Raw genomic sequence first — 206449 nt, 5'->3', positions numbered from 1 at the left:
ACATACGAAAATAGTGCTCCGCTCTCCCGATCCTCGCCCCGCATCGCGCCCTCCATGATCGCAAACCAAACGCCATAGAGAATCACGACCAAAAGACTTCGGCGAGCCCTTTTTCAGCAGCCTGCTAGAGCAGATCCCGGTCGGATGGAATCGCCGGAGGCGATCCATCGACCGGGTGAATCCGCTCTAACCGTTTGATGTCGATCGGATTCACATGTTTTGGCGCAACCACAAAGTGGTTCCGTCAAAACATGACCCGATCTAGGCGAGCACGGCCACCGGCGCCAATGGCGCGTCTGTGGGGCGTTCTTCCTCAGCCGCCGGCAGGGGCGGCAGGCAGACGCTGACCTTGGTCCCCACGTCGCGTTTGCTTTCTAGGGTGAAGCGGCCGCCATGCATCTCGATGAGCGATTTGGCGATGGGCAGACCCAGGCCGGTGCCACCGAACTTTCGGGCATAGCTGGATTCAACCTGTCCGAAGGGTGACAGGACCTTTTTTATGTCGTCGGCTTCGATGCCGATGCCGGTATCGGTCACGGTCATCAGAAGGTGGCCGGAAGGATCGCTGCCGACCCACAGCATAATCTTGCCGCCGGCGGGCGTGAACTTGACGGCGTTGGACAGCAGGTTGAGCAGGACTTGTTTGATGCGCCGCTCGTCGCCGAAAGCCGGCGGCAGATCGGCGGCGACTTCGGCGTTCAGGGCAATACCCTCGGCCAGCGCCTGATTTTCCACCAATCGGCAGCAGCTCTCCGCCAGGGCGATGGGATCGAAGACTGAGGTGTTGAGCGTCAGTTCGCCGGCCTCGACTTTCGACATATCCAGTACGTCGTCGACGATGTTCAGCAACAGACGGCCCGACGACCAGATGTTGTCGACGTATTCGCGCCGGGTCTCTTCGTCGTTGGTGCCGGGCATCTGCGCCTTGAGGATCTCGGAAAAGCCGAGGATCGCGTTCAGCGGCGTGCGTAGTTCATGGCTCATGGTCGCCAGGAACTCCGACTTCATGCGGCTCGATTCCTCGGCCTTGGCCGCAGTCCTCACCAGGTCCAGATTCTTGTGGTAGTGCTTTTCGGTACGCTTTTCGCTGCGCCAGACGGCGAAAATCAATATCAGGTAGAGCACCAGGAACGTGCTGCCGACGGCAGCCTGCAACAGCAGTTGACGCTGTCTTATGGCGGCAATCAAGGGTGTGACGTCGTAGTAGACTTCCAGGACGCCTTCGATGGCGCCCGACGCGCTGGTGATCGGAACATAGCTTTCCAGAATGTCGCGGTTTTCAACTTCACGCTCGAAGGCGTTGAAACTGTCGCGGTAGGTCAGCCGGTTGGCGAGGCGTCCGAGGCGCGCTTCCAGAAACCCATCGTTGCCGCTCTTGTCCTCGCCGATCTGGCTCGGCTCGGTGGAAAAGACGGTCAGACCATTCAAATTGTAGATCTTGATCTTCAGAATCGAAAGGTCGCGCATTCTGTCGAGGACGCTTTGGCGGATTGCGATGGTTTCCGGGTGACGGCGGATGGCCTCCGGTGTCAGAAAGTCGGCCGTCGTCAGGAAGCCGGCGTGGGCGTTCCAGACCACGTTGGAGAACACCCGCGCGACCGCGCTGTTACTGCGTTCGGATATGTCCTGCAGATCGTCGGCCGCCATCTCCTTATAGAGCCCGATAATCAGCATGCTGGCGGCAACGACCACCAGCCCGGCAAACAAGGCGAAGCGCTTGGTGAGAGGTAGGGATTGTTCAGCCATCTGGGTATTGCATCAACCGAAAGAGTCACGGGTCCTGGTGAGTCACGAATGCCGCTCCTTTGGCATATTAGCAAAACGCTCTTTCGAATTGATTAACCTTCACCGGGGTTTAATCGCGTCGGCCGAGTACAAATGGCTGAAATCAGGCCTTTTTTCGCGCAGACGGGGAACGCTCGCATTTAGTTGACTTGTCCGTCGGCGGAGAGCGGGCTACCTCCTCTAGCGAGGAAATCGGTCGCTAGAGAGAGGGTGTTATGCTCGTTCGGATCAAACGCGGATGGGAACTGCCGGAATCCCAGGCGACTCCCGAGGGTGTCTTTCTCAAGCGCCGCAGCTTGTTGAAGGCCGTGGCCGCCGGGCCGCTGCTGCTGGGGGCGGGCGGCCTGCTGGCGGCTTGCGATGACGGACCGGCCCAGGTGGCGGAGGCTGCGGAAGGCAGCGACGCCGCCGACCCTTCGGCCGGCCTCTACCCGGTGGAACAGAATCCGCGCTATACGCTCGACCGGCCGCTGACCGAGGAAAACCTCGCAACGACCTACAACAATTACTATGAGTTCGGGTCCTCCAAGAACATCTGGCAAAAGGCCCAGGCCCTGCCGCTGCGTCCCTGGACCGTGGCGATCGACGGCATGGTCGAGCAGCCGATGGAGATCGGGATTGACGATCTGCTGGCCAAGATGCCCTTGGAAGAGCGGCTCTATCGCCACCGTTGTGTCGAAGCCTGGTCGATGGCGGTCCCCTACAGCGGTTTCCCGATGAAGGCGCTGGTCGATCTGGCAAGGCCGCTTTCTTCGGCCAGATACGTGAAGATGGTGACCTTTGAGGATCGCGACGTGGCCTCAGGCCAGAATGCCGCCTGGTACCCCTGGCCCTATATCGAGGGCCTTACCCTCGCCGAAGCGACCAACGAACTTGCCTTCATCGCCACCGGGCTTTACGGCAAGCCGATGCCCAAGCAGAACGGCGCCCCGCTGCGCCTGGCGGTGCCCTGGAAGTATGGCTTCAAGCATATCAAGGGCATTGTCCGCTTCGAGTTCACCGACCAGCGGCCGGTCTCCTTCTGGGAGGAGATCCAGGGCAGCGAGTACGGCTTCTGGGCCAATGTGAATCCGGAAGTCTCTCATCCGCGCTGGAGCCAGGCGACCGAACGGGTCCTGGGTGTCGATGAGCGGGTGCCGACGCTGCTCTACAACGGCTACGGCGAATTCGTCGCCGATCTCTACAAGGATCTCGATCCGGTAAAAGACCGCTTGTATATCTGAGGCCGAAGAAGCCTCAGCCGAAAAGCAGAAAGCCGAGCCTCAGGTGCCCGGCAAGTTGGATAGGGAGGCGTCACGCCGGGAAGGCGCGCCGGAATCGCTTTGGGGCTTGGCGATGGTGCCGGGCTGAACAGCGGGTTGCGGTCCGTGGCTCTGAGGGCGGCGCCGTGCCGGCATATCCGCGGCCCAGCGAACAGCTTGTCCGACAGCGTTGTCTTCCCGCACTTCAAGGCGCAGGTCGTGAAGCGAGATGCCTTGGGTGTTGAGGATCTTGGAGAGAGTGACCCCCTGCGCGGCCGTGATCATTTCCCGCAGCTCCCGGCGCGCGGCGGTCTCGACCAGGTAGATCGCTCTTTGCCCATCGTCCGAAACGATCGTTTCCTGCGCGCTGTTTTCGCGCCGGGGCAGATCGCAGGGAACCTCTATGGGGCGATCGGGCGGCGCAGAGGATAGGGACGGGAACTGGGCGAAGCAAAGCTTGGCGTTGTTGGCCAGTGTCTCGGACGGGATAAGCCCGAAATCGCCTAGAATGTCCGCGATCGCGGTGTCGAATGCGTCCTTGTAGTCACGCAAAGCGATAACGCTGAAATGAATGTTCAGCTTTTCAAATTCCTGATTGAGAAGCCGGCTGAATTGTTTTGGAGCGGCGAAGTGGCTTTCGATCTGTTCGGCGGAGTCAAACCACTCATCATGGGACTGGCGTTCGAACTCAGCGAAGAAGCTGCCGAGAGCGGGCCGCTTTCCTTCATCTACATCCGATAGGACCTTTTTCAGCACATCGACCGGATTGATGTCATAGGAGAGGCCGAGGCGGAGCAAGGGTGAGTAGACCTGGGTGTTCCAGCAGAAATCCACCAGGAAGTGCAGCTTCCTCAGGTAGAACAGATCCTCTTCGCTCATGGTGTCGGTCGAGCGAAGGCTTTCTTCGTACTCGAAAACCCTGATCTCCTTACCGTCCGCTGCGCGATAGAGGCCCGCGTCGCCGTGGATCAGGCGGTATCGGGTCGAGAACTTGAACTTGTCGCGGGTTTCGGTTGAGTTGGTCTCTGCGCCGGCAAGCAGGCGCATGTTGTGATTCTGAATGATGTCGACACCAAGCCCCATCAAGGCCTGGAGGCCGAGAAGGTGCGACTCCAGGGTCTCGCCGGGCAGGGGAACGATCATGTCGGAATAGGTCCGGCTGCCCATGCGATGGAACTTCTGCTGATACGCCTTGTAGGTTTCGGTCGAGATGTTGTCGCGTTTGATGTGCTCGAGGACCTGTTCGTCCAGGCTCTGCACGGCCATTACGGGTACGATCATATCGCCCAGTATGCCGCCGATTTCGAGGTTGCGGTCGGTGACGTTCTTGGCGAGCCAGATGTGACACTTCTCCGGGTGGCCGTAGTCATCCTTGACCTGGCGGATCGCCTTGGCGAGTTCGATGTCGCGTGGCAGCAGCCCGAAGTTGGCATCGCAGACGATCCAGTTGCGCGCGCTCGAGCGTTCTCCGACGTAGGCGATCTCAGCCAATGCCTGATCGAGATCCAGGCGGCGGACCAGGTCCTTCGAGGCCGAGCCCCAGGCGCAGAAGGTGCAGCGGAAAGGACAGCCGCGATTGGTCTCAAAAAGCGGAACCATCCCCGCCGCGAGAAACTCATCGAGGTCGCCGTTGAGGTAGGGGGACTGGATACCCTCGATGACCTTCTTCAGCTTTCGTTCGGCAGTGCCGTGAAGGGTATCGCCATCGCGCCAGACCAGGTTGTTCGGCAACTTGCCGTAGTCGCCGCCGGCCGTGCGATGCCATTCAATCAATTCGGCAAAAGGCTCTTCGCCGCCGTCGATCACAAGGAAGTCGATATAGCTGTGCTTTTTCAGGAAACGCAGGCGCAGGGCGTCTTCCGGATCGACATTGGGACCGCCGGCAACGATGAGGGCATCGGGGAAGGTCTCGCGGATGTGGCGGCCGATCTCAAGATTCAGGTTTTCGTTCCAGCCATAGTTGGCAAAGCCGAAAACATCGGGATGCTCCGCCTGCGCGGCGGCGAGCAAGCGCTCCGGGTGCTTGAACAGGCTGATCGCCACGCCGTCGCCGAAAGTGGCGTCGCAGTGGGCCTTTATGTAGCCAATACCCAGCGGAACCGTAAGCGATCGGTCGGTTACAGAGCAGGTATGGGCGAGGTCCGCTAGAAATATCCTGGTTTCAGAAGTCATCGGCAAAAGGCACCACTTTTACGATTAGTTAAGCGTAAACCTTAACGGCATGCCCTTAAGGGCATGTTAAAAGCCGTTTGCCTCGCATTGTGGGTATGTGGAGGGCCGAGCAGATGGCGCTCTAAAGAAAAAAGCCGGGCCACGAGGGCCCGGCAAGTTGAACAGGGAGGCTTCACGTCTGGGAGACGTAGGACCTAGGTGCAAGGCGGGAACCCTGCGGTAAGGCCCTTCTCCGAGCGGGGGGCGCTCGGAACTGAGTGCCGGCGGGAGGATGCCGGAAACTCGGGGGATGCTGCGTCGCAACATCCGATAGATTGAAAATAGGTATTTGAGGTTATTTTACTACATACATATGGACAGTGGTGATATGCGGGCCTTGCATAGCTTCTTAACCGTATGAAATATTTATGAAAAGAGCGATTGAGCCAAAGCCTGGACGGCGCGTTTAGCGTGCGCTGCAGTGTCTCCCTGGCGTTGTTAAAATTTTGACTCTGCAACCTTCCGTAGCAAGAAGTCGCGAAACACCGAGATCCGCTTGGATCGCTTCATCTCTTCCGCGTAGACGAAATAGGCATCGAATTGCGGCCCCGTCAGCTCCGGCAGGATTTCCACCAGATCCGCGTTGTTGTAGCTCATGTATTCCGGCAGGGCGCCGATACCGGCCCCCGATTGGACCGCCTTCATGACGCCGTAGACGTTGTTCACGGTCATCGTCGGGCGGCGCAGGTGGCCTTCTTTGAAGCCGACGCGCAGCAGCCAGTTGACGTCTGGCACCGGCGGACGCACGTCCTCGCCGTAGACGACGATGCGATGCTTGTCCAATTCCTCGGCGGTCTGGGGAACGCCGTGCTTTTTAATGTAGTTGGCGGCGGCATAGATGTGCATGTGCACGGTCATCAGGTGCCGCTGGATCAGATCGGCCTGGCGCGGCGGCGAGAAGCGGATGGCCAGGTCGGCCTCGCGCATGGAGAGATCGACTTCCCGGTCCAGCAGCAGCAGATGGCACTCGATCTCCGGATAGACCTCGATGAACTCATGCATCCGCGGCGCCAGCCATTGGGAGCCGAAGGCGACGGTGGTGGTGATCTTCAGGGGCCCCTTGGGGCGGTCCTTGCTTTCGGTCAGCTGGGCCTCGGTCATGGCCAGCTTGCCGAAGACCTCGTGCGCCGTGCGGTACAGCAGCTCGCCCTGTTCAGTGAGGATCAGGCCCCGCGCATGGCGGTGGAACAGCGGCACCTTCAGGCTGTCTTCCAGGGCCGAGATCTGGCGGCTGACCGCCGACTGGCTGAGGTTCAGCAGTTCGCCGGCATGGGTGAAGCTGCCCGCCTCGGCCACCGCGTGGAAGATGCGCAGCTTGTCCCAATCCATGATGGTGGCGCCCAATCCCCTTTTTTGGGGCAGGCCAACATCGTCCAGCACGTTTGCCTCCCATGATCAGCGGCGGCGTGCCAAAGGCGGCGCCTGCCGGAAATGGACAGAATTAGAGACCGGTTTGTTCCGGATAAACCACGAATCAGTATAGTTCACCGGCTCCGGCGATGCTATTCCGCAGCCTCGCTGGCTGAATCTTCCAGTTCCGCCAGATACTTCTCGGCTTCCAGCGCCGCCATGCAGCCCATCCCGGCCGCCGTCACCGCCTGGCGAAAGACCTTGTCGACGCAGTCGCCGGCAACGAAGACGCCGGGAATCGAGGTCCCGGTAGCGCCGGATTCGGCGAGCAGGTAGCCCTCGTCATCCATCGCCAGCTTGCCCTTGAAGACCGCCGTGGCCGGGTCGTGCCCGATGGCGATGAAAACGCCTTCGCAGGGTACCTCGTTGAGCGCGCCGGACTGGGTGTCGCGCAGGCGCACCGCCTCGACCCCGTCCATCGGGCCGTCGCCGCCCAGGATATCGTCGATCACCGCGTTCCAGCGGACCTCGATCTTGGGGTGGCGGAACAGGCGGTCCTGGCCGATCTTTTCGGCGCGCAAGCTGTCGCGGCGGTGAACCAGGGTCACCTTTGAGCAGATGTTGGCGAGATAGAGCGCTTCTTCCACGGCGGTGTTCCCGCCGCCGACCACCACGACCTCCTTGTCGCGGTAGAAGAAGCCGTCGCAGGTGGCGCAGGCGGAAACCCCGCGGCCGTTGAACTTCTGCTCGCCCTCGATCCCCAGCCAGCGGGCCTGTGCTCCGGTGGCAACGACAATGGCGTCGGCGGTATAGGTGGTGCCGCTGTCGCCCTTGCAGACGAAGGGGCGGCGGGTCACGTCGACCTCGGTGATGATGTCGGAGACCAACTCGGTGCCGACATGCTCGGCCTGCTTTTGCATCTGCTCCATCAGCCAGGGGCCCTGGATGACGTCGGCGAAACCGGGGTAGTTCTCCACATCGGTGGTGATGGTCATCTGACCGCCCGGCTGCAGGCCGTGGACCAGCAGGGGTTTCAGGTTGGCCCGCGCGGTATAGATTGCCGCGGTCAATCCGGCGGCGCCGGAGCCGATGATGAGAACCTTGCTGTGCCGTTCCTGGCCTTTTGCGGCTTGCGCCATGCTGGGGACTCCTGACTGAAGCTGTCCTCAGAAAATAGAGAGCCCGGCGGGGCGCTGCAAGATGGCGATCGGCATGATTTGTGCCTGATCGCTGCCAAATCTGTGGATGAAGCGGCTTCCTTGACCTTGCCGCCGATGCGCCCCATCGTGCCGCGCGCCGCAACTTCAAGGATCGTGAAAAAGGCTGCCCCATGACCGTCACCACCAGAGAAGCCGAACCCGGTGACCGGGAGCGCCTGATCGATCTGTTCCAGGCGCTCAACAGCTATGAGGACGCCCTGACCGGCGACCGGCGCTGCGACCGGGCCGGCGCCGAAGACAGCCTGGCGAACGCCGAGGCCCGGATGGCAGAGACGCAAGGTGTTTGTCTTGTTGCCGAGGTCGATGGGGCCGGGGAGGATCGGGCCGTGGTCGGCCTGCTGACCCTGACCTTTGAAGAGGGGGCGATCTATCTGCGGCCGGAGGCGCGGCCCCATGCCCATATCTGCGATCTGGTGGTGGACGGGGCCTGGCGCCGCCGGGGCATCGGCGCGGCGCTCATGACGGCTGCCGAAAAGATTGCGGCGCGGCGCGGCTACAGGCAGGTCACCATCGGTGTGCTGGCGAGCAATGAAACGGCGGAAGCCGCCTACCTCCGACAGGGTTTTCAGCCGCTGGGCGTCAGATTGGTCAAGAAGCTTGGGGGCGAATGACGATGGCGGACCCAGGCGCGAAGCTGCTTGACCTGGACGGCGGTTGAATTTCCAAGTCACGCTGAATTTATAAGTCACCGGGCGTTGCGTTACCGATCCCCACCCTAGAGGAGAGTGCTGTTGGTTATTCCCTTTGTTGTTATCTGTTCGGTTCTGTCTGCGGTTGCCGGTGCCCTGGTGGTGCGTGCGGGCCGGCGCGGTCTGACGGCCTCGCTGTTGCTGGTCGCCTTGTCGGGCCTTGTGCTGGCCACGCTCCTCCTGTGGTGGCGCCAGGGCAACCTCTGGTTCCTGTAAGACCCAACGGCGTCTATGCCTGCGCCTACTCCCGGGCCTCGGGGTTCAGGCGGCTGGCCACCGGCGTCGCGGCATGGCCGACCGGCAGGGCGGTGCCGGTGTCTTCTGCACGCTTTTCACCCAGGGCCAGGCGATAGAGCGCCAGCAGGGCGGTGGCGGCCTGCAGGATCGCCAGGCAGAAGAACAACGCCGGCGCCCCCAGATAGGTGATCGAGAGGCCGCCGGCCAGCGGCCCCAGGAAAATGCCGAAGTTCATGACCAGCACCAGCGCGCCGGAGGCCGCCACCATCTGGGCCGGCGCCAGGCGGTCGTTGCAGTGCGCGACTCCCAGCGAGTAGAGCGGCAGCATGAAGGCGCCGACAAGGCCGACGGCGGCGAACAACCAACCGCTTGTCGCAATCGTCTTGTCCGCCATCTCGCTGCCGAAGCCGACCGCAAGGCTGGCGAGAAAGGCCAGGCCCGCTGCGCCGGCGATCACCAGCCGCCGGTCGATGCGGTCGGAAAGCGCGCCCAGCGGAAACTGCGCCAGCATGCCGCCCAAGGTGCCGGCGGCGACCAGCAGGCCGACCTGGTCGCCGGGCAGGCCCAGCGCGATGCCGAAGAGGCCGAGGCCGACGTAGAAAGCCCCCTGCGAGAGGCCGTTCAGGAAGCCGACCGAGAGGCCGAGCGGCGAGATGCGGAACAGCTCGCGCACGCTGAGGCGCGCCGGCTCCTCGAAGCTCTGGCTCTGCCGGGCCGAGAGCAGCATCGGTACCAGCGAGAGGGAGATCAGCACCGAGACGATGACGAACAGCAGGGTGCCCTGGCTGTCGGGCAGGTAGAGCAGGAACTGGCCGAGCGCCGCCCCGCCGGTCTGGGTGATGAAGTAGACCGACAGCAGCGCGGCGCGGGTGTGGTTGTCGGCGCGCCCGTTCAGCCAGCTTTCCGCCACCACGTAGAGGCCGGGAAAGCAGAACCCGGCCAGGCCCCGCATGGCGGCCCAACTGTAGGGATCGGCGGTCACCATGTGGACCAGCGCGGCGATGGAACAGAGCGAGGCCAGCGCCCCGAAGCTGCGGATATGGCCGACCGCCGCAACGATCTTGGGCGCCGCGATGCAGCCGAAGAGGGCGGCCAGGGGATAGGCCGACTGCATGAAGGTGATTTCTGTCTGGGTGAAGCCCAGGTCGGTGGCGCGCAGGGTGACCAGGGTCACCATCAGGCCGTTGCTCACCATCAGCAAAAGCATGCCGAGGAACAATGGCCAGGATTCGAGGATGGCGCGGCGCAGCACCGGCGGGGGCTCCTTCAGACAGGGTCAGCAAAAAGCGATACTGCTCCCCTAACCGAGTTTGGAAGCTCTGCCAAGCTTAGTGAGCGCGGTGCGGTTCCTCCCCCTCACCCCGGCCCTTGCATGTTGGTGATCGGCCCGAATTGCGTAAGCATTGGGGTTGATCCCCGGGGGGGCCACCCCCCGGGGATCGTCTTCGAAGCCGCCGCCGGGCTCCAGCCGCGTTCCTTCACCAGCAGGCTCCAGGCCTGGACCGAGCAGGCGGCCCAGAGATAATCGGCGGCGGCTTCGAAGACGATCCGCGCCAATGCGATCCGGGTGCTGCTCGCGTAGGCCTGAAACCGGCCTCTCTAAAACCCGAACATGTGGTCGAAGGAGAAGGCCTTCTCGCCGTTCATCAGGCCGTGGTAGCCGAACAGGCGGCAGGTGGTGTCGCGGATGATGACGTAGCCCTTGGGCCCGGCGGTTTCGATTTCTGTGGCCGAGAAGTAATCCGCCGGTTGCCACAGCAGGGAGCCGCCGCAGGCGATCTGCACCTCCTGTTCGGCGATCAGGTCGCCGTTGGCGTCGTGCAGCATCAGATTGGTCTGGCTTTTCGCGTGCCAGGGGGTCGAGGCCGGATAGATCAGGTGGCAGAGCGGCCTGTAGGGCTGCGGCCCGAAGGAGAGAAAGAGGCGGGTCGACAGCCCCGGCGGGCGCCCGGCGTAGGACTGCGGCTCGCCCTTGTAGGTCATCACCGTGTTGAACACATGGGCGCCGAAGGAGGTTTCGGCGATATGGCCGGAGGTCTTGTCCTCATAGCGGAAGAGGCCGTGCAGCCAGCCGTCGGCCTCGCCGCCCTCGGCAAAGTCGTAGACCAGTTCCATGTGGCCCCAGTCGAGATCCTGCCCATCCAGAATGTCGGCGATGTCGACCGAGGTCGCGTGGTTGCGCGGCAGCTTGCCCAGGCGCTTCACGCCGATCTCCTTGCCCTGGGGATCGTAGGCGAAGAGGGCCAGCGGCAGGTTCGCCTGACAGGTCGACATCGGTGTCGGCAGGGCGATGGAACGGAAGCGCTCGCGCGGCAGGATCGGCGCCGGCAGGATGAAGCCCTTGCCCAGCAGGTTGGCGAGTTCGGGGATGCGCGGGTCGGGCTTCAGGTCGACGCGTTCGACGTTGGCGTGGGCGATGCGCCGGCGCGGCGGATTGGTGGCGCCGTTGGCGATCACTTCGTAGCGCGGGCGCACGAAATGCTTGCCGGCCTGCACTTCGATCTGCTGCGGCCAGCGCGCCGCAGGCAACAGCGCGGCGGTATCGATGGCGCGGGTGCCGAAGGGCGGGATTTCTTCGTCGAGCCAGGCAATGGCGTCGTCGCCCATCAGGTTCAGGCCGACGCTGCCGGCGGGCACCGCTGCGGGGTGGCTGTTCTGTACCCAGAGCAGCACCTGCTCGCCCTCTTTGGGCGCGGGCAGGCCGCCGTAGAGGTCGGCGGGCCAGGAGTTGGCGTCGTGGGTGCAGGACAGAACCGCGTCGTCGTCGCCATAGGTGTCCAGCGCGTACTTGACGATGTCGTGCCCGGCGATGCCGCAGATGTGCAGGAACAGGCTGCCGGTGAAAGTGTAGAGGCCGAAGCGTTCGCGCAGTTCCTTGGAGTCGATGACCACGCTGGCGTTGGCGCCGGGCAGGGCGTCCTGCCACTCGGCCAGGACCGTGCCCTGCGCGTCCATCAGGCAGCACCAGGCCTGGGGCGCCCTGGCACCGTAGGCCGACCAGTAGTTGGCGGTGGCAAGGCGTGTGTGATGGCCGTCGCCGTCGCGGAAGAACACCAGGTTGGTGGCGAAGTTCAGGCTGTCGAGATAGTTGCGCCGGTTGGTCAGCATGGCCTCCGGCAGGCGCATTTCATCCAGGCTGACGACCTCGGTCCCGGCCGGCAGCAGATGGCGGACATGGGCGATCAGGCGCTCGGCGTCAAAGGCGGTGACGAGGACCTTGGTGGCCGCCGCCGCGGCCAGGTCGGTCACCGGCTGGGCTTTCTGGCCGAGGATCTCGCTGCCGATCTCCTCCAGGTCCTGCACATAGACCGCCTGGATATCCAGGCCGCTGAGATCGTAGATTTCCGCGAAGGCCCTGGCAAAACCCAGGGGGTCGTAGATCGCCAGCGGCGCGGCCTTCAGATCCGCCAGCAGGGCGGTGGCCTTGCGCGCCGCCAGGGGATGGCCGATGGCCTTGAAGAAGGCGTTGCCGCCTTTTGCGTTGCTGAAGGTTTCGATGTTTAGCGCCATGGCGGTGAGGATACTTTCTTGCAGGCGGATCTGAAAGAGTGGTGGACGCTACGCGCCGAAGCCCAGGATCCGTTTGGTCCAGGCGGAAAAACTGTGGCGCTTCAGTTCGCGCTTCAGCACCGTCTCGTCGGTCAGCCAGTTGAGCTGTATGGAGCGGCGCTGGCCGACGAAGGGCTTGTGGCCGTGGTAGGCCTGCTCGCTGCAGCGAAAGGCCACCAGGGTACCGGCCTGGGGCGGCACCTCGGCGGCATAGTCCTCCAAATCGTCGGGGCTGTTCAGCATGCGCAGGCGTCCGCCGTCGGATTCCCATTGGCTGTTCAGATAGATCAGGGCGGTGACCAGCTTGGATCGTGAATCCGTGTGGATCTGCCCGTCCTTGGCGCGCGACTGGCCCCGCAAGGTCACCATGGTCGGACGGCCGGACAGGTCCAGGGCGAATTTTTCGGCAAAGGCGTCCGTGACCCCGGGGCTCTGCAGCTCGGCCAAGAGGTTCGCGAAGCGCTGGCCAAAGCTCAGGCTCTGCGCCGGGAAGCTGCCGCCCTTGGTGATCTCCGGGAAATCCTGCTCGATGGCGGGCAGGGCCGTGGCCTGCAGGAAGCCGGGAACGATCACAAAATCAAAGGGCTGGCGCTGCAGCGGCGTGGCGGCGAAGCGCTCCAGATCCAGTGGGGACGGGTGCGGCGTATCGGCGGCAGGGCTTGCCAAGGTCGGATTCCATAAAAGCGGCGGATTTCCTTACTTATAGGCAGTGGGCCGAAAGATCAATTGAGCCGGATCAATAGTCACCCCAAAGCACGGCAACCGCGTTGTCAGCCGCAGCCCCATCACTTGTCGAGGGCGCGCGCCTGCCGGTCGATCAGGCGCCGGCGGATCTCGCCGGCGACGCGCTGGGTCTCGGCGAGGGGGGCGTAGGACCAGTTCTCCAGCGCCCCGGTGAAGGGCCGGGTGATCCCGGCGGCCTGCAGGGAGCCGTGGAAGCGGCTGAACTTGGCCGACCCGCCCTGCAGCTCGACGATATGAACGGGTTTTCCGGTACTGGCCGCCTCTGAGACCATGTTCACCGAATCCCCGGTGGCCACGATGCTGTCGGCCAGGGCCAGGATCCCGAAGTAGGGATTCTCGCCGGAACCATCCCAGATATCGGCCGGCAGGCCGGCAAGGCCGCGGCGCAGGATCGCTTCGTTGCGCGCGCCGGTGCGCCGTGACGGTGTGATCATCAGCCCATAGCCGTGCTCCCGCGACAGGCGGGCAAGTTGTTCGGTCAGCCGGGTCATGATCGCGGCGGTCATGCGAAAGACCTTGTTGTCGCCGCCGATCAGAACCGCGATCCGCGGCCTCGGCAGGGCGGCGTAGCGCGCGGAAAAGGCCGCCGAGGCCTCGGCCAGGCGCTCAGGCGTTATGCGGCCCAGGGCGCCGCGGGTCGACAGCACATTGGGGGCGTTCAGCAGGTCATGATCGGGAGTGATCACCAGATCGACGCGGGCCGGGTCGATCGCCGGGTTCTGAACCTGCACGGTGAAACAGCGCCCGCCGGAGATCTTGCGCATATCGCGGCTGAGCGGCACGGTCTGGCGCCCGCTGGCGATCCAGAGGTCGGGCCAGGGCGGGGTCAGGCGGTCGCCCTTGGGGCCCAGTGTTCCCAAGGGATCGGTTATCAGGCCGGGCGGCAGCCAGCGCCAGGGCTTGGTAACCTGGACCCGTTTGACCTGCGGCGTCAGGCCGATGGCCTCGGCGAGGCCGAGGCATTGGATCTCCATACCGGCCTTGCCGTCGGTCACGACCCAGCAGGAAAGGCTATCCAGCGGGTTCTGATCGTGTTGCATCGACGCTCCGGGGCGGGCGTCGCTTTGGCTGTCTTGTCCAATCATGGCGGCGCGACTATGGCCGCGCGCCCGGCAGCGTGCAAGCCTGCCGCCGGGCGTGTTTTACACACAGGTAATCGGCGCCGAACAGGCTTGCACCGACTCGGCCGGTCGGTAATATTGTTGCGCGCGGCTCATCCGCAGGGGCGCGATCTTTTAACAACCGCTAATCCACAGCGTTTCCACGAGGTGCCTATGCGTCGGGTCAAACTGGACCGAATTGACCTGCAGATCCTTCAGGACCTGCAGGAGGACGGGCGCATCACCAATGTGGAACTGGCCCGGCGGGCGGGAATTTCCGCGCCGCCCTGCCTGCGCCGCGTCCGCGCCTTGGAAGAGGCGGGCTTCATTCGCGGCTATCACGCCGATCTGCAGGCCGAGGCTCTGGGCTTCGAGGTGACCTTTTTCGCGTTGATCGGCCTCGACAGCCAGTCCGAAGCGGTGCTGAACGAGTTCGAGAACCTGGTCGGCGGCTGGTCGGAGGTGCGCGAATGCCACATGGCCCGCGGGCCGGACGACTTCGTGCTGCGCCTGGTGGCGCGCAACACCGCCCACGAGAACGAGCTGACCCAGCGCCTGACCTCCGCCCCCCACGTGGTGACGGTGAAGACCATCCAGGTTATCCGTACCGCCAAGTCGACCCCTGGCGTGCCGATCGATGTCGATCAGGGCCTGGAGCCGGCGGCGGACTGAGTGGCCGTCGGTTGATGGCGATTCCTGAATCTCAAATCCTCTACAACCCGTCCCCCGATGACGCGCTGCGGTTGGTCGAGATCGATGTCGACAACTATCTCGCGGTGCTGAAGCTGAAGCTGGCGGAGGGCCAGGAGCGTTTCGTCGCCGACAACGCGAAGTCGATTGTCCAGGGGCACTACCACGAGGGCGCCTGGTTCCGGGCGGTCTGTCTGGATGGCGAGGCGGTCGGTTTTGTCATGCTGCATGATCTTCGCAATGACGATCCGGTCGGCGCCGACCCGGGCGCCGCGGACTGGCAGGACGGTCTTTTCATCTGGCGGCTGATGATCGGCCAGCAGCATCAGGGCAAGGGCATCGGTTACCGGCTCATGGATGTCCTGATCCGGATCGCAAGGGCGAGCGGTTATGCCCGTCTCTATCTTACCTTTGTCGATGCCGAAGGCGGGCCCGAACCGTTCTACCGGCGTTGCGGTTTCGTCAGAACCGGCCGCGTCATCGACGGCGAGTGCGAGGCCGTGCTGGAGCTCACGCAAAAGCCTGCGTGACGCGAAACCTGCTCGGACAGGCCGGTCTCAGACGTATTGGACTTTCAGGATTTCGTAGGCCTTGGAGCCGGCGGGGGTCATCACCTCGACCGAATCCCCGACCTCCTTGCCGATCAGGGCACGGGCCAGGGGCGCGGTGATGGCCAGGCGGCCGGCTTTCACGTCCGCTTCGGTTTCCCCCACCAATTGGTAGGCGGTTTCGGCGTCGGTGTCTTCGTCCACCAGGGTCACGGTGGCGCCGAACTTCACGGTGTCGCCGTCCAGGGTGGCGACGTCGATGACTTCGGCCCGGGCGATTTTGTCCTCAAGCTCGATCACCCGGCCTTCGATGAAGCTCTGGCGTTCACGCGCGGCGTGGTATTCGGCGTTCTCGGACAAGTCCCCGTGCTCGCGGGCCTCGGCGATTGCACGAATCACCGCCGGCCGCGCCGTGGTCTTCAAATAACGCAGTTCTTCCTCAAGGTCGGTATAGCCTTGAGCCGTCATTGGTACTTTGTCGCTCATGGGAGCAAGCCTGATGTTTCTTTATGCCTAAGAGAACAAGTGTGCCTGATTTGGCGAGGCTGTAAAGCCTGCAACACTAAGACGAAGATCTAAAATAAGACTGCAGAGGGGCAACTGCAAGGTCGCCTGAATTCATCGCCTCAATAGCCTGTACAGCCGCCCGCGCGCCGGCCGAGGTGGTGCTGTAGGGGATCGCATTGGTTAACGCCGTGCGCCTGAGCTCGAAGGAATCGGCGATCGCTTTGGAATCCTCGGTGGTATTGAAGACCAACTGGACCTGGCCGGATTTCATGGCGTCGACGATATTGGGGCGCCCCTCGCGGACCTTCTTGACCGGTTCGACGTCAAGTCCTTGATCGGAAAGATATTTTGCGGTTCCCCCGGTGGCCACGATATGAAAACCGAGGGCGGCGATGGCGTGGGCGACCGGGGCGATGGCGGCCTTGTCGCCGTCTTTGACGGAGATGAAGACGGTGCCGTTGGGCGGCAGCGTGACCCCGGCGCCGAGCTGCGCTTTCAGGAAAGCCCGGGCAAAGTCGCTGTCCAGGCCCATGACCTCGCCGGTCGAGCGCATTTCCGGGCCCAGCATCACGTCCACCCCGGGGAAGCGGGCAAAGGGGAAGACCGCCTCTTTCACCGCGACATGGTCGTTTTTGCCCCTGGTCAGGTCGAAATCGGACAGTTTCTCGCCGGCCATCACCCGGGCGGCGATCTTGGCGATGGGCAGGCCGGTCGCCTTGGCGACGAAGGGAACGGTGCGGCTGGCCCGGGGGTTCACCTCCAGGATGTAGATATCCTCGTCCTGGACTGCGAACTGCACGTTCATCAGGCCGACAACCCCCAGCGCATGGGCCAACTGTTCGGTCTGGCGGCCGATTTCGGCGACCAGGGCCGGGTCCAGGGTGTGCGGCGGCAGGGAGCAGGCCGAATCGCCGGAATGAATGCCGGCCTCTTCGATATGCTCCATCACTCCGGCGATGAAGACCGCTTCGCCGTCGGCGAGCGCATCGACATCCACCTCGATGGCGTCGCGCAGATAGCTGTCGATCAGGACCGGGTTGCGGCCCGAAACCTTCACCGCCGTGGCGATGTAGCGTTCAAGCTGGGCCTGTTCGTGGACGATCTCCATGGCGCGGCCGCCCAGCACGTAGGACGGGCGGATCAGGACCGGATAGCCGATGCGATCCGCCACCGCGAGGGCCTCCTCGCGCGATGTCGCTGTGCCGTTGGGTGGCTGGCGCAGGCCCAGGTCGTTGAGCAGGACCTGAAAACGCCGGCGGTCCTCCGCCAGATCGATGGCGTCGGGCGAGGTGCCGAGGATCGGAATGCCCGCGGCCTCCAGGGCGTGGGAAAGCTTCAGGGGCGTCTGCCCGCCGAGTTGCACGATCACACCCTTAAGGGTGCCGCGGCTCTGTTCGCGGCGCGCGATGCCGATCACGTCCTCGGCGGTCAGCGGCTCGAAATAGAGACGGTCGGAGGTGTCGTAGTCGGTCGACACGGTTTCCGGATTGCAGTTGACCATGATCGTCTCATAGCCGGCCTCGGCAAGCGCGTAGGCGGCGTGAACGCAGCAGTAGTCGAATTCGATCCCCTGGCCGATGCGGTTGGGTCCGCCGCCCAGGATCATCACCTTGTCGCGCTCACTGGGGTCGGCTTCGCATTCGGCGGGGCGGTAGCCTTCCGGTCCCTCATGGCCCCCTTCGTAGGTGGCGTACATGTAGGGCGTGATGGAGGGGAACTCACCAGCGCAGGTGTCGATGCGTTTGTAGACGGCCACGACATCGCTGGCGCGGCGCTGTTCGGCGACAGCGGCTTCCTGCGTGCCGGCCAGCTCGGCCAGGCGGGCATCGGAAAAGCCGAGCTGCTTCACCGCCAGCCAGCCCGCGCGGTCGACCGGCAGGCCGTGGTCGCGCACAGCCTGTTCGGCGGCAACGAGTTCGACGACCCGTTCCAGGAACCAGGGATCGAAGTGCGTCGTCTCCTGGATTTCCTCCAGGCTCAGGCCGTGGCGCAGGGCCTGGGCGATGGTCAGCAGGCGGTCGGGCCGCGGCGCCGCCAGCGCCGTGCGGATGGCGTCGCGGTCGACCTTGCCGTCGCTGGTCAGGGCACCGGGGATATCGACCTCGTTCAGGCCGGTCAGGCCGGTTTCCATGGAGCGCAGGGCTTTTTGCAGCGACTCGGCAAAGCAGCGGCCGATGGCCATGGCCTCACCGACCGATTTCATCGAGGTGGTGAGATGGGGCACGGCGCCGGGAAACTTCTCGAAGGTGAAGCGCGGCATCTTGGTGACGACATAGTCGATGGTCGGCTCGAAAGAGGCCGGGGTCACCTTGGTGATGTCGTTGTCCAGCTCGTCCAGGGTGTAGCCGACGGCCAGCTTGGCGGCGATCTTGGCGATGGGAAAGCCGGTCGCCTTGGACGCCAGCGCCGAGGAGCGCGAGACCCGTGGGTTCATCTCGATGATCACCAACTCGCCGTCATCGGGGTTGATGGCGAACTGCACGTTGGAGCCGCCGGTGTCGACGCCGATTTCCCGCAGCACCGCGATCGAGGCGTCGCGCAGGATCTGGTATTCCTTGTCGGTCAGGGTCAGCGCCGGGGCGACGGTCACCGAATCGCCGGTGTGGATACCCATGGGGTCGACGTTTTCGATCGAGCAGATGATGATGCAGTTGTCCGCGCAGTCGCGGACCACCTCCATCTCGTATTCCTTCCATCCGAGGACCGACTGTTCGATCAGAACCTCGCTGGTGGGTGAGGCGCGCAGGCCGCCCTTGACGATCTCCTCGAACTCATCGGGGTTGTAGGCAATGCCGCCGCCGGTGCCGCCCAGGGTGAAGGAGGGCCGGATGATCGCCGGCAGCCCGACCTTGGGCAGCGCCTCGGCGGCCGCCTCGAAGGAATTGACGAGGTGGGAGCGCGGCGACTTCAGGCCGATCTTGTCCATCGCCTCGCGGAAGCGCTGGCGGTCTTCGGCCTTGTCGATGACGTCGCCCTTGGCGCCGATCATCTCGACCCCGAACTTTTCCAGGGTGCCGTCGCGGTCGAGCGCCAGGCCGGTGTTGAGCGCGGTCTGCCCGCCCATGGTCGGCAGCAGCGCGTCGGGCCGCTCGCGCTCGATCACCTTGGCGACCATGGCCGGGGTGATCGGCTCCACATAGGTGGCGTCGGCCAGGTCCGGGTCGGTCATGATGGTGGCGGGGTTGGAGTTCACCAGGATCACCCGGTAGCCCTCCTCCTTCAGCGCCTTGCAGGCCTGCGCTCCGGAATAATCGAACTCGCAGGCCTGGCCGATAACGATCGGCCCGGCCCCGATGATGAGGATGGATTTGATGTCAGTGCGCTTGGGCATTCTTTGGCTTGGCGGCTTTCTCTGCTTCGATCATGTCGACGAAGCGTTGGAAAAGGTAATGGCTGTCCTGCGGGCCGGGTGAGGCCTCAGGGTGGTACTGCACGGAAAAGATCGGCCGGCCGGTAACGCGCAGGCCCTCGTTGGAGCGGTCGAAGAGCGAGACATGGCTCTCCTCGATGCCCTTGGGCAGGCTGTCGGCCAATACCTGGAAGCCGTGGTTCTGGCTGGTGATCTCCACCCGGCCGGTCTCCAGGTCCTTCACCGGATGGTTGGCGCCGCGATGGCCCAGGTGCATTTTTTCCGTCCGCGCCCCCAGCGCCAGGGCGAGGATCTGATGGCCCAGGCAGATGCCGAAGATCGGCAGGCCGCTGTCCATCAGCGCCTTGACCGTCGGCACGGCGTAGACGCCGGTCGCCGCCGGGTCGCCCGGGCCGTTGGAGAGGAAGATGCCGTCGGGATCGTGGCCCAGAATGTCCTCGGCCGAGGCGTCGGCCGGCACCACCGTGACGTCGCAGCCCAAGCTCGCCAGGCAGCGCAGGATGTTGTGCTTGGCGCCGAAGTCGACGGCGACGACGCGGTGCCTTGCCTGGCCCAGGTCGCCGTAGCCCCGGCCCAGCGCCCAGTTGGTCTGCGACCATTTGTAGGTCTGCCGGCAGGAGACTTCGGCGGCGAGGTCCATGCCCTCCAGCCCCGGCCAGTCGGCGGCCCGGCCCTGCAAGGCGGCGACATCGGCCGTATTTTCGTTGTCCGCGAAGTGCACGATGCAGCCCTTGGGCGCGCCCAGTTCACGGATACGCCGGGTGATCGCCCGGGTATCGACTCCGGCCAGGCCCACCAGATTGTGGGATTTCAGCCAGGTATCCAGATGCTGGGCGGCGCGCCAGCTCGACGGCTCGGTCACTGCGGCGCGCAGCACCAGCCCGCGCACGGCGGGGGTCTTCGTTTCAATGTCCTCGGCATTGGTGCCGACGTTGCCGATATGGGGAAAAGTGAAGGTGATGATCTGCCCGGCATAGGAAGGATCGGTGGCGATCTCCTGATAGCCGGTCATCGAGGTGTTGAAGCAGACCTCGCCCACCGCATGGCCGGTTGCGCCCAGCCCCTTGCCGCGGAACAGGGTGCCGTCGGCCAAAACCAGCGCGGCCTCGCCGAAACCGGGCTTTGGCGCAGCAAATTGCGGCCCGTCCTGACCGGACGGGTTGGAACTGGATTTGACAGCCTTCATGAAGCGGATCCTCGAACGCAGGCGGCCTGATGTTTAAGGGAAAGGCCCTGCTTGGTCAAGCCTTACCAAAAGTCCATAATTGATATTTTTCAATAACTTAGCTTGCCACAACGGTTTTGCCATTTCGGATCAATTGAGCTAACCTCCCGCGCCTTGCGAGGTAGAGGGAAAACCATCCAATGTTGCGCACCCGTCTGAGTGACGCCCTGAAAGACTCGATGAAGGCCAAGGAGGAGTGTGCCACCTCCACCCTGCGCCTGATTCTGGCGGCGTTGAAAGATCGCGATATCGCCGAGCGTGGCAAGGGCAACGGCGACGGTGTCGGCGACGAGGCCATTCTGGAGATGCTTCAGAAGATGGTCCGCCAGCGCCATGATTCCATTGAAATGTATACCAAGGGCAAGCGCGAGGAACTGGCCAAGCGCGAGGCCGACGAGATCGAGGTGATCGAGCGCTTCCTGCCCAAGCAGATGGACGAGATGGACATGCGCGCGGCCATCGAAGGGGTGATTACCGAGCTTGAGGCCGCCAGCGTCAAGGACATGGGCCGGGTCATGGGCACCCTGAAGGAGCGCTTCCCCGGCCGCATGGACTTCGGCAAGGCCAGCGGCATCGTGAAGGAAGCCTTGGTCTGAGTTTGCCGCCTTCCTGGCCGCTTCTGCGCCCGGCCTGCGAAGCGGATCGGCCGGCCTGTGCGCAGATCTACCGCGAAGCCCGCCGCGCCGCCTTCCACTGGGACCCGAGGGAGTACGATCTGGCGGAGTTTGCCGGCTCCTCCTACGGCGAGAAGCTCTGGGTCGCCGAGGATGAAGAGGGCGGTATTCTGGCCTTCGCATCGGTCTGGGAAGCGCCGGACTACTGGTTCCTGCACAATCTTTTCGTGAGTCCGGCGCATCAGCAAAAGGGTATCGGCCGGGCGCTTCTGGTTCATGTTCTGGCGGCCATCGGCCGGCCGGTCGAACTGAAGACCGACGCGCCCAACCTTGTCGCAAAGCGCCTTTACGAGGGTTTCGGCTTTCAAGTCGTCGAGGAAAGCGCCAGCGACCCGGTTTCCTGGCTGAAGATGCGGCTGGCGTAGGTGCTGCTTGAGCGCGCGCTGGGCTTATCCCCGTTCTTCAGACGTAACCCACAGGCTTTCCACAGTTTATGCACGCTTTCAGCCCCAGATATGGCAGCGGGCGGCACTTTTCTTATTTGTCGGCAACCCGCCGATCTTTGATAGTCTGGTGGACCCGGCGCTTGGAGTCCCCGATTTCGGTCTGCATCCGACGTTGAACCGGGCTCTTCGCCGTAGACTCTGAATATCTCTCGTATAGGCATTGGGTGCCCATGGCTTTCCCGCCTGAATTTCTTGATGAACTGCGCAACCGCCTGACCCTTTCGGAGGTGGTCGGGCGCAAGGTGAAGCTGATCAAGCGCGGGCGCGAACACAGCGGCCTCTGCCCCTTCCACAACGAGAAGTCGCCCTCCTTCACGGTCAGCGACGAGAAGGGCTTTTACCACTGCTTCGGCTGCGGCGTGCACGGCAGCGCCTTTGATTTCGTGATGAACACCGAGGGCTTGAGCTTTCCGGAAACTGTCGAGCGCCTGGCCGGTCAGGCCGGGATGACGGTGCCCCAGGACAGTCCGCAGGACCGGGCCCGGGCCGAAAAGCGCGCCGGGCTGATCGACGTGCTGGAAGCCGCCGCGGCCTGGTTCGAGGAGCAACTGGCCAGCCAGGCCGGGCGCGAGGCGCGTGACTATCTGCAAGGCCGGGGCCTGGCGCCGCAGACCGTGGCGGCCTTTCGCCTGGGCTTTGCCCCGCGTGAGCGCGGGGCGCTGGCCAAGGCCCTGCGGGCCCGCGGAATCACCGTGGATCAGCTTCTGGAAGCCGGGCTGGTGAAGCGCAATGAGGCCGAGGCCGCCGGCGCCGACGACCAACTGCGCGACTACTTTTTTCACCGGGTTATCTTTCCCATCACCGACCGGCGCGGGCGGGTCATCGCCTTTGGCGGCCGGGCGCTGGGCGAGTCCAAGGCCAAGTACCTGAACTCGCCGGAAACCGCGCTGTTTCACAAGGGCCGGGAGCTCTACAACCTGGCCCGCGCCCGCAAGGCCGCCCACGACAGCGGCGAGCTGCTGGTGACCGAGGGCTATATGGACGTGATCGCCCTGGCCGAGGGCGGTTTTCCGGCGGCGGTCGCTCCCCTGGGCACCGCGGTTACCGAGGACCAGATTACCGCGCTCTGGCGGCTGGTGCCCGAGCCGACGCTCTGTTTCGATGGCGATACGGCCGGGCAGCGGGCGGCGTTTCGCGCTGCCGAGCGGGCCATGCCCCTGCTGCAGGCCGGCAAGAGCCTGCGGTTTGCGCTTCTGCCGTCAGGCGAAGACCCGGACAGCCTGCTCCGCAGCCAGGGCGTGGCAGCGCTTCGCACGGTTCTGGAAGCGGCCCAGCCGCTGGCGGAGATGGTCTGGCGTAAGGCAACCGAAGGGCAGCCCAGCGACACGCCGGAGCGCCGCGCGGCCATCCGTGCCGCGTTACGCGACCAGGTGAAGGCAATTCGCGACCCTGAGTTGCGGGAAGACTACCGGCAGGAGATGGATCGCCGTTTCGCCGAGGCTTTCAGCTTTGCCGGCAGCACTCAGGGAGGCGGCCAAAGGCGGGACTGGCGGCCCGGCGGGCGCAATCAGGGGCGCAGAGGGCCGGGAAGAGGCGGCTGGGGTGCGCGGAACTGGGGGCCGCCCGAGGCACCGGCCAAGCATCGCGGACCGGCTGATTTGTTAAAACCGCAGCGAACCGAGCAACTGCTCCTTGCCACGCTGATCAATCACAACAAATTATTAACTGAGTTCGTCGAGACTCTCGTGGGCATCGATTTCGTCAGTGAAGGCCTGAATGACCTGCGGCAGGCGCTTATAGATTGCTTTGCGCGCTATCCGGAGCTTGACAGTGAAGGTGTGAAATGCCACCTGTCGGAACAGGGGTATTCCGGAGTTTTGGCTGGCTTGCTGGCTTCGGAGGTATATGTTCACGGCAGGTTTGCCCGTCCCGACGCCTCAGCGGAGGTGGCGCGGCAATCCGTGTTGCACATTTTAGGGGTGTTGCGTGAGCGTCAGTCGGTACCCCAGCTTGCGGAGGAGACCCTGGCCCTGGCGACGGACATGACGGCGGATCAGTTGAAACGGGTCCAGGCTCGGCAGAAATTGCGGCTTGAGGAAGATGGACGAAAAGTGGATTTGGATCACTTCGAGACCATGCTTCAAAGGGCCGCCGATAAGGCAGAATCTTAAGAACGACGGCGTGGCGGCAGGGTTTTGATGAGCCCGGCCCCTTTTGAGCGCCCTGACTATGGCATCTGAGGTAGTGGGCTGAATGGCGACTAAGGCTAATGAGAACGCTGAAACGGCGGAATCGCGTGAGGAATCACCCGACGGACCGCTGATGGATTCGATGTCCGCGGCGGTCAAGAAGATGATCGCGAAGGCGAAGGAACGCGGCTACGTCACGTATGACGAATTGAATGCCGTGCTGCCGCCGGACCAGATGTCTTCCGAGCAGATCGAGGACACCATGTCCCTGCTGTCGGAGATGGGTATCACCGTCATCGAGAGTGAGGAGCAGGAGGAAGCCGCCCCCGAGGCCGATGCCAAGGAAGGCAGTGCCTCCGCTTCAGGCAATCTGAACGACGACGATATCGGCCGCACCGACGATCCGGTACGCATGTATCTGCGTGAAATGGGTTCGGTGGAACTGCTGTCGCGCGAGGGCGAAATCGCCATCGCCAAGCGCATCGAAGCCGGCCGCGAAAAGATGATCGGCGGCATCTGCGAGAGCCCCCTGACCATCCGGGCGCTGCTGGTCTGGCGCCAGGCGCTGATCGAGGGCCGCATCCTGTTGCGCGACATCATCGACCTGGACGCCACTTACGGCGGCGGGCCGACCGAGGACGCCATGAACCAGGCGGTCACCGAGATCGCCGGGATGGAAGAGGCGCCCGAAGACGAGGCCAAGAACAAGGCCGAGAAAGAGAAGAAAGAGGCTGAGGCCGAGTCCGAGGCCAAAACGTCCGGCACGGCTGCCGCGACCAATGGTGCGACGCCCCCCGCGGAAGGCGATGGCGAGGCCAAGGCCGACGGCGAGACCAAGGCCGAGGGCGAGGAAGACGACGACGACGAGGAGGACAACTCCATCTCGTTGGCGGCCATGGAAGCCGTGCTGCTGCCCCAGGTGCTCGACACCTTCGACGATATCTCGAAGACCTGGAAGAAGATCGCCAAGGTCCAGGAACGCCGTCTAGCCGCCCTGCAGAAGGGCGAGAAGACGACGCCGCAGACCGAAAAGCGCTATGAGAAACTGACCCAGGAACTGGTCGAGCTGATGGAGGGCGTGCACTTCAACAATGCGCGCATCGAGCAGCTGGTCGATCAGCTCTACGGCCTGAACCGGCGCCTGCTCGGTTTCGAGGGCAAGATGCTGCGCATGGCCGAACGCTCCGGCGTCAAGCGCCAGGATTTCCTCGATCATTACTTCGGGCGTGAGCTGGACCCGCGCTGGGTCAGCCGGGTGAAGCGTTTGGCCGGCAAGGGCTGGGCCAAGTTCGCCGAGCGTTACGGCGAAGAGGTGAAGGGGATCCGCAAAGAGGTTTCCGAGATCGCCGATGAGAGCGAACTGCCGATCGGCGAGTTCCGCCGCATCGTGAAGACGGTGCAGACCGGCGAGAAGGAAGCCAGCAAGGCCAAGACCGAGATGGTCGAAGCCAACCTGCGTCTGGTGATCTCCATCGCCAAGAAGTACACCAACCGCGGCCTGCAGTTCCTCGACCTCATTCAGGAAGGCAACATCGGCCTGATGAAGGCGGTCGATAAGTTCGAGTACCGCCGCGGTTACAAGTTCTCAACCTACGCCACCTGGTGGATCCGTCAGGCGATCACCCGTTCGATCGCCGATCAGGCGCGCACCATCCGTATCCCGGTGCACATGATCGAGACGATCAACAAGCTGGTGCGCACCAGCCGCCAGATGCTGCACGAGATCGGCCGCGAGCCGACCCCGGAAGAGCTCGCCGAACGGCTGGTCATGCCGCTGGAAAAGGTGCGCAAGGTCCTGAAGATCGCCAAGGAGCCGATCTCCCTGGAGACGCCCATCGGCGACGAGGAAGACAGCCACCTGGGCGACTTCATCGAGGACAAGAACGCGGTCATTCCCCTGGACGCGGCGATCCAGTCCAACCTGCGCGAGACCACGACCCGGGTGCTGGCCAGCCTGACGCCGCGCGAGGAGCGCGTGCTGCGCATGCGTTTCGGCATCGGCATGAACACCGATCACACCCTCGAAGAGGTGGGGCAGCAGTTCTCGGTCACCCGCGAGCGTATCCGCCAGATCGAGGCCAAGGCGCTCAGGAAACTGAAGCACCCCAGCCGCAGCCGCAAACTGCGCTCATTTTTGGATACTTAGAGTTCAGTCAGTACAGAGTTATTTCGAGAAAGGGCCGTCCTTCGGGGCGGCCCTTTTCGCTGGACGGCGCTGCTGGACAGCGAGCCTTGCCATCCATGGCGTTCACTTTTCGCGGCGCTGACCGTCGGGGCTCAATGCCAATCGTCGGGCGACACCACAGGCGCCAGAACGATTGCCGCGATGACCAGAGCGCCGGCAAGGACTTGCGACAGCCCGATCGGTTCGTTGAATGCCAGCCAACCGATCGCGAACATGGTCGGAAGCTCCATGGATCCCGCCATGGAGGTGCGGCCCGCACCGACCAAGGGGGCAGCGGCAGCAAACAACAGGTTCGGCAGCAGCGCCGTCACTACCGAGATGCCAAGAATGAGCATCCACTGACCTGCCTCGCGCGGAATCACCGCGCCGGGCTCCAGGCTTAAGATCAGCGGAAGGAGTCCGAGAACTGCGCCGAGGGAAAAGCCGGCGGCGCGCTCCAAGGCGGAAAGCCTTCGCAGCCTGCTGGCCAATACGCAAATCGCAAATCCGAACGACAAGGGCGCAGTAAGGCATGCAAGCGCTGCCCATAGGGTTTTTGGCGCGAGAGCGGCAGGAGAGAGCGCGATGAACGCGGCTGCCAAAATCAACATCCCGGCGCTGACGGCGCGAAGGGTGAGTTGTTGTTTCAGCCAAAGCCAGGCGATCAGCAGCGTGAAAAGGGGATAGGTCATGTAGATCACGCCGACCGTGGAGACGGGAGCGGCTTTGAGAGCTTCGACATAACCAATCCATCCCAGGCCAACCGCAATGCCGGAGCCGATGGCCCAGAACGTCGCTTTGCGCTTCTCGTGCGAGAACCTGAGAAAGATCAGGAGAATCAAGGCCGACGTCAGAAACCTGAAAAACGCTATGGCTGACGATGCAAGGCCGGCCTCCGAGAGCCCTTTCGCAAACCAGGGTGCCAAGCCGAAACAGACGGCGGAAAAGACAATGACCAGAGTTGCTGACTGCGCGCCCATGGCCTTTTGAGAACGAGCAGGTGACATTGGCGTGGGGCTCGATCGGCTTCGTGAACCGCTAAAGACATAAGCGGTTTTAGCCGGTTCAAATATTGAGGGTAGCATCCAGAATTTAGACAACCGCCGCCGATGGCAACCCTTTTTCCTTGCTTCGGTTTGCGACGCCGCTAGCCTTCGCATCCATGGAATTCGTCTTTCTCGGTACCGGTTGCCCGGTGGTCTCCACGGAGCGCTACGGGCCGGCGCAGCTGATCCTGAGTGACGGCACCGCGGTGCTGGTCGACTGCGGCTCCGGCGTGACCCAACGCCTGCTTGCCGCCGGCACGCCGGGGCGCGATCTCGACGCGCTGCTACTGACCCATCTGCATTCCGATCACCTGGTCGATCTCTATCAGCTTATCGTTTCCTCCTGGCACCAGGGGCGCGACCGGCCGCTGCCGATCTACGGACCGCCGGGCACAAAGCGCTATGTCGAGGGGCTGATGACACTCTGGGAGCCGGAGTTGAGCCAGCGCATCGCCCACGAGAAGCGCCCCTCGACGGCTGCGCTGAAGGTGGCGGTAACTGAGATCGCCGCCGATGAGGTTTTGAGCCTCGGCGGACTGCGCGTCACCGTCGTGCCGGTCGACCATCAGCCGGTGCGCCATGCCTTTGGCTTTGTCTTTGAAGGCGGCGGCAAGAAGCTGGCGATCTCCGGCGATACCCGGCGTTGCCCGGCCCTGATCGAGGCGGCCGCAGGTGCGGACCTTCTGGTTCACGAGGTCTTCGTCCATCGCGAGATGCCGGTGGTGCCCGGCGTCCGCTCCGCCGAGACCGTGGCCAACGTGGCGGGCTATCACACGCTCTCCAGCGAGGTCGGCAAGATCGCCGCCGAGGCCGGCGCAGCCTGCCTGGCGCTGACCCACTTCGTGCCGCCGGCCTGCGACCGTCAGGCGCTGCTCGACGAGGTGGCGGCGGACTTTGCCGGTCCGGTTGTTCTGGGTGAGGACCTGATGCGCATCGACCTGATGAGGGCCTGCGTGAACCACGGCAACGCGGTCGTCTCTTTAGGGGGAGGCGTTAAGCGAAGCCATTGATTTTTCTGGCCGAGTCCCAAGATCTAGATCAATCGAACAAGCAGGCTATCCGACAATGAGCATTCAGGCGTCATCTTTGGATGACATGGACCGGGACGTCCTGGCAAAAGCGCTGGCCATACAGAACTGGCTGATCGGCGAAGCCCGGTTCCTGGAGGATCCGGATGATGCGGTGGAAGGATTTGTGCAACGCCTGATCGACGCCGGCGTGCCGCTGGACCGTTTCACCAGCGCCATCCCGACGCTCCATGCAGTGCGGCAGGGTCTTGGGCGCAAATGGGCCCGGGGTGAAGGAATCAAGGTTCTCGAATTTGGCTGGGGCAACGACGAGATCTATGAGGCGAGCCCCTATGCCCTGGCCCACCGGACCCGTGACTGGGTGCAGTTCCGTCTCGCTGAAATCGATGACGGCGCCTTTGGCGTTGTCGCCGAGCTGCGCGCCGGGGGTTACGCTCACTACATCTGCATGCCGGTTTTCTTTCGTGACGGAGCCGAAGGCGGTCTTACCTTTGCGACGCGCCACCCCGAGGGTTTCAGCGCCGCGGACCTGGCCCTGCTGCGCGCCCTTGAAGACTCTGTCGCCATCGTCCTGGACATCAACCGGGTCTGGATTCTGCTGCACGAGACGCTGCGCACCTATGTCGGCGAGGAACCGCAGGCCCGGATCCTCTCCGGCCAGGTGCGGCGCGGCGACGTGGTGCCGATGCGCGCCGCCATCGTCTTTGCCGATATGCGCGGCTTCACCACGCTTTCCTCTGCCCTGACCGTCGAGGAAACCGTGGTCCTGCTGAACCGCTATTTCGACAGTGTCGTGCCGCCTATCGAAGAAGCGGGGGGCGAAGTCCTGAAATACATCGGTGACGGTGTGCTGGCGATCTATGGGGCCGGTGATGACGAGCGGGCGGCCTGCGCCAAGGCCCTGGCGGCGGCGCAGGCGATCGTCAGGCGGGTGGCCGAGGACCAGGCCGAGGTGCCGGCGGCTTTGCGTTTCGACATCAAGGTGGCGCTCCATTTCGGTGAGGTCGCCTATGGCAACATCGGATCGGGCGCGCGTCTGGACTACACGGTCGTGGGCAATGGCGTGAACCTGGCCAGCCGACTGGCCGATCTGGCGGGCATTCTGGGTCATCGCCTGCTGGTGTCGTCCGACTTCGCCGGGCTGCTGCCGGATGTCGGTTTTGCGAGCTGCGGCGAACATCAGTTGCGCGGAGTCGGCAAACCGCAGACCGTGTTTGAGCCGGTTCAGGTTTGAACCGATCCAGGTTTGAATGGGTCTAGCGCGCGGCCTCTGCAAGAACCTCGACGCGGACTTTCGTGACGCCGCTGTCGATGAACGCAAGCTCCCGGGCGGCGGCGCGGGAAAGATCGATGACCCGCCCCTTTATAAAGGGGCCGCGGTCGTTGATGGTCACCACCACCGAGCGTTGGTTCGCCTGATTGATAACCCGGACGCGGGTGCCGAAAGGCAGGCTGCGATGGGCGGCGGTAAGGGCCGCCATATCGAAGCGCGTGCCGCTGGCGGTGAGGCGGCCATGGAAGCGCTTGCCGTACCATGACGCCAGGCCGGTAAAACGCGCGCTCACCGTTTCTTCTTCCCGAGGGGCGGCTCCACTCTTTGCCGATGGCGGCAGCGCGGCAAGCGCCGGTGCCCTATCCGTTTGCGCACCCGGCGCCTTTGGTTCGGTCCGGTTCACGGCGATGCTCTCGGTTGGGTGCTGGATAGAGGCAGACGTCTGCGGCGCGGCGCAGCCGGCCAGAAGGCCGAGCGCCAGCAGGAAGAATCCGGCGGGCAGGCACGACCACGCGTTGCCGCGCCCCGTTTCATGGCGGCTCATTCCCGTTTCACCTCTTTGGGCCGGCGGTTCTGCCGCAAGCCTTATGGGCCTATTCCCAGAAAGGCTTGCCGAGATCGATGGTGTCTTCGTCGGTCAAGGCGCCGGTCAGGCCACCGGCGGCCGCGCCGATAACGGCACCCTGGACAATGGTCAGGCCGGTTACCGCGCCGACGACGGCGCCGGCCCCGGCGCCGATACCGGCACCGCTGAGCCCGCGGTCACCGGTGCTGGAACCACAGGCGGAAAGGGCAAGAGCCGCTGCGGTCATAACAATGGATAAACGAATCATCTAGGTCACCTCGATTTAAATTTCAGAGTCCACGCAGAGTCGACAAAGACCAAATTGCCCCGATCCCCTGATATAGGGGCTGCCAACTTGGGCTTGCCATGTCAAAACTGTGCCCTTAGAACGTTTGTGGGCACGTTCTATTCCCGACTTGCGTAGTATTGTCGGTCTGCTCCAGGAATTACTGGCTGCGGCGGCATCTTGTCTCGATAGGGTTGCGAGAGCACTCGTTTGGCGGGAGCCTTCGCCGGAAGTACTCGAGCAACAACGAGAAGAGCTGGATCGGCGGCTCAGGTTTTCTGTGGGAGGTGTGGGTTCTTGCGACCAGTTGCTTTCGTCAGCATCGTTCGTGCCGCTGATTGTTGCGCCCCGGCCCTGCCGTTGGCGAATGGCCCGCTCCGATGATTCCGCGTATCCTTCTGCTCTGCCTGCTGGGCGCCGTGACGGCCTGTACCGCCCCCAGGGCACCGGTCGTCGGCGATGCCCAGTCCACGACAAGCTCGGCCTATGTTAAGCTGGCCCACGGCAGCCGAAGCGGTCCCCTGTCCGAGAGCTGGAATGACCGGGGAGACGATCTGACGAGCGCTTCTCGTGTGCCCGGGCAGACCACGCTTGCCAGCCTGCCCCGGATACCGCAACCAACCCGTCCGCGCCCGGCGATCCTCTCCGCCGGCCGCCATCTGGAGTGTGTGCCCTATGCGCGCAAGCTCTCCACATTTACCATTCGCGGTGATGCCTGGACCTGGTGGACCAAGGCCAAGGGACAGTACCGCCGTGGTGCGGCGCCGCAGCCCGGTGCGGTCATTGTGCTCAGCAAGACCAAGCGCCTGCGTGCCGGTCATCTGGCCTATGTGGCGGAGGTGCTGAACGAGCGCGAGATCCTGGTGCATCAGGCCAACTGGCTGAACCGGGGCCGTATTCACCGCTATACCCCGGTGCGCGATGTTTCGGAGAACAACGACTGGTCGGTGGTACAGGTCTGGTACACCCCCAGCCAGCGCTACGGCAGTGGGCGTTACCCGGCCTACGGCTTTATCTATCCCAGCGACCGGGACGGCCCGGACATCCGGCAGGCGGCCAACTGACCGCGGCCAACTGAATGGGGCCGTCGTTTTCTGCGGCAAATCGCTTGATCTATGGGCGCCCGGCGGCACAATGGCGCCGGGCCCGTAGTTCAGCGGTTAGAACCCACCGCTCATAACGGTGTTGTCGCAGGTTCGAATCCTGCCGGGCCCACCACTTTCACCCAAATTTCTGAAACCGTCAGTGAGTGCGGATTTCGGGCAATGCGTTCCGCCCAAAGGTGATTGATAGTGAATTCAATACTTAGCCATTGACCTAACTATAATTACTCCATATACTTAGCCATATGGATAACTATATTCCGGCGCTTGACGTCGTATTTCATGCTCTTGCCGATCCAACTCGGCGGGCAGTCATCCACCGATTGGGCTCAGGCGAGGCGACCGTCAGCGAGCTTGCAATCCCCCACAACATGGCGTTGCCGTCTTTCATGAAGCATCTTCAGGTATTGGAGAGTGGCGGCCTGATCAAATCCCATAAGACAGGACGGGTGCGCACCTGCCAAATCGTTCCTTTGAAGCTTGCGGTCGCCGAGACATGGATTTCAAAGGAACGTGCCGTGTGGGAAGGGCGGGCAGAACGGCTTGCTAATTACGTTGAGAACATCGCTTCCGAGAAGAAATAAAAATGGGCAAAACCCGAGACCTCGACCTTACTGTGTTTTGCATCATCAAAGCCCCGCGCTCTGTCGTATGGAAGGCGTGGAAAGAGCCGGAGCATTTCGTGAAATGGTGGGCACCTGCCCCTGTGGTTACGATTTCTAATAAGCACGAATTCTACGCAGGCGGTGGCTTCGATACCACGATGCGCCTTGAAGATGGCACGGTAATGGAGGGCGGCGAAGGCTGTTTTCTAGAAGTGATCGAGAATGAGCGCATTGTGTTCACCGACGCGTTACGGGGCGGTTGGCGACCCAATGAGGAAGCGTTTTTTTCTGCCATCGTCACGCTGGAGGATCATCCCGAAGGGACGAGTTACACCGCAACCGCTCTGCACAAAAACGAGATCGACCGGCAGACGCATGCCGACATGGGCTTTATGGATGGTTGGGGAACCGCCATCAAACAGCTTGGAAAACTAGCGGAAAAGCTTCGATAAGATTCCTTCGTTCGCAGGAACGGTCACGGTTGGTCGGACAATCATCGTTCTTCCAAGGTCGCATTCCATCCCGCCAGAATATCCAAAAAGCGGTTCCAACTTTTTCCAGTTGGGCCCACCATTCCCTTCTTGTTTCTGCGGGTTTTGTTTCTGTAGGCGGGCGCCTGGCTAGAGTAGGTGTTCTTATCGGTTTTTTATCGGGGTCCAATCGTGCCAGCGTCGTTCCAGCCTCTGCCTTTCGCTGCGCCGCTGCCGGACGTCATCATCGTCGGGGGTGGCGTTATCGGCCTGGCCGCGGGGCAGCTGCTCAGCGAGGCGGGCTGCCGGGCCGTGCTGATCGAGAAAGGCGAACCGGCGGGGGCGGCCAGCCGCGGTAACGCCGGCGCCTTCGCCTTCTCCGATATCATGCCGCTGGCCTCACCGGGTATCCTGTTGAAGGCGCCGGGATGGCTGCTCGATCCCTTGGGTCCCCTGGCCATACCGCCCCACCAGTTCCTGACGGTGCTGCCCTGGTTGATCGGGTTTTTCCGCGCCAGCTGGCCGGACCGGGTTCGCGCCGCCGTCGAGGCACAGGCAGCGCTCAACGGGCTGGCGAGGACCGAGATGGACCGTCTGGTCGCGGCGGCGGGTCTGGCGTCTTTCGTCCGCTCCGACGGGTCCCTGCAACTCTATGAGAGCGCGCGCGAATGGAAGGCCTCGCTGCCCGGCTGGGCGCTGCGCGCCGACCACGGGATTGCCTTTGAGCATCTCGATGCCGAGGGCCTGGCGGCCTTGCAGCCGGGCCTTGCCGGGCGTTTCGTCAAGGCCACTTTCGTGCCGGCATGGCAGACCGTCACCGACCCGCGGGACTTCGCCCAGGCGATCGGCGAGGCCGCGCGCCGGCGGGGGCTGACCCTCTGCCGGGGTGAGGTGGCGGCCCTTGAGCCCGATGGCGACGGCGTGACGGCGGTGCTGAGCGACGGTCAACGCATTCGCGCCGGCCATGCCGTGCTGGCGGCGGGGGCCTGGTCGAAGACCCTGGCCGCAGCGCTGGGCGACCCGGTGCCGCTGATCCCTGAGCGCGGCTACAACACCACGCTGCCGCCGGGCGCCTTCGACCTCAGGCGGCAACTGATCTTCGGCGGGCACGGCTTCGTCGTCACGCCGCTTGCCACCGGCATCCGCGTTGGTGGCGCTTCAGAGCTGGCCGGCTTCGAGGCGCCGGTCAATTTCAAGCGCTCAACCCACATGCTGGCCAAGGCGGCAGCCTTTATGCCGGGCAGGGCGGCGTCGAGTGGATGGGTTCGCGCCCGTCGATGCCCGACAGCCTGCCGGTGATCGGGCGCGCGTCCGCTGCGCCACGCGTGGTCTATGCCTTCGGGCACGGTCATCTGGGCCTGACACAGTCGGCCGCGACCGCCCGGCTCGTCACCGATCTGGTTCTTGACCGATCCCCGGCGATCGACCTGTCCCCGTTCCGGGCCGGGCGGTTTTGACCTGTCCGCCCGGCCTGGAGCCGTGTTATGGCTGTTGACCCTTTCAGCCGCATTGATGGACACCTGCCGTAGCCCGATCACGCCTGCCCGTCCGGCACCGCAGCCGTGTGAGAGTTGGTCAGGAAGGAGCATCCCATGAAGATCACCGCCATTCACGCCTATCAGGTCGATCTGCCGCTGAAGGAAGGGCGCTACGCCTGGTCCGACGGCAACTATGTCGATGTGTTCGACTCCACGGTGGTGGCGATCGAGACCGATGCGGGCCTTGCGGGTTATGCCGAATGCTGCCCGCTGGGCTCGACCTATCTGCCGTCCTATCCGCGCGGCGTGCGTGCGGGGCTGCAGGAGATCGCGCCCCGGCTGCTCGGTCTCGATCCCACCGACATCGGCCATGTCAACCGGGTGATGGATATGACGCTGAACGGCCACCCTTACGTGAAGGCGCCGGTCGATATCGCCTGCTGGGACCTGCTGGGAAAAGCCGCGAAGATGCCGCTGGTCAAGCTGTTCGGCGGGTTGGCGCAGAGCGATGTAAAGCTCTACCGCGCCATCTCGCAGGAAGCGCCGGAGACGATGGCCGGGAAGATCGCCGGCTACAAGGCTGAGGGTTACACCAAGTTCCAGCTAAAGGTGGGCGGCAACGCCGACGACGACATCGCGCGCATCTTTGCCTGCCGCGAGATCCTCGATGCCGGCGATATCCTGGTTGCCGATGCCAATACCGGCTGGACACGGCACGAGGCGGCGCGAGTGGTCGATGCGGTCGGCGATCTCGATGTCTATATCGAGCAGCCCTGCGTGACCTACGAGGAATGCCTGTCGATCCGCCGGCGCACGGCGCGGCCCTTTGTGATGGACGAGAACATCACCGATCTCAACATGCTGGTGCGCGCCCTGGCCGACGATGCGATGGATGTCATCAACCTGAAAATCAGCAAGGTCGGCGGCCTTACCAAAGCCCGCGCCATCCGCGACCTCTGCGTGGCCCATGGCATTCCCATGACCATCGAGGATACCTGGGGCGGCGATATCGTCACCGCCGCCATCGCCCATCTCGCCCAGTCGACGCCGGCCGATTTCACTTTCTCCGCGACCGACTTCAATTCCTACGGCACCAAGGCCACCGCCAAGGGCGCGCCGGTCCGCGTCAAGGGCGCGATGCAGGCGCCGACGGGGCCGGGCCTGGGTGTGGAACCGGATTTCACCGTGCTCGGCGACCCGGTGCTTTCCTTCTGACTTGGACATTCATGCGCCGATCCGGTCCGCCTGCCGCTCAGTAGATGACGAGGACGGGGCAGTTCGATGCCGGATCTGCTTCATTGGTGTCCGTTTGGGCTCTGCGCGCTGCTGTCCAGGCAAGCATCGCGCCTGGGGCTCACCCCCCACCCTGGCAGGAAACGTCACGCCCCCCGGGAGACGAACTTCCTTGCTGTCTCGATTCCGGCAATTGCCGCCATGCCTTTGCCCTGGCAGGCAGTAAACCGCGATGCCGAACACTAAACCGAACAACAGTGGATCTGCTCTAGGGTTGCAGCAGGGTCTTGACCTTCTGGGCGACGGCGGCGCCAAGGGTGCGGTTTGTCTCCGCTGTGAAGTGGATGCCGTCGACACCGTCGGTCGAAACCACCGAACCGGCGTCGAAGAAGCTCTCGCCTGCAGCCTCGGCAATCGCCTTGTAGACGCCGGGCAGCGCCTCGCTCTTCGCCAGGCCATCAACGAATATCGGGGCGGCAAGCGGATCGATCGTCTCGCCGAGGGGCGGCGGGCTGATGAGCAGAACCGGCGGCGGGGGGTAATCCGTCCAATCCCATCCCGGCGACTTCTGCACCATGTTGATCAACGCCCCGGCGCCCAGGCCGATCTCGAACGGCGTCCGGTTCAGGTAGGTTTTGGTGTCGTTCGTTCCGAGCAGAATGATGACCAGGTCCAGCGGTTCGTGGGCCGCCAGGGCTGCCGGCAGGTAGTCCGCGCCGTTCAGCTTTGGATCATTGGGATCGTCGATGTTGGTGGTTCGCCCGCTCAGGCCGTCGACAACCAGCTCATAGCCGTCGCCCAGGTTTTCGCCGAGTACCGTTGTCCAGCGATCGGCATGGGGGTGGCGGGTGGTGGGGACGATCGGTGCCACCGGGGTCCAGCCCCAGGTCAGGGAGTCGCCGAAGACAAAGACCCGCTTTATTTTATCCTGGGCAGTCGCTTGCGCGCCGAAAAGCGTCAGCGTCAAGACGAACGCCAAGGTGACCGCCAAAACACCTGACAGTAGCGTGCCTGATTTCCTCATCCTCGTTTCCTCCTCTGGGTTTTCTGTTTACAGGCGAAACGGTGGAGCCTACGGCCCTTCGCTACGACAGCAGGGAGCGGGCGGTGGCTTCGTCGGTGATCAGCGTTGTCGGTTCAAGCAGGCGGATGGATCCGCGCAGCACGGCTGTTTTTTCCGGTCCGCCGGAGATGAGGACACGCTGCGGCGTGCGCTTCAGGCGGTCGATGCTGACGGAGATGGCGCGCTCGTTCACCGGATGGTCGACGAGCTCTCCCTCTTCGTTGATGAAGTTGTAGAGGATGTCGCCGACGGCGCCGGCCTCTATCAGGGAGCGCCGCTCTGCCTCGGACAGATGGCCCACGCGGTAGGATGTCGTCAGCGTCGAGATGCCGCCGACACTCAGAAGGGCGATGTCCAGGCTGTCGGCCATCTCAAAAACCTGGGCGATCCCACAACGCTCCAGCAGGGCATGCTTGGTCTCGGGACTGTCGACCAGCGCGGGCGCGGGCACCAGAAAGCCTTCGCCCTGGAACAGTTCGTTGAACTGCCAGGCAAACTCCGCCGGGTTGAAGCGGCGGGCCTGGGAAATGCCGCCGAGAAGCGAAACGACGCGGAAATCCTCCAGCGTGCGCCCGGTAATGTAAGGCAGCGCGGAATAGAGCGTCCGTCCCCAGCCGACCCCCACGGTGATGCCCGAACGCATGGCCTGCGAGATAAAGGTGCCGGCGACGGCGGCGATTACCGGGGCCGGGTGTACCTCCGTATCGGTGACCGGCGCGACGATTGCCTGATCGATTCCGAAGCGGCTTTCAAGGGCCCTTTCGACCTCGGTAATCTCGACCAGCGGCGCCTTGATGGTGATCTGCACCTCCCGGCGGCGGCGCGCATCGGCCAGCAGCCGAACCACGGTGACTCGGCCAACGCCAAGGATCGAGGCAATCTCGCTTTGTGTGCGTCCCTCGATGAAATACATCCATGTCGCGCGAACCCGCAGACGGTGGCTCGCATCGGGCAGGTTGACCTGCTGTGCGGCCGGTTTCTTGCGACCCTGGGTTTTGTCGTCACGGGCCAAGGGCTGACCTCCTGGGAGAATGTCTCTGGGAGAGTGTCTGCGGTTTTCTAACCGCCGGTCGCCTATCCGGCAACCTCCGGCGGTGGTCTCATACGGGGGCGTGGCTCCTATCTGTGATGCGAAGCATGTCGGAAAGCAAGGCGGCTATATCCTCCGGCGCCTCGCTTTGGGGCATGTGGCCGATATCCTGGAGCAGGTGAAGCGCCACCCGGCCCGGCGCCCGCAGGGCCTGCCGCCAGGGAAAGACGCGGTCCGAACGGCCCCAGATGATTTTGGCCGGGATTTCCAGACGCGACAGCACCGGGTTCAGATCGAAGCTCTGCACCGAGTCCGGAAAGAGAGTATCGGCCAGATCGATCTGATAGGCCCGCAAAGCGGGATCCCGGCGTGCCAGCATGGCGGCGCGCGCGAAACCCTCGTCCGGCGGTTGGGCGCCGCCGGTCAACTGCGCCAGCCAGGGGGCGAGGCTTTCACGGCGGCTGGCGCGGGCGATGCCGGTGAGGATCGCCCCATCGACCTCGGGGCCCAGCCCGGCCGGGGCGATCAGGGTGAGGGAGGCGATCCGCCGGGCGCGCACGTCTGCGAGCGCCAGCGCCAGGGCCGCGCCCAGGGAATGGCCGACCAGATGAGCCTGGTCGATGTCCTCAAGGTCGAAGGCTTCGACCACGCTGCGCGCCAGCCGGCGAAAGGAGTCAATCTGCCGGCGCGGTGATTTCCCATGGCCCGGCAGGTCGAGCTTCAACACCGGATGGCCGGCCGGAAGGTGGGGCTCCACTGGCTGCCAGGTTGCCGAGTCGCCGGCAAAGCCGTGGATCATGAAGAGAGGCGCGCCGTCGCCCGTGCCTGAGCGATGAACCTTCAGCGGCCCGGCCTCGGCCTGCCATGTTAGCGGCCTGTGCGCGACGGTGCCGCCCGTTCTCGTCTCCAGAGCTTGCGCCTCTACGTCGGCAGCGGCGATGCGGCCGCGCGGTCCCGATCCGGCGATGCCGGAGAGATCGAGGGCGTGGTCCCGCGCCAGCCGGCGCGCCCGCGGCGTGGCGCGCGCTTTGCCTTGCCGGTCCGCTGTGCGGGCGACGTGGTCAGCCGCGGCCGGCGCCGGCGTCACCGCTACGGCGGCGGTCGCGTCGTTTGCGGGGAGGGCGGTATTCCCGCCATCGTCGCTTTCCGGCGGGGGCCCGACGGCCTCGCCCGGCGCGTAGATCCAGGCGACCGGCTTGCCGATGGCCACTTCCGTGCCGATGCCGGCCAGGATGTTGTGGAGCCGTCCGCTGGCGGGGCTTTCCACTTCCATGGCCGCCTTGTCGGTTTCGATATCGAACAGGGGATCGCCGGCTTTTACTTCCGCCCCTTCGTCGGCATGCCAGGCCGCGATCGTGCCGCTGGACATGTCCATGTCCACCTTGGGCATGATGACCTCGACGGGCATGTCAGGTCACGCCGCGGACGAGGTTCCGGACGGCGTCGAGAATATCCGGCACCTGGGGGACCGCCGCTTTTTCAAGTTCGGGGTTATAGGGGATCGGCACCTCGGCGCCGCCCAGACGGATGATCGGCGCGTCGAGGTAATCGAAGGCTTCGCTCTCGGCGATGGCGGCGCTCACCTCGGCGCCGATGCCCAGCGTCGTGGTGCCCTCATAGACGACGACCAGCCGCGATGTCCTGGCCACGCTTTCGATGACGGTCGCCCGGTCCATCGGCCGGATCGTGCGCAGGTCGATCACCTCGGCCTCGATGTCTTCGCCTGCCAGCGTTTCCGCCGCTGCAAGGGCACGCTGGACCATGATCGAGGTCGCCACGATGGTGACGTCCCTGCCGGGGCGGCAGACATTGGCCTTGCCGATGGGGACGGTGTAGTGGCCCTCGGGCACGGGCCCTTTCATCTTGTAGAGCAGCTTGTGCTCGAACAGCATGACCGGGTTCGGGTCATCCAGGGCCGCGAGCAGCAGGCCCTTGGCATCGTGGGGCGTGGCGGCCTGGGCCACCTTCAGGCCGGGCACGTGGCCGAACCAGGCCTCCAGGCTCTGGCTGTGCTGGGCCGCCGCCCCGGTGCCGGAGCCGGCGGGAAAGCGCATCACCAGGGGCACCGAAACCGTGCCGCCGAGCATGAAGCGCAGCTTGGCCGCCTGGTTGACGATCTGATCCATCGCCAGGGTCGCAAAGTCCGAGAACTGGAATTCGTAGATCGGCCGCAGGCCGGTCAGCGCCGCGCCGACAGCCACCCCGGCGCCGCCGAGCTCGGAGATCGGAGTGTCCATCACCCGGTCCTCGCCGAAACGCTGGACCAGATCGCCGGTCACCTGGAAGGCGCCGCCGTAGATGCCGATATCCTCGCCCATCAGGATGACCCGGTCATCGGTCTCCAGGGCCACGGCAAGGGCGTCGCGGATCGCCTCGGCGTAGCTCAGTTCGCGGACCGCGGGCTCCAGGGTGGGGGCTTGTACGTTCACGCCGGCACCCCCGCAGAGTCATCTGGTGCAGAGTCCGGGGCGTAGACATCCCGGGCCAGCGCTGCCGGATCGGGACCCGGGCTGGTCTTGGCGAACTCGATTGCCTCTGTAATCTCGCGGGTAGCCCCCCGCTCGATGGCCGCCACCGCGTCCGCATCGGCGATCCCATGCTCGCCCAACAGCGTGGCGAAGCGGCTGATCGGATCGCGCGCCACCCAGGAGTCGATTTCCTCCTTGCTGCGGTAGCGGTTCCGGTCGGACTTGGAGTGCCCGCGCCAACGGTAAGTGACGGACTCGATCAGGCTGGGCCCTTCGCCGGCCCGGGCCCGCTCGACCGCGGCATGGCCGGCCTCGGTCACGGCAGAGAAATCGTTGCCGTCGACGGTGATGCCCGGCATGGCATAGGCCGCCGCCCGCTCCGCCACCCGGGGCTGGGCGCTCGATCTTTCGGTGGAGGTCGACATGCCGTAGTGATTGTTCTCGCAGGCGAAGATGACCGGCAGCTTCCAGACCGAGGCCATATTGAGCGCTTCGTGAAAGGCGCCTTCGTTCACCGCGCCGTCGCCGAAGAAGCTCATCACCACCGATCCCGGGTTAAGCCGCTTTGCCGAGAGCGCCGCGCCCACTGCAATAGGAATGCCGCCGGCGACGATGCCGTTGGCGCCGAGATTGCCCTTGGCGACGTCGGCGATGTGCATGGAACCGCCGCGGCCGCCGCAATAGCCGGTTTCCTTGCCGAAAAACTCGGCGTACATGCGCCCGACCTCGGCGCCTTTAGCGATACAATGGCCATGGCCGCGATGGGTCGAGGTGATCTTGTCGTCGTCCGTCAGCGCCATGCAGAGGCCGACCGCGCTGGCCTCCTGGCCGATGGACAGATGCATCGTGCCGTGGATCAGCCCTCTGACGTAGCAATCCTCGGCGCCCTCTTCGAACTGCCGAATCAGGACCATCTTGCGCAGGGCTTCGCGCAGCGCTTCCGGTTTGTGATGGCGAATGGCAAAGGGCGCATTCGCCGGTGGGCTTGCCAGCATCGGGGGTCAGGCTCCCTGGTGTGCCGCCAGGAGTTCATCCTGGCGTGCCCTCAGCGCCACGATCTTGGCGCCTTCGGGCGGTGCGGCATTGTCATAGGTGATCAGCGCGCCCTTGCTGATCGGGGCCGTGACCTTGCCGTCGGCCAGCAGACCGCAGGGAATGGCGCGTTCGGCCCGGGCTTGCTCCGCCCGCATGATCCAGGCGCGGTAGCAGTACTCGCCGATGGCATCCAGGGCCTCGCCCGGCGCCAGATCGCGCTTTGCCACCGCACAGACCTCCGCCACCGGGCGGTCGAGCGGCACCATGTCGGCCTTGCCGTAAAGCACGGCGCGGGCGCAGGTCAGCGGCACCTCAAGGGAGGTCAGGTGATAGGGACGGATGAAAGTGAAGTAGGGGCCGTCGCCCAGCTTCAGATCGGTCATGCGTTCGGAGAGCCGCGGATGAGACATATCGGCGATCACGAAAACGCCCGGCGCCACGCCGGCGCCGATGGAGTAATCCACCCGGCCGATATCGGAAAGCACGCCGCCGTCCTTTTCCGGAACCAATACCTTGGAGAGTTGTTCCTTGGTGGCGGCGGGGCCGTGCAGGCCGGGGCGGTCGGGCACCAGGCCGGTGGCGTTGGCGATCGCCGCCATCTCCACCATGGTCTTCGACCCGTCGATGAATTCCACCAGCATGCGCGCGCTCATGTTCCGGCGCTCGGCTTCTTCGAGATAGTCGTCCGGTACCGCATCGATGTTCAGCGGGTTGTTCTTGCCCTTGCCGGCGCAGACGATGGGATGACCCATGGCCGAGACGAACTCGATCAGCTCGATGCAGGAGGAGGGCTCATCACCGGCGCCGAGGGTGTAGACCACGCCAAGCCGGTCGGCTTCAGCCTTCAGGTAGGCGCCGATGGTGACGTCGGCTTCGACGTTCATCATCACCAGGTGCTTGCCGTTCTCCATCGCCGACAGGCCGATTTCGGCCCCAACAGCGGGCACGCCGGTGGCGTCGATCACCACGTCGATCAACCCGCTTCCCACCACCGCCGAAGCATCGGCGGTAACGGCGATCTGATCCGCCTCCATGGCGGCGTTCAACTGATCGGGCGTTGCGGCTTCCTTGGCCCGCCCCTCGCCGTTGTAGGCGATCTCGACCGCCTTCAGGGCGCCCGGCACGTTCAGCTCGGCGATGGCGCCGATGCGGATGCCCGGCATGTGGGCCACCTGGGTCACGATGTCCGTACCCATCTCACCCGATCCCACAAGCCCGATGCGGACCGGCCGGCCCGATTCGGCCCGCGCGACAAGGTCCTTGGCGAGGCCGGTCAGTACAACATTCGTGGGCAAGGGAGCATCTCCTTCAATCGGCTGGTGGGAAAACTCTAATGAACATCTGTTTTATCGTCAATACGCATGTTCGAGGCATGCAGGCTGCGAAAGCTACAAATTCCTTGACAACAGCGAATGGCACGTGAACATTTGAATGAATAGAAATAACATTGTTCAACGATAAAGGGGAGGAAATCGAAGCCAATGACTCCGAAAACCCTCCCGCGAAGCACCCTGTGATGTCTCCCACTTGCCGGATGAAGCTGCACGCCGACAAACTGTGCTGCCGGCACCCTGGGGCTCAGCAGTGCCTTGAGACGTAAGAACGATCTAAAGGGAGGAACTAGTCCATGCGCGTTAACATCAACGGCACCACACGCCGGTCATTTCTGAAATCAAGCGTTGCCGCCGGCCTTGCGACCGGTGTCGGAACGTCGCTGGCGGCGCCCGTCTTCGCCCAGTCGTCGCTGCCCGATCCGGCCACCGTGCTGGCGGACATCTCGGTTCCGAAGTACGTCCGCGAGGATTACCGCAAGCTCTACGCCATGTCCGACGAGCCGCTCTGGGATCCCAAAAAAGACTGGATCAGGACCGTGGACTGGGAAGCCGTGCGGGCCGAGCAGGCCGGCAAGACGGTGCGCTTTGCCATCGGCGCGGCGGATCAGGAATCGGCGGCCGAGGGCCTCGTGCCCTTCGAGAAGCTCTCCGGCATCAAGGTCGAACTGGTTCCCATCCCGGATGACAGCTTCTACGACAAGGCGATTGCGGAATTCATTTCCGGCAACGCCAGTTTCGACGCGCTGCAGTTCTTCTCGCCCTGGCTTGGCGACTTTGCCGCACCGGGCTTCCTGGCCCGCCTCGACGACTATGCCGAGAAGTGGAAACTGCCGCTTGACGACTTCTACGACACCTACCGCCTGAACTACGGTCAGTTCGGCGACAAGGGGCTCTACGGCATTCCCTTCGACTGCGACATCCAGATGGTGCATCTGCGCAAAGGCTATGTGGAGCAGGTCACCGGCGGCCCGATCGACAAATGGAAGACGGTCGAGACCTACGACGACCTGATTCGTCTTTCCGGCGAGCTGAACAAGATCGAGCCGGGCGTTGCCGGCGTCGGCCTGATGGCCGCGCGCGGTTTCTGGTCGACCTATACCTGGGAGCATATTGCCGCCCAGTGCGGCGTCGACCTTTTCGACGGCGAGTGGAATCCGATCTTCAACAACGACGCCGGCATCAAGGCGCTGGAGATCATCCTGGATCTTCAGAAGAATGCCGCGCAGGGTGTTGCCGGCTGGGGCTGGCCGGAGAACCGGGCGGCCTGGCTCGGCGGACAGTTGGCCACCAACATTTCCTGGCAGGACAGCGGCACCCAGGCGATGCGGCCGGACCAGAGCCAGATCGTCGACGACTTCGTCACCATCTACGAGCCGCGCGTGAACATCGAAGGCGCGCGCTTCGCCCCGCCGAATATTGCCGGATCGACGTCCTGCGTGGCCGCGACCTCGCAGAACCCGGAGGGTGCTTTCCTCATGCTCGCCTTCCTGACCACGGCGTCGATCATGTCGATGAACGAAGCCAATGCCAACGGCGTGGCGCCGGGCTACAAGTCGGTGCTGTCGAATGAGCGTCTGCGGGCGGTTTCGCAGCCGGCGGAGGTCTGGGCCGACAGTCTCGACTATGCCTGGTGCGCGCCGCGCATCCCCGGCATGTTCGAGATGGAGCAGGCCCTGGGCAACGAGATCAACCGGGCCATCGTCGGTCAGATCCCCGCGAAAGAGGCTCTGGACAACGGTGCCTCTGCCTGGCGGTCGATCATGAAGAAGAACGGTTTCTTCAGCAGCCGGGAGCCTTTTGCCTATTCAGCCGTAGAGGCGGGCACCTGGGCCGGCCGCGGTAAACCCTCGCCGATCTGATCGCAAGGGGGGCGGGTACGAGCCTGAGTTAGATGACCCAGACACTATCGGGTAGGGCCGGGGCGGCAGGTATCGCCGCGCCGGCCCCGGCACGGCGCCGGCGAAGCCCCTTCCGGCGCAAACTCTTTCCCTACCTGCTGGTCGCGCCGGCGGTTGTCTATCTGTTGATGATCACCCTCTATCCCGGCGTCTACGCGGTCTATCAGTCTTTCTTCTTCGTTACCTTCACCGGCTGGGTGCCCGCCGGCTTCGAGAACTACACCAACCTGATGCAGGACCGGGAGTTCTGGGCGGCGCTCTGGAACACCCTGGTTATCGGCGGCATATCGCTGGTCCTTGAATGCGTGATCGCCATGACCCTGGCGTTCTATGCCTACCGCGACCCCTTCATCCGGGGCTGGCGCATCATCTTCCTGATGCCGATGCTCTTCATGCCCTCCGCCGTCGCTTTCATCTGGAAGCTCGCCTTCAACGACGGGCGGGTGATCTCTGATCTGCTGATGCAGCTCGGCCTGATCTCCGACAACATCGACTTTCTGGGCCACGTCTGGAACGCCCGGCTGACCCTTATCGTCGCCGATGTCTGGCAGTGGACGCCCTTCCTCTTCATCATCTTCGTGGCCGGCCTGCAGGCGCAGGATAAGGAGATGGAGGAGGCCGCCCGCCTGGACGGCGCCAGCTGGCCGGCGATCTTCTGGAACATCTCCCTGCCGCTGATGCGCCCGGTGATCGCGGTTGCCGTCATTCTGCGGGGGATCGACATCACGACGATGTTCGCCAACGTCTTCATCATCACCCAGGGCACGCCCGGCGGCGCGACCGAGACGATCAGCTACTTCATCTACCGCATGGGCTTCCGCACCTTCAACTTCGGCTATGCCTCCGCGGCCTCGGCCCTGATGCTGATCTTCACCATCATCGTCGCCCAGGTCCTGTTGAAGCGGTTCTTCCGCTCCGGGAGGGCCTGATGGCAAAGCGCCTGAAGTCCGGCGAGAACCGCATTCTCCGCTACGTCATCCTCGCCGGCTGGGCGCTCTGCTGCCTGCTGCCGATCCTCTGGTTTCTTTCCATCGGCTTCCGGCCGCGCACCGAGATCATCACGCCGCAACCGATCTACTGGCCGACCTTCTCACTCGATGCCTGGCATATGATCTGGGACGACTGGCCGATGGCCCACTACCTGATGAACTCCCTGCTGGCCATCGTCGGCTCGGTGGTGATCGACCTCGTCCTGGCGATCCCGGCGGCCTACTCCCTGGCGCGCTACACCTACAAGGGGCGGGAGGATATCGGGTTCTACATCCTCTCGACGCGCATGATGGCCCCGGCCATCGTGGCGATCCCGATCTTCTTTCTGTTCAAGGGGCTCGGCCTGCTTGATACGGTCTGGGGGCTGATGCTGGTCTATGCCGCGATCAATCTCAGCCTCGTCACCTGGATCATCCGCTCCTACATGCAGGACATTCCGCATGAGCTTGAGGATGCGGCCCGCACCGACGGCGCCTCGGATCTTCGGATCCTCTGGGAGATCGTGATACCGATCTGTCTGCCGGGGATCATCACCGCGGCGGTGATCGCGGCGATCTTTGCGATCAATGAGTTCCTGTTCACACTGCTGATCGCCTCCACCCAAAATGCCTATACCATGTCGGTGGCGCTGGCGAATTTCACCGGCGGGTCGGACGGCAAGATCTACAATGCCATCGCGCTTGTTTCCTTCCTTGCCTTCGTTCCGGTATTCCTGCTGGTCGTATCGATCCAAAAACACCTGTCGCGCGGCTTGACGCTGGGTGCATTGAAGGGATGAGTCGTGGCTGAGATTGAGTTGCGCAACGTCAGAAAAAACTGGGGCGAGTTCGTCGGCGTCGATGACGTCAGCATGAAGATCGCCGACCAGGAGTTCGTCGTGTTCCTCGGGCCCTCCGGCTGCGGGAAAACGACGACGATGCGCATGATCGCCGGGCTGGAAGACCCCACCGGCGGCGAGGTCATCATCGACGGCGAGGTCGTCAACGACGTCGATGCCCGCGACCGCGATGTCGCCATGGTCTTCCAGAGCTACGCGCTCTACCCGAATATGACGATCTTCGAAAACATCCGTTTCCCCTTGCGGATGCGCGGAATACCCAAATCACAGCATGTGGAACTGGTAAAGCGCGCCGCGGAGATGGTGGAGCTGGGCGACTATCTCGACCGCAAGCCGGGCGCGCTTTCTGGCGGCCAGCGCCAGCGCGCGGCCCTGGCCCGCGCCGTCGTGCGCCAGCCCCACGTGTTCCTGATGGACGAGCCTCTCTCGAACCTCGATGCCAAGCTCCGCTCGGCGATGCGCGTTCAGATCAAGCATCTGCAGCGCCGGCTGAAGATCACCACCGTCTATGTGACCCACGACCAGGTCGAGGCGATGACCCTGGCCGACCGCATCGTCATCATGAACGGCGGCGCCATCCAGCAGATCGGCACCCCCGACGAGATCTATACCAATCCGGCGAACACCTTTATTGCCGGTTTCATTGGTTCGCCGCCGATGAACCTGATCAAGGGCCATGTCGAGGGCGGCACCTTTACCGCGCCGGGCGTCAGGGTCGAGGGCATCGCGGTTGAGAGCGGCCGTGCCGTGACACTGGGTATCCGGCCCGAGGACTGTCATCTGAACGGCACGCCGTCGCAGATGACGGGCACGGTCTTCGGGATTGAGCCGACCGGCGATCAGACCCTGGTCAGCCTGCGGACCGACGACGACCTTTTCGAGATCCGGGCCGACCGGGATTTCAGGGCGCCGCTGGACACCACGGCCCATATCGGTTTTGATCTCGACCGCCTCTACCTCTTCGATGGGGCCACGGGCGAGCGCCTGCGTTGATGGTGACAACAAGCGGAGGCAGAGAACGATAAGATGACGTTCGACTACACCTCTCTCGGCTTCTATACCTTCGACTGCCTGGGGCGTCCGGTGACGGAGATTCCGCCCGGCGGCGGCACCTATTTCATCGACGAACTGACCCTTGCGGTGTCGGGCGCCGCCGGCAGCGCGGCGATCGTCGCCGCCAAGCACGGGCTCACGGTGCAGGCCGTCGGCGGCGTCGGCGAAGACGACATGGGCCGCTGGGTGCTGCAAAAACTCCAGAGCTTCGATGTCGATACCGTCAATATGGAGGTCTGTCCCGGCGTCTCGACCTCGTCTTCCATCGTGACCACCCGGCCCGACGGCGCGCGCCCGGCGCTGCACAAGAAAGGTGCCACCGGCGCCTTCTTCGTCACTGAAGACCGCCTGGACCGGGTGCTCGATACCCGCATTCTCCACATCGGCGGCGTCGGCCTGATGGACCGGATGGACGGCGCGCCCAGCGCGTCGCTCATGCGCCAGGCGAAAGAGCGCGGCTGCGTGACCACCCTGGATGTTTTTGCCAGTACCCAGGACGACATGCCCCTGGTGGAGGGGCTGCTGCCCTATACCGATTACTTCCTGCCGTCCGAGGAAGAAGCGATGGCCCTCTCGGGCCTGACGGATTACAACGATGTCGCCAGTTTTCTGCTGGATAAGGGGGCCGGCTGCGTGGTCCTGACCCTGGGGGTGGAAGGCGCCCTGTACCGGCACAGCGACGGCACCCGCTTTCATCTTCCGGCTTTTGACATTGATGTCGTCTGCACTTGCGGTTGCGGCGACTGCTTTAATGCGGGCTTCGCGACAGGACTTCATTTAGGATTAGATCCCGAGGCCTGCGTCCGCCTGGGGCAGGCCTCCTCCGCGCAGAACGCCATGGGCCTGGGGTCGCAGGCGGTGGTTGCTTCGCTGGAGGCGACGATGGCCTTCATGAACGGGACAGCGGTTAAAGTTTGACGCCGGCGCTGGCAGGGGCCTGTCGCGGCGACTACATAAAGAAGAACAGACAGCGAAAGCGAGAGCTGGTTCAGGCCATGCCCACTAGTCAGCGCAATCTTTCCCCCTCGGCAGCCCGGCTGCCCCTGAAGGATGCCCTGCGCATGCTGCGTTTCACCGTGAAGCGCGGCCGCACGCTGCTGGACAAACCCCTGGCCCCGGGGCCCTCGCCGATCAGCGGCATGGCGCGGGCGGTACTCAATGACTTCGACCAGATCGCCGACCGCGTGAACGACGTGGCGGCGGGCCTTTCCCGGCGGTTTCTCGATACCGACGAGTCCGGGCGCCTCTATTCCGCGACCCTTGCGGATATTGAGAACATCGGCGAGGCCGAGATTGTCTTTGCGCAGGCCGCCTACCATGGGCTGACCCGCGCCCTGCGGCATCTCGGTACCACCGAAGGCCTGGTCAGCGAGGTCCGCATGGCGGAAGCCTACAAGGCGGCGGTCCAGTCCGGTGCGGCGGAGAAAGACCGCTTTGCCCTGGCCGCCGCGCTGATGCAGGAGCTGGTGAAGCGCGGGGTGGTGCGCGACCTGCTTTCGGGATCGACGGAGGAAGGCGATTGCCTGACCGAGACCGATCTTGCGAAGGTGGCGATTTTCGCACTGATCTTGTGGTTCCTGGTCGACCGCCAGGACGACGAAGACGACGCCGAGGGGCTGCTGCTCACCTGCTGCGACATGGCGCGGGCCCTGAAATCCGATCTGGCGGAGAGCCTGGACGATGCCGAGCGTCTGCAGGATCTTATCGCCGCCTACGTCGACAAGATCTGAGGCTGCAATGGCGCTGCCGATACCCGATGCCCTGGCCGAGACCGACCGCCCCATCCGGCGCGCGATGCGCCGCCTGCGCTGGTTCAAGCAGTCCTTCGCCCAGCAGGTCGAGGCCATCGCCGCTGCCAGCGGCACCGAGTACAAGATCCACGACGACCGGCTGGCGAAGGCCTTCATTGCCTGGTTGAGGGCCTTTGACGCACAGAAACCGACACAGTCGACCGCCCGGCGGGATTTCACGAATTTTGCCTCCGGCCTGATGCTGCAGCAGCTGCTGCGCGACGCCCCCCTGGAGGTCGTCAGCGTTCCCGTCGGCTCCGATGCTTCGAACCCCGCCTATTACTGGCCCGAGGGCTACGTCTATGTGGCCTACTGCCTGAATGTGCGCGGCGCGGTGCTGGCGCAGGACTTCGATGAGGTTTTGAACCTGGCCCCGGATTTGTCCGACATACGGACCTGGTGGTCGTTCAAGGAGAACGTGACCGAAGATCCGTCGCTGGCGATCGCCTTTCTCGATCTCTTTTCCGGCCAGAACCCGAACTGGTCGACCCCGTCGCTGTTCTATGAACGCCCGGAGCAGCTGGAAGCGCAGCAGCGCCGTGGGATCGACGGCTGATCCTGTTTTCCGGAGCAAGTCATGCGAAACATCTGCTACGACGTCGCCGTGTCGGTGAACGGCTTTATCGCGGGGCCTGAGGACGATATCTCGGTCTATCCGCACGAAGGCGATCATGTGGATGCCTACTTCAAGCGCCTCGAGACCTACGACGCCGTCATCATGGGGCGGCGCACCTATGAGTTCGGCTATCGCTTCGGCCTGGAGCCGGGGCAGCGCGCCTACCCGCACATGCAGCACTACATCTTTTCGCGTTCGCTGGAGATCCCGGCGGGCGCGGCTGTCGAGGTTGTGCGCGACGATTGGGTCGATACCGTCAGGCGGCTGAAAACCACCGCCGGTGGCGATATCTATCTCTGCGGCGGTGGCAGCTTCGCGGGGCTCCTGCTGTCACAGGGCCTGGTCGACCGCCTGAGGCTGAAGGTGGCCCCGGTCATCCTTCATGCCGGCATAGCGCTGTTCGATGAGATTTCCGATGCGGCCAACCTGACCCTGACCGACGTCGTCCGTCACGATTCCGGCGTGACCTATCTGTCCTACGATCTTTGAAGGCTTGCCATGGTGCAGTGAGCCCTTGTTGGATCGCCGCTGCCGCCCGATAGTTTGCGCCGGGCAACGAGATAGCCGAAGGAGAGGAAGATGGCACCGGACGACACCGCGCCGCAGCCGGCGCGCGATCATAAGGCTTTTATGGATGCGCTCTACTGGTGGGGCATCCCAACCTTGTTCCGGGCGCCCCATGACCCGGACCCGGCAGCCTGCGACATCGCCCTGGTGGGGGTGCCGCACTCGACCGGCAACGGCACCACCGAACGCGACCAGCACCTGGGCCCGCGGGCGGTGCGCGACGTCTCGGCCAACGGCCGGCGGGTTCATATGCACTTCGGCCTCGACCCCTGGAATGCCTGCCGGATCAACGATCTGGGGGATGTGCCCCTGCCGGAGGCCAACAACAACGAGCGCTCGATCGAACGCATCACCGAGTTTTACCGGGCCATCGATGCTGCCGGTACGCGCCCGGTTTCGGTCGGCGGCGATCATTCCATTACCGGCGGTATCCTGCAGGCCCTGGGCGGTGCGGGCTCCCGGCTGACCGGCGGCAGGAAGGCGGCGATCCTGCACTTCGACGCCCATACGGATGCTTTTTCGAACATGAAGCACTTCCTGGGCGCCGAGAAGTCCGCCGCCCACTGGGCCTCCTACCTCGTGCGCGACGGCCATGTCGATGCTCACCGCAGCGTCCAGATCGGCATTCGCGGCAACGCCCGCACCCTGGACTGGCTGCAGCCGAGCTATGATCTCGGCTATGAGGTCATCACCATGGACCGCTATAAGGAGATCGGTGCGGACAGCGCCATCGACATCATGCAGCAGCGCATCGGCGACCATCCGGTTTACATCACCTTCGATCTCGACTGCCTCGACCCGACGGTGGCGCCGGGTTGCGCGAATATCGAGGCCGGCTGCAACGGCTTCATGGTCGACCAGGCGATGCAGCTTCTCCGCGCGCTGCGGGGCTTCAATATCATCGGCGGCGACGTCGCCTGCCTGATGCCGACCAAGGACAGCCCCAATAAGATCACTTCCATGGTGACCATGTCCGTGATGTTTGAGATGCTCAGCCTGATCGCCGACAGCCATTTCCGGGACTAGAGCAGATCCCGGTCGGATGGAATCGCCGAAGGCGATCCATCGACCGGGTGAATCTGCTCTAACTGTTTGATATCGATCGGATTCACATGTTTTGGCGCAACCACGAAGTGGTTCCGTCAAAACATGATCCGATCTAGGCTTGGTTCAACCCAGCAGGAAGACCCGTGACATCCGTGACAAATGATCTTCGCCGTCAGATCGCGCCGGTTTTCGGCCCCCTGGCGCTGCTCGAGCGCTTCTTTGCCGCGGCGGAGACTGCTGCTGACGATCTGGGCATTCTGCTGACCATCGAGCAGGATTTCGACGCCCTGCTGGCTTTCAATCAGACGCAACGGGAGAGCTGGTATCCGCTGACGCCGATGTACGACCCGCGGCTCAACAGGCTGACCCCGGAAAACTCCTTCTGGATCTCCGGCCGGGACAGCCGGGGCGACATCGTGGCGACCCAGTGCGCGCGCTTCTACGACTGGCGCGGGACCGACTTCAAGGCCGAGTTCGAATCCCTCCGGCTTGCCTACGCGGAGCCGGCGACCTGCGCGGCGCCCTCGGCGGCCCAGGTGACCGGGCCCGTGGTTTTCAGCGGCGCCGGCTGGTACCGCCCGGACTATCGCGGGAAGGGGCTTTCCAGTCTGCTGCCGCGTATCTCACGGGCGCTGGCGCTCACCCGCTGGGATACGGATTTCACCTACAGCTTCATCGAACCCAAGCTGGTCGAAAAAGGCATCGCCGCGCGCTACGGCTACACCAATATCGAGCCGGGGATCGAGTGGCTGAACTCCTTCCGGGGCAGCTGCGCCTTCTGCCTGCTGTGGATGCCCCGCGACCAGTTGCTGGCCGACATGCAGGTCTGGCTGGGTGGCCGGGCGGAAGCGGATGAACCTTCTCTGCCTGACCGGCAATCTGTCGATACGGGTTGAAACCGGCGGGGATCTTCGCTATCAAACCCGCCGCGGCGGAAGTCTTTGTGCCGTCGCCCATATTCGGAGCTTTTATGTTGGAGATTGCGGTAGCCCGCTGATGTCTCCCCTTTAGGAGACATGAGAGAGCGGCGTTGGGGACCATCCCGAAAGGGGCGGGCCGGCAACGCTGTCTGGCACCATCTCAGTTCCGAGTAAATCCCGTGAATATTTCCAAAGCTGAACAGCGCGTGCTGCACGTGCTGGCGCAGGGCGGCATATCCGCCATACGCGCGGCCCCAACGAACGCGGTCTGGGCCGTAAAACAATCAAAGTCCTCTGCGTGACCCGCGAGGGTCACATCCTCAGCGACTGCACTCTGGCGGTGTTCGCCCGCCTGCGCCGCAGGCGGCTGATCGCCTCGTCGAACGGCGGCCCCTATCGCGCAACGCGCCTGGGCCGCGTCTCGGTGCGTGCACAACTCGACAACCGATGATATCAGGAAGCCAATGATCATGAACAAAGCGAATACAATCCGTCCCGCCCGGCCCGACGACAAGGCCGCCCTGATGGCCCTGGCGGAGGCAACCGGCCTCTTCGAAGCGCCGGAGCTCGAAGAGTTTGAAGCGATGCTGTCAGCCAGCTTCGCCGGCGATCTCGGCGACGACCATCTCTGGATCGTCGCCGAGGACGACAGTGATGTGGGCGGTGGCTTGCGGGCCGCCGCCTATTATGCGCCGGAGATGATGGCCGATGCCGTCTGGAACCTCTACTTCATCGGCGTGCATCCGGACCAGCAGGGCCAGGGCCGGGGCGCCGCACTGCTGCGCCACGTCGAAGACGACCTGCGCGCAAAGGGCCAGCGCCTGCTCCTGGTGGAAACCTCCGGTTCCGACTCCCTGGAACTGACCCGGCGCTTCTACCGCAAAAACGGCTACGACGAAGAAGCCCGCCTCCGCGACTTCTACCGGGCCGGCGAAGACAAGGTGATTTTCCGGAAGGCGCTGTGAGCTGTTGTCACGTCGTCTTGAGAAGGTCGTAGAGCGTCAGCGCGATCACCTCCGTTGCTTTCGTGAGGTCATCCAGGGGCAGGCGTTCGTCGGCGCGGTGGGCGTTGGCTTCTTCGATGGTATGGGGGCCGGCGCCGTAAAGCACGGTGGGGATGCCTGAGGCCGTGTAGTGGCGCGCGTCGGTGTAGAGCGGCACGCCCTTGGCCGCCACCGTTTCACCCGTTACTTCCGATGCCCGTCCGGCCAGGACCTCGGTCAGGCGTTCGCCGCCGTCGAGCGGCATCAGCGGGGCGGCCAGCAGGACACGTTTGATGGTCACGGTGATGCCGGGAAAGGGCTGGACCGCGCCCTCGATCAGCGTCCGCAGCTCGGCTTCCACGGCCTCGGGGTTCTCCTCCGGAATCATCCGGCGGTCGAGGCGGAAGGTCACCTTGTCCGGCACCACATTGGTGTTGATGCCGCCCTCGATCAGGCCGACGGTGCACTGCGGGCTGCCGATGCCCTCGATCTTCGAGACCTGGGCCGAAAGGCTTTTGCGCCAGTCGTAAAGTGCGCTGAGGGCGGCATTGGCGGCCTCCAGCGCGTCGTGGCCGGTAAAGGGCATGGCGGCGTGGGCGGACTTACCCTCCAGCGTCACCGCCAGATGCAGGCAGCCGTTGTGGGCCGTCACCACGTTATAGGAGAAGCCCGCGCCGATGGAGAGGTCCGGCTTGGAGAGGCCCTGGTCGATCAGCCAGCGCGGCCCGATCTCGCCGCCGACCTCCTCGTCATAGGTGAAATGCAGTTCGATGGTTCCGCCCAGCTTGGCGCCCGCTGCCACCGCCTTGTCGAGGGCGATCAGGGCATAGGTGTAGGTGGCGAAGTCGGACTTGGAGACGGCGACGCCACGGCCGTACATCCAGCCGTCGACCACCTCGGCGCCGTAAGGGTCCTTGGTCCAGCCTTCGCCCGGCGGCACCACGTCGCCGTGGGCGTTGAGGGCCACCACCGGGCCCTCGCCATATTTCCGGCGCACCACCAGGTTGGTGGCGGAGATAATGCCGGCGGCGGTCACCGTCTCCGCCGGCACCGGATGGCGCTCTACCTCGAAGCCGAGTTCTTCCAGCAGCACGGCGGCGCGCTCGGCATGGGCCCGGCAGTCGCCGGGCGGATTGTCGGAGGGCACCTTCACCAGCTCCGCCAGGAAACGCGCCTGGGCATCGCGCTCGGCGGCGAGGGTGTTGCGGATGACGTTTTCGGAATCGCTCATGGCTTATGTCTCTTCTGATTTCTTTGTGCCGGATCTAGCGGGACAGGACCGCCGGGTCCAGGTGTTCCAGGAAATCCAGGAAGACCCGCGCCCCGATCTCGGTGTCTTCCGCCGTGATGCTTTCCAGCGGATTGTGGCTGATGCCGCCGCCGCAGCGCAGGAAGAACATGGCGATGGGGCAGAGGGTGGCCAGGGCCATGGCGTCGTGGCCGGCGCCACTGGGCAGGCGGTGGACGCGGATGCCCTGACGCTCGATGGCCTTATCCATCTCCGTCATCAGCGCGGGATCGCAGGCGACGGCGCCTTCGTCATAGAGACGCTCGACCGTCAGCTTCAGGTGACGCCGCACGGCGATCTCCGCCAGGGTTGTCTGCAGGGCGGCCATGGCGGCCTCGCGCTGGCCGTCTTCGGGCGCGCGGATGTCCAGGGTGAAGTCGACGCGACCGGGGATGACGTTGACCGCGCCCGGCCCCGCCGCGATCCGCCCGACCGTGGCGACCAGGCCGTCTTCTGACTGCCCCAGGCGCTCGACGGCGCCGATCATCTCTGCCGCGCCGCTGAGGGCGTCCTTGCGCAAATGCATGGGCACGGTGCCGGCGTGGCCGGCCATGCCCTCCAGGCTGAGGGCGAAACGGCTGGCGCCGTTGATCGCGGTTACCACCCCGACCGGCAGGCCCTCGGCCTCCAGCACCGGGCCCTGTTCGATGTGCAGTTCGACGAAGGCCAGGATGTCTTCCGGCTTGCGGGCCTCGTCGGCGATTCTGTCGGGATCGCAACCGAAATGGCGCAGGGCCTCAGCCAGGCTGGTGCCCTCGCTATCGCGGAGGGTAAGGATCGCCGGATCGACGGTCCCGGCGACGGCGCGAGAGCCGGAAAGCGTGGTGGGGAAACGCACGCCTTCCTCGTCGCCGAACGCGATGATCTCGACCGCGAAGGGCAGGCGTTTGCCCCGGGCGTTCAAGTCGGCGACGCAGGCGATGGGCAGGGCGACCCCCAGGTTGCCGTCGTAGGCCCCCGCATCGCGCACCGTATCGATATGCGATCCGGTGACCAGGGTCTTGGCGTCCGGTGTTGCGCCCTCATAGCGGCCGACCACATTGCCGATGGCATCGATCCGCACCGTCATGCCGGCCTGTTCCATGGCGGCGATGACCGCCTCGGCGCAGGCCTTGTGCTCGGCGCTGAGGAAGACGCGGGTCAGCTTGTCCGGCGCTTCGCTGAAGCGGGCCCAGTCGTCGACCATGGCCTTGATGCTTGCGCCGGTGCCGGCAAGGCTGTCGATTATCGCGGTCGTTGTCATGGCAGCATGTCCTTCAGCCGCAGCAGGGCGATGCGCTCGATCTGCTTGAGGGCGGCGGCGAATTCCGCCGCCGGATCGTTCTCCAGGCGGGCCTGAAAAGCGTCCAGGATCTCGTCCTTGCTGCGCCCTTTCACAGCCATGATGAAGGGCATGGCAAAGCGCGCCTTGTAGCGCTCGTTCAACCCGGTGAAGCGCTGTCGTTCTGCGTCGCTCAGCAGGTCGAGCCCGGCGGAGGCCTGTTCCCGGCTGGACTCGGCGGTCAGTCGCCCGGCGGCGGCCAGGCGCCCGGCCAGGTCCGGATGGGCGATGATGAGCGCGCGCTTCTGTGCCTCCGTCCCCTTTGCCAGGGCCGCGGCCATCAGCTTGTGCAGGGCTTCGGCGGTCTCGGTGCCCTCCGGGATGCCCGCATCGTAAGCGGCCTCGGCAATCCAGGGCGAGTGCTCGAAAACGCCGCCGAAATGGGCGACGAAGGCATCGCGGTCCAGAGCGGCGATGTTCGTTTCACTGACATCGTTCAAGGCCTGTGCCTTTCGTGCCAGTGGCGGGCGATATCGATGCGCCGCGGCGTCCAGACCGCCTCGTGGGACTTCACGTAGTCGAGGAAGCGGGCCAGGGCGGCGGCCCGCCCCGGCCGCCCGGTGAGGCGGCAATGCAGCCCGACCGAGAGCATCTTGGGCGCGCCGGCCTTGCCCTCGGCGTAGAGCAGATCGAAGGAATCCTTCAGGTAGGTGAAGAACTGGTCGCCCGCATTGAAACCCTGGGGGGTGGCAAAGCGCATGTCGTTGCTGTCCAGGGTGTAGGGAATGATGAGATGGGGGCCCTTCGGCCCCTCGACCCAATAGGGCAGGTCGTCGGCGTAGGAATCGGAGGAATAGAGGAAGCCGCCTTCCGCCATCACCAGATCCAGGCTGTTTTCGGAGGTGCGGCCGGTATACCAGCCGAGCGGGCGCTCGCCGGTGACGGCGGTATGGATTCGGATCGCCTCTTCCAGGTGGGCGCGCTCCTCCTCCAGGGCGAAATCCTTGTATTCGATCCATTTCAGCCCGTGGGAGGCGACTTCCCAGCCGGCCTTTTGCATCGCGGCGACGGCGGCGGGGTTGCGCTCCAGCGCGGTGGCCACACCATAGACCGTGACCGGAACCTCCGCCTGATGGAACAGCCGGTGAAGCCGCCAGAATCCGGCCCGGCTGCCGTATTCGTAGATCGATTCCATGTTCATGTGGCGCTGGCCGGGCCAGGCCTGGGCGCCGACGATTTCCGACAGAAAGGCTTCGGAACCGGCATCCCCGTGGAGAATACTGTTTTCGCCGCCTTCTTCGTAGTTGATGACGAACTGCAGGGCGATGCGGGCGCCGCCGGGCCAGGCCGGGTCGGGCGGGCTCTCGCCATAGCCGATCAGATCGCGTGGGTAGTCGCCGGTCATCTTTCCTCTTTTTCCGTTGTTGCCGGTCTTTTCAGCAGGCCGCCGCCGGGTTCATAGTAATGCAGATGAAGGGAATCGCAGTTACAGGTTTTTTTTGAAACTGCTTCAGGAGGGAGTAGTCTTCTGTTTCCCGTCGCGACCGGCGAGAATAATGCGACTCATAAGGTCAGCGACAAAGCGAGGACCCCTCTATCCAACCAGGGTCCGCCCGTAAAGGGCAAGCTTTCCGGGCAGCCCAAGGCCGCCCGGAGGGTAAAGCAAGGACAGGGCTGATCAGGAGGGGGATCATATGACTGGCAGCGACGCCAGCGGGTCAGGAAAGCTGACCACCCACGTGCTCGACACGGCCTATGGCCGCCCGGCGGCCGGGGTGCGCATCGATGTCTTTCGCCTCGATGAGAGCACAAGAGATCGTTTGATGACGGTCAAAACCAACGCCGACGGCCGCTGCGACGGGCCGCTGCTGGCCGGGGACGACTTTGCGGTCGGTTCCTACGAGCTTGTGTTCCACGTGGCCGACTATTTCCGGGCGCTTGGGGTGGCGCTGCCCACGCCGGCTTTCCTGGATGTGGTGCCGATTCGCTTCGGCATCGCCGAAGCAGGACAGCACTACCATGTGCCGCTACTCGTCTCGCCCTATGGCTACTCGACCTACCGGGGGAGCTGAGGCGATGCGCGGCGAAATCCGTTTCCTTCTGGATGGCGCGCCGCGCAACCTGACGCAGGTCGACCCGACCATGACGGTGCTGGACTACCTGCGCCTGGAAGAGCACCTGGTCGGCACCAAGGAAGGATGCAACGAGGGCGACTGCGGAGCCTGCACCGTGGTGCTGGCGCGGCCGCGCGACGGTGCCCTCCACTATGAGGCGGTCAACGCCTGCATTCAGTTCGTCGGCACTTTGGACGGCTGTCAGCTCATCACCGTGGAGCACCTGGCCAAGGATGGCGCCCTGCATCCGGTGCAGCAGGCGATGGTGGATTGCCACGGCTCCCAATGCGGGTTCTGCACGCCGGGATTCGTCATGTCGCTCTTTGCCATGACCCGCGATCATGCCGAGGCGCCTGACGATCAGAGCATCGACGATGTGCTGGCCGGCAACCTCTGCCGCTGCACCGGCTACGCGCCCATCGTCAAGGCCGCCAGGCAGGCCTATCAGAAGAACCCGCGCGGTGATGTCTTTGCCCGCGATGAAGCGGCCACCTTCGCAAAGCTTGGGGCATTGCAGGACGACGCGACCATCGCCGTGAGCGATGCGGCGGGCGCGCGGCGTTTTTTTGCGCCGGCAGGTCTGGACGACCTGGCCGCGCTCTACCTCCAGCACCCGGACGCCACCCTGGTTGCCGGCTCGACCGACGTCGGCCTCTGGGTGACCAAGGATATGCAAAGGCCGGAGACGGTGATCTATCTCGGCCGGGTTGCCGAACTGGCGCAGATCGCGGAGACCAAAGACAGTATCGAAATCGGCGCCGGGGTCAGTTACAGCGCCGCCATGGCTGTTCTCGGGGAGCACTATCCCGACATGGGCGAGGTGGTCCGCCGCATCGGCTCGGTTCAGATCCGCAATGCGGGGACCATCGGCGGCAACGTCGCCAACGGTTCACCCATCGGGGATTCGCCGCCCTTGCTGATCGCCGCCGGGGCTATTTTGCATCTGCGCAAAGGCGGCGAACGGCGTTCGTTGCCGATCGAAGACTTCTTCATCGACTACGGCAGGCAGGACCGCGCGCCCGGGGAATTGGTCGAGCGGATATCGCTGCCGCTGCCCGAAGCCGGCACGCGGTTTCGCGCCTACAAGATCTCCAAGCGTTTCGACCAGGATATCTCCGCCGTTCTCGGCGCCTTCAGTCTGAAGATCGAGGCGGGGCAGGTGTCTTCCGCGCGGCTCGCCTTCGGCGGGCTTGCCGCGACACCGAAGCGGGCTGCTGCCGCCGAAGCGGCGCTCGCCGGGGCGGCCTGGAACGAAGCGACCGTCGCGCGCGCCATGGCCGCTTTGGCGGAAGACTTCAGCCCGATCAGCGACTGGCGTGCCTCGGCGGACTATCGGCTTAAGGTGTCGCAAAACCTGTTGCGGCGCTGCTTCATCGAAACCACCGAGCCGGATTGCGAGACGAGACTCGTTGGGCAACCGGGGCTGGCCCATGCCTGAGAGAGCCGAGGCGATCAAGGGCGGTGTGCAGGCGGCCTGGCGCCACGATAGCGGGCACAAGCACGTGTCCGGCGCGGCGGCCTACATCGACGACCTGCCGGAGGCGCAGGGGCTGTTGCATGTCTACCTCGGCCTCTCGACCGTTGCCCATGCCCGCATCAAAAAGCTGGATCTGGACGCGGTGCGCGCGGCGGAGGGGGTTGAAGACGTACTGACCGCCGCCGACATCCCCGGGGCCAACGACATCAGCCCGACCCACCGCCATGACGAACCGGTCCTGGCGGTGGGGATCGTCGAGTTCGTGGGGCAGCCGATCTTCGCCGTGGCGGCGACGACCCGCGATGCGGCGCGGCGGGCCGCTCTCCTGGCGCGGGTCGATTACGATCCCCTGCCGGCGGTGATCGGCATGGCCGAGGCCCGGCAGGACGGCACCCTGGTGACCGACCCCATGACCCTTGCCCGTGGCGATGCAGAGGTGGCGTTGAAAGCGGCGCCGCGGCGCCTCAAGGGGCGGATGCAGGTCGGCGGGCAGGAACATTTTTATCTCGAAAGCCAGATCGCCATGGCCATTCCCGGCGAGGACGACGAGGTGCGGGTGCTGTCCTCGACCCAGCATCCAACGGAAATCCAGACCATGGTTGCCGGGGCGCTGGACGTGCCCGCCAATGCGGTGACCACGGAGGTGCGGCGCATGGGCGGCGCCTTCGGCGGCAAGGAAACCCAGGGCAACCTCTTTGCCGTGATCGCGGCGCTGGTCGCCAAGAAGACCGGGCGTGCCGCCAAGATCCGGCCCGACCGCGACGACGACTTCGCCGTCACCGGCAAGCGCCACGACTTTGAGATCGACTACGAGGTCGGCTTCGACGACGACGGCCGCATCCTGGCGGTGGACATGACCTATGCGGCGCGCTGCGGCTGGTCGTCGGATCTTTCCGGCCCGGTCACCGACCGCACGCTCTTTCATGCCGACAACTGCTATTACTTTCCCGACGTGCGCCTGACCTCCGAGCCCTTGAAGACCAACACCTGCTCCCACACCGCCTTTCGCGGTTTCGGCGGCCCCCAGGGCATGATCGGCGGCGAGCGGGTGATCGAGGAGGTGGCCTTCGCGCTCGGTAAAGACCCGCTGGCAGTGCGCAGGCTGAACCTCTACGGGCCGGGCGGGCGCGACATGACGCCCTACCACCAGCGGGTGGAAGACAACATCGCGCCAGAGATCATCGAGAAGCTGGAGGCCGACAGCGGCTATCAGGCGCGGCGCGCGGAAATCAGGGCCTTCAACGAAACTTCCCGGGTGATCAAGCGCGGGCTGGCGCTGACGCCGGTGAAATTCGGCATCTCCTTCACGCTCACCGCCTACAACCAGGCCGGGGCGCTGGTGCACATCTACCGCGACGGCTCGATCCACCTGAACCACGGCGGGACCGAGATGGGCCAGGGCCTCTACACCAAGGTCGCCCAGGTGGTGGCCGAGGCCTTCCAGGTCGATATCGACCGGGTGCGCATCACCGCCACCTCCACCGGCAAGGTGCCCAACACCTCCGCTACGGCGGCCTCTTCCGGTTCCGACATCAACGGCATGGCGGCGCTGGCCGCCTGTGACAGCATCAAGACGCGGCTGGTCGACTTCGCGGCGGAGAACTGGGAGGTGCCGAAGGAGCAGGTCGAGTTCCTGCCCGGCTGCGTGCGTGTCGGCAACCAGGAAATCGCCTTCGCCGACTTCGTGAACGCCGCCTATCTGGCCCGCGTCTCGCTGTCCTCGACCGGTTTCTACAAGACGCCGAAGATCCACTGGGACCGTGCGGCGGGCAGGGGGCGGCCGTTCTATTACTTCTCCTACGGCGCGGCAGCCAGCGAGGTGGCGGTCGATACCCTGACCGGTGAATACCGGGTGGAACGGGTGGATATTCTGCATGACGTCGGACAGTCCCTGAACCCGGCGCTCGACCTCGGCCAGATCGAGGGCGGCTTCGTCCAGGGCATGGGCTGGCTCACCACCGAGGAGCTGTGGTGGGATGACGCCGGGCGGTTGCGCACCCATGCGCCCTCGACCTACAAGATCCCCGCCTGCAGCGACCGGCCGCGGGTCTTCAACGTCGCGCTGCTGGAAGACAGCCCCAACCGGGAGGAGACCATCTATCGCTCCAAGGCGGTGGGCGAGCCGCCGCTGATGCTGGCGATCTCGGTGCTGCATGCGCTCTCCGACGCCGTTGCCTCGGTGGCGGACCATCGTCTCTGTCCGCGTCTCGATGCGCCGGCAACGCCGGAGCGGGTGCTGATGACCATCGAACGCCTGCGCGCTGAGGCCGCCGCGCTGGAGGGAGGTGCGGCATGAGCGCGCGCTATCTTGAGGTCTCGCGGCTTGAGGTAAAGGGCGTTACCAAGCGCTTCCCCGGGGTGGTCGCCAACGACCGGGTCGACTTCGCCGTCGGGCCGGGCGAGGTTCACGCGCTGCTGGGCGAGAACGGTGCCGGCAAGTCGACCCTGGTGAAGATGATCTACGGCGTGCTGCATCCCGACGAGGGAACGCTGCTGTGGAACGGCGAGGCCCTGCAGATCGCCGATCCCCACGCGGCACGGGCCCTGGGCATCGGCATGGTGTTCCAGCACTTCTCGCTCTTTGAGGCGATGACGGTGCTGGAGAACATCGCCCTGGGCATGGACAAGCCCGGCGACATGGCCACTCTGGCGACAAGGGTGCGCGACGTCTCGCAGGCTTACGGCCTGCCGCTGGACCCGGAGCGCGACGTCTACACGCTCTCGGTGGGGGAGCGTCAGCGCATCGAGATCGTGCGCTGCCTGCTGCAGAACCCGAAACTCCTGATCATGGACGAGCCGACATCGGTGTTGACGCCGCAGGAGGTCAGCAGGCTCTTCGAGACGCTGCGCAAGCTGGCGGCGGAGGGCGTGTCGATCCTTTACATCTCCCACAAGCTGGAAGAGATCAAACAGCTCTGCGACCGCGCCACCATCCTGCGCGGCGGCAAGGTCGTGGACACCTGCGACCCCGCCGCCGAGACCGCCAAGTCGATGGCGCAGATGATGATCGGCGCCGAACTGAAAAGCGTGACCAGGCGCGGCGGCGCCAGCCTCGGCGAACCGCGCCTGGTGGTCGAGGGTCTGACCCTGGCCTCGGAAGACCTGCACGGCGTCGATCTGAAGAACATCTCCTTTTCGGTCAAGGCCGGAGAGATCTTCGGCATCGCCGGTGTCGCCGGCAACGGCCAGAACGAGTTGCTGCTGGGCCTGTCGGGCGAGCGGCTGGCCGATCACGATTCGGTGCTGCGCATCGATCACAGGGTTCTTGGCCGCAAGGATGCCGGACAACGCCGCCAGTACGGCCTCTGCTCGGTTCCGGAGGAGCGCAACGGTCACGGCGCGGTGCCGGGCATGAGCCTGATCGAAAACGGCGTGCTCAGCGCCCACCACCGCATGGGGCTGGTCTCCTCTCTGTTCATCCAGGCCGGGGCGGCGGCGCGCTTCGCGGCTGAGATCGTGAAAACCTTCGATGTTCGTACGCCGGGCACCGGGGTTTCCGCCGGCAGTCTTTCGGGCGGCAACCTGCAGAAGTTCGTCGTCGGGCGGGAGATTCTGCAGAAGCCGACGGTGCTGGTGGTCTCGCAGCCGACCTGGGGCGTCGATGCCGGTGCGGCGGCGGCCATTCATCAGGCGCTGGTCGATCTGGCGGCGAAGGGCGTGGCGGTGGTCGTCGTCTCCCAGGACCTCGACGAGCTGCTGGCCATCACCGACCGCCTGGCGGTGATCAACGTCGGCGTGCTCTCCAGCGCCATGGTGACGCAGGAGGCCTCGGTCGAGGAAATCGGCCTGCTGATGGGCGGCGTCCACGGCCTCGATACGGCCCCGGCAACCCCGGACGCGGAGACAGCCCATGTCGCCTGATCCCGGTCTTTTGAATCCGGCGGCCTGGAAGATCGAGCCGCGGCGCGAAATCCCGCGCAGCCTGCTCTACGCCACGCCTTTGCTGGCGGTGGTGCTGACCGTGATCGCCGGTTTCTTCATCTTCCTCTTCATGGGTTACGACCCGCTGCTCTCGCTCTATCACTTCTTCATCTCGCCGCTGCTGACGCTCTACGGCCTCAGCGAGCTGATGGTGAAGGCCGGTCCCCTCATCATGATCGGCGTCGGGCTGGCGGTCGGCTTTCGCGCCAACGTCTGGAACATCGGGGCGGAGGGACAGCTGACCCTGGGCGCCATCACCGGCGGCGTGGTGGCGCTGGCCTTCTGGAACGAGACGGGCTGGTGGATCCTGCCGCTGATGTGCGGGGCCGGCATCCTCGGCGGTATGGCCTATGCGGCGATCCCCGCCTTCCTGCGCACCCGCTTCAACGTGAACGAGATCCTGACCAGCCTGATGCTGACCTATGTCGCGACGCTGTTCCTCTCGACCCTGGTCTACGGTCCCCTGAAAGACCCCATGGGTTTCAACTTTCCCCAGTCGCGCATGTTCAGCGATTCGGGCCTGCTGCCGATCCTGCTGGAGGGAACGCGCCTGCACCTGGGCAGCGGTCTGGCCATCGCCATTGCGGTGGCGGGCTGGGTGCTGATGACCTACACCATCGTCGGCTTTCAGGTCCGCGTGCTGGGCCAGGCCCCGGCGGCGGCGCGCTATGCCGGCTTCAGCGGCAAGCGCCTCGTCTGGTTCTGCCTGCTGCTGAGCGGCGGCCTCGCCGGTCTGGCCGGTACCTTCGAGGTCGCCGGGCCGATCGGCCAGCTGATTCCGGTCATCTCGCCGGGCTATGGATTCACCGCGATCATCGTCGCCTTCCTCGGGCGGCTGCACCCCCTGGGCATCATCCTCTCCGGCCTGGTGATGGCGCTGTCCTATATCGGCGGCGAAAACGCCCAGGTGGTTGTCGGCCTGCCCCAGGCGGTGACCGGCGTGTTCCAGGGCTTGCTGCTGTTCTTCCTGCTCGCCTCCGACTTCCTGGTGCGCTACCGCATCCGGCGCCGGGCGATACAGGCCGCCCCCGACGGCCAGACTCAAGCGGCGGAGGGGGCGTCGTGACCCTCGATATCCTGGTTCCGATCATTCTTACCGTCGTCGGCTCGGCGACGCCGCTGCTCTTCGCCGCGCTCGGCGAACTGGTGGTGGAGAAGTCCGGCGTCCTCAACCTGGGGGTCGAGGGCATGATGATCATGGGGGCGGTGGCCGCCTTCGGCGTTGCGGTCTCCACCGGCTCCGGCACCCTGGGCATCGTTGCCGGTGCGGCCGCGGGTATGGCCATGGCTTTCGTCTTCGGCGTCCTCACCCTCACCCTGGCGGCCAATCAGGTGGCCACCGGCCTGGCGCTGACCATCTTCGGGCTCGGGCTTTCCGCCCTGCTGGGGGCCGGCTTCGTCGGCATTCCGGTGGCGCCCCTGGCGAAACTCGCGATCCCCGGCATCAGCGACCTGCCGGTGATCGGGCCGCTGCTTTTCGCCCACGACGCGCTGGTCTATCTCTCCCTTGCCGCCGTGGTCGGGGTCGCCTGGTTCCTGAAGAAATCACGCGCCGGGATGATCCTGCGCGCGGTCGGCGAATCCGATATCTCGGCCCATTCCATCGGCTACGACGTGATCGCCGTGCGCTATCGCGCCGTGCTCTTCGGCGGGGCCATGGCGGGCCTCGGCGGTGCCTTCCTCTCGCTCTCCTACACCCCGCTGTGGAACGAGGGCATGACGGCGGGGCGCGGCTGGATCGCGCTTGCCCTGGTGGTGTTCGCCACCTGGCGGCCCTGGCGGTTGTTGGCGGGCGCTTATCTGTTTGGCGGGGTCACCATTCTGCAGCTCTACAGCCAGGGGGCGGGGGTGGCCATCCCGGCCCAGGTTCTGTCCATGCTGCCCTATCTGGCGACCATTCTTGTACTGACGATTATCGCCGCCGGGCCCTGGAAGGGGCGCCTGGATGCACCGGCTTGCCTTGGCAAGCCTTTTAGGCCATCAACGTGAGTTAAGGGACACCAACAAGAATAGAACCCAAAGCAAGGAGGCTCAGATGAGCAACAACGTTTCACGCCGCCACTTTCTGGCAGGCAGCACCGCCGCCGCCGGCGCCCTTTCCCTGGGCGGCGCTTCGGCCTTTGCCGCCGACCCCTTGAAGGTCGGCTTCGTCTACGTCGGGCCGGTCGGCGATTTCGGCTGGACCCACGGCCATGACCTGGGCCGCAAGGCCATCGAAAAGGAATTCGGCGACAAGGTGGAGACCACTTTTGTCGAGAAGGTCGCCGAGGGCCCGGATGCGGAGCGGGTGATCCGCCAGTTGGCCTCCTCCGGCAACAAGCTGATCTTCACCACCTCCTTCGGCTTCATGAACCCGACGATCAAGGTGGCCAAGCAGTTCCCCGACGTGAAGTTCGAGCATGCCACCGGCTTCATGACGGCCAAGAACGTTTCGGCCTATAACGCGCGCTTCTACGAGGGCCGCGCGGTGATCGGCACCATGGCCGGCCATATGACCAAGACCGGCAAGTTCGGTTACATCGCCTCCTTCCCGATCCCCGAGGTGGTGATGGGCATCAACGCTTTCATCCTGGCGGCCCGCAAGGTGCGCCCCGATGCCGAGATCAAGGTGGTCTGGGTGAACTCCTGGTTCGACCCGGGCAAAGAGGCCGATGCCACCAAGACCCTGATCGACCAGGGCTGCGACATCATCACCCAGCACACCGACAGCCCGGCGCCGATCCAGACCGCCGGCAGCCGCGGCGTCTGGTGCTTCGGCCAGGCCTCGGACATGTCCAGCTTCTCGCCGGAATACCACGCCACCGCGATCCTGGATGTCTGGGACAACTACTATGTCGAGCGCACCCGCGCGGTGATGGACGGCAGCTGGGAAACCTCCAACGTCTGGCAGGGCATGAAAGAGGGCATGGTCCAGATGTCCCCCTACAACGAACGCCTGCCGGCCGAGGTGGTGGAAGCGGCGGAGACGGTGCGCAAAGGCATCCTCGACGGCAGCTATCTTCCCTTCGCCGGCCCGATCAAGGACCAGGACGGCAAGGAACGCATCGCCGCCGGCGAAGCCATGGACGACGGCGCCCTCCTGTCGATGGACTGGTACGTCGAGGGGGTTACGGCCTAGGCCGCGCGACATTGGAAGTAAAAAGGCGGCGGAGAGTGATCTCCGCCGCCTTTTCCTTTTGGGAGCGCCGGTTTTACCCGGCCGTCTCCGGCGCCGGGTTCTCCGTCTTCGCGGGGGCGTTCGGGGTCAGGCGGCTGCCCAGGGCGTACCAGTCGAAATTGCGGGTCGCGTACATGGCCGCCGCCAGCAGGGCCAGCAGCAGGAAGCTGCCCATCAGCATGGCGTGGTCTTCCGACTGCAGGGTGATGAAGAGGTAGCCGTAGACGGCGGCGAGCAGGCTGCCGAGCAGCAGGCCCCGTGTCCAACTGGCGGTGATCTTGGCGGCGTAGAGCGTGACCAGGGCGACGCAGACGAAGGCGGCGATGCCGTAGGCCAGTTCGAAGCCGATCACCTCGGCAAGAGACAGCTGCAGCAGGAAGAACAGGGTGATCGCGGCGCCGACCATCAGGTACTGCACCGCATGCAGGCGCTTGCGCCCCAGCGCCTCGAAGATGAAGAGGGTGCCGAAGGTCACGATGACGAACAGCAGCCCGTACTTCACCGAGCGTTCGCTCTTGCTGTAGAAGTCGACCGTGTTCAGCAGGCGCGTTTCCACGCCGCCCTCGACGATCTGTTGCACCAGGACGTTGGCCCCGCCGCTGCCCCCGCTCCCAGGGGTGTTGGCGCGCAGCACCTGGGGCAGGCCGCGCGCCAGGTGGGAAACCTGCCACTGGGCGGAGAAGCCTTCGGCGCCGACCTGGTTGGTGATCGGCAGGTTGACCCCGGCGAAGCTGGGGTGGGGCCAGTCGCCGGCCAGGGTGATGTCGTTGGCGCGGCCCAGCGGCACGAAGCGCAGGCGCTCGCTGCCCTTCAGGTCGACATCGAAGGCGAAGTCCAGGGCGCCGGAGTCCGCCGTCAGCCGCGGCAGCGGGGCCTGGATCCACGACAGCTTGGTGTCGCGGGCGCCGGGCAGCGCTTCGCTGCGCACGTCGAACTGCAGTTGCGTGCCGCCCCACTGCAGCGCCGGCGCGTTGGCGCTGCCCCGTAGGTCGGAGAGGTGGACGAGCAGTCTCGCCTCGTCCAGCAGCAGCCGGGCGTTCCTGTCCACCGGCAGGGCCGCTGCTGCGGGAATGCGGAACTGCCCCTGGGATTGCGCGGCGACGGTATAGAGCAGGGCTTCGTAGATGCCGCGCTTGCGTGTCTGGCTGGTCAGACCGGCGGTGACGTTCTGGGTTTCCGGCATGATGTAGAGGTGATGGCGAAACCACTGCTGCTCGTCGACGTAAATCGGCTTTTCCTTGGTCCAGTCCGGCGCCTTCACCTTCACCATGCGGGGTTCCTCGATCGGCAGAAGCAGGACCGGCCCGGCGATGGTCTGCGCCCGGCCCCAGCTTTCGCCCAGACCGCGTTCGACCGCCTCGCTCAGGTAGGCGCGTTCCCGCACCACCGACCAGACGTATTCCAGCGGCACCGTCATGATCAGCACCAGCAGGCCGAGCAGCCCGATTTTAAGAAGCGCGGCGTAGCGCGAGAAGAAGGTGGATACGGTCTTTCCGTCCTGCATGATTGAAGTCCCCAATGTCCGCTCTCTGGCCGCGCCGGCCCAGCCGCCGCGCCCGGTTGATTCCCACTGCGGCTTTGTGACGCCGGTTTAAGGCAGACCCGGGGCATGACCGGGCCGCTTCCAAGGCGATATTGCGGCGATGGCGGGGGGAGGGGGGTGTTGGGGAATCCGGGCGAAGCTGAAGGTTACGGCCTCTTCTTCGCTGCCTTGGTCTTGCTCTTTCTCTCCTGCAACCCCCTTACCGTTGTTCCCTGCAACCTCTCCTCAATCGCCTGCGCCAGCCGCGACACGGCGAAGTCGGCGAAGACTTTGACGCGGGCCGGCAGCAGGCGGCGGTGGGGGTAGAGGATGCTCAGGGTGGCGGGCTCGGGCGGGTGATCGGTCAGGACGGGGACGAGGCTGCCGTCGCGCAGAAGCTCGGCGACTTCCCAGAGCGGTTTCATGGCGATGCCCTGGCCGGCCAACGCCCAGGCGGTAAGGACATCGCCGTCGTCGGCGTCGAAGCTGCCGCGCACCGAAAGCGTCTGCGGCCCGTCCGGGCTTTGGAGCGTCCAACGGTATTGCTGGGAACCGGGGAAACGCAGCAGCAGGCAGTTGTGGTCCAGCAGGTCCTCGGGCTTCTCCGGTATGCCCGCCGCCGAGAGGTAGGCGGGCGCGGCGCAGAGAACGCGCTCGCAGTCGGTGATCTTGCGGGCGATCAGCGAGGAGTCGGAGAGGATCGCCATGCGCACCGCCACGTCGACGGACTCGGTCAGCAGGTCGATGATGTGTTCGGACAGGCGCAGCTGCAGCGTCACCTGGGGATGGGCGGCCTGAAACTCGGGCACCAGGGGTGCCAGGATGCGCCGCGCGAAGCCGAGGGGGGCGGTGACCCTGAGCGTGCCCTGGGGCGCGCCGCCGGCTCCGGCGGCGACGTTCTCCGCCCGCTCCACCGAAGCGATGACCTCCAGGGAAGCCTGATAGAAGGCCAGGCCCTGCTCGGTCGGCTGCACCCGCCGGGTGGTGCGGTTCAGCAGGCGCACGCCCAGATGCGCCTCCAGCGACTGGATGCGGTGACTCACCACGGCAGGGGAAAGCCGCAACTGCCGCCCGGCGGCGGACATGGAGTCCTGCTCCACCACCCTTACGAAAACCCGAATGTTTTCCAGTAGGGACATGCATGACCTCTTATTCTTCACGCCAGTTTATTCGGATTTCTTTGAAAGTGATAGCGCGAGGCTTTCGATTTCTTGGTGGGCGGTGGAGGGGTAGCATGGCGGTGTAAGGCCCATGGTGCCGGATTACCCTCGCAGATCGAGGCCGGCACGGGACGAGGTGGCGGAGACTAAAGGGGAACTGCTCCATGGTGATGGTGTTCTGGGAATGGCTGGATATGGCGGTGCGCTGGCTGCATGTCATCGCCGGTATCGCCTGGATCGGCAGCTCGTTTTATTTCATCGCCCTCGACCTCAGCCTTAGGAAGCGTGAGGGCCTGCCCGAGGGCGCCGGCGGAGAGGCCTGGCAGGTGCACGGCGGCGGCTTCTACAACATGGTGAAATACATGGTCGCGCCGGCGCGCATGCCCGACCAGCTCACCTGGTTCAAGTGGGAGGCCTATACCACCTGGCTCTCCGGCGTTGCCCTGCTGGTCCTGGTCTACTACCTGCAGGCCGAGCTTTACATGATCGACGCGGCGGTGATGGCGCTGGCGCCCTGGACGGCGGTGGCGATCTCCGTCGGTGGCCTGGCGCTGGGCTGGGTTGTCTACGACCTGCTCTGCAAGTCGCCGCTGGGGCGCAACGACACCGTGCTCGCCCTCGTCGGCTTCGTCTTCCTGGTGGCGATCAGTTACGGCTTCACGCTGGTGTTCTCCGGGCGCGGCGTCTACATGCAGATGGGCGCCCTGATCGGCACCATGATGGTGGCCAACGTCTTCGTCATCATCATCCCCAACCAGCGCAAGGTGGTGGCCGACCTGATCGCCGGGAAGCAGCCGGACCCCAAGCTGGGCGCCCAGGCCAAGCAACGCTCGCTGCACAACAACTATCTGACCCTGCCGGTCATCTTCGTGATGATCTCCAATCACTATCCCCTGGCCTTCGCCAGCAAATGGAACTGGCTGATCCTCGCCATCGTGCTGGTGATGGGCGCGCTGATCCGCCACTTCTTCAACACCAAGCACAAGGGCGGCAAGGAACCCTGGTGGACCTGGGGCGCGGCGGCGCTGGGCCTCACCGCCATCGTCTGGCTGAGCGCCCAGCCGGCGACGCCGGTTGAGGAGGCGAAGGTGCCCCAGGGCTACGAGATGGCGGAGGTGGAAAACGTGGTGCTGTCGCGCTGCTCCATGTGCCACGCGGCGGAGCCACTCTGGGAAGGGATCACCGTGGCGCCCAAGGGCGTGCTGCTGGAAACCCCGGCGCAGATCCGCGCCCATGCCCGCGCGATAGAGATGCAGGTGGTGCGGAGCCACGCCATGCCGCCGGGCAACATCACAGAGATCGAGGCGGAAGAACGCCAACTGCTCGCCGCCTGGCTCGCCGCCGGCGCACCGGCTTGGTAGGCGGCATTTCATGAGCAAACCAAGCCGTGCCATCCGGGGTCGCGTCCTGACCTTCAACGACGACCCGCAGACCGCCGGTTCTGCCGCTCACGAATTCATTGAAGACGGATTGATCGTCATCGCCGGCGGCCATATCGCCGAAGTGGGGGAGGCGCCGGCGCTGCTGGCGAAACTGCCTGACAGTGTGATGTTGGATCACTACCCCGATGGGCTGATCCTGCCGGGCTTCATCGACACCCACATCCACTATCCACAGACCCAGGTCATCGCCTCCTACGGCGCCCAGCTTCTCGATTGGTTGGAGCGCTATGCGCTGGTCGAAGAACAGCGCTTCGGCGACCCGGGTCATGCGGCGGCGGTGGCCGGCTTCTTCCTCGACGAACTGGCGCGCAACGGCACCACCACGGCGGCGGTCTACTGCAGTGTGCATCCGGAATCGGCGGAGGCCTTCTTCGCCGAGTCCGACCGCCGCAACACCCGCATGGTCGCCGGCAAGGTGCTGATGGACCGCAACGCGCCGGCGGCCTTGCAGGACACGGCGGAGCGCGGTTACGCGCAGACCAAGGCGCTGATCGAACGCTGGCACGGCAAGGGGCGGCAGCTTTATGCGGTGACGCCGCGCTTCGCCATTACGTCCAGCGAGGCGCAGCTCGAAGCCGCCGGGGTACTGCTACGGGAGCATCCGGACTGCTACATGCAGACCCACCTGAGCGAGAACCGGCGCGAGATCGAAACCGTGCGCGCGCTCTTTCCCTGGGCGGAAAACTACACATCCGTCTACGACCGCTTTGGTCTGCTGGGGCCGCGGTCGCTCTTCGGCCACTGCATCCACCTGGAGGAGGGCGAGCGCAGATTGCTCAGCGAGAGCGGTTCCGTCGCTGCCTTCTGCCCGACCTCCAATCTCTTCATCGGCTCCGGCCTTTTCGATCTTGCCAAGGCGCGCGACCCGGCTTTCCCACTGCGCGTTGGTCTCGCCACCGACGTCGGCGGCGGCACCAGCTATTCCCTGCTGCGCACCCTGGCGGAGGCCTACAAGGTGTTGCAGCTGCAGGATCAGAACCTGCCGGCGCTGGAGGCTTTCTACGCCATCACCCTGGGCAACGCCCGGGCGCTGGGCCTGGAAGATCGGATCGGTTCCCTGGCGCCGGGCAGGGAGGCCGATGTCACGGTGCTGGACGCGAAGGCCACGCCGGCCATGGCCCACCGCTGCGAGCGGATTGAAACCCTGGAGGAGGAGCTTTTCCTGCTCATGACCCTGGGCGACGACCGCGCCATCAGTGCGACCTACATCGCCGGGGAACGGCGGCATGTGCGCAGCGGCGGTTAGCGCGTTTTCGACCGAAGCCGCAAAGGCACCAGCCCGGCAGTTGAATCACAACCAATTGTATATATTAGAGTTTCCTGCGTCTTGATTCATGGTTAACGGCTTCCCAACTGTCCCCTAACGCCAGCAGCCCGATGCTTTCTCGGCCGGGCGCGATAACCTCGACAGGATGGACGAGATGGACCGCAGCATGACGTCGAACCTCCAACAGAAAACCGATCGCCGCCGTTTCACCCGCCTGATGGCCGGTTTGGGACTGGGCGTGATGACCCTGGGCTTATCGGCCTGCGCCGGTGTTCAAAGTCAGCCGCGCGATCCGAACCGCAAGCCTTTCTGGGAGCGCAACGAGCAGCGCGACGACTGAGGGAGGCCGGCCCGGCCGGCTTTGCAGTCAAGCCTTGCTGTAAACAGGATCTTCACCACATCTTCCTAGTGGTATAGTGGTTGTGGCCTGGTGCCCTGCGCCAGATTGCACACCCAGATCGAAGCTAGGAAACCGGCATGACTCCGGAGCGGAACCCCTGGAACGACGATGATCGCGACGCACCGAGGGGCGGTGGCGGCGGGCCAGGCCTGTGGCTCTGGGCGCTGCTGGTGGCAGGTATCATGGGGCTGGTCTGGTTGCTGATCTCGCTGTTTCCACAACGCGACCTGGCCTCGGGGGACTGGGCCCAACTGGTGAAGCTGGGCGCCATTCTGGCGGTCTGCGCCAGCGGGCTGCTCTTCGTGCGGCGCATTCCCATCGGCGAGACGCTGCGCAGCCTCGCAATCTGGGTCGGCATCGGTGCGCTGCTGCTAATCGGCTACTCTTTCCGGGATGACTTCTCCGGCCTCGGCAACCGCATCGCCGGCGAGCTGATGCCCTCGCAGGCGGTGGAGGTGGGCGAGGGTGTGGTGGAGATCCGCACCGGCATCGGCGGCCATTTCACGGTCACTGCCGAGGTCAACGGGGTGGCGGTCGACTTTCTGGTCGATACCGGCGCCAGCGATATCGTGCTGAGCCCCGCCGATGCTGAGCGTGTCGGCTTTGATCCCGCGGCTCTCAGTTTCACCCGGCAGTACTCGACCGCCAACGGCATCGGCCGCGGCGCCCCGGTACGTCTCGACGACATCGCCATCGGGCCGATCTACTTCGACCGCGTTCCGGCCTCGGTAAACGAGGCGCCGATGTCCAATTCCCTCCTCGGCATGACCTTTCTGCGTCAGCTCGACTCCTACGAGGTGCGCGGCGACGTCCTGATCCTGCGGCGCTAGAGTCTTTTCGACTGACGTCGAAGGGGGAGCGGGCCGGTACCGTGAAAACGAAAAGGTTTAGAGGGATTTCCGGACCGCTCTGGCATACCACGGCTGGACATCGGCCCCGGATCAGGGAAAAATCCCCCACGAACAACAACGAAGCCGGCCACGGGCCGGCTCTTCATGGGAGGAAGCAATGAAAAAGGTTTTTTTCGGGATGGCGGCAGCCTTTGCCCTGCTGTTACCGGGCGTAGCGGCCCAGGCCGAAACTACCATCCGCGTGACCCTGCAATTGCCGGAAACCCATCCGTTGGGTGTGAACCTGTCCGCCTGGAAGACCTGCGTGGAGGCTGAGACCGAGGATCTGAAAATCCAGATCTTTCCCTCGGCGCAGCTCTACAAGGACAACCAGGTGCCCGAGGCCGTGGGCTCCGGCGCGATCGAAATGGGCACCGCCTCTCTGACCCGCTTTGCCGGATCGGTTCCGGCGGTCGATGCGGTCTATGTGCCCTTCCTGCTGGATTCGGCCGAGAAGGTCGGGAAATTCACCGCGCCCGGCTCCACCGCGCGGGCGGCCATCGATGAGGCGGTGCTGCGCGAGACCGGCGCGCGCATTCTCTGGTGGCAGGCTTTCGGCCGCACCATCTATCTCTCGAAAGACCCGATTCGCGTGCCGGCAGACATCAAGGGTAAAAAAGTCCGCACCTTCGGCAAGCTGCTCGGCTGGACGGCGGAGGCCCTGGGCGCAGCGCCGACCCTGATGTCCGGATCAAAGCAATTTCTGGCCTATCAGCAAGGCGCGGTGGATGTGGGCATCACCGGTGTGACGGCGGTAAAGTCGCGCAAGCTGCACGAGGTGATGGATCACCTGACTCTGTCCTATGACTCGACCATCGAATTCGTGGCGGTGATGAACAACGACTTTTACGAAGGGCTGTCAGAGGCCAACCGCCGGATCATCGACGACTGTGGCGTCAAGGTGGAGAAGGAACTGCGTGACAGCATTTTCCAGCTTGAGGAAGATGCCCTCGCCTATGTTAAGGACAAGATCAACATCATCGAGCTGACCGATGCGGAACGCGCCGAGTGGCGCGCGGCGACCGTCTCCGTCGTTGACCGCTTCGTCAGTGAAGGTGGCGAAACGGCGGCCAAGGTGGTTGAAGAAGCCCGGAAGTACTGACCGGTTTCGCCCGAACGGCGTGGGGGCCGGGGCCGCAGCGTGTCGGCTTCCCTGCCGACACCAAACCCTTCCACGATGGCATCAGGCAGCAGGAGCCGCCGCAACGGTGATCAAGCTGATCGATACACTCTCGGAGCTCACGGGCAAGCTGGCCGCCTGGATGTTTTTCGCCATCGGCCTCTTCGTCACCTATGAAGTGGTGATGCGCTATGTCTTCACACTGCCGACCATCTGGGTCGACGAGGTGTCGCGCATCCTGCAGATCTGGGCGACCTGTCTGGCCGGGGCCTTTGTGCTGAAGCACCGGGGCATGATCACCATCGAGGTGGCTTTCAAGGATCCGACGACCCTGGCGCGCAAGCTGGTCGAGAGCTTCGCGCTGCTCACCATCCTGCTGTTCTGTGGCGTCGCCTGCTGGTACGGCTTCGATCTCTGGCTGAAAGCGACCCGGCTGGGCCATACCACCGACAGTTTCCTGGCGACGCCGAAGTGGGTGACCCATGGTTCGATCTGGGTCGGCTTCGGCCTGCTGATGATCCAGGCCTTTGTCGAAATGGCGCGCATCTGGACCGGCGGCATGCCGGTGCGAGGCGGCGACGACGGCCTGGAAAACCGGCTGGAGAGCCTGCACTGATGGCACGCCGCTAGCCGCATGGAAGCATTTCTGATCCTGCTTGCCCTGGTGCTGCTGCTGGTGTTGCGCGTGCCGGTGGCCTTCGCGCTCGGCAGCCTTGGCATCGTGCTGCTCTACCTGAAGGGCCTGCCGATGATCGGGGTGCCGCAGCGCATTTACGGCACCCTGGACAGCTTCGAACTGCTGGCGGTGCCGCTGTTCCTGCTGATGTCCAACGTGCTGCTGAAGGGCGGGGTGGGAAAGGATCTCTTTGCCGCGGTACAGTCCTGGGTCGGCCACTGGCCGGGCGGGCTGGGGGCGGCCACCATCATCTCCTGCGCGCTCTTTGCGGCGATTTCCGGGTCTTCTGTGGCGACGGCGGCGACCATCGGCACGGTGGCGATCCCGGAGATGACGCGGCGCGGCTACGACCGCCCCTTCGTGCTCGGCATGCTGGCGGCAGGTGGCACCCTTGGTATCCTGATCCCGCCGTCGATACCTCTCATCATCTACGGCATCATCACCGAGGAGTCGATTCCGACGCTCTTTCTCGCCGGGGTCGGGCCCGGGCTGTTCCTGGCCAGCGTCTTTCTGGTCTACGGCGTCGTCTACGCCAAGCTCGGCGGCGGCTACATCCCGGTTGCGAGGGCCGCTTGGGCCGAGCGGCGTTCCGCCAGCCTGATGGCCCTGCCGACCGTCCTGCTGGCGGTGGTGGTGATCGGCTCGATCTATGCCGGAATCGCCACGCCCTCGGAAAGTGCGGGCATCGGGTTTGCGATGGCTCTGGCGATCACCTTCGCGATGCGGCGCATGACCTGGGCCAAGCTCTGCGAGGCGACCTATGGCGCGATGAAGACGACTGTGATGATTTTCCTGATCGTTGCCGGGGCCAAGGTCTTTTCCTATGCCATCACGCTTTACCTGATCCCTCAGAGCATCAGCCAGGCGCTGACCGCATCGATCTCCGATCCCGGCCTCTTTATTCTGGCGGTCGGTGGGGTGCTGCTGTTTATCGGCTTTTTCCTGGAGGCCCTCTCCATGCTGTTGATCATGGTGCCTGTGCTGTTTCCGGCGCTGGAGGCCATGGGTATCAGCCCGATCTGGTTCGGTATCTTTTTTGTCGTCCTCATCGAAACCGCGCTGATAACGCCGCCGGTCGGCCTCAACCTCTTCGTCATCCAGGCGGTCGCGCGGTCCCGGATCGAGGAGGTGGTGAAGGGCGCCTGGCCCTTTGCCCTGATGATGCTGGCGACCGCGGTGCTGCTGTGGTTCTGGCAGGATCTGGCGCTTTTCATTCCCTTCCGCTTATAGGACCTTTATCGCCGGTGGCGACTCGTGGCGGCCAGCCAGGTAAGAGGAACGGCTATGGAAGAGATTTTTTATATTCTGTTCGCGGTTGCGGCCGGCCTTTATGTCCTGGTTGGGCCCGGCCTCGGCATTGCTGCTTTTTTTCGCGGCGGTGAGGGGACCAATGCGCAGCTTGCCGCCCTGCGTAAGCGTATCGATGATCTAACCGCCGAACTTGTCGCGCTGAGGCGGCAGGTCGCAGGTGAGACCGGCGGCGATGCCGCGCCACCGCAGGAGGCGGAGCCCGAAACCCCGGTTCCTCCGCAGCCCAGTGCTGCCGCCGAACCTTCCGCATTGTGGCCGACCAAGCCGTCACCGCCCGAGCCCTCACAGCCTGAAACCGCGCCGCCCGAAGAGGCGCGGGAGGCCGTGCCGCCCGCTGAGTCACCCGCCGGGCCGGTCGACCCCTGGCTCGATGCCCCTGAGGCGAAACCCGGCCGTAGTATCGAGCAGTGGTTGACGTCGCGCGGCTTGATCTGGCTGGGCGGTATCACCCTGGCTTTGGCGGGGCTGTTTCTCGCCAAGTACACCTATGAGCGCGGATGGCTGGCGCTGGGGCCCGGCGCCAGGGTGACCAGCGGTTTTCTCTTCGGTGTCGCGCTTGCGGGCGCCGGGGAATGGCTGCGCCGCCGTCCGCTGCAGCGGGCCATCGCGGCCATCGGCCCCAACTACCTGCCGCCGGCCCTGACCGCCGCGGGCCTGTTCTCAGCCTTCGGCAGCGTTTACGCCGCCTACGGACTTTACGGCCTGCTCAGCCCGCTGGTCGCCTTTGGCCTGCTGGCCCTGGTTGCCTTCGCGGCCTTCGGCCTGGCGGTCATTCAGGGTCCGTTCATCGCAGTGCTGGCGCTGCTCGGTGGGTTTGTTACGCCGCTCTTGGTGACCAGCCCCGATCCCTCTGCCTGGGGGCTTTTTGCCTATCTCTGGGTTCTGACCGCCACGGCCCTGGCCCTGGTGCGCCATCTGGCCTGCTGGTGGCTGGCCTGGGGCGCCCTTGCCGGGGCGCTTCTTTGGCCGCTGTTCTGGTTTACCGCCGTCTGGTCGGCGGGCGATGCTGCCGCCCTGGGGACCTATGTGCTGTTGCTGGCCGCCGCCTTCCTCGCGCTGCGTTACCGCGCCGAGACGGCGGGCGAGTCCGCAAAAACGATATCGGTCCCCGACCAGATCGCCTGGGCGGGCGCGCTGGGCGCTGCGCTGCTGGGATTCGTTCTGCTGCGCATGGACGGTTATGGCCCGGTCTCGCTGACGGCGGTGTTCCTGCTGGTCTGTCTCTATCTTGCGGCCGGTCTGCGTGATCAGGTGTTCGAAGGCCTGGCCGTTGTCGGCGCGGTGCTGGTCACCGCCTTCATGGCTCTCTGGCACCTGCCGGGTATCGTCGATTGGCCGGAGCGGGTGCACAGCTATCAGGGCGGGGAGAGTTATGGAACTGACCTGGGACCCGTGGTTCCGCCGGCGCTGACCGCTTTCGTGCTGGTCGCCCTGGTTTTCGGCGCGCTTTTCGCCGTGGTGGGGTTCTTCGCCCTGGCACGGGCGCGGCGCTCTGAAATCTGGGCCGGCACCTCCGCCGCCGTGCCGGTCTTGCTGCTGGCGATCGCATACTGGCGCATCACCGGCCTGGGTATCGATCTCGCCTGGTCGGCGGCGGCGGCAGGCGTTGCCGCGCTCGGTCTCCTTGCGGCCGCCCAACTGCGCCGCAGGCCGGCGCGCCCCGCCGAGGACAACAATCTGCTGATCGGTATCTATGCCCTGGGCAGCGTCGCGGCGCTCTCTCTTGCGATGGCCATGGTGCTGGAACAGGCTTGGCTGACCGTTGCCTTGTCGCTGCAACTGCCGGCCATCGCCTGGATCAGTGCGCGGCTGAAGCTCACGGCGCTGCGCCCGGTCGCCCTGATCGTGGCCGCCGTGGTGCTGATCCGCCTGGTGGTCAATTACAACGTCCTTTCCTATCCCCTGGGCGGCCTGCCGGGCTTCAACTGGGTTCTCTATGGTTACGGCCTGCCGATGCTGGCTTTCTGGTGGTCGGCGCGCAGCTTCCGCAAGGCCGCCGACGATCGGCTGGTGCTGGTTCTGGAAACCGGCACCCTGGTGCTGTTCTGGCTGCTGGTGACCTTTCAGATCCGCAGCCTCGTTGTCGGCGACCTGGCCAACCCGTCCTACGAGCTGGCCGAGCAGTCGCTGCAGACCGTGGCCTGGCTGGGCATGGCTTACGGCTGGCTGCGGGCCTATCGGCGCAGCGGCCGAGCGGTCTTGCTCTGGGGGTGGCGCCTGCTCGCAGGTCTTGCCGCCCTGCATTCCCCGCTGTTTCAGGTGCTCCTTTTCAACCCGCTATGGACCTCGGCCGCGGTCGGGGACTGGCCGCTGGTCAATCTGCTGGCGCTGGCTTATCTGGTGCCGGCGGGTTTTGCACTCGCCTTCGCCTGGGAGCTGCGGGCCGAGGGGCATAGAAGGTCGGCCCAGGCGGCGGCGGTCTATGCCTTGTTCCTGGTGTTCTTCTACTTGTCGCTGGAGGTGCGCCGTGCCTTCCATGGGCCGCTGCTGGATGTTGGCGTGACCAGCGACGGCGAGTTGTTGACCTACTCCCTGGTTTGGCTCGCCTATGCCTGGGTCCTGCTGGGCCTTGGGCTGAAGACCGGCCTGCCCAGTCTGCGTTATGCCTCGCTGGCGGTGCTTACGCTGGCGACGGCGAAGGTGCTGCTGTTCGACTGGGGCACGCTGGCGGGCCTGCCGCGCTTTACTTCCTTTGCGGCTTTGGGCTTCAGTCTGGTGGGTATTCCCTTCCTCTATCAGAAGCTGGTGTTTCCGCCGGCAGCCCCAGAGGAGGCGCCGGAAGAGCCGTCCGGGGAACCGGGCGGGGAGGCGTCAGCGGATCGCGTTTCCTAGAGCGGGCCCGCGACTTTGCGGGCATTCAGTCCCCGCATTGCACCGGCCCGTCCGATAGGCTAAAACCCGCGCCCGAAAGGGATTTCCAGTCCTTCACGTCAACAGCCCTTCTTTGCCGGAGTATTCATGGCTTCCTATCAGTACGTCTACCAGATGGATGGGGTCTCCAAGACCTTTGCGGGCGGCAAGCAGGTTCTCAAGGATATCCGCCTGTTCTTCCTGCCGGGTGCCAAGATCGGCGTTCTCGGCCTGAACGGCTCCGGTAAATCGACCCTCATGAAGGTCATGGCCGGCATCGATACGGAAATCAACGGCGAAGCGCGGGCGGCTGACGGGATCAAGGTGGGCTACCTGCCGCAGGAACCGCAACTCGACGCCGACAAGGATGTCGCCGGCAATGTCTTCGTGGGCGTCGGGGAGACCAAAGCCCTGCTCGACCGCTTCGAAGAGGTCAGCAACGCTTTCGCCGAAGCCGACCCTGACGAGATGGACAAGCTCATCGAAGAACAGGCTGAGCTGCAGGAGAAAATCGAGGCCCAGGATGCCTGGGACCTGGAGCGCAAGGTGGAGATCGCCATGGATGCCCTGCGCTGCCCGCCGGGCGATGCCGATGTGACCAAGCTTTCCGGTGGTGAGCGCCGCCGCGTCGCGCTCTGCCAGCTTCTGCTGCAGAAGCCCGACATGCTGCTGCTCGATGAGCCGACCAACCACCTGGACGCCGAATCCGTGGCCTGGCTTGAGCGCTACCTTGAGGAATATCCCGGCTGCGTGGTGGCGGTGACCCATGACCGCTACTTCCTCGATAACGTGGCTGGCTGGATTCTGGAGCTGGACCGCGGCCGCGGCCTGCCCTTTGAGGGCAACTATTCCTCCTGGCTGGAGCAGAAAGAAAAGCGCCTGGCTCTGGAAGAAAAGACTGAGTCCGGCCGCCAGCGCGTGCTGAAACAGGAGCTGGAGTGGATCCGCCAGAGCCCGCGGGCGCGCCAGGCCAAGTCCAAGGCCCGCGTGCAGTCCTATGAGGCCATGCTTGCCGATGCCGCCGACAAGGCACCGGAGCCGGGCAGTATTACCGTTCCCGCCGGTCCGCGTCTCGGCGATCTGGTGATCGAAGCGCAGAACATCTCCAAGGCCTTCGGCGACAAGCTGCTGATCGACGATCTCAGCTTCAAGATTCCGCCGGGCGCCATCGTCGGCATCATCGGTCCCAACGGCGCCGGCAAGACGACGCTGTTCCGCATGATCACCGGCCAGGAGAAACCCGACAGCGGCAGCCTGAAGGTCGGCGAGACGGTGAAGCTGGGCTACGTCGACCAGAGCCGCGATTCCCTGGCCGCCGAGAAAAACGTCTGGGAAGAGATTTCCGACGGCCTGGACATGGTTCAACTGGGTAAGCACGAAACCTCGTCGCGGGCCTACGTCGGCGCCTTCAACTTCAAGGGCAGCGACCAGCAGAAGAAGGTCGGCCAGCTTTCAGGTGGTGAACGCAACCGGGTGCATCTGGCCAAGATGCTGAAGGAAGCCGCCAACGTGCTGATGCTCGATGAACCGACCAACGATCTGGACGTCGATACCCTGCGCGCTCTGGAGGAGGCGATTTCTGAATTCGCCGGCTGCGTGCTGGTGACTTCGCATGATCGCTGGTTCCTCGACCGTATTGCCACCCACATCCTGGCCTTTGAGGGCGACAGCCGGGTGGTGTGGTTCGAAGGTAATTATCAGGATTACGAGGAAGACCGCCACCGCCGCCTGGGCGCCGCTGCCGATCAGCCCCATCGCATCAAGTACAAGCCGCTGACGCGCTGACGGCGCGCCTGCTGCGACGAAAAAGGGGCCCGAAAGGGCCCCTTTTGCATTTGCGTCGATATTCTTTTGCCTGAATGAAGGCCGGCTCTACTGCTTCAGGGTGAAAGCGCCGCGGCTGACTTTCTCGCGCAGGGCCTCGGTCAGCGGCGGCAGCTTGCCGCCGTTGTTCTTCAACACCGTTCCGTATTCTGAGCGCAGGGTGATTGCCATGCTCACGCCCTCGGCGACGATGTCGAGGATCTTGAAGTCGCCGTTTTTCTCCCGCACCCGCCAGCTCACCTTGTAGGGCTCGCCCTCTGCACGGGAGATACGGGAATCGATCAAGGCCATGTTTTCGTTGCGGCTGTCCGGGATAACGTTGCCGATCTGGAAACGCTCACTGCTGTTTTCCGCCAGAAGCGGCAGGAAGCGCTGGACCATGGCATCCTCGAACACCGCAAGGAAAGACTTCTGGTCTTCCGGCGAGGCAGCGCGCCAGTAGCGCCCGATGACGAAGCGGCCGATGGCCGGTACGTCGAAGTTCGAGTTGAAGAGCTTACGGAAGAGGTCTTCCTTTTCCTTGTCGCTGATCGACGTGTCGCCCAGGCGGGACGCGGCCTGTTCCTGAAGATCGTTCAGGAAACCGGCAGCCTGTGTGGTGTCGAGCGCCTGGGAAGGCGCGGGGGCGCCTGTGATGGCCAGAGCCAACACAATGGCGCCCAGCAGCGATTTCATGTTCCAGCCAAGCATTGGGTCACTCCACCGCGGAACTGCTCTGAGCGGCATCCAGGGGATCGGTCTCCCCCGGGGCGGGCACTTCAGAGAAGTCCGGCGAATCTGCGGGCGGCGCGCCGTTGTTGATCTCGCTCTCGCGGTTCTGGCGATAGAGCGAACGAATTCGGGCGTAGAAGTCGAGCGAGTCGCGCTTCAGCTCATCCAGTTCGTCGATGGTGCGCGAGCGCAGGTCCACGCCGGTGGCGACACCGCGCGCGATGCCCACGCCGTCCGGCGCGATGTAAGTCAGCGGATCCATCAGGGTATCGACCACCAGCCCGCCGGCGTCCCGCAGCGAGGAAGGACCGAAGATCGGCAGCACCAGGTAAATACCCTCCCCGGAACCATAGGTGCCGAGCGTCTGGCCGAAATCCTCACTGTGATAGGGGTAGCCGGAATCGGCTGCGATGTCGAAGAGGCCGAGCAGCCCGATCGTCGAGTTGATGAAGAACCGTGCGGCGGTGGTTTCCGCCCGCTCCAATTCCCCCTGCAGCAGGTCGTTTGCGAAGACCACCGGGCTGCGCAGATTGCGCAGGAAGTTCCGCACCGAATTGCGCACGCCCGTCGGCACGATAAAGCGGTAGGTGACGGCGATCGGCCGGATCACCGCAAAGTCCAAAGCCTCGTTGAAAGCAAAGAACATGCGGTTGGGAACTTCCAACGGATCGTTGTCGCCTTCATCCGGTCCGAAGTCGTCGGCGTCGCTCTGGGCCCACTCGCTGGATCCGCTTTGCGCGAACTGCTCAGCCCTGGGGTCGGTCCCGGTCTGAACAACACCATCGCCAGCGGTCTGGAACGCCGGCCCCGAACCGATACCCGTGTTCTCGGTCACGGGCGCCGTGGCACAGGCCCCCAACGCGACGGTGATTACGAGACTTGCAAGAAACGGTCGCATACGCTGCGGAACAGAAGAAATCACCTTACCCCCGGTAAAAACCAAATGCGAAAACCAGATACCCCGATGCGGGGCCTGCAACCACTTTGACGCTACATCAAACAATCCTAATAAGCCTGCTTGGAACCAGCGGGCCCGAAAGGTCGGCAGAGCACAAGCGATGAACCCTTCGGAACGTGACAAAAGTCCGTTAACGAACCCTTAGGAACATGTAGCTCTGCGCAGCGTAATAACCATGTTTCCCCTATCATAGAGTGATGGGAAAGACTAGGGGCCTGGATCGGCGGGCTGTCGTCGCTTTGCATCACTGTTGCAGAAATGCCGCAGCGCGCCATCGCCCTCCGCCAAAAGCCGCTCCTGGCTGCAACAAGACTGTGCAGGTCTGGCTAACCGGTTCTTACTGATGAGCTTTCCGACCGGCCGATAAGGCGTCGATAGAACGGCAGCATAACCGCCGGCAGCATGTACATCGGCAACTGTGCAACAGCGAAGTAGAGAACGACCTCGAAATCGGTGTCGGCGGGAAAGGCTGCGAGCAGGAGGCCCATGTTGCAGTTGCCGGATACCAGGCCGACGGTTAATGCGCGTCGCCGCCCGAGCCAGCAGAAGGCCAGCGCCCCGGCAATCTGGAGGGCCGGATTGGCGATGAAAGCGGCCAGCAGCCAAAGCCCGACCGTTGCCGGCTCCCGCAGCAGGGCGGCGGTGACCCCATCCATGATGGCGACGGCGAAGACGAGCATGACCACCACGACCATCCCGTCGATGTGCCCGGCGACACGGGGCAGCCGCGCGGGGCCGATGATGCGTCTGATGATATAGGCGACGACAAAGGACGCCGCGACGATGGCGGAAAGCCTCATCATGAAGTCGGTGACGCCGATTTCCAGTTCCAGCCCCAGCAGGGCCAGGGCCAGCGGCGGCACCGTAAAAGGCGTCAGAAGGGTGGCTGCGAGACCGACCACCAGGGCCAGCGCACCGTCGAGACCCAGGATCATCGCAATCGGGGCGGCGCTCAGGATGGGTGGGGCCGCAGCCATCAGCACCAGAGCCGTGGACAGGCTTGCCGGCGCCACACCGGAAGCCAGCAGGCCGGCAACCAGCAGCGGCGAGCCGATCAGCAACCAGGCGGTGACGAGCCCAGTGACCCAGGGCCGCCGCGCATGGGCCAGCATGACCTGCCAGTCCACCCGCACCAGCGTAGCGGTCAGCAGCATCGCCACTGCCGGCGCCAGCAGCGGGCGGGCGAGCGACGCCAGGTCGGGCAATGCAAGGCCGAGGAAGACCCCGATAAAGAGGACCCAGGTTGCGTGGCTCCCGAGAAAGGCGAGCAGTCGGTTCATCGGACCTTGCAGTGATGCTGATGTGCGCGCAGTGGCGGGACGCGGCGTCAGCGACGCTAGCGGCTTTGAGCCGCCGGGCCAATGCTCTATGTTGCTGGCGCAACAGTGATTTGGGGTTCCATGCATGATAGAAACGCCGTTTGACCGGCACCGCGCCGTGGTGTTGCCGGAATGGATCGACTACAACGGCCATATGAATGTCGCTTACTATTTGCTGGCCTTCGACAGGGCGACGGACGATTTTTTCGGCTATCTGGGCCTTGATAACGCGCATCGCGAGGCCCGCGGCGGGTCTACCTTTGCGGGCGAAATACACCTGACCTATCAGCGCGAGGTGACCGAGGGCACGCCCCTGCGGATTACCAGCCGGCTGCTGGGTTTTGACGATAAGCGCATTCGCTTTTTCAATGCGATGTTCCACGCCGAAGAGGGATTCCTGGCTGCGACCATGGAAAGCCTGAGTCTCTATGTCGACCTCCAGCGGCGCCGGGTCGCTGTTATGCCGGCGCAGATCCGCGAACGGCTGGCTGCGGTGCTGGCGGCTCACGACGGTCTGGCGCTGCCGCTGGAAGCCGGGCGGGTGATCGCGAAACCCGCCCTCCCGACGCTGTGATTGCCCGTGGAACAGATTTCCGTTGCCCTTCAGCCCCTACGATGGTGAAGCTACGCCCCATGACGTTTCTCCGTATTCCGCTGCTCACCCTTCTTCTGTTTTTTCTGGGTCCGGTTTCGCTGGCCCTGGCGGCCTGTACCGATCCGCCCGGGCCCGACGTCAATTGGCGGCGCTGCGTCTTCGATCGCTTGAGCTTTACGGGCGTTGACCTGACCGCGGCGGAACTGCGCGACGTCAGCTTCTTTCGGGCCGATCTGAGCAAGGCGACTCTGGATGGCGTCACAGCTTTTCGGGCCAAGTTCGTGAACGCCAATCTGGCCGAGGCCAGCTTCGTCGGCGCTAATCTTCAGGAAGCCGACATGACAAAAGCCGATCTCAGTGCGGCCAAGCTGACGGATGCCGATCTGCGCCGGGCGCGCCTGTTCCGGGCCAATCTTCGGGGTGCCGATCTGAGCGGCGCCAAGCTCGACGGTGCCGATCTGGTGCAGGCCGATCTGACCGGGGCCACCTGGACAGACGGTCAGAGGGTTTGCGGCGAAGGATCGATCGGGCGCTGCAACTGATGACCCTTGCGGACAGCTTGCTCTTTGCCAGCTTTTAGTCGGCCGAAAGGCTGCGCCCCAGCACCAGATCGAACTGTCCCTGCGCCGGCTGACCGCTTTCTGCGGCGGTAAAGGCCACTGTGACGGCTTTGCGTGCCGCCCGGTCGCGGATCGCGTTATAGAGAAAATCGCGCTCGTTCTGCGCGTGCCCGGCCAGGTACATTTGCGTGGTCAGGCGCGAAACCCCGGGGCCGGAGACCGCGAAGTGGATATGCGGCGCCCGGCCGGGATAGGCCACCGGCCTGATCGTTGTGAAGCGATAGCGTCCGTCTTCGCCCAGAAGCAACCGCCCATAGCCCTGGAAATTGGGATCTGCCCGGCCGCCGCGGTCGCGCGGGTGATGGTAGTAGCCGAAGGCATCGCATTGCCAGATCTCGACGACGGCGCCGGCCAGCGGGCGGCCTGCCTCGTCGGCGACCCGGCCGGAGATCTGTACCCTCTGCCCGGATGCCGGCCTGTCACGACCTTCAACCTGTGTCAGATCCTGATCGGCGTCGTGCGGCAGCCGCTCCGGATAAAACGGTCCTGGCGACTGACGGGGGGTGAGGACCGTCTGCGCGGCCGCCAGACGTCCGCCGGCGCTGATCCCAAGTCCCAGTGCCCCCAACACCCCCACCCCCAGCACAGGGGAGGATTCCAGCAGACGTCGTCTGGAAACGGGCTTGCGCTTTGTCATCCTATGTCCCCTCCTCTGGCGAAGGCCGGGTCGATACGGTCGGCTGTAATGGCCACTTGGTCAAGTTGCCGTTCAACAAGACCTGGGTATCGGCACGATCCTGTGAAAGACTGTTCGTCGCCGTCATAACGAACCGGCGTTCACGTCTTTGCGAGGCGAGGGGTTTCGGCGGCACCTTAACGGCATAATATTTTCCAGGTACCTATACTGCAGAAATCGGCATGTTTCGACTACCTATGGATTTGTTTTTGAGAGACGTATGAGGCCGCAGACCTTGGCATGGGCCCCTGACAGGCCCCTAGGTGGGGGCCCCGGCGCGCTGCGCGACGATCTGCCCCTTATTGTCCGGGGGATGTGGTGAGACCGGGCCGCGTTCTTCGCAAACGCGTAGTCATTCCCCTGTTGCGTTTCGGGCGTAACGACCAGGTCGTTCTCTCGGTTCTTGCCGTTGTCATCGGGGCGGCCGCCGGTGGGGCGGCAATCGCTTTTCGCGATGCGATCGCCGGCATCCAATGGCTGGTCTACGGTTTCGGCGGCGAGCAGGTGGCCAGCGAAGCCAGCGGTCTTGCCTGGTGGCACCTGCTCCTGGTGCCCACGCTGGGCGGCCTTGCGATCGGTCTCTTCATCCGCTTTGCCCTGCCGGACGGCAAGCCGCAGGGCGTCGCCCATGTCATGGAGGCTTCCGCCCTGCGGGACGGGCGCATGTCGCTGACTGTCGGCATACGTGCCGCTGTTGCCAGTGCCGCTTCGATCGGTTTTGGCGCCTCTGTAGGTCGTGAAGGGCCGGTGGTACACCTGGGCGCCTGCCTGGGTTCCTGGGTGGCCAAGCGGCTGCATCTGGGCCGCGTGCTGGCCCGGACGCTGCTGGGTTGCGGTGTGGCGGCGGGCGTGGCCGCGTCTTTCAACGCGCCGATCGCCGGAACTTTCTTCGCCCTGGAGGTGGTGGTGGGCCACTATGCGCTCTCCGCCTTTGCCCCCATCGTGATCGCTTCGGTGACCGGAACCTTGATCAGCCGGGCGCGCTATGGCGACTTTCCCGCCTTTATTCTGCCGGAGAACTGGTCGATCGTCTCGTTCTGGGAATTCCCCGCTTTTGCGCTGCTGGGGCTGGTCTCGGCGGTTGCGGCGATCCTCTTTATGCGCTCGATCATCTTCACCGAAGACGTGGTGGGCAGGCTGGCGATCCCCTCCTGGTCCGGCCCGGCCTTCGGCGGGTTTTTGCTGGGCTGCATTGCCCTTCAGTTTCCGCAGGTCCTGGGGGTCGGCTACGAGGCGACGGACGCGGCGCTGTCGAACCTCTATCCGCTTTGGTTGCTGCTGGCCCTCATCGTCGCCAAGGCCGCCGCCACCGCGATCTGTCTGGGCAGCGGTTTTGCCGGCGGCGTGTTTTCACCTTCGCTGTTCATCGGGGCGATGGTCGGCGGCGCCTACGGCGTCCTGGCGACCCAGGCGTTCCCCGACCTCTCTTCCGGTCATGGGGCTTACACGATTATCGGCATGGGCGCGGTAACCGGCGCGGTCCTGGGGGCGCCGATTTCGACGATCCTGATGATTTTCGAGATGACCAACGACTATGAACTCACCATTGCGGTGATGCTGGCGACCGTCATCGCGTCGGTCGTGACCCAGCAGGTCCACGGTCAGTCGTTCTTTTTGCAGCAGCTGGAACGGCGCGGCGTTTCCTTACGGGGCGGCCACCAGACCGGCCTGATGCGCCGCATCAAGATCTCTTCGGTTATGGATGACCGCTACTCTGCGGTTGCCCCCGATACACCCATCGCCCAGGTGCGTTTGAAACTGCAGTCCGCGCCCTGGGGCGAGCTCTTCGTCGTCGAGGAGGACGGCTCCCTCTGCGGTGTCATCACCTATGCAGACCTGCATGAGGCGGCATTTGACACAAGCCACGATTCCGAAATCATAGCCGCCAATGTGGCCCGGGCGGTGCCGGCTGTGTTGCAGATCGGTGATCACCTGGAGGCGGCGGTGAAGGTCTACAACCTGACCGGCGAGCCGCATGTCCCCGTTGTGACCGACAAGAAATCCATGCTGATGCGCGGACTGGTGCACGAGCATCAGGTCATGCTGGCCTATCAGCGTGCCTTGGATCTGGCGCGGGCGGAAGAACGCGGCGAGGCGACCTCACGCGGGCGCCGCTACCGCGGCTGACCAACGCCGGGCGCGGCATGGATTTCGGCCCGGCCGGACGGTGGCGATCCGCCCGGCATTTTGCAGCAACCAGGCTCCTTGCGCTACGCGGCCACTGCGACGCGTTCGTCGAGGACGCGGCGGGCCTTGCCCTTTTTCTCCAGTTTTTCATACAGCGAGAGCGGCGAGAAACGCATGACGTGCTGGATGTCCTCGCGGCTCATCCAGACCAGCCATTCCTCGAAAACCTCGGTACTGTCTTGTTGTTGCCAGAGGATCCCGCCGGGCGCCAGGTGCATGTAACCCTCCCGGGCGGCCAATCCCTTGCAGGCCGCCAGGGGGTGCACCAGGCCGAATATGTAATCCGGCGACCATTCCAGCAGTGCCAGGGCAAGCGCGAGGCGTGGCAGGGTTGAGGTCAGGCCGCCGCCACGAAGGCCGTTGTTTCCACCCTTCAACCAGAGCTCGCCATGATAGCAGACATCGCCCGTGATGATCTGGGATGCCGGTGCCGATCCAAAGCTTGATTGATCGATGTCGACGGTGATGCCGGGCGGTGCGTAGGCGGCCCGGCGCTGATGAAGATGCTCGGCCAGACTGCAGCCGGTAAGGTCGTTGAGACGCACGGACTGGGTATGGATGACTTCGCCCTTGCTGTTGCTTCCTTTGATCCAGAAAGCGTTCTTCGAGCCGAGATCCGAAACGGCAGGATCGAAGATCGGCGACAGAGGCGGCCTTTCAGTCTGCTTTCTGCGTAGATTGCGGAAGGCGTCGAAATCGGAACTGACCTCGATCCGGATGGCGTTGCGTTCCGCGATCTCGTTGATGGCGCCGATGAACTGGATCTCGGAGAAAAGACGATCTGCCGGCATAACCTGACACTCCTTTGCCTTTGATTGGTGTAAGCGGCAAAGGGTAGCGATATTTTCGCCCGCTGGGTTAGAAGCCAGCCTTCAACTTGCACTTTTTAACTGTGGCGTTGTGTTTGCGGCCGGCTAAATCTCGTATTCCATGAGGAGTTCGTCGTCCATCGCCGGCAGTTTGGCGAGATCGAGCCCCGAAATCGAAATCTGGTTGGTGCGGGCGACAAACAACGTCAGGGCCGGTTCACCGTCTGGGAAGACACAGCCAAGCAACAGGCGTTGGAACCGCACCGGTATGGCCGGGCCGTTTCGGGTGCGCGGGATCTGGCCACAGATATGATCCAGCCTGGCGCCGCCGTCCTCAAAGACCTTCGGGTAGGCCTGGGACATGAAATTGTCGAAGTCGGTGCCGACGGGATCTTCCTGGGAGAAGCGCCCGACGGCGCTCTTGGCCCATTCCCAGCCAAGCCAGGTGGCGTAGGAGGATTTCTCGCCGATCTCGACACAGAGCCAGCCGTCCCTGCGTTGGCGATACACAAGGCGGTAGGGCTTCATCTGCGTCATCGCCGGATGTTCAAGCTGCAGTTCCGACCGGCACCAGGCATCGAAGCCGCTGCGCAACATCGCAGGCCCGTCCTGCCAGAGGCGGCTCAGATGGTGCTGCTGGGCATGAAAGGAGTAGCCGTTGGCGTCCTGATAGGCGATGCGGTCCAGGTTGCTGCGGCTTCGGGTACGCACGCTCCTGCTCGACAGCCAGTTCTCGGCCAGTGCCAGAATCTCTTCGGCTTCCAGCCGGTGCTGTTCCCCGGCTTCGGTCAGGAAGTAGCGCCGGTTGCGCAGTTCCAGCAGCTTGATGCCGCGCATCTCCTCCAGGCTTTTGATGTGCCGGCGCACCGTTTGACGGGTGACGCCCAGAATTTCCACCGTTTCGGAAAGGTTCAGGGTACGGGCCAGGGTGGTGAAGGACTTGAGAATATCGAATAGGGTCGAGGGATGGCGATCATCGGGTGTGGGGGGAACAGCCAATGGTTTCAACCTGTTAGTTGGAAGATTGTACAAGTTATCGGGTCGGGCTCTGGGTTCTTGGGCGGCTCAGTTTGGTTGGGAACAATAATGTTCCATACCTGACCAAGAATCAACGGTTTAAGCAAATCAATGCTCCTCTATGGGTGTGTTCTTATAGGCTTGATTCATCCCTGAGTTTTATCAAACTGCGATACCGAAGAAACCAACAAATGGGATGGCGGGGGAGTGAGTTTGAGTCTGGTAGATCATCGTGTGGGAAAGCAGATCAACGAGGCGCGCCTGGAGAGAAATCTGAGCCTTGACCAAGTCGGCTCCTTGCTTGGGGTAAGCCCGGAGCAGGTAAAGCTTTTCGAGGAAGACGAGCAAAGAATGCCGGCCGGTCTGCTCTACAGGCTCGCAGAGATTTTCGAGCTTCCGGTTACGGATTTTTTCAAGCACTAGCGCAGCGGCCCTGCGGATGCAGGAGCGGGCGCCATCGACGGAGGACAGTTTGCCGCCTTCCGTCGATAACAACACCCGGGCAACCGGGTTCGCGTACCGGCGGCACGGAGCAGCCGGGTGAGGTTTAGGCCACTTGCTTTTTGACCCCAGCAAGTGTGCTGAGACCGAGCCATTTCAGGAGGTTTTTCTGAAGCTCCTTGTCGCCGGTCAGCGCCAATCTGCCATCGTCAACGGCCTTTGTGACTGTGTCGAGGCCCATCCAGATTGCCGTCATGGTCCGCAGGTCGGTGCGGACGAAGAGGTCGACGTTGAAACCCGGCTCGACCCTGCAGAGGTCGGCACCGCTTTTCGGGTCGACGACGATCCACCAGTTGCGCTCCGCTGCCCGGTGTTCGGGATAGATGAACTGGATGACGTTTCGGCGCGCCGGTAGTTCGGGCACCTGGATGTTCCGGCGCATGTCCCACATGAGAAGCTCCGCGTCCAGGTTCTCAAGCTGCGGCTTGGTCTCGGTCCAGCGATGACCCCAGATCCCGATCGCCTCGATGATCGGCGCGAGTTCCTTGCCTGACCGGGTCAGGCGGTACTCCATGACTTCCGGTTCGCGCGGCACCGGCCTGCGCTGAACGACCCCGCAGTCTTCAAGTTCTTTCAGGCGCTTCGATAACAGCGCCGGCGACATGCGCGGTACGCCGCGGCGCAACTCGTTGAAGCGGGTCGAGCCCGCAACCAGCTCACGGATCAAGACGATCGTCCAGCGGGCGCCGAGAACCTCGGCTGCCATCGCGACGGGACAGAACTGCTGGTAGCTTCCTCCAGTCATTTTTTGATCCTCCCCTTTTCGGTTCGAGCTTACTGCCAAACCCGCGGCCCTGTCAGTTCAGATTCTATACCGGGTCGATTCAGTTCCAGAACTAGAGGACGCCAAGCCCTCTGTGGCATCTGCCTGTCGCCGCGTTGATACAGCCCCTCCGGCCTCTGCGCTCTTGGGGGGTTGGAAAGGAACTTATTCATGACTGCCCAATTGAAACCAAGTGATACGGTCCCCACTCCGACCGCCGCCCCGGCCCCGACCCTGGCCGCGGTGAAAGAAAAGCAGCAGGCGGCCTGGGCCTCCGGCGACTATGCCGTGGTGGGCACGACGCTTCAGATCGTCGGTGAACAGCTCTGCGAGACCCTGGACCTGCGGTCCGGCAGCAAGGTTCTGGATGTGGCTGCCGGAAACGGTAATGCGACCCTGGCCGCCGCGCGCCGCTTCTGTAGCGTCACCTCCACCGATTATGTCGAGAGCCTGCTGAACAAGAGCCGCGAGCGGGCGGCAGCGGAGCACCTGGACGTTGCTTTCCAGATTGCCGATGCAGAAGCCTTGCCCTTCGACGAGGGCAGTTTCGATGCCGTGCTTTCCACCTTCGGGGTCATGTTCACGCCCGACCAGGCAAAAGCCGCGGCGGAACTCAGCCGGGTATGCCGTTCCGGCGGGCGAATTGCCCTGGCCAACTGGACACCGCCGGGCTTCATCGGCCAAGTCTTCAAGACCATTGGAAAGCATATCCCGCCGGCACCCGGGATGAGGTCTCCGGCCCTCTGGGGCACCCGCGAAGCCCTGGAGGACTTGTTCGGTGACACGGCGGCTTCCATCGAACTGACGCCGCGCCTGTTTAATTTCCGCTATCACTCGGCGGATCATTTCATGGAAGTCTTCCGGACCTACTATGGGCCGATACACAAAGCCTTTCTGGCTCTGGGGGATGCCGGCGGTGCCCTCGATACCGATCTGCGCGCTCTGCTGGACCGCTTCAATGTCGCCACCGACGGCACGCTGGTGGTGCCCTCGGAATACGTCGAAGTGGTGATCCGGAAAGCCTGAGCCGGGCGGCCCCGGCCTTGCAGGGCCGGGGCTTCTTCCGGCGGGCCGGTCGCAGCCCTGGCTCTCGCCTTGGCCGTCAGCCTGTTGCGGCCAGGGCGGTTGCCTGGTCTGACAGGCCGGCGCCGATGCCCACCATGCGCACGGCGTGTTCGGCGGCGTGGGTCAACAGCTTGCACCCGCTGACCATGGCCTCGTCCAGCGAGCAGGGCGCCTTGATGATGCTGGCATAGGCGTCGATGCCGTGGTTCAGGTTGGTATAGGCGCCCTTGCCGATACTGCCGGCCAGCACGATGACCGGAACGCCGTGGCGCTTGGCGCGGGTCGCGACCTCCACCGGCACCTTGCCGTAGGGCGTCTGATCGTCAAGTCTGCCCTCTGCCGTCAGCACCAGATCGACTTTCCGCAGTTGGCGTTCGATGTCGAAGTATTGCATCACGATGTCGTAGCGCGGATGCAGCCTGGCACCGATCAGGGCCTTGAGCCCGGCGCCGAGGCCACCCGAAGCGCCGCAACCGGGTTCCCGGCCGATGTCGGGTCCGACATCCCGGCGGATCAGCGCTGCATAGGTTTCCAGCGACCGCTCAAGTTCCTCGACCTGTGCTGGCGTCGCCCCCTTCTGCGGCCCGAAAACCCGCGCCACGCCGCGCCGGCCAAGCAATACGTTCTTCCAGTTGACCGCGGCATCGATACGGACACCGTCCAGCCGCGGATCGCGGTCCGACAGGTCGATGTGGTGCAGGCGTGCAAGTTCCGACCCGCCCGGGCCGAGATGCTGGCCGCAATCGTCGATCAGGCGAACGCCGAGCGCCTGGGCCATGCCGGCGCCGCCATCGTTGATGCCCGAATCGCCGCAACCGACAATGATGCGCTCCGCCCCGGCGTCCAGTGCGTGAGAGATCAGCTCACCGACCCCGAAACTGGTGGTGTGCCGCGGGTCGCGCCGGTCTTTCGGTACCAGGCGCAGGCCGGCCGCCGCCGCCATTTCGATCACCGCCGTCTTGCGGTCGCTGCCGCCCAGGAAGCCGAAGTGTGCATCGACCATGTCCACCACCGGCCCGGTCACCCGGGCGTGGTGCAGCGTGCCGCCGGTGATGGCGACAAGTCCCCTGGTGAATCCCTCGCCGCCATCGACCATGGGAATCTTGGTGATCTGTGCGTCGGGCATGGCGGTCAGCACACCGTGCTCGATGCAATCAGCCGCCTGCGGTGCGCTAAGACCTTCTTTGAAGCCTGAGGGGGCGATCAGCACGCGCATTTTGAGAACTCCTTTGTTGAGGGTTTGGGGGTGAGGGGCGGTGGGATTTTCAGCCGCTAAGCGGCAGGCCCAGCCAGGGCCAGACATAAAGGGAGAAGATCACCAGGAGCCCGAGGTGCAACGGCAGCAGCACCGCGCTGAGCGCCAGCAGGTCGCCGGGCTTGAACGTCGGGCCGTCCAACTCGCTCATCATGGCCAGCGGTTTGGCGCTGACCGGCAGGGTCAGGCAGTAGCCCGTGGCGATGGCGGTGATGATGGCGAAGGCGGCGGGGTTGTAGCCGAGAGAGATGGCGATCGGCAGGATCATCGGCACCAGGATCGATGCCCGTGCCATGCGCGAGGTAACGACCAGATGCGCCAGCAGACAGACCGTCGCCACCATGGCCAGGAGCGCGGCCGTGTCGGCGCCGCCAAGCGGCATCGCCCGGAACAGGCTGTCGACGGCCCAGCCGGCACCGCCGGAGCCGATCAACGCATCGCCCAGTTGCAGGCAGGCGGCCATGAACAGCAACAGATTCCAGTCGATGCTTTGCACCGCCTGTTTGAAGGTCAGCACGCCCAGGCCCGGTGCCGTTACCGCAAGCGCGCCGACCAGGGCGACCGTGACGTTGTCGATGCCGTGCAGGGATTGCGTACACCAAAGGACGACCAGGCTCGCGGAGATTGAAAGCACGAATTTCTCCCGCGCCGTCAGTCGCTGCGTGGCCGGGGTGGGCTGCGGTTGATCGCCGCTGCTGACCAGCGGGCGTTCGCGCTCTGCTTTGCCGAGGAAAAGGGTAAGGATCACCCAGGTGGAGAGGAAGCAGCTGACCACCGCAAAGGGCAGGCCGAGGGTCATCCAGCGGAGGTAGTCGATACGCTCGCCGGTCAGACGCCAGATCGCGTCGGCAGCCAGAATGTTGGCGCCGGCGCCGATCAGCGACCCGGCCGAGGACAACAGGATGACGGTCGGGATCAACAAAGCCAGGGCGCGGGTGACCCGCGGATTGGCGACCTGGCCGGCGATGGTGAGAAACACCGGCAACATCAGGGCCGCCCGGCCCGAGGTGGAGGGCATGACCATTGCCAGGACAAGCATCGCGCCGGTCAGCGCGTAGAATGTGCGCGCGACGCTGCGCGAATTTCGCACCAGTGGGGCGGTAATCCGCTGGGCGAGTCCGGAGAGGGTGATCGCTTTCGCGATGACGAAGGCGGCCAGCAAGAGCCCGATCATGCCGTGGCCGAGGGCACCCAGGACGGTGGTGTCGAATGAGCTGGTGCCGACGACCGCGCCGGCGCAGAGGGCGGCCAGGGCGATGAAGGTTTTATCGAGCCGCGACACCACCCAGAACACAACGGCGGCGGCGAAAGCGACCAAAGAAACGCGGGCGTCGGCAGAGATCCCGACCGGCAGATACCAAAGGCAGGCGCCGAGTGCGAAGGCCAGCGCGCTTGCGGCCAGGAATCGTCCCGGCAGCATTTGAATGGCTGCGGCCAGCTGCTGAATGTACCATTGTATTCTTAGTGCAGGCTTCAGGGCGCTCGGGTCGTTGGTCTCTGCCATGGCGGACACGGCCCGATAACTAATAGGCATTACTGCTTTCCTAACTTTCGGCCTCTGTCGGTGTCTGTGTCGGCTAGGACGCAGAACGTTCGGCCGGTAACAGGCATCTCCCTATGTGACGATCTCGTTGCAATTTTATGTAGGCTCGCCGCATGACGCCGCGTTGAGCCCGCGGTTAATGAAACATGACGGGAAAATGAAAATCAGATGACAGGTGATTAGACGGCCGAAACCCCATGGAACCGGGTGTTTTCGGCCTATCGAACCGTCGTCATGTGGTCATTGTTTCGGGATATTTCCCGCCGGGCGCGGTGTGGCCGTAGGCCCTCTTCGCCTGATGCGGCAATTGTCTGATCGTTGCAGCCTAGGGTAAGCATCCGTAACATCCCCGGCTGCAGGTTGGCCGTGGCGCGTTTTGGCACGGGCAGAGCAGCCTGTGCTGTCATGTCCGTAGAGAAGATGTTGCCCCTATGCCTTCAGTGCCCGGCCAGACGATGCTGTTTGAATTGCTCCGCTCCTATACCGTGTTGGCCCGCACGCTGAACCTCTCGGAGGCTGTCGAGGTCCTGGGAAGCACGCGCCAGACAGTGCGCCGGCATGTTGGGATTCTGGAGGAAATCAGAGGCGAGCGGCTCTTTGAGATGAAAAACCGGCAGTACCACCTCACCGAGGCGGGGGCCCGGTCGCTGAAGGAAGCCGAGGCCATTTTGGAGCGCGGCGAGGCCTGGCTGGCCGGCTACACCGAAGGCGACGACGGCCGGGTGCTGGTGCTGAACGACGAAGACGGCGGCCCGGTCTTTTGTGCGCAGAAACATCAGGTAAGCCGCCTCCGGATCGACAAATCGCCCCTTTTGCAATGTGGACTGCGATGCTGGGCGAATGCCAATGCCGCCATCGAATCGCCGGCGCTGGCTGCGATCCGTCCCTATCTGGTCGTCTATCGCCGTCACAGGGACGGATGGCTCTGCGTCGAGATCGGCGAAAAGTCGTCTTATGCTTCCTGGTTCGGTTGGGCCTGGGCGAAGAGCAACATCGGCAGTTTTGTTAAAGAGATGCCCGCTGGAACCGCCTACGCCAAGTTTATCTCGCAGGCCTATCAGAGTGTTCACGACGGACAGTCCGTTCGCCTTGACCACGTCCACACGTTGATGCCCAGAGAAAAGGGCGGACCGCTGCAGCCGGTCAGCTTTCAGCGGCTGCTGCTGGGTTGTGCTTTTCCGGATGGGGAGTTTGCCCTGATCCTCCTGGTCGACCGAACCTACAACGTCAGTATCGCCGGTCTCGCGGAAGACCGGATCAGGTCCATGCCGGAGGATTTATTGATGGCATTCGACCCAAAAGCGGCAGAAGAGCAAGAATAAACACACTTCTGAGGCTTAAGCTCTGTGTTTTCAGCCAAACGCAGGAGCAGAAAGTGGCCACAAAAGACCGTCTCACAGGTTCCCGGTTCGTCTCCACCATCACCGAACTGGTGGATGATCAGGGGATCACCTTGGAAACCGGCTCGGATTTCTCCTTTTTACAGAAGGCGTTGAAGGACCAGCCGGAGCGAAATGCTCTGGCGCCGCGTTTCAGTCCCCAGGGCAACGATCTGAACGAGGAAACGGCGTTCTGGATCCTGGGCCGCGACCCTCAGGGCGAGATCGTCCATACCCAGGCCGTGCGCACCATTGACCTGGAAGGATTGACCCTTGCGTCATATATGGACGCGCAGTTTCGCGACTTCACCCCCGCCGGTTATGGGATCGATATGCGCCGGTCTCAATACCGCGGAGCACCGGGCTCTCGCATGATCGCCGGTAAGGTCTGCTATCACGGCGAACTCTGGCTGAAAGGGGGGCCTGGCGGATACCGGGGCGCGGGGATGACCGCGATCCTGGCCCGGCTGGCGATGGCGATAAGCCTGGAGAAGTGGTCGCCGGACTACGTCTTCGGCTTCATGTTCCCCCTTGCGGCCTGTAAGGGCCTGGCGGCAAGGGAGGGATACATGCACACGGAGCCGGGCAGTCTCTATTGGGCGGTTCCGGGGCAGCGTGAAAAAATGGAGGTCTGGACCGTCTGGATGGGCCGGGAGGACATCCGCCACATTCTGCAGATCCCGCCGACGAGTCTGTTCGAGCAGTTGGAGGCCAGCCAGTTGCGCAGCCGAAGGGAGAAAGCCGCTTAGAGCAGATCCGGGTTGGATGGAATCGCTGAAAGCGATCCATCAAGCCGGTGAATCTGCTCTAACTGTTTGATAGCGACCGGATTCACATGTTCTGGAGCTTCGTCAGTACGTCGGGTCGAGTTTCAGGTAGTCGTAGCGGTCGCCGGACTTCACCGAGACTTCGCGGAAGCCGTCGGCACCTTTCAGGATCGTCAGGGGCACGTCGATACCGGCGTCGCCCAGGGCCCAGATCTTGCGATAGAACTCTGAGAGGTTGCTGACCGGCTCTCCGCCGACGGCGACGACGATGTCGCCTTCCATGACCCCGGCGGTGGCGGCGGGTCCGTCCGGTGAAACGCGGTTGATGAAGACATGCCCGCGCAGTTCCTGGGTGAATAGGCCGAGCCAGGGCCTGGCCGGTCCGCCTGCGCGGCCCTGGCGCATCAGGTCGTCCATGATCGGCCTCAGCATGGAAATCGGCACGAACATGTTGCCGGGAAAGGTCTCGCCGGGGGCGAGGGCATCGCCGACGATCAGCGAGCCGATGCCCAGCAGGCGGCCGTCGGCGCCGATCAGCGCCGCACCGCCGAAGGCGCGGTAGGGCGGGGCGGTGAAGATGGCGTTGGGCAGCAGGTATTCCCAGTATCCGGCGAACTCCCGCCGCGACACGACCATGGCCGCGCTGGGCCCGTCGGGTCCGGCGACCAGAACCTGGGTCTGTTCCGACAGGGCATCGGAATCGCCCAGCTCGATGGGGGCGACGTTCAGGGTGGTTGCCGGGCGCAGCAGGCCGAAACCGGTATCGTAGTCGTAGGCCACGATGTCCGCCGGCACCGTCTCGCCGTCCTGCAGCACCACTTCGGCCTGTACGGCTTCGAGGATCAGGTAGCCGATGGTCAGCACCAGTCCGTCGGCGCCGATCACAACGCCGCCGCCTTCGCGTTCCGTGCCCAGGGTACCGGCGGTGCGCGCCGAAGGCGGCACCTCCGCCCGCACGCCGACGACGGCGCCCAGGGGATTGGTCTGGGCCGTCGCCGGGGCCAGAGGCAGGCCGATGAGGGTAAGCAAACAAAGCAGCCCGAAGGTGAAAGCCTGTAGGCAACGGACAGCAGGAAAGAGCCGGATGTGTTTGGTCATGCCGCGTTCCTTGTTGTTACGGCGTTTCCCCCTGGTTTCCTTAACCATACCGCTTTTATCGAAATAGCGCGCCTTTCTGTCTTTTCCAGCAGGATTTCCGCGTGTTGATTGCGGCCAGGCAGGAACTGCCTTAGTCCTCAAGCAGATAGCCGTCCTGGCGGTGGGGCAGCGCGGTATTGCCGACGACCTTGGCGATGGCCATGCCCGGGCGCACGTAGCGGTGCAGTCGGCGGGAGAGAACGATGCCGCTGGCCTGGCTGACGACGGGGTGGCGTGCCTTGTCCGGCTCCGCCGCTGGATCGACGATCCAGGCCAGGGTGTCGCCGGCCTCGACCCGGTCGCCGAGCTGCACCGCGTAGGCCAGAACGCCGCCGCAGGGTGCGCGTACCGAATCGGTGGCGTCCAGGTTGGTGGCGTCGCAGAGCGGTGCCGGCGGCGGCGGGGTCTCGCCGGCGATCACGCCGAAGCGCTGCAGCGAATGGAAAAGCGCCTGGGCATCGCCGGCGGCCAGTTCATCGTTCACGTCGGAAGTCCCTCGCAGCTCGACGGTGGCCGACAGGCAGGCCGCCGGAATCGGGTGCTGCGGATAGCGCGCCGCCAGACGGGTCCAGGGGGTCGAGAAGGTTTCGTCGAAGGAGTTGCCGCCGGAGTCGTCGGCCAGCAGCACCGCATGGCAGCCGAGATCGGCGGCGAAGTCGGCGGCCTGCGGCCAGTGCGCCGGGATCAGGAACAGATGCATCAGCGATTCGTCGTCGCAGTGCAGGTCCCAGACCAGATCCGCGTCTGCTGCGAGGGAGGCGAGGGCGAGGCGCAGCGAATGCATCTCGCTGCCCGCTTCCTGCCCGGCCAAATGGTCGCTGAGGGCTTTGCGGATCGCGGTGACGTTGGCCGCCGCGTCGCCGCCCAGCTTGTCGGCCAGGCCGTCGGCGATGGGGGTGAAGAGGTCCGGCCAGTTGCGGTTGAAGTTGCCGCCACCGCCCACCTCACAGCGCCCCAGGTGGACGCTGTTGTTGAACTGGGCGAGGCCGATGGGGTTGGCGTAGGGCACCAGGATCACTTCGCCCTGGATCTCGCCACGTTCTTCTGCCGCCGCCAGCAGGCGGTGGAGATGGTGCTGGACCAGCAGGCCCGGGGTCTCATCGGCGTGGAGGGAGGCCTGCAGATAGGCCTTCGGCCTGGCGCCGGCCTCGCCGAAGCGGTGCACCGTCAGGGTCCGGCTGGTCCCGGGGGTTGCTGTCAGAAGGGGAAGGGTTTCGGTCCGCCGGGGCATAAAGGATTCCTTTTCGGATGGTGCAGCGTGGCATGAAAGGCGGCGCAACCGGGGTGGTCAAGGCCGCTCTGGTAAGGCCATGTCAGTTTCTCGTCAGTTTATCGCCGGGGCGCGGTTTTCCGAGCGTGAGCCCCGGGCGGGCTTGCGCTATAAAAGGGCCATGTCAGATCTTTTTGCGGCCGCGACTCCGGCCCATCCCTATCCCTATCTCGACGCTCTGAACGAGGGCCAGCGGGCGGCTGTCGAGGCGTTGGACGGCCCGGTTCTGGTGCTGGCCGGCGCCGGGACCGGCAAGACCCGCGTCCTCACCACCCGTCTGGGGCACCTTTTGATGACCGGCCGGGTACGCGCGCCCGGCGAACTGCTGGCCGTCACCTTCACCAACAAGGCGGCGCGGGAGATGAAGGACCGGGTCGCAGCCTTGCTGGAGCGGCCCTCGGTCGAGGGCTGGTGGCTCGGCACTTTCCATGCCATTGCCGTGCGCATCCTGCGCCGCAACCCGGAAGCTGTCGGCCTGCGCAGCAACTTCACCATTCTCGATACCGATGACCAGGTGCGTCTGGTGAAGCAGATCCTGCAGTCCGAGGCGGTGGATGAGAAGAAGTGGCCGGCGCGCGCGCTGCTGTCGATTTTCGAGCGCTGGAAGGACCGCGGCCTGACGCCGGAAAAGGTTTCGGCGGGCGAAGCCGGCGATTTCGCCCGCGGCCGGGCGGTCGAGCTTTACAAGGCCTACCAGGAGCGTCTCAGAACCCTGAACGCCTGCGACTTCGGCGACCTGCTGCTGCACAACCTGACGCTCTTCCAGAACGAGCCGGAGGTTCTGGCCGACTATCACCGGCGCTTCCGCTATATCCTGGTCGACGAGTATCAGGATACCAACGTGGCGCAGTATCTCTGGTTGCGTCTGCTGGCCCAGGGCCACAAGAACATCTGCTGCGTCGGCGATGACGACCAGTCGATCTATGGCTGGCGCGGGGCGGAGGTCGGCAACATCCTGCGCTTCGAGGAGGACTTTCCCGGCGCCAAGGTGATCCGGCTGGAGCGTAACTACCGCTCCACCGGCCGCATCCTGGCCGCCGCCTCCGGCCTCATCGCCCACAACGAGGGGCGCCTCGGCAAGACCCTTTGGACCGAGGGCGACGAGGGCGAGAAGCTGCGCCTGCGCGGGCTTTGGGACGGTGAAGCCGAAGCGCGCTTCGTCGGCGAAGAGATCGAGGCGATGCAGGCGCGCGACAAGGATCTCGATCTCAATCAGATCGCCATCCTGGTGCGCACCGGCGCCCAGACCCGTGAGTTCGAAGAGCGCTTCATCACCCTCGGCCTGCCTTATCGTGTGGTCGGCGGGCCGCGCTTCTATGAGCGCATGGAAATCCGCGACGCGCTGGCCTACCTCAGGGTGATCCATTCGCCCGACGACGATCTGGCTTTCGAGCGGATCATGAACAAGCCCAAGCGCGGCCTCGGCAATGCCACCCTGCAACTGCTCTATAGGACCGCGCGGGCCGGCAACATTCCCCTGACCCTGGCGGTGCGCCGCCTTGTCGAGACCGATGAACTGCGCCCTGCCGCGCGCCGTGCGCTGGGCAACCTGTTGCGGGACTTCGACCGTTGGCGCGCCATGGTGGAGACCACACCGCACCCCGAACTGGCCGAGATCGTGCTGGAGGAATCCGGTTACACCGAGATGTGGATGAACGACAAGTCGCTGGAGGCGCCGGGGCGGCTGGAGAACCTGAAGGAGTTCGTGAACGCGCTGGGTGAGTTCGAAAATCTGGCCGGCTTTCTGGAGCATGTCTCCCTGGTCATGGAGGCGCTGTCGCAGGAGGGCCAGGACGTGGTCACCATCATGACCCTGCATGCCGCCAAGGGCCTGGAGTTCGACACCGTCTTCCTGCCGGGCTGGGAGGAGGGACTGTTCCCCAACCAGCGCGCCCTCGACGAAACCGGCCGCAGCGGCCTGGAGGAAGAGCGCCGCCTCGCCTATGTCGGCCTGACGCGGGCGCGCAAGCAGGTCGTTATCTCCTTTGCCGCCAACCGGCGCATGCATGGCTCCTGGGCGGCGGCGATTCCTTCGCGCTTCGTCGACGAGCTGCCCAGCGAGCACGTGGCGCAGGAGAGCGACCACGGTGTCTACGGTGCGGCGGCCTCGGCCTTTGGCGGCATGAGCGAATGGAGCGAGGCACGGGTCAGCCCCGGCCTTGCGCGGGCGAAATCCCGTCGCGGCGAGACCGGTTCGCCCTTCATCGACGTGACCCCGACCCGCATCGAGACCATCGCCAGCGGCGCCTTCCAGCGTGGCGACCGGGTCTTTCATCAGAAGTTCGGTTACGGCAGTATCGCTTCGGTCGAAGGCGAGCGCCTGAATATCAGCTTCGACAAGGCCGGCGAAAAGAAGGTGATCGCCAGCTTCGTCGTGCCGGCCGATCAGGCCGGCTAGATCGTTTTCGACTGACGCCGAAGCGGTTCCAGCCCGCACGCCTATCCCTGGAGAAAGAATTTTGACGGCGACCTACTGCCTGACCCTGGCCCTGCCGGAGCCGTCGCTGACGGCTTTCGAGGCGGTCTTCGAGCCCTTGGGCGGGGCGCTGGTCACGGGCGGCAAAGATGCGGCCGGCCTGATTCCCTGGCAGCTTTATCTTGCCGACCCGCCCGGCCCCGAGGAACTCGACCGCCTGCTGACCCTTGGCGCGGAAACCGCCGGTATCGAGACTCCCGGTCATCGCCTCGAGCAACTGCCGGAGGTTGACTGGGTGGCGGAAAGCCAGCGCTCCCTGCCGGCCATCACGGCGGGGCGCTTTCGCATCCGCGGCTCCCACATCACCGGGCCCGCCCCCTGGGGGGCCATCGACCTGCTGATCGATGCGAATGCCGCTTTCGGAACCGGGCGTCACGAGACCACCCGCGGCTGCCTTCTGGCGATGCAGGCCCTGGCGAAGCGGCGCTCCGTCGAAAAGGTTCTGGATATGGGCTGCGGGTCGGGCGTTCTGGCCATGGCGGCGGCCCGGCTCTGGCCCTGTTCGGTCCTGGGCGTCGACAACGACGCGCCCTCCCTGGTGGTGACCAGGGAAAACCTGCGCAGCAACGGGGTGAGCGACCGGGTTACGGTCATGCTGAGCGATGGTTTTCGCCGGGCGGAGATCCGCGCCCGGGGCCCCTATGACCTGATCCTGGCGAACATTCTGGCCGCACCGCTCTGCGCCATGGCCCAGGATCTGCGCTGTCATCTGGCGCCGGGCGGGGTGGTGGTTCTCTCCGGCCTGCTGGTCAGTCAGGAACAGCCGGTGATCGCCCGCTACCGCGCGGCCGGCCTGCGCCTCGTGACGCGCTATCGTCTGGCGGAGTGGTCGACCCTTGTCCTGGCTGGATAGGGTGTTGGCTGGATGGGGTCCTGGCTGGTGAGCGGCCCCCCGGAAAGGGAAATGGCGGCGCCCCCGGACCGAGATCCGGAGAAACGCCGCCACACTTCGCCTTCCTGGCGAAAATGCCGTGAAGGCTGCTTTCCTGTCCCTCGGTCGGTCAGGCCGCTGAGGTGTGCCCCAGGTTCTCGTTCGCCGCGGCGGGCTGGCCGACGATCGCCCGGCCGAGATTGGCGAGGCTGTGCGTCGCCGGGATCTTGATCCCTTCGACAACGGCAGAGGTCTGCTCTGTGCTGCGCTGATCGCCGTTTTGTCTGGCGGCCAGGGAATCGGCAATGCGCCTGATGTCGACACGCTGGATGCCGATGTCCGCCAACATTTGGTCGGACAGGGCCGAGAGCGCGCTGATGGTTTTACGCTTCAGATAGGCGCGCTTTGTCCAATCGGCCAGCATGTGCCAGACCGAGCGATGCGCTGTGCGGGGCGCAGTGGCCTCCACGGCGGTGGCCTCCACGGCGGTCGCGGCGATCTGGCCGCGGTTCAGACCGATGTCAGCCAGAGCCCGGTCGCTCAGCGTCGAGAGCTCGCGCAGCGTGCGGCGGCGCTGCTGGGCGCGGCCGAGTGCTGAGAAAAGGGCGGTCAGCCCCGACAGGCGGGCAATGGCGCTGAAGCCCTTGCTCGTCCATTCGGCGGTGAACTGGGCCCTCAAGCGGCGGGCGGTTTGAACGGCAGTCAAAACGTCAACAGATCGAGGGTCCCACCGCACTTCGGCACCGCTCTGGGCGGCTTGGTGAAGATCGTTTAGGCGGGTCATTGTTTTTGCTCCAAATTAACTAATTCTGCTTCTCAGGCCTTGCCAAGCGGCTCAGAAGCAATGACTTTTCATGATTAGAGATACGTGCTGCGGGCCAAAAACGAAGCCAATTTTTTTGCACTGCAGCATTGCATCGGCTGCATGATAGGAATTGGGAATAAACCGGCGGGGTGCCGGGAAGGATCAGAACCAATGGGAAGTCCGGACTCCGGGAACATTTCACCCAGTGAAGCTGGGGAAACCGCCGATCACGGCGCCAGGCTGGCGGCTCTGAGGGCCGAGCTTGCCCGCCGGGAGGTCCAGGGTTTCCTCATTCCCCGGGCCGACGAGCATCAGGGGGAGTATGTCCCGGCCTCGGCCCAGCGCCTGGAATGGCTGACCGGTTTCAGCGGTTCTGCCGGAACCGCCGCGGTTCTGCCGGAAACGGCGGCTGTCTTCATTGACGGACGCTATACGCTACAGGTCCGGAACGAGGTCGATGTGGACCTCTTCACCCCGCGCCATCTGACCGAGGAACCGCTCTCTGCCTGGTTGGCGGAGGGACTGAAACCGGGACAGCGCCTGGCCTATGACCCCTGGCTGCATACCGAGGACCAGGTGCGGCGGCTGGAAAAGACTCTGGCCGCAGCAGAGGCCGAGGCGGTTGCCCTGTCGGATAACCCGCTGGACGCCGTCTGGCACGACCGGCCGGCGGTGCCACAGGCCGAGATCCGGGCCCACGACCTCAGCTATGCGGGCCGGGAAAGCGCGGACAAGCGTGAAGGCCTGGGCAAGGCGCTAACGAAACAAGGGGTCGCCGCCGCGGTGATCACCCTGCCGGATTCCATCGCCTGGCTGTTGAACGTGCGCGGCGGCGATGTCGAACGCTCGCCCCTGCCGCTTTCCTTTTCGGTGCTGCATGCCGATGGCGCGGTGGAATGGTTTGTCGACGCGGCGAAGGTGAGCGACGGCCTGGCTCAACATCTCGGCAACGCCGTATCCATTCAGGCGCCCCAGCGCCTGGGTGAGGCCCTGGACCGTCTGGGCGTGCAGGGCGCCAAGGTTCTGGCCGATCCGGCGACCGCGGCACGCTGGATCTTCGACCGCCTGCGGGCTGCCGGTGCGGCGATTGAGCAGGGTGCCGATCCCTGCCAGTTGCCCAAGGCCTGCAAGAACGAAACCGAGCTGGCGGGCACCCGCGCGGCCCACAAGCGTGATGGGGCGGCGCTCTCACGCTTTCTGCACTGGCTCGACTCTGCGGTCGCGCAGGGACAGGCGGTGACCGAGATGGCCGCCGCCGACCGTCTGGCGGCCTTTCGCGGCGAGGCCGGCGATCTGCGCGATCTGTCTTTCGACACTATTGCCGGATCCGGCCCGAACGGCGCCATCGTCCACTACCGCGTGAGTCCGCAGAGCGACCGGCAGCTTGCACAGGGCGAGCTGTTTCTCTGCGATTCCGGGGCCCAGTATCCGGACGGCACCACCGACGTCACCCGTACGGTTGCCATCGGCACGCCCGATAAGGAAATGTGCGCGCGGTTTACCCTGGTTCTCAAGGGTCACATTGCCCTTGGCGCGGCCCGCTTTCCCGAAGGCACCTCCGGCAGCCAGTTGGATAGTCTGGCGCGCTATGCGCTTTGGCAAAACGGCTTGGACTACGACCACGGCACCGGGCACGGGGTCGGCAGCTATCTGAACGTTCACGAAGGCCCGCAGCGCATCTCAAAGATGCCGAACTCAGTCGCCCTGCAGCCGGGGATGATCGTTTCCAACGAGCCCGGCTATTACAAGACCGGTGCTTACGGGATCAGGATCGAGAATCTGGTGGCGGTTACGGAGTCGTCGCGGGCGGCGGGGGAGGAACGCGCCATGCTGGCCTTCGAAACCCTGACCCTGGCGCCCATCGACCGGCGGCTCATCGTGCCCGCCATGCTGACCGCGGATGAAATCGACTGGGTGGATGCCTATCACGCCCGTGTCCGGGCGGAGATCGGCCCGCAGCTCGACGGGGAAGCGCGGGTCTGGTTGGAACAGGCGACGGCGCCGCTTCAGGCGGGGTGAGGTTCTAGGCCTCGTCGTCCTGGGTCTCGAACAGGGCTTTCATGTAGGAATGCTGAATATCCTGGATGTGGCGCGCGATATCGGCCAGATCCTGACCAATCCGCTCCGCCATCTGCAGATCCTCGCTGATGTAGAGGTCCGTCGGCTCGGCCCAGCGCTGGGTCATGTGAATAAGGGCCCTGTACGCCGCTTTCTCATGCGCCCGGTCGCCCTGGCCCAGTACCTGGACCTGCTCAAGGATGAATTCAAGACTGTTTTCGGCCGTCAGCATGGTTCCGCCTGCTTCCACTGGTGAAGCAGAGAACCTACGCGTTGCCGGTAAATAGAATGTTTAGGGAAACGAAGAAAAGCCGCTATCGCGCGGTTTTGTGAGTTTTTCGCCCCTGCGGAAAAAATACGATGGCGTGTGATCCATCGCTGATACGCTTACGTAACTTATATATACCCATTTGATTGCTGTAACTTGCGCCCCGCCTTTCCGGCGGGGCTTATTTTTTGCACCACATTTGCCGTCAGGATTGATTGGCGGTCGGATCGAAACCTCCGTGGATTTAGATCTCCAGGAAATTTCCGCCTCTCCGCAAAAGTTTCACCCGCTGCGCTCTTGCCGGGGGCGATATCGTACATAGTTAGTAAACCGTTAAGTCTACCACCGGGAGTTCCGCTCCCCCTCCGAAGCCGGGAGACCAAAAACAAGCCCGGCCGTCATGGCGTTTCCGACCCGGGGCGTCCCCGACTCAGGGCACACCTGATCCGGGGCATCCCCAATTCAGGCGTTTTGGGCAACGCCTTCACACACATAAGATCTGGAGCCGCAGGAATGGTGAAACTGCTGATCAATGGGGAGGAGCGTCAGATCGACGCTGCTCCGGATACCCCTTTGCTTTGGGTTCTTCGCGACGAACTGGGCATGACCGGAACGAAGTTCGGCTGCGGTGTGGCGCTCTGTGGCGCCTGCACCGTCCATGTCGACGGGATACCCGTGAGGTCCTGTTCGACGGCTGTCGAGGACGTCGAAGGCAGCGCGGTCACGACGATCGAGGCCGTCTCCGGCAAAGCGGCCGAGGCCGTTCAGACCGCTTGGGAGAAACTCGACGTCGTGCAGTGCGGATACTGTCAGTCTGGTCAGGTGATGTCGGCGATCGCCCTGTTGAGCGAGAACCAGAAACCGACCGACGAGGACATCGACGATGCGATGAGCGGCAATGTCTGCCGTTGCGCCACCTATGTCCGCATCCGCGCCGCGATCCACGAAGCCGCCAAGATGATGGAGACCTGACGCCATGCTTGCAGGATTGAAAAACAGCGCCACGGCGCCGGTTCCCCATGAGTCGGAAATTCCGGCGACCAACCGCCGGCAATTCCTCAAGGCCAGCGCCGCCGTCGGCGCCGGTCTCGTCATCGGCGTGGTGTTACCGCAGGCCGGCAATAAGATCGCCAAGGCAGCCGCCCCGGCGGGCACCGCGGCCCCGGTAAATCCCAATGCCTTTGTGCGCATTGCGCCGGACAGCAGCGTGACGGTGCTGATCAAGCACATCGAATTCGGCCAGGGCACCTATACCGGCCTCGCCACGCTGGTGGCCGAGGAACTGGACGCCGACTGGTCGCAGATGCGCGCCGAACATGCGCCAGCCGATGCCACGCTCTACAACAACCTCCATTGGGGCCCGGTTCAGGGTACCGGCGGCAGCTCCAGTACCGCGAATTCCTACACGCAGATGCGCCAGGCCGGTGCCGGGGCCCGCGCCCTGCTGGTGCTGGCGGCCGCCGACCTCTGGGGTGTTCCGGCCGGTGAGATCACCGTGGCCAAGGGTGTCGTCTCGCACGCTGCCTCGGGGAACACTGCAGGTTTTGGCGAGCTGGCGGAAAGGGCGGCAGAGATGGACGCCCCCGCCGAGGTAACCTTGAAAGATCCGGCGGACTTCACCCTGATCGGCAAGGACGTGCCGCGCCTCGATTCCCGCGCCAAAACCCGCGGCGAGGCGATCTACACCATGGACAAAACCCTGCCGGGCATGCTGACGGCAGTCTTGGCCCGCCCGCCGGTGTTCGGTGCGACCTTGGCATCCTTTGACGACACGGCGGCCCGCGCGGTGCCCGGCGTCACCGACGTGGTGGCCGTGCCGCAGGGCGTGGCCGTTCTCGCCGAGGGTTACTGGGCGGCCAAGAACGGCCGCGATGCTTTGGACATCGTCTGGGACGAGACCACGGGCGAGACCCGCGGCTCGGCGGAGATCATGGCCGAGTACAAGGGCCTGGCCGACCAGCCGGGCGACATGGTGCGCAGCGAAGGCGCAGTGGAAGAGGCACTGGCTTCGGCGGCCACGGTTCTGGAAGCCGACTACGAGTTCCCCTTCCTGGCCCATGCGCCGATGGAGCCGCTCGATTGCCTGGTGCAGCTCGGCCCGGACTCCTGCGATGTCTGGACGGGCTCGCAGATCCCCACGGTCGATCACGGTGCGGCCACGGCGATCAGCGGGCTGAAGCCGGAGCAGGTGCGCGTTCACACGCTCCTGGCCGGTGGCAGCTTCGGTCGCCGGGCGACGCCCAACGCCGATATGGTTTCCGAAGCGGTCAGCGTTGCCAAAGCCATCGATGGCCGGGCGCCGGTGAAAGTGATCTGGACCCGGGAAGACGACATCCAGGGCGGGCGTTACCGTCCGATGTACTTCCAACGGCTGCGCGCCGGGCTGGACGCCGAGGGCAACCTCGTCGCCTGGCACCACCGCATCGTCGGTCAGTCGATCATACGCAATACGCCCTTTGCGGATGCCTTGATCAAGAACGGCATCGACCAGACCTCGGTGGAGGGGGCGAACAACCTGCCCTATGCCATCCCCAACATGGCGGTCGATCTGCACACCACCGACGTGAACGTGCCGGTGCTGTGGTGGCGCGCCGTCGGCAGCACCCATACCGCCTATTCGACCGAAGCCTTCCTCGACGAACTGGCCGAGGCTGCCGGGCGCGACCCGGTCGAATTCCGCATGGCCATGCTGAAGGACCATCCGCGTCATGCGGCGGTGCTGAAGCTGGCGGCGGAAAAGGCCGGTTGGGGCAGCCCCCTGCCCGAAGGGCGGTCACGCGGCGTTGCGGTGCATGAGTCTTTTGCTTCCTACGTCGCCCAGGTGGCGGAGGTTTCCATCGACGGCGACGGCCAGATCAAGGTGGAGAAGGTGGTCTGCGCCGTCGACTGCGGCCTGGCGGTGAACCCGGACGTGGTGAAGGCGCAGATGGAAGGCGGCATCGGCTATGGCCTGGGCGCCATCCTGCACGACGCCATCACCCTGGACGGCGGGCGTGTGGAGCAGTCCAACTTCCACGACTACCTGCCGCTGCGCATCAATGAAATGCCGGAGGTCGAGGTCCACATCGTGCCCTCTGCCGAATTGCCGACCGGTGTCGGTGAACCCGGCACCCCGCCCGTCGGGCCGGCGGTCGCCAACGCCGTCTATGCCGCCACGGGACGGCGCATCAGACAGCTCCCCATGGCCCTGCATGGCCTGACCGGCGCATAGAAGTAGCTAAAGAACACCAGCTTCTGACCCCTCTCCGGCAGCGCGCCGGGGAGGGGTTGTGCTTTTGGGGCTCAGCCGTACCAGGATTTGGGCCAGGCCCACCAGGTGGTGGCCTCGAACTGGCGGCGGATCAGCGGGCTTAGGGAGATGAGCAGGATACCGATGGAGAAAAGGCACCAGATCGCAGGCTGCTCGAAGGGATTGTCTGTCAGTGTCGCCGCCAGAAGCGGTCCGGCCATGGCGTGGAAGACGACGAAGCGCCAGGCGCCGTAGGCCAGGGGCAGCAGGAATGCCGCCAGCATATAGGTGGGGAAGCCGGCGTGAAGGCCCAGCAGGTCCTCAAAAGGCAGCAACAGGCCGTTGTAGGGAATGCTCCAGCCGATATGCCACTCGCCGGCGACCAGGCAGAGTTCGCTGCCGCAGAGCGCCGTGCCCGGGCGGCAGGCCCCGGCCCAGGGCAGGGGATAGAGCTGCGCCAGCATCACCGCGGCCGAGAGCGCGCAACAGAGGTAAACCCCGCGGCGCAGTTTCCGCCGAACCGAACCGGGCACCAGCTCCATGGCGAAGGCGTTGATGAAAAAGGGCTGGAAAACGATGTGGAGGTAGGACAACAGGGTGATCGCTCGGTTTGCCGGCGATCCGCATTGGTCGATCACCAAGTAGCCGCTCGCCTGAAGCGCCTCCATGGCGGAAAAGTAGCCGAGAGTCAGCCAGATGGCCTTGGGCTCTCTGCGCCGCGCGAGCACCACGGCCCCGATGGTGCCAACCCCCACCATCGTCACCGACGCCGTCATGCCCCAACACATGGCTTTTCCCGCTTCCCTCAGAAACAGCGCATCGCCGCTGAGGGAGAGAGCGCGAGAGCCAGGAGTACCAAACGTCTCGCCGTCTGCTAATGCCTAAAGATCAGTTTTTCAGGGAAGCACAAGTCCATGGCTTTCGCCACGACAATATGCGCTTGGGCGATTCGACGCAGGGCCGCTCAGCGTCAATTGGAGAGAAGGTCTGTACGCCGCCGCTCGCTCACGAAATGCAGTTGGAGACCGGCAGCTCGGCCATCGCGTTGCCTTCGAAGCGTGCCGTCACGGGCGGTAAGGCCGTGCTGTCATCCAGGAAGTCTATGGCGACTGCAGCCCCCATGATCTCCGACCCGGCGACACGAGTCTGACCCAGCGGGTTGCTTGTCAGGGTGTCGTCGACGTCGATGGTGAAGGCGACTACTTCGCGCGGGGCCAGGCCGCTCATGGCCAGTTCGATCGAACGGCCGCCGTCGCGCACCGCCGGTATATCCGGAACGCGCGTGGCTCCCTCGACCAGTTCGAAGGGCTGATAGACCTCCACCCCCGGCCCCCGCGCCGAGGTGTCGAAGATCAGGCCGCCCAATGATTCGGCCAGATCGAGGGTCAGCTTCATGGCGCCAAGCGCGCAACCCCCGGTGTTGCGGATCTCGAAGCGATCTTTGGGTGCGCTTTCCTGAAAGGTCACCAGCACCTGCGCCGGGGCGGCGCTGGCCGTGCCCGCCATGACGAGCACCAAGGCGCAAACGCGGATGACCGACGGGCGATGGGTCGTCATGGCGGGCTCTCCTTCTTGTTTTGGGACCGCGTTGTGGTGGTGGCTTCTAACAGCCGGCGGTGCAACTGCCATCCGCGTCGAACGACATGGTGCGGCCACTGAGCGGCAGGTGCGTCGGTACCTTGACGGCGCCCAGGAAAGCTTCGGTCCGGCTGCCGGCGACAACCTTGCCGTCCTCGGTCGCCACTTCGTTGGCGTGGGAAGGGATGACCGCGGCGGGCTGGATCAACTCGTTGATCACGAAGGCTGCCTCCGTCGGCCCGGTCGTGAAGGTATCGCCGATGTTCATTACCACCAGCTTCGCGCCGTATTGCCTGCGCACCACCGTATCCTGCTCCGCGGTGACGCCTGTATCGCCGGAGAGATAGGCGACCAAACCGTTGCTGAAGCTGAGGACATAGCCGGTCGGCGGGCCGACATAGGCGGTGAGGCCCGCGGTGCTGAGATGCTCACCCAGTTCGCCCTCGATGAAGGCGCCCGAAAGGCCGTTGGAATGCACCGCCGGCACTGTGGTGATCGCCACGCCGCCGACCTTGCGCGAGGCACCGAAGCGCACCAGTTGCACCGATTTCGGATCGCCGCCCAGGGCCTTCACCTTGTTGGCGAAGAACCGCGGCATCTCGCTGCCCAGGACCATTTTTGCATTCTTGGCGATCGCGATGTCGACGGAGTTGGAGTTCGGTGTGGTCGAAACGCTGAAGTCGGAGCTGCCGCAGTCCCCGGCATTGGGGGCGGGGATACGGCGGTCCCCCAGGTGATCGCCATGCACGTGGCTGACAAGGACAGCGTCGATATCGCCCAAGCGCGGATCGTCAGCGCCGGCGACGGTTCGCCCGGCATCATAGAGAATGCGCGTGCCGTCCGGGTCTTCGAAGACCATGGCCCGGTCCAGACGGCAGAATTCGCCGTCATGGCTGCCCAGGGGCGTGACCTTCACGTCGGCCGCCTCGGCGGCCGTGGCGATGAGCCCGATGGCGGCAATGGCCGATAGCACTGTCGATAGCACTGTCGATAGCACTGTATAGACTTTTCTCACCGCTTCTTCCTCCTTAAGGCAATTCGACGACAGATCGTGACTACGGCCAGGATGCCACCGGCTGCCGCAATCGCAAAGAAACCAATGCGCGGTTCCCGTGAAGCCCAGACCCCTTGAAGCCCAGACCGGGCCGTCTAAGCTTTTGCCTGCACGAACCGCGCGGCGGCGAGAAGGCCCAGCAGGGCGAGGGGCAGGCAGGCGAGGAAGATGGTGGCGGCAACGAAATCCAGGCCGTCGGCGACCCCGGGACCGTTATCGCCTGTAATTCCCCCGGCAATCCCCGCCGCGTTGGCGACGATGCCGACATAGGCCGCGCCCAGGGCATAGCCCAGCCGCTGCACCGTGGGGATCGCGCCTGTTACCCGTTGTGTCTCGCCGTCGGGCGCCAGCGCCGTGGCGCGCCGCAGGATAAAGGTCCAGGCCATCCCGAAGCCGCAGCCCTGCACCATGGCGAAGACCGCGATCAGCCAGACCGGACCCAGGGGGACGCTGTAGGCAAAGCCGGCGATGCTGGCGGTAACCAGCAGCATGCCCAGGACGATCATGGCCGGGTCGCGGCGCTCGGGCGAGCCCGACAGCAGGGCGGCGACCGTGGCCCAGGCGACCGCTTCCAGCGCCAGGATATAGCCCGCCACGATCACCGGCGTGCCGTGCAGCCGTGTCATCAGCAGGGGACCGTAGATGCTCATGGCGATGGTGGCCGCGGTGAAGCAGAGAATCATGGTCAGGGCCGCACCAAGGCGGTTGCGGAAGCCGATGGGGTTTTCCGGCAGCAGGCGGCTCTCGGCCTTGCGCGCGTCCAGCTTCAGGAAGAGGAACAGGCAGATCAGGCCGGCCAGCACGAAAGCCGGCGTGTGCAGGGTTGAGATCTCTATGCCCGCATAGGCGATGGCGACGACGCCGGCGCTGAGCCAGAGCAGCCGGAAAACCGGGAAGCGCGCAGCCCCTGTTGCCTCGGCAGGCTTCGCCGCCGCGTCCTTTCGGGTGATCAGCCAGGCGGCCAATACCAGCGCCTGCAGGGCGAAGAACCAGAAACCGGTCCGCCAGGACGCCAGCTCGACGAAGAGCCCGCCGATGAGCGGGCCGAGGAAGGCGGACACCGCCCAGATGGTCGAAACCGCCCCCATGGCCCGCGCCGTCAGGCGCCGGGGAAACAGCAGCCCGACCGAAACGAAGGAGAGCGCCATCAGTCCGCCGCCACCGAAGCCCTGGAGCAGGCGCCCGGCCAGCAGAATCCACATCTCCGGCGCCAGGGCCGAGAGGGCGCAGCCGACGGCGAAGAGGCAGGCCGCCGCCGTCATGGGCAGGCGCAGGCCGTGGCGCAGGGCGAGCAGGCCGCTGGCCGCCCCGGCCACGATGGAGCCGATCTCATAGAGCGCAACGGTCCAGGAAATCAGCCGGGTGCCGCCGATCTCGGCGACGATGGCCGGCATCATGGTCGCGACCAGCAGGGCGTCGGCCGCGTGCAGCCAGACCCCCAGGCAGACCAGGGCCAGGGAAGGCCCGTGTTCGCGGCTCAGGATCTCCCGCCATCTTACTGCCGTTTCTTCGCTGCTGCTCAAGAGAACGCCTGGTCCTTCGGCTTGGGTCTGAGGGGGGGGACAACACCTTGCGCCGTTTCCGGGATCAATCCATCCGCTTTCGGCGCGCCGCAGGCGCCGATCCTAAATTCCTTTGCCGCGAACCGAAAGCCGGCAGGGGCCGTGCTTTGCGCAAAGGGCCGATCCTTGTATCGTCGTTCTCTCCCCCAGCGAGCCACGGAAAAGAAACATGACAGCAAACTTCGCCAACTACCCCAGCCTTGCCGGAAAGACCGTCTTCGTGACCGGCGGTGCCTCGGGCATCGGGGCCGAGATCGTCACCGCCTTTGCCGCCCAGGGCGCGCGGGTCGGTTTTGTCGATCTGGACGAGAAGGGCTCTGCGGCGCTGAGCGAAAAGCTCGGCGGCGATGTGGCTTTTGAGATCTGCGACCTGCGCGACATCGATGGCTTGCGCGCCGCCTTCGTTTCGCTGCGCGAAAAGCTGGGCCCGGCCACCGTGCTGGTGAACAATGCCGCGCGCGACGACCGCCATGACTGGCAAGAGACCACGCCGGAGTATTTCGACGACCGTATCGCCACCAATCTGCGCCATCAGTTCTTCGCCATCCAGGCGGTGGCGCCGGGCATGATCGAAGCCGGCGGCGGTTCCATCATCAACATGGGCTCGAATTCGTGGTGGGAGGCCGGGGGCGGCTTCCCCGCCTATGCCACGGCGAAGGCAGCAGTGCACGGCCTGACCCGCACCATGGCCCGCGACCTCGGCGGCCACCGCATCCGGGTGAACACCGTGGTGCCCGGCTGGATCATGACCGAGCGCCAGAAGGAACTCTGGACCACGCCGGAGGCGCTGACAAAACACCGCGACCGCCAGTGCCTGCCCGACCTCATCGAACCGGTCTACGTCGCCCGCATGGTGGTTTTCCTTGCCTCCGACGACGCCGCCATGTGCAGCGCCAACAACTACATGGTCGAAGCGGGGTCGATCTGAGGGCGCGTTAAAGCGGGGCCGCCGCCTTCCTCATTGCAACATTCGCCGACACGATCCGACAAGGAAGACTCCATGCCCCCCAAGCTTACCCTCGACCATATCGCCGTCTCCGCGCCGAGCCTGGAAGCGGGCATCGCCTTTGTCCGTGAGAGCCTCGGCATCGATGTGCCGTCGGGCGGGGCGCACCCGCTGATGGGCACCCACAATCACCTGATGCGTCTGGGTGAGGACGAATTTCTTGAGATTATCGCCGTCGATCCGGCGGCGCCGGCGCCGAAGCATCCGCGGTGGTTCGGACTAGACCGCAACCGGGCGCAGCCGCCCCGGCTGGCGACCTGGGTGCTGCGCACGCCCGACATCGATGCCGCTCTGGCGGCGGCGCAGCCCAGCCTTGGCCTGGCGACCGAGTTGACGCGGGGCACGTTGTCCTGGCGCATCTCCATCCCCGACGACGGGTCGATGCCGTTCGAGGGCGCGCACCCGACCTTCCTGCAGTGGCCGCCGGGCCCGCTGCCCGGCGCCGCGATGCCCGACCTTGGCTGCCGGCTGCTGCGGCTCACCGTCCATCATCCCAACGCCACCGAGATCGCTAAGCGTCTCGCCCCGCTCTTTGCCGATGACCGCGTGACCTTTGTGGCCGGCGACGAGATCCGCCTCGCCGCCGAGATCGAGACGCCGAATGGTCTTCGCCGCCTGATCTGAGGCCCAACGTTTCGTGTCGCTGTTCTGCCCGTGAGGGATTACGACCCAGACAGCGCCTTTGGGCGGGAAAGCGTTACATCCGGTTTTGCAGTTTAGGTGGCGTCTATAGAATTGAGAGACTGCAAACGGCCAAGGGCGGTTATTCGCCCATTCTTGCGGTTCGCAATGCAGCCGAAATGACTTTTGCCTGTCGTTCCAGATCAGACATCGAAGCGCGCCTTCGGGTCGAAATCATCCGCCAGTAGAGTGGTGCAGGGATCAGATCGAGCGCCAACTCGCGATCCAGCTCCGCAGGCAACTCGCCGCGTGAAATAGCGCGATCCACTATCTCGAGACCTCGATCGCGTCGTGCACTTGCTATCCTGTCCAGAAGCGGCACCAGTTCGTCCGACCGTGCGCATTCGGCAAAGAGGTCAGGCAGAATGCGCCCCGCGATCGGGTGGCGCAGTACACGCCGGAGCGACTTCAGGAACGCCAGAATGTCGGCCTCAAGCGTCCCCTCGTCGTCCATATCCGTGATATCCACCGCTATAGAGGCGACAGCTTGGCTGACAAACTCATGTTTCGAAGACCAGCGCCGGTAGATGGCCGCCTTGCCTGCTCCGGCCCGTGCCGCCACGCGTTCCAGCCTAAGTGCGGAGTAACCGGTCTGCGCCCACTCTTCGAAGAGCGCCCGGGTCAGCGCCTTGGTGACCGCAGGCCGCTTTAACGCCGCTCCGGAGAGGTTGCGGCGCGTTTTTGCGTCGGACTGGTTGCGTTCCATTTGTGTGTTCCTATATTATTCGTCGGAACGATACCGTTCCGTTGCGATGAGGTAAACCCCATGACACAAACTGTAGATGTATTCCCAAGCCTCTCCGGTTTACTGCGCAAGGCAATGGGCCCCGCGATCCGATCCGACGCTCAGGATTTTCTGAGTATGTGTGCCGAAGACATCGTTTTTGAGTTTCCCTATGCTCCGGAGGCCGCGGTCTCGCGGCTTGATGGCAAAGCGGCGCTGGCCGCGTATCTGCCAAAGGTTTCTGAGCTGATCGACATCGAATCGATGGAATTGCGGGCGACGTACAAAGACGCGGAGAGCGAAACGTTTGTGATTGAATTCAAATGCTTTGGCTCATCACGTCTCAACGATGCGCGCTATGACCAGAACTATATCTCGGTCGTGCAACTGCGTGACGGGCTGATCGCCCATTACAAGGACTACTGGAACCCCTTGGTGGTTTTGCGGGCGACCGGGTCCGACGGGGATTTGAGCCGGATCCTCAAAGGGGAAACCGGTCATGCAGGGTGAGATTCTGATCATTGGCGCCCGCGGAAAAACCGGAAGTCGTCTGGCGGTGCATCTGGCCGGAATGGGCGCGCCCACACGGCGTGCCGCCCGGACCGCCGACCGACCTGGCGAGGTGAGCTTTGACTGGGCGCGACCGGAAACCTTCGGGACGGCCTTCGAAGGAATCCATGCCGCTTATCTGGTCGCGCCGACCGACCGGGCAGACCACGCCGAAGTCATGGTCCCCGCTATCGAGCAGGCGCTAAAGCTGGGCGTTCGTCGTTTCGTTCTGCTCAGTGCGTCTTCGCTTGAGGCCGGCGGGCCGATGATGGGGGCCGTTCATTCCGTGTTACGTGAAGTGGCGCCGGAATGGTGCGTTCTGCGCCCGACGTGGTTCATGCAGAACTTCTCCGAACAGCAGCATCTGCCGACCATCCGCGACGAAAATGCGATCTATACCGCCGCAGGTCGCGGTCGTGTGCCATTTATCGACGCCGACGATATAGCTGCGGCTGCCGCTGGTGCATTGACAGCCGAGTATGCGCCGAACACCGATGTCATCCTGACCGGTCCAGAGCCGTTGAGCTACGACGATGTCGCGGAACGGCTGTCCTCGCGCCTTGTCCGCACCATCCATCACGTTGGAATGAGTTATGAAGACTTCATGGCGCGCCTGATGGGCAATGGGTTTGACAAAGTATACGCAAAGGCGCTTGCGGATATGGATGAGGCGATCTCGCGGGGTTCCGAAGATCGGGTTACCGACGGTGTCCAGCGCCTTGCCGGTCGAAGCCCACGCGATTTCGACGCTTTCGTCGCCGAAAACGAGGCCGTCTGGCGATAAGGTGTCTATGGCATCATAAGCCGCGTTCCTCGCAGGTTGCTGACGGAGTCTTGCTGCCATAGCACTGCGATCGGATTGAGCCCATTTGAGACATTGGCCCAACTGTGAGAATGAGCGTGATTTCAGTCACGCTCTTTGACTGGTTTGCTGCTGCCCAAACGGTCAATCCGGAAGGCGAACGTCTCGCCCCGGTCTTCGCCGATGATCGTGTGACCTTTGTGACCGGCGACAAGATCCGCCTCACCGCCGGGATCGAGACACCAGACGGCGTTCGTGAGCTGACCTGAGGATCGGCGTCTCGGGTCTCCGGCGACAAGCCTTTCGCCGCGTGCGTCCGGGAAAATAAGTTTTCACCACACCAGCTTCGTTTCATTGCTGAAAGGGCGCTTTCGAATTCTGCGGCCTGCTTATCGCGTGCCTCGGGTTTATCGTTTTGGATGGCTTCAAAACGGAAAGGCATCGGGATGACACAGAATGCTCTCAAGGCGGCGCCGCGCATCGGTATGGGATGCTGGGCGATCGGCGGGCCGTTCTGGAACGGCGATGTACCGGTGGGCTATTCCGGCACCAACGATGCCGACTCCACAAAGGCGGTTCACGCCGCCTGGGCGGCCGGCGTCCGCGTTTTCGACACCTCGGCGGTTTATGGCGCCGGGCATTCGGAGACTTTGCTGGGTGAGGCGCTGCGCGACCGGCCGGATGCCGTTATCGTATCCAAGTTCGGCCATTCCTTTGACGCGGAAAGCAAGCAGATGACGGGCCCGCAATATGATGCGGCCTATATCGAAGACTCTGTCGATCAAAGCCGCCGGCGGCTGCAGCGTGACCGGATCGACGTCATGCTGCTGCACTTAAACGGCCTGGCGGTCGAGGATGCCATGCCGGTCTTCGATACGCTCGAAGCGTTACGTTCCCGCGGGTCTATTGCCGCCTATGGATGGAGCACCGATTTTCCCGACAGCGTCAATGCCATGGCGGGCCGTGACGGCTTCATCGCCGTTCAGCACGCCATGAACATCTTCGTTGATGCGCCCTCCCTGAGCGCCGCGGCTGAAGCCCACGACCTGGTTCAGTTGAACCGCTCGCCGCTTGCCATGGGGGTGCTGACCGGCACGTTTTCAGATGGCCGCCGGGTCCCCAAGGATGATATCCGCAGCAACGATGCCGATTGGCAGAACTATTTTGAGAGCGGCAGCGCCTCACCGGACTATGCGCGGCAGTTGGACGCCCTGCGCGACCTCATCACGGCCGGGGGCAGAACCCTGGGGCAGGGGGCTCTATGCTGGCTGCTGGCAAAGTCTCCCAACACGCTTCCCATCCCCGGCGCAAAGAATGCCGAACAGGCCGAGGAAAATGCCGCCGCGCTCGACTACGGCCCGCTTCCGGCGGAGATCATGGCCGAAATAGAAGTGGTTCTGACACGGGGCCCCGAGGGGCCGGCGCGGGCAAGGTAGCCCCGATCAGCCGATCAACTCCTGCCACTCTTCCTCGCTGAGCATGGTGAGGCGCAGGGCTTTGGCTTTGATGCCGGATGAATCGACGGTCAGGTGTAGGCGCCAGCCGAATAGGTCAGCTCATAGCTGTGACTGTAGAGCTCGAATACGATACCGAAGGGATCTTCGACGTAGACCATGCGATAGGGCTTCTCGCCTGGAAAATACTCCCGAACAGGCATGCGCTGCTTGCCTCCAGCCGCCACGATCCGCTCCAAAAGGCCTTCAAGGTCGGGGTCCTGAATGGCGAAGTGGAACGTGCCATGCCTGCGGAATGAAAGATTGTCTTCGGGGGCATGGTTGCCATCGAACTCGAACAGCTCAATGCCGATCCTGTCCGCAGTGGAGAGATGCGCAATGCGCAGATGCTTCCATCCGGCACCCAATACGTCGGTGCACATCCGCCCGATATCGCTGTCGTCTTCGACAACCTCTGTCGGTTCCATGATGGTGTAGAAGCCAAATACCTCGGTATAGAACTTAACCGCCGCGTCGACATCAGGCACGGACAGGCCGATATGAGAGAAGCTCTTGGGGGTGGGTTGCATAGTACTGTCCTCAATTAGAAGTGGTGACAAAGCATTTAGGCTTGCCATATCTATTTTCAAAATTATCATTCTGAATTATTTCCATAATGAATTGTAATCATTATGCTGAACGCACAATGGCTCGAAACCTTCACGGTGCTTTGCGAGACGGGCCACTTCACACGAACGGCGGACCTGCTTGGAATGACGCAGCCCGGCGTTTCGCAGCACCTGCGCAAGCTGGAAGAACAGCTCGGCCAGGCGCTGATCTCGCGGCAGGGCAAGAGCTTCAGCCTGACGCCTGCTGGCGAGGCCGTTTTGACAGTGGGGCGGGCGCGGCGGATCGAGGATCAGACTCTACGGGAAACGATCCAGAACGATGACCCCGATGTCGGGAAGGTGAGCATTGCCTGCTCGGGGAGTTTTGCAATGCTGCTCTATCCCCACTTGCTGCCTCTGATGCGCGATGCGCCGCGCCTGATGATGCGGCTGGAAGCCACGCCTCAGGACGATATCCTTCGGGGTGTCCTGACCCGGCGGTTTGACCTCGGCATCGTCGGACGCAAGCCTGATCATCCCAGGCTGGACGCCATTCGTCTTGGCGAGGAGCAGCTTTGCCTTCTCCTGCCCGCCCGCGATGCACCAGAGCAAATAACTTTCAAGGACCTTGAAGCCCGAGGCTTCGTCGCCCACCCCGACGGTTTTGCTTACGCCGACGAGCTATTCGCCTTCAACTTTCCGGACGACTTTAAAGGGTCCGATCGGCTGCACGTTCGTGCCTTCGTGAACCAGATCAGCCAGATCCCGGCACCTGTCGCGCATGGTATCGGCTATACGCTGTTGCCACGCAGCGGGGTGGAAGCTTTTCCTCGCCGGGAAGACCTGCGGATTGCCCCCCTGATCAAGACCCGTCGCCATGAACTGTGGCTGACATTCGAGCGTGGGCGGCGGATGCCGGCACGGCTTGCGCGGATATCTGACGTCATTATGGCGGTCGCTAAAACACTGGAACCTGAATGACCCTGCCTTTGCTGATTTTGTTTTCCTGTAAGGACAAGAGAAGACCCGATGCGGCCGTGCCGCACCTCGCGTCTGTGGTTCAATCTATGGAGGACAGGCTCCAGACCCTACAGTTGGATGGGACTCCGCAACATCCAGCAGCGTGACGTCGAGCGCCGTTAGAGCAGATCCCGGTCGGATGGAATCGCCGAAGGCGATCCATCGACCGGGTGAATCTGCTCTAACTGTTTGATGTCGATCGGATTCACATGTTTTGGCGCAACCACAAAGTGGTTCCGTCAAAACATGATCCGATCTAGTCGATGAGGACTGCCTTAGGCCGGAAACGGTCATTCGTTGGCTTTGTAGTGAAAGGCCGGTTTGAGCCCATGATGGACGCTGAAAAATACCCAGCTAGTCTTGTTCCGTTCCCAGGTATCTGCCTTGTGTTTGCGCGATACCGGGATCAGATGAGTGTTCGACTTCGTCTCCGAGCACCTCGATCCAGGAATGCTTCCTGTGCTCATACACGGAAAAGCCGGGCTTTGGGAAATTGGGATCTGCGAAAGCACCAAGGGGAATAGCGGTTACACCCGGCCATCCCTCAATGACGTAGGCAAGTGTCGATCCACAAACAGGGCAAAATCTATATGTCGCGCGGTGGCCGCTATCGGCAACGCGTTCCCAAACAACCGATTCTCCAGAAACAGTCACCTGTTCATCTGGCCAACGGGCTTGAGTTGCGAAAGCACTGCCGCTGCGTTTCTGACACTCAAGACAATGACAAACGGACACACGCACCGGTTCGCCCTCACAGCGTGCACTGAGTTGCCCGCACCTGCATGTCGCTGTCCGTAATGCCATAGCTATGTCGTCCTGTATTCGTCAGCCGGGAGTTCGCTTGAAAGTCATGAGGTCATCTAATGATGTCGGTGACAGCCCAGAGTCAGTAATGTCCAGTTTTCGGCCGTTCGTGCTGACCAATCCAAATGACTGCCTGGGGTCGGAAGCTGTCGTCGAAACACATCGATCCAACGGTCGGTTTTCGCTCCACAAGGCTCGGTCGCGCACAGTTTCCCATCACCCGATCAGCGCCTGCCACTCTTCTTCGCTGAGCATGGTGAGGCCCAGGGCTTCGGCTTTCTTGGCTTTGGAGCCGGCGTCGGCGCCGATGACGACGTAGTCGGTCTTCTTGGAGACCGAGCCGGCGACCTTGGCGCCGAGAGTCTCGGCCTTTGCCTTGGCTTCGCTGCGGGTCATGGTCTGCAGGCTGCCGGTGAAGACCACGGTCTTGCCGGCAACCGGGGAGTCGCTGGTGGCGGGCGCCGCCACCGCTTCGATGGTGAGCGCGGCGGCGAGGTCGTCGAGGACCGTCAGGTTGTGTGGCTCGCCGAAGAAACCGACCAGGTCGTCGGCCATGGCCATGCCGATACCCTCGATGTTGCAGAGCTCGGCGTAGTGTTCGCCGACCTCCTCGGGCTTGCGCGCCTCGGGCGCCGCGGCGCGCTCGGCCTGGGCGGCGATCATCGCAGCGCGCAGGCCGGCGAAGTCGCCGTAGCTGCGCGCCAGCAGCTTGGCCGTCGCCTCGCCGATCTGACGGATGCCCAGCGCGAAGATCAGGCGGTCGAGGCCGATGGTCCGCCGCGCTTCAATGGCGGCGACCAGGTTCTTCGCCGAGAGCTTGCCCCAGCCCTCGCGCTCGCCGATCGCTTCTTCCTGGTCGTGCAGGCGGAAGATGTCGGCGGGGGATTTCACCAGGCCTTCCTGCCAGAAGGCCTCGATGTGCTTGCCGCCCAGGCCCTCGATATCGAAGGCGTTGCGCGAGACGAAGTGCTTCAGCCGTTCGACGATCTGGGCGTTGCAGATCAGGCCGCCGGTGCAGCGCCGCACGACCTCTCCGGCCTCGCGGATCGCCAGGCTGCCGCAGACCGGGCAGTGGTCGGGGAAGACGTAGGGCTTGCTGTCCTTGGGCCGCTTGGCGATGACGGCGGTGACCACCTGGGGGATCACGTCGCCGGCACGCTGGATGATCACATGGTCGCCTTCACGCACGTCCTTGCGGGCGATCTCGTCCTCGTTGTGCAGGGTGGCGCGGGCGACCACCACGCCGCCGACGCTGATCGGCTCCAGATTGGCGACCGGGGTGAGGGCGCCGGTGCGCCCGACCTGGATGGTGATGGCGTTCAGCCGCGTTTCCGCCTGCTCGGCGGGGAATTTGTGGGCGATGGCCCAGCGCGGCGCCCGGCTGACGAAGCCGAGGCGTTCCTGCAGGTCGAGCCGGTTCACCTTGTAGACAACGCCGTCGATCTCGAAGGGCAGCTCGGCGCGCCCGGCCATGATCTTTTCGTAGTAGGCCAGCAGGTCGTCGAGCCCGCGGCAGAGGGCGGAGGGTTCGTTCAGGGTGAAGCCCCAGCTTTCCAGCTGGCCGCGCGCCTCCATCATGGTGGCGCCCAGCGGGGCGGAAATCTGGCCCCAGGCGTAGCCGAAGAAATGCAGTGGCCGCTCAGCGGTGATTTTGGGGTCGAGCTGGCGCAGCGATCCGGCGGCGGCATTGCGCGGGTTGGCGAAGATCTTGCCGCCGGCTGCTTCCTGGCGTTCGTTCAGGGCGGCGAAGTCGTGGCGCGACATATAGACCTCGCCGCGCACCTCCAGAACATCGGGCCAGCCCTTACCCTTCAACTGCTGCGGCAGGTCGGCGATGGTGCGCACGTTGGCGGTGATCTCCTCGCCGGTCGTGCCGTCGCCGCGGGTCGCGCCCTGTACCAGCTTGCCACCCTCATAGCGCAGAGCGCAGGAAAGGCCGTCGATCTTCGGCTCGGCCATCACTTCCAGCGGCGCGTCCTTGTCGAGTCCCAGGAAGCGGGCGATGCGGGCCAGGAACTCGCCCACGTCCTCCGGCGCAAAGGCATTGCCGAGGGAAAGCATGGGAACGGCGTGCTGCACCTTGCCGAAGCCGGCTGCGGGCGCGGCGCCGACCCTCAGGCTCGGGCTGTCGGCGCGCATCAGCTCGGGAAAGTGCGCTTCGATGGCCTCGTTGCGGCGGCGCAGGGCGTCGTAATCAGCATCGCTGATCATCGGCGCGTCCTTCTCGTGATAGAGCCGGTCGTGCTGGGCGATCAGGGCGGCAAGGCGCGCCAGCTCCCCCGTTGCCTCTTCAGCGCTGAGGCTTTCCACGGTCTTGTCTTTGATCTTGGTTGGGCTCATGCGGCGCGGCTCTATTCGCTCGGTCGTACAAAAAAGAAAGGTCGGCTCAGGCGGGGCCGATCAGCCGCTCCGCCGCGGCGCGGGCCTCGTCGGTGATCTCCGCGCCGGACAGCATGCGCGCGATCTCCTCGCGCCGGTCGCCGGCATCCAGATGATGGACCTGGGTCGCGACCTGCTTGCCCTTGGGCTCCTTCTGCACCTGCCAATGCTGGGCGCCGCGCGCGGCGACCTGGGGGCTGTGGGTGACCACCAGGATCTGGCGGTCGCGGGCCAGGCGCTCCAGGCGTTCGCCCACGGCATGAGCGGTCGCGCCGCCGACGCCGCTGTCGACCTCGTCGAAGACCAGGCTGCGCTCCGGATTGATGCTCGCCAGCACGACTTTCAGCGACAGCAGGAAGCGCGCCAGCTCGCCGCCCGAGGCGATCTTGCCCAGCGGCCCGGCCTTGCTGCCCGGGTTGGTCGCGACCTCGAAGGCGATGCGGTCCAGCCCCTGGGCCGACCAGTCCGGTTCCTCCAGGCGCTCTATGCCGGTCGCAAAGACGGCGCGCTCCAGCTTCAGCGGCGGCAGTTCGGCGGCGACGGCCTTGTCCAGTTTCCTGGCGGCCTTGCGGCGTGCTTCGGAGAGCGTTTCGGCTGCCGCCATGTAGTTGCGGCGCGCCTCCGCGGTTTCGCGGGCCAGGGCGCTCAACTCGGCTTCGCCGCCGTCGATGGCGCCCAAGCGGGCGGCCAGTTCGTCGCGCAGCGCGGTCAGGTCTTCGACGCCGCGGTGATGTTTGCGCGCCATGTCCTGAAGTGCGAAGTAGCGATCCTCCACCGCTTCCAGGCCGTCGGCTTCCATCTCCATATCGCGGGCAAAGGCGCTCAACTGCGCCTGGGCCTCCTCGCATTCCAGCAGGGCGCGCTCGACCGCCTCGATTGCCGGGGCCAGGGCCTCACCGGCGGTCTCGGCGATGCGTTGCAGGGCGCGCTGGCTGCGGCCCAGCCCGGCGGCGGCGCCGCGTTCCTCATCCTCGATTTCGCGGTTGGCGGCGTTGACGCCCTCGATCAACTTGCCGCGGTGCATCAGGCGGTTGCGCTTTTCCGTCAGGGCGGCTTCTTCTCCCGGCTGCGGGTCGAGGGTCGTCAGTTCTTCCACCGCGTGGCGCAGATAGGCTTCGTCGCGCTGGGCCTCCGCCAGGCGCTGGGCCGCGGCTTCGCGCGCGGCGGCCGCCTCGCGCCAGCGCCGCCAAAGCCCGGCGACGCCGGTGGCTTTGTTCTCAAGCTTGCCATAGGCATCCAGCAGGCCGCGATGGGTCGCCGGGTCCATCAAGCCGCGCTGGTCGAACTGGCCCTGGATTTCGATCAGGCTGTCGGCCAGCCGGCGCAACAGCGCCACGGCCGCAGGCTGATCGTTCACGTAGGCGCGGCTGCGCCCGTCCTTGGTCAGGATGCGGCGCAGGATCAGCAGTTGATCCTCAATCTCAAAGTCCTGCTCCTGCAGGACGGCCCAGGCCGGATGGCCGCTGCCGACATCGAAGGTCGCCGTGACCCCGGCCTGCTCGGCACCGGGGCGCAGCAGGCGGGCATCGGCGCGGTGGCCCAGGGCAAAGCCCAGGGAATCGAGCAGGATGGATTTCCCCGCCCCGGTTTCGCCCGTCAGGACACCCAGGCCCTGGTCGAAGGTCAGGTCGAGCTTTTCGATAAGGACAATATTGCGGATCGACAGGCTGACCAGCATTCACCCATCCCGGAGATTCGCCGGCCCCATCGTCAGAAGATGCTGGAGATCCAGGATCCCTCGCTTTCCTCGGGGCGCAGGTTTTCGCCGGTCAGCAAGGCATAGCTGTCGATGTACCAGTCGCTGCCCGGGAAATTATGCCCCAGGACCGCCGCCGTTGCCTTGGCCTCGTCGAGAATACCGATCGCCATGTAGGATTCGACCAGCCGGTGCAGCGCTTCAGGCACATGGGTCGTGGTCTGGTAGCGCTCGATCACCGTGCGAAAACGGTTGATGGCGGCAAGATACTCGCTGCGGTCCTGATAGAAGCGCCCGATCGTCATATGCTTGCCGGCCAGGTGGTCCAGCGCCAGATCGATTTTCAGCTCGGCGTCGCGGGTGTATTTGCTGTTGGGGAAGCGGCGGGCCAGATCTTCCAGGGCATTCAGCGCTTCGGTCGTCATTTTCTGGTCGCGGGCGACGTCAGAGATCTGCTCGTAGTAGGAGATCGCCTTCAGATAGAAGGCGTAGCTGACATCCGGGCTGCCGGGATGCAGCTCGATGAAGCGGTCGAGTGCATTGATCGCCTCGTCGTAGCGGTTCTCCTGGTAGAAGGCGTAGGCGGCCATCAACTGCGCCTTCGATGCCCATTCGGAGTAGGGATGCTGGCGCTCCACCTCGTCGAAAAGGCGGGCCGCTTCCTCGTATTCGCCGACCTGGAGGGCGTCCAGGGCGCCGTTGTAGAGCTCTTCCACCGGGCGCTCCACATAGGCCGGCGGCTCGTCCGAGCTGCAGGCCGCAATGGCGAATGCCAGCAGGACTGCGGCAGCGACACGGCCCAGCGGGTAGGTGGCTCTGGTTGTGTTTTTCTCTGCGATCATAAATCCTTGCGCGTCAAGCGCGCACCCCGAGCGAATCGACCGGATTCTGACCGGTCCTGTACCTGCCGGACCGGCGTGAAACCTCAGCCGAGACTATAGGTCCAAGCGGCGGGCGTCTCAAGCGGCCTCATGCTCGCGACTGTGGTCTAAAGAGCACGAAAATGGACCGGCCCGGCATCGACGATGCCGGGCCGGTCGCTGGCCCCTAAAGGCCCCTCTCCAATTGCTTTATGCCGTTCAGGCCCTGGCGGCGACGGCGCGCTCCGGCTGGATCTGGGCGGCCACCGGCGCGGCGCTGCCGGTCGTCAGGTCGGTCCATTCCCAGGCCTCGGTGTCGGCGAAGAGCGTGTTCAACAGGCGCAGTGTCAGGGCATGGCCCGCCCGGTCGCCCTGGAAGTGGCCGATGATGGGGCCGCCGGCGAGGTAGAGATCGCCGATCGAATCCAGCACCTTATGGCGCACGAACTCGTTCCTGTAACGCAGTCCCTCTTCGTTCATGATCTCCTTGCCGTTGACCACGACCGCATTGTCCAGGGAGCCGCCGCGGGCCAAGCCCATGGCCCGCAGTTTCTCAATGTCCTGCACGAAGCCGAAGGTACGTGCCCGGGCGACATCGCGCTTGAAGGCGCTTTCCGCTACCTCGGTGAACCACTCCTGGTGGCCGATCAGGGTATCGCCGAAATCGATCTCGAAACCCACCGTATAGCTGGCTCCGGGGGACAGCGATGCGGCGCGATGCGGTTCGGAAACCACGGTTTCGTTGAGAACCCGGATCGCACGGCGCGGGCTGTCCTGCACCGTCACGCCGGCGCATTCGATCAGGAAAACGAAGGGGGCGGCGCTGCCGTCCATGATCGGCACTTCCGGGCCGTTCAGTTCGATCACCGCATTGTCGATACCGCAGCCGCTGAGGGCCGACATAAGATGCTCGATGGTGGCGATCTGGTTGCCCCGGACATCCACCAGCGTGGTGCAGAGCGGGGTCTCGATCGCATTTTTCCAGAGCGCCTGGATCTCCGTTCCGCCGTCAGCGTCGGTCCGACGGAAAACGATGCCGCTGTTCGCTTCGGCGGGGTGCAGCGCCATATTGACCTTGGCGCCGGAGTGCAACGCCACGCCCGAGCAGTGGATGGAGTTTTTCAGCGTCTGCTGACGAACGACATTGCCTGCCGATGCGCGATCTCTTGCCATATTGGTTATCTCAGTCCTCAGGTTCATCTACCCACATGATCCCGCTCAGCTGCCGTTTGTTATTCGCCCGGACCTGGAGAACCAGGCAATTCTTCATCCGGGCCGCAAGCAGTCTGCTCGGGCAAAGCCACGATTTTTGGCTGTTTTCTGCGCCATCAGAGCCTTTGCTCTGCGCCACAGCAGCCTTTTCCCTTAATTGGATTCCCCCAAGGAATCGACCACACAAAAACAATTAGGGGGACTATAAGAAGTCCCCCTCAAGTACTCAAATCACTCTTTGTTACAGTATGTTACCGCGCTGCACATCTCCATCTGCCGCTTATGATAGCGGTCTCTTGAAGTAAACCGCGCAACTTTAGTTGGCCTGGCGACGCAGAAAGGCCGGGATATCCAGCAGATCTTCTTCCGCCTGGCTCTGGCCGATGCGCTCGGCCGGGTCCAGGCCCGAGAGATTCGGTTGGGCCGCCGGTGCCGCTGCAGGCTGTGCAGGGGCTGGGGCCGGGGTTTCCCGCTGCGGCTGGGCCACACCGCTGCCCCTGGCCGGCATGGGCCGCGGCTGCGGCATCGGCTGAGGGCTCGGCTGGGCTGACCGGGCGGCTGCCTCGGTACCCTGGGTTGCCGCCTGCAAGGCGCGGGCAGCACCGCCGGTGACCTTGGCGAAGAGGCTCTGGCCGCTGCGCTTGGGTGCCGGCTCGGCGGCTACCCTTGATGCCGGGGCCGGGGCCGTTGCGGGCTCACCCATGGAAGGATACTTGGTATCCTGCTTTGTGGGCGCCGCTGCCTCACCGCGGGTGTCCACGGTCCTGGCATCGGGGCGAACCGCATTGGCGATAGCGGCTTCTGCGAAGGGGTCCGGTTCGGCGTGGATGATCTGGTGATCCGCCGGATCGCTCTCCGGCATCATCGGCGGCGGGGCGATGAAGCTGTCCGCCTCGGCCCGGGCATGGACCGCCGGGCTGGATTCCGCCACCGGGGCCGGTGTTGCCATTGGTTCCGGCTCAGGCTGGGCCAGGGCGGTCTGCCCCAGGCTCATCGGTGCCGGCTGTTCCAGGGCCACCGCTGCAGCGCCCGCCATGGCGCCGCCACCCATCTGGGCGCCCGGTGCCCCGGCAAACAATCCGCCGTGAGCGCCACCGGTCTGCGCCGGTGCCGGGTTCGGCATGGCCGCTGTTGCGGCTGCCGGCTGCTCCGCGCCGCTGGGATTGGTGGGCAGGGCAGGCGGCTTCTGACCGCCGACCAGGCTGAGGGTGATCGGCTTCGGCCGGGTCTGTGCATCGACGTCGATGCCGGTCGAAACCACGGAAACCCGCATCCGGCCTTCCATCGACTGGTCGAAGGTGGAGCCGAAGATGATGTTGGCTTCCGGATCGACCTCGTCGCGGATGCGGTTGGCCGCCTCGTCGACTTCGAAGAGAGTCAGGTCCATGCCGCCGGTGATGTTGATCAGCACGCCGCGGGCGCCCTTCATCGAGACATCGTCGAGCAGCGGGTTGGAGATGGCGGCTTCGGCCGCACCGATGGCGCGGTTCTCGCCCTCGGCCTCGCCGGTGCCCATCATCGCCTTGCCCATCTCGGACATGACGGCGCGGATGTCGGCGAAGTCCAGGTTGATCATGCCTGGGTTGACCATCAGGTCGGTGACCCCGCGCACGCCGGAATTCAACACGTCGTCGGCCATCTTGAAGGCATCGGCGAAGGTCGTTTTCTCGTTGGCGACGCGGAACAGGTTCTGGTTCGGAATGATGATCAGGGTATCGACGTACTGGGTCAGTTCGTTGATGCCCGATTCCGCCAGCCGCATGCGGTGCACGCCCTCGAAGTGGAAGGGTTTGGTCACCACGCCGACCGTCAGGATGCCCGCCTCACGGGCGGCCCTTGCGATCACCGGTCCGGCGCCTGTGCCGGTCCCGCCGCCCATGCCGGCGGTGATGAAGCACATGTGCTGGCCTTCCAGGTCGGTCAGGATATCGTCCAGCGCTTCCTCGGCGGCGGCGCGGCCGATGTCCGGGCGCGACCCGGCGCCCAGGCCCTGGGTGATGTTGCGCCCCAACTGGATGCGCCTTTCGCAGAGCGACTGGCTGAGTGCTTGGGAGTCCGTATTACAAATCAGGAACTCGACACCTTCCAGATTGGTCTGGATCATGTTGTTGACGGCATTGCCGCCCGCTCCGCCTACGCCGATCACCGTGATCCGCGGAGACAGGTCTGGTGTGGTCGAAGGTACATTCAGATTAAGGGTCATGTCTGCCTCCAGTCGCTCTAGACTTTAGAAAATTCCCGGGAAAATCCCCTGGACAATTCCGGGCCGGCCTTGCCGGTATTCATTGCTCCGATCCGGCCGGAACGTCCGCATTGCTGCTCTCTACTTTTAAAAATGCTCACGAAACCAATGTCCCAGGCGGCCGATCAGGCCGCCCATCTCTTGCGCCTCCAAAGAGGCTTCTGCCGGTACCGCGGCGTCGGCGGTAACGGCGTAATTCAAAAGGCCCGCGCAGGTCGCAAAGGCGGGGCCTGACGTGGCCTCCGCCAGGCCCTGCACGGCGACCGGTCGGCCGATGCGCACCTGTTTGTCGAGCACCGTCGACGCCAGCTCGCGGGTGCCCGGCAATTGACAGGCGCCGCCGGTCAAAACGACCCGGCGTCCGGCGATCTTGTCGAAGCCGCTGAGCTCAAGGCGCGAGCGCACCAGCTCCAGCGTTTCTTCAAGGCGCGGCTGGATGATGCCGACCAGGAGCGAGCGCGGTATCTGTTGCGATTCGGCGTTGTCTTCCTCGCCGACCTGGGGCACGTCGATCAGCTCGTTCTCGTCCGTCGGGACGGCGATCACATGGCCGTAGAGGGTTTTCATGCGTTCGGAATGCGCTAGCGGCGTCGAAAGACCGCGGGCGATGTCGCTGGTCACATGGTTGCCGCCGACCGGGATGATGTCGGTGAAGATGACGTTGTTTTCATAGAACACGGCGATGGTCGTGGTCCCGCCGCCCATGTCGATCACGGTGACGCCCAGCTCGCGCTCGTCTTCCACCAGGCAGGCGAGCCCGGCGGCGTAAGGCGAAACCGCAAAGGCCACCGGGTCCAGGTGGCAGCGCTGAATGCAGGTGCTGACGTTGCGCACCGCGCCGGCGGCGGCGGTGATGATGTGCATATGCACGCCCAGGTGCTCACCGTACATGCCCCGCGGATCGCGGATGCCGCGGCTGCCGTCGATGGAATAGGCGGTGGGAATGGAATGGATCATCTGTCGGCCCTGGTCGTCGCGCTGGCGCTGCACCTGGGTCTGATGACCATGCTCCACCGCGCGGCGCAGGTCCGCTTCGCCGACCTCATGGCCGTTGAGGGAAACCTCGACCCCGACGGTGGTTGAGGCCGGGTAGCCGCCGGACAGATTGACGATCACACGGTCGATGGTCTCGCCGGCCATCTGCTCGGCGGCGTGGACGGCGTTCAGCACCGAGGCCTCGGCGAGATCCATATCGACGATGGCACCGCCCTTGATGCCCCGGCTGATCTGCTGGCCGATACCGATCACGCGCGGCGCTTCGCCGCCTTCCGAGCGTGCGATGAAGCAGCAGACCTTGCTGCTGCCGATGTCCAATGCTGCGACGAGGCCGCCTTTGATCAGGCCTTTTCTCATGCTGCGCTTTGCGCTCCCATCTTGGTCAGCAGCGGGTCAGGGCTGCTCATGTGTTTTCACCGTCTTTGTCGGAACCCAGAAGTTCGTTTTCGCGGTCGGTGCGCACCACCAAGCGGTCCGGCAGGCGCAGGTCGATGACGACCACGTCGCGCGACAGCAGGCCCTGCTGCCGCTCGATCTTTGCAAGCTGCGACCAGGCCGCCCCGGCATCGTCCTCCGGCAGGCGCACGTCGATGCGGCCTTCGATCTCGATGTTCCAGCGGCGCCCGGCGACGCGCACTGCTGCGGTCACCCGCTCCTGCAGTTCCGGTTCGCTGTTCACCACGGCGATCAGCGTGGCGGCATGGGCGGCGGCGTCCGGTCCTACCACCAGGGGCAGATGGGTGAAGCGGCGCGGTTCAATGCCGTCGATAATCTCGCCGCGCTGGTCGATCACGCGGATCGCGCCTTGTTGCTGCCAGAGCGCCAGGGGTTCGCGCTCCTGCAGGCGGATGTAGATGGTGTCGGGCAACTGGCGCTCGACGCTGGCCTGGCGCACCCAGGGAAGCGTTTCAAGCGCCTGCTGCGCGGCCTTGGGGTCGACGCTGAGGATCGCGCCGCCGCGGGCCAGGCCGAGGCGGTTGAGAATAACGGCCCCATCGGTGCGGCGGCGGCCCTCGACCAGCACCTCCTCGATCCTGAGGCCCATGTCGGCCGAACCTTCCAGGGCGGCGGTTTGCAGCGCCTCGGCCTGGCGGCCGAACCAACCATCCTGCCACAGCCAGGCGACGCCGCCCACCAGCGCAACAATGGCGGTGGCGGGCACGGCCCAGCGAACCAGGCGCCAATTGATCCCGGTCCGGCTGCGGCGCGCAGTGGTCTTCTTACGCTTGCCAGTGCTGCGCCGGGCGCCGCCCCGCGCCTTGGTCTTTCCGGTGGAGCGGCTAAAGGGGTTCAGGAATCGCATGCGGCGTTCTCCACCATCCAGGCACAGAGTTCTGAAAGAGACAGCCCGGCGTGACGGGCCTGTTCGGGTACCAGGCTGTTCGAGGTCATGCCCGGTTGGGTATTGGTTTCCAGGTAGTAGAGTTCGCCCGGTTGCTTGACGGTGTCGTCATAACGAAAGTCGGATCGGCTGACGCCGCGGCAGCCCAGCGCCTTGTGCGCCGCCAGAGAGGCGTCCAGTGCCTGGGTGTAGATGCTCTCCGGCACCTCGGCTGGAATGACATGAACGGCGGCGACCTGGCTGTCGTCGGAATACTTGGCGTCGTAGTCGTAAAAACCATCGCCCAGCGGCTTGATCTCGGTCACCGCCAGGGCGCGGTCGCCCATCACGCTGACCGTCAGTTCGCGGCCGGGCACGAAGGGCTCGACCAGCAGGTCCTGGTCGGGCTGCCAGCCGATAACCGCGATAGGCGGCTGGTTGTCGCCTTCGCGCACGATCCTGACCCCGACGCTGGAGCCCTCGCGCGGCGGTTTTACGACATAGGGGCGCGGCATCGGATCGCCGCGGTCCAGTTCCTTGGCCTTCACGATCAGGCCGGTCGGGCTGGCCACGCCGGCGGCGGCCACCACGCTCTTGGCCATGACCTTGTCCATGGCCAGCGCCGAGGCCAGAACGCCGGAGTGGGTGTAGGGGATCTGCAGAAGTTCCAGCAGACCCTGGACGCAACCGTCCTCGCCCCAGCGGCCGTGCAGTGCGTTGAAGATCGCGTCGGGTGCGGGCTCCAGGGCGGCAACCAGGGCCGCCATGTCGCGGGAGACGTCGATTTCGCTGACACGGTAGTTCGCTTCGCGCAGGGCCGTGGCACAGGCCGCGCCGGAATTCAGCGAAACTTCACGCTCCGCGGAAACCCCGCCCATCAGAACGGCGACGCTCTTACTCATCGGCGCCTCCCGTTTCCAGAGCGACGCCAAGGCGGCGGATTTCCCAGTCCAGCTGGACGCCGCTGTTGTCCTTTACCCGGCGGCGGACTTCCTCGCCCAGAGCTTCCAGTTCGGCGGCGGTTGCGTTGCCGGTGTTGATCAGGAAGTTGCAATGCTTCTCCGACACCATGGCGCCGCCGACCGTCAGGCCGCGGCAGCCGGCAGCGTCGATCAGCTCCCAGGCCTTGTGCCCCTCCGGGTTCTTGAAAGTACTGCCGCCGGTGCGGGTCTTCAGCGGCTGGCTGTCGGCGCGCTGCCGCTGAATCTCATGCATGCGGGCCTCGATCAGCGCCGCGTCCCCCGGTTCGCCCTGCAGGCGGGCGCCCAGGCAGATCCAGTCGCCAGGCAGGGCGGAGCGCCGGTATTGGAAGCCCATGTCTTCCAGGCTCATCCGGTGCACATTGCCGCTTGGATCGGCCGCTTCCGCCCAGACCAGGACGTCCTTGATTTCCTTGCCGTAGGCGCCGGCATTCATGCGCAGGGCACCGCCGATGGTGCCCGGCACGCCGGAGAGGAACTCCAGCCCGGCGATGCCGAACAGCTTGGCGCTGGTGGCCACGTTGATGTCGAGCGCCGCCGCGCCGCAGAGCACGTCGCCTTCCGCCGCTTCGATATCGGTGAACCCACGGCCGAGGCGGATCACCACGCCGGGCAGGCCGCCATCGCGGATCAGCACGTTGGAGGCGACGCCGAGCACCGTCACCGGTACATCAGTGGGTTTGGCCGCCAAAAAGGCGAGGAGGTCTTCGCGGTCGGCCGGGCGGAACATAACCTCCGCCGGGCCGCCGACGCGAAACCAGGTGATGCCGCTCAGCGGCGCCTGCTCGGTGAGACGCCCGCGCACGGGCGGCAGGCGGGAGATCAGGGTGCTTTCCTGCATGGCTGCCATTGCCGTCATCGACCCCCTCCGGCTGAAGGGGCGGTGCCGGACTGCAGGGCCTGCAGCGCCTCCGGCAGGGCATTGGCCCAGGCGGTGATATTGCCGGCGCCGAGGCAGACGACGAGATCGCCCGGCGTTGCCAGTTCGTGGATCATGGCGGGCAGGGCTTCGGCGGACTCCAGGGCCAGCGGCTGGCGGTGGCCGCGGGCGCGCAAGCCCTCTACCAGGCCGTCGCGGTCGGCGCCGGGGATCGGCTGCTCGCCGGCCGCATAGACGTCGGCGACGATCACCGTATCGGCATCGTTGAAGCAGCTGCAGAACTGTTCGAAGAGATCGCGCAGGCGTGTGTAGCGATGCGGCTGAACCACGGCGATGACCTTGCCTTCAGCCGCCTGGCGCGCGGCGCCGAGGACGGCGGTGATCTCCACCGGGTGGTGGCCGTAGTCGTCGATCACTGTGACGCCGCCGGCTTCGCCGGTCCGGGTGAAACGGCGCTTCACGCCGCCGAAGCCGGACAGGGCCTGACGGATGCTGGTTTCCTCCAGGCCCATTTCGCGGGCCACGGCCACCGCGGCCAGCGCGTTCATGGCGTTGTGCTGGCCCAGCATCGGCAGATGCATGGCCTCGATGCGGCTGGTGGTGTCGCCGCTGCGCTCGGTCACGACGATGTCGTAGGTCAGGCCGCCGCTTTCGACGCGGATGTTCTCGGCCCGATAATCCGCCTGCGGGCTGACGCCATAGGTGATGATGCGGCGATCCTCGATGCGCCCGATCAGCGCCTGAACCGAGGGATGATCGATGCAGAGCACGGCGAAACCATAAAAGGGAATGTTCTCGACGAAGACCTCAAAGGCCTGATGCAGCGCTTCTTCGCTGCCGTAAAAATCCATGTGCTCCGGGTCGATGTTGGTGACCACGGCAATGGTCGCCGGCAGCTTCACGAAGGAGCCGTCGCTCTCGTCGGCCTCGACCACCATCCAGTCGCCGTCGCCAAGGCGCGCGTTGGTGCCATAGGCGTTGATGATGCCGCCGTTGATCACCGTGGGATCGAGGCCGGCGCCGTCAAGCAGGGTCGCGACCATCGAGGTGGTGGTGGTCTTGCCATGGGTGCCGCCGACGGCGATGGACCATTTCAGGCGCATCAGTTCGCCCAGCATCTCCGCGCGTCTGACGATGGGGATGAAGCGCTGTCGCGCGGCATCGACTTCCGGGTTGCCGGCCTTGATGGCCGAGGAGATGACGACCACCTGGGCGTCGCCCAGGTTCTCGGCGCGATGGCCGACGAAGATCTCGACCCCCATTTTTCGCAGGCGCTGGACGTTGGCGTTGTCGGACATGTCGCTGCCCTGGACCTGATAGCCCAGATTGGCCAGCACCTCGGCGATGCCGCTCATGCCGATGCCGCCGATGCCGACGAAATGGATGGTGCCAAGGTTCAGGGGAAGGCCTCTCATGCGGCGGCCTCCTTGTTATTGTCCGTGCCCGGGCCGTTATCGGAGCCCGGTTGCAGCCGGTCGCCGTTGCCGTGGCCGATACCGCAGATCAGATCGGCCAGATCGCTGGCGGCGTTCAGGTGGGCGGCGGCATGGGCGCAGGACGCCGCGCGGGCCAGCAGCGCCGGTGTCGACAGCAGCGAGGTCAGGCGTTTGCAGAGGCTTTCCGCATCGAGGTCGGATTGCGGCATCAGCCAGCCGCCGCCGACCTCAACCAAAGCCTGGGCATTACCGGTCTGATGATCGTCCGTCGCCAAGGGGTAGGGCACCATGACGGCGGGCCGTCCGGCGGCGGCCAGCTCGGCGACGGTCGAAGCGCCGGCCCGGCTGATCACCAGATGGGCGGCGGCCAGGCGTGCCGGCACGTCGTCGAAGAACGGTGCCAGGTCGTGGGCCACGCCACAGCCGCGATAGACTTCGGCAACCGTATCGCCGGCCTGACCCGGCACCTGTTGATGCACGCGCAGACGGCTGCGCAGTTCTTCGGGCAGCTGCGCGATGGCAGCGGGCACCACGTCGTTGAAGACGGCCGCGCCCTGGCTGCCGCCGACCACCAGCAGACGCAGCGCATCGCCTTCGCCCGGTACCGCATAGGGGCGCGTGCCGATGGCGGCGACGGCCGGGCGCACCGGGTTTCCGGTGACCCTTATCTTGTTGCGGTCGCCGGCGGCGATGCCCTCGACGCGATCGAAGGAGGTGGCAATGATACCGGCGCGCGGGGCCAGCAGGCGGTTGGCCCGTCCGAGGACGGAGTTCTGTTCGTGCAGGACGACCCGCAGGCCGCGGTGGGCCGCGGCCAGGATCGTGGGGACCGAGGGATAGCCGCCAAAGCCGACCGCCACCTCTGCGCCGCCGCGCTTCAGGTGGCTGCGGGCCCGCAGGTAGCCAAGGGCGAGTTGCGCCGCCGAACGCAGCTTCTTGCCGATGCCGGCACCGGCCATGGCGCCGGCGGGAATGCGGTAGGTTTCGACCTGCGGCAGATCGGGGCCGAAGCCGCCACCGCGCTTGTCGGTGATCAGCATCACAGCAATGCCGCGCGACAACAGCTCACGGGCCAGGGCCTGGGCGGGGAACATGTGACCGCCGGTGCCGCCGGCGGCCAGCGCCACCTTGGCCGGAAGGGTCGTTGCGACGGTCATAGCGCTGCCTCCCCACCCACCCGGCGACGGGTCAGCGCCAACAGCATGCCCATGCCGAGTGCCAGAGCCATCAGCGAGGAACCGCCGTAGCTCAGGAACGGCAGGGTCATGCCCTTGGTCGGCATGAGGTGCAGCGTGGAGGCCATGTTGATAAAGGCCTGCAGACCGAACTGGACCAGCAGGCCGCTGGCCGCCAGAAGCACGAAGAGCGAGTTTTCCTGCAGCAGGCGGGCAAAGCCGCGCAGGACGATGAAAGCGAACAGCCCGAGGATCAGCAGGCAGGCGATCAAACCCATTTCCTCGCCGGCCACGGCGAAGATGAAGTCGGAATGGGCGTCCGGCAGCTGGGCCTTGACCGTGCCTTCGCCCGGGCCGCGGCCGAACAGGCCCCCGTTCATGAAAGCCTCGATCGAACGGCTGATCTGATAGCGGTCGCCGGCGGCCGGGTCGAAGAAGCTGTCGACCCTTGCGGAGACGTGGGGCAGCGCGGCGTAGGCGGCGACCAATCCGCTGGCACCGACAACGGCGAGCACGGCAATCCAGGCCAGCGGCAGGCCGGCCAGGAAGACCTGGGTGCCCCAGACCGCCGTCAGCAGGACCGCCTGGCCGAGGTCGGGCTGCAGCAAAAGCAGGCTGGCCACCACCACCCAGAGGGCGACGGCGATCTTGGCACCGGGCACGCCGGTCTCTTCTTCCTTGAGCGAAAGCAGCCAGGCGGCGGCCACGGCGAAACAGGGCTTGACGAATTCGGAAGGCTGGATCGAAAGGCCGCCCAGGCTGATCCAGCGGGTGGCGCCCTTGATCTCCGGCCCGGCCAGCAGGGTCAGAACCAGGAGGCCGATGGAACAGACAAGGCCGACACAGGCGACGCGCCTGATCCAGCGCGGGGTCGCCAGGGACATGGCGATCAGGACGGCGGCGGCGAAGGGCAGCAGAACGATCTGGCGGCTGGCCAGTTGGAAGGACTTGAGGCCGATGCGCTCCGCCGCCGCGGGAGAGGCGGCCAGCATCAAGACGGCGCCGAAGCCCATCAGGGCGATCACGGATAGCAGCGTCCAGCGGTCGACGGTCCACCACCAACGGCCCAGCAGGCTGGTATCGGTGCGGGCGAAACTGCTCATGATGCCCCCTCGGTGCTGAGGGAGGAGGGGATGTCGTCGCTGCGTTCGCCCGGCAGGGCCGTGACGAGGTCGCGGAAGGCGTCGCCGCGGATCTCGAAGTTGCGGTACTGGTCGAAAGAGGCGCAGGCGGGCGAGAACAGCACCATCGCACCCGGGTGGCGCGCGGCCTCCGCGGCGGCGGCCGGCACTGCCTCTTCCAGGCGGCCGGAGAGGGTCACCGGCATGTGACCCTGCAGGACTTCGGCGAAGTCGGTGGCCGCCTCGCCGATCAGGAAGGCATGGGTGATGCGGCCGAAGAAGGATTCCAATCCCGACAGCCCGCCCTCTTTGGCCTGACCGCCGACGATCCAGATAATCTTGTCGTAGCAGGCCAGCGCCTTGGCGGCGGCGGCGGCGTTGGTTGCTTTCGAATCGTTCACATAGACGACACCGTCGATCACCGCGAGGATCTCCTGGCGGTGCGGCAGGCCGGGAAAGCTGCGCAGGCAGGCGGCGATCACCGGCGCGTCGACGCCGATCGCCCGGCAGGAGGCATAGGCGGCGGCGGCATTCTGCCAGTTGTGCACGCCGGGCAGGCTGGCGATCTCCTTGAGGTCGAGCGCCGGCACCTGCTCACCGTCCAGGTCGTCGATCAGCGTGCCGTTCTGCACGTAGACGCCGCCGGGTACGATGCGCTCACCGGAAACCGGGATCACCTCTTGCTCGTCGGCGGCTTTCAGGTCACGGAAGATTGCCGCGCTGGTCTCGTCATCAATCCCGACGACGGCGGAGCGCGGCTTGGTCTGGCGATGAAAGATCGTTTTTTTGGCCGCGACATAACCCTCGAAACCGCCGTGGCGCTCCAGGTGGTCGGGGCTGATGTTCAGCAGGACCGCGACGTCGAAGGTGATGGAGAGCGTCAATTCCAGTTGGTAGGAGGACATCTCCAGGACGTAGACGCCTTCCAGGTCCAGCGGCTCCAGCGTCAGGACCGGCGTTCCCAGGTTGCCGCCGATGGCGACATCGCGCCCGGCCAGTTGCAGGATATGGCCGATCAGCGCGGTGGTGGTCGACTTGCCGTTGGTGCCGGTGATGCCGAGATAGCGGGCATTGCGCTGGGCGCGGGCCAGCAGTTCGATATCGCCGATGATCTCGCAGTTGTGCTGACGCGCCAGAACAGCCACCGGGTGCGGCTCCGGATGCGTGTGGGGGATGCCGGGGGAGAGGATGAGGCTGGTCAGTTCCTGCCAGTTGGCCTGATGCAGGTCGACCAGTGGGATCTCTGCCGCGCGCGCCTTGGCGCGCTGATCTTGGTTGTCGTCCCAGGCCCACACCTCCGCACCGGCGGCCTGGAGCGCCCTGGCGGCGGCCAAGCCCGACTTGCCGAGGCCGAGAACGGCGACGGGCAGACCGGCGAAGAAGGAGAGGTCGATCATGGTCGCGGTGGCCTCACCTCAGCTTCAGGGTGGAAAGGCCGATCAGCGCCAGGATGGTGGCAATGATCCAGAACCGGATGACGATGGTGGGCTCGGCCCATCCCTTCTTTTCGAAGTGATGGTGCAGCGGCGCCATGCGGAAAACGCGCCTGCCGGTCAGCTTGAAAGAGGCGACCTGTACGATCACCGAAACCGTTTCCAGCACGAAGAGGCCGCCGATGATGCCCAGCACCAGTTCGTGCTTGGTGACCACGGCGATGGAGCCGAGCGCGCCGCCGCAGGAGAGCGACCCGGTGTCGCCCATGAAGACCATTGCCGGCGGGGCGTTGAACCAGAGGAAACCCAGGCTGGCGCCGACCAGGGCGCCGCAGAAGACCGCCAGTTCGCCGGTGCCGGGAACGTTGTGGACCTCAAGATAGGTGGCAAAGAAGCTGTTGCCGACCAGATAGGCGATGAAGGCGAAGCAACCGGCGGCGATCATCACCGGAACGATGGCCAGGCCGTCCAGGCCGTCGGTCAGGTTCACCGCGTTGGAGGCGCCGACCATCACGAAGACCGCGAAGGGCACGAAGAACCAACTGAGATTGATCAAGAGGTCCTTGAAGAAGGGAACCGCCAGATGGGTCGCCATTTCCGGCGGCGCGATATAGGAAACCCAGAGCGCCGCACCGGTGCCGATGATGACCTGGATCAGCAGCTTCAGGCGGCCGGGCAGGCCGTCGCTGGAGCGCTTGGTGAGTTTCAGGTAGTCGTCGAAGAAGCCGATGGTCCCGAAGCCGACGGTAACGCCCAGCACGACCCAGACGTAACGGTTCGTCAGGTCGGCCCAGAGTATGGTGGAGATGGTGATCGCCAGCAGGATCAGGAAGCCCCCCATGGTCGGGGTGCCCTTTTTGGTCAGCAGATGACCCTCCGGCCCGTCCTCGCGGATCGGCTGGCCTTCGCCCTGTTTCGATCTGAGCCAGGCAATGACCCGCGGTCCCAGCACGAAACAGATAATCAGCGCGGTAATCACCGCGCCGCCGCTGCGGAAGGTCAGGTAGCGGAACAGATTGAAGACGATGTGTTCGTCGGCAAGAGGGACCAGCAGGTTGTAGAGCACTCTATACTATCTCCTACTGCCCATTCGCTGCGCGCGGCAGGCTTTGATCCAGCGCCAGCAGCGCTTCGACCACGAGGGCCATGCGCGACCCCAGCGAACCTTTCACCAGAATGCTGTCGCCCGGTTTGACCGCTTCGGCCAACTGAGCCGCGAGATCCTGTGAAGAGGCGCCATGGGCGCCGCGCAGGTTCTGCGGCAGCGCCTCGTGCAAGGCGGCCATCTCAGAGCCGCAGGTGAACACCAGGTCGACACCGGCTTCGCGCAACGGCTCGGCCAGCTTGGCGTGCATCTCCGTCGACTGCGCGCCCAGTTCCAGCATGTCGCCGAGCACGGCAATGCGCCGGCCGCCGGCGCCCAGTGTGGAACGGCCCAGCACGTCGACGGCGGCGCGCATCGACGTCGGATTGGCGTTGTAGCTGTCGTCGATCAGCTTGAAGCTGCCGCCGGGGGTTTCGACCGTGTGGCGCTCGCCGCGCCCTTTCAGCGCATTCAGGCCGGCCAGTTGGGCTGCTGCCTTGACCGGGTCGGCGCCGGCTGCGCCCACGGCGGCCAGAACGGCGAGGGAATTCATCACCCAGTGCGAACCCGGCAAGGCAATACAATAGTCCAACTCGCTGCCGCGGATGATCGCCTTCACCGAGCTGCAGGTGGCGTGGAGCGATTCCTCGACCAGCCGTGCATCGGCATCCTTATGACGGCCGAAAGACAGGATACGGCCGATTCCGGCAGTCTCCGCCTTGTCGCGCAGATGGTGAAAAAAGGCGTTGTCGCGGTTCAGGATGGCACAGCCGTTGGCGTCCATGCCTTCGAAGATCTCGGCCTTGGCGTCGGCGATCCCGGCGATCGAGTCAAAGTTGCCGAGATGGGCCGGCTCGATGTTGGTGATGATCGCGACGTGGGGGCGCACCAGCGCGGTGAGTTCGCTGATTTCGCCGGCGTGGTTCATGCCCAGCTCGAAGATGCCGTAGGCCGCATCGCGCTGCATGCGGGCGAGGCTGAGGGGCACGCCCCAGTGATTGTTGAAGCTGCCGACGCTGGCCGCCGTGATCCCCTGGGGCTCCAGGCAGAGGCGCAGGGCCTCCTTGGTGCCCGTCTTGCCGACCGAGCCGGTCACCGCGATGAGGCGCGCCTGGCTGCGTTCGCGCGCCGCCGTGCCGAGCCGCCAGAGGGCGGCGAAACTGTCGTCGACGATGATCAGCGGGTCGCTTTCGTCGATGCCGTCGGCGCGGCGGTGGACGAGGGCTGCGGCGGCGCCGGCCTTGATCGCCTTGCCGGCGTAGTCGTGGCCGTCGAAGCTCGGTCCTTTCAGGGCGACGAAAAGGTCGCCGGCTTCCAGGCTGCGGGAATCGATTGAAACGCCGCTGGCCTGCCAGTCGCCGGTGATGCGTCCGCCGGTTGCCTGGGCGACTTCCTCGGCAGTCCAGAGGGAGGCAGCCGTCATGTCTGCGCTTCCTCCGTGCTGCGAATGGCGGTTCGGGCGACGTCACGATCGTCGAACGGCAAGACTTGTCCCCCAACAATCTGGCCAGTCTCATGGCCCTTGCCGGCGATGACCAGGACATCGCCCGAACCCAGCGCGGCCACCGCGGTGGCGATGGCCACCCCCCGATCGCCGATCTCTTGTGCGCCCGGCGCCGCGGCCAGCATTTCCCGGCGGATCGCCGCCGGGTCCTCGCTGCGCGGATTGTCGTCGGTGATGTAGGCCTTGTCGGCCAGGCGCACGGCTATTCCACCCATCTGCGGGCGCTTGCCGCGGTCGCGGTCACCACCGCAGCCGACGACGACGGAGAGTTCCCCGCGGGTGTGGGGCCGCAGCGCGGCCAGCACCGTCTCCAGAGCATCGGGCGTATGGGCAAAGTCGACGTAGACGTGTCCACCGGCGGCGGTCTCGCCCACCAGTTCCACCCGGCCCGGCACCCCGCCCAGCTTGTCGAGGGTCGCGACGGCAGCGTCCGCGTCAATTCCGCCGGCGATCACCAGCCCCAGGGCGGCCAGCACGTTGTCGGCCTGAAAAGCGCCGACGACACCCAGGGAAACGGCGTAGTCCTTGCCCAGAAGGCGCAGTTTGAGGTCCTGACCGGTGGCCGTGGGCACCTGGCCGAGCAGTTGCAGGTCGCTGGTGCTGCGGCCATAGGTCAAAAGCTTCAGGCCGCGGGCGCGGCAGGCCTCGGCCACCTGAACACCGGCGGGGTCGTCGATGTTCACCACCGCGCTACCGTCCGGCTGCAGAAGCTCGGTAAAGAGCCGCAGCTTGGCGGCCAGATAAGCCTCCATGCTGCCGTGATAGTCCAGATGGTCGCGTGTCAGATTGGTGAAGGCAGCGGCGCTGACCCGGATCCCGTCAAGCCGATACTGGTCCAGTCCATGGCTTGAGGCTTCCAGCACAACATGATCAACGCGATCACGGGCCAGCGACGCAAGGCAGCGGTGCAGCTCCACCGGATCGGGCGTGGTCAGCGAGGCCGGTGCGTCGGGGCGCGGCGGCTGCAGGCCGAGGGTGCCCAGGCTGGCCGCTTCGCGGCCAAGGGCATGCCAGATCTGGGTGGTGAAACTAGCGACCGAAGTCTTGCCATTGGTGCCGGTGACGGTAACGGCCGTCGCCGGCTGGCGTTCGAAGAAGCGGGCGGCGAGAAGCGCCAGGCGCCGCCGCGGGTTTGCATCGGTGATCAGGGCGACCGGCCGCGCGCCAGCGGGCAGATCGGTTCCCTCCGGCGCCAGTATGGCGGCCGCGCCCTTTTCCAGGGCCTGGGCAATGAAGTCGCGGCCATCGACGCGGCTGCCCGGCAGAGCGGCAAAGAGGTAGCCCTCGGCGACCTGGCGGCTGTCCGCCGTCATACCGCTGATGTCTACCTCCATATGGGCCTCTGCGGGGACCGCTTCCGGCTGCATTCCGTTCTCTTTCTTTGCGAGCAGGTCAGTTAGACGCAAGCTGGCGGCCTTCCGCGCTCTTGTTTATCTCGACAAGGAGCTGCTCGATCATCGCGTTGCCGTTGTCGCGCGGTGCAATCCCGACCAGCGGGGCGACGCGCGTTACGATGTTGTTGACCGCCGGTGCGGCGACCCAGCCACCGGTCGCATAGCCATGGGTTTCCTTGGTCGGCTTCGGCTCGTCGATGGTGACGAAGACGACATAGCGCGGCTTGTCCATGGGGAAGCCGGCGACGAAGGATGAGATCCGCGCGTTGCGGGCGTAGCGGCGTCCGGCCAGCTTGTCGGCAGTGCCGGTCTTGCCGCCGACGAGGTAGCCTTCGGCATTGGCTTTGCGGCCGGACCCCTTGGCGACGACCAGACGCATCAGGCGGCGGATCGTCTCCGAGGTTTCTTCGGAAATGATCCGCGGCCCTTTCGCCACCTTGGCCGGATCGCGCTTTAACAGGGTCGGGCGCACCGCGGTGCCGCCGTTGACCAGGGAGGCCACTGCCCCTGCTACCTGCAGGGGCGAGACCGCCAGGCCGTAGCCGTAGGAAATCGTCATGGTGTTGATCTCGCGCCAGGGCGAGGGGACTATCGGCTGGCCCACTTCCGGCAACTCGATGTTCGCCGGCTGCAACAGACCGAGGCGCTTCAGAAAGGTCTGCTGTGCCGGGGTGCCGGCGTCCATAGCCATGTGCACCGTGCCGATATTGCTGGAATACATGAAGATTTCGGGGATCGAGAGCCAGCGGTTCTTGGGCTTGAAATCTCTGATGGTGAACCGCGAAATCCTGATCGGCTGACGCGTGTCATAGCCGTCGCGCAGAGTGACGACCCCTTCGTTCAGCGCCATCGCCGTGGTGAAGATCTTGAAGATCGAGCCCATTTCGTAGGCCCCCAGGCTGGCGCGGTTGAAGCGTGCTTCGGCGGCGGCGGCGGCGGGCTTGGCCGGGTCGTAGCTGGGCAGCGAGGCCATGGCGACGATCTCGCCGGTCGTAACGTCCATCACCACCCCGGCGCCGCCGATGGCGCTGAAGGTGTCAATCGATCTGGCCAGTTCCTCGGACAGGATGTGCTGGATACGGATGTCCAGGCTCAGCGGCAGGGGTTTCACGGAGGCGCGCAGCACGTCGTCGAAGGACTGCTCGATACCGGCCAGGCCTTGATTGTCGACGCCGGTGAAGCCGACGACATGGGGCGTCAGGGCGCCATGCGGATAAAAGCGGCGGCGTTCGCGTTGAAAGTAGAGTCCGGGGATGCCGAGCCGGTTGACGGCATCGTGTTGACGCGGCGTCAGGTTGCGTTGCAGCCAGACGAAGGAGCGCTCGCTGGCCAGCTTGGCGCCCAACTGCGCCGCGCTTGCCTGGGGCAGCACTGTGGCGAGCTGCGCGGCGGCCGCTTCGGGGTCGCGCACATGCCGCGGGTTTGCATAGAGCGACGCCGTCGGCAGGGTGGTGGCCAGAACGATGCCGTTGCGGTCGACGATGTCGGCGCGCCCGGTTTCCAGGCCGCCGGAAGAAAGGTCGCGGGCGATAGAGGGCTCGTGCCGGTCGGTCATCAGGCCGAGGTCGATCAGGCGCCAGCCGATCAGGCTGAAGGCCAGGGCAAAGCTGACCGCGGCCACAAGCAGACGCGTGCGGCCGGTCTCCAGGGCCTGCTTGGCGGTGCCGTCAAGGCGCAGCTCCACCGGGCGGCCGCCCTGCAGGTCGAAGCTGGGCAGCTCCGCCGCCGTTGCCGGCGGCAAGGGTTTGGTCTGCGAGCGTACGAAATAGCGTCGGATCATCGGTTTGTTGCTCCCAGCGTTGCGGCGGGGGCGGTAACCAGGGTTGCCGGGCCCGTGGCGGGCTCATCCTTGCCCTCTTCTTCTTGCGGTTCGCCGGGGAAGGGCAGATCGGCGAAGCCGATGATGCGTTCCGCCGGGATCGGGGCGAGCTGCAGGTGGTGCTCTGCCAGGGCGGCGATGCGTGCCGGATGGTTCAGATAGCTCCACTCCGCTTCCAGCACGTGGATGGCTTCCTGATCGCGCAGGATGTCGCTGTGGACCTGTTTAATGCCGTGCTCCAGTTCCAGAACTTCCTGTTTGATCTGAAACAGGGTGAGGGCGGTGACCGATCCCGCGAGGATCCAGCAGAAAATGACAAAGCGCCTCATGGCCGGCCTCCCTGCTGGGTGGCTTTGTCCGGCGCGGGTGCGTCGTTGCGCTCTGCCGCACGCAGATGGGCGGAGCGGGCACGGGGATTGCCGCGGCATTCCGCTTCGCCGGCGGTTTTGCTGCCGCGAAACAGCGGGCGAAAGGTCGGGGCGGGCTGGGCGTCGTCCTGTACCGGCGGCAGGTGGCGGGACCGGGCCGGGGTCTCGCGGCTGCGCGCGCGCAGGAAGTGCTTTACCTGGCGGTCCTCAAGAGAGTGGAACGACACCACGGCCAGCCGTCCGCCGGGACGCAGCAACTGCTCGGCCGCTTCCAGGCCGCGCTCCAACTCGCCCAGCTCGTCATTCACCAGGATCCGCAGGGCCTGAAAGGTCCGGGTTGCTGGATCGATCGACTTTGCGCTGCTGCGCTTTACACCCTTCTTCACCGCACTGCGAACCAGCTCGGCCAGCTCACCCGTGCGGGTGATCGGCTTGTCGCTGCGGGCCTTCACGATGGCGTGGGCAACCTGGCGGGAGCGGCGCTCCTCGCCGTAGCGATAGATAATGTCGGCCAGCTCGGCCTCGGGCAGGGTGTTCACCAGATCGGCGGCGGAGGGGCGGGCGGATGTCTTGCCGCTGTCGTCCGGTCCTTCCATACGCATGTCCAGGGGGCCGTCGAAGCGGAATGAGAATCCGCGCCCGGCCTCGTCGATCTGCATGGAGGAGACACCCAAATCCAGGGCAATTCCGTCCAGTGGGCTGTCCAGGCGCCCGGCCAGCAAGGTCTTCATGTCGCCGAAGCAGCCTTCGATCATGTGCAGGCGGCCGGGATAGTCCTCCGCCAGCCGGCGCCCGCGCGCCACGGCTCCGCGATCCCGGTCGATCCCCCAGACCGTGCAGTCGGCGGCATCCAGGATCGCCCGGCTGTAGCCGCCGGCGCCAAAGGTGCCGTCAACGTAAATGGCGCCGTCGCGCGGCGCCAAGGCTTCCAACACTTCGGTGAGCAGGACCGGCTTGTGGGCACTGCCGGCTGCCCCACCGGTCATTGGGGTTTCCGCGTTCATCGCGCACCCCCGCCGCCGGTCGGAATGGTCAGTCTCTGGGAGCGGGCGCGGTCGCGCGCCTCGGCCTTGTGGCGCTCAAGGGCGTCGGGATGCCAGATCTGAAACAGCTGGCCCATGCCGACGAAGGCGGCGCGGTCGGTGATGCCGGCGTGGTCGCGAAAGCCCTGCGGCAGCATGATGCGCCCGGTGCCGTCGAAGGGAAGCTGTTGGGAATCAGAGAAAATCGTCGTCGCCAGGTCGTCGTGGGTTTCGGAGAACAGGTCGATCTCCGACACGCGGGCGATCATCTGCTCCATGAAATCCATGCCGCAGCCCTCGATCGCATCGGCACGATGCGAACGGAAGGCGACGATGCCGTTGAACGACAGGCCGGCGAGTGTCTGGCGGAACACAGCGGGGACGGAAACCCGACCCTTCTGATCCACCTTGTTCTCGAAGGTGCCAATAAAGACGGCCACCTTGTTCCCCCTAGGCTCCTTTTCCGTTGCCGTTCAGGCCGTTGGCCTGGATTGCTCACTGTCCGGTCCATGATCCGGCAAAAATCGCCGTAGCTTACCCTCATTTAGGACAATTTGGGATATCATGGGATTTCATGGGTGTCAATGCCGCTACAAGTAATTATTGCGGGTTAACAAGAGCTTAAAGCGATCAATTCCCGGCTCTGTAATGTAGTTGTGGCACCCCTTGTGGGTTTGATCTGAAAAACCACAAGTAAGAGTGACTAGAGATTGTGGCTACAGCTTGTTCGTTTTTTGTTCTTTGATGGCTTGATTGTGCTGTGCGTGCCGGCCCGCAGCGCGGACGGGGCAGGGCCGGGCGTGTCTCTCGCACGCCGGACCGGATAATTTTCTATGTATTTCAACAGGGTAAAATGCCAGACGGTCTGTAAGCCGGGTTCTGTCCCGCAGGTTGCCCCGCATGGATGGCCATTCATCTGGGACGTCCGTTGCCGGACGCCTCGCGCGATCGACCCGGACGGCGGCGCGAAAACCCGCCTGGCCCCACCCCGAAAGGCTGGCCCGGCCGTCCCTACTTGATCTTGCTCCGGGTGGGGTTTGCCGTGCCGCCCCCGTTGCCGGGGGCGCGGTGCGCTCTTACCGCACCCTTTCACCCTTACCGGCCCGAAGACCGGCGGTTTGCTTTCTGTGGCACTTTCCCTGGGGTCGCCCCCGCCGGGCGTTACCCGGCACCCTGTTTCCGTGGAGCCCGGACTTTCCTCCCCCACCGGCGCCAGGCGCCGATGAAAGCGGCCATCCGACCGTCTGGCCCCGTAGAGCTATGCCCTGGCGTCGGCAGCGTCAACCTTCGGTGTTCGCGCCTGCACGTCCTTTCGCCCGGCGTCCGCTTGCGCCGTGCTGAACACTTTTAAGTCACAGGCTTCGGCGGGTCCGGTTAAGTGGGGGGTAATCGTTTGATGGAAGGATCGTCGAGACAGCAATCCCTGATTGTGGTCGCCGTCACTCGAAACCCGGGGACAGAGATCACAAGCCCCTGCACCGCACGCCAGGAAAGGCGTCGGCCCGGTGGGGCGCAAAAGGGAAAGCCCGCCACAACCGTCGAAACGCAGGAAGCGAGAATCGATGAGCACCATCCTGAATGCCAAAGGCAAATCCCTTTTCTATAGCGCTTCCAGCGTGAACCACCACACGGCGAGCGCCGGCACGCCAGAACTCCACGGCAGCGCCACCCACGACAGTCTCTGGGGCGACTCCGCCCTGCAGGTTTCCCTGTACGGCGGCGCCGGCGATGACATCTATCATCTCTATTCAGGCAGGAACCGGGCCTTTGAGTCCGCCGACCAGGGAACCGACACCGTCAAGACCTGGATGAGCTACCAACTTTCCGCTGAAATCGAGAACCTCACGGTGACCGGCAGCGGCCGTTATGCCTTCGGCAACGAAACCGACAACATCATCACCGGTGGCGCCGGGCGGCAGACCCTCGACGGACGGGGCGGCGACGACGTTCTGAAAGGCAATGGCGGCGCGGACATCTTCGCCGTGACCCAGGGAAACGGCAGCGACCTGATCGTCGATTTCAGCGCCGACGACGTTCTGCGGCTCACCGGCTACGACATCTTTTCCTTCGATGCGCTGATGGCGCGAAGCAGCCAGTCGGGCACGGATCTGCACTTCGACCTTGGCGGCGGTGAGATCCTGGTTCTTGCCGACACCACCGCCGGCGATCTGGATGCCGGTCAGTTTCAGCTTGGTTTGGACCTTGCGGGGCTGGTGCCGACTTTCGAGGACGGCTTCGACAGCCTCGATCTTTGGAACGGCCAGAACGGCACCTGGGACACGAACTACTGGTGGGGCGCGCCCAACGGCAGCACGCTGCCCAACAACAACGAGCTGCAGTGGTACATCGATCACGACTACGCGCCGACCGCGGGCGTCAATCCTTTCAGCATCGAAGACGGGGTCCTGACCATCACCGCGGCCGAGGCGGCGCCCGCCATTCAGCCGCAGATCGACGGCTTCGAATACACCTCCGGCATGCTGACCAGCTATGAGACCTTCGCCCAGACCTACGGTTATTTCGAGATCCGCGCGGATATGCCCGAGGCGCAGGGGCTCTGGCCGACGTTCTGGCTGTTGCCGGCCGACGGCGGCTGGCCGCCCGAACTGGACGTCATCGAACTGCGCGGACAGAACCCCCACGACCTGATTCTGACCGCCCACAGCGAAGCGACCGGCGACCATACCATCGACGGCCGGGTTGCCCATGTCGCCGATGTCGGCGGTTTTCACGACTACGGCGTGCTTTGGGGGCCGGAGGAGATCGTCTGGTATTACGACGGGACGGAGGTCGGCCGTACCGCGACGCCCGATGACATGCACGAAGACATGTACCTGATCGTCAACCTTGCGGTCGGCGGCATTGCCGGCCAGCCGGATGCGGGACAGGCGATCCTGAGCGATATGAAGGTCGACTATATCAGGGCCTACAGCCTGGACGATGTTATGCGGCCCGACGGCCCGGGTACGCCCGGCAACGACACCATCGTCGGGACGGCGGAGGCGGATAGGCTGTTCGGCGGGGCCGGCGACGACCTGATCGAAGGCAAGGGCGGTGACGACCGCCTGTTCGGCCAGGACGGCAACGATGTCCTGCGCGGCAACGGCGGGACCGACACCATCGACGGCGGCAACGGCAACGACACGGTCGAGTATCATCCGACCTCGGCAAACCTGAGGATCGATCTGGCCGAGGGTACGGCCAGGGCGGGTTCCCATACCGAGACCCTGGTGTCCATCGAGAATGCCGTAAGCAGCTACGGCAAAGACACCCTCGCCGGCGATGCCGGTGACAACGTTCTGCGGAGCGGACACGGCCGCGACCGGCTGATCGGGCATGAGGGTGACGATACCCTCAGCGGCGGTTCCGGGGGCGACATCTTCATCTTCAGAAAATTGAACCAGGATGGCGGCGACGGTCATGACCGGATCACCGATTTTCACAAAGCCTCAGACAAGCTGGCGTTCCGCGATCTGATCGATTCTGATCAAGACGGGGATATCGATCTGGATGACCTGCTGGGCAGCGTGGCCTCGGTCTCCGATGCCGGCGCGGGCGGTGACGTCGTGGTGGCGTTCGGCAACGGCGCGTCACTGACTTTCGCCGGCCTCGGCAACGGGCAGATGGACTCGATCACCGATCTGGTGAGAGACGCCGACTCGCAGATTTTCGTATCGTAAATCCGGGTTCGCCGCCCCTGACCGGGCGGCGTCCCCTTCTTTTCCCATAAACAGCGGTTTGCCGCCTGGGAGTCCTTCCGGGTGCCACAGTCTGTGACCTTTAGAGGGCGGTGTTAAGGAGTCGGTAACAACTAGGGGAAAGATGGGTCAAGTGACGACCATGGGTTGCTGGCGCGGGTCGCAGAAGGCAGAACAGCGGGCGAAACGAAATGCGGTCCGCCACCCGCCGAGAGAGCTGCCGGTGAGACAGGGCGCGAAAAAATCAGGGCAGGAATGACGGGGAAGGCGCAACGCAACACATGAACCAGGGAGTATTGGTTTTTCATGAGCACTGTTACGAATGCCCGCGGTATCGATCTCTCCTATAGCGCAGCCGCCGTCAACAACTTCACCGCAACCGACGCCACGCCCCAATTGCGCGGTAGCGCCGACAACGATGCCCTCTGGGGAGAATCGGTCGTTGACGTTTCCATGTACGGCGGCGCCGGTGACGATGTCTATCATCTCTACTCCGGCATAAACCGGGCCTTTGAATCCGCCGGCAACGGCGTCGATACCGTCAGGACCTGGATGAGCTACCGCCTGCCGGAAAACATCGAAAACCTCGTTGTTACCGGCGATGGGCGCTCCGCCTTCGGCAATGCGGCGGACAACATCATCAGCGGCGCCGCCGGGCAGCAGACGCTTGACGGTTTCGCCGGCGACGATGTCCTGAAGGGCGGCGCGGACTCTGATATCTTCGTCGTGACCCAGGGCAACGGCAGCGACCTGATCCTTGATTTCGGTAGCGACGACCTGCTTCGCCTGACCGGCTACGGCCTTAGCTCCTTCAGTGATGTCCGGGCCAAAGCGACGCAAAACGGAGACGACCTGCAGCTCAATCTCGGCGACGGCGAAGTCCTGGTGCTTGCCGACACCAGCGTCGATCAGTTAAGCGCCGATCAGTTCCAACTGGGCCTCGACCTCTCGGAGATGACGCTTTCCTTCGAGGACGATTTCGACAGTCTCGATCTCTGGGACGGCCAGAACGGCACCTGGGATTCGAACTATTGGTGGGGCGCGGATAATGGGTCGACCCTCGACGGCAACAACGAGCTGCAGTGGTACATCGATCACGACTATGGCCCGACAAGCGACGTGAACCCCTTCAGCGTCAACAACGGCGTGCTCACCATCAAGGCGGCGCAGGCCTCGGCGGGCACGCAGGCCGAAATCAACGGTTACGACTACACCTCGGGCATGCTGACCAGCTACGAGTCCTTTGCGCAGACCTATGGCTACTTCGAAATCCGGGCCGACATGCCGGACAGCCAAGGCCTCTGGCCGTCGTTCTGGATGTTGCCGGCCGACGGCAGCTGGCCGCCCGAGCTCGACGTCGTCGAGCTGCGCGGCCAGAACCCCGAGGACTTGATCCTGACCGCGCACAGCATCGAGACCGGAACCCACGTCATCGATGACAGAGTGGCCAAGGTGACCGACGACGGTGGTTTCCACACCTACGGCGTGCGCTGGGATGCGGAAGATATCGTCTGGTACTACGACGGCATCGAAGTCGGCCGTACCGATACACCGTCGGATATGCACGATCCGATGTACATGGTGTTCAATCTGGCGGTCGGTGGAATCGCCGGCGCGCCCGCCGCCGACCAGGCAACGCTGGGTCAGATGAAGGTCGACTACGTCCGTGCCTACTCGCTCGATGGTGTCGCGCAGCCGCCGGTGAGGGACCTGTCGGGCAACGACACCATCATGGGCACCGTCGAAGCCGACAGGCTTGGCGGCGGCGCCGGTGACGATGTTCTGCATGGCAAGGCGGGCAACGACCGCTTGCTGGGCCAGGCCGGTGATGACGTTCTGATGGGCAACGCCGGCCTCGACTTCTTCGACGGCGGAGAGGGGACCGACACCGCCGACTTCTGTTATGATCAGGTCGACTGGAAAATCAATCTCACGGCCGGCACCGCCGCCAACAGCGCCGTTACCGAGACCCTTGTCTCCATCGAGAATGTCATCGGTGGGAAAGGCAATGACACGCTGAGCGGCGATGCCGGCGATAACGTCCTTGCAGGCGGTCACGGCAACGACCGCCTGGCCGGCCGGGATGGCAACGACAGCCTGTCCGGCGGCAGCGGCCGGGACACCTTCCACTTCCGCAAGATGGACCAGGCGGGCGGCGACGGCGACGATCGGATCACCGATTTTCAGAAATGGGCCGATGTGCTGTCGTTCAGCGATCTTGTCGATTCGGATTCCGATTCCGACATCGATCTGAACGATCTCACGGCGGCGATAAGCTCGGTGACCGATGGCGGCTCCGGTGGCGACGTTACCGTTGCCTTCGACAATGGGTCATCGGTGACTCTCGCCGGGGCGGGCAACGGCAATGTCGACTCGATCACCGATCTGGTGAATGACGCCAACACCCAGATTCAGGTGTCGTGAGAAAGCGGCGGGCTATCCAGCCGCGGCCGTGATCCTGAGCACCGCGGCCAGACGCTTGCGGGTTTCCGCGTCGGCTTCGCCGGTGACCGCCGCCGGGCGGTAGCGGCGCTGGAAAGCGCGGATCACCGCGGCCGGGTCTTCGTCGACAAAACCGTAGCCGAGGGTGGTCAGGGCTGCCGTGACGCCGTCGCCGGTGACGCTGTCTCCGGACACGTCATAGGCGGGCCAGAGGCCGACACCTGCTGCCGCCAAACCGGGCCAGTCGAAGAGTTCGCCCGGATCTTCCTTGCGCAGCGGCGCGACGTCGGCGTGGCCGAGCACCCGCTCGGCCGGGATCGGATGGCGCTCCAGAATGTCCTGCGCCAGGGCGGTAACCGAGGCCATCTGCGCGGCCGGGAAGGGGCGATAGCCGAACTCGTGGCCCGGATTGACGATCTCGATCCCGATGGAGCGGGCATTGATATCGTCGGCTCCCTGCCAGCGGGCATGACCGGCATGCCAGGCGCGGCGGTCCTCGCCGACGAGCTGGAAGACCCGTCCGTCCTCTTCGACGCAGTAGTGGGCGCTCACCTTGGCCGTCGGGTCGCACATCCGCTCAAGCGCGGCTTCTCCGCTTTCCATGCCGGTGTAATGCAGCAGCAGGATATCCACCGTTTGCCCGGCGGGGCGGGCATCGTGGTTGGGCGAGGGGCGTTCGTGAACTGGCAGACCGGTCATGGGTATATCCTGGTTCTTAGGAACCGGAGACTAACCCAGGGCAGCAATCACCGCAGCACTGTTCACAACCTGGCCGAACTCGGTATTGAGGGTGGTCAGGTGGGCCAGATGCAACACCTCCGCCGTGACCGGTGATCCGTCCGGCGCCAGCTGGTCGAAAGCGGCGCAGGCATCGGCAACAACGACGACGTCAAAGCCCAGGTTGGCGCCGACGCGCGCCGTGGTGGAAACGCATTGATCGGTCGTCAGTCCGAAGAGGACGATTTGCTCGATCCCCTTCCGGCGCAGATCTTTTTCCAGGCTGGTGCCTATGAAGGCGGCGTTTACGGTCTTTTCGATCAGTGCTTCGCCGCCTTGTGGTTCGAAGCCGGGCTTGAAGTCGTTGCCCGCTTGACCCGGCCTGAGGGTCGAGGCGGGTTCGACCGAGTTGTGCTTCACGTTGATCACCGGCCGGCCTGCCTGCCGCCAGGCGTTCAGCAGGGCGAGCGCATGGTGTTCCATATCCGGGTTGTTGCGCCGGCCCCAGGCCGGATCGTCAAAGGCGGCTTGAACATCGATGGGGATCAAGACGGACTTGCTTGCGAGCATAAAGGGCTGAAGCTCCTTGTCGTCGGTTGCGGCGGAGGGGCGCCTAAACCCGCCCGGCCTCCGGCGCCGTTGCCTTGGGGCGGCGCAGGATGATGATGCCCACCCCGCCGACGGTCAACAGGCCGCCGATCACCAGGTTCGCGGTCAGCGTCTCGCCCAGGAAGACGATGCCAGACAGCACGCCGAAGACGGGGATCAGCAGCATCGCGGGCATGATCTGGTTCATCTGATAGCGGCGCAGCATCCAGTACCAGGCGCCGTAGCCGATCACCACCACCGCCACCGCCTGATAGACGATGGCGAAGTAAGCCCAGAAATTTGCCTGCTGCAGCGCCGCCCACTGACCGTCCTCGAGCAGCAGGGAGGCAAGGGCGAGCTGCGGCATGGCGAAGACGCTGATCCAGGCGTTGAGGGTAAAGCCATCGATCTGCCCCAACCGCTTGATCTGCACGTTGGCGACGGACCACATGCAGGCAGCGAAGATAACGAAACCAAGGGCGGTATACTGGCCGTCGAGGCGCGGCTCCCCGGCGATCACCGCGACCCCGGCGAAAGCCAGCAGCATGGCGAAGCCGCGCCGCCAGCCGAGCTTGTCGTTGAAGAAAAAGGCGGCGAGCAGCGCGGCAAAAGGCACCTGCAGCTGGATGGCGATGGCCGCCGTCGCCGCATCCAAGGTGATGAGCCCGGTAAACATGAAGGAAAAGTGCAGGATGCCCAGCGTGAAGGAGATGCCGAAGAGCGGCAGCCACTGGCCGCGCGGCAGCTTGGCGAAGGGCAGCAGCAGGGCGGCGACCAGGAGGAACCGCAGGGTCATGAAGATCAGCGGCGGCAGTTGTGTGAGGCCGATCTTGGCGACGGCGAAGTTCAGGCCCCAGATCGCCATGATGCCGACAATGATGAGGATGTCGAAAGGCCGCAGGCTAACCTCCGCGACGGGCGTTTGGACGCTCACTCGGCGAGTTCCTCACGCGCCGATTCCAGCGCCAGCCAGCGCTCTTCCGCCGCCGACAACTCGCTGCGCGACTTTGCCAGGGCGTCGGTAACACGGGCAAAGCCGGCAGGGTCGCGGGTGAACAGCTCCGGGTCGGCCAGCTGGCCTTCCAGTTTGGCCAACATGGCGGTCAGTTCCTCGATCCTGCCGGGCAGCGCGTCGAGTTCGCGCTGGTCCTTGTAGCTCAGCTTGTTCCGGCTGCGCGCTTTGTCCGCTGTCGCCGCTTTGGCCGCCGGTTGTCGCTTTTCCAGGCGGGCCTCGTCCCGTGCCTGGCGGTTTCTGGTCTGGTGGTACTGCATGTATTCGCTGTAGCCGCCGGGAACCTCCAGGGTCTTTCCCTCGCCCTCCATGGCGATCACTGCCGTCACCAGCCGGTCCAGAAAGTCACGGTCGTGGCTGACCAGGATCAGGGTGCCTTCGTAGTCGTCCAGGACTTCCTGGAGAAGGTCGAGGGTTTCCATGTCCAGATCGTTGGTCGGTTCGTCGAGCAGCAGCAGATTGCTCGGCTTGGCGAAAAGCCGGGCCAGGAGCAGCCGCGCTTTCTCACCGCCGGAGAGCGCCTTTACCGGTTGGCGGGCCTGGTTCTCGTCGAACAGAAAGTCCTTCAGATAGGATACGACATGGCGTTGGCGTCCGCGCACCAGCAGCGTATCGCCGCCGTCTGGGATCAGGCTTTGCCAGAGCGTGGCTTCCGGGTCCAGGCTCTCGCGCCGCTGGTCGAAGTATACAGGCTCCACTTGGCTGCCGAGGCGCAGCTTGCCGCTGTCGGGCGCCATCTGCCCCATCAGGATCTTCACCAGGGTCGATTTGCCGACGCCGTTGGGGCCGATGACCCCCAGGCGGTCGCCGCGCCGGATGCGGGTCGAGAAATCCGTCAGGATCGGCAGGGGGCCATGCTCGGTCTGGAAGGCCTTGTTGATCCCTTCCGCCTCGATCACCAGGTTGCCGCTGCGCCCGCTGCTGGCGGTATCCAGCTTGGCGCTGCCGACCTGGCGCAGCCACTCGGCGCGTTCGGCGCGCAAGCCGTGCAGGCGGGTGAGGCGGCCCTGGTTGCGTTTGCGCCGGGCGGTCACGCCACGCTGCAGCCAGCGCTCTTCGCGCACGATCTGGCGTTCCAGCTTGTGCTGGGCTTCGGCCTCCTGCTGGCGCAGGGTTTCGGCCCAGGCATCGAAGGCGGAGAATGATTTATCCAGCCGGTGCAGCTTGCCTCGATCCAGCCACAAGGTGGTGTTGGTCAGGTTGCCCAGAAAGGTCCGGTCATGGCTGATGACCAGGAGTGCGCCGCGAAAGCGCTGCAACTCCCCTTCCAGCCAGGCGATGGTCGGCAGGTCCAGATGGTTGGTCGGCTCGTCCAGCAGCAGGATCGCAGGCTCGGAGACCAGGCAGCGCGCCAGGGCGACGCGGCGGCTTTCACCGCCGGAGAGGCCCTCCAGGCTGCGTTCGCCGTCCAGGCTGAGGCGCAGCAGCGCCGCATCGACGGCATGGCGCGGGGCATCGGGACCGCCCGTCGGATCTTTGGCGACATAGTCGGCGATATTGCCGCCGCCGGAGAAATCCGGGTCCTGGGGCAGGTAGGAGACGCTGGCGCCGGGCTGCAGGAAGCGTTGTCCGGCGTCGAGATCCTGCAGGCCGGCGATGATTTTCAGAAGGCTCGACTTGCCGCTGCCGTTGCGGCCGACCAGGCAGGCCCGCTCACCCTTCGACAGGGTCAGCGACAGTCCCTCGAAGAGCGGCCCGCCGCCAAAGGCCAGGCGCGCGCCGTTCAGCGCGATCAGCGGTGGATCGGCGGCCACGGTCAGCGCAGACCGCGCAGCTTGCGGATCTCGTCGTAAGCAGCGTTGATGGTCGCGACTTTCTCGTTCGCCATCTCGACGAACTCCGGCGGCATGCCCTGGGCGACCAGCCGGTCGGGATGGTTTTCCACCACCAGCTTGCGGTGCGCCGCCTTGATGACGGCATCGTCGGCGTCGCGGCTGACGCCCAGAATGCGAAAGGGGTCGCCTGCGCCCGCCGCGACGTTGGCGGCGCGGATACGGTCCCAGCACTGGGCGTCGAAGCCGAAGATCACCGCGAGGCTTTCCAGATATTCGACCTCGTCGTTGCTGACTTCTCCGTCAGCGCGGGCGATGTGGAACAGGCCGCCCAGAAGCTCTTCCAGCACCGCCGGGTTGTCGGCAAACATGCGCCCGAGCTGTTTTGCATAGGGCTCGAAACCGCCGGCGTTCTTGCGCGCCTGATCGAACACCCGGCCGACGTTCTTCATCTCGTGCGGGGGAATACGGAAGACCTGCTTGAAGGCATCGACCTCGTCGCGGGTGACCTTGCCGTCGGCCTTGGCCAGCTTGGCGCCCAGCACGATCACGCCGATGGTAAAGGCGATCTGCTTGGTGGCATCGGCGGCTTCCGCAGCGGCGGGGCCGCCGCTCATCTTGTCGACGGCATGCCCCGCCACGGCGCCGATCAGTGCGCCCAGCGGGCCGCCCAGGGCAAAGCCTGCGGCGCCTCCGAGAATCTTGCCCCAAATGCTCATGGTTTCGCTGCGATGTAATGAAGCTTCATGCGGGTTAAGGGCTTAGCATGACGGGCCGGGCCGGGCCGCGTCAAGCAATCAGCGGCCTGCAGGGGCCCCTAACCCGCGGTAGCGGCAATTCGCCCCAGCCCGGGCAGCTTGATCGCCAGGTCGAGCGGGTCGATACCGAAGCTGAGGCCCAGGATGTTTATTTCCAACCCTTCTTCGACTGCCAGGGTGCCGCCCAGCAGGCCGAACAGCGAAAGCTGATATCCCGTGCCGCTGGGCGCGCTGGCGAGAAAGCGCGTCTCGCCGAGATAGTCTTTGCCCACGGCGGTCGGCGGCAGGTCGAGGGCCAGGGCCGGCACCTGCCGGGCGATGCTGGCGGTGAAGGTGTTGGAATTCGGCCCCGGCCAGGTCTTGTACTCCCCGGTGAAGGGATATGTGGCGATGGCGGCCTCGATCTGGGTGATGGCTGTTGCGGCCTCTTCGCCGCGCAGCTCGGCATAAAGCTCGGGCGTGGCACCGAACCAGGGGCGGTCCGGCGAACCTTGACGCTGTCTCAGGGCATTTCCGCTCTGCCAGAAACGCCAGCCGATCACCTCATGGGTGGTGAAGTTCGCGGCGCCCTCGGGTTTTACCGAGATCCAGGTGTGCACCGCAAAGGCGCCACGCCACCGGACGGTGCGGGCGCCGTAGACCTGGACCACGGCCTCCGGCGTCGTCGCCGGGTCCGGGGCGATTCCGGCGCTTGCGGGCGAGGTGGTGCGCCAGGACCGGTCCAGGGAAACCTCATCCGTCATGGTGGCCAGGGCCGGGCCCGTCAGCAGGAAGCCGAGGATCAGCAGGAGGCGCCGGAGATTGAGGGCTAGGGTCTTCATGATCGGCCGGTCTGTGTTTCAGTGAAAACTTGGGGGTCTGGGCGCTTTCTTGGCAAGGCCTATTCTCATCAACTTTGTGGCGATCCCATGGCGAAGAGAGGGAACAGTCTCTAAACTCGCCGCCGTTCATCACCCTCTGGAGGCCGCCATGCAGTTGTTCTACTCCCCCACGTCCCCCTATGCGCGCAAATGCCGGGTTGTCGCGCGGGAGCGCGGATTGATGGCGGCCCTTGAGGAGGTTGTTTGCAATCCTATGGAGGACCCGCCCGAACTGCAGAGCAAGAATCCCCTCGGTAAGGTGCCGGCCCTGGTCCTCGACGACGGCACGGCGGTTTTCGACAGCCCGGTGATCGCCGAGTATCTGGACGGTCTGGGCGGCGCCGAGACGCTGATCCCTGCGGCCGGGCCGGAACGCTTCAAGGTGCTGGTTGCCGCGGCCCTGGGTCAGGGTATGACCGATGCGGCTTTCAACGTGACCATGGAGGGCCGGCGGCCCGACGGCGAAAGCTCCCCGGCGGCGGTGGAACGCTGGCGGGCCGCCATCCTCCGCGGGCTCGACCACATGACGGCCCACATTCAAGGGCAACCCGGCGACCTGACCATGGGCCATATCGCCTGCGGTTGCGCCCTCGGTTATCTCGATCTGCGCCATGGCGACCTCAACTGGCGCGGCGGGCGCGACGGCCTTGCCGCCTGGTTTGCCGCTTTCGATGCCCGCCCCTCGATGCGCGAAACCGACCCGAACTAGAGTCTTTCAGGGTTTCACGGCACCGGCCCGCTCCCCTCCCGGCCACCCACAGGATAATCGCCCCTGGGACATTTGGGGGTGGCCGGGAGGGAAGTGGGCTGGGACCGTTTCGACGTAAGTCGAAAACGCCCTAGACTCGGCTGCGCGGCAGCAGGCCGAGGGCGGTGATCATGCCGGCGGTGACAAACGCTGCGCCGGTCAGGTCGGTCAGGCTCGGCACCTCGCCCAGCAGTGGATAGGCCAGCAGCACGGCCACGACCGGCACCAGGGTGACGAAGACCGCGCCGCGCCCGGCGCCCAGCAGTGCGACTGCGCGGCTGTAGCAGATCAACGCCAGGATCGCCGCGAAGAGCCCCTGGAACACGGCCTGTCCCGCCACTTCGGCCAAGGGGGCCGCGAAGAGCTGCGGCTCCGCGATGAGTAGGTAGATCGGCCCGTAGATAAGCAGTGAAAGAACCGAGACCAGCGCCGTTGCCTGCAGGGGATCGGCGCCCCAGGCGCGCAGAGCGACGGTGTAGCTGGCCCAGAGCAGGCCGCCCGTGGCGAAAAGCAGGTGGCCCTTCCACTGTTCGCCTTGATAGTCCCCAAGGGCCTGGCTGCCGATCAACAGCACGCCGGTCAGCATCAAGACCATGCCGATCAGGCGTTGGCGTGGCGGGCGGTCGCCCAGCAGCAGCCAGCCGCCCAGGGTCGCGAAGACCAGCATGCAGCTCGGTCCGATGATGCCGCCCTGGCCGGCGGGCGCGTAAGTCAGCCCGCTGGCGGTCACCAGCACATAGGGCGCGCCGGCGCCGAGGCTGAGAAACAGCGCCCGCCCCCAGCCGAGGCCGCCGGTCCCGTGGCGGATCACCAGGGGCAGCAGAATCAGGCCGGCGACCAGAAAGCGCAGCGCCGCTATGTCGGCCACAGCCAGGCTCTGGCGGATGCCGAGCGCGGAGATCACCGGCCAGGCCCCCCAGATCAAGGCGGCGGTCAGGCCGTAGAGCACCGCGCTCGGTAAGGCGGACGGCTGGGTTTCGGAAAGGTCGGTCATGGCGGGGCGCCCCTTTTGTTGGCTGTTCTCATAGGGGTAGCCTAGTAAATCGCTACGCCGGGAGACGGCGAATTCCCAGACAAGGAGACCAAATTCTGCGCATTTATCCAGAAATCGGTGATATTCTGCAGAAATGGATGATTTGGATCAATTCGACGTCGCGCTGCTGGACCAGCTTCAGCGCGACAACCGCCAAACCTCGGAGGCCCTGGCCGCTGCCGTCGGTCTCTCCGCCACCGCCTGCCAGCGGCGCATGAAGCGGCTGCGCGAGGCCGGATACATCGCTGCCGACGTGTCGGTTCTGGACCCGGCCAAGGTCGGCCGGCGCACCACCTTCATCGTGCAGGTGGATCTCGCCCGCGGCCGCGCCGACATCGTCGACGGCTTCAAACGGGATATGCAGAAGATTCCCGAGGTCCAGCAGTGCTACTATGTCACCGGTGAGGCTGATTTCATCCTGGTCGTCGTCGCCAGGGATCTCGCCCACTATGAGCAACTCACCCGGCGTCTTTTCTACGGCAACAACGTCATCGGGAAGTTCCACACCCAGGTGGTGATGGACAGCGTTAAGCTGGGCCTGACGATTCCGCTGGAGGTCTAGGCGCGCAGAACCGGAGGAAAGCGGTTGCCGACTTGGTTGCTGGTACTCTTGGTGATGATCCCGGTTCTTTGGCTCGCCTTCTGCATCCTCAAGGCGCAGTTCGGCCTGGTCTGCGGCAGAGCCTGTAGCGCCACGATTCTACTGGCCGATGCGGTTGCGATCATCTGGCTGGCCGTGCAGGGCCAGCACTTCATGAACGGCGCGCAGATCGGATTCGCTTGCCTAGTTCTTTTCACGGTGAACGTCGGCCTGTCGGTCGGCTGGCTGACCGGGCACCTCAAATTGCGCCGCGAGAAAGATGCAGTCGAAACGTCGTTCTGAGAATTCGTTGACATTTTATCGATAAACTGTCTCTGTATAGAAATGCCAAATTGGCGTTTTCAAATCGATGGGCCAAAGAAACGGGGATTACGATGGACGGCGACAACAGGCAGGCGGCTTGGCAATTCTGGATCGACCGGGGGGGCACCTTCACCGACGTGGTGGCGCGCAAGCCGGACGGCAGTCTGGTAACCCACAAACTGCTGTCGGAGAATCCGGAGCAGTACAAGGACGCCGCCGTTCAGGGCATTCGCGAGCTGCTGGGCCTCACCAGGGATGCCGCCCTGCCGCCCGGCGCCGTCGAGGCGGTGAAGATGGGCACGACCGTGGCCACCAACGCCCTGCTGGAGCGCAAGGGCGACCGTACCCTCTTCGTGACGACCGGGGGTTTCGGCGACCTGCTGCGCATCGGCTATCAGAACCGGCCGCGGCTTTTCGACCGCCACATCGTGCTGCCGGAAATGCTCTACGAGCAGGTGGTCGAGGTGACGGAGCGGGTCTCCGCCCAGGGCGAGACCATCACGGCGCTGGAGGAGGCGCCGGCGCGCCAGGCCCTGCAGGCGGCCTACGACGACGGTATCCGCGCGGTCGCCATCGCCTTCATGCACGGCTACCGCTACCCCGATCACGAGAACCGCATCGCCGCCATCGCCACGGAGATCGGCTTCACCCAGGTGTCCACCAGCCACGGCGTCAGCCCGCTGATGAAACTGGTCAGCCGCGGCGACACCACGGTGGTCGACGCCTACCTCTCGCCGATCCTGCGCCGCTATGTCGATCAGGTCGCCGGGCAGTTGGACGCCGATGTCGATAAAGGCCCGCGCCTGATGTTCATGCAGTCCAACGGCGGCCTTACCGACGCCCGGCTGTTCCAGGGTAAGGACGCCATTCTCTCCGGTCCTGCCGGCGGCGTGGTCGGCATGGTGCGCACGGCGGCCATGGGCGGCTTTGAAAAGCTCATCGGCTTCGACATGGGCGGCACCTCCACCGACGTCTCGCACTATGACGGGGAGTTCGAGCGCACCTTCGAAACCCAGGTGGCGGGCGTGCGCATGCGTGCGCCGATGATGCACATCCACACCGTGGCCGCCGGCGGCGGCTCCATCCTGCACTTCGATGGCGCGCGCTATCGTGTCGGCCCGGATTCCGCCGGCGCCGATCCGGGCCCGGCCTGCTACCGCCGCGGCGGGCCCCTGGCGGTGACCGATTGCAATGTCATGCTGGGCAAGATCCAGCCGGCCCAGTTCCCCCGGGTTTTCGGCCCCAAGGCCGACGAAGCCCTGGACGCCGCGGTGGTGCGCGAGAAGTTCTCTGCCCTGGCCGAAGAGATCGCCCAGGCGACCGGCAAGCCGCAGACCTCGCCGGAGTCGGTGGCCGAGGGCTTCCTGCGCATTGCCGTGGAGAACATGGCCAACGCGATCAAGAAGATCTCGGTGCAGCGCGGCTACGACGTCACCGAATACACCCTCAACTGCTTCGGCGGGGCCGGCGGGCAGCACGCCTGTCTGGTGGCCGACGCGCTGGGCATGACCCGGGTGTTCCTGCATCCCTTCGCCGGGGTGCTCTCGGCCTACGGCATGGGTCTGGCCGATGTGCGGGCGATCCGCGAGCGCCAGATCGAAGCCGCCTTTGCCGCGGGCGTGACCGACGATATCGAAACGGCTTTCGGCGAACTGGCGGTGGGCGCCAAGGAAGAGGTTCTGGCCCAGGGGGTCGACCCCGCGCGCATCGCCCTGGTGCGCAAGGTGCAGCTGCGCTACGAGGGCACCGACAGCCCGCTGCAGATCGACTTCGCCGATCTGGCGGAAATGAAGGCGGCCTTCGAGGTGGCGCATAAGCAGCGCTTCGGCTTCATCGCACCGGACCGCAATCTGGTGGTCGAGGCGGTCTCGGTGGAGGCCGTCGGCTCGACCGAGGCGGTCGACGACCCGGAGCGCGTAGTCGGTGCTGACGCAAAGCCCGCCGAACCCCTGGACCGGGTCACCATGTACTCCGGCGGCGAAAGCCACGAGACGCCCCTCTACGACCGCGACGCCCTGCTGCCGGGACAGAAGGTCGACGGCCCGGCGGTGATCATCGAGGCGACGGGCACCACGGTGGTGGAACCGGGCTGGCAGGCCGAGATGACCGCGCGCGGCCATCTGGTGCTGGTCCGCATCGTCGCCCGCCCCAAGACCGAGGCGGTCGGCACCGAGGCCGATCCGGTGATGCTGGAGGTCTTCAACAACCTCTTCATGTCGATCGCCGAGCAGATGGGCGCGACCCTTTCCAACACCGCCTATTCGGTGAACATCAAGGAGCGGCTGGATTTCTCCTGCGCAATCTTCGATCCCGTCGGCAACCTGGTCGCCAACGCGCCGCACATGCCGGTGCACCTGGGCTCCATGGGCGAGTCGATCAAGACGGTGATCCGCGAGAACGCCGGGACCATGAAGCCGGGCAACGTCTATGCGCTCAATGCGCCCTACAACGGCGGCACCCACCTGCCGGACGTGACGGTCATTACCCCGGTCTTCGACGATGCCGGGAAGGAGATCCTGTTCTACGTCGGCTCGCGCGGGCACCATGCCGATATCGGCGGGCGCACCCCGGGCTCGGCGCCGCCGGATTCCACGGTGATCGAGGAAGAGGGTGTTCTCATCGACAACTTCCTGCTGGTGGAAGAGGGCGTTTTGCGTGATGCCGAGACCCTGGCGCTCTTGAAATCCGGGCGCTATCCCTGCCGCAACCCGCAGCAGAACATGGCCGACCTCGGTGCCCAGATCGCCGCCAACGAAACCGGCGTGCAGGAGGTGCGCAAGATGCTCGCCCACTTCGGCTTCGACGTGGTGCAGGCCTATATGCGCCATGTGCAGGACAATGCCGAGGAATCGGTGCGCCGGGTGCTGGATGTGCTGAAGGACGGCGAGTTTACCTATCCGCTGGACAACGGCAGCCAGATCCAGGTGAAGATCATCGTCGATAAGGCCGCGCGCGAGGCGACCATCGACTTCACCGGCACCTCGCCCCAGGACCGCGGCAATTACAACGCGCCGACGGCGGTCTGCAAGGCGGCGGTGCTCTATGTCTTCCGCACCCTGGTGGAGGACGAGATCCCGCTGAACGAGGGCTGCCTGAAGCCGCTGAAGCTGAAGATCCCCGAGCGCTCCATGATCAGCCCGGTCTATCCGGCCGCCGTCATCTCCGGCAACACCGAGGTGTCGCAGTGCATCACCGATGCGCTCTACGGCGCGCTGGGCGTGCTGGCCTCGGCCCAGGGCACCATGAACAACTTCGTCTACGGCAACGATCAGTATCAGAACTACGAGACCATCTGCGGCGGCACCGGCGCCGGGCCGGATCACGACGGCACCTCCGCCGTGCACTCCCACATGACCAACACCCGGATGACCGACCCGGAGGTGCTGGAGTGGCGCTTCCCGGTGAGGCTGGAGGCCTTCCGCATCCGCCACGGTTCCGGCGGGGCCGGCAAGCACCGGGGCGGCGACGGCGTCATCCGGCGCATGCGTTTCCTGGAGCCCATGACCGCCACCATCCTCTCGCTGCACCGCGCCACCGACCCCTACGGCCTCGACGGCGGCGGGCCGGGCCAGCGCGGCCGCAACGCGGTGATCCGCGCCGATGGGTCTGAGGATCTGCTGAAAGGCAGCGACGAGACCGAGATGACGGCCGACGATGTCTTCGTCATCGAAACCCCGGGCGGCGGCGGCTACGGCCTCGCGGCGGAGCGGGCGGAGGCAGCGGAATGAGCGGCGACGGCACGGCCAAGGAAAAGCCCACAAAGACACCGAAGCGCCGCAACATCGTCTCCTCCGCCCATCTGGTTTCCGAGCGGGCGGAGGAACTGAGCGCCTTCGAATACGGCCTCTACATCGCCTCCAACGCCTTCGAACGCTGGATCACCAGATGCATGGCGGCGGCGGGCCTGCCGGAACTAAGCTCTCTCGATGTCATGGTGGTGCACACGGTGAACCACCGGGCGCGCGACAAGCGCCTGTCCGATATCTGCTTCGTCCTCAATATCGAGGACAGCCACACGGTGAACTACGCGCTGAAGAAGCTTACCCGCCTCGGCCTCGTTGCCGGCGACAAGCGCGGCAAGGAGATTTTCTATGCCACCACCAAGGAAGGCGCCGAGGTCTGCGTGAAGTACCGCGAGGTGCGCGAGGCCTGCCTGGTGAATTCCTTCGCCGCCTTCTCCGGCAGCCAGGAAGGCGACCTCAACGACCAGATCGGCCAGGCCGCCGACCTCCTCCGCGCCCTCTCGGGCCTCTACGATCAGGCGGCAAGATCGGCGACGAGTCTTTAGGGCGCTCCTTTCAGCGAGGGAGCTTGCGACAGGCCTCAAACAGCGGAAGACTTAGAATCTATAATCATCCTCCAAATACAGACCATGCCCTTTAGCCGCTTCAACGACTTCGGGAAGCAGAAGCTCATCTATACGCTCAATCAAATCAGCTATCTCAAAGATCATAAATTCAGATTTGTCGGATCGAATGAGGATCTTGGGACTAAAGTACTCTATTGAGCTAGCATGTTTGGCGCACCATTCAGAGAATTTCTCATAGCCAAATGGATTTAAAATCGCCTGTGCCATTAGGTCTGAATCTATAATCTCCAACTTTTCACAATGGATGATGATGCCAAGCAACCTCCCTAAGCTAACAAAGTCATCTTGAGGGACTGGTAATGTCTCATCATTCTGGAATATGAACTTCCACTTTCTCACCCTCGCCTCGTCACCGTTTAGCGTCACCCCGCAGACCGCAATTAAACGGCGCGCGCTGATCGACAAAACAATGACGTCGTCAATTGCTAAAGTTTTCTGCCGCGTCAAGATGTCCTCAAAGCTGATATCTACATGCGCACTGCCAGAAAACGCGCTCAAACGAGCGCAACGCTCAATGACGTTTTCATAGGCGTGGCGAGCCAACTCCCGTTCGAGCTGAGTTACTTTCATGATTCGATACCATTCCTTCTGCATTACGTCAGTGCCGACCACATTGCGGGTACCGCCTCTGGCTTGCTAGTCATCGTCGGCTGGTTGTTGATGATCCCCCGAAAACCATAGTTCCTGATAAATTAGGCTCGAACGCTAAGTTGCTAACACAGCAAAGGCATGAAAAGCCATGGTCAGAAAGACGGCAAAGAAACCACCTAAGAAGAGAGCTGTTCAAATTGGTGCAAAGGACCGTAAAGCGATGCGGGAGTGCATAGTTCATGCGCGCAACCTGCTGAATTCTGCTCGCGCCGTTCAGGGGGAAGGACACCCGAACATCGCATATCATCTGGCCGCTCTGGCGCTCGAAGAAGTCGGTCGTTGGGAACTCATTGCACTTAAAGCCATGAGCGAACACGAACCCGTGCCATCGACGTGGATGCAAAAGCACATGGGGAACCACGTGAAAAAGCTGTTCTGGTGTTTCTTTGGTGCCGAATTCTACGGCAACAAGCTAACCAAGGAAGGGCTTGAATCTATGGAGGTTTTCGCCCGACAAGTACACGCAAATCGCCTGATTGGGCTTTACGTGGAACAAACGGACGATGGTGTATCGGTCCCAGCAGAAGCTATCGACGCGCGTGAAGCTGACACGTTGATTGAACTAGCCGACGTTCGCCTTGAAATGGCTGAGGCCAGGAAGCTACGCGTGCGCTTGACTGCAGACGAAATCGAACTTCAAGCTTGGTTTCTCGAAGCTACCGGCGACCTGGAGAAGCGTCGGATGATTATGTCCGACGCGTCGCTCACCAAGCTAGCAGAGCTGAAAAATGCGCTAGCATGGATTAACTGGCTGAAAGAGCAGTTTGATCAAGCAGAGCGAGAAGGGCGTGTTGCCGCCGAAGAAGAGCTTAAACGTGCGCGTCTGGGTAAGAAGGGTACAGGCAAAGACAAATGGCGCATCCGCGTCCGCATCTTCACTCAATCCCACTTGATTCGGCCGAAAGCCCTCACAGCGTGGAACAAGTCTACTGAGTGGATCAAGCTGTCCGCCGTCTCGGGCAAGAAGGATCAGCTCGACATCGACATTACTCTCGCCGACAGCGTCCCGCCACAGGGTGTGTGGTGGCTTGGTTGGGGAATCGCCCGACACTTCGTGACGGCGCTTAACATTGGAACGATGGGCTTCTGGTGGTGGCGGATGCCTAAGCAGATCGACCGATATTATGAGCGGATCGACAATCTGGAGAGGAAAATGGAAGTGACGATTGAGCGATCGCCCAGCCTCAGAATCGATTGGGGCGAGAATCGTGTCCTCACGGAAGGCGATCTCTACACCGTCAGCCAATGCTTCGCCGCGATGCCGGCGCCTGCTGATCGCGACCAACATACGCCTTTCAACTACTATATTGGCGGCTTGACCTTCCTTTCATTGAACGATGTGCATTGGCAATGTGAGAAGGAAGCCTTCGGTAATTTTATGGAAAGCCTAAAGCAAATGTTGGCTGGGAGAGGCGCCTGGCAGCGCGACACGCCCATCACACCGCGCCTCATGGCATTTCTCGACCAGATGTTTCCTGAGTTCGATGAGCGTGAGCAATACCGTGAAATCTTCGACGCCTACGAGAGGAAAGCCGTCGAATCGGCGACGGTGACTTTGAAAGAGGTTTCCTTTATGAAGCTGTTCTGTGATGCCTACTTCCTCAAGGAGGTTCGTCCAACTGCTTTGAAATCCCTTGCTGAGGAAAGAGCTGAAAGCATGAAACGAAAGAAGAAAAATAGGAAAAACTGACAACCTAGTTCGAGTGTCATGCGTGGGCCTTGCAACTGTCAGATACAACATCTGTCTTGCACACTCGTTGCGCTTCATCGCAAGCTTGTCTGACCTGACAAAAGGCAGGACAACATCATGCCAGCACTTTCCCCCTCCGAAATCGCGCGTTACAACCGCGACGGGCTTCTGATTCCCGATTACCGCATTCCGGCGGCGCGGCTGGTGGAACTGCGGGCGGCATTGGACGAGATGCTGGCGAACAACCCGGAATAGGCGGCCCGAGCAACTGGTCAGCGCCCATGTATCAGGCCCCAATAAGGAGGGTGTTGCGATCCTCCACTTATGACCCGAAGCCGCCGCCCGATTGTTCAGACGTAGCTCTCGCCCCAGTCACGCAGCGCCAGCAGGATCGGCTCTAATGTCCTGCCTTTTTCGCTCAGGCTGTATTCGACGTGGGGCGGGACGACCGGATAGACCTTGCGGACGATCAGGCCGTCGCTTTCCAGCTCTCTCAGTTGCTTGGTCAGCATGCGCTGGGTGACGTTCCCGACATCCCGCTTCAGTTCGTTGTAGCGCTTGGTGCCTTCGAGCAGGTGATAGAGCGCGACGCCCTTCCACTTCCCGCCGATGCGCTCCAGCGCGGCCTCCACCGGGCAGCCGCGCGAACAGTCATAGCTTTCGAACCGCATGAAGCCTCCATAGGATACAATCTGTACCTACCGCACAAAACTGTGCGTACTTGCTACTTTCGCCCTTTATCTCTATCTCACCGGCTGAACCACGACAAGGAGGCAGTCAATGGCAAGCCTGACAATCGTCGCCAACATCAATGCCAGGGCGGACAAGGTCGAACTGGTCAAGGCGGAGCTGCAAAAGCTCATCGTGATCACGCGCGCCGAGGACGGCTGCATCCAGTATGACCTGCACCAGGACAATGAGAACCCGGCGCATTTCCTGTTCTTCGAAAACTGGGAGAGCCGGGAGCTTTGGCAAACCCATATGAACGCCCCGCATCTCGCCGCCTACATGGCGGCAACCGAGGGTGCGGTCGAAGCCTTCACGCTGAACGAAATGACCAAAGTCGGCTGACACTCCGGGCAAGGGAGATGTCAAACCCGGACACAGGAGAACGCCAAGGATGACCTGCTATTCGGTTCTAGCCGTCACACCCACGACCGATGACTGGGTTCCGGACTACATCGGACCGGCGAACGAACTCGTTGCCCGGCACGGGGGCAGGTATCTCGCCCGGACGGCCAGCCACGAACGTCTCGAAGGGGAAGGCGAAGACGCTGCCCTGCGCATCGTCATAGAGTGGCCCTCGAAGGAAGCCGCTATGGCCTTCATGAACGACCCGGCCTACCTACCTCATCTCAAGGCGCGGACCGCCGGCTCGCACAGCCATCACTTCCTCATCGAAGGCAAGGACGACCTGACCTGAGGGGCCCTGAGTACCGCGGATCGGCCCGCCGATAAGGAAGACAATACCATGGGAAAAACCATTCTCATTACCGGCTCTACCGATGGCATCGGGCTGGAAACCGCGAGGATGCTGGTCTCGCAGGGCCACAGTCTGCTGCTGCACGGGCGCAATCCGGCGAAACTGGAAGACGTTGAGAGGGAGCTCTCTGCCCTGGCGGGAGGCGGCCAGGTTGAAAGCTACCTGGCCGACCTGTCGAGCCTGGCCGATGTCAGTGTGCTCGCGAAAGCGGTGAGCGAAAAGCACGGCACGCTTGACGTGCTGATCAACAATGCGGGCGTCTTCAAGGCGCCTGATCCCGTCACGCCGTACGGGCTCGATCTGCGCTTCTTGGTCAATACGTTTGCCCCCTATCTGCTGACGGAGCGGCTTTTGCCGCTGCTTGGAAAGTCCGGGCGTGTGATCAATCTGTCCTCCGCAGCGCAGGCCCCGGTCGATCCGGCGGCCTTGTCCGGGCGGGTCAAGCTGGCCGATATGCCCGCCTATGCCCAGAGTAAGCTGGCGATTACGATATGGTCCCGCCACATGGCCCAGACGCTTAGGGAGGGCCCGGCCATCATCGCGGTAAACCCCGGGTCGATGCTTGCCAGCAAGATGGTGAAAGAAGGCTTTGGCGTCGCCGGCAACGATATCCGCATCGGCGCCGACATCCTTGTGCGCGCTGCATTGTCAGACGAATTTGCGGCCGCGTCAGGCCAGTACTTCGACAATGATTCAGGCCGCTTCGCCTCGCCCCACCCCGATGCGCTTGATGCAGGCAAGTCCGAAGAGATCGTGCATGCTATCAAGACGTTTCTGGCGGAAACGGCGCCCACTCCCACGGATCAGGACAACCTACGATGAAAGCAGTCGCCCTTACGCAGTATCTGCCGATCGAAGCGCCCGAATCATTTCTCGACGTCGATCTGCCCAAGCCGCAACCCACTGGCCGCGACATCCTGATTGCTGTGCAAGCCGTCGCCGTCAATCCGGTCGATACGAAAGTGCGCGCCGGCCGGGGCAAGGAGGGGGTGGTGGAAGACCCGCCCCGTGTTATCGGCTGGGACGCCAGCGGCGTCGTCGAAGCCGTCGGCGACGCGGTGACGCTTTTCAAGCCGGGCGACGCGGTCTGGTACGCCGGCGACATCACCCGCGCCGGCTGCAATTCGGCATTTCAGGTCGTCGACGAGCGCATTGTCGGCCGCAAGCCGGAATCGCTGAGCCATGCCGAGGCCGCTGCCCTGCCGCTCACCACGATCACGGCCTACGAGGCGTTCTTCGACCGTCTCGGCATCGACCGGGACGGGGCGGACAAGGGGCAGTCGATCCTGATCATCGGCGCCGGCGGCGGCGTTGGCTCGATCGGCATTCAGCTGGCCAAACACGCCGGGCTGGTGGTGATCGCCACCGCGTCGCGGCCCGAGACCGAAGCCTGGGTCCGGGAACTGGGCGCCGACCATGTCGTCAATCACCGCGAGGACATGGTCGCGCAGGTGCGCGCTCTCGGCCTGCAACATGTCGACCACGTCGCGATCTTCAACGACATGCGCCACTGGGCGGCGGCTGTGGAACTGGTTCGCCCGCAAGGCGGCATCGTCACCATCGACGACACCGATCTGCCGATGCCCATGGACGGTATGAAAATGAAAGCCGCCAGCCTGCATTGGGAGTTCATGTTCGCCCGCGCCATGCACCAGACGCGGGACATGATCGAACAGCACAGGCTGCTGACCTGGGCGGCGGCCGAGATCGACGCCGGCCGGATACGCACGACCGTCAGCCAGGTTCTTTCGCCGATCAACGCCGCCAATCTGCGCGAGGCCCATCGCCTGATCGAAACCGGCAAGGCCAAAGGCAAAATCGTCATCGAAGGATTCTGACGACGGCATTCTTGAGATCTCAATCCACAACGGAGAATTTCATGGCACTCTTCGAACTGCGCCAATACAAGGTCCGCGATGGGAAAATGCCCGCCTGGCTCGAACTGATGGAGGGTGAAATCATTCCCTACATCGTTTCTAAGGGCATGGTGTTCACCGCCAGTTTCTGCGCTGAAGATGACCCCTCGGTCTATATCTGGATTCGCCGATTCGAAGATGAGGCCGACCGCGCGCGGCTTTACGCCGAGGTCTATGAAAGCGAGCACTGGAAATCCGACCTCAAGCCGAGGATTGGTGAACTCCTCATCCGTGAAGAGGCCATCATTCACCGGCTCGTCCCGACACGCCTGTCACCGATGCAGTGATTTCAGATCACAGGCCACTTGCCGGAACCCCTTGATCCGGCGCAAGCTTGGTGATCCTTGGATCGGGTGAGGCAGTACCATGGCGGCACTATCGGCGGAAGAGATTGCGCGTTACCGGCGCGACGGGGTTTTGATTCCGGACCACCGGGTGCCGGCGGGGCGGCTGGCGGAACTGCGGGCCGCGCTGGATGAGGTGCTGGCGAACAATCCGGACAGGCGGCCGGAGCAACTGGTCAGCGCCCATGTGTCCGGCACCAACAAGGAGGGTGTGCGCGGCCATGCCGCCTTTCTGGAGATCGCCCGCGACCCCGACATTCTGGATCTGGTGGGTCAGCTCATCGGCCAGGACATCGCGCTCTGGGGTTGCCACATCTTCTGCAAGCCCGGCGGCGACGGGCTGGAGGTGCCCTGGCATCAGGATGGCCACTACTGGCCGATCCGCCCGCTGGCGACCTGCACCGCCTGGCTGGCGCTGGACGACTCGACGGTGGCCAACGGTTGCCTGCGCGTCATCCCCGGATCGCAGGTATCGAAAACCCTGCACGCCCATCTGCGGGAGGACCGCGCCGATCTGGCCTTGAACCGCGCCATTGATCCGGCGCTGATGGACGAGGCTGAAGCGATGGATGTGGAGCTGGAGGCCGGGCAACTTTCGCTGCACGACGTGCACATCATCCACGGCTCCAACCCCAACCGTTCGGACAGGCGCCGCGCCGGGGTGGCGATCCGCTTTATGCCGACGACGTCGCATTTCGACCGCGGCCTCTTCAAGCCGGGCGCCGAAACCGGCCTGCACATCGACTTCGCGACCCGGCCCCTATGGCTGCTGCGCGGCATCGACCGCTGCGGCAGGAACGACTTCACCATCGGCCACGACGAAAGCGTAACGGCCTAGGCGTTGCCTGCCGCCATGCCATCTGAAAACTTAGGGCGGCTGGCAGAACACCGGCGCTGGAGCTGATGAAACCGTCCTAATTTCCCATGCCGCCGCCACCCATGCCGCGCCCCTGGCCTTGGCCACGGCCGTAAAAGTAGCGCGGGCGGATCTCGTCGCGCTCCTGCATGCGCAGTTGCCGGCAGGTTCGTCCGCCACCGGCCGCGTGGCAGTCGCGCACCTGCTCGTGCAGCCTCAGGCGCTCTTGCTGCTGATCACACTGGCCGCCGCTGCAGCTCTCCAACTGCCGGCGCAGTTGGGACATCATCTCTTCGCGCAACGGCACGCAGGCGTCGCCGCGGCAGTCGCGCAGCTGATCGCGCAGGCGCAGCAAATCCCTGTCCTGCGCGGCGGCTTCCACGCTGATCGCTGCCGTGCCGGCGAAAAGGCCGAGAGCGAGAGTCGCCGTGGCCAACAGCGTCCTGGTCACCAGCATCTTGGCCCTGCACGATGCGACGAGGCTGTATCTTTGCATCGGTCACGTCTCCTGTTGATGAAGCGCTCTCCACTCGGGGCGCGCTGCGTTGAGGGGCATTGCCTTTGTTCTATGCGCGCGGGCGCAAAGCCTCATTGATGTAGAGCAAGGCCGAACGGCTCCCGGGGACCTTCCGGAACTCGCCGCATCGCAAAGGGACGAGATTTTCGGAGCCGTCAGACGCTTTCTGCAGCTCTTCGCTCTTGGTCCGGTCCAAGTGCCAGGGGCAGGCGCCGCACCAGCAGCGCCAGCACCAGAAACACCAGGCCGAAGAGGCCCATCATGGCGTCGGGGCCGAAGCCTTCCAGCACCGTGCCGCCGAGGAGCGGGCCGAGCCCGCCGCCGATGCCGTAGATAAAGGCGAAACTGGCCGAGCCGGCCATCAGCAGGCTGCCGGAAAAGCGCTCCCCCAATACCGTCAGGGCCCCGGTGTAGAGTGCGAAGCTGGCGCCGCCCAGCACCACCAGCAGCGGCCAGAACAGCCAGTCCTGCCCCCAGACCTGGCCGAGCGTGAGCGGCAGCAGCGCGCAGCCCGCCGCAGCAACCAGGCTGCAGCCGGCGATGACGCCGGGCCGGGAGAAACGGTCGAGCAGCCAGCCCACCGGGAACTGCGCCGCCACCATGCCGATCAACAGGGCCGAGAGGGCGGCAGCGCCGATTTCCGGCGAAAAGCCGGAGCGCAGCATATAGATCGGCAGCAGGGTCATGGCCGCGGCATCGAAGAAGGCAAAGACGAAGACCACCCCGGTCAGCAGGGCCGCCACCTTCATGAAGAGGCCGAGGGAGGCGAGGCGCATTTCGGTCAGGCCTTCGGCGGAGCGCCGGCGCAGCGGCAGCATGGCGAGGACCGAGCCGCCGACGATGGCCGCGCCGACAACGAAGGGCAGGGTGCCGGTGCCGCCCAGGATGACCAGCAGCAGGGGCCCGAGGGCAAAGCCCGCCGCCATCATCGTGGCGTAGACGCCGATCACGCGCCCCCTGATTCTCTCCGCCGTTACCGTGTTCAGCCAGGCCTCCGACACCACGAAGATCGCGTTCAGGCAAGCGCCGACGATGATCCGCAGCGGGAACCAATGGACTTCCGGGTCGGTCAGGGGAAACAGCAGCATTCCGCCGGCGCAGAGCAGAAGACTGATCACGACGATGCGAAAGCCACCGAGCAGGCGGATCATGCGCGGCAGGAAGAAGGTCGACAGCACCAGGCCGACCCCGGTCATGGCGCCGTTCAGGCCGATGGCGAAATCGCTCATGCCCGCCTCCGCCATCATCAGCGAGAGCAGGGGATAGGTCAGGCCCAGCGCCAGGCCGAAGACCCCGATACAGGCGATCAGGGCGGCGACGCAGGGCCAGTCGGTCCGGTTTTCTTCAAAAGTGGCTTCCATGGCCGGACGATGCCACGGATCGTAGGCCGGGGGATATCCGAATTCCGCCGGTCAGCCCTGCGCACCGCGCCGCCGCCGGAGATTGAAACTCTTCGAGGCTGTTTTGCGTAACTGGTTCGTAAGCCGCGCCCCCAAGGGGAGTAAGTATGTTCGCCGGAAACCCCGAGCTGACTTTGCGGCGTGCCGTGCCCGACGATGCCTGGGCCGTTCAGAACCTCATCCATGCCGCCTTTGCCCGCCACGCCCCGGCCCTGGGGCGCAAGCCGCGGGCGATGCTGGCCGACTATGCCCTGGCGGTGCGCGCCCATCAGGTCTGGGTGTTGGCGGAAGCGCCGCCAAAACAGCGGGAAGAACAGCAGAACGCGGACAGCCTGATTGCGGTCCTGGAACTGATCGCCGAGGAGGCGCATCTCGCCATTCAGGCCCTGGCCGTGCGCCCGGACCGCCAGCGCCGCGGCCTCGGCACCGCCCTTATGCAACTGGCTGAACAGGAAGCCAGGCGCCAGGGCGTCCCCCTTCTGAAACTGAACAGTCCGGAGATCATGACCGAAAGCCTGTCGCTCTGCGCGGCGCTCGGCTTCCATGAAACCCACCGCCAGCCCGCCTGGGACAGCCAGATCGTTTTCATGGAAAAGGTGCTGGCGTGAGAAGGCTGGTTGGATGATCCGGGGCAGCGGCCTCTTCGCTAGGGCGATGATTGCCGGCTTTTCGCTGGTTGCCTACTTGCCTCTGGGCCGGCGCAGGCAGAACAGGGTGGTGGCGGCGAAAAGAGCGGCCAACAGGTAGGGTACGGAGTCCGGGCCGAGGCGGTGGAGGGCGCCGCCGCCGGCCAGCGGGCCGAGGGCGCTGCCCAGGCCGTAGACCACCGCCAGGCAGGTGGTGCCGGCGACCAGGGACTCGCCCGAATAGCCTTCGCCGAGCAGGGTGAGGGCGCCGGTGTAGAGGCCGACGGCCAGTCCGCCGAGGAGGAGCAGCAGCGCGCCCAGCAGCCAGGTGGTATCCAGGGCCGCCGGCAGGGCGAGGCAGCAAAGCGCCGAGACCAGGGTGCAGAAGGCCATCACCCGGCGGCGGGCGAAGCGGTCGAGCAGCCAGCCGATCACGGGCTGCAGAATCACCATGCCGATCAGCAGGCAGGCCAGCGCGGCGCTCGCCTGTTCCGCGGTGAAGCCGCCCTCGACGAAGTAGATCGGCAGGATCACCAGGGCGGTGCCGTCGAAGAGGGAGTAGACCAGCACCAGAATGGCCAGCAGCGGCGCCAGGCGGAAAAAACCGAGCACGGCGCGCAGACTGAGGCCGTCGAAGGCATTGACCGAGCCGCCACGGTCGCGCCCGCCGAGGGGCAGCACCGTCAGGGCGCCCAGCAGCACCAGCCCGGCGCAGGCCAGAAAGGGCAGCGGCCCTTCCGAGCCGAGCAGCAGGATCAGGAGGGGGCCGAGGGCGAAGCCGGCGGCCATTACCGCGGTGAAAAAGCCGACGATGCGGCCGCGCTGGGCCTCCGCCGAGGCGCCGTTCAGCCAGACCTCGGTGACGATGAAGGCGATGTTCATGAAACAGCCGAGGCCAAAGCGCAGCAGGTACCAGTGGCTTTGCGCATCGCTGTAGGGGGCAAGGGCGAGACAGGCGCTGGCGCAGACGATCCCGCCGGCCAGCAGCCGCAAGGGACCGAAGCGCGCCAGCAGCGCCGGTAGAACCAGGTTGGAGGCCAGCAGGCCGAAACCGGTCATGGCGCCGCTGAGGCCGATGGTGAAGTCGTCGGCGCCCTGGCGTTCCATCACCAGCGAGAACAGCGGATAGCTGAAGCCCAGGCCAAGGCCGCAGAGCCCCATGGCGGCGGTCAGCAGATAGACCGCGGTCCACTGGGTGCCGGCTGCCTCGGTCGGGGCAATCGCACATTCTTGGGTCCGCGCGACGGCGGTGGCTGATTCCATGGCCGGGAGAATGCCCGGCACGGCGGTTCCGCGGCAGAGGAGGATCGGGACTAAGGCGGCCTATCCGGGGGTACTCCTTGTGGCTAACTGGCTCAGCCTCTCCGGTCGAGGTCTGGTGCTTGAGAAAAACCCAGCCCTCTCGCTATCGTCCGATAGCTGCGGCGGACCTGCCGGCGGGCTAGAATGCGCCATGGCTTTGTTGAATCCGCCCGTGCTGGGCATCCTGATGCTGAAAACCGGCTTTCCGAGACTGCTGGGCGACGTCGGCAACCCGGCAACCTGGCCCTGCCGCTGCCTCTATAAAGTGGTAGAGCCCGCTTCGGTGGCTACGGTGGTGACCGGCGGCCCCCTGCCGGCGGCGCTGGTCGACGCCTTTGCCGAAGCCGGTGCGGCGCTGGTTGCCGGGGGCGCCAGCCTGCTGACCACGTCCTGCGGGTTCCTGGTGACGGCCCAGGCGGAACTGCAGGATCGCCTGCCGGTGCCGCTGGTGACCTCCAGCCTGCTGCAGATTCCGACGGTCGCCGCCGGCCTGCCGGCGGGCAGGTCCGTCGGCGTCATCACCTTTGATTCGCGCCGGCTCTCGCCCGGGCACCTGGCGGCTGCCGGGGCGCCGCCGGACACGCCGGTTGCGGGGCTGGAGGACGGGTGGGAGTTGCACGGTGTTATTACCCGGGATCTGCCGCAGCTGGACAGGGCGGCGGCGGAGGCGGATGTGCTGAAGGCCGCTCAGGCGCTTACCCAGGCCCACCCGGAGCTCGGGGCCCTGGTCCTGGAATGCACCAACCTGCCGCCCTACCGCGCCGCCCTGGAAGCCGCCCTGGGCCTGCCGGTCCACGATCTGGTCAGCCTGATCTGTAACAATCACCTGGAGCCGGTCTTTCTGCGGCGCGGCGACGCTACACCGGGGGGGTCTAGTGTTGTATAAAAATAAAACGTTTATATTTTATCGATAAAATGTAATTATGGAGTGCCGGTTGCTTGATGGCCACGGAGATGGCTAGAATCGGCGATCGGTCCCGGGGAAAAACGGGAAGAAAATGCAGAGGCGCCGGCCTTCCTGGAAGGCCAAACAGGGAGAACAAGAATGAAGAGTTTCCTCAAATCCCTCACTGGTAAGTCGGCAGGCGGGATGGTTTCGGCTGCGGCCATTGTGTTGGCGGCCTCGACCGCCATGGCGGCGGAAAAGTGGGACATGCCGCTGGCTTATTCGGCCAGCAATTATCACTCCGAGAACGCCGCCAAGTTTGCCGAGGCGGTGACCGAGGCTTCCGGTGGGGAACTCGAGATCGTCGCCCATCCCGGCGGTTCGCTGTTCAAGGGCGGCGAGATCTATCGCGCCATCCGCACCGGACAGGCGCCGATCGGCGAGCGCTTGATTTCCGCCCTCGGCAACGAAGACCCGCTGTTTGAGGTCGATGCGCTGCCGTTTCTGGCGACCAGCTTCGATGACTCCTGGAAGCTCTACAAAGCCTCCCGTCCGCAGCTGGAAGAGACCCTGGACAAGGCCGGGCTGAAGCTGCTCTACGCCGTGCCCTGGCCGCCGCAGGGGCTCTACAACAAGACCGCCGTCGGCAGCGCCGCCGATCTGAAGGGTGTGAAGTTCCGCGCCTACAACGCCGCCACGTCGCGGCTGGCCGAACTGATGGGCGCGGTGCCCACCAAGATTGAAGCGGCGGAACTGACCCAGGCCTTCGCCACCGGCGTCGCGCAGTCCATGATCTCCTCCGGCTCGACCGGTTACGACCGTAAGATCTGGGAGCATGTGAAGTATTGGTACGACGTCCAGGCCTGGCTGCCGAAGAACATGGTGATCGTCAACAAAGCAGCCTGGGAAGATATCGACGCGAAGCTTCAGCAGATTGTGCTGGACGAGGCTGCCAAGGCCGAACAGGCGGGTTGGGACAAGGCCCGTGAACTGGCCGAGTGGTATAAGGAGCAGCTGGCCGCCAACGGCATGGAAGTGGGCCCGCCCAGCGATGCGCTGAAGAGCGACTTCCAGGCGATCGGCGATACCATGACCAAGGAATGGTTGGATAAGGCCGGGCCCGAGGGTCAAGCCGTGATCGACGCCTATAAGGCGATGTAACGGCTTTGGAAGCAGGGGCGGCGGCGCTGTTGCCGGCCGCCCCGTTTTCCAAACTATCGACGCAGTGCCTGCCGCAGAAGCAGGGCTGAAACCTGGGGGACTTATTCATGCAGGGGGTCATGCTGAGCGGCCTGCGCCGGGCGCTCGACGGTCTTTACCTTGCCGGTGGCGTGCTGGCCGGCTTGTTTCTCATCTCCATCGCCGTGCTCGTGCTGCTCAGCATCGTCTCGCGGCTGTTGGGGATTTTCGTGCCGGGCCTGTCGGAATATGCCGGCTATGCCATGGCTTCCTCCTCCTTCCTGGCTCTCGCCTATACCTTCGGCAGGGGCGGCCACATCCGCGTGAACCTGGTGCTGACGAAGTTCTCCGGGACCAAGCGGCGTGTTGCCGAACTCTGGTGCCTGGCGGCGGGCAGTTTTCTGGCTGGTTATCTCGCCTGGTTCTCCGTGAAGATGGTCCGTGTCTCCCACATGCTGGGCGACATCAGCGAAGGCTCCGACGCCATCCCATTGTGGATCCCTCAGATCGGCATGGCGGCGGGGGCGGTGCTTCTGGCCGTCGCCCTCATCGACCGCCTGATCTCGGTCGCCGCCGGCGCACCGCTGATCGCCGAGCAGACCAGCGAATAGGGGCGGTATCATGGAACAACTCGTCCTGACACTGGTCTTCCTGGCCGTCCTCTTCTTCCTGCTGGGCAGCGGCATCTGGGTCGGCCTCTCGCTGCTGGGCGTAGCCCTGACCGGCATGGTGCTGTTCACCAGCCGGCCGGTCGGCGATGCCATGGTGACGACGATCTGGAGCGCCTCTTCCTCCTGGACCCTGACCGCCCTGCCGCTGTTCATCTGGATGGGGGAGATCCTGTTTCGAACGCGCTTGAGCGCCGACCTGTTCAAGGGGCTGGCGCCCTGGCTGGGGGTTCTGCCCGGCCGCTTGCTGCACGTGAATGTCGCCGGCTGCGCGCTGTTCGCGGCGATTTCCGGTTCCTCCGCCGCGACCGTCGCGACCGTCGGCAAGATGGCGATCCCGGAGTTGCGCCGCCGCGCCTATCCGGAAAGCATGATCATCGGCACATTGGCCGGCGCCGGTACCCTGGGCCTGCTGATTCCGCCGTCGATCATTCTCATCGTCTACGGCGTCACGGTGAATGAATCCATCGCCGGGCTGTTCATGGCCGGGGTCTTTCCCGGCATCATGCTGGCGCTGCTGTTCATGGGTTACATCGTCGTAAGGGCGTTGATCGATCCTGAGGCCATGCCGCCCAAGGATGCGGCCATGGGTTTTGTTCAGAAGCTGCGCGCTTCGACGGCGCTGCTTCCGGTGGTGGCGCTGATCGTCGCTGTTCTGGGGTCGATCTACGCCGGTGTGGCGACGGCCACCGAGGCCGCGGTGCTGGGCGTTATCGGGGCTTTGCTAGTGTCTTTTCTGCAGGGCTCCCTGACGCGCGCAAGTTTCGTCGAAAGCCTGATGGGGGCGGTCCGGACCTCCAGCATGATCGCCCTCATCCTCGGCGGCGCAGCTTTCCTTTCCCTCGCCATGGGCTTCACCGGCCTGCCGCGCAACCTGGCGGCCTGGATCGGCTCGCTGGAGCTTTCGCCCCTGGCCCTGATCGTCGCGCTGACGGTCTTCTACATCATTCTCGGCTGCTTCCTCGACGGCATCTCCGCCGTGGTTCTGACCATGGCGGTGGTCGAGCCGATGGTCCGCCAGGCCGGTTTCGACATGATTTGGTTCGGTATCTTCCTGGTGATCGTGGTGGAGATGGCTCAGATCACGCCGCCGGTCGGCTTCAACCTCTTCGTTCTGCAGGGCATGACCGACCATGAAATGCCCTTTATCGCCCGCGCCGCCCTGCCGATGTTCGCGATCATGGTGCTGGCGGTGGTCCTGGTGGTCGCCTTTCCGGAAATCGCCACCTGGCTGCCGGCGCAGATGCGTGCTGGTCCGTGAGGCGTGATTTGCCTTGTCCCGGGGTCCTGCTGCTATAGTGCCGCAGCCCCAAAAGGAAGACAGGTATGGCAGAAGCAGCCCCCCAGGAAAGCGCCCCCGATAGCACAGCGGCACCGGATGATCCCCTGATCGAGGCCCTGCGCGGCCTTTTGGGGGAGCGGCTGTCCACGGCCCGGGCGGTGCGCGAGCATCACGGCGACGACCTGTCTTTTCACGCCATGGCGGCACCGGATGCCGTTGCTTTCGCCCAGACGACGGAGGAAGTGGCGGCAATTATGAAGTTCTGTGCAGAACACAGCCGGCCGGTCGTTCCCTTTGGCGCCGGAACCTCCCTGGAAGGTCAGATCCAGGCGCCGGAGGGCGGGGTCTGTATCGATCTCAGCGGCATGCAACAGGTTCTGGAGGTGAACCAGGCCGATCTGGATTGCCGGGTGCAGGCGGGGGTGACCCGCAAGGCGCTAAACCATCACCTGCGCGATACCGGCCTGTTCTTTCCGATCGATCCCGGCGCCGATGCCTCCCTGGGCGGCATGGCCGCGACCTCCGCCTCCGGCACCAATGCGGTGCGCTACGGCACCATGCGCGAAAACGTCATGGGCCTGACCGTGGTTCTGGCGGACGGGCGGATCATCCGCACCGGCGGGCGTTCACGAAAGTCCTCCGCCGGCTACGATCTGACCCGGCTCTTCGTCGGCTCCGAGGGCACGCTGGGTATCATCACCGAGGTGCAGTTGCGCCTCTATGGCATCCCCGAAGCCATGACGGCGGGGGTCTGCTCTTTCGAGACCCTGGCCGGCGCCGTGGATGCGGTCATCCTGACCATTCAATCCGGCATTCCGGTGGCCCGTATCGAGCTGCTCGATGAGCACCAGGTCGACGCGGTGAACCGCTACGCCAAACTGGACCTGCCCCTGAAGCCGACTTTGTTCTACGAATTTCACGGGACCGAGACCTGGGCTAGCGAGCAGGCTGAACTGGCAGGTGAAATCGCCGAGGGTTTTGGCGGGGCGAACTTCCAGTGGGCGACGAAACAGGAAGATCGCAACAAGCTGTGGCAGGCGCGCCATGATGTCTGGTTCGCCAACCTGGCCCTGAAGCCGGGCGCCAAAGGCTGGGCGACGGATGTCTGTGTGCCGATCTCCCGCCTGGCGGAATGCATCCTCGAAACCCGCAAGGATATCGACGAGACCGGGGTGCTGGCACCCATCGTCGGCCATGTCGGCGACGGCAACTTCCACCTCAGCTTCATCCTGGACCCGAACGCGCCGGAAGAGCTTGAAAAGGCGGAGGCGGTGAACGAGCGCATGGTCATGCGGGCCCTGTCCATGGGCGGCACCTGCACCGGCGAACACGGCGTGGGCAGCAGCAAGAAGAAGTTTCTGCAGGCCGAGCACGGCGAAGCGGTCAGCGTCATGCGGCAGCTGAAGTTGGCGCTGGACCCGCAGAACCTGATGAACCCCGGGAAGATCCTGACGGTCTGATTGCAGCGCCTGTGTGGGCTTGCAGGCTGCTGCTGCGGCGCGCATCCTCTGCGCTGCCATGACTGTTTCGCCAGACTCGCACGCGCCCGAAATCGGCACGGCGGATAACCGATCCAGGGCGGACCGGGCGCCGGCCACAACCGCGTGGCACAGCCTGTCGCCCGCTGAGGCTTTGGCCGCTCAGGAATCCGGTCCGAACGGCTTGAGCGAAGAAGAGGCGGCGGCGCGCCTGCGCCGCTACGGCGCCAATCGCCTGCCGCGTACCGCCAGGGCCGGCCTTCTCAAGCTGTATGTCCGGCAGTTCAAGAGCCCGATGGTTTACCTGCTCCTGGCCGCCACGGTCGTTTCCCTTTTTGTCGGGGAATGGAGCGATGCGCTCTTTATTTTCGTCGTCTTGCAACTGAATGCCGTGATCGGCGGGCTGCAGGAATGGCGGGCGGAGACTTCCGCTGCCGCGCTCGACAAGATGATGCGTAACAGGGTGGTCGTCCTGCGCGCCGGACGGACCCGGGAAATCGATGCAGCGGCGCTGGTTTCCGGCGACGTTCTGCGCCTTGAGTCCGGTGGCCGCGTGCCGGCCGACCTCCGGATACTGTCCCAGCAGGAACTCTCCGTCGACGAATCCCTGCTGACCGGCGAATCCTTGCCGCTGGAGAAGGATGCGGAAGCTACGGTGGCCGCCGCCGCTCCTATGAGTGAGCGCCGCACCCTGCTGTTTGCCGGTACCACCGTCCTGACCGGGCGGGCCAGGGCGCTGGTGGTCGCCTGCGGTAATGACACCCAGATCGGCCGCATCGCCAGCGTACTGGCACAACCGGACCAGGCGCCGCCGCCGCTGATCGCCCGGCTGGAGCAGGCCAGTCGTTTGATCGGGTTCGCCACCCTGGTGGCGATTGCAGGTCTCGCCGCTGTGCAGTTGGCCCAGGGCGTCTCGCTGATCACGGTCTTCCTGGTCGCCGTCGCTCTGGCGGTGGCGGCGATCCCTGAGGGGCTTCCGGTCGCCATCACCGTGGCGCTGTCGATTGCGACCGCCCGGATGGCCGACCGCAACGTGATCGTGCGCGCCCTGCCGGCGGTCGAGGGGCTTGGCGCCTGCACGCTGATTGCCAGCGACAAGACCGGCACCCTGACCTGCAACGAGCTCACCGTGAAGCAGGTGCTGCTGTTTGACGACGCCGGGCCGGCGGTGAACGGCGCGGTCGGCGGGGAAGGATACCGGCCGCAGGGGACCATCGCGGTAGAGGGCGGCGCTCCGTCGCAACAGGAACTGGCCGGCTTTAACGAACTGGCCCGCAGCGCCGCCTTGTGCAACGAGGCCGAGATTGAATTCGACGGCGATGCCGTCCGGCACCTCGGCGATACCGTCGATGTGGCCTTTCTGGTGCTCGCGGCCAAGCTGGGGTTGGACCCCGGCGGCCTGAAGGCGACCCAGGAAGAGCTCGGCATGATCCCCTATGAGCCGCAGCGCCGCTATGCCGCGGTTTTCACTGCCGACGCTGGCGATCCCGGCATGGGAGGGCAGGGGCCCGATGGTTCCGGCGGCGCCATGGTCCACGTCAAGGGCGCCTTGGAAGCCCTGCTGCCGATGTGCGACGGGATTGACGGTGAGCGGGCGCTGGCGGCTGCCGCGGCGATGGCGGGACAAGGTTACCGCGTCCTTGCGGTGGCCCGCGGCACGGTCTCGCGCGATGCCGGGCAACGGGCCGACCCCGGGTCGCTGCGCTACCTGCGGCTGCTGGGCCTCGTCGGCTTGATGGATCCGCTGCGGCCCGAGGTGCCCGATGCCCTGCGGCGCTGCCGGTCGGCGGGGGTCTCTGTGGTGATGGTGACCGGCGATCACCCGGAAACCGCGCGGGTCATTGCGCGAGAACTGGGCCTGGGTACCGGCGATCCGGTCGTGGTCACCGGTGCGATGCTGGGCCGGGCGGGGGCCGGGAGCGAGGCGTTCAATGACCTGGTGCGCGGCGCCGAGGTTTTTGCCCGGGTCGAGCCCGTCCAGAAGCTCCGGATCGTACAGGCGCTGCAGCAGTCCGGCCATCTGGTCGCGGTCACCGGCGACGGGGTGAACGATGCGCCGGCGCTGGCCACGGCCGATATCGGCGTCGCGATGGGCAAGGGCGGTACCGATGTCGCCAGAGGGGCGGCTGACCTGATCCTGACCGACGACAACTTCGCTTCTATCGTTGCGGGCATTGAGGAGGGCCGGGTCGCCTACGACAATGTACGAAAACTGATCTACCTGCTGATCTCCACCGGCCTGGGCGAGATTGTGCTGTTTCTGCTCGCTATCGTTGCCGGGCTGCCGCTGCCGCTTTTTGCCGTGCAGTTGCTGTGGCTCAATCTGGTCACCAACGGGATCCAGGATGTGGCCCTGGCCTTTGAGAAGGGCGAGCCCGGTGTGCTGGAACGACGGCCGAGGCTGCGCGACGAATCGCTCTTTGACCGGCGCATGCTGGGCCAGGTGCTGACGGCCGGCGGTTACATGGGCTTTTGCGCTTTTGCCTTTTACTACTGGTGTCTTGCGCGTGGCCTGCCGGAGGCCGAGGCACGCAATCTGCTGCTGCTGCTGATGGTGTTGTTCGAGAACGTCCATGCCATAAATGCCCGGTCCGAGCGGCTTTCCGCCTTTGCCCGGCCGATTATGGCCAACCCTTTTTTGATTATGGCTGTCTTGGCGGCCCAGGCCGCGCATATCGCGGCGCTCTACCTGCCGGGCCTCAGCGATGTGTTGGGGGTGCGGCCGGTCAGCCTGACCGACTGGCTGCTGGTCGCGGCGTTGGCGCTTTCGCTGCTGGCGGTTATGGAGATCCGGAAGCTGGTGTCGGCCCGCCGCGGTTCGGATCCAGGGACTGGCCGTTAAACAGCGCCCGGTCGTTACACCGGCTCATCCTTGGCCGGATCGGCCTCGGTTCCGCCGCTGGCCTCGTCGCTTTTCTTTTGGGCGCCTTTGCGGCGATCCTTGCGTTTACGCTCCTCGCGCAGGCGGCGAAGGCGTTCGGCACGATAGGATTCCAGGTCGACGATCTCGCCCATTGGCACTACCACTTATCCGCCGGTCTCGTCCTTGGCCTTGAAAGGCCCGAATCAGGTTTCGGCTTTGCCGCATCGACCTGATAAAAGTAACTTAGCGCAATTGGTCGTCGTTGCAACGCTCTCTCCCCGAAGGTCATTTCTTCGGTGGCGAGGCCTTATCGGATAGTGCCGATCGCAGGTCAGGGTGCTTGCTACCGGGGGCGGCCTCCCTATTTGTAGGAGCGGCCGCCGTAGTCCCGGGCAGCCTGGTAGAACGCGGTGTGGTGTAACAAGGAAGTTTGGTGAAAAAGCTCGCTCTGACAGTCGCCGCGATCCTGGTGCTTTTGACTGCCGGTCTTCTGATCCTGCCGAGTTTCTGGGATTGGAATTCGGAGAAAGGCAGGATCAGCGCTGAAGTTCGCAAGCTCACCGGGCGCGATCTGGAGATCGTCGGTGACGTCAGCCTGCGGCTTCTGCCGTCGCCGGCATTTTCCGCCGGCGAAGTCAGCCTCGCCAATATCGACGGCGCCAGCAGCGCCAAGATGATCCAGATAGAGGAACTGCGCATTCAGGTGGCACTGTTTCCCCTGCTGCAGGGGCAGGTGTTGGTTGAAACCGTTACGCTGGTGAAGCCTGAGGTCGTTCTGGAGGTTTTGCCGGACGGCCGGCGCAACTGGGAATTCGAGACCTTGGCGCAGGCCTCGGAGGGGGGCGACCCCCCGGCAAGCCGGCCGGACAGCGAGCCCTCGGGCAGTGATGGCGCTGCGGAGAGTATCGAGGAAGCCAACGACGCCATCCGCGTCGACAGCTTCATTATTGAAAACGGCACCCTCTTGTACCGCGACGCTGCCAACGGCCTGGAAGAACGCCTGACCGGATTGAATGCCGAACTGGCGGCGGACAGCCTGACGGGCCCCTTTGTGGCGAGCGGCAGTGCCGCCTACCAGGATATCCAGGGTTCTTTCGATCTCAGCCTGGATCGGCTGCGTGAGAGCGGAGCAACGGGATTCTCGCTCGTGTTGCGTCTGCCGAAGGCCTCGGCTTCGGCACAATTCGCCGGCGCTCTCCTGCGCCACCAGGGTCGGCAGACTCTGCGCGGCCGTTTGCAGGCTCAAGGGGAGAATCTTGCCGAGGTCGCCGCCCTCTTGACGACGAAGGGTGCGGCGCCGGCTGGCTTTCTGGCCCAGCCCTTTGGGCTTGCAACCGAGATAACCGCCGGCCCGGAAGAAGCCCAGGCCGAGGCCATGAAGCTGACGCTGGGTGAGATCGACCTGGAAGGCGACGGTAAGGCGGTGCTCGGCGAAACGCCGGAGGTTTCGGCCCGACTCTCGGCAAAGCGCCTGGATCTGGATAGCCTGCTGTCGGACCTGCTGCCGTCCGGCACCGGGCAGGGTGCGCAGAACGAAGATGCAGGCCCGGCGCCGGCGGCACCTACGGATGCGGCGGACAGCCCACCGCGGGCCGATCGGGCCGAACCGAAGGTGTCCGCCTTTGTGTTGCCCGACAACGTTACCGCAAATCTCGAACTTGCCGTCGATACCCTGGTCTATCGCGGCCAGTTCGCCCGCGAACTGCAGGCCGCTGCGACGCTGCGCGACGGCAAGGTCACCGTCGAGACGCTGACGGCATCGCTGCCCGGCGGCTCCGAACTGGCGCTGACCGGCACGCTCAGCAGCGTCGCTCAGGCGCCGGTCTTCGAGGGCGAGCTGGAAGCCACCGCCGACAATCTGAGGGCCCTGCTCGCCTGGCTCGACGTTGACATCGAGGCCGTCCCCGCCGACCGTTTGCGCAAGATGGCGCTGAAGACCTCGGTTGACGCCCGTCCACAGCAACTCACGCTACGCGATATCGATCTGCGCCTGGATGTCAGCAGGATGACCGGCGGCATCGCCCTTGCGCTGCGCGACCGGCCGGGGCTCGGTGTCGGCCTCGCCGTCGACCGGATTAATCTCGATGCCTATCTGCCTGGCGCTGAACAGCGCGCCGGGGCGCCGGAACAGCCCAGCGGGGCTGCGGGTGAGGCGGCGGAACAACCTCAGGGCACGGAGGCCGCGGCTTCGGCAGGCCTGGCTTTTCTCGCCGACTTCGATGCGAACCTCGACCTGAAAGTCGGTGCGCTCACCTATCAAGGCCTGGCCTTCAACGGCGTCCGCCTCGATGCAACCCTGCAGCAGGGCGGCCTGGTGGTGCGGGAGGCATCGCTGACGGACCTTGCCGGTTCCGGCGGGCGGTTTTCCGGCAGCCTGGCCAATGTGGCGCGGGAGCCCACCTTTGACGGTTCCCTCGATCTGTCGGTTACATCGCTGTCGCGGCTGATCAAGGCGGTGGGCCTGCCGTCCCAGGGGCAGCTTCCCCTTGAAGCTTTCACACTTTCCGGTGCGGTCAACGGCAACCGGCAACTGGTCCGCTTCGATCAGAGTCTTTCCACCCTGGGGGGCCGTCTGCATGCTGCCGGCAAGGCTGATCTTTCGCAGGGGCCGCCGTTGGTCGATGCGGCCGTCGATGTGGCCCACCCGGACCTGACCGTGCTGCTGCGCGAACTGATGCCGGGCGAGAAAATTCCGGGCGGGCTCGGTGCAGTCGATCTGAAGGGTCAGTTGGCGGGCGATCCGCAGTCGCTCGAACTCACGGCGCTGGCTGGAAAAGTAGCGGGCGTCGACCTGGAAGGCGATCTGGCGCTGGCGCTCGGCGGCGAACGCCCCAAGATAACCGCCAACCTGCGCAGCGGCGCTCTGCCGTTGGCGGCCCTGGCGGCGCCGGCGGCCGCGGCGGGGTCCAAGAAGGCGGGGACCGGGTCGAAGACCCCGGCGGATGGCGGCGCGCGCAAGCCTGCGTCCAGGTCGGAGCGCTGGTCCAGCGAGCCGATCGATATCAGCGCCCTGCGGCGTTTCGATGCCGATGTAACGCTGCAGTTGGCGGCAATCGTGCTCGACGAGACGACGTTGAGAAAAGCCAATCTGGAAGCGGCTCTGAACGACGGCCTGCTCGTTCTCAAGCGGTTTTCCGCGACGGCTTATGGCGGCGCGCTTTCGGTGATCGGCAAAGCCGATGCCCGGGAAGGCACCCCCGGCGGTCTGGCGGTTTCCGCGGCGGTCACGGCGATCGAGGTGGACCTTAAGGCACTGTTGAAGGACCTCGGCGATACCGACCGGATTTCCGGCCCGGTCAACCTTGAGAGCAACCTGAACGCGGTGGGTCTCAGCGAGGCCGCGCTGGTCGGCAGTTTGAACGGGCAGGGTAAGATCGACGGCACCGTGACGGTTGCCGCCAAGGCCGAAGAACAGGCCGGGGCGCTGCTTCTGGGCGTGCTGGGCAAGAAGGTGAAGGAGATCCGCGGCCTCACCGACAGCACCGCGTTGCTGTTCGGCGCCTTTGCCGGGGCCGCTTCCAAGGTCGATGGAACCTTTGTGGTGGAGCAGGGGGTGGTGACCACTGAGGACACAAGGGTGCGCGGGCGAACCGCGGAAGCCCTGACCGCCGCGACGATCAACCTGCCGACCTGGCAGATGAACAGCCAGACCGATGTCTTCCGCGACAGTGACCCGCAGACCGCTTACCTGACCGCAAAGCTGCGCGGCAGCCTGGACAGCCCCGATATCAACATCAACGGCCAGGCCTTTCAGCGCCGCGAGGAGGCGCCTGCCGGCGGTGCGGAAAGCCCGGCAGTCCCGCAGGAAGGCACGGACAGCCCGGCCAGCCAGCCGAAGCCGCCGAAGCCCGAAGACATCCTCAAAGAAGGCCTGAAAGGCCTGTTGAAGGGGCTGGGCGGTTAGCTTTCGCCGTCGCCCTGCGGCGGCGGCAAAGACGTCTCATCGAGGGTCTGGTCATCGAGGGTCCGGCCGGGCGTTCGGTTACGGTAGTGCGTGAACAGAAAAACCCGAACGGCGGAGGAGAGATTACCGCTGCGATCCTTGTCGATCCGTTCGATGAGCCCGTTCATGGACAACCTCATCTCTCCGGCGACCTCTTTCAGCGCGTCCCAATAGATGCCCTCAAGCGACAGCGAAGTGCTGTGCCCGGACAACTTCACCGAGTGTTTGCGGATCTTTGCCGCTGGCTCCGACACCTATCGGCTCTTGGCGCCGACTAATTTTTCGCCCTGGGCCCGAGCATGTTATCCGGCTTCACCCAGGCGTCGAAATCCTCAGCGCTCAGCAGCCCCAGCGCGATGGCGGCCTCCTTGAGGGTCGAGTTGTCGGTATAGGCCTTCTTGGCCACCTTGGCGGCGTTGTCGTAGCCGATGTGCGGGTTGAGGGCGGTGACCAGCATCAGCGACTGCTGCATCAAGGCGGAGATGCGCGCCTCGTCTGCCTCGATCCCTTCCACGCAGTTGGTGCGGAAAGAGTCGCAGGCATCGCCGATCAACTGGGCCGACTGCAGCAGGGAATAGATCAGCACCGGCTTGAAGACGTTCAGCTCGAAATGGCCGTTGGAGCCGGCGACGGTGCAGGTGGTGTGGTTGCCTATCACCTGGGCACAGACCATGGTCATGGCTTCGGCCTGGGTCGGGTTCACCTTGCCGGGCATGATCGAGGAGCCGGGCTCGTTGGCCGGCAGGCGCAGCTCGCCGAAGCCGCAACGCGGGCCGGAACCCAGCAGGCGGACGTCGTTGGCGATCTTCATCAGCGAGCAGGCGATGGTGTTGAGCGCGCCGGAGGCCTCGACAACGGCGTCGTGGGCGGCCAGGGCCTCGAATTTGTTCTCGGCGGTAACGAAGGGCAGCTGGGTGATCTTGGCAACCTCGGCGGCGAAGGCTTCGGCGAAACCCTCCATGGCGTTCAGGCCGGTGCCCACGGCGGTGCCGCCCTGGGCCAGCTGCATCAGGCGCTCGATCGAGCCTTCCAGGCGCTTGATGCCGTAGGCCACCTGGGTGGCGTAGCCGGAGAACTCCTGGCCCAGGGTCAGCGGCGTGGCATCCATCAGGTGGGTGCGGCCGATCTTGATGATCTTGTCGAAGGCCTTGGCCTTGGTGTCCAGGGCGGCATGCAGGCGGCCCAGAGAGGGGATGGTTTCGCCGACGATCTTCTGGACGGCGGCGATGTGCATCACCGTCGGAAAGGTGTCGTTCGACGACTGACCCATGTTGCAGTGGTCGTTGGGGTGGACCGGCTCCTTGCCGCCCTTGCTGCCGCTCAGAATCTCGTTGGCGCGCCCGGCGATCACTTCGTTGGCGTTCATGTTCGACTGGGTGCCGGAACCGGTCTGCCAGACCACCAGGGGGAAGTGGTCCATCAGCTTGCCGTCGGCAACCTCCTGCGCGGCCTGGCAGATCGCCTCGGCCAGTTTGCCGTCGAGCGCACCCAACGCCAGATTGGTACGGGCCGCCGCCAGCTTCTGGATGCCCAGCGCCTCTACCAGCGCCGGAGGCATCTTTTCGCCGCCGATCTTGAAATTGGTCAGCGACCGTTGCGTCTGCGCGCCCCAGTAGCGGTCGGCGGGAACGGCGATCTCGCCCATGGAGTCGGTTTCAATGCGGGTATCGGTCATGGCGGGAATCCTGATTGTCGCGGCGGGCGGCTGCGGGCCAGGCCGCAGCAATCGGCGGGAGTTTAGGCGGACGAACCGCCGCCGCCAAGGCTTTGGCCGAAATCGCAGGCATTGTCTCAATTCCGGTCGGTAGCGCTGGCGCAGGCGCTAGGTTCGCGGCGGCGGCAGGAAACGCCAGCTACCCGTCATGGTTGTTGAGGACGGAGACTTCGCTGCGCCTGAAAACCCCTGCACTTGAGGGTAGGGCAGGTTTCAAACCGCAATGCGCCGGTGATCGCTTGTCCGGCAATGAATCATTAGGGAAGTTTTGATAAGCAGTAACTTAGATAATTTGATTAGCAATTTTGATCGTCTTTCTAATCGAATTGATTACAAATTGACCCGATGAGGTTACCGATATGAAAGACGTCAAACCCAACGCCGGCGCCCGCAAGGGTTTCACGGTCATGCACAAATTACTGGGCATCGTCGCCGTCTGTCTTGCGTCGACGGCGGTTGTCGGGACTGTGGGTGTACTGACAATGGCCGAGATCGGGTCGGAAATCGACGCCGTCGCGGAACAGGACATGCCGCTGACGGAGTTGGTGAGCCGCATCACGGTCCATCAACTGGAGCAGGCGATCCTGCTGGAGCGCATACTGCGGCTGAGCGCTGAGCCTTCCGCCGATCATGACAGACTGGTTCGGATCGAGGGTGAATTCGAAAAACTCTCCAAGAAGGTCGATGAAGAGATCCTGGCGGGCGAGGAGCTTGCCGAGCATGCCGTAGAGCATGCGCATTCCGATGAGGAGAAGGCCGAGTTCGCAAAGGTGCTGGCGACCTTGACGCAGATCGAACATGAGCACCGGTCCTATCATGACCATGCGGCCGAGATTTTCGAGCTCATCAACGCAGGGCGCCGGCATGAGTCGGCGGAACTGGTGCACACCATCGAGGCCGAAGAGAAAAAGCTGGAACATGAACTGGAAGCGCTCCTCCTGGACATCGAGGCTTTTACCCTGGCTGCGGTGCGGACCATAAAAGCGCACGAGACGGCGGCAATCCGGCAGATGGCGGTCATTACCGTCATTGCTTCAATCGTTGGATTCTCCCTGGCTTTCTTCTTCATCCGCAACGGCGTGGCGCGCCCCCTCCGTAAAGCGGCAACGGCCCTCGACCGCCTGGCCGGGGGCGATACCTCGGTGATTCTCGATGTGCGCAGCAACGATGAGATCGGTCAGGTCGCGATCGCTTTCGAGATCTTTAAGAACAAGACGCAGGAACTGAAACAGCTCGAACAACAGCAGGCGCAAGAGCATACCCAGATGCAGGAGGAGAGGCGCCGGCAGGTACTGCAGTTGGCCGACAGTTTCGAGGCCCGCGTCGGTGGTGTCGTCGATACGGTTTCAGCGGCTTCGACCGAACTTCAGGCGACCGCCCAGGTGATGTCGCAGACGGCCGATCAGACCAATTCGCAGTCTACCACCGTTGCGTCGGCGTCTGAGGAGGCATCGGCCAGCGTGCAGACCGTGGCGTCGGCATCGGAAGAGCTGTCGTCGTCCATTTCCGAGATCGCACGCCAGATCACGGAGACCAATCAGATCTCACAAAAGGCGGTCGCGGCGGCGGAGGGCGCCACCGGGTCGGTCAGTAGCCTGACCGAGGCAACGCAGAAGATCAGCCATGTGATCGAGCTCATCCAGGACATTGCCGAGCGGACCAATCTTCTGGCCCTCAATGCCACCATTGAAGCGGCACGCGCCGGCGAGGCGGGCAAGGGCTTTGCCGTCGTCGCCAACGAGGTGAAGTCCTTGGCCAACCAGACCGCCAAGGCAACAGAGGATATTGGCCAGCAGGTCGAGGGTATGCAGTCCGCGACCGATAACACGGTCGGCTCCATCGACAGCATCGTGGCTGTCATCAGGCAGATCAGCGAGAACGCGAACGGCATCACTGCCGCCGTCGAGGAGCAGAGCGCCTCAACCCAGGAAATTGCCCACAGTGTTCAGGACGCGGCGACGGGAACCCGGCAGGTGGCCGCCAACATCGCCGGCGTTCGCGAGGCGACCGAACAGACAGGTTCTTCGGCCGGTGAAGTTCTGGAGGCGGCGGGTGAGCTGTCCAGGCAGTCGGAATTGCTGCGCGGCGAAGTGGGTACTTTTCTTGCCGAGCTGAGAACCGGCTGATTCATCGGATGTAAGACGAAGCCGCCGTTATCGGCCAATAATCTATCTTAGGTTTTTTGTCCGAATGGATTATGACATTTCAGGTTTATCGTATTTACGAAAAAGCTACACAAATCATCTATAAAAAACGGCATATCGCCAATTTCAACAGACAATCAACGGGTACGTCATGGCAATCAACTGGATCAAAGGGAAGGCCGGAGGGTCTTCTCCACACAGCAACGCTCACAAGCAGATGGTCGACAATATGCCGGTCAGCGTGATGCTCTGCGAGTTGGAAAACTTCACGGTAACCTATGCGAACAGCTCCTCCATCGAGGCTCTGAAAGGCATCCAGCATGCCCTGCCTGTTCCGGCCGATGAGATCGTCGGGCAGACGATCGATGTATTCCACAAAAACCCGGCGCATCAGCGCAAGCTGCTCTCCGATCCGAAGAACCTGCCCTATGCAACGAAGATCATGATCGGGGGTGAGTGGCTCGATCTGCTGGTCACGGCGCTCATGGACGACAAGGGCAATTACATCGGCCCGATGCTGACCTGGAGCGTGGTGACGCAGCAGGTAAAGCAGGAGGAAGAAACCGCCAAGTTGATGCGGATGCTCGACGAGATGCCGATCAACGTCATGCTGGCGGACAAAGATACGCTGGAGATCACCTACATCAACAAGACCAGCATCGAGACCCTGAAGCCGTTGCGCAGTCTTCTGCCGGTGGCGCCGGAGGATCTGAAGGGCCAGTGCATCGATATCTTCCATAAGAACCCGTCGCATCAGCGCGGTCTTCTGGCCGATGCCAGCAACCTGCCGCATAAGGCGATTATTTCGCTGGGCGAGGAAAAGCTGGAGCTTCAGGTTTCGGCCATCATCAGCGCCGAGGGTGAATACATCGGGCCGATGGTCTGCTGGTCGATCGTGACCCAGAACGTCCGGCTGGCGGACAACGTTTCTTCTGTTGTGTCCGCGGTTTCGGCGGCCTCGACGGAGATGCAGAGTTCCGCCAACTCGCTGACCGCGACGGCTGATGAAACCTCCAACCGGACCGCTACCGTCGCCTCGGCTTCGGAAGAACTCAGCAGCTCGATCTCGGAGATTTCACGCCAGATTACCCATTCGACCGAGATCGCCAAGTCGGCGGTCGAGGCGGCGCAGGAGGCGACGACCATGATCAACGGTCTGGCGTCTTCCGCGGAGAGCATCGGCGAAGTGGTCAGCATGATCCAGGATATTGCCGAGCAGACCAATCTGCTGGCGCTCAACGCCACCATCGAGGCGGCGCGGGCTGGCGAAGCGGGCAAGGGTTTTGCTGTCGTGGCCAGTGAAGTCAAGGCCCTGGCCAATCAGACCGCCAAGGCGACGGAGCAGATTGCCGAGCAGATCGGCCAGGTCCAGGGTGCAACCGGCGGCGCCGTTTCCGGCATCAACGATATCACCAAGACCATCGAAGAAATCAGCAGCGTAACCACGGCGATTGCTTCGGCGGTGGAGGAGCAGGGTGCCGCAACGCAGGAGGTCAACCAGAACATCTCGGCGGTATCGCAGGCAACCGGCGAAACCGAGCGGATGTCCAAGGACGTTCTGCAGGCGGCGGGAGAGCTGTCATCCCAGGCCGAGCAGCTTGAAGGCCATGTCGCGGACTTCCTGAAGTCGATGGAAGGCTAGCGGCGACCGCTGCCATTTTTCTGTCTGTTTGATTGTCAAGGCGAGAGAGGGTCAGACCGTTGGGTCTGGCCCTCTTGCTTTGGTGCCAGGTTTACGAGAGCCGCGGGGTCTTGCGCTGCCGCGCCGGCTTTTTGGTTTTGTTTTTCTTGGCGGCGCCGCGCCGCGCCGCTGCGACCGCCAGTTCCGCCCAGGGCAGCAGGGCGTCCGGCGCCTCCATCGCATCCTCCGGCGCGCGCCAGTATGACATGGTCACCGGCTTGCCCTTGCCCTCATAGACGAAGGGTTCGGAACCGGCGGCAGCGAATGTCTCGATCGATGCCTGGTCCGCTTTCAGATAAAGCTGGCCGTAGGCGATCAGCCCAAACATGTTTCCGTCGAGAAAGAAGCCCCAGCCGCCAAACATGGCCCTTGGGGCGACCGGCCCCAGCGGCGCCAGCAGTGCGAGGCAATGGTCTACGAAGGCATTGCGTTCAGGCATGACGCCGCTTCACCCTTCCGCCTGTCTGGCCCGGTCCTGTTGGCGGGCCCGGTCGGCAACGACGAAGTCGTGCAGGGTCTTGCCGCGTTCCTCGGCGAAGCGATCCTCAAGGACGGTCATGTCGCGCATGCGGTCCAGGCGGAAAGCGCGGAAGTCGATGCGCAGTTCGCACCAGGCGATAAGCAGCCAGACCGGCCCGTAGAAGGCGAGCGCCAGCGGCCGGACGGCGCGCTCGCTGGCCCGGCCCTCGGCATTGCAGTAGTAGAAGTGCAGCTTGCGGCGATTGCGCAGGGCCGCGCGAATGGCGGCGGCGTCGACGCTGAGCGGCACGGTCATGTGGTCGGCCGGGGCGGCCAGGGGGGTTCTTGCGACCTGTTCGCGCAAACCCTCCGGCAAGACCGCCTCGACCTTGGCGACGACGTCGCCGGCGGCTTTGGCCAGGGCCGGGTCGGCCCAGGATTCGATGATCCTGGCGCCGAGCACCAGGGCCTCGATCTCCTCCTCGGTGAACATCAGCGGCGGCAGGTCGAAACCGCGCTGCAGCACGTAGCCCACGCCGGCCTCGCCCTCGATCGGCACACCGGTGGCGGCGAGATCGCGGATGTCCCGGTAAATGGTTCTTTCCGAGACCTCCAAGGTCTCGGCCAGGCGTTTCGCGGTCACCAGCTTGTGGCGGCGAAGCTCCTGGACAATCTGAAACAAGCGGTCGGCACGGCGCATACTGTCTCCTCCTGACAGGCAAGATAACAAAAGCATGCTGACAGCATGTTGTCAGGAGGGATTTGCTACACCTTGGCGTAGAGAACAAAACCCGAAAACAGCCTGACCGAAACCCCCCGATTACGGAGACCCGCCGCCATGCGGATGAGCAGCCTGCATCCCATCGTCACCACCGAGCGTTTTGCCGAGACCAAGACCTTCTACAGGGCGCTTCAGTTTACCTATGCCTTTGAAGGGGAATGGTATTTTCACCTGATCTGGCCCGGTAACCCGGCTTTGCAACTGGCCTTCATGCGGCCGGAGCAGCCCGATCAGCATCCTCTGTTTCAGACCCGTTTCTCCGGCAAGGGCCTGTTCCTGGGTCTTGAGATCGCGGATGTCGATGCCGTGCATGACGATCTGCTGCGCCGCGGCTTTGAGATCGAGGTGGGCCTGAGGGACGAACCCTGGGGTCAGCGCCATTTCGCCATCCAGGACCCGAACGGGATCGTGCTGGATTTCTATGCCCTGACCGAACCGACGGCAGCCTATGCCGATCAATACGCCGATCAGTCCGGGGACAGCGGCAAGGGGCAGCGGACCGGGACCCGGGAGACGGCCCGCCTGGCGCTGATCGAACCGGCGCTGGGCTGAACGGCAACGCCTTGAGTGACAAGAACGACAAGAGAGAGAACGACCGATATGCCTACTGATACCCTGCAAGCCGATACCCTGCCCGCTTCAACCACCGCCGCCGCCTCGGGTACCACGACCGTCCTGGGCACCATGAACCATGTTGGCATCACGGTAAGCGATCTGGCTGATTCGACGGATCGTTTCTACGGCCCGTTGCTGCGCTTTCTCGGCTATGAGCCGATTGTGGAGGAGGCGGAAATGTCGGTCTGGCTTTGCGCCGCCGGTTGCGCGGTCAATCTCTGGCAGGCGAAACCCCAGCACGCCGGCCGAAGGCCGGAGCGCTACGCGCCGGGTTTCCACCACTTCGCCTTCAACGCCGACAGCCGCCAAACCGTGGACCGCTGTTACAGCTATCTGCGCGACCTGGGGGTCGAGATTCTCGACCCGCCGGCCGACTACGACTATGAGCCCGGCTACTATGCCCTGTTTTTCGCCGATCCCGACGGCATGAAGTTCGAACTGGTGCACCTGCCGCCCCAGGCCAGTGCCTCTGTCGTGGCGTGATCTATTCGTTGGTGAGGTTCTGCAGGAAGCTATCCAGGGCGGCGAGGGCTTCCTGCCAGTTCTGCGCCTGGCTGCGGCCGCTGGCCTTGCGGGGCTTCAGGTCGTGATCGCCGTCTTCGGCCCAATGAAGGCGGATGTTCGGGGAAAGATCGTAGCCGGCGACCTCCGTCTGATTGCCCAGCGTGTCGCGGGTGCCCTGCAGGATGAGGGTCGGGGTCGCGAGATCCGCCAGGTGTTCGGTACGCAGGCGCTCCGGCCTGCCGGCGGGGTGGAAGGGATACCCCAGGCAGGCGAGGCCCTTCACAGCGGTCTCCGCCGCGATCAGGCTGGCCATGCGCCCGCCCATGGATTTCCCGCCGATCACCAGTTTTTCAGGCCCCATGGCCTCGATCACCTGCCGCCAGGATTCGAGCAGGGCCGGCATGCGGTCCGGCGGACGCTTCCTGCCGTCCTCACGGCGCCTGGCCATGTAAGGAAATTCGAAACGCATCACCCGCCAGCCCCGCGCTGCCAGGCCTTCGGCGAAGAATGTCATGAAGGGGGTGTCCATGGGGGCCCCGGCGCCATGGGCAAAGACGAAGGTCAGGGCCGCTGATGCCGGACCATCGGTCAGAAAGTCAGGCAATCGGGTATTCTCACTCATAGCTCGCGGCCCTTTTTCGGCACTTTCCACTCAGCCGGACAATCTGCCAGGCGTTGAATTTGCGGATACTAACGCTCTCTTAACCAAGCGCCGCGATGATAAGGGGGCATCGAAGTTTTGTCCGCCTCCTCCTCCCCTTGACCCGTCCTGCCGGCGTCGTCAGGTGGAATAAGATCAGGGCAGAACCTAAAGGAGCAGCCCATGGACGACATTCGCCATCGCGACCTCAGCCAGATTCCGGAGGACGAGATGAGTCTGGAAGAACGCCGGGAACTGAAGCGGCGTTTTGAGGAGTTCGTCGGCCTGATGCGCCGCTCGTCCTCGCCCGACAAGCCGGGCGTGAAACCGCCGGAAAAAAAGGTCCAGCGTTGGGATCCGGCCAGCATGGGCAAGCGCCGTTCGTCTTAACCGGCGCACAACCTCAGCGCGCCGCGCGAAAACCTATTTCTTTCTGAAAGCATCCAGGGTGACGACCTTCTCGGCACTCTCGGCCGCGTCACTCTTCTCGCCATCCTCGCTTGGGGATGGCGGCGTCCCGGATTCCGTATTTCCGGCCAGTCTTGGCGGTTCCGCAAGGCCGGCCTGGGCGCCTTCCGGCAGGGCCGCGGGATCGCCGGTCTCAGAGGGCGATTTGCTGCCGTCGAGGGATTCCACATCGAACTGCAGGCCGAAGCGCACGGAAGGGTCGGCAAAAGCGGTGACGGAATCGAAAGGGACCACCAGACGATGCGGCACGTCGGCAAAGCTGAGGGTCACGGCGAACTGCTTCTCGGAGATCTCGAGGCCCCAGAACTGGTGCTGCAGGACGATCGTCATCTCGCCGGGGTAGCGCTCTTTCAGCGCCTTGGGAATATCAACCCCGGCATGCTCGGTGCGGAAGGTAATATAGAAATGATGGTTGCCGGGTAATCCCTGTTCCGACACGTAAACCAGTGCCCGCCGCACAACGCTGCGCAGGGCATCTTCCACCATGCGATCGTATCGCAGTTCCTCTTTCGCCATAACCTCCACCACGCTCTTGCGCTCCCTGCACGCAGACCCCTGCCGATTGCCGCTCTTTTGTCCTTTACGGCCATCGGCCGTTGGAAGCTTGGGCACGGGCGGGGCGTTTCCGTTATCGTTTACGCCCCGGTGGGGCGCTTCTGTTGCCAGGTGCGCCCCGAACCCCGCCTAAGCTTGTGAAAGCCCAGGACTTAATTTGGCTAACCTGACTGCATTAAGCAGCGAGGCGTGCCTCACCGTAGTTGTCATTCGCAACTAGAGTATGGCCCGATAACGGCGGTACCATGCCGGGAACCAAACCCATCTTTACCACGCACGTCGATCCTATTTCGCCCCCATAAACCGCCGTCAGGCACCGATCTGTTCGGTGAAACGGCCAGAAATGGTGGAGGCGCCGGGTACTGCCCCCGGGTCCGTTGCGCTTATTTCACGAGCCTGTTTAGCGCCATAGCCGGCGAACCGGCATATTCAATATAGGCCCTTTCTCAGGCCGTTGAAAGGACTCCTGGCCAAGTTGGCGGGCTCCCTTTTCTCTCCATTAACCCTATGGTCCCGCGCTTAGCACTGCCCAGATCTGGGCAAAAAGGCTAGAATTGCCGAAGGCGATTCGGCTCCGCCGCGGCACCGGGGCCCTGGCTGGCGGTTGTCGCGACTGAAATCGACCGGAACTCAAATCAACAGAAAAGGCCTGCCGTGAAGCAATACCTCGATCTGCTGCGTCTGTTGCGCGAAACGGGCAGCTATAAGGGCGACCGCACCGGGACCGGCACGCAGAGCCTCTTCGGCCATCAGATGCGGTTCGATCTGGCCGACGGCTTCCCCATGCTGACCACCAAGAAGCTGCACCTGAAGTCGATTGTTCATGAGCTTTTGTGGTTTCTTCAGGGTGACACCAACATCGCCTATCTGAAGGCCAACGGGGTGCGCATCTGGGATGAATGGGCCGACGAGAACGGTGACCTTGGGCCTGTTTACGGCGCGCAGTGGCGGTCCTGGCCGACGCCGGACGGCCGCCATATCGACCAGATCAGCCAGGTCCTGGAGCAACTGAAAACCAATCCCAATTCCCGCCGCCTGGTGGTTTCCGCCTGGAACGTGGCGGAGATCGACCGCATGGCGCTGCCGCCCTGCCACTGCCTGTTCCAGTTCTATGTGGCCGAGGGACGGCTTTCCTGCCAGCTCTACCAGCGCAGTGCCGATGTCTTTCTCGGCGTGCCGTTCAACATCGCCTCCTATGCGCTGCTCACCATGATGATGGCGCAGGCCAGCGGCCTGGAGCCGGGCGACTTCGTGCACACCCTGGGCGATGCGCACCTCTATGTGAACCATCAGCAGCAGGCCGACCTCCAGCTGCAGCGCAGCCCCCTGACTTTGCCGGGCATGAAGATCAACCCGGATGTCCGCGATCTCTTTGCCTTTCGTTTCGAGGATTTCGAACTGCTGAACTACGCGGCCCATCCGCATATCTCGGCGCCGGTGGCGGTGTGACGCGATTGTTTGGTGCCGATGTCTGAGATTCCTCTGGCCTTGATTCTGGCCCGCGGCGAAAACGGCGTCATCGGCCGCGAAGGGGGACTGCCCTGGCATCTCTCCGGCGACCTGAAGTTTTTCAAGGCCCAGACCCTCGGCAAGCCCGTCGTCATGGGCCGCAAGACCTTTCAGTCCATCGGCCGGCCCCTGCCGGGAAGACCCAATCTGGTGATCAGCCGCGACCCGGCCTTTCGGCCCGAGGGAGCGGAGGTGTTCCCCGATCTGGCCGCCGCGCTGGCCCGCGCGCGCGACCTGGCGGCGGAAATGCCGGCGGAGGGGCCGCGCCGTGAAATCATGATCATCGGCGGTGGCCAGATCTATGCCATGACCCTGCCGCTTGCCGAGCGCCTCTATCTGACCGAGGTTCATGCCGCGCCTGACGGAGACACCTTTTTCCCGGATCTCGATCCGGCGGAATGGCGGGAGCTTGAGCGCGAGCGGCAGGCCTCACCGGGCGAGGGCCAGCCGGCCTTCAGCTTCGTCATTCTGGAACGGCGCGGCGGCTGAGCGGCGGCCCCACACGCTGGATGGTTCAAACCGTCTTCAAAACGCTCTAAGGTAAAGCCTCCACCATCAAATGAAGGGGAGGCGTTGCAATCATGCCAAAGGTGAGCTCCACCACGGATCTTCCGGTTCCGGCCCAGGCGGTCTGGTCGATGATCGGCAACTTCAACGGCCTGCCGGACTGGCACCCGGCGGTGCAGAAGAGCGAGAGCAAGCAGGAAGGCGACACCACGGTACGGACCCTCTCGTTGATGGGCGGTGGCACCATCGAGGAAAAGCTCGAACAGGTCGACGACAAGGAAAGGCTCTATACCTATTCGATCCTGTCCAGCCCCCTGCCGGTCGCCAACTACACAGCCACCCTGCGGGTGCGTGAATCGGACAGCGGCGGCTGCACCGTCGTCTGGTCGAGCGAGTTCGAGGCTTCCGGCGCGACGGAGAACATCGCCGTCGAGCAGATCAGCCAGATTTACGAGGCCGGCTTCGAAAACCTGAAGCGCATGTTCGGCGGCTGAGCTGGGGACTTCCGGCCCCGCAGTGCCGGGCAGTCGGTCCTCTGTATCTTACTGGAATCAGCCGCCGGTTTTGATATCCGGCCAGTTGCTGTCGGCTTTGACGATGTTGCCCGGAATGTCGCGTTCCCAGCGGCGCTGAACCGATTTCGAATAGTTCAGATAGAGTTTGCCGTCTTCGATGCGCCAGGCTTCGGGGTCGATGGAGGCGGTATAGCCTTGCGACACGGCCCAGGCGCAGTAGCCGCCGTACTGCGGGGCGTAGCGCTCGGGATCGGCTGCGAAGGCATCGCGATTGGCGGCCGAGGCGAACTGCCAGAGCGCGCCGTCGTGGCGATGGGTGAACAGCGGCTTGCCTTCGACCGGCGTACCTTCGGTAAAATAGGCGACGGGATCGAAACCGCGGATCGCCAACCCGCCTTTGGTGAAGACCGGGTCAATCGCCCAGGCCGGGCGCGCGGAAATAAGCGCTGCCGCCGTCAGGCCGGCTGCCATCACCAAGCCGCCGAAGCCTCGGCGGGACACAGCTTTTTGCACCATCGTCTTTCCCCTTTCTTACAGGCCGGCCCCTTTTGCGGGCTTGTCTGATGACCGAGAGAATGGTGGCGTCGTGGCTCTGCGGCAATTCAACGGCATGTCACATTTCTGCGAGTCCGGGCGGGGTGTAGAGGCCTTGGCCTACTGCATGACGATCTTGGGAGCCTGGCGGGCGCCGCCGGCCTCGATCTGCAGCGCGACCTTGTCCCAGACCCGCTGGGCAATGGCGCAGTATGCCTGGGCAAGCGGCGCATCGGGGTTGGACACCACGATCGGCCGGCCCTCGTCCGAGGTTTCGCGGATTTCGATATCCAGCGGCACCTCGCCGAGGAATTCCATTCCCAGCTTCTCCGCCTCGCGCTTGGCGCCGCCGTGGCTGAAGATATGGGATTCATGACCGCAGTTCGGGCAGATGAACATGCTCATGTTTTCGACGATGCCGAGCACCGGCACGTCGACCTTGCGGAACATGTTGAGGCCTTTGCGCGCATCCAGCAGCGCAATGTCCTGCGGCGTGGAGACGATTACCGCGCCGGTCAGCGGCACCTGCTGGGCCATGGTCAGCTGCGCATCGCCGGTGCCCGGCGGCATATCGACCACCAGGATATCCAGTTCCCCCCAGTCGACGTCGCGCAGCATCTGCTGCAAGGCGCTCTGCACCATCGGCCCGCGCCAGATCATCGGCGTGTCCTCGGCCACCAGGAAGCCCATGGACATGCACTTGATGCCGTAGTTCTCCATCGGGTTGAGGATCTTGCCGTCCGGTGACGTGGGGCGGCCGCTGATGCCGAGCATGCGCGGCTGCGATGGGCCGTAGATATCGGCGTCGAGCACCCCGACCTTCAGGCCGAGCCGCGCCAGGCCCATTGCCAGGTTTGTCGTGGTGGTGGACTTGCCGACACCGCCCTTGCCGCTGGCCACCGCGACGATGGAGCGCACCCCCGGGACCATGGCCCGTTGTTCCCCGCCTGCCTGCTGTTGGGGGGGGGGCTGATTTTGCGGCGCCTGCTGCGCGGCGCCGGCGCCCGATTTTTCGGCGGTCAGTACGGCGGTGACCGAGGTTACGCCAGGAAGGTCGTGGACGGCTTTTTCGGCCGCTTTGCGCAGCGGCTCCATCGCGGCGCCCTCCTTGGGGTCGACCTCGATGGCGAAACCAATGTTGCCGTCTTTGACGATCAGGCCGGAAATCATGCCCAGGGTGACGATGTCCTGTTTCTTCTTGGGCTCGATAATACCCTGTAGGGCAGCGAGAATGCTGGCCTCCGTTACTCCACTCATCCTTGAAAACTCCCCAAACGGGCCGATATGCAGGCAGGACGATCCTGCCAGACTCGTCTAGAACATTGGCCCAAGCGTGATATAAGTCCGGCGCGCGGCGATTGCAGCCTCGAATCCGAGCGCTTCGGCGCAGTTTAGTCAATTCGGCAGGATAGCCAATTGGGGCGTTTAATTCAGGCAACGGGATAATGTGTTATGCCTTGGGAAAATAAAGGTGGCGGCGGCGGCCCATGGGGCAGCGGCGGCGGTGGTGGGTCTGGCGGATCCGGTGGATCCGGGGGCGGGGGCCCCTGGGGCGGCGGCGGCTCCGGCGGTGGACAGCGTCCCCCCGACATCGAAGAATTCATAAAAAAAGGCCAGGATCGGGTCCGCAGCATTATCCCGGGCGGCGGCCTCGGCAAATCTGTTTACATCCTCATCGCCCTGGGCCTGGTGGCTATCTGGCTGTTCACCGGCTTCTACCGCGTGCAGACCAACGAACAGGGCGTGGTGCTGCGTTTCGGCCAGTGGACCGAGACAACCCAGCCCGGACTGAACTGGCATCTGCCCTGGCCGGTCGAATCGGTCGAAACGCCCAGCGTGACCAGCGTTCGCCAGATCGACGTCGGTTTCAGGGCGGCAGGCAACGAGCGCGCCCGCACCGCGCGGCGCGATGTCGAAGAAGAAAGCCTGATGCTGACCGGCGATCAGAACATTATCGATATCGACTTTTCGGTGCAGTGGAAGATTGCCGATGCCGGCCAGTATCTGTTCAACATTCGCGAACCCGAGGCGACCGTGAAGATCGCAGCGGAAAGCGCGATGCGTGAGATCATCGGGCGCACCGACATTCAGCCGGCGCTGACCGAAGCGCGCGGTACGGTGGAGGCGGAAACCCGCAGCCTGCTGCAGGCAACCCTCAATGAGTACGAAGCCGGGATCGAGATTACCGAGCTTGTCCTGCAGGACGTTCAGCCGCCCAGTGCGGTGATCGATGCCTTCAACGACGTGCTGCGCGCCCAGCAGGACCGCGATCGGCTGCGTAACGAAGCCGATAAATATCGCAACGACGTCCTGCCGCGTGCCCGTGGTGATGCCCAGCGTGTCGTCCAGGGGGCCGAGGCCTACAAAGAGCAGCTCAAGAACGAAGCCGAGGGTGAAGCGGAACGCTTCCTGTCGGTTTTCAGGGCCTATCAGCAAAACCCGGACGTAACCCGGCGGCGCATGTACCTGGAAACCATGCAGGGCGTGTTGAGCGACACCGACAAGGTGATCATGGAGAGCGGGCCGCAGGGCTCCGGCGCCATTCCTTACCTTCCCCTGAATGAACTGCGCGGTCGGGCCACGACGCCCGGCAGCGGCGGCTGAGGAGCACTGACATGGGAAAATTTACCGGCCCGATCATCGGTATCGTCCTCATTATCCTCGGCATGGTCGCCTATGGTTCCCTGTTCACGGTCGATGAGCGTCAGCAAGCGATCGTAATGCAGTTCGGTGAGCCCAAGCGGGTAATCCCCGAGCCGGGCTTGGCATGGAAGATGCCGCTTATCCAGAACGTGCAGTACTACGAAAATCGCGTTCTGAACCTCGACCCGCCGGCGGAAAACATCCTGCTGTCGGATCAGAAGCGGCTGATCGTCGACGCCTTCGCGCGTTACAAGATCACCGACCCGCTCCTCTTCTTCCAGACCGTGCGCACCGAGAACGTGGCGCGTCAGCGTCTTGGCGGCATCATCAACGGTCGTCTGCGCCAGGTGCTGGGTAATGAGACCCTGACCGCGGTTCTCTCCGACGAACGTATCCGTATCCTGGCGAGCATTCGCGAAAACGTCGATCGGGAGACCCAGCGCTTCGGCATTGCCCTGGTCGACGTGCGTATTCGCCGGGCGGACCTGCCGGACGAGACCCGCGAATCGGTCTACGACCGGATGCGTTCCGAACGTGAGCGTGAAGCGGCCGAGTTCCGGGCGCAGGGTTTCGAGCAGTCCCAGCGCATCACTTCTGCCGCTGACCGTGAAGCCACGGTTATCGCCGCCGAGGCCACGCGGGAGTCGGAGATTCTACGTGGTCAGGGCGAAGGGCTTCGCACGGAGATCCTGAACGGTGCCTATGGTCAGGACCCGGATTTCTTCAACTTCTACCGCTCGATGCAGGCCTATACCCAGGCGCTGGACAGCACGAGCACCTTCATGGTGCTGTCGCCGGACAGCGAGTTCTTCAGCTTCTTCAACCAGACAGTGAACCCCAATCTTCCTTGATTGTGGCAATCCGGTGATTGAAGGACTGCGAGACGTGAAAAGGGGGCCGGCCATTGCGCCGGCCCTTCTTTCTTATGACCGGGGATTGGTTTTCGCGGCGATATGACCGATTTCCTGACTGCACTGGCCCTGGTCCTGGTCATAGAGGGCGTGTTTCTGGCCGCATTTCCCCATCGGCTGCGCCAGATCCTCCAGATGCTGGAGGAGATGACGCCGGAGCGCCTGCGTTTGGGCGGCCTCTGTGCCGCCGCGCTGGGGGTGTTCTGCGTATGGCTGCTGCGCGGCTGATCCGGACGATGGGAAGCCTGAAGAGGGCTGCTTTCCGCACAAACCTCTGGGTATGTCTGGGCCCGCCATAAATTCGCCCACTTCGTATCCCAGGCTTCCGGTGCTACACTTTTTGTTGAGAGGGCCTACAAACGGTGGGGGAAAAGGTCCAAATTGGCAGACTAGGGGGTATGGTCAGGGCTGCAGGCGGCTGGCAATCTTCACCCCCTGCGGCTTCGGCCGGTGAAGCCTGGCCGGACCTCTGACCTTCTCGGTCCGGTTCCGGCGACTTATGGAGCAGAGCTCCAAGCGAGGGAGAAGACCTAAAGTGACGCGAAATTCCACAACGCGACGGCGCAAGGCGGTAGCTCTTGCGGCAGAACAGTCGGCCACCGCGCGGCGCTGGCTGATTGGTGCGGCGCTTCTGCTTTGCACTTTCACCATGCTGGCCTGGTCGGCGGCCGTTCAGGCGCGTTCGGCGCCGGACTCCTTCGCCGACATGGTGGAGGGCCTGCTGCCGGCGGTGGTGAATATCCAGACCCGGCAAACCATCGAAGGCGGCCAGGCCGAGCAGTTCGAGGAGTTCTTCAAAGAGTTCTTCGAGCGGCGCGGCGAGGGTGGCGAGCCGCCGCCCCAACAGCAGCAGCGGCGCGGCTCTTCCCTCGGCTCCGGCTTTGTGATCGATCCGGGCGGCCTCATCGTTACCAATCACCACGTCATTGCGGATGCCGACGAGGTCGAAGTTGTGCTCGCCGACGGCACCAAGCTGGAAGCCACCGTGGTGGGCAGCGACAAGGATACCGACCTGGCCCTGTTGAAGGTGGAGACCGACAGCCCCCTGCCGTCCACCGAATGGGGTGACTCAGACGAAACCCGCATCGGCGATTGGGTGGTTGCCATCGGCAATCCCTTCGGCCTCGGCGGCACGGTGACGGCGGGTATCGTTTCGGCACGCCAGCGGGACATCAATGCCGGGCGCTATGACAACTTCCTGCAGACCGATGCGGCCATCAACAAGGGCAACTCCGGCGGTCCGATGTTCAATCTCGACGGACAGGTGATCGGCGTGAACACGGCGATCTTCTCTCCGTCAGGCGGCTCTGTGGGGATCGGCTTTGCCACCCCGTCGTCGATGGCGAAGAACATTATCGCCCAACTGCGCGATTCCGGTGAGGTTCGGCGCGGCTGGCTGGGTGTGCGCATCCAGAATGTGACTGACGAACTGGCCGAGGGCCTGCGTCTCGAACGGCCGCGCGGCGCCCTGGTTGCGGCGGTCACCGAGGGTGGCCCGGCCGAAGTCGCCGGCATCAGGCAGGGCGACGTGATCCTTGAGTTCAACGGCCGCGAAGTGACCGAGATGCGCCGGCTGCCGGCCATGGTTGCCGAGACCGCGGTCGATGCGACGGTGGATGTGACGATCTGGCGGCGATCCAAGGAAGAGAAGGTCAAGGTGAAGATCGGCGAGTTGGAAGCCGATCAGGTCGCCACGGCCCCGGCGGATCAGACGCCGGAGGCGGTTTCGCCGAGCGATATGGAATCCCTCGGTCTGGCGCTCGGCAAGATCACGCCGGAACTGCGGGTCCGTTTCGAGCTGGACGAAAACACCAAGGGTGTTGTCATTACCGAGGTCGAAGAAGGCGGCTCCGGCGCTGAAAAGGGTCTGCGTCCTGGCGATGTGATCGTCGAGGTGGATCAGGAAGAAGTGCAGTCCCCGGCCGAGGTGGTCGAGAAGGTGGAAAAAGCCAAGTCCGAGGGGTACCGCGTGGTGACCTTGCTGGTGTTCCGCCAGGGCGATTTCCAATGGGTCGCGGTGCGGATCGACCAAAGCTAAGCGACATGTCTGATTGAAAGACGGCGGCGTGCTTTTGCGCGCCGCCGTTTTTTTTGCTTCAAGCGTTGCCTGCCGCCGCTTCGTCTTCGCGGAACTCGGTGCGGTGGTAGCCCTGCATGTAAAGCAGGGCGGTGAGATCGCCGTGATCGATCCGGACCCGCGCCGCGGCCCTGACCTTGGGTTTGCCGTAGTAGGCGACACCCAGTCCGGCCGCCCCCAGCATCGCCAGATCGTTGGCGCCGTCGCCCACTGCCAAAGTTTCCTGCAGGGTCAGCCCCAGGCTCTTCGTCAGTTCCTCCAGCGCCATCAGCTTTGCGGCGCGGCCGAGGATGGGATCCAGCACCCGGCCGGTGAGCTGCCCGCCTTCGATCTCAAGTTGGTTGGCGCGGTCCTCGCTGAAGCCGCAGGCGATGCGAACTTTCCTGGTGAAGCAGGTAAAACCCCCGGATACCAGCGCACAGTAAGCACCGGCGGCGTGCATGGTGGCGACCAGCGTTTTGGCGCCCGGGTTCAGGGTCATCTTTTCCGCGGCCGCATTGAGGGTCTCTTCGCTCGTACCCGTCAGCAGGCCGACCCGCTCGCGCAGCGCCGCTTCGAAATCCAGTTCGCCCGCCATGGCCAGGGCGGTGATCTCTTCGACCTGCTCGCCGATTCCGGCGCCGGCGGCAAGCTCGTCCAGCATTTCTTCGGCGATGATGGTCGATTCCATATCGGCTACCAACAGACGCTTACGCCGGCCGACGGCCGGTTGGATGACCAGATCCAGCGGCGCCGGGCCCAGGGTGTCGCGCACCAGCGCCTGGGTGATCGTCGGCTCGCCGCCATTGAAGGGAATGTCGCAGGCGATGCCTTCGGCCAGCCAGTCCGCTTCACCGACCGTGCAGCGGCTTTCGGTGACGGCGCCACGCACGGCTTCGATCAAGGCCGCATTCAACGGCCTTGAGCC

186 protein-coding genes, 1 tRNA gene, 2 other RNA genes and 1 pseudogene (1 of these 190 running past the window's edge) are annotated in these 206449 nt (G+C 64.4%); 100 read left to right on the top strand and 90 right to left on the bottom strand.

Annotation, left to right across the window (positions count from 1 at the left end; genetic code table 11):
• Positions 1 to 261: 261 nt before the first annotated feature.
• A complete protein-coding gene (locus HBA54_RS09080) occupies positions 262 to 1746 on the bottom strand; it encodes a sensor histidine kinase (RefSeq protein WP_167223620.1) in 1485 nt (494 codons plus the stop codon).
• Between the two features lie 254 nt (positions 1747 to 2000).
• Between HBA54_RS09080 and msrP the strand changes: the two genes are divergently transcribed.
• Entirely contained in the window at positions 2001 to 3008 is a 1008-nt protein-coding gene (gene msrP / locus HBA54_RS09075; RefSeq protein WP_167223618.1) for a protein-methionine-sulfoxide reductase catalytic subunit MsrP, read from the top strand.
• Positions 3009 to 3047: 39 nt separating this feature from the next.
• Here msrP and HBA54_RS09070 read toward each other — a convergent pair whose 3' ends face one another.
• The 3 genes from HBA54_RS09070 to trxB all read right to left on the bottom strand — a co-directional run bounded on the left by HBA54_RS09070 (position 3048) and on the right by trxB (position 7726).
• Positions 3048 to 5198, bottom strand: a complete 2151-nt coding sequence (locus HBA54_RS09070) for a B12-binding domain-containing radical SAM protein (RefSeq protein ID WP_167223616.1) — start codon at positions 5196 to 5198, stop codon at positions 3048 to 3050.
• 477 nt (positions 5199 to 5675) lie between these two features.
• Positions 5676 to 6566, bottom strand: coding sequence for a LysR family transcriptional regulator (locus tag HBA54_RS09065; RefSeq protein WP_167223667.1), 891 nt, complete (start codon positions 6564 to 6566; stop codon positions 5676 to 5678).
• A gap of 173 nt (positions 6567 to 6739) precedes the next feature.
• Positions 6740 to 7726 (bottom strand): thioredoxin-disulfide reductase, encoded by a 987-nt coding sequence (gene trxB, locus HBA54_RS09060; protein ID WP_167223614.1) that lies wholly within the window; start codon positions 7724 to 7726, stop codon positions 6740 to 6742.
• A 191-nt stretch (positions 7727 to 7917) separates the two neighbouring features.
• Here trxB and HBA54_RS09055 point away from each other — a divergent pair, with 191 nt between their 5' ends.
• Entirely contained in the window at positions 7918 to 8418 is a 501-nt protein-coding gene (locus tag HBA54_RS09055; RefSeq protein ID WP_167223612.1) for a GNAT family N-acetyltransferase, read from the top strand.
• A gap of 120 nt (positions 8419 to 8538) precedes the next feature.
• Positions 8539 to 8712 (top strand): hypothetical protein, encoded by a 174-nt coding sequence (locus HBA54_RS09050; protein ID WP_167223610.1) that lies wholly within the window; start codon positions 8539 to 8541, stop codon positions 8710 to 8712.
• A gap of 25 nt (positions 8713 to 8737) precedes the next feature.
• On the opposite strand, the gene HBA54_RS09045 is transcribed toward HBA54_RS09050, so the two are convergent.
• The 4 genes from HBA54_RS09045 to HBA54_RS09030 form a co-directional block, all read right to left on the bottom strand.
• The gene (locus tag HBA54_RS09045) at positions 8738 to 9985 is read right to left on the bottom strand and encodes an MFS transporter (RefSeq protein ID WP_167223608.1); all 1248 of its coding nucleotides are present in this window, start codon (positions 9983 to 9985) and stop codon (positions 8738 to 8740) included.
• Between the two features lie 347 nt (positions 9986 to 10332).
• On the bottom strand, positions 10333 to 12243 hold the full coding sequence (locus HBA54_RS09040) for a hypothetical protein (protein ID WP_167223606.1): 1911 nt from the start codon (positions 12241 to 12243) through the stop codon (positions 10333 to 10335).
• Positions 12244 to 12291: 48 nt separating this feature from the next.
• Complete coding sequence (locus tag HBA54_RS09035; protein ID WP_167223604.1) at positions 12292 to 12948, bottom strand: 2OG-Fe(II) oxygenase; 657 nt, start codon at positions 12946 to 12948, stop codon at positions 12292 to 12294.
• A 119-nt stretch (positions 12949 to 13067) separates the two neighbouring features.
• The gene (locus HBA54_RS09030; RefSeq protein WP_205944505.1) at positions 13068 to 14066 is read right to left on the bottom strand and encodes a mitochondrial fission ELM1 family protein; all 999 of its coding nucleotides are present in this window, start codon (positions 14064 to 14066) and stop codon (positions 13068 to 13070) included.
• A 234-nt stretch (positions 14067 to 14300) separates the two neighbouring features.
• Here HBA54_RS09030 and HBA54_RS09025 point away from each other — a divergent pair, with 234 nt between their 5' ends.
• Entirely contained in the window at positions 14301 to 14798 is a 498-nt protein-coding gene (locus HBA54_RS09025; RefSeq protein ID WP_167223602.1) for an Lrp/AsnC family transcriptional regulator, read from the top strand.
• A gap of 14 nt (positions 14799 to 14812) precedes the next feature.
• Complete coding sequence (locus HBA54_RS09020; RefSeq protein ID WP_167223600.1) at positions 14813 to 15346, top strand: GNAT family N-acetyltransferase; 534 nt, start codon at positions 14813 to 14815, stop codon at positions 15344 to 15346.
• Positions 15347 to 15373: 27 nt separating this feature from the next.
• Here the strand turns inward: HBA54_RS09020 and greA are convergent, their stop codons facing one another.
• The 3 genes from greA to carA form a co-directional block, all read right to left on the bottom strand.
• The gene (greA, locus tag HBA54_RS09015) at positions 15374 to 15850 is read right to left on the bottom strand and encodes a transcription elongation factor GreA (protein ID WP_167223598.1); all 477 of its coding nucleotides are present in this window, start codon (positions 15848 to 15850) and stop codon (positions 15374 to 15376) included.
• Positions 15851 to 15926: 76 nt separating this feature from the next.
• On the bottom strand, positions 15927 to 19202 hold the full coding sequence (gene carB, locus HBA54_RS09010) for a carbamoyl-phosphate synthase large subunit (protein ID WP_167223596.1): 3276 nt from the start codon (positions 19200 to 19202) through the stop codon (positions 15927 to 15929).
• Positions 19186 to 20427, bottom strand: coding sequence for a glutamine-hydrolyzing carbamoyl-phosphate synthase small subunit (gene carA / locus HBA54_RS09005; protein WP_167223594.1), 1242 nt, complete (start codon positions 20425 to 20427; stop codon positions 19186 to 19188). The genes carB and carA overlap by 17 nt, the downstream gene beginning before the upstream one ends.
• A gap of 179 nt (positions 20428 to 20606) precedes the next feature.
• Here carA and HBA54_RS09000 point away from each other — a divergent pair, with 179 nt between their 5' ends.
• From HBA54_RS09000 to rpoD, 4 genes are all read left to right on the top strand, one after another.
• A complete protein-coding gene (locus tag HBA54_RS09000; RefSeq protein ID WP_167223591.1) occupies positions 20607 to 21062 on the top strand; it encodes a GatB/YqeY domain-containing protein in 456 nt (151 codons plus the stop codon).
• A 2-nt stretch (positions 21063 to 21064) separates the two neighbouring features.
• Complete coding sequence (locus HBA54_RS08995; RefSeq protein WP_167223589.1) at positions 21065 to 21505, top strand: GNAT family N-acetyltransferase; 441 nt, start codon at positions 21065 to 21067, stop codon at positions 21503 to 21505.
• Positions 21506 to 21756: 251 nt separating this feature from the next.
• On the top strand, positions 21757 to 23697 hold the full coding sequence (gene dnaG / locus HBA54_RS08990) for a DNA primase (protein WP_167223587.1): 1941 nt from the start codon (positions 21757 to 21759) through the stop codon (positions 23695 to 23697).
• Between the two features lie 82 nt (positions 23698 to 23779).
• Complete coding sequence (gene rpoD, locus HBA54_RS08985) at positions 23780 to 25861, top strand: RNA polymerase sigma factor RpoD (protein ID WP_167223585.1); 2082 nt, start codon at positions 23780 to 23782, stop codon at positions 25859 to 25861.
• A gap of 131 nt (positions 25862 to 25992) precedes the next feature.
• On the opposite strand, the gene HBA54_RS08980 is transcribed toward rpoD, so the two are convergent.
• Positions 25993 to 26886 carry a DMT family transporter gene (locus tag HBA54_RS08980; protein WP_205944504.1) on the bottom strand — a complete coding sequence of 298 codons (894 nt, stop codon included), beginning with the start codon at positions 26884 to 26886 and terminating at the stop codon, positions 25993 to 25995.
• Positions 26887 to 27041: 155 nt separating this feature from the next.
• Here HBA54_RS08980 and HBA54_RS08975 point away from each other — a divergent pair, with 155 nt between their 5' ends.
• Together HBA54_RS08975 and HBA54_RS08970 are read left to right on the top strand one after the other, a co-directional pair.
• Positions 27042 to 27935 carry an MBL fold metallo-hydrolase gene (locus HBA54_RS08975; RefSeq protein WP_167223581.1) on the top strand — a complete coding sequence of 298 codons (894 nt, stop codon included), beginning with the start codon at positions 27042 to 27044 and terminating at the stop codon, positions 27933 to 27935.
• A 55-nt stretch (positions 27936 to 27990) separates the two neighbouring features.
• A complete protein-coding gene (locus HBA54_RS08970; protein WP_167223579.1) occupies positions 27991 to 29187 on the top strand; it encodes an adenylate/guanylate cyclase domain-containing protein in 1197 nt (398 codons plus the stop codon).
• A gap of 22 nt (positions 29188 to 29209) precedes the next feature.
• Here the strand turns inward: HBA54_RS08970 and HBA54_RS29630 are convergent, their stop codons facing one another.
• Positions 29210 to 29770 (bottom strand): septal ring lytic transglycosylase RlpA family protein, encoded by a 561-nt coding sequence (locus HBA54_RS29630; RefSeq protein WP_167223577.1) that lies wholly within the window; start codon positions 29768 to 29770, stop codon positions 29210 to 29212.
• A gap of 49 nt (positions 29771 to 29819) precedes the next feature.
• Positions 29820 to 30059: a YMGG-like glycine zipper-containing protein gene (locus HBA54_RS08960; protein WP_167223575.1), complete on the bottom strand. Its 240-nt coding sequence runs from the start codon at positions 30057 to 30059 to the stop codon at positions 29820 to 29822.
• A gap of 398 nt (positions 30060 to 30457) precedes the next feature.
• On the opposite strand from HBA54_RS08960, the gene HBA54_RS08955 reads away from it, so the two are divergent.
• The 6 genes and pseudogenes from HBA54_RS08955 to HBA54_RS08930 all read left to right on the top strand — a co-directional run bounded on the left by HBA54_RS08955 (position 30458) and on the right by HBA54_RS08930 (position 34948).
• Positions 30458 to 31141: a CHAP domain-containing protein gene (locus tag HBA54_RS08955; protein ID WP_167223573.1), complete on the top strand. Its 684-nt coding sequence runs from the start codon at positions 30458 to 30460 to the stop codon at positions 31139 to 31141.
• A gap of 78 nt (positions 31142 to 31219) precedes the next feature.
• Positions 31220 to 31295: transfer RNA gene (locus HBA54_RS08950), tRNA-Ile, on the top strand.
• A 130-nt stretch (positions 31296 to 31425) separates the two neighbouring features.
• Positions 31426 to 31764, top strand: a complete 339-nt coding sequence (locus tag HBA54_RS08945; RefSeq protein WP_167223571.1) for an ArsR/SmtB family transcription factor — start codon at positions 31426 to 31428, stop codon at positions 31762 to 31764.
• A gap of 2 nt (positions 31765 to 31766) precedes the next feature.
• On the top strand, positions 31767 to 32237 hold the full coding sequence (locus HBA54_RS08940; RefSeq protein WP_167223569.1) for an SRPBCC family protein: 471 nt from the start codon (positions 31767 to 31769) through the stop codon (positions 32235 to 32237).
• A 177-nt stretch (positions 32238 to 32414) separates the two neighbouring features.
• Positions 32415 to 33712 (top strand): annotated as a pseudogene (locus tag HBA54_RS08935) (NAD(P)/FAD-dependent oxidoreductase).
• Positions 33713 to 33847: 135 nt separating this feature from the next.
• Positions 33848 to 34948: a cis-3-hydroxy-L-proline dehydratase gene (locus tag HBA54_RS08930; protein ID WP_167223567.1), complete on the top strand. Its 1101-nt coding sequence runs from the start codon at positions 33848 to 33850 to the stop codon at positions 34946 to 34948.
• A gap of 286 nt (positions 34949 to 35234) precedes the next feature.
• On the opposite strand, the gene HBA54_RS08925 is transcribed toward HBA54_RS08930, so the two are convergent.
• The 6 genes from HBA54_RS08925 to HBA54_RS08900 form a co-directional block, all read right to left on the bottom strand.
• Positions 35235 to 35990, bottom strand: coding sequence for an SGNH/GDSL hydrolase family protein (locus HBA54_RS08925; protein ID WP_167223565.1), 756 nt, complete (start codon positions 35988 to 35990; stop codon positions 35235 to 35237).
• 61 nt (positions 35991 to 36051) lie between these two features.
• The gene (locus HBA54_RS08920) at positions 36052 to 37041 is read right to left on the bottom strand and encodes a sugar-binding transcriptional regulator (RefSeq protein ID WP_322096000.1); all 990 of its coding nucleotides are present in this window, start codon (positions 37039 to 37041) and stop codon (positions 36052 to 36054) included.
• A gap of 88 nt (positions 37042 to 37129) precedes the next feature.
• Positions 37130 to 38467: an acetoin dehydrogenase dihydrolipoyllysine-residue acetyltransferase subunit gene (locus HBA54_RS08915; protein ID WP_167223563.1), complete on the bottom strand. Its 1338-nt coding sequence runs from the start codon at positions 38465 to 38467 to the stop codon at positions 37130 to 37132.
• A 1-nt stretch (position 38468) separates the two neighbouring features.
• Complete coding sequence (locus HBA54_RS08910; RefSeq protein WP_322095999.1) at positions 38469 to 39488, bottom strand: alpha-ketoacid dehydrogenase subunit beta; 1020 nt, start codon at positions 39486 to 39488, stop codon at positions 38469 to 38471.
• Positions 39485 to 40522 carry a thiamine pyrophosphate-dependent dehydrogenase E1 component subunit alpha gene (locus HBA54_RS08905; protein ID WP_167223561.1) on the bottom strand — a complete coding sequence of 346 codons (1038 nt, stop codon included), beginning with the start codon at positions 40520 to 40522 and terminating at the stop codon, positions 39485 to 39487. The genes HBA54_RS08910 and HBA54_RS08905 overlap by 4 nt, the downstream gene beginning before the upstream one ends.
• Positions 40523 to 40528: 6 nt before the next feature.
• Positions 40529 to 41857 (bottom strand): NAD(P)H-dependent oxidoreductase, encoded by a 1329-nt coding sequence (locus HBA54_RS08900; protein ID WP_167223559.1) that lies wholly within the window; start codon positions 41855 to 41857, stop codon positions 40529 to 40531.
• 332 nt (positions 41858 to 42189) lie between these two features.
• On the opposite strand from HBA54_RS08900, the gene HBA54_RS08895 reads away from it, so the two are divergent.
• The 13 genes from HBA54_RS08895 to HBA54_RS08840 all read left to right on the top strand — a co-directional run bounded on the left by HBA54_RS08895 (position 42190) and on the right by HBA54_RS08840 (position 52580).
• Entirely contained in the window at positions 42190 to 43755 is a 1566-nt protein-coding gene (locus HBA54_RS08895; RefSeq protein WP_167223557.1) for an ABC transporter substrate-binding protein, read from the top strand.
• Between the two features lie 32 nt (positions 43756 to 43787).
• Entirely contained in the window at positions 43788 to 44723 is a 936-nt protein-coding gene (locus tag HBA54_RS08890) for a carbohydrate ABC transporter permease (RefSeq protein ID WP_167223555.1), read from the top strand.
• Complete coding sequence (locus HBA54_RS08885; protein WP_167223553.1) at positions 44723 to 45562, top strand: carbohydrate ABC transporter permease; 840 nt, start codon at positions 44723 to 44725, stop codon at positions 45560 to 45562. Before HBA54_RS08890 ends, HBA54_RS08885 begins: the two co-directional genes overlap by 1 nt.
• Positions 45563 to 45565: 3 nt before the next feature.
• Positions 45566 to 46615 carry an ABC transporter ATP-binding protein gene (locus HBA54_RS08880; protein WP_167223551.1) on the top strand — a complete coding sequence of 350 codons (1050 nt, stop codon included), beginning with the start codon at positions 45566 to 45568 and terminating at the stop codon, positions 46613 to 46615.
• 33 nt (positions 46616 to 46648) lie between these two features.
• A complete protein-coding gene (locus HBA54_RS08875; RefSeq protein ID WP_167223549.1) occupies positions 46649 to 47593 on the top strand; it encodes a carbohydrate kinase family protein in 945 nt (314 codons plus the stop codon).
• Between the two features lie 77 nt (positions 47594 to 47670).
• Positions 47671 to 48405 carry a hypothetical protein gene (locus HBA54_RS08870; protein ID WP_167223547.1) on the top strand — a complete coding sequence of 245 codons (735 nt, stop codon included), beginning with the start codon at positions 47671 to 47673 and terminating at the stop codon, positions 48403 to 48405.
• Between the two features lie 7 nt (positions 48406 to 48412).
• Complete coding sequence (locus HBA54_RS08865; RefSeq protein WP_167223545.1) at positions 48413 to 49021, top strand: hypothetical protein; 609 nt, start codon at positions 48413 to 48415, stop codon at positions 49019 to 49021.
• A 21-nt stretch (positions 49022 to 49042) separates the two neighbouring features.
• The gene (locus HBA54_RS08860) at positions 49043 to 49570 is read left to right on the top strand and encodes a dihydrofolate reductase family protein (protein WP_167223543.1); all 528 of its coding nucleotides are present in this window, start codon (positions 49043 to 49045) and stop codon (positions 49568 to 49570) included.
• A gap of 90 nt (positions 49571 to 49660) precedes the next feature.
• Complete coding sequence (locus HBA54_RS08855; RefSeq protein WP_167223541.1) at positions 49661 to 50674, top strand: arginase family protein; 1014 nt, start codon at positions 49661 to 49663, stop codon at positions 50672 to 50674.
• A gap of 164 nt (positions 50675 to 50838) precedes the next feature.
• Complete coding sequence (locus HBA54_RS08850) at positions 50839 to 51591, top strand: FmdB family zinc ribbon protein (protein WP_205944503.1); 753 nt, start codon at positions 50839 to 50841, stop codon at positions 51589 to 51591.
• Between the two features lie 203 nt (positions 51592 to 51794).
• On the top strand, positions 51795 to 51917 hold the full coding sequence (locus tag HBA54_RS30010) for a YjhX family toxin (RefSeq protein WP_437126177.1): 123 nt from the start codon (positions 51795 to 51797) through the stop codon (positions 51915 to 51917).
• Positions 51914 to 52066 (top strand): YjhX family toxin, encoded by a 153-nt coding sequence (locus HBA54_RS30005; protein ID WP_322095998.1) that lies wholly within the window; start codon positions 51914 to 51916, stop codon positions 52064 to 52066. The genes HBA54_RS30010 and HBA54_RS30005 overlap by 4 nt, the downstream gene beginning before the upstream one ends.
• A 19-nt stretch (positions 52067 to 52085) precedes the next feature.
• Positions 52086 to 52580 (top strand): GNAT family N-acetyltransferase, encoded by a 495-nt coding sequence (locus HBA54_RS08840; protein WP_167223537.1) that lies wholly within the window; start codon positions 52086 to 52088, stop codon positions 52578 to 52580.
• Between the two features lie 7 nt (positions 52581 to 52587).
• On the opposite strand, the gene HBA54_RS08835 is transcribed toward HBA54_RS08840, so the two are convergent.
• Genes HBA54_RS08835 through puuE form a run of 4 tightly spaced genes read right to left on the bottom strand, consistent with a single transcriptional unit; the run spans position 52588 to position 56552 of the window.
• Positions 52588 to 53829, bottom strand: coding sequence for a M20/M25/M40 family metallo-hydrolase (locus HBA54_RS08835; RefSeq protein WP_167223535.1), 1242 nt, complete (start codon positions 53827 to 53829; stop codon positions 52588 to 52590).
• 34 nt (positions 53830 to 53863) lie between these two features.
• On the bottom strand, positions 53864 to 55129 hold the full coding sequence (locus HBA54_RS08830) for an allantoate amidohydrolase (protein ID WP_167223533.1): 1266 nt from the start codon (positions 55127 to 55129) through the stop codon (positions 53864 to 53866).
• Positions 55126 to 55647: a 2-oxo-4-hydroxy-4-carboxy-5-ureidoimidazoline decarboxylase gene (gene uraD / locus HBA54_RS29615; protein ID WP_205944502.1), complete on the bottom strand. Its 522-nt coding sequence runs from the start codon at positions 55645 to 55647 to the stop codon at positions 55126 to 55128. Before uraD ends, HBA54_RS08830 begins: the two co-directional genes overlap by 4 nt.
• Complete coding sequence (puuE, locus tag HBA54_RS29610; protein WP_167223531.1) at positions 55644 to 56552, bottom strand: allantoinase PuuE; 909 nt, start codon at positions 56550 to 56552, stop codon at positions 55644 to 55646. Before puuE ends, uraD begins: the two co-directional genes overlap by 4 nt.
• A 289-nt stretch (positions 56553 to 56841) precedes the next feature.
• Between puuE and uraH the strand changes: the two genes are divergently transcribed.
• From uraH to HBA54_RS08785, 7 genes are read left to right on the top strand one after another with little or no spacing between them, the layout of a single operon-like run.
• Positions 56842 to 57219: a hydroxyisourate hydrolase gene (gene uraH / locus HBA54_RS08815; RefSeq protein ID WP_167223529.1), complete on the top strand. Its 378-nt coding sequence runs from the start codon at positions 56842 to 56844 to the stop codon at positions 57217 to 57219.
• A gap of 4 nt (positions 57220 to 57223) precedes the next feature.
• Positions 57224 to 58699 (top strand): xanthine dehydrogenase small subunit, encoded by a 1476-nt coding sequence (gene xdhA, locus HBA54_RS08810; RefSeq protein ID WP_167223527.1) that lies wholly within the window; start codon positions 57224 to 57226, stop codon positions 58697 to 58699.
• Positions 58692 to 61034, top strand: coding sequence for a xanthine dehydrogenase molybdopterin binding subunit (gene xdhB, locus HBA54_RS08805; RefSeq protein ID WP_167223525.1), 2343 nt, complete (start codon positions 58692 to 58694; stop codon positions 61032 to 61034). Before xdhA ends, xdhB begins: the two co-directional genes overlap by 8 nt.
• Complete coding sequence (locus HBA54_RS08800) at positions 61031 to 62599, top strand: ABC transporter ATP-binding protein (protein WP_167223522.1); 1569 nt, start codon at positions 61031 to 61033, stop codon at positions 62597 to 62599. The genes xdhB and HBA54_RS08800 overlap by 4 nt, the downstream gene beginning before the upstream one ends.
• Complete coding sequence (locus HBA54_RS08795) at positions 62589 to 63725, top strand: ABC transporter permease (protein WP_167223520.1); 1137 nt, start codon at positions 62589 to 62591, stop codon at positions 63723 to 63725. The genes HBA54_RS08800 and HBA54_RS08795 overlap by 11 nt, the downstream gene beginning before the upstream one ends.
• Entirely contained in the window at positions 63722 to 64648 is a 927-nt protein-coding gene (locus HBA54_RS08790) for an ABC transporter permease (protein WP_322095997.1), read from the top strand. Before HBA54_RS08795 ends, HBA54_RS08790 begins: the two co-directional genes overlap by 4 nt.
• A 46-nt stretch (positions 64649 to 64694) precedes the next feature.
• The gene (locus HBA54_RS08785; RefSeq protein ID WP_167223518.1) at positions 64695 to 65777 is read left to right on the top strand and encodes a BMP family ABC transporter substrate-binding protein; all 1083 of its coding nucleotides are present in this window, start codon (positions 64695 to 64697) and stop codon (positions 65775 to 65777) included.
• 73 nt (positions 65778 to 65850) lie between these two features.
• Here the strand turns inward: HBA54_RS08785 and creD are convergent, their stop codons facing one another.
• On the bottom strand, positions 65851 to 67320 hold the full coding sequence (gene creD / locus HBA54_RS08780; RefSeq protein ID WP_167223516.1) for a cell envelope integrity protein CreD: 1470 nt from the start codon (positions 67318 to 67320) through the stop codon (positions 65851 to 65853).
• A 185-nt stretch (positions 67321 to 67505) separates the two neighbouring features.
• Positions 67506 to 68477 (bottom strand): LysR family transcriptional regulator, encoded by a 972-nt coding sequence (locus tag HBA54_RS08775; protein WP_167223514.1) that lies wholly within the window; start codon positions 68475 to 68477, stop codon positions 67506 to 67508.
• A gap of 185 nt (positions 68478 to 68662) precedes the next feature.
• Here HBA54_RS08775 and HBA54_RS08770 point away from each other — a divergent pair, with 185 nt between their 5' ends.
• The 9 genes from HBA54_RS08770 (at position 68663) to ettA (ending at position 80239) form a co-directional block, all read left to right on the top strand.
• Complete coding sequence (locus HBA54_RS08770; RefSeq protein WP_167223512.1) at positions 68663 to 69859, top strand: urate hydroxylase PuuD; 1197 nt, start codon at positions 68663 to 68665, stop codon at positions 69857 to 69859.
• A gap of 10 nt (positions 69860 to 69869) precedes the next feature.
• Positions 69870 to 71186 (top strand): guanine deaminase, encoded by a 1317-nt coding sequence (gene guaD / locus HBA54_RS08765; RefSeq protein WP_167223510.1) that lies wholly within the window; start codon positions 69870 to 69872, stop codon positions 71184 to 71186.
• Between the two features lie 175 nt (positions 71187 to 71361).
• Positions 71362 to 71547: a hypothetical protein gene (locus HBA54_RS08760; RefSeq protein WP_167223508.1), complete on the top strand. Its 186-nt coding sequence runs from the start codon at positions 71362 to 71364 to the stop codon at positions 71545 to 71547.
• Positions 71548 to 71684: 137 nt separating this feature from the next.
• Entirely contained in the window at positions 71685 to 72437 is a 753-nt protein-coding gene (locus HBA54_RS08755) for a retropepsin-like aspartic protease family protein (RefSeq protein WP_167223507.1), read from the top strand.
• A 178-nt stretch (positions 72438 to 72615) separates the two neighbouring features.
• Positions 72616 to 73599, top strand: coding sequence for a TRAP transporter substrate-binding protein DctP (dctP, locus tag HBA54_RS08750; RefSeq protein ID WP_205944501.1), 984 nt, complete (start codon positions 72616 to 72618; stop codon positions 73597 to 73599).
• A gap of 106 nt (positions 73600 to 73705) precedes the next feature.
• Complete coding sequence (locus HBA54_RS08745) at positions 73706 to 74233, top strand: TRAP transporter small permease (protein ID WP_167223505.1); 528 nt, start codon at positions 73706 to 73708, stop codon at positions 74231 to 74233.
• Between the two features lie 18 nt (positions 74234 to 74251).
• Entirely contained in the window at positions 74252 to 75523 is a 1272-nt protein-coding gene (locus tag HBA54_RS08740; protein WP_167223503.1) for a TRAP transporter large permease, read from the top strand.
• Between the two features lie 54 nt (positions 75524 to 75577).
• Positions 75578 to 78436, top strand: coding sequence for a DUF2339 domain-containing protein (locus tag HBA54_RS08735; RefSeq protein ID WP_167223501.1), 2859 nt, complete (start codon positions 75578 to 75580; stop codon positions 78434 to 78436).
• A gap of 126 nt (positions 78437 to 78562) precedes the next feature.
• Positions 78563 to 80239, top strand: a complete 1677-nt coding sequence (ettA, locus tag HBA54_RS08730) for an energy-dependent translational throttle protein EttA (RefSeq protein WP_167223499.1) — start codon at positions 78563 to 78565, stop codon at positions 80237 to 80239.
• An 87-nt stretch (positions 80240 to 80326) separates the two neighbouring features.
• Here ettA and HBA54_RS08725 read toward each other — a convergent pair whose 3' ends face one another.
• The 3 genes from HBA54_RS08725 to HBA54_RS08715 all read right to left on the bottom strand — a co-directional run bounded on the left by HBA54_RS08725 (position 80327) and on the right by HBA54_RS08715 (position 83227).
• Positions 80327 to 80968, bottom strand: a complete 642-nt coding sequence (locus HBA54_RS08725) for an MlaC/ttg2D family ABC transporter substrate-binding protein (RefSeq protein ID WP_167223497.1) — start codon at positions 80966 to 80968, stop codon at positions 80327 to 80329.
• A gap of 4 nt (positions 80969 to 80972) precedes the next feature.
• On the bottom strand, positions 80973 to 81824 hold the full coding sequence (locus HBA54_RS08720) for an MlaA family lipoprotein (protein WP_167223495.1): 852 nt from the start codon (positions 81822 to 81824) through the stop codon (positions 80973 to 80975).
• A gap of 449 nt (positions 81825 to 82273) precedes the next feature.
• The gene (locus HBA54_RS08715; RefSeq protein ID WP_167223493.1) at positions 82274 to 83227 is read right to left on the bottom strand and encodes a hypothetical protein; all 954 of its coding nucleotides are present in this window, start codon (positions 83225 to 83227) and stop codon (positions 82274 to 82276) included.
• A gap of 124 nt (positions 83228 to 83351) precedes the next feature.
• Between HBA54_RS08715 and HBA54_RS08710 the strand changes: the two genes are divergently transcribed.
• On the top strand, positions 83352 to 83840 hold the full coding sequence (locus tag HBA54_RS08710) for a thioesterase family protein (RefSeq protein WP_167223491.1): 489 nt from the start codon (positions 83352 to 83354) through the stop codon (positions 83838 to 83840).
• 59 nt (positions 83841 to 83899) lie between these two features.
• A complete protein-coding gene (locus tag HBA54_RS08705) occupies positions 83900 to 84403 on the top strand; it encodes a pentapeptide repeat-containing protein (RefSeq protein WP_240932574.1) in 504 nt (167 codons plus the stop codon).
• Positions 84404 to 84437: 34 nt separating this feature from the next.
• Here HBA54_RS08705 and HBA54_RS08700 read toward each other — a convergent pair whose 3' ends face one another.
• Positions 84438 to 85118 carry a dioxygenase family protein gene (locus HBA54_RS08700; protein WP_167223487.1) on the bottom strand — a complete coding sequence of 227 codons (681 nt, stop codon included), beginning with the start codon at positions 85116 to 85118 and terminating at the stop codon, positions 84438 to 84440.
• A gap of 357 nt (positions 85119 to 85475) precedes the next feature.
• Between HBA54_RS08700 and HBA54_RS08695 the strand changes: the two genes are divergently transcribed.
• Positions 85476 to 87284, top strand: a complete 1809-nt coding sequence (locus HBA54_RS08695; protein ID WP_167223485.1) for a chloride channel protein — start codon at positions 85476 to 85478, stop codon at positions 87282 to 87284.
• Between the two features lie 83 nt (positions 87285 to 87367).
• Here the strand turns inward: HBA54_RS08695 and HBA54_RS08690 are convergent, their stop codons facing one another.
• Both HBA54_RS08690 and HBA54_RS08685 read right to left on the bottom strand, forming a co-directional pair.
• A complete protein-coding gene (locus HBA54_RS08690) occupies positions 87368 to 88135 on the bottom strand; it encodes a hypothetical protein (RefSeq protein ID WP_167223483.1) in 768 nt (255 codons plus the stop codon).
• 123 nt (positions 88136 to 88258) lie between these two features.
• Entirely contained in the window at positions 88259 to 89152 is an 894-nt protein-coding gene (locus HBA54_RS08685) for a helix-turn-helix domain-containing protein (RefSeq protein WP_167223481.1), read from the bottom strand.
• 225 nt (positions 89153 to 89377) lie between these two features.
• Between HBA54_RS08685 and HBA54_RS29855 the strand changes: the two genes are divergently transcribed.
• Positions 89378 to 89593 (top strand): helix-turn-helix domain-containing protein, encoded by a 216-nt coding sequence (locus tag HBA54_RS29855; RefSeq protein ID WP_167223479.1) that lies wholly within the window; start codon positions 89378 to 89380, stop codon positions 89591 to 89593.
• Between the two features lie 124 nt (positions 89594 to 89717).
• Here the strand turns inward: HBA54_RS29855 and HBA54_RS08675 are convergent, their stop codons facing one another.
• The gene (locus HBA54_RS08675; protein ID WP_167223477.1) at positions 89718 to 90416 is read right to left on the bottom strand and encodes a winged helix-turn-helix transcriptional regulator; all 699 of its coding nucleotides are present in this window, start codon (positions 90414 to 90416) and stop codon (positions 89718 to 89720) included.
• A 189-nt stretch (positions 90417 to 90605) separates the two neighbouring features.
• Here HBA54_RS08675 and HBA54_RS08670 point away from each other — a divergent pair, with 189 nt between their 5' ends.
• Positions 90606 to 91460, top strand: coding sequence for a class I SAM-dependent methyltransferase (locus HBA54_RS08670; RefSeq protein ID WP_167223475.1), 855 nt, complete (start codon positions 90606 to 90608; stop codon positions 91458 to 91460).
• A gap of 76 nt (positions 91461 to 91536) precedes the next feature.
• Here HBA54_RS08670 and HBA54_RS08665 read toward each other — a convergent pair whose 3' ends face one another.
• Both HBA54_RS08665 and HBA54_RS08660 read right to left on the bottom strand, forming a co-directional pair.
• Complete coding sequence (locus HBA54_RS08665; RefSeq protein WP_205944500.1) at positions 91537 to 92715, bottom strand: glycerate kinase family protein; 1179 nt, start codon at positions 92713 to 92715, stop codon at positions 91537 to 91539.
• A 49-nt stretch (positions 92716 to 92764) separates the two neighbouring features.
• Positions 92765 to 94288, bottom strand: coding sequence for an SLC13 family permease (locus tag HBA54_RS08660; RefSeq protein WP_167223471.1), 1524 nt, complete (start codon positions 94286 to 94288; stop codon positions 92765 to 92767).
• Between the two features lie 440 nt (positions 94289 to 94728).
• Between HBA54_RS08660 and HBA54_RS08655 the strand changes: the two genes are divergently transcribed.
• Entirely contained in the window at positions 94729 to 95619 is an 891-nt protein-coding gene (locus HBA54_RS08655) for a LysR family transcriptional regulator (protein WP_167223469.1), read from the top strand.
• Between the two features lie 53 nt (positions 95620 to 95672).
• Positions 95673 to 96425 (top strand): hypothetical protein, encoded by a 753-nt coding sequence (locus HBA54_RS08650; protein ID WP_167223468.1) that lies wholly within the window; start codon positions 95673 to 95675, stop codon positions 96423 to 96425.
• Positions 96426 to 96527: 102 nt separating this feature from the next.
• On the opposite strand, the gene HBA54_RS08645 is transcribed toward HBA54_RS08650, so the two are convergent.
• Together HBA54_RS08645 and HBA54_RS08640 are read right to left on the bottom strand one after the other, a co-directional pair.
• Positions 96528 to 97541: a S1C family serine protease gene (locus HBA54_RS08645; protein ID WP_167223467.1), complete on the bottom strand. Its 1014-nt coding sequence runs from the start codon at positions 97539 to 97541 to the stop codon at positions 96528 to 96530.
• Between the two features lie 130 nt (positions 97542 to 97671).
• Positions 97672 to 98811, bottom strand: a complete 1140-nt coding sequence (locus HBA54_RS08640; protein ID WP_167223466.1) for a succinylglutamate desuccinylase/aspartoacylase family protein — start codon at positions 98809 to 98811, stop codon at positions 97672 to 97674.
• A gap of 160 nt (positions 98812 to 98971) precedes the next feature.
• Here HBA54_RS08640 and HBA54_RS08635 point away from each other — a divergent pair, with 160 nt between their 5' ends.
• Entirely contained in the window at positions 98972 to 101248 is a 2277-nt protein-coding gene (locus HBA54_RS08635; RefSeq protein WP_167223464.1) for an ATP-dependent helicase, read from the top strand.
• A 61-nt stretch (positions 101249 to 101309) separates the two neighbouring features.
• Positions 101310 to 102179, top strand: a complete 870-nt coding sequence (locus HBA54_RS08630; protein WP_167223462.1) for a 50S ribosomal protein L11 methyltransferase — start codon at positions 101310 to 101312, stop codon at positions 102177 to 102179.
• 148 nt (positions 102180 to 102327) lie between these two features.
• Here HBA54_RS08630 and HBA54_RS08625 read toward each other — a convergent pair whose 3' ends face one another.
• A complete protein-coding gene (locus HBA54_RS08625) occupies positions 102328 to 102981 on the bottom strand; it encodes a YjiS-like domain-containing protein (protein ID WP_167223460.1) in 654 nt (217 codons plus the stop codon).
• Positions 102982 to 103173: 192 nt separating this feature from the next.
• Here HBA54_RS08625 and HBA54_RS08620 point away from each other — a divergent pair, with 192 nt between their 5' ends.
• Positions 103174 to 105021 (top strand): aminopeptidase P family protein, encoded by a 1848-nt coding sequence (locus HBA54_RS08620; RefSeq protein ID WP_167223458.1) that lies wholly within the window; start codon positions 103174 to 103176, stop codon positions 105019 to 105021.
• Positions 105022 to 105025: 4 nt separating this feature from the next.
• Here HBA54_RS08620 and HBA54_RS08615 read toward each other — a convergent pair whose 3' ends face one another.
• On the bottom strand, positions 105026 to 105292 hold the full coding sequence (locus HBA54_RS08615; protein WP_167223456.1) for a hypothetical protein: 267 nt from the start codon (positions 105290 to 105292) through the stop codon (positions 105026 to 105028).
• Between the two features lie 549 nt (positions 105293 to 105841).
• On the opposite strand from HBA54_RS08615, the gene HBA54_RS08610 reads away from it, so the two are divergent.
• A complete protein-coding gene (locus tag HBA54_RS08610) occupies positions 105842 to 106300 on the top strand; it encodes a (2Fe-2S)-binding protein (RefSeq protein ID WP_167223454.1) in 459 nt (152 codons plus the stop codon).
• A 4-nt stretch (positions 106301 to 106304) separates the two neighbouring features.
• Complete coding sequence (locus HBA54_RS08605) at positions 106305 to 108539, top strand: xanthine dehydrogenase family protein molybdopterin-binding subunit (protein WP_167223452.1); 2235 nt, start codon at positions 106305 to 106307, stop codon at positions 108537 to 108539.
• A 71-nt stretch (positions 108540 to 108610) separates the two neighbouring features.
• Here HBA54_RS08605 and HBA54_RS08600 read toward each other — a convergent pair whose 3' ends face one another.
• The 4 genes from HBA54_RS08600 to HBA54_RS08585 all read right to left on the bottom strand — a co-directional run bounded on the left by HBA54_RS08600 (position 108611) and on the right by HBA54_RS08585 (position 112712).
• Positions 108611 to 109345, bottom strand: a complete 735-nt coding sequence (locus tag HBA54_RS08600; RefSeq protein WP_167223450.1) for a DUF5765 domain-containing protein — start codon at positions 109343 to 109345, stop codon at positions 108611 to 108613.
• A 217-nt stretch (positions 109346 to 109562) separates the two neighbouring features.
• Positions 109563 to 110114 (bottom strand): aggregation factor core, encoded by a 552-nt coding sequence (locus HBA54_RS08595; RefSeq protein ID WP_167223448.1) that lies wholly within the window; start codon positions 110112 to 110114, stop codon positions 109563 to 109565.
• A 46-nt stretch (positions 110115 to 110160) separates the two neighbouring features.
• A complete protein-coding gene (locus HBA54_RS08590) occupies positions 110161 to 111150 on the bottom strand; it encodes an MBL fold metallo-hydrolase (protein ID WP_322095996.1) in 990 nt (329 codons plus the stop codon).
• A 134-nt stretch (positions 111151 to 111284) separates the two neighbouring features.
• Entirely contained in the window at positions 111285 to 112712 is a 1428-nt protein-coding gene (locus HBA54_RS08585) for an MFS transporter (protein WP_167223446.1), read from the bottom strand.
• Positions 112713 to 112920: 208 nt separating this feature from the next.
• On the opposite strand from HBA54_RS08585, the gene HBA54_RS08580 reads away from it, so the two are divergent.
• Both HBA54_RS08580 and HBA54_RS08575 read left to right on the top strand, forming a co-directional pair.
• Positions 112921 to 113679, top strand: a complete 759-nt coding sequence (locus HBA54_RS08580; protein WP_167223444.1) for an SDR family NAD(P)-dependent oxidoreductase — start codon at positions 112921 to 112923, stop codon at positions 113677 to 113679.
• A gap of 72 nt (positions 113680 to 113751) precedes the next feature.
• The gene (locus tag HBA54_RS08575) at positions 113752 to 114381 is read left to right on the top strand and encodes a VOC family protein (RefSeq protein ID WP_167223442.1); all 630 of its coding nucleotides are present in this window, start codon (positions 113752 to 113754) and stop codon (positions 114379 to 114381) included.
• A 139-nt stretch (positions 114382 to 114520) separates the two neighbouring features.
• On the opposite strand, the gene HBA54_RS08570 is transcribed toward HBA54_RS08575, so the two are convergent.
• The gene (locus HBA54_RS08570; protein WP_167223440.1) at positions 114521 to 115144 is read right to left on the bottom strand and encodes a TetR-like C-terminal domain-containing protein; all 624 of its coding nucleotides are present in this window, start codon (positions 115142 to 115144) and stop codon (positions 114521 to 114523) included.
• A 60-nt stretch (positions 115145 to 115204) separates the two neighbouring features.
• On the opposite strand from HBA54_RS08570, the gene HBA54_RS08565 reads away from it, so the two are divergent.
• The 4 genes from HBA54_RS08565 to HBA54_RS08550 all read left to right on the top strand — a co-directional run bounded on the left by HBA54_RS08565 (position 115205) and on the right by HBA54_RS08550 (position 117949).
• Positions 115205 to 115672, top strand: coding sequence for a nuclear transport factor 2 family protein (locus tag HBA54_RS08565; RefSeq protein ID WP_167223438.1), 468 nt, complete (start codon positions 115205 to 115207; stop codon positions 115670 to 115672).
• Positions 115662 to 116495 (top strand): ergot alkaloid biosynthesis protein, encoded by an 834-nt coding sequence (locus HBA54_RS08560; RefSeq protein ID WP_167223436.1) that lies wholly within the window; start codon positions 115662 to 115664, stop codon positions 116493 to 116495. Before HBA54_RS08565 ends, HBA54_RS08560 begins: the two co-directional genes overlap by 11 nt.
• A 110-nt stretch (positions 116496 to 116605) precedes the next feature.
• A complete protein-coding gene (locus HBA54_RS08555; RefSeq protein WP_167223434.1) occupies positions 116606 to 116782 on the top strand; it encodes a hypothetical protein in 177 nt (58 codons plus the stop codon).
• 177 nt (positions 116783 to 116959) lie between these two features.
• Entirely contained in the window at positions 116960 to 117949 is a 990-nt protein-coding gene (locus HBA54_RS08550; protein WP_205944499.1) for an aldo/keto reductase, read from the top strand.
• Positions 117950 to 118038: 89 nt separating this feature from the next.
• Here HBA54_RS08550 and HBA54_RS08545 read toward each other — a convergent pair whose 3' ends face one another.
• Entirely contained in the window at positions 118039 to 118536 is a 498-nt protein-coding gene (locus tag HBA54_RS08545) for a lactoylglutathione lyase family protein (RefSeq protein ID WP_167223432.1), read from the bottom strand.
• A gap of 102 nt (positions 118537 to 118638) precedes the next feature.
• Between HBA54_RS08545 and HBA54_RS08540 the strand changes: the two genes are divergently transcribed.
• Entirely contained in the window at positions 118639 to 119535 is an 897-nt protein-coding gene (locus tag HBA54_RS08540; RefSeq protein WP_167223430.1) for a LysR family transcriptional regulator, read from the top strand.
• 393 nt (positions 119536 to 119928) lie between these two features.
• Here HBA54_RS08540 and HBA54_RS29850 read toward each other — a convergent pair whose 3' ends face one another.
• The 22 genes from HBA54_RS29850 to rnpB form a co-directional block, all read right to left on the bottom strand.
• Positions 119929 to 120378: a GFA family protein gene (locus tag HBA54_RS29850; protein ID WP_167223428.1), complete on the bottom strand. Its 450-nt coding sequence runs from the start codon at positions 120376 to 120378 to the stop codon at positions 119929 to 119931.
• 216 nt (positions 120379 to 120594) lie between these two features.
• The gene (gene ligA / locus HBA54_RS08530) at positions 120595 to 122718 is read right to left on the bottom strand and encodes an NAD-dependent DNA ligase LigA (protein ID WP_167223426.1); all 2124 of its coding nucleotides are present in this window, start codon (positions 122716 to 122718) and stop codon (positions 120595 to 120597) included.
• Positions 122719 to 122764: 46 nt separating this feature from the next.
• Positions 122765 to 124435, bottom strand: coding sequence for a DNA repair protein RecN (recN, locus tag HBA54_RS08525; protein WP_167223424.1), 1671 nt, complete (start codon positions 124433 to 124435; stop codon positions 122765 to 122767).
• Between the two features lie 32 nt (positions 124436 to 124467).
• The gene (locus HBA54_RS08520; RefSeq protein ID WP_167223422.1) at positions 124468 to 125295 is read right to left on the bottom strand and encodes an outer membrane protein assembly factor BamD; all 828 of its coding nucleotides are present in this window, start codon (positions 125293 to 125295) and stop codon (positions 124468 to 124470) included.
• A gap of 237 nt (positions 125296 to 125532) precedes the next feature.
• Complete coding sequence (lpxC, locus tag HBA54_RS08515) at positions 125533 to 126486, bottom strand: UDP-3-O-acyl-N-acetylglucosamine deacetylase (RefSeq protein ID WP_167223420.1); 954 nt, start codon at positions 126484 to 126486, stop codon at positions 125533 to 125535.
• A gap of 355 nt (positions 126487 to 126841) precedes the next feature.
• Positions 126842 to 128728, bottom strand: coding sequence for a cell division protein FtsZ (gene ftsZ, locus HBA54_RS08510; protein WP_167223417.1), 1887 nt, complete (start codon positions 128726 to 128728; stop codon positions 126842 to 126844).
• Between the two features lie 126 nt (positions 128729 to 128854).
• On the bottom strand, positions 128855 to 130120 hold the full coding sequence (ftsA, locus tag HBA54_RS08505; RefSeq protein WP_167223414.1) for a cell division protein FtsA: 1266 nt from the start codon (positions 130118 to 130120) through the stop codon (positions 128855 to 128857).
• A 46-nt stretch (positions 130121 to 130166) separates the two neighbouring features.
• Positions 130167 to 131066, bottom strand: a complete 900-nt coding sequence (locus HBA54_RS08500) for a cell division protein FtsQ/DivIB (protein WP_167223412.1) — start codon at positions 131064 to 131066, stop codon at positions 130167 to 130169.
• On the bottom strand, positions 131054 to 131986 hold the full coding sequence (locus tag HBA54_RS08495) for a D-alanine--D-alanine ligase (protein ID WP_167223410.1): 933 nt from the start codon (positions 131984 to 131986) through the stop codon (positions 131054 to 131056). The genes HBA54_RS08500 and HBA54_RS08495 overlap by 13 nt, the downstream gene beginning before the upstream one ends.
• Positions 131979 to 132914 (bottom strand): UDP-N-acetylmuramate dehydrogenase, encoded by a 936-nt coding sequence (murB, locus tag HBA54_RS08490; protein ID WP_205944518.1) that lies wholly within the window; start codon positions 132912 to 132914, stop codon positions 131979 to 131981. The genes HBA54_RS08495 and murB overlap by 8 nt, the downstream gene beginning before the upstream one ends.
• Positions 132915 to 132919: 5 nt before the next feature.
• The gene (murC, locus tag HBA54_RS08485) at positions 132920 to 134359 is read right to left on the bottom strand and encodes a UDP-N-acetylmuramate--L-alanine ligase (RefSeq protein ID WP_167223406.1); all 1440 of its coding nucleotides are present in this window, start codon (positions 134357 to 134359) and stop codon (positions 132920 to 132922) included.
• Positions 134356 to 135537, bottom strand: coding sequence for an undecaprenyldiphospho-muramoylpentapeptide beta-N-acetylglucosaminyltransferase (gene murG, locus HBA54_RS08480; protein WP_167223403.1), 1182 nt, complete (start codon positions 135535 to 135537; stop codon positions 134356 to 134358). Before murG ends, murC begins: the two co-directional genes overlap by 4 nt.
• A complete protein-coding gene (ftsW, locus tag HBA54_RS08475) occupies positions 135534 to 136658 on the bottom strand; it encodes a putative lipid II flippase FtsW (RefSeq protein WP_205944497.1) in 1125 nt (374 codons plus the stop codon). Before ftsW ends, murG begins: the two co-directional genes overlap by 4 nt.
• Entirely contained in the window at positions 136655 to 138073 is a 1419-nt protein-coding gene (gene murD, locus HBA54_RS08470) for a UDP-N-acetylmuramoyl-L-alanine--D-glutamate ligase (protein WP_167223401.1), read from the bottom strand. The genes ftsW and murD overlap by 4 nt, the downstream gene beginning before the upstream one ends.
• Before the next feature lie 13 nt (positions 138074 to 138086).
• Positions 138087 to 139175 (bottom strand): phospho-N-acetylmuramoyl-pentapeptide-transferase, encoded by a 1089-nt coding sequence (mraY, locus tag HBA54_RS08465; protein ID WP_167223399.1) that lies wholly within the window; start codon positions 139173 to 139175, stop codon positions 138087 to 138089.
• A gap of 13 nt (positions 139176 to 139188) precedes the next feature.
• Positions 139189 to 140616 carry a UDP-N-acetylmuramoylalanyl-D-glutamyl-2,6-diaminopimelate--D-alanyl-D-alanine ligase gene (locus tag HBA54_RS08460; RefSeq protein ID WP_167223397.1) on the bottom strand — a complete coding sequence of 476 codons (1428 nt, stop codon included), beginning with the start codon at positions 140614 to 140616 and terminating at the stop codon, positions 139189 to 139191.
• Positions 140613 to 142064, bottom strand: coding sequence for a UDP-N-acetylmuramoyl-L-alanyl-D-glutamate--2,6-diaminopimelate ligase (locus HBA54_RS08455; RefSeq protein ID WP_167223395.1), 1452 nt, complete (start codon positions 142062 to 142064; stop codon positions 140613 to 140615). The genes HBA54_RS08460 and HBA54_RS08455 overlap by 4 nt, the downstream gene beginning before the upstream one ends.
• Before the next feature lie 25 nt (positions 142065 to 142089).
• Positions 142090 to 143871 (bottom strand): peptidoglycan D,D-transpeptidase FtsI family protein, encoded by a 1782-nt coding sequence (locus HBA54_RS08450; RefSeq protein WP_167223393.1) that lies wholly within the window; start codon positions 143869 to 143871, stop codon positions 142090 to 142092.
• Complete coding sequence (gene ftsL, locus HBA54_RS08445; RefSeq protein WP_167223391.1) at positions 143868 to 144239, bottom strand: cell division protein FtsL; 372 nt, start codon at positions 144237 to 144239, stop codon at positions 143868 to 143870. Before ftsL ends, HBA54_RS08450 begins: the two co-directional genes overlap by 4 nt.
• Positions 144236 to 145264, bottom strand: a complete 1029-nt coding sequence (rsmH, locus tag HBA54_RS08440) for a 16S rRNA (cytosine(1402)-N(4))-methyltransferase RsmH (protein ID WP_167223389.1) — start codon at positions 145262 to 145264, stop codon at positions 144236 to 144238. The genes ftsL and rsmH overlap by 4 nt, the downstream gene beginning before the upstream one ends.
• A gap of 14 nt (positions 145265 to 145278) precedes the next feature.
• Entirely contained in the window at positions 145279 to 145740 is a 462-nt protein-coding gene (gene mraZ, locus HBA54_RS08435; RefSeq protein WP_167223387.1) for a division/cell wall cluster transcriptional repressor MraZ, read from the bottom strand.
• A gap of 412 nt (positions 145741 to 146152) precedes the next feature.
• Positions 146153 to 146548, bottom strand: an RNA gene (rnpB, locus tag HBA54_RS08430) — RNase P RNA component class A.
• Between the two features lie 314 nt (positions 146549 to 146862).
• Here rnpB and eglC (HBA54_RS08425) point away from each other — a divergent pair.
• Positions 146863 to 148980 carry an endo-1,3-1,4-beta-glycanase EglC gene (eglC, locus tag HBA54_RS08425; protein WP_167223385.1) on the top strand — a complete coding sequence of 706 codons (2118 nt, stop codon included), beginning with the start codon at positions 146863 to 146865 and terminating at the stop codon, positions 148978 to 148980.
• A 324-nt stretch (positions 148981 to 149304) separates the two neighbouring features.
• Positions 149305 to 151422, top strand: a complete 2118-nt coding sequence (eglC, locus tag HBA54_RS08420) for an endo-1,3-1,4-beta-glycanase EglC (RefSeq protein ID WP_167223383.1) — start codon at positions 149305 to 149307, stop codon at positions 151420 to 151422.
• A gap of 12 nt (positions 151423 to 151434) precedes the next feature.
• On the opposite strand, the gene HBA54_RS08415 is transcribed toward eglC (HBA54_RS08420), so the two are convergent.
• The 6 genes from HBA54_RS08415 to HBA54_RS08390 form a co-directional block, all read right to left on the bottom strand.
• Complete coding sequence (locus HBA54_RS08415; RefSeq protein ID WP_167223381.1) at positions 151435 to 152139, bottom strand: N-acetylmuramoyl-L-alanine amidase; 705 nt, start codon at positions 152137 to 152139, stop codon at positions 151435 to 151437.
• A gap of 30 nt (positions 152140 to 152169) precedes the next feature.
• Positions 152170 to 152727: an isochorismatase family protein gene (locus tag HBA54_RS08410; protein WP_167223379.1), complete on the bottom strand. Its 558-nt coding sequence runs from the start codon at positions 152725 to 152727 to the stop codon at positions 152170 to 152172.
• Between the two features lie 43 nt (positions 152728 to 152770).
• Positions 152771 to 153679, bottom strand: coding sequence for a DMT family transporter (locus HBA54_RS08405; RefSeq protein WP_322095995.1), 909 nt, complete (start codon positions 153677 to 153679; stop codon positions 152771 to 152773).
• Positions 153676 to 155511, bottom strand: coding sequence for an ATP-binding cassette domain-containing protein (locus tag HBA54_RS08400; RefSeq protein WP_167223377.1), 1836 nt, complete (start codon positions 155509 to 155511; stop codon positions 153676 to 153678). The genes HBA54_RS08405 and HBA54_RS08400 overlap by 4 nt, the downstream gene beginning before the upstream one ends.
• Positions 155512 to 155513: 2 nt before the next feature.
• Complete coding sequence (locus HBA54_RS08395) at positions 155514 to 156248, bottom strand: TerB family tellurite resistance protein (protein ID WP_167223375.1); 735 nt, start codon at positions 156246 to 156248, stop codon at positions 155514 to 155516.
• A gap of 98 nt (positions 156249 to 156346) precedes the next feature.
• Positions 156347 to 157108: a DUF3750 domain-containing protein gene (locus HBA54_RS08390; protein ID WP_167223373.1), complete on the bottom strand. Its 762-nt coding sequence runs from the start codon at positions 157106 to 157108 to the stop codon at positions 156347 to 156349.
• 148 nt (positions 157109 to 157256) lie between these two features.
• Here HBA54_RS08390 and HBA54_RS08385 point away from each other — a divergent pair, with 148 nt between their 5' ends.
• Entirely contained in the window at positions 157257 to 157856 is a 600-nt protein-coding gene (locus HBA54_RS08385; RefSeq protein ID WP_167223371.1) for a glutathione S-transferase family protein, read from the top strand.
• A 130-nt stretch (positions 157857 to 157986) separates the two neighbouring features.
• On the opposite strand, the gene HBA54_RS08380 is transcribed toward HBA54_RS08385, so the two are convergent.
• Positions 157987 to 158889: a DMT family transporter gene (locus tag HBA54_RS08380; RefSeq protein ID WP_167223369.1), complete on the bottom strand. Its 903-nt coding sequence runs from the start codon at positions 158887 to 158889 to the stop codon at positions 157987 to 157989.
• A gap of 133 nt (positions 158890 to 159022) precedes the next feature.
• On the opposite strand from HBA54_RS08380, the gene HBA54_RS08375 reads away from it, so the two are divergent.
• From HBA54_RS08375 to HBA54_RS08360, 4 genes are all read left to right on the top strand, one after another.
• Positions 159023 to 159490, top strand: coding sequence for an Lrp/AsnC family transcriptional regulator (locus tag HBA54_RS08375; RefSeq protein ID WP_167223367.1), 468 nt, complete (start codon positions 159023 to 159025; stop codon positions 159488 to 159490).
• A 24-nt stretch (positions 159491 to 159514) separates the two neighbouring features.
• Complete coding sequence (locus HBA54_RS08370) at positions 159515 to 159811, top strand: hypothetical protein (RefSeq protein ID WP_167223365.1); 297 nt, start codon at positions 159515 to 159517, stop codon at positions 159809 to 159811.
• Between the two features lie 92 nt (positions 159812 to 159903).
• The gene (locus tag HBA54_RS08365) at positions 159904 to 163560 is read left to right on the top strand and encodes a hydantoinase B/oxoprolinase family protein (RefSeq protein WP_167223363.1); all 3657 of its coding nucleotides are present in this window, start codon (positions 159904 to 159906) and stop codon (positions 163558 to 163560) included.
• Positions 163557 to 164120 carry a winged helix DNA-binding protein gene (locus HBA54_RS08360; protein WP_167223361.1) on the top strand — a complete coding sequence of 188 codons (564 nt, stop codon included), beginning with the start codon at positions 163557 to 163559 and terminating at the stop codon, positions 164118 to 164120. Before HBA54_RS08365 ends, HBA54_RS08360 begins: the two co-directional genes overlap by 4 nt.
• Positions 164121 to 164171: 51 nt before the next feature.
• On the opposite strand, the gene HBA54_RS08355 is transcribed toward HBA54_RS08360, so the two are convergent.
• Positions 164172 to 164771 carry a hypothetical protein gene (locus tag HBA54_RS08355; RefSeq protein WP_167223359.1) on the bottom strand — a complete coding sequence of 200 codons (600 nt, stop codon included), beginning with the start codon at positions 164769 to 164771 and terminating at the stop codon, positions 164172 to 164174.
• 169 nt (positions 164772 to 164940) lie between these two features.
• Between HBA54_RS08355 and HBA54_RS08350 the strand changes: the two genes are divergently transcribed.
• Together HBA54_RS08350 and HBA54_RS08345 are read left to right on the top strand one after the other, a co-directional pair.
• A complete protein-coding gene (locus HBA54_RS08350; RefSeq protein ID WP_167223357.1) occupies positions 164941 to 166542 on the top strand; it encodes an AbiV family abortive infection protein in 1602 nt (533 codons plus the stop codon).
• A gap of 117 nt (positions 166543 to 166659) precedes the next feature.
• The gene (locus tag HBA54_RS08345) at positions 166660 to 166797 is read left to right on the top strand and encodes a hypothetical protein (RefSeq protein ID WP_167223355.1); all 138 of its coding nucleotides are present in this window, start codon (positions 166660 to 166662) and stop codon (positions 166795 to 166797) included.
• A 95-nt stretch (positions 166798 to 166892) separates the two neighbouring features.
• On the opposite strand, the gene HBA54_RS08340 is transcribed toward HBA54_RS08345, so the two are convergent.
• Complete coding sequence (locus tag HBA54_RS08340) at positions 166893 to 167213, bottom strand: winged helix-turn-helix transcriptional regulator (RefSeq protein ID WP_167223353.1); 321 nt, start codon at positions 167211 to 167213, stop codon at positions 166893 to 166895.
• A 109-nt stretch (positions 167214 to 167322) separates the two neighbouring features.
• On the opposite strand from HBA54_RS08340, the gene HBA54_RS08335 reads away from it, so the two are divergent.
• The 6 genes from HBA54_RS08335 to HBA54_RS08310 all read left to right on the top strand — a co-directional run bounded on the left by HBA54_RS08335 (position 167323) and on the right by HBA54_RS08310 (position 171123).
• Complete coding sequence (locus HBA54_RS08335) at positions 167323 to 167613, top strand: putative quinol monooxygenase (protein WP_167223351.1); 291 nt, start codon at positions 167323 to 167325, stop codon at positions 167611 to 167613.
• Positions 167614 to 167662: 49 nt separating this feature from the next.
• The gene (locus HBA54_RS08330) at positions 167663 to 167965 is read left to right on the top strand and encodes a DUF1330 domain-containing protein (protein ID WP_167223350.1); all 303 of its coding nucleotides are present in this window, start codon (positions 167663 to 167665) and stop codon (positions 167963 to 167965) included.
• A 48-nt stretch (positions 167966 to 168013) separates the two neighbouring features.
• Positions 168014 to 168847 carry an SDR family NAD(P)-dependent oxidoreductase gene (locus HBA54_RS08325; protein WP_167223348.1) on the top strand — a complete coding sequence of 278 codons (834 nt, stop codon included), beginning with the start codon at positions 168014 to 168016 and terminating at the stop codon, positions 168845 to 168847.
• A complete protein-coding gene (locus HBA54_RS08320; protein ID WP_167223346.1) occupies positions 168844 to 169863 on the top strand; it encodes a zinc-binding alcohol dehydrogenase family protein in 1020 nt (339 codons plus the stop codon). The genes HBA54_RS08325 and HBA54_RS08320 overlap by 4 nt, the downstream gene beginning before the upstream one ends.
• 41 nt (positions 169864 to 169904) lie before the next feature.
• Complete coding sequence (locus tag HBA54_RS08315) at positions 169905 to 170228, top strand: NIPSNAP family protein (RefSeq protein WP_167223344.1); 324 nt, start codon at positions 169905 to 169907, stop codon at positions 170226 to 170228.
• Between the two features lie 79 nt (positions 170229 to 170307).
• Positions 170308 to 171123 (top strand): phytanoyl-CoA dioxygenase family protein, encoded by an 816-nt coding sequence (locus tag HBA54_RS08310; RefSeq protein WP_167223341.1) that lies wholly within the window; start codon positions 170308 to 170310, stop codon positions 171121 to 171123.
• A 76-nt stretch (positions 171124 to 171199) separates the two neighbouring features.
• On the opposite strand, the gene HBA54_RS08305 is transcribed toward HBA54_RS08310, so the two are convergent.
• Together HBA54_RS08305 and HBA54_RS08300 are read right to left on the bottom strand one after the other, a co-directional pair.
• A complete protein-coding gene (locus HBA54_RS08305; RefSeq protein ID WP_167223339.1) occupies positions 171200 to 171637 on the bottom strand; it encodes a hypothetical protein in 438 nt (145 codons plus the stop codon).
• 176 nt (positions 171638 to 171813) lie between these two features.
• Complete coding sequence (locus tag HBA54_RS08300) at positions 171814 to 173019, bottom strand: MFS transporter (RefSeq protein ID WP_167223337.1); 1206 nt, start codon at positions 173017 to 173019, stop codon at positions 171814 to 171816.
• 146 nt (positions 173020 to 173165) lie between these two features.
• Between HBA54_RS08300 and HBA54_RS08295 the strand changes: the two genes are divergently transcribed.
• Entirely contained in the window at positions 173166 to 173666 is a 501-nt protein-coding gene (locus HBA54_RS08295) for a GNAT family N-acetyltransferase (protein ID WP_167223335.1), read from the top strand.
• 72 nt (positions 173667 to 173738) lie between these two features.
• Here HBA54_RS08295 and HBA54_RS08290 read toward each other — a convergent pair whose 3' ends face one another.
• Positions 173739 to 174968 carry an MFS transporter gene (locus tag HBA54_RS08290; RefSeq protein ID WP_167223333.1) on the bottom strand — a complete coding sequence of 410 codons (1230 nt, stop codon included), beginning with the start codon at positions 174966 to 174968 and terminating at the stop codon, positions 173739 to 173741.
• 169 nt (positions 174969 to 175137) lie between these two features.
• Here HBA54_RS08290 and HBA54_RS08285 point away from each other — a divergent pair, with 169 nt between their 5' ends.
• The 6 genes from HBA54_RS08285 to HBA54_RS08260 all read left to right on the top strand — a co-directional run bounded on the left by HBA54_RS08285 (position 175138) and on the right by HBA54_RS08260 (position 183321).
• Entirely contained in the window at positions 175138 to 175872 is a 735-nt protein-coding gene (locus HBA54_RS08285) for an aspartate/glutamate racemase family protein (protein WP_167223331.1), read from the top strand.
• Positions 175873 to 176031: 159 nt separating this feature from the next.
• Positions 176032 to 177033, top strand: coding sequence for a TRAP transporter substrate-binding protein (locus HBA54_RS08280; protein WP_240932572.1), 1002 nt, complete (start codon positions 176032 to 176034; stop codon positions 177031 to 177033).
• Between the two features lie 107 nt (positions 177034 to 177140).
• A complete protein-coding gene (locus HBA54_RS08275) occupies positions 177141 to 177662 on the top strand; it encodes a TRAP transporter small permease (RefSeq protein WP_205944496.1) in 522 nt (173 codons plus the stop codon).
• A 10-nt stretch (positions 177663 to 177672) separates the two neighbouring features.
• Positions 177673 to 178980, top strand: a complete 1308-nt coding sequence (locus tag HBA54_RS08270; protein ID WP_167223329.1) for a TRAP transporter large permease — start codon at positions 177673 to 177675, stop codon at positions 178978 to 178980.
• A 65-nt stretch (positions 178981 to 179045) separates the two neighbouring features.
• On the top strand, positions 179046 to 180461 hold the full coding sequence (locus HBA54_RS08265) for an FAD-binding oxidoreductase (protein ID WP_167223327.1): 1416 nt from the start codon (positions 179046 to 179048) through the stop codon (positions 180459 to 180461).
• A 58-nt stretch (positions 180462 to 180519) separates the two neighbouring features.
• Positions 180520 to 183321, top strand: coding sequence for a cation-translocating P-type ATPase (locus tag HBA54_RS08260; protein ID WP_167223325.1), 2802 nt, complete (start codon positions 180520 to 180522; stop codon positions 183319 to 183321).
• 14 nt (positions 183322 to 183335) lie between these two features.
• Here the strand turns inward: HBA54_RS08260 and HBA54_RS08255 are convergent, their stop codons facing one another.
• The gene (locus HBA54_RS08255) at positions 183336 to 183494 is read right to left on the bottom strand and encodes a hypothetical protein (RefSeq protein WP_167223323.1); all 159 of its coding nucleotides are present in this window, start codon (positions 183492 to 183494) and stop codon (positions 183336 to 183338) included.
• 281 nt (positions 183495 to 183775) lie between these two features.
• Here HBA54_RS08255 and HBA54_RS08250 point away from each other — a divergent pair, with 281 nt between their 5' ends.
• A complete protein-coding gene (locus HBA54_RS08250) occupies positions 183776 to 187246 on the top strand; it encodes an AsmA family protein (RefSeq protein ID WP_167223321.1) in 3471 nt (1156 codons plus the stop codon).
• Here the strand turns inward: HBA54_RS08250 and HBA54_RS08245 are convergent.
• Together HBA54_RS08245 and fumC are read right to left on the bottom strand one after the other, a co-directional pair.
• Entirely contained in the window at positions 187243 to 187539 is a 297-nt protein-coding gene (locus HBA54_RS08245) for a ribbon-helix-helix domain-containing protein (RefSeq protein ID WP_322095994.1), read from the bottom strand. The two genes, HBA54_RS08250 and HBA54_RS08245, sit on opposite strands and share 4 nt — an antisense overlap.
• A 20-nt stretch (positions 187540 to 187559) precedes the next feature.
• Positions 187560 to 188960, bottom strand: coding sequence for a class II fumarate hydratase (gene fumC, locus HBA54_RS08240; protein ID WP_167223319.1), 1401 nt, complete (start codon positions 188958 to 188960; stop codon positions 187560 to 187562).
• Between the two features lie 398 nt (positions 188961 to 189358).
• On the opposite strand from fumC, the gene HBA54_RS08235 reads away from it, so the two are divergent.
• Both HBA54_RS08235 and HBA54_RS08230 read left to right on the top strand, forming a co-directional pair.
• Entirely contained in the window at positions 189359 to 191125 is a 1767-nt protein-coding gene (locus HBA54_RS08235; protein WP_167223317.1) for a methyl-accepting chemotaxis protein, read from the top strand.
• A 235-nt stretch (positions 191126 to 191360) separates the two neighbouring features.
• On the top strand, positions 191361 to 192785 hold the full coding sequence (locus HBA54_RS08230; protein WP_167223315.1) for a methyl-accepting chemotaxis protein: 1425 nt from the start codon (positions 191361 to 191363) through the stop codon (positions 192783 to 192785).
• Positions 192786 to 192876: 91 nt separating this feature from the next.
• Here HBA54_RS08230 and HBA54_RS08225 read toward each other — a convergent pair whose 3' ends face one another.
• Positions 192877 to 193263: a TfoX/Sxy family protein gene (locus tag HBA54_RS08225; RefSeq protein WP_167223313.1), complete on the bottom strand. Its 387-nt coding sequence runs from the start codon at positions 193261 to 193263 to the stop codon at positions 192877 to 192879.
• 9 nt (positions 193264 to 193272) lie between these two features.
• On the bottom strand, positions 193273 to 193983 hold the full coding sequence (locus tag HBA54_RS08220; RefSeq protein ID WP_167223311.1) for a helix-turn-helix transcriptional regulator: 711 nt from the start codon (positions 193981 to 193983) through the stop codon (positions 193273 to 193275).
• Positions 193984 to 194121: 138 nt separating this feature from the next.
• Between HBA54_RS08220 and HBA54_RS08215 the strand changes: the two genes are divergently transcribed.
• Both HBA54_RS08215 and HBA54_RS08210 read left to right on the top strand, forming a co-directional pair.
• Entirely contained in the window at positions 194122 to 194616 is a 495-nt protein-coding gene (locus tag HBA54_RS08215; RefSeq protein ID WP_167223309.1) for a VOC family protein, read from the top strand.
• A gap of 48 nt (positions 194617 to 194664) precedes the next feature.
• Positions 194665 to 195162: a VOC family protein gene (locus HBA54_RS08210; RefSeq protein ID WP_167223307.1), complete on the top strand. Its 498-nt coding sequence runs from the start codon at positions 194665 to 194667 to the stop codon at positions 195160 to 195162.
• A gap of 1 nt (position 195163) precedes the next feature.
• Here HBA54_RS08210 and HBA54_RS08205 read toward each other — a convergent pair whose 3' ends face one another.
• Entirely contained in the window at positions 195164 to 195805 is a 642-nt protein-coding gene (locus HBA54_RS08205) for an alpha/beta fold hydrolase (protein WP_167223305.1), read from the bottom strand.
• 201 nt (positions 195806 to 196006) lie between these two features.
• On the opposite strand from HBA54_RS08205, the gene HBA54_RS08200 reads away from it, so the two are divergent.
• Complete coding sequence (locus tag HBA54_RS08200) at positions 196007 to 196213, top strand: hypothetical protein (protein WP_167223303.1); 207 nt, start codon at positions 196007 to 196009, stop codon at positions 196211 to 196213.
• Between the two features lie 33 nt (positions 196214 to 196246).
• On the opposite strand, the gene HBA54_RS08195 is transcribed toward HBA54_RS08200, so the two are convergent.
• Positions 196247 to 196819, bottom strand: coding sequence for an SspB family protein (locus tag HBA54_RS08195; RefSeq protein ID WP_437126175.1), 573 nt, complete (start codon positions 196817 to 196819; stop codon positions 196247 to 196249).
• Between the two features lie 116 nt (positions 196820 to 196935).
• Positions 196936 to 197310: a transfer-messenger RNA gene (gene ssrA / locus HBA54_RS08190) on the bottom strand.
• A gap of 190 nt (positions 197311 to 197500) precedes the next feature.
• On the opposite strand from ssrA, the gene HBA54_RS08185 reads away from it, so the two are divergent.
• The 3 genes from HBA54_RS08185 to HBA54_RS08175 all read left to right on the top strand — a co-directional run bounded on the left by HBA54_RS08185 (position 197501) and on the right by HBA54_RS08175 (position 199356).
• Complete coding sequence (locus HBA54_RS08185) at positions 197501 to 198295, top strand: thymidylate synthase (protein WP_167223301.1); 795 nt, start codon at positions 197501 to 197503, stop codon at positions 198293 to 198295.
• Between the two features lie 18 nt (positions 198296 to 198313).
• Entirely contained in the window at positions 198314 to 198844 is a 531-nt protein-coding gene (locus HBA54_RS08180; RefSeq protein WP_205944495.1) for a dihydrofolate reductase, read from the top strand.
• 92 nt (positions 198845 to 198936) lie between these two features.
• Positions 198937 to 199356, top strand: coding sequence for an SRPBCC family protein (locus HBA54_RS08175; RefSeq protein WP_167223297.1), 420 nt, complete (start codon positions 198937 to 198939; stop codon positions 199354 to 199356).
• 57 nt (positions 199357 to 199413) lie between these two features.
• On the opposite strand, the gene HBA54_RS08170 is transcribed toward HBA54_RS08175, so the two are convergent.
• Both HBA54_RS08170 and apbC read right to left on the bottom strand, forming a co-directional pair.
• The gene (locus HBA54_RS08170) at positions 199414 to 199893 is read right to left on the bottom strand and encodes a YHS domain-containing (seleno)protein (RefSeq protein WP_167223295.1); all 480 of its coding nucleotides are present in this window, start codon (positions 199891 to 199893) and stop codon (positions 199414 to 199416) included.
• Between the two features lie 138 nt (positions 199894 to 200031).
• Positions 200032 to 201168: an iron-sulfur cluster carrier protein ApbC gene (gene apbC, locus HBA54_RS08165; RefSeq protein ID WP_167223293.1), complete on the bottom strand. Its 1137-nt coding sequence runs from the start codon at positions 201166 to 201168 to the stop codon at positions 200032 to 200034.
• A 195-nt stretch (positions 201169 to 201363) separates the two neighbouring features.
• Between apbC and hflK the strand changes: the two genes are divergently transcribed.
• The 4 genes from hflK (at position 201364) to HBA54_RS08145 (ending at position 205503) form a co-directional block, all read left to right on the top strand.
• A complete protein-coding gene (hflK, locus tag HBA54_RS08160; protein ID WP_167223291.1) occupies positions 201364 to 202515 on the top strand; it encodes an FtsH protease activity modulator HflK in 1152 nt (383 codons plus the stop codon).
• Positions 202516 to 202526: 11 nt separating this feature from the next.
• Positions 202527 to 203405 (top strand): protease modulator HflC, encoded by an 879-nt coding sequence (gene hflC, locus HBA54_RS08155; RefSeq protein ID WP_167223289.1) that lies wholly within the window; start codon positions 202527 to 202529, stop codon positions 203403 to 203405.
• A 102-nt stretch (positions 203406 to 203507) separates the two neighbouring features.
• A complete protein-coding gene (locus HBA54_RS08150; protein ID WP_167223287.1) occupies positions 203508 to 203693 on the top strand; it encodes a DUF2065 domain-containing protein in 186 nt (61 codons plus the stop codon).
• A gap of 307 nt (positions 203694 to 204000) precedes the next feature.
• Positions 204001 to 205503 (top strand): DegQ family serine endoprotease, encoded by a 1503-nt coding sequence (locus HBA54_RS08145; RefSeq protein ID WP_322095993.1) that lies wholly within the window; start codon positions 204001 to 204003, stop codon positions 205501 to 205503.
• Between the two features lie 58 nt (positions 205504 to 205561).
• Here the strand turns inward: HBA54_RS08145 and serB are convergent, their stop codons facing one another.
• Positions 205562 to 206449 carry the 3' portion of a phosphoserine phosphatase SerB gene (gene serB, locus HBA54_RS08140; RefSeq protein WP_167223283.1) on the bottom strand. 33 nt of this gene lie beyond the right edge of the window, so 888 of the gene's 921 nt are visible here — the last part of the coding sequence; the start codon falls outside the window, past its right edge; its stop codon occupies positions 205562 to 205564.

The sequence above is a fragment of the Pelagibius litoralis genome, assembly GCF_011683915.1.
Classification (GTDB): Bacteria; Pseudomonadota; Alphaproteobacteria; order Kiloniellales; family Kiloniellaceae; genus Pelagibius; species Pelagibius litoralis.
This window is presented reverse-complemented; position numbering and strand designations above follow the sequence as displayed.

What these genes read in the sequence shown, in the direction of transcription:
- HBA54_RS08600 (WP_167223450.1), bottom strand. Translation starts at nt 109,345, where the DNA reads ATGTGTTGGGGCATGACGGCGTCGGTGACGATGGTGGGGGTTGGCACC.
- HBA54_RS08320 (WP_167223346.1), top strand. Translation starts at nt 168,844, where the DNA reads ATGAAAGCAGTCGCCCTTACGCAGTATCTGCCGATCGAAGCGCCCGAA.
- HBA54_RS08170 (WP_167223295.1), bottom strand. Translation starts at nt 199,893, where the DNA reads ATGGTGCAAAAAGCTGTGTCCCGCCGAGGCTTCGGCGGCTTGGTGATG.
- puuE (WP_167223531.1), bottom strand. Translation starts at nt 56,552, where the DNA reads ATGACCGGCGACTACCCACGCGATCTGATCGGCTATGGCGAGAGCCCG.
- HBA54_RS08655 (WP_167223469.1), top strand. Translation starts at nt 94,729, where the DNA reads ATGCCTTCAGTGCCCGGCCAGACGATGCTGTTTGAATTGCTCCGCTCC.
- HBA54_RS08560 (WP_167223436.1), top strand. Translation starts at nt 115,662, where the DNA reads ATGCAGGGTGAGATTCTGATCATTGGCGCCCGCGGAAAAACCGGAAGT.
- uraH (WP_167223529.1), top strand. Translation starts at nt 56,842, where the DNA reads ATGACTGGCAGCGACGCCAGCGGGTCAGGAAAGCTGACCACCCACGTG.
- guaD (WP_167223510.1), top strand. Translation starts at nt 69,870, where the DNA reads ATGAGCAAACCAAGCCGTGCCATCCGGGGTCGCGTCCTGACCTTCAAC.
- HBA54_RS08610 (WP_167223454.1), top strand. Translation starts at nt 105,842, where the DNA reads ATGGTGAAACTGCTGATCAATGGGGAGGAGCGTCAGATCGACGCTGCT.
- HBA54_RS08735 (WP_167223501.1), top strand. Translation starts at nt 75,578, where the DNA reads ATGGAAGAGATTTTTTATATTCTGTTCGCGGTTGCGGCCGGCCTTTAT.
- HBA54_RS08690 (WP_167223483.1), bottom strand. Translation starts at nt 88,135, where the DNA reads ATGCCGGCAGATCGTCTTTTCTCCGAGATCCAGTTCATCGGCGCCATC.
- HBA54_RS08310 (WP_167223341.1), top strand. Translation starts at nt 170,308, where the DNA reads ATGGCGGCACTATCGGCGGAAGAGATTGCGCGTTACCGGCGCGACGGG.
- HBA54_RS08205 (WP_167223305.1), bottom strand. Translation starts at nt 195,805, where the DNA reads ATGAGTGAGAATACCCGATTGCCTGACTTTCTGACCGATGGTCCGGCA.
- HBA54_RS08150 (WP_167223287.1), top strand. Translation starts at nt 203,508, where the DNA reads ATGACCGATTTCCTGACTGCACTGGCCCTGGTCCTGGTCATAGAGGGC.
- ettA (WP_167223499.1), top strand. Translation starts at nt 78,563, where the DNA reads ATGGCTTCCTATCAGTACGTCTACCAGATGGATGGGGTCTCCAAGACC.
- HBA54_RS08970 (WP_167223579.1), top strand. Translation starts at nt 27,991, where the DNA reads ATGAGCATTCAGGCGTCATCTTTGGATGACATGGACCGGGACGTCCTG.
- HBA54_RS08390 (WP_167223373.1), bottom strand. Translation starts at nt 157,108, where the DNA reads ATGAAGACCCTAGCCCTCAATCTCCGGCGCCTCCTGCTGATCCTCGGC.
- HBA54_RS08265 (WP_167223327.1), top strand. Translation starts at nt 179,046, where the DNA reads ATGGCAGAAGCAGCCCCCCAGGAAAGCGCCCCCGATAGCACAGCGGCA.
- HBA54_RS08360 (WP_167223361.1), top strand. Translation starts at nt 163,557, where the DNA reads ATGAGCGGCGACGGCACGGCCAAGGAAAAGCCCACAAAGACACCGAAG.
- HBA54_RS08570 (WP_167223440.1), bottom strand. Translation starts at nt 115,144, where the DNA reads ATGGAACGCAACCAGTCCGACGCAAAAACGCGCCGCAACCTCTCCGGA.
- HBA54_RS08270 (WP_167223329.1), top strand. Translation starts at nt 177,673, where the DNA reads ATGGAACAACTCGTCCTGACACTGGTCTTCCTGGCCGTCCTCTTCTTC.
- HBA54_RS08715 (WP_167223493.1), bottom strand. Translation starts at nt 83,227, where the DNA reads ATGAACCGACTGCTCGCCTTTCTCGGGAGCCACGCAACCTGGGTCCTC.
- HBA54_RS09070 (WP_167223616.1), bottom strand. Translation starts at nt 5,198, where the DNA reads ATGACTTCTGAAACCAGGATATTTCTAGCGGACCTCGCCCATACCTGC.
- greA (WP_167223598.1), bottom strand. Translation starts at nt 15,850, where the DNA reads ATGAGCGACAAAGTACCAATGACGGCTCAAGGCTATACCGACCTTGAG.
- HBA54_RS08670 (WP_167223475.1), top strand. Translation starts at nt 90,606, where the DNA reads ATGACTGCCCAATTGAAACCAAGTGATACGGTCCCCACTCCGACCGCC.
- HBA54_RS08380 (WP_167223369.1), bottom strand. Translation starts at nt 158,889, where the DNA reads ATGACCGACCTTTCCGAAACCCAGCCGTCCGCCTTACCGAGCGCGGTG.
- HBA54_RS08830 (WP_167223533.1), bottom strand. Translation starts at nt 55,129, where the DNA reads ATGACAACGACCGCGATAATCGACAGCCTTGCCGGCACCGGCGCAAGC.
- HBA54_RS08775 (WP_167223514.1), bottom strand. Translation starts at nt 68,477, where the DNA reads ATGTCCCTACTGGAAAACATTCGGGTTTTCGTAAGGGTGGTGGAGCAG.
- hflK (WP_167223291.1), top strand. Translation starts at nt 201,364, where the DNA reads ATGCCTTGGGAAAATAAAGGTGGCGGCGGCGGCCCATGGGGCAGCGGC.
- ligA (WP_167223426.1), bottom strand. Translation starts at nt 122,718, where the DNA reads ATGAGCCCAACCAAGATCAAAGACAAGACCGTGGAAAGCCTCAGCGCT.
- ftsZ (WP_167223417.1), bottom strand. Translation starts at nt 128,728, where the DNA reads ATGACCCTTAATCTGAATGTACCTTCGACCACACCAGACCTGTCTCCG.
- HBA54_RS08285 (WP_167223331.1), top strand. Translation starts at nt 175,138, where the DNA reads ATGGCTTTGTTGAATCCGCCCGTGCTGGGCATCCTGATGCTGAAAACC.
- HBA54_RS08495 (WP_167223410.1), bottom strand. Translation starts at nt 131,986, where the DNA reads ATGAGTAAGAGCGTCGCCGTTCTGATGGGCGGGGTTTCCGCGGAGCGT.
- eglC (WP_167223383.1), top strand. Translation starts at nt 149,305, where the DNA reads ATGAGCACTGTTACGAATGCCCGCGGTATCGATCTCTCCTATAGCGCA.
- HBA54_RS08710 (WP_167223491.1), top strand. Translation starts at nt 83,352, where the DNA reads ATGATAGAAACGCCGTTTGACCGGCACCGCGCCGTGGTGTTGCCGGAA.
- HBA54_RS08915 (WP_167223563.1), bottom strand. Translation starts at nt 38,467, where the DNA reads ATGCCCGTCGAGGTCATCATGCCCAAGGTGGACATGGACATGTCCAGC.
- HBA54_RS08835 (WP_167223535.1), bottom strand. Translation starts at nt 53,829, where the DNA reads ATGAGCGATTCCGAAAACGTCATCCGCAACACCCTCGCCGCCGAGCGC.
- HBA54_RS08460 (WP_167223397.1), bottom strand. Translation starts at nt 140,616, where the DNA reads ATGACGGCTGCCTCCCTCTGGACTGCCGAGGAAGTCGCCCAGGCAACC.
- HBA54_RS08295 (WP_167223335.1), top strand. Translation starts at nt 173,166, where the DNA reads ATGTTCGCCGGAAACCCCGAGCTGACTTTGCGGCGTGCCGTGCCCGAC.
- HBA54_RS08620 (WP_167223458.1), top strand. Translation starts at nt 103,174, where the DNA reads ATGGGAAGTCCGGACTCCGGGAACATTTCACCCAGTGAAGCTGGGGAA.
- HBA54_RS08875 (WP_167223549.1), top strand. Translation starts at nt 46,649, where the DNA reads ATGACGTTCGACTACACCTCTCTCGGCTTCTATACCTTCGACTGCCTG.
- HBA54_RS08565 (WP_167223438.1), top strand. Translation starts at nt 115,205, where the DNA reads ATGACACAAACTGTAGATGTATTCCCAAGCCTCTCCGGTTTACTGCGC.
- hflC (WP_167223289.1), top strand. Translation starts at nt 202,527, where the DNA reads ATGGGAAAATTTACCGGCCCGATCATCGGTATCGTCCTCATTATCCTC.
- HBA54_RS08550 (WP_205944499.1), top strand. Translation starts at nt 116,960, where the DNA reads ATGACACAGAATGCTCTCAAGGCGGCGCCGCGCATCGGTATGGGATGC.
- HBA54_RS08200 (WP_167223303.1), top strand. Translation starts at nt 196,007, where the DNA reads ATGGACGACATTCGCCATCGCGACCTCAGCCAGATTCCGGAGGACGAG.
- HBA54_RS08175 (WP_167223297.1), top strand. Translation starts at nt 198,937, where the DNA reads ATGCCAAAGGTGAGCTCCACCACGGATCTTCCGGTTCCGGCCCAGGCG.
- HBA54_RS08855 (WP_167223541.1), top strand. Translation starts at nt 49,661, where the DNA reads ATGGCACCGGACGACACCGCGCCGCAGCCGGCGCGCGATCATAAGGCT.
- HBA54_RS08725 (WP_167223497.1), bottom strand. Translation starts at nt 80,968, where the DNA reads ATGCTTGGCTGGAACATGAAATCGCTGCTGGGCGCCATTGTGTTGGCT.
- HBA54_RS08660 (WP_167223471.1), bottom strand. Translation starts at nt 94,288, where the DNA reads ATGCCTATTAGTTATCGGGCCGTGTCCGCCATGGCAGAGACCAACGAC.
- HBA54_RS08760 (WP_167223508.1), top strand. Translation starts at nt 71,362, where the DNA reads ATGGACCGCAGCATGACGTCGAACCTCCAACAGAAAACCGATCGCCGC.
- HBA54_RS08800 (WP_167223522.1), top strand. Translation starts at nt 61,031, where the DNA reads ATGAGCGCGCGCTATCTTGAGGTCTCGCGGCTTGAGGTAAAGGGCGTT.
- HBA54_RS08605 (WP_167223452.1), top strand. Translation starts at nt 106,305, where the DNA reads ATGCTTGCAGGATTGAAAAACAGCGCCACGGCGCCGGTTCCCCATGAG.
- HBA54_RS08675 (WP_167223477.1), bottom strand. Translation starts at nt 90,416, where the DNA reads ATGACTGGAGGAAGCTACCAGCAGTTCTGTCCCGTCGCGATGGCAGCC.
- HBA54_RS08275 (WP_205944496.1), top strand. Translation starts at nt 177,141, where the DNA reads ATGCAGGGGGTCATGCTGAGCGGCCTGCGCCGGGCGCTCGACGGTCTT.
- HBA54_RS08705 (WP_240932574.1), top strand. Translation starts at nt 83,900, where the DNA reads ATGACGTTTCTCCGTATTCCGCTGCTCACCCTTCTTCTGTTTTTTCTG.
- HBA54_RS08665 (WP_205944500.1), bottom strand. Translation starts at nt 92,715, where the DNA reads ATGCGCGTGCTGATCGCCCCCTCAGGCTTCAAAGAAGGTCTTAGCGCA.
- HBA54_RS08410 (WP_167223379.1), bottom strand. Translation starts at nt 152,727, where the DNA reads ATGCTCGCAAGCAAGTCCGTCTTGATCCCCATCGATGTTCAAGCCGCC.
- HBA54_RS08260 (WP_167223325.1), top strand. Translation starts at nt 180,520, where the DNA reads ATGACTGTTTCGCCAGACTCGCACGCGCCCGAAATCGGCACGGCGGAT.
- ftsW (WP_205944497.1), bottom strand. Translation starts at nt 136,658, where the DNA reads ATGAGCAGTTTCGCCCGCACCGATACCAGCCTGCTGGGCCGTTGGTGG.
- HBA54_RS09020 (WP_167223600.1), top strand. Translation starts at nt 14,813, where the DNA reads ATGGCGATTCCTGAATCTCAAATCCTCTACAACCCGTCCCCCGATGAC.
- HBA54_RS08335 (WP_167223351.1), top strand. Translation starts at nt 167,323, where the DNA reads ATGGCAAGCCTGACAATCGTCGCCAACATCAATGCCAGGGCGGACAAG.
- HBA54_RS08700 (WP_167223487.1), bottom strand. Translation starts at nt 85,118, where the DNA reads ATGACAAAGCGCAAGCCCGTTTCCAGACGACGTCTGCTGGAATCCTCC.
- HBA54_RS08255 (WP_167223323.1), bottom strand. Translation starts at nt 183,494, where the DNA reads ATGGGCGAGATCGTCGACCTGGAATCCTATCGTGCCGAACGCCTTCGC.
- murD (WP_167223401.1), bottom strand. Translation starts at nt 138,073, where the DNA reads ATGATCGACCTCTCCTTCTTCGCCGGTCTGCCCGTCGCCGTTCTCGGC.
- HBA54_RS08330 (WP_167223350.1), top strand. Translation starts at nt 167,663, where the DNA reads ATGACCTGCTATTCGGTTCTAGCCGTCACACCCACGACCGATGACTGG.
- carB (WP_167223596.1), bottom strand. Translation starts at nt 19,202, where the DNA reads ATGCCCAAGCGCACTGACATCAAATCCATCCTCATCATCGGGGCCGGG.
- HBA54_RS08595 (WP_167223448.1), bottom strand. Translation starts at nt 110,114, where the DNA reads ATGACGACCCATCGCCCGTCGGTCATCCGCGTTTGCGCCTTGGTGCTC.
- HBA54_RS08450 (WP_167223393.1), bottom strand. Translation starts at nt 143,871, where the DNA reads ATGATCCGACGCTATTTCGTACGCTCGCAGACCAAACCCTTGCCGCCG.
- HBA54_RS08385 (WP_167223371.1), top strand. Translation starts at nt 157,257, where the DNA reads ATGCAGTTGTTCTACTCCCCCACGTCCCCCTATGCGCGCAAATGCCGG.
- HBA54_RS08345 (WP_167223355.1), top strand. Translation starts at nt 166,660, where the DNA reads ATGCCAGCACTTTCCCCCTCCGAAATCGCGCGTTACAACCGCGACGGG.
- lpxC (WP_167223420.1), bottom strand. Translation starts at nt 126,486, where the DNA reads ATGGCAAGAGATCGCGCATCGGCAGGCAATGTCGTTCGTCAGCAGACG.
- HBA54_RS08865 (WP_167223545.1), top strand. Translation starts at nt 48,413, where the DNA reads ATGGCGCTGCCGATACCCGATGCCCTGGCCGAGACCGACCGCCCCATC.
- HBA54_RS08945 (WP_167223571.1), top strand. Translation starts at nt 31,426, where the DNA reads ATGGATAACTATATTCCGGCGCTTGACGTCGTATTTCATGCTCTTGCC.
- HBA54_RS08350 (WP_167223357.1), top strand. Translation starts at nt 164,941, where the DNA reads ATGGTCAGAAAGACGGCAAAGAAACCACCTAAGAAGAGAGCTGTTCAA.
- HBA54_RS08180 (WP_205944495.1), top strand. Translation starts at nt 198,314, where the DNA reads ATGTCTGAGATTCCTCTGGCCTTGATTCTGGCCCGCGGCGAAAACGGC.
- HBA54_RS09040 (WP_167223606.1), bottom strand. Translation starts at nt 12,243, where the DNA reads ATGGCGCTAAACATCGAAACCTTCAGCAACGCAAAAGGCGGCAACGCC.
- HBA54_RS08500 (WP_167223412.1), bottom strand. Translation starts at nt 131,066, where the DNA reads ATGCGATTCCTGAACCCCTTTAGCCGCTCCACCGGAAAGACCAAGGCG.
- HBA54_RS08225 (WP_167223313.1), bottom strand. Translation starts at nt 193,263, where the DNA reads ATGCCTGAACGCAATGCCTTCGTAGACCATTGCCTCGCACTGCTGGCG.
- HBA54_RS08325 (WP_167223348.1), top strand. Translation starts at nt 168,014, where the DNA reads ATGGGAAAAACCATTCTCATTACCGGCTCTACCGATGGCATCGGGCTG.
- HBA54_RS08580 (WP_167223444.1), top strand. Translation starts at nt 112,921, where the DNA reads ATGACAGCAAACTTCGCCAACTACCCCAGCCTTGCCGGAAAGACCGTC.
- HBA54_RS09055 (WP_167223612.1), top strand. Translation starts at nt 7,918, where the DNA reads ATGACCGTCACCACCAGAGAAGCCGAACCCGGTGACCGGGAGCGCCTG.
- HBA54_RS08455 (WP_167223395.1), bottom strand. Translation starts at nt 142,064, where the DNA reads ATGCAGCCGGAAGCGGTCCCCGCAGAGGCCCATATGGAGGTAGACATC.
- murB (WP_205944518.1), bottom strand. Translation starts at nt 132,914, where the DNA reads ATGGCAGCCATGCAGGAAAGCACCCTGATCTCCCGCCTGCCGCCCGTG.
- HBA54_RS09030 (WP_205944505.1), bottom strand. Translation starts at nt 14,066, where the DNA reads ATGCAACACGATCAGAACCCGCTGGATAGCCTTTCCTGCTGGGTCGTG.
- HBA54_RS08770 (WP_167223512.1), top strand. Translation starts at nt 68,663, where the DNA reads ATGGTGATGGTGTTCTGGGAATGGCTGGATATGGCGGTGCGCTGGCTG.
- ftsA (WP_167223414.1), bottom strand. Translation starts at nt 130,120, where the DNA reads ATGAGAAAAGGCCTGATCAAAGGCGGCCTCGTCGCAGCATTGGACATC.
- msrP (WP_167223618.1), top strand. Translation starts at nt 2,001, where the DNA reads ATGCTCGTTCGGATCAAACGCGGATGGGAACTGCCGGAATCCCAGGCG.
- xdhA (WP_167223527.1), top strand. Translation starts at nt 57,224, where the DNA reads ATGCGCGGCGAAATCCGTTTCCTTCTGGATGGCGCGCCGCGCAACCTG.
- HBA54_RS08955 (WP_167223573.1), top strand. Translation starts at nt 30,458, where the DNA reads ATGATTCCGCGTATCCTTCTGCTCTGCCTGCTGGGCGCCGTGACGGCC.
- HBA54_RS08980 (WP_205944504.1), bottom strand. Translation starts at nt 26,886, where the DNA reads ATGTCACCTGCTCGTTCTCAAAAGGCCATGGGCGCGCAGTCAGCAACT.
- recN (WP_167223424.1), bottom strand. Translation starts at nt 124,435, where the DNA reads ATGCTGGTCAGCCTGTCGATCCGCAATATTGTCCTTATCGAAAAGCTC.
- HBA54_RS08280 (WP_240932572.1), top strand. Translation starts at nt 176,032, where the DNA reads ATGAAGAGTTTCCTCAAATCCCTCACTGGTAAGTCGGCAGGCGGGATG.
- HBA54_RS08230 (WP_167223315.1), top strand. Translation starts at nt 191,361, where the DNA reads ATGGTCGACAATATGCCGGTCAGCGTGATGCTCTGCGAGTTGGAAAAC.
- HBA54_RS08925 (WP_167223565.1), bottom strand. Translation starts at nt 35,990, where the DNA reads ATGAGGAAATCAGGCACGCTACTGTCAGGTGTTTTGGCGGTCACCTTG.
- ftsL (WP_167223391.1), bottom strand. Translation starts at nt 144,239, where the DNA reads ATGAGGCGCTTTGTCATTTTCTGCTGGATCCTCGCGGGATCGGTCACC.
- HBA54_RS08905 (WP_167223561.1), bottom strand. Translation starts at nt 40,522, where the DNA reads ATGCTGGCAAGCCCACCGGCGAATGCGCCCTTTGCCATTCGCCATCAC.
- HBA54_RS08785 (WP_167223518.1), top strand. Translation starts at nt 64,695, where the DNA reads ATGAGCAACAACGTTTCACGCCGCCACTTTCTGGCAGGCAGCACCGCC.
- HBA54_RS09065 (WP_167223667.1), bottom strand. Translation starts at nt 6,566, where the DNA reads ATGGATTGGGACAAGCTGCGCATCTTCCACGCGGTGGCCGAGGCGGGC.
- HBA54_RS08890 (WP_167223555.1), top strand. Translation starts at nt 43,788, where the DNA reads ATGACCCAGACACTATCGGGTAGGGCCGGGGCGGCAGGTATCGCCGCG.
- HBA54_RS08755 (WP_167223507.1), top strand. Translation starts at nt 71,685, where the DNA reads ATGACTCCGGAGCGGAACCCCTGGAACGACGATGATCGCGACGCACCG.
- HBA54_RS08640 (WP_167223466.1), bottom strand. Translation starts at nt 98,811, where the DNA reads ATGCCCCGGCGGACCGAAACCCTTCCCCTTCTGACAGCAACCCCCGGG.
- HBA54_RS08960 (WP_167223575.1), bottom strand. Translation starts at nt 30,059, where the DNA reads ATGATTCGTTTATCCATTGTTATGACCGCAGCGGCTCTTGCCCTTTCC.
- HBA54_RS08395 (WP_167223375.1), bottom strand. Translation starts at nt 156,248, where the DNA reads ATGAGCATTTGGGGCAAGATTCTCGGAGGCGCCGCAGGCTTTGCCCTG.
- eglC (WP_167223385.1), top strand. Translation starts at nt 146,863, where the DNA reads ATGAGCACCATCCTGAATGCCAAAGGCAAATCCCTTTTCTATAGCGCT.
- HBA54_RS08415 (WP_167223381.1), bottom strand. Translation starts at nt 152,139, where the DNA reads ATGACCGGTCTGCCAGTTCACGAACGCCCCTCGCCCAACCACGATGCC.
- HBA54_RS08840 (WP_167223537.1), top strand. Translation starts at nt 52,086, where the DNA reads ATGAACAAAGCGAATACAATCCGTCCCGCCCGGCCCGACGACAAGGCC.
- HBA54_RS08375 (WP_167223367.1), top strand. Translation starts at nt 159,023, where the DNA reads ATGGATGATTTGGATCAATTCGACGTCGCGCTGCTGGACCAGCTTCAG.
- HBA54_RS08740 (WP_167223503.1), top strand. Translation starts at nt 74,252, where the DNA reads ATGGAAGCATTTCTGATCCTGCTTGCCCTGGTGCTGCTGCTGGTGTTG.
- xdhB (WP_167223525.1), top strand. Translation starts at nt 58,692, where the DNA reads ATGCCTGAGAGAGCCGAGGCGATCAAGGGCGGTGTGCAGGCGGCCTGG.
- HBA54_RS08365 (WP_167223363.1), top strand. Translation starts at nt 159,904, where the DNA reads ATGGACGGCGACAACAGGCAGGCGGCTTGGCAATTCTGGATCGACCGG.
- HBA54_RS29850 (WP_167223428.1), bottom strand. Translation starts at nt 120,378, where the DNA reads ATGGCATTACGGACAGCGACATGCAGGTGCGGGCAACTCAGTGCACGC.
- HBA54_RS08235 (WP_167223317.1), top strand. Translation starts at nt 189,359, where the DNA reads ATGAAAGACGTCAAACCCAACGCCGGCGCCCGCAAGGGTTTCACGGTC.
- murC (WP_167223406.1), bottom strand. Translation starts at nt 134,359, where the DNA reads ATGAGAGGCCTTCCCCTGAACCTTGGCACCATCCATTTCGTCGGCATC.
- rpoD (WP_167223585.1), top strand. Translation starts at nt 23,780, where the DNA reads ATGGCGACTAAGGCTAATGAGAACGCTGAAACGGCGGAATCGCGTGAG.
- HBA54_RS08975 (WP_167223581.1), top strand. Translation starts at nt 27,042, where the DNA reads ATGGAATTCGTCTTTCTCGGTACCGGTTGCCCGGTGGTCTCCACGGAG.
- dnaG (WP_167223587.1), top strand. Translation starts at nt 21,757, where the DNA reads ATGGCTTTCCCGCCTGAATTTCTTGATGAACTGCGCAACCGCCTGACC.
- HBA54_RS08575 (WP_167223442.1), top strand. Translation starts at nt 113,752, where the DNA reads ATGCCCCCCAAGCTTACCCTCGACCATATCGCCGTCTCCGCGCCGAGC.
- fumC (WP_167223319.1), bottom strand. Translation starts at nt 188,960, where the DNA reads ATGACCGATACCCGCATTGAAACCGACTCCATGGGCGAGATCGCCGTT.
- HBA54_RS08545 (WP_167223432.1), bottom strand. Translation starts at nt 118,536, where the DNA reads ATGCAACCCACCCCCAAGAGCTTCTCTCATATCGGCCTGTCCGTGCCT.
- HBA54_RS08930 (WP_167223567.1), top strand. Translation starts at nt 33,848, where the DNA reads ATGAAGATCACCGCCATTCACGCCTATCAGGTCGATCTGCCGCTGAAG.
- HBA54_RS08795 (WP_167223520.1), top strand. Translation starts at nt 62,589, where the DNA reads ATGTCGCCTGATCCCGGTCTTTTGAATCCGGCGGCCTGGAAGATCGAG.
- carA (WP_167223594.1), bottom strand. Translation starts at nt 20,427, where the DNA reads ATGAAGGCTGTCAAATCCAGTTCCAACCCGTCCGGTCAGGACGGGCCG.
- HBA54_RS29630 (WP_167223577.1), bottom strand. Translation starts at nt 29,770, where the DNA reads ATGAGCCGCCATGAAACGGGGCGCGGCAACGCGTGGTCGTGCCTGCCC.
- trxB (WP_167223614.1), bottom strand. Translation starts at nt 7,726, where the DNA reads ATGGCGCAAGCCGCAAAAGGCCAGGAACGGCACAGCAAGGTTCTCATC.
- apbC (WP_167223293.1), bottom strand. Translation starts at nt 201,168, where the DNA reads ATGAGTGGAGTAACGGAGGCCAGCATTCTCGCTGCCCTACAGGGTATT.
- murG (WP_167223403.1), bottom strand. Translation starts at nt 135,537, where the DNA reads ATGACCGTCGCAACGACCCTTCCGGCCAAGGTGGCGCTGGCCGCCGGC.
- HBA54_RS08315 (WP_167223344.1), top strand. Translation starts at nt 169,905, where the DNA reads ATGGCACTCTTCGAACTGCGCCAATACAAGGTCCGCGATGGGAAAATG.
- HBA54_RS08940 (WP_167223569.1), top strand. Translation starts at nt 31,767, where the DNA reads ATGGGCAAAACCCGAGACCTCGACCTTACTGTGTTTTGCATCATCAAA.
- HBA54_RS08215 (WP_167223309.1), top strand. Translation starts at nt 194,122, where the DNA reads ATGCGGATGAGCAGCCTGCATCCCATCGTCACCACCGAGCGTTTTGCC.
- HBA54_RS08885 (WP_167223553.1), top strand. Translation starts at nt 44,723, where the DNA reads ATGGCAAAGCGCCTGAAGTCCGGCGAGAACCGCATTCTCCGCTACGTC.
- HBA54_RS08305 (WP_167223339.1), bottom strand. Translation starts at nt 171,637, where the DNA reads ATGCAAAGATACAGCCTCGTCGCATCGTGCAGGGCCAAGATGCTGGTG.
- HBA54_RS08300 (WP_167223337.1), bottom strand. Translation starts at nt 173,019, where the DNA reads ATGGAAGCCACTTTTGAAGAAAACCGGACCGACTGGCCCTGCGTCGCC.
- rsmH (WP_167223389.1), bottom strand. Translation starts at nt 145,264, where the DNA reads ATGACCGGTGGGGCAGCCGGCAGTGCCCACAAGCCGGTCCTGCTCACC.
- HBA54_RS08220 (WP_167223311.1), bottom strand. Translation starts at nt 193,983, where the DNA reads ATGCGCCGTGCCGACCGCTTGTTTCAGATTGTCCAGGAGCTTCGCCGC.
- HBA54_RS08340 (WP_167223353.1), bottom strand. Translation starts at nt 167,213, where the DNA reads ATGCGGTTCGAAAGCTATGACTGTTCGCGCGGCTGCCCGGTGGAGGCC.
- HBA54_RS08540 (WP_167223430.1), top strand. Translation starts at nt 118,639, where the DNA reads ATGCTGAACGCACAATGGCTCGAAACCTTCACGGTGCTTTGCGAGACG.
- HBA54_RS08860 (WP_167223543.1), top strand. Translation starts at nt 49,043, where the DNA reads ATGCGAAACATCTGCTACGACGTCGCCGTGTCGGTGAACGGCTTTATC.
- HBA54_RS08625 (WP_167223460.1), bottom strand. Translation starts at nt 102,981, where the DNA reads ATGACCCGCCTAAACGATCTTCACCAAGCCGCCCAGAGCGGTGCCGAA.
- HBA54_RS08870 (WP_167223547.1), top strand. Translation starts at nt 47,671, where the DNA reads ATGCCCACTAGTCAGCGCAATCTTTCCCCCTCGGCAGCCCGGCTGCCC.
- creD (WP_167223516.1), bottom strand. Translation starts at nt 67,320, where the DNA reads ATGCAGGACGGAAAGACCGTATCCACCTTCTTCTCGCGCTACGCCGCG.
- HBA54_RS08645 (WP_167223467.1), bottom strand. Translation starts at nt 97,541, where the DNA reads ATGACCAAACACATCCGGCTCTTTCCTGCTGTCCGTTGCCTACAGGCT.
- HBA54_RS09080 (WP_167223620.1), bottom strand. Translation starts at nt 1,746, where the DNA reads ATGGCTGAACAATCCCTACCTCTCACCAAGCGCTTCGCCTTGTTTGCC.
- HBA54_RS08520 (WP_167223422.1), bottom strand. Translation starts at nt 125,295, where the DNA reads ATGATCGCAGAGAAAAACACAACCAGAGCCACCTACCCGCTGGGCCGT.
- HBA54_RS08615 (WP_167223456.1), bottom strand. Translation starts at nt 105,292, where the DNA reads ATGCTGACGGCCGAAAACAGTCTTGAATTCATCCTTGAGCAGGTCCAG.
- HBA54_RS09000 (WP_167223591.1), top strand. Translation starts at nt 20,607, where the DNA reads ATGTTGCGCACCCGTCTGAGTGACGCCCTGAAAGACTCGATGAAGGCC.
- HBA54_RS08555 (WP_167223434.1), top strand. Translation starts at nt 116,606, where the DNA reads ATGAGCGTGATTTCAGTCACGCTCTTTGACTGGTTTGCTGCTGCCCAA.
- HBA54_RS09025 (WP_167223602.1), top strand. Translation starts at nt 14,301, where the DNA reads ATGCGTCGGGTCAAACTGGACCGAATTGACCTGCAGATCCTTCAGGAC.
- HBA54_RS08635 (WP_167223464.1), top strand. Translation starts at nt 98,972, where the DNA reads ATGTCAGATCTTTTTGCGGCCGCGACTCCGGCCCATCCCTATCCCTAT.
- HBA54_RS08355 (WP_167223359.1), bottom strand. Translation starts at nt 164,771, where the DNA reads ATGAAAGTAACTCAGCTCGAACGGGAGTTGGCTCGCCACGCCTATGAA.
- HBA54_RS08210 (WP_167223307.1), top strand. Translation starts at nt 194,665, where the DNA reads ATGCCTACTGATACCCTGCAAGCCGATACCCTGCCCGCTTCAACCACC.
- HBA54_RS08895 (WP_167223557.1), top strand. Translation starts at nt 42,190, where the DNA reads ATGCGCGTTAACATCAACGGCACCACACGCCGGTCATTTCTGAAATCA.
- dctP (WP_205944501.1), top strand. Translation starts at nt 72,616, where the DNA reads ATGAAAAAGGTTTTTTTCGGGATGGCGGCAGCCTTTGCCCTGCTGTTA.